General features: G+C 63.9%; 219 protein-coding genes, 3 tRNA genes, 1 other RNA gene, 1 pseudogene and 1 riboswitch (1 of these 225 cut by a window edge). Of the genes and pseudogenes, 98 read left to right on the top strand and 126 right to left on the bottom strand.

The features are described 5' to 3' along the window. Positions 1–590 precede the first annotated feature (590 nt). From OSH12_RS18240 to OSH12_RS18210, 7 genes are all read left to right on the top strand, one after another. Positions 591–1,106, top strand: coding sequence for a YciE/YciF ferroxidase family protein (locus OSH12_RS18240; RefSeq protein WP_380223037.1), 516 nt, complete (start codon positions 591–593; stop codon positions 1,104–1,106). A gap of 85 nt (positions 1,107–1,191) precedes the next feature. Beyond that, positions 1,192–1,485: a PepSY domain-containing protein gene (locus OSH12_RS18235; protein WP_266345015.1), complete on the top strand. Its 294-nt coding sequence runs from the start codon at positions 1,192–1,194 to the stop codon at positions 1,483–1,485. 23 nt (positions 1,486–1,508) lie between these two features. Then, positions 1,509–2,096, top strand: a complete 588-nt coding sequence (locus OSH12_RS18230; RefSeq protein ID WP_266345014.1) for a general stress protein — start codon at positions 1,509–1,511, stop codon at positions 2,094–2,096. A gap of 48 nt (positions 2,097–2,144) precedes the next feature. Next, positions 2,145–2,348, top strand: coding sequence for a hypothetical protein (locus OSH12_RS18225; RefSeq protein ID WP_266345013.1), 204 nt, complete (start codon positions 2,145–2,147; stop codon positions 2,346–2,348). A 181-nt stretch (positions 2,349–2,529) separates the two neighbouring features. Then, entirely contained in the window at positions 2,530–4,638 is a 2,109-nt protein-coding gene (gene katE, locus OSH12_RS18220) for a catalase (RefSeq protein ID WP_380222998.1), read from the top strand. 187 nt (positions 4,639–4,825) lie between these two features. Then, positions 4,826–5,017, top strand: coding sequence for a hypothetical protein (locus tag OSH12_RS18215; protein ID WP_266345012.1), 192 nt, complete (start codon positions 4,826–4,828; stop codon positions 5,015–5,017). A gap of 169 nt (positions 5,018–5,186) precedes the next feature. Then, positions 5,187–5,387 (top strand): hypothetical protein, encoded by a 201-nt coding sequence (locus OSH12_RS18210; protein ID WP_266345011.1) that lies wholly within the window; start codon positions 5,187–5,189, stop codon positions 5,385–5,387. An 80-nt stretch (positions 5,388–5,467) separates the two neighbouring features. On the opposite strand, the pseudogene OSH12_RS18205 reads toward OSH12_RS18210, so the two are convergent. The 10 genes and pseudogenes from OSH12_RS18205 to mnmA form a co-directional block, all read right to left on the bottom strand. Next, positions 5,468–5,674: pseudogene (locus OSH12_RS18205) on the bottom strand (lysozyme); the annotation flags it as partial. Positions 5,675–5,844: 170 nt separating this feature from the next. Continuing rightward, a complete protein-coding gene (locus tag OSH12_RS18200; protein WP_266345010.1) occupies positions 5,845–6,939 on the bottom strand; it encodes a tyrosine-type recombinase/integrase in 1,095 nt (364 codons plus the stop codon). Then, a complete protein-coding gene (locus OSH12_RS18195) occupies positions 6,923–7,576 on the bottom strand; it encodes a helix-turn-helix domain-containing protein (protein WP_266345009.1) in 654 nt (217 codons plus the stop codon). The genes OSH12_RS18200 and OSH12_RS18195 overlap by 17 nt, the downstream gene beginning before the upstream one ends. Continuing rightward, entirely contained in the window at positions 7,573–8,172 is a 600-nt protein-coding gene (locus tag OSH12_RS18190; RefSeq protein WP_266345008.1) for a DUF1376 domain-containing protein, read from the bottom strand. The genes OSH12_RS18195 and OSH12_RS18190 overlap by 4 nt, the downstream gene beginning before the upstream one ends. Positions 8,173–8,304: 132 nt before the next feature. Next, positions 8,305–8,508, bottom strand: a complete 204-nt coding sequence (locus OSH12_RS18185; protein ID WP_266345007.1) for a helix-turn-helix transcriptional regulator — start codon at positions 8,506–8,508, stop codon at positions 8,305–8,307. 103 nt (positions 8,509–8,611) lie between these two features. Beyond that, positions 8,612–9,628 carry a hypothetical protein gene (locus tag OSH12_RS18180; RefSeq protein ID WP_266345006.1) on the bottom strand — a complete coding sequence of 339 codons (1,017 nt, stop codon included), beginning with the start codon at positions 9,626–9,628 and terminating at the stop codon, positions 8,612–8,614. A gap of 152 nt (positions 9,629–9,780) precedes the next feature. Beyond that, positions 9,781–10,956 (bottom strand): tyrosine-type recombinase/integrase, encoded by a 1,176-nt coding sequence (locus tag OSH12_RS18175; RefSeq protein WP_266345005.1) that lies wholly within the window; start codon positions 10,954–10,956, stop codon positions 9,781–9,783. 174 nt (positions 10,957–11,130) lie between these two features. After that, positions 11,131–11,207: transfer RNA gene (locus tag OSH12_RS18170), tRNA-Met, on the bottom strand. 79 nt (positions 11,208–11,286) lie between these two features. Beyond that, a complete protein-coding gene (locus OSH12_RS18165) occupies positions 11,287–11,976 on the bottom strand; it encodes a class I SAM-dependent methyltransferase (RefSeq protein ID WP_266345004.1) in 690 nt (229 codons plus the stop codon). A gap of 9 nt (positions 11,977–11,985) precedes the next feature. Further along, positions 11,986–13,179: a tRNA 2-thiouridine(34) synthase MnmA gene (mnmA, locus tag OSH12_RS18160; RefSeq protein ID WP_266345003.1), complete on the bottom strand. Its 1,194-nt coding sequence runs from the start codon at positions 13,177–13,179 to the stop codon at positions 11,986–11,988. Between the two features lie 327 nt (positions 13,180–13,506). Here mnmA and sciP point away from each other — a divergent pair, with 327 nt between their 5' ends. Next, positions 13,507–13,782 carry a CtrA inhibitor SciP gene (sciP, locus tag OSH12_RS18155; RefSeq protein WP_026303994.1) on the top strand — a complete coding sequence of 92 codons (276 nt, stop codon included), beginning with the start codon at positions 13,507–13,509 and terminating at the stop codon, positions 13,780–13,782. Between the two features lie 277 nt (positions 13,783–14,059). Here sciP and OSH12_RS18150 read toward each other — a convergent pair whose 3' ends face one another. Next, positions 14,060–14,761: a metal-dependent hydrolase gene (locus tag OSH12_RS18150; RefSeq protein WP_266345002.1), complete on the bottom strand. Its 702-nt coding sequence runs from the start codon at positions 14,759–14,761 to the stop codon at positions 14,060–14,062. A gap of 170 nt (positions 14,762–14,931) precedes the next feature. Between OSH12_RS18150 and OSH12_RS18145 the strand changes: the two genes are divergently transcribed. Next, a complete protein-coding gene (locus OSH12_RS18145; RefSeq protein ID WP_266345000.1) occupies positions 14,932–15,546 on the top strand; it encodes a YqaA family protein in 615 nt (204 codons plus the stop codon). A 10-nt stretch (positions 15,547–15,556) separates the two neighbouring features. Continuing rightward, a complete protein-coding gene (gene ruvX / locus OSH12_RS18140; protein WP_266344999.1) occupies positions 15,557–16,078 on the top strand; it encodes a Holliday junction resolvase RuvX in 522 nt (173 codons plus the stop codon). Here the strand turns inward: ruvX and OSH12_RS18135 are convergent. From OSH12_RS18135 to topA, 3 genes are all read right to left on the bottom strand, one after another. Then, positions 16,057–17,700 (bottom strand): acyl-CoA dehydrogenase family protein, encoded by a 1,644-nt coding sequence (locus tag OSH12_RS18135; RefSeq protein ID WP_266344998.1) that lies wholly within the window; start codon positions 17,698–17,700, stop codon positions 16,057–16,059. The genes ruvX and OSH12_RS18135 overlap by 22 nt on opposite strands. A 155-nt stretch (positions 17,701–17,855) precedes the next feature. Continuing rightward, positions 17,856–20,258, bottom strand: a complete 2,403-nt coding sequence (gene rnr, locus OSH12_RS18130) for a ribonuclease R (RefSeq protein WP_266344997.1) — start codon at positions 20,256–20,258, stop codon at positions 17,856–17,858. Positions 20,259–20,393: 135 nt separating this feature from the next. Continuing rightward, entirely contained in the window at positions 20,394–23,183 is a 2,790-nt protein-coding gene (topA, locus tag OSH12_RS18125) for a type I DNA topoisomerase (RefSeq protein WP_266345056.1), read from the bottom strand. 242 nt (positions 23,184–23,425) lie between these two features. Here topA and OSH12_RS18120 point away from each other — a divergent pair, with 242 nt between their 5' ends. Beyond that, positions 23,426–23,638 (top strand): hypothetical protein, encoded by a 213-nt coding sequence (locus tag OSH12_RS18120; RefSeq protein WP_266344996.1) that lies wholly within the window; start codon positions 23,426–23,428, stop codon positions 23,636–23,638. 62 nt (positions 23,639–23,700) lie between these two features. Here OSH12_RS18120 and dprA read toward each other — a convergent pair whose 3' ends face one another. From dprA to OSH12_RS18100, 4 genes are all read right to left on the bottom strand, one after another. Next, positions 23,701–24,984 carry a DNA-processing protein DprA gene (dprA, locus tag OSH12_RS18115; RefSeq protein WP_266344995.1) on the bottom strand — a complete coding sequence of 428 codons (1,284 nt, stop codon included), beginning with the start codon at positions 24,982–24,984 and terminating at the stop codon, positions 23,701–23,703. A 1-nt stretch (position 24,985) separates the two neighbouring features. Continuing rightward, positions 24,986–25,603, bottom strand: coding sequence for a glycerol-3-phosphate 1-O-acyltransferase PlsY (gene plsY, locus OSH12_RS18110; RefSeq protein WP_266344994.1), 618 nt, complete (start codon positions 25,601–25,603; stop codon positions 24,986–24,988). Positions 25,604–25,669: 66 nt separating this feature from the next. Continuing rightward, positions 25,670–26,992 carry a dihydroorotase gene (locus OSH12_RS18105; protein WP_266344993.1) on the bottom strand — a complete coding sequence of 441 codons (1,323 nt, stop codon included), beginning with the start codon at positions 26,990–26,992 and terminating at the stop codon, positions 25,670–25,672. Between the two features lie 7 nt (positions 26,993–26,999). Beyond that, positions 27,000–27,956 carry an aspartate carbamoyltransferase catalytic subunit gene (locus OSH12_RS18100; RefSeq protein WP_266344992.1) on the bottom strand — a complete coding sequence of 319 codons (957 nt, stop codon included), beginning with the start codon at positions 27,954–27,956 and terminating at the stop codon, positions 27,000–27,002. Between the two features lie 228 nt (positions 27,957–28,184). Between OSH12_RS18100 and OSH12_RS18095 the strand changes: the two genes are divergently transcribed. The 3 genes from OSH12_RS18095 (at position 28,185) to rpmG (ending at position 30,529) form a co-directional block, all read left to right on the top strand. Further along, positions 28,185–28,634 carry a DUF983 domain-containing protein gene (locus OSH12_RS18095; protein ID WP_266344991.1) on the top strand — a complete coding sequence of 150 codons (450 nt, stop codon included), beginning with the start codon at positions 28,185–28,187 and terminating at the stop codon, positions 28,632–28,634. 437 nt (positions 28,635–29,071) lie between these two features. Further along, positions 29,072–30,274 carry an MFS transporter gene (locus OSH12_RS18090; RefSeq protein ID WP_266344990.1) on the top strand — a complete coding sequence of 401 codons (1,203 nt, stop codon included), beginning with the start codon at positions 29,072–29,074 and terminating at the stop codon, positions 30,272–30,274. An 87-nt stretch (positions 30,275–30,361) separates the two neighbouring features. After that, positions 30,362–30,529 carry a 50S ribosomal protein L33 gene (gene rpmG, locus OSH12_RS18085; RefSeq protein ID WP_266344989.1) on the top strand — a complete coding sequence of 56 codons (168 nt, stop codon included), beginning with the start codon at positions 30,362–30,364 and terminating at the stop codon, positions 30,527–30,529. A gap of 320 nt (positions 30,530–30,849) precedes the next feature. On the opposite strand, the gene OSH12_RS18080 is transcribed toward rpmG, so the two are convergent. Beyond that, positions 30,850–31,221, bottom strand: coding sequence for a response regulator (locus OSH12_RS18080; protein WP_266344988.1), 372 nt, complete (start codon positions 31,219–31,221; stop codon positions 30,850–30,852). 94 nt (positions 31,222–31,315) lie between these two features. On the opposite strand from OSH12_RS18080, the gene OSH12_RS18075 reads away from it, so the two are divergent. Together OSH12_RS18075 and OSH12_RS18070 are read left to right on the top strand one after the other, a co-directional pair. Then, entirely contained in the window at positions 31,316–31,609 is a 294-nt protein-coding gene (locus OSH12_RS18075; protein WP_266345055.1) for a DUF3572 domain-containing protein, read from the top strand. Next, positions 31,606–32,235, top strand: coding sequence for a GNAT family N-acetyltransferase (locus OSH12_RS18070; RefSeq protein ID WP_266344987.1), 630 nt, complete (start codon positions 31,606–31,608; stop codon positions 32,233–32,235). Before OSH12_RS18075 ends, OSH12_RS18070 begins: the two co-directional genes overlap by 4 nt. A gap of 57 nt (positions 32,236–32,292) precedes the next feature. Here OSH12_RS18070 and OSH12_RS18065 read toward each other — a convergent pair whose 3' ends face one another. Further along, positions 32,293–32,703, bottom strand: coding sequence for a flagellar export protein FliJ (locus tag OSH12_RS18065; protein WP_266344986.1), 411 nt, complete (start codon positions 32,701–32,703; stop codon positions 32,293–32,295). Positions 32,704–33,164: 461 nt separating this feature from the next. Here OSH12_RS18065 and ctrA point away from each other — a divergent pair, with 461 nt between their 5' ends. After that, positions 33,165–33,866, top strand: coding sequence for a response regulator transcription factor CtrA (gene ctrA, locus OSH12_RS18060; RefSeq protein ID WP_266344985.1), 702 nt, complete (start codon positions 33,165–33,167; stop codon positions 33,864–33,866). A 186-nt stretch (positions 33,867–34,052) separates the two neighbouring features. Here the strand turns inward: ctrA and chpT are convergent, their stop codons facing one another. After that, the gene (chpT, locus tag OSH12_RS18055) at positions 34,053–34,838 is read right to left on the bottom strand and encodes a histidine phosphotransferase ChpT (protein ID WP_266344984.1); all 786 of its coding nucleotides are present in this window, start codon (positions 34,836–34,838) and stop codon (positions 34,053–34,055) included. A 261-nt stretch (positions 34,839–35,099) separates the two neighbouring features. Here chpT and OSH12_RS18050 point away from each other — a divergent pair, with 261 nt between their 5' ends. After that, positions 35,100–35,675, top strand: a complete 576-nt coding sequence (locus OSH12_RS18050) for a DUF1134 domain-containing protein (RefSeq protein WP_266344982.1) — start codon at positions 35,100–35,102, stop codon at positions 35,673–35,675. A 187-nt stretch (positions 35,676–35,862) separates the two neighbouring features. After that, on the top strand, positions 35,863–36,981 hold the full coding sequence (locus tag OSH12_RS18045; RefSeq protein ID WP_266344981.1) for a coiled-coil domain-containing protein: 1,119 nt from the start codon (positions 35,863–35,865) through the stop codon (positions 36,979–36,981). 6 nt (positions 36,982–36,987) lie between these two features. On the opposite strand, the gene OSH12_RS18040 is transcribed toward OSH12_RS18045, so the two are convergent. Further along, positions 36,988–37,959: an NAD-dependent epimerase/dehydratase family protein gene (locus tag OSH12_RS18040; RefSeq protein WP_266344980.1), complete on the bottom strand. Its 972-nt coding sequence runs from the start codon at positions 37,957–37,959 to the stop codon at positions 36,988–36,990. A 94-nt stretch (positions 37,960–38,053) separates the two neighbouring features. On the opposite strand from OSH12_RS18040, the gene OSH12_RS18035 reads away from it, so the two are divergent. Further along, positions 38,054–38,956 (top strand): LysR family transcriptional regulator, encoded by a 903-nt coding sequence (locus OSH12_RS18035; RefSeq protein WP_266344979.1) that lies wholly within the window; start codon positions 38,054–38,056, stop codon positions 38,954–38,956. 82 nt (positions 38,957–39,038) lie between these two features. Here OSH12_RS18035 and OSH12_RS18030 read toward each other — a convergent pair. Further along, positions 39,039–39,113 (bottom strand) — tRNA-Glu (locus OSH12_RS18030). A gap of 135 nt (positions 39,114–39,248) precedes the next feature. Further along, positions 39,249–39,524 (bottom strand): hypothetical protein, encoded by a 276-nt coding sequence (locus OSH12_RS18025; RefSeq protein WP_266344978.1) that lies wholly within the window; start codon positions 39,522–39,524, stop codon positions 39,249–39,251. A gap of 112 nt (positions 39,525–39,636) precedes the next feature. Between OSH12_RS18025 and OSH12_RS18020 the strand changes: the two genes are divergently transcribed. The 3 genes from OSH12_RS18020 to OSH12_RS18010 all read left to right on the top strand — a co-directional run bounded on the left by OSH12_RS18020 (position 39,637) and on the right by OSH12_RS18010 (position 43,686). After that, positions 39,637–40,650: an RluA family pseudouridine synthase gene (locus OSH12_RS18020; RefSeq protein WP_380223035.1), complete on the top strand. Its 1,014-nt coding sequence runs from the start codon at positions 39,637–39,639 to the stop codon at positions 40,648–40,650. Positions 40,651–40,773: 123 nt separating this feature from the next. After that, entirely contained in the window at positions 40,774–41,691 is a 918-nt protein-coding gene (gene rpoH, locus OSH12_RS18015) for an RNA polymerase sigma factor RpoH (RefSeq protein ID WP_266344976.1), read from the top strand. Between the two features lie 183 nt (positions 41,692–41,874). Then, entirely contained in the window at positions 41,875–43,686 is a 1,812-nt protein-coding gene (locus OSH12_RS18010) for an adenylate/guanylate cyclase domain-containing protein (protein ID WP_266344975.1), read from the top strand. A 125-nt stretch (positions 43,687–43,811) separates the two neighbouring features. Here OSH12_RS18010 and OSH12_RS18005 read toward each other — a convergent pair whose 3' ends face one another. Next, positions 43,812–44,756 (bottom strand): ABC transporter substrate-binding protein, encoded by a 945-nt coding sequence (locus tag OSH12_RS18005; RefSeq protein WP_266344974.1) that lies wholly within the window; start codon positions 44,754–44,756, stop codon positions 43,812–43,814. 26 nt (positions 44,757–44,782) lie between these two features. After that, positions 44,783–45,580 carry an ABC transporter permease gene (locus tag OSH12_RS18000; RefSeq protein WP_266344973.1) on the bottom strand — a complete coding sequence of 266 codons (798 nt, stop codon included), beginning with the start codon at positions 45,578–45,580 and terminating at the stop codon, positions 44,783–44,785. A 65-nt stretch (positions 45,581–45,645) separates the two neighbouring features. Next, positions 45,646–45,751, bottom strand: a riboswitch (TPP riboswitch). Positions 45,752–45,889: 138 nt separating this feature from the next. On the opposite strand from OSH12_RS18000, the gene OSH12_RS17995 reads away from it, so the two are divergent. Beyond that, on the top strand, positions 45,890–46,606 hold the full coding sequence (locus OSH12_RS17995) for a class I SAM-dependent methyltransferase (protein ID WP_266344972.1): 717 nt from the start codon (positions 45,890–45,892) through the stop codon (positions 46,604–46,606). 50 nt (positions 46,607–46,656) lie between these two features. Here OSH12_RS17995 and OSH12_RS17990 read toward each other — a convergent pair whose 3' ends face one another. From OSH12_RS17990 to OSH12_RS17975, 4 genes are all read right to left on the bottom strand, one after another. Beyond that, on the bottom strand, positions 46,657–48,459 hold the full coding sequence (locus OSH12_RS17990; protein WP_266344971.1) for a hypothetical protein: 1,803 nt from the start codon (positions 48,457–48,459) through the stop codon (positions 46,657–46,659). Between the two features lie 52 nt (positions 48,460–48,511). After that, positions 48,512–49,804, bottom strand: a complete 1,293-nt coding sequence (locus OSH12_RS17985; RefSeq protein WP_266344970.1) for an adenylosuccinate synthase — start codon at positions 49,802–49,804, stop codon at positions 48,512–48,514. A gap of 151 nt (positions 49,805–49,955) precedes the next feature. Beyond that, positions 49,956–51,611, bottom strand: coding sequence for a mucoidy inhibitor MuiA family protein (locus tag OSH12_RS17980; RefSeq protein ID WP_266344968.1), 1,656 nt, complete (start codon positions 51,609–51,611; stop codon positions 49,956–49,958). A 136-nt stretch (positions 51,612–51,747) separates the two neighbouring features. Next, complete coding sequence (locus OSH12_RS17975; RefSeq protein ID WP_266344967.1) at positions 51,748–52,260, bottom strand: ClbS/DfsB family four-helix bundle protein; 513 nt, start codon at positions 52,258–52,260, stop codon at positions 51,748–51,750. Between the two features lie 163 nt (positions 52,261–52,423). On the opposite strand from OSH12_RS17975, the gene OSH12_RS17970 reads away from it, so the two are divergent. Next, positions 52,424–53,353 (top strand): DMT family transporter, encoded by a 930-nt coding sequence (locus OSH12_RS17970; RefSeq protein ID WP_266344966.1) that lies wholly within the window; start codon positions 52,424–52,426, stop codon positions 53,351–53,353. A 294-nt stretch (positions 53,354–53,647) separates the two neighbouring features. On the opposite strand, the gene serA is transcribed toward OSH12_RS17970, so the two are convergent. From serA to glmM, 5 genes are all read right to left on the bottom strand, one after another. Then, positions 53,648–55,234: a phosphoglycerate dehydrogenase gene (gene serA / locus OSH12_RS17965; RefSeq protein ID WP_266344965.1), complete on the bottom strand. Its 1,587-nt coding sequence runs from the start codon at positions 55,232–55,234 to the stop codon at positions 53,648–53,650. 209 nt (positions 55,235–55,443) lie between these two features. Continuing rightward, complete coding sequence (locus OSH12_RS17960; RefSeq protein WP_266344964.1) at positions 55,444–56,616, bottom strand: phosphoserine transaminase; 1,173 nt, start codon at positions 56,614–56,616, stop codon at positions 55,444–55,446. Positions 56,617–56,812: 196 nt separating this feature from the next. Further along, positions 56,813–57,283 carry a YybH family protein gene (locus tag OSH12_RS17955; protein ID WP_266344963.1) on the bottom strand — a complete coding sequence of 157 codons (471 nt, stop codon included), beginning with the start codon at positions 57,281–57,283 and terminating at the stop codon, positions 56,813–56,815. Between the two features lie 120 nt (positions 57,284–57,403). Continuing rightward, complete coding sequence (locus tag OSH12_RS17950; RefSeq protein WP_266344962.1) at positions 57,404–58,192, bottom strand: outer membrane protein; 789 nt, start codon at positions 58,190–58,192, stop codon at positions 57,404–57,406. Positions 58,193–58,494: 302 nt separating this feature from the next. Beyond that, the gene (gene glmM, locus OSH12_RS17945; protein WP_266344961.1) at positions 58,495–59,838 is read right to left on the bottom strand and encodes a phosphoglucosamine mutase; all 1,344 of its coding nucleotides are present in this window, start codon (positions 59,836–59,838) and stop codon (positions 58,495–58,497) included. Positions 59,839–60,206: 368 nt separating this feature from the next. On the opposite strand from glmM, the gene OSH12_RS17940 reads away from it, so the two are divergent. Further along, a complete protein-coding gene (locus OSH12_RS17940; protein ID WP_323180686.1) occupies positions 60,207–60,689 on the top strand; it encodes a cysteine hydrolase family protein in 483 nt (160 codons plus the stop codon). Between the two features lie 71 nt (positions 60,690–60,760). Here the strand turns inward: OSH12_RS17940 and ftsH are convergent, their stop codons facing one another. The 23 genes from ftsH to OSH12_RS17825 form a co-directional block, all read right to left on the bottom strand. Beyond that, positions 60,761–62,677: an ATP-dependent zinc metalloprotease FtsH gene (ftsH, locus tag OSH12_RS17935; RefSeq protein ID WP_266344959.1), complete on the bottom strand. Its 1,917-nt coding sequence runs from the start codon at positions 62,675–62,677 to the stop codon at positions 60,761–60,763. A 138-nt stretch (positions 62,678–62,815) separates the two neighbouring features. Further along, complete coding sequence (tilS, locus tag OSH12_RS17930; RefSeq protein WP_266344957.1) at positions 62,816–64,159, bottom strand: tRNA lysidine(34) synthetase TilS; 1,344 nt, start codon at positions 64,157–64,159, stop codon at positions 62,816–62,818. Then, positions 64,146–65,099, bottom strand: a complete 954-nt coding sequence (gene ybgF / locus OSH12_RS17925; protein ID WP_266344956.1) for a tol-pal system protein YbgF — start codon at positions 65,097–65,099, stop codon at positions 64,146–64,148. The genes tilS and ybgF overlap by 14 nt, the downstream gene beginning before the upstream one ends. Positions 65,100–65,253: 154 nt before the next feature. Continuing rightward, positions 65,254–65,769, bottom strand: a complete 516-nt coding sequence (gene pal / locus OSH12_RS17920) for a peptidoglycan-associated lipoprotein Pal (RefSeq protein ID WP_266344955.1) — start codon at positions 65,767–65,769, stop codon at positions 65,254–65,256. A gap of 276 nt (positions 65,770–66,045) precedes the next feature. Continuing rightward, the gene (gene tolB / locus OSH12_RS17915; protein WP_266344954.1) at positions 66,046–67,425 is read right to left on the bottom strand and encodes a Tol-Pal system beta propeller repeat protein TolB; all 1,380 of its coding nucleotides are present in this window, start codon (positions 67,423–67,425) and stop codon (positions 66,046–66,048) included. Between the two features lie 82 nt (positions 67,426–67,507). Then, positions 67,508–68,494, bottom strand: coding sequence for a cell envelope biogenesis protein TolA (locus tag OSH12_RS17910; RefSeq protein ID WP_266344953.1), 987 nt, complete (start codon positions 68,492–68,494; stop codon positions 67,508–67,510). 3 nt (positions 68,495–68,497) lie between these two features. Next, positions 68,498–68,950 (bottom strand): protein TolR, encoded by a 453-nt coding sequence (gene tolR, locus OSH12_RS17905; RefSeq protein WP_266344952.1) that lies wholly within the window; start codon positions 68,948–68,950, stop codon positions 68,498–68,500. Positions 68,951–68,953: 3 nt separating this feature from the next. Next, positions 68,954–69,649: a protein TolQ gene (gene tolQ, locus OSH12_RS17900; RefSeq protein ID WP_266345053.1), complete on the bottom strand. Its 696-nt coding sequence runs from the start codon at positions 69,647–69,649 to the stop codon at positions 68,954–68,956. A 245-nt stretch (positions 69,650–69,894) separates the two neighbouring features. Further along, positions 69,895–70,362, bottom strand: a complete 468-nt coding sequence (gene ybgC, locus OSH12_RS17895; protein WP_266344951.1) for a tol-pal system-associated acyl-CoA thioesterase — start codon at positions 70,360–70,362, stop codon at positions 69,895–69,897. Positions 70,363–70,425: 63 nt separating this feature from the next. Next, positions 70,426–71,460 (bottom strand): Holliday junction branch migration DNA helicase RuvB, encoded by a 1,035-nt coding sequence (gene ruvB, locus OSH12_RS17890; RefSeq protein WP_266344950.1) that lies wholly within the window; start codon positions 71,458–71,460, stop codon positions 70,426–70,428. Then, positions 71,457–71,927: a hypothetical protein gene (locus OSH12_RS17885; RefSeq protein WP_266344949.1), complete on the bottom strand. Its 471-nt coding sequence runs from the start codon at positions 71,925–71,927 to the stop codon at positions 71,457–71,459. The genes ruvB and OSH12_RS17885 overlap by 4 nt, the downstream gene beginning before the upstream one ends. A gap of 43 nt (positions 71,928–71,970) precedes the next feature. Then, entirely contained in the window at positions 71,971–72,588 is a 618-nt protein-coding gene (gene ruvA, locus OSH12_RS17880; protein ID WP_266344948.1) for a Holliday junction branch migration protein RuvA, read from the bottom strand. Between the two features lie 72 nt (positions 72,589–72,660). Continuing rightward, the gene (gene ruvC / locus OSH12_RS17875) at positions 72,661–73,170 is read right to left on the bottom strand and encodes a crossover junction endodeoxyribonuclease RuvC (RefSeq protein WP_266344947.1); all 510 of its coding nucleotides are present in this window, start codon (positions 73,168–73,170) and stop codon (positions 72,661–72,663) included. 92 nt (positions 73,171–73,262) lie between these two features. Next, entirely contained in the window at positions 73,263–73,865 is a 603-nt protein-coding gene (locus OSH12_RS17870) for a hypothetical protein (protein WP_266344946.1), read from the bottom strand. A gap of 124 nt (positions 73,866–73,989) precedes the next feature. Beyond that, positions 73,990–74,739, bottom strand: a complete 750-nt coding sequence (locus OSH12_RS17865) for a YebC/PmpR family DNA-binding transcriptional regulator (protein ID WP_266344945.1) — start codon at positions 74,737–74,739, stop codon at positions 73,990–73,992. 86 nt (positions 74,740–74,825) lie between these two features. Beyond that, a complete protein-coding gene (locus OSH12_RS17860; RefSeq protein WP_266344944.1) occupies positions 74,826–75,911 on the bottom strand; it encodes a tetratricopeptide repeat protein in 1,086 nt (361 codons plus the stop codon). Between the two features lie 26 nt (positions 75,912–75,937). Then, positions 75,938–76,606, bottom strand: a complete 669-nt coding sequence (locus tag OSH12_RS17855) for a thiamine phosphate synthase (protein WP_266344943.1) — start codon at positions 76,604–76,606, stop codon at positions 75,938–75,940. Positions 76,607–76,696: 90 nt separating this feature from the next. Then, positions 76,697–77,491, bottom strand: a complete 795-nt coding sequence (locus OSH12_RS17850) for an inositol monophosphatase family protein (protein WP_266344942.1) — start codon at positions 77,489–77,491, stop codon at positions 76,697–76,699. 113 nt (positions 77,492–77,604) lie between these two features. Beyond that, complete coding sequence (locus OSH12_RS17845) at positions 77,605–78,426, bottom strand: TIGR00282 family metallophosphoesterase (protein ID WP_266344941.1); 822 nt, start codon at positions 78,424–78,426, stop codon at positions 77,605–77,607. A gap of 19 nt (positions 78,427–78,445) precedes the next feature. Next, entirely contained in the window at positions 78,446–79,018 is a 573-nt protein-coding gene (locus tag OSH12_RS17840) for a 5-formyltetrahydrofolate cyclo-ligase (RefSeq protein ID WP_266344940.1), read from the bottom strand. Positions 79,019–79,049: 31 nt separating this feature from the next. Beyond that, a non-coding RNA gene (gene ssrS, locus OSH12_RS17835) (6S RNA) lies at positions 79,050–79,209 on the bottom strand. Between the two features lie 139 nt (positions 79,210–79,348). Next, positions 79,349–79,720: a cell division protein ZapA gene (locus OSH12_RS17830; protein ID WP_266344939.1), complete on the bottom strand. Its 372-nt coding sequence runs from the start codon at positions 79,718–79,720 to the stop codon at positions 79,349–79,351. Between the two features lie 11 nt (positions 79,721–79,731). Next, positions 79,732–80,013, bottom strand: a complete 282-nt coding sequence (locus OSH12_RS17825; protein ID WP_266344938.1) for a DUF4164 domain-containing protein — start codon at positions 80,011–80,013, stop codon at positions 79,732–79,734. Positions 80,014–80,302: 289 nt separating this feature from the next. Between OSH12_RS17825 and tkt the strand changes: the two genes are divergently transcribed. From tkt to OSH12_RS17795, 6 genes are all read left to right on the top strand, one after another. After that, positions 80,303–82,285, top strand: a complete 1,983-nt coding sequence (gene tkt, locus OSH12_RS17820) for a transketolase (RefSeq protein ID WP_266344937.1) — start codon at positions 80,303–80,305, stop codon at positions 82,283–82,285. 91 nt (positions 82,286–82,376) lie between these two features. Then, complete coding sequence (gap, locus tag OSH12_RS17815; protein ID WP_266344936.1) at positions 82,377–83,384, top strand: type I glyceraldehyde-3-phosphate dehydrogenase; 1,008 nt, start codon at positions 82,377–82,379, stop codon at positions 83,382–83,384. A gap of 128 nt (positions 83,385–83,512) precedes the next feature. Then, positions 83,513–84,712: a phosphoglycerate kinase gene (locus tag OSH12_RS17810; RefSeq protein WP_266344935.1), complete on the top strand. Its 1,200-nt coding sequence runs from the start codon at positions 83,513–83,515 to the stop codon at positions 84,710–84,712. A gap of 188 nt (positions 84,713–84,900) precedes the next feature. Then, entirely contained in the window at positions 84,901–85,932 is a 1,032-nt protein-coding gene (locus OSH12_RS17805; protein ID WP_266344934.1) for a class I fructose-bisphosphate aldolase, read from the top strand. Positions 85,933–86,160: 228 nt separating this feature from the next. Further along, complete coding sequence (locus tag OSH12_RS17800; RefSeq protein WP_266345052.1) at positions 86,161–87,210, top strand: flagellar motor protein MotA; 1,050 nt, start codon at positions 86,161–86,163, stop codon at positions 87,208–87,210. Positions 87,211–87,212: 2 nt separating this feature from the next. Then, entirely contained in the window at positions 87,213–88,241 is a 1,029-nt protein-coding gene (locus OSH12_RS17795; protein WP_266344933.1) for a peptidoglycan -binding protein, read from the top strand. A gap of 479 nt (positions 88,242–88,720) precedes the next feature. Here the strand turns inward: OSH12_RS17795 and OSH12_RS17790 are convergent, their stop codons facing one another. Next, the gene (locus OSH12_RS17790; protein ID WP_266344932.1) at positions 88,721–90,523 is read right to left on the bottom strand and encodes an ABC transporter transmembrane domain-containing protein; all 1,803 of its coding nucleotides are present in this window, start codon (positions 90,521–90,523) and stop codon (positions 88,721–88,723) included. 235 nt (positions 90,524–90,758) lie between these two features. Here OSH12_RS17790 and rpmE point away from each other — a divergent pair, with 235 nt between their 5' ends. After that, positions 90,759–90,986, top strand: coding sequence for a 50S ribosomal protein L31 (gene rpmE / locus OSH12_RS17785; RefSeq protein WP_266344931.1), 228 nt, complete (start codon positions 90,759–90,761; stop codon positions 90,984–90,986). 161 nt (positions 90,987–91,147) lie between these two features. Here rpmE and rcdA read toward each other — a convergent pair whose 3' ends face one another. Together rcdA and OSH12_RS17775 are read right to left on the bottom strand one after the other, a co-directional pair. Next, entirely contained in the window at positions 91,148–91,675 is a 528-nt protein-coding gene (gene rcdA, locus OSH12_RS17780; RefSeq protein WP_266344930.1) for a protease adaptor protein RcdA, read from the bottom strand. 241 nt (positions 91,676–91,916) lie between these two features. After that, positions 91,917–92,108 carry a DUF1192 domain-containing protein gene (locus OSH12_RS17775; RefSeq protein ID WP_266344929.1) on the bottom strand — a complete coding sequence of 64 codons (192 nt, stop codon included), beginning with the start codon at positions 92,106–92,108 and terminating at the stop codon, positions 91,917–91,919. A 96-nt stretch (positions 92,109–92,204) separates the two neighbouring features. On the opposite strand from OSH12_RS17775, the gene OSH12_RS17770 reads away from it, so the two are divergent. Next, complete coding sequence (locus OSH12_RS17770; RefSeq protein WP_266344928.1) at positions 92,205–93,203, top strand: NAD(P)H-quinone oxidoreductase; 999 nt, start codon at positions 92,205–92,207, stop codon at positions 93,201–93,203. Between the two features lie 16 nt (positions 93,204–93,219). Here OSH12_RS17770 and OSH12_RS17765 read toward each other — a convergent pair whose 3' ends face one another. Further along, positions 93,220–93,414 carry a hypothetical protein gene (locus OSH12_RS17765; RefSeq protein ID WP_266344927.1) on the bottom strand — a complete coding sequence of 65 codons (195 nt, stop codon included), beginning with the start codon at positions 93,412–93,414 and terminating at the stop codon, positions 93,220–93,222. A 76-nt stretch (positions 93,415–93,490) separates the two neighbouring features. Here OSH12_RS17765 and OSH12_RS17760 point away from each other — a divergent pair, with 76 nt between their 5' ends. From OSH12_RS17760 to OSH12_RS17745, 4 genes are all read left to right on the top strand, one after another. Then, positions 93,491–93,775, top strand: coding sequence for a hypothetical protein (locus OSH12_RS17760; RefSeq protein WP_266344926.1), 285 nt, complete (start codon positions 93,491–93,493; stop codon positions 93,773–93,775). A 261-nt stretch (positions 93,776–94,036) separates the two neighbouring features. Beyond that, the gene (locus tag OSH12_RS17755; protein ID WP_266344925.1) at positions 94,037–94,759 is read left to right on the top strand and encodes a DUF1013 domain-containing protein; all 723 of its coding nucleotides are present in this window, start codon (positions 94,037–94,039) and stop codon (positions 94,757–94,759) included. A gap of 558 nt (positions 94,760–95,317) precedes the next feature. Then, entirely contained in the window at positions 95,318–95,548 is a 231-nt protein-coding gene (rpsU, locus tag OSH12_RS17750; RefSeq protein WP_018181327.1) for a 30S ribosomal protein S21, read from the top strand. A 140-nt stretch (positions 95,549–95,688) separates the two neighbouring features. After that, positions 95,689–96,585, top strand: coding sequence for a tetratricopeptide repeat protein (locus OSH12_RS17745; RefSeq protein ID WP_266344924.1), 897 nt, complete (start codon positions 95,689–95,691; stop codon positions 96,583–96,585). A 13-nt stretch (positions 96,586–96,598) separates the two neighbouring features. On the opposite strand, the gene OSH12_RS17740 is transcribed toward OSH12_RS17745, so the two are convergent. The 8 genes from OSH12_RS17740 to OSH12_RS17705 all read right to left on the bottom strand — a co-directional run bounded on the left by OSH12_RS17740 (position 96,599) and on the right by OSH12_RS17705 (position 102,817). After that, the gene (locus OSH12_RS17740; protein ID WP_266344923.1) at positions 96,599–97,132 is read right to left on the bottom strand and encodes a GNAT family N-acetyltransferase; all 534 of its coding nucleotides are present in this window, start codon (positions 97,130–97,132) and stop codon (positions 96,599–96,601) included. Positions 97,133–97,237: 105 nt separating this feature from the next. Next, positions 97,238–98,644, bottom strand: a complete 1,407-nt coding sequence (locus OSH12_RS17735) for an NAD(P)(+) transhydrogenase (Re/Si-specific) subunit beta (protein ID WP_266344922.1) — start codon at positions 98,642–98,644, stop codon at positions 97,238–97,240. A gap of 10 nt (positions 98,645–98,654) precedes the next feature. Then, positions 98,655–99,146: a proton-translocating transhydrogenase family protein gene (locus OSH12_RS17730; protein ID WP_266344921.1), complete on the bottom strand. Its 492-nt coding sequence runs from the start codon at positions 99,144–99,146 to the stop codon at positions 98,655–98,657. A gap of 2 nt (positions 99,147–99,148) precedes the next feature. Continuing rightward, positions 99,149–100,336 carry a Re/Si-specific NAD(P)(+) transhydrogenase subunit alpha gene (locus tag OSH12_RS17725; protein WP_266344920.1) on the bottom strand — a complete coding sequence of 396 codons (1,188 nt, stop codon included), beginning with the start codon at positions 100,334–100,336 and terminating at the stop codon, positions 99,149–99,151. A 102-nt stretch (positions 100,337–100,438) separates the two neighbouring features. Next, entirely contained in the window at positions 100,439–100,564 is a 126-nt protein-coding gene (locus tag OSH12_RS17720; protein ID WP_266344919.1) for an aa3-type cytochrome c oxidase subunit IV, read from the bottom strand. Positions 100,565–100,746: 182 nt separating this feature from the next. After that, a complete protein-coding gene (locus OSH12_RS17715) occupies positions 100,747–102,102 on the bottom strand; it encodes an ABC1 kinase family protein (RefSeq protein WP_266344917.1) in 1,356 nt (451 codons plus the stop codon). A 101-nt stretch (positions 102,103–102,203) separates the two neighbouring features. Beyond that, a complete protein-coding gene (locus tag OSH12_RS17710) occupies positions 102,204–102,596 on the bottom strand; it encodes a type II toxin-antitoxin system death-on-curing family toxin (RefSeq protein ID WP_266344916.1) in 393 nt (130 codons plus the stop codon). Next, positions 102,593–102,817, bottom strand: coding sequence for an AbrB/MazE/SpoVT family DNA-binding domain-containing protein (locus OSH12_RS17705; protein WP_266344915.1), 225 nt, complete (start codon positions 102,815–102,817; stop codon positions 102,593–102,595). The genes OSH12_RS17710 and OSH12_RS17705 overlap by 4 nt, the downstream gene beginning before the upstream one ends. A gap of 345 nt (positions 102,818–103,162) precedes the next feature. On the opposite strand from OSH12_RS17705, the gene OSH12_RS17700 reads away from it, so the two are divergent. Continuing rightward, complete coding sequence (locus tag OSH12_RS17700) at positions 103,163–104,941, top strand: ABC transporter ATP-binding protein (protein WP_380223031.1); 1,779 nt, start codon at positions 103,163–103,165, stop codon at positions 104,939–104,941. Positions 104,942–105,224: 283 nt separating this feature from the next. On the opposite strand, the gene OSH12_RS17695 is transcribed toward OSH12_RS17700, so the two are convergent. Next, positions 105,225–107,057 carry a M3 family oligoendopeptidase gene (locus OSH12_RS17695; protein ID WP_266344913.1) on the bottom strand — a complete coding sequence of 611 codons (1,833 nt, stop codon included), beginning with the start codon at positions 107,055–107,057 and terminating at the stop codon, positions 105,225–105,227. 213 nt (positions 107,058–107,270) lie between these two features. Between OSH12_RS17695 and OSH12_RS17690 the strand changes: the two genes are divergently transcribed. From OSH12_RS17690 to OSH12_RS17675, 4 genes are all read left to right on the top strand, one after another. After that, positions 107,271–108,770 (top strand): sigma-54-dependent transcriptional regulator, encoded by a 1,500-nt coding sequence (locus OSH12_RS17690; protein ID WP_266345051.1) that lies wholly within the window; start codon positions 107,271–107,273, stop codon positions 108,768–108,770. A gap of 97 nt (positions 108,771–108,867) precedes the next feature. After that, complete coding sequence (locus tag OSH12_RS17685; RefSeq protein WP_266344912.1) at positions 108,868–110,547, top strand: L,D-transpeptidase family protein; 1,680 nt, start codon at positions 108,868–108,870, stop codon at positions 110,545–110,547. 294 nt (positions 110,548–110,841) lie between these two features. Then, entirely contained in the window at positions 110,842–112,593 is a 1,752-nt protein-coding gene (locus OSH12_RS17680; protein ID WP_380222943.1) for a DUF882 domain-containing protein, read from the top strand. 301 nt (positions 112,594–112,894) lie between these two features. Beyond that, complete coding sequence (locus OSH12_RS17675; RefSeq protein ID WP_266344911.1) at positions 112,895–113,068, top strand: hypothetical protein; 174 nt, start codon at positions 112,895–112,897, stop codon at positions 113,066–113,068. Between the two features lie 166 nt (positions 113,069–113,234). Here OSH12_RS17675 and OSH12_RS17670 read toward each other — a convergent pair whose 3' ends face one another. The 3 genes from OSH12_RS17670 to OSH12_RS17660 all read right to left on the bottom strand — a co-directional run bounded on the left by OSH12_RS17670 (position 113,235) and on the right by OSH12_RS17660 (position 114,741). Then, complete coding sequence (locus OSH12_RS17670) at positions 113,235–113,486, bottom strand: DUF2312 domain-containing protein (RefSeq protein WP_266330224.1); 252 nt, start codon at positions 113,484–113,486, stop codon at positions 113,235–113,237. 89 nt (positions 113,487–113,575) lie between these two features. Next, positions 113,576–113,884 carry a DUF1244 domain-containing protein gene (locus OSH12_RS17665; protein ID WP_266344910.1) on the bottom strand — a complete coding sequence of 103 codons (309 nt, stop codon included), beginning with the start codon at positions 113,882–113,884 and terminating at the stop codon, positions 113,576–113,578. Between the two features lie 95 nt (positions 113,885–113,979). After that, entirely contained in the window at positions 113,980–114,741 is a 762-nt protein-coding gene (locus OSH12_RS17660) for an N-formylglutamate amidohydrolase (RefSeq protein WP_266344909.1), read from the bottom strand. Between the two features lie 146 nt (positions 114,742–114,887). Between OSH12_RS17660 and OSH12_RS17655 the strand changes: the two genes are divergently transcribed. From OSH12_RS17655 to pyk, 3 genes are read left to right on the top strand one after another with little or no spacing between them, the layout of a single operon-like run. Next, on the top strand, positions 114,888–115,796 hold the full coding sequence (locus OSH12_RS17655; RefSeq protein ID WP_266344908.1) for a DMT family transporter: 909 nt from the start codon (positions 114,888–114,890) through the stop codon (positions 115,794–115,796). A gap of 51 nt (positions 115,797–115,847) precedes the next feature. Next, on the top strand, positions 115,848–116,456 hold the full coding sequence (locus tag OSH12_RS17650) for a DUF1036 domain-containing protein (protein WP_323180684.1): 609 nt from the start codon (positions 115,848–115,850) through the stop codon (positions 116,454–116,456). Then, entirely contained in the window at positions 116,453–117,892 is a 1,440-nt protein-coding gene (gene pyk / locus OSH12_RS17645) for a pyruvate kinase (RefSeq protein ID WP_266344907.1), read from the top strand. The genes OSH12_RS17650 and pyk overlap by 4 nt, the downstream gene beginning before the upstream one ends. Positions 117,893–118,066: 174 nt before the next feature. Here the strand turns inward: pyk and OSH12_RS17640 are convergent, their stop codons facing one another. Together OSH12_RS17640 and ykgO are read right to left on the bottom strand one after the other, a co-directional pair. Then, positions 118,067–118,540 (bottom strand): tetratricopeptide repeat protein, encoded by a 474-nt coding sequence (locus OSH12_RS17640; protein ID WP_266344906.1) that lies wholly within the window; start codon positions 118,538–118,540, stop codon positions 118,067–118,069. Between the two features lie 190 nt (positions 118,541–118,730). Then, the gene (ykgO, locus tag OSH12_RS17635) at positions 118,731–118,856 is read right to left on the bottom strand and encodes a type B 50S ribosomal protein L36 (RefSeq protein ID WP_266344905.1); all 126 of its coding nucleotides are present in this window, start codon (positions 118,854–118,856) and stop codon (positions 118,731–118,733) included. 220 nt (positions 118,857–119,076) lie between these two features. On the opposite strand from ykgO, the gene OSH12_RS17630 reads away from it, so the two are divergent. Continuing rightward, positions 119,077–119,268 carry a KGG domain-containing protein gene (locus OSH12_RS17630; protein WP_266344904.1) on the top strand — a complete coding sequence of 64 codons (192 nt, stop codon included), beginning with the start codon at positions 119,077–119,079 and terminating at the stop codon, positions 119,266–119,268. Positions 119,269–119,408: 140 nt separating this feature from the next. On the opposite strand, the gene OSH12_RS17625 is transcribed toward OSH12_RS17630, so the two are convergent. Continuing rightward, positions 119,409–119,867, bottom strand: a complete 459-nt coding sequence (locus OSH12_RS17625; RefSeq protein WP_266344903.1) for an Lrp/AsnC family transcriptional regulator — start codon at positions 119,865–119,867, stop codon at positions 119,409–119,411. 132 nt (positions 119,868–119,999) lie between these two features. Here OSH12_RS17625 and alr point away from each other — a divergent pair, with 132 nt between their 5' ends. Together alr and OSH12_RS17615 are read left to right on the top strand one after the other, a co-directional pair. Beyond that, complete coding sequence (alr, locus tag OSH12_RS17620) at positions 120,000–121,166, top strand: alanine racemase (RefSeq protein WP_266344902.1); 1,167 nt, start codon at positions 120,000–120,002, stop codon at positions 121,164–121,166. Continuing rightward, positions 121,163–122,431: a D-amino acid dehydrogenase gene (locus tag OSH12_RS17615; protein WP_266344901.1), complete on the top strand. Its 1,269-nt coding sequence runs from the start codon at positions 121,163–121,165 to the stop codon at positions 122,429–122,431. Before alr ends, OSH12_RS17615 begins: the two co-directional genes overlap by 4 nt. A 743-nt stretch (positions 122,432–123,174) precedes the next feature. Here OSH12_RS17615 and OSH12_RS17610 read toward each other — a convergent pair. Genes OSH12_RS17610 through OSH12_RS17595 form a run of 4 tightly spaced genes read right to left on the bottom strand, consistent with a single transcriptional unit; the run spans position 123,175 to position 127,686 of the window. Further along, positions 123,175–124,149, bottom strand: coding sequence for an ABC transporter permease (locus OSH12_RS17610; RefSeq protein ID WP_266344900.1), 975 nt, complete (start codon positions 124,147–124,149; stop codon positions 123,175–123,177). Then, positions 124,146–125,117, bottom strand: coding sequence for an ABC transporter permease (locus OSH12_RS17605; protein WP_266344899.1), 972 nt, complete (start codon positions 125,115–125,117; stop codon positions 124,146–124,148). The genes OSH12_RS17610 and OSH12_RS17605 overlap by 4 nt, the downstream gene beginning before the upstream one ends. Continuing rightward, positions 125,114–126,622: a sugar ABC transporter ATP-binding protein gene (locus OSH12_RS17600; protein ID WP_266344898.1), complete on the bottom strand. Its 1,509-nt coding sequence runs from the start codon at positions 126,620–126,622 to the stop codon at positions 125,114–125,116. The genes OSH12_RS17605 and OSH12_RS17600 overlap by 4 nt, the downstream gene beginning before the upstream one ends. 11 nt (positions 126,623–126,633) lie before the next feature. Continuing rightward, a complete protein-coding gene (locus OSH12_RS17595) occupies positions 126,634–127,686 on the bottom strand; it encodes a substrate-binding domain-containing protein (RefSeq protein ID WP_266344896.1) in 1,053 nt (350 codons plus the stop codon). Positions 127,687–127,924: 238 nt separating this feature from the next. On the opposite strand from OSH12_RS17595, the gene OSH12_RS17590 reads away from it, so the two are divergent. The 5 genes from OSH12_RS17590 to OSH12_RS17570 all read left to right on the top strand — a co-directional run bounded on the left by OSH12_RS17590 (position 127,925) and on the right by OSH12_RS17570 (position 133,200). Further along, positions 127,925–128,725, top strand: a complete 801-nt coding sequence (locus OSH12_RS17590) for an IclR family transcriptional regulator (RefSeq protein WP_266344895.1) — start codon at positions 127,925–127,927, stop codon at positions 128,723–128,725. Positions 128,726–128,903: 178 nt separating this feature from the next. Beyond that, positions 128,904–129,938, top strand: a complete 1,035-nt coding sequence (locus OSH12_RS17585; RefSeq protein ID WP_266344894.1) for a LacI family DNA-binding transcriptional regulator — start codon at positions 128,904–128,906, stop codon at positions 129,936–129,938. A 28-nt stretch (positions 129,939–129,966) separates the two neighbouring features. Next, the gene (locus OSH12_RS17580; RefSeq protein WP_266344893.1) at positions 129,967–130,860 is read left to right on the top strand and encodes a sugar phosphate isomerase/epimerase family protein; all 894 of its coding nucleotides are present in this window, start codon (positions 129,967–129,969) and stop codon (positions 130,858–130,860) included. Positions 130,861–131,401: 541 nt separating this feature from the next. Next, a complete protein-coding gene (galE, locus tag OSH12_RS17575; protein ID WP_266344892.1) occupies positions 131,402–132,484 on the top strand; it encodes a UDP-glucose 4-epimerase GalE in 1,083 nt (360 codons plus the stop codon). Continuing rightward, entirely contained in the window at positions 132,484–133,200 is a 717-nt protein-coding gene (locus OSH12_RS17570; RefSeq protein WP_266344891.1) for a sugar transferase, read from the top strand. The genes galE (OSH12_RS17575) and OSH12_RS17570 overlap by 1 nt, the downstream gene beginning before the upstream one ends. 49 nt (positions 133,201–133,249) lie before the next feature. On the opposite strand, the gene sugE is transcribed toward OSH12_RS17570, so the two are convergent. Both sugE and OSH12_RS17560 read right to left on the bottom strand, forming a co-directional pair. Beyond that, on the bottom strand, positions 133,250–133,567 hold the full coding sequence (sugE, locus tag OSH12_RS17565) for a quaternary ammonium compound efflux SMR transporter SugE (RefSeq protein WP_266344890.1): 318 nt from the start codon (positions 133,565–133,567) through the stop codon (positions 133,250–133,252). Positions 133,568–133,776: 209 nt separating this feature from the next. Beyond that, positions 133,777–134,118: a YciI family protein gene (locus OSH12_RS17560; protein ID WP_266344889.1), complete on the bottom strand. Its 342-nt coding sequence runs from the start codon at positions 134,116–134,118 to the stop codon at positions 133,777–133,779. 892 nt (positions 134,119–135,010) lie between these two features. Between OSH12_RS17560 and OSH12_RS17555 the strand changes: the two genes are divergently transcribed. From OSH12_RS17555 to OSH12_RS17535, 5 genes are all read left to right on the top strand, one after another. Beyond that, on the top strand, positions 135,011–136,027 hold the full coding sequence (locus tag OSH12_RS17555) for an alpha/beta hydrolase (protein ID WP_266345048.1): 1,017 nt from the start codon (positions 135,011–135,013) through the stop codon (positions 136,025–136,027). Between the two features lie 110 nt (positions 136,028–136,137). Continuing rightward, positions 136,138–136,500: a carboxymuconolactone decarboxylase family protein gene (locus OSH12_RS17550; protein ID WP_380222925.1), complete on the top strand. Its 363-nt coding sequence runs from the start codon at positions 136,138–136,140 to the stop codon at positions 136,498–136,500. A 58-nt stretch (positions 136,501–136,558) separates the two neighbouring features. Beyond that, positions 136,559–137,020 (top strand): (R)-mandelonitrile lyase, encoded by a 462-nt coding sequence (locus tag OSH12_RS17545; protein WP_266344887.1) that lies wholly within the window; start codon positions 136,559–136,561, stop codon positions 137,018–137,020. A 115-nt stretch (positions 137,021–137,135) separates the two neighbouring features. Then, positions 137,136–137,585, top strand: coding sequence for a cytochrome P460 family protein (locus tag OSH12_RS17540; RefSeq protein ID WP_266345047.1), 450 nt, complete (start codon positions 137,136–137,138; stop codon positions 137,583–137,585). A 16-nt stretch (positions 137,586–137,601) separates the two neighbouring features. Beyond that, the gene (locus tag OSH12_RS17535) at positions 137,602–138,303 is read left to right on the top strand and encodes a DUF4405 domain-containing protein (RefSeq protein ID WP_266344886.1); all 702 of its coding nucleotides are present in this window, start codon (positions 137,602–137,604) and stop codon (positions 138,301–138,303) included. Here OSH12_RS17535 and OSH12_RS17530 read toward each other — a convergent pair. After that, positions 138,268–139,158, bottom strand: coding sequence for a LysR family transcriptional regulator (locus OSH12_RS17530; RefSeq protein ID WP_266344885.1), 891 nt, complete (start codon positions 139,156–139,158; stop codon positions 138,268–138,270). The two genes, OSH12_RS17535 and OSH12_RS17530, sit on opposite strands and share 36 nt — an antisense overlap. 164 nt (positions 139,159–139,322) lie before the next feature. Here OSH12_RS17530 and OSH12_RS17525 point away from each other — a divergent pair, with 164 nt between their 5' ends. From OSH12_RS17525 to OSH12_RS17515, 3 genes are read left to right on the top strand one after another with little or no spacing between them, the layout of a single operon-like run. Then, entirely contained in the window at positions 139,323–140,480 is a 1,158-nt protein-coding gene (locus tag OSH12_RS17525; RefSeq protein WP_266344884.1) for an aldo/keto reductase, read from the top strand. A 13-nt stretch (positions 140,481–140,493) separates the two neighbouring features. Then, complete coding sequence (locus tag OSH12_RS17520; protein WP_266344883.1) at positions 140,494–141,483, top strand: aldo/keto reductase; 990 nt, start codon at positions 140,494–140,496, stop codon at positions 141,481–141,483. A gap of 20 nt (positions 141,484–141,503) precedes the next feature. Beyond that, positions 141,504–142,085, top strand: a complete 582-nt coding sequence (locus tag OSH12_RS17515) for a flavodoxin (RefSeq protein ID WP_266344882.1) — start codon at positions 141,504–141,506, stop codon at positions 142,083–142,085. A 72-nt stretch (positions 142,086–142,157) separates the two neighbouring features. Here the strand turns inward: OSH12_RS17515 and OSH12_RS17510 are convergent, their stop codons facing one another. Further along, on the bottom strand, positions 142,158–142,859 hold the full coding sequence (locus tag OSH12_RS17510; protein ID WP_266344881.1) for a GntR family transcriptional regulator: 702 nt from the start codon (positions 142,857–142,859) through the stop codon (positions 142,158–142,160). A gap of 305 nt (positions 142,860–143,164) precedes the next feature. Between OSH12_RS17510 and OSH12_RS17505 the strand changes: the two genes are divergently transcribed. From OSH12_RS17505 to OSH12_RS17470, 8 genes are all read left to right on the top strand, one after another. After that, positions 143,165–144,301 carry an extracellular solute-binding protein gene (locus OSH12_RS17505; RefSeq protein WP_266344880.1) on the top strand — a complete coding sequence of 379 codons (1,137 nt, stop codon included), beginning with the start codon at positions 143,165–143,167 and terminating at the stop codon, positions 144,299–144,301. Then, positions 144,288–145,163, top strand: coding sequence for an ABC transporter permease (locus OSH12_RS17500; RefSeq protein ID WP_266344879.1), 876 nt, complete (start codon positions 144,288–144,290; stop codon positions 145,161–145,163). Before OSH12_RS17505 ends, OSH12_RS17500 begins: the two co-directional genes overlap by 14 nt. Then, positions 145,160–146,014: an ABC transporter permease gene (locus tag OSH12_RS17495; protein ID WP_266344878.1), complete on the top strand. Its 855-nt coding sequence runs from the start codon at positions 145,160–145,162 to the stop codon at positions 146,012–146,014. The genes OSH12_RS17500 and OSH12_RS17495 overlap by 4 nt, the downstream gene beginning before the upstream one ends. An 18-nt stretch (positions 146,015–146,032) precedes the next feature. Further along, positions 146,033–147,100 carry an ABC transporter ATP-binding protein gene (locus OSH12_RS17490; protein ID WP_266344877.1) on the top strand — a complete coding sequence of 356 codons (1,068 nt, stop codon included), beginning with the start codon at positions 146,033–146,035 and terminating at the stop codon, positions 147,098–147,100. Positions 147,101–147,175: 75 nt separating this feature from the next. Next, the gene (locus OSH12_RS17485) at positions 147,176–148,066 is read left to right on the top strand and encodes a CehA/McbA family metallohydrolase (RefSeq protein ID WP_266344876.1); all 891 of its coding nucleotides are present in this window, start codon (positions 147,176–147,178) and stop codon (positions 148,064–148,066) included. Between the two features lie 45 nt (positions 148,067–148,111). Beyond that, positions 148,112–148,750: an LbetaH domain-containing protein gene (locus OSH12_RS17480; protein ID WP_266344875.1), complete on the top strand. Its 639-nt coding sequence runs from the start codon at positions 148,112–148,114 to the stop codon at positions 148,748–148,750. 295 nt (positions 148,751–149,045) lie between these two features. After that, positions 149,046–149,789 (top strand): SDR family NAD(P)-dependent oxidoreductase, encoded by a 744-nt coding sequence (locus OSH12_RS17475; RefSeq protein ID WP_266344874.1) that lies wholly within the window; start codon positions 149,046–149,048, stop codon positions 149,787–149,789. Positions 149,790–149,803: 14 nt separating this feature from the next. Then, positions 149,804–150,199, top strand: coding sequence for a VOC family protein (locus OSH12_RS17470; protein ID WP_266344873.1), 396 nt, complete (start codon positions 149,804–149,806; stop codon positions 150,197–150,199). An 87-nt stretch (positions 150,200–150,286) separates the two neighbouring features. Here OSH12_RS17470 and OSH12_RS17465 read toward each other — a convergent pair whose 3' ends face one another. Beyond that, positions 150,287–151,276 (bottom strand): saccharopine dehydrogenase family protein, encoded by a 990-nt coding sequence (locus OSH12_RS17465; protein WP_266344872.1) that lies wholly within the window; start codon positions 151,274–151,276, stop codon positions 150,287–150,289. A 178-nt stretch (positions 151,277–151,454) separates the two neighbouring features. Between OSH12_RS17465 and OSH12_RS17460 the strand changes: the two genes are divergently transcribed. After that, positions 151,455–152,348 carry an AraC family transcriptional regulator gene (locus OSH12_RS17460; RefSeq protein ID WP_266344871.1) on the top strand — a complete coding sequence of 298 codons (894 nt, stop codon included), beginning with the start codon at positions 151,455–151,457 and terminating at the stop codon, positions 152,346–152,348. Positions 152,349–152,592: 244 nt separating this feature from the next. On the opposite strand, the gene OSH12_RS17455 is transcribed toward OSH12_RS17460, so the two are convergent. From OSH12_RS17455 to OSH12_RS17420, 8 genes are all read right to left on the bottom strand, one after another. Further along, complete coding sequence (locus tag OSH12_RS17455) at positions 152,593–153,084, bottom strand: nuclear transport factor 2 family protein (RefSeq protein WP_266344870.1); 492 nt, start codon at positions 153,082–153,084, stop codon at positions 152,593–152,595. Between the two features lie 105 nt (positions 153,085–153,189). Further along, on the bottom strand, positions 153,190–154,095 hold the full coding sequence (locus tag OSH12_RS17450; RefSeq protein WP_266344869.1) for a LysR family transcriptional regulator: 906 nt from the start codon (positions 154,093–154,095) through the stop codon (positions 153,190–153,192). A gap of 293 nt (positions 154,096–154,388) precedes the next feature. Beyond that, the gene (locus OSH12_RS17445; protein ID WP_266344868.1) at positions 154,389–155,315 is read right to left on the bottom strand and encodes a sugar-binding transcriptional regulator; all 927 of its coding nucleotides are present in this window, start codon (positions 155,313–155,315) and stop codon (positions 154,389–154,391) included. A gap of 89 nt (positions 155,316–155,404) precedes the next feature. Next, positions 155,405–156,124 (bottom strand): amidohydrolase family protein, encoded by a 720-nt coding sequence (locus OSH12_RS17440; protein ID WP_266344867.1) that lies wholly within the window; start codon positions 156,122–156,124, stop codon positions 155,405–155,407. A 12-nt stretch (positions 156,125–156,136) separates the two neighbouring features. Beyond that, positions 156,137–157,123 (bottom strand): ABC transporter permease, encoded by a 987-nt coding sequence (locus tag OSH12_RS17435; RefSeq protein WP_266344866.1) that lies wholly within the window; start codon positions 157,121–157,123, stop codon positions 156,137–156,139. Positions 157,124–157,133: 10 nt separating this feature from the next. Next, a complete protein-coding gene (locus OSH12_RS17430) occupies positions 157,134–159,680 on the bottom strand; it encodes an ATP-binding cassette domain-containing protein (protein ID WP_266344865.1) in 2,547 nt (848 codons plus the stop codon). Between the two features lie 59 nt (positions 159,681–159,739). Beyond that, positions 159,740–160,783 (bottom strand): sugar ABC transporter substrate-binding protein, encoded by a 1,044-nt coding sequence (locus tag OSH12_RS17425; RefSeq protein ID WP_266344864.1) that lies wholly within the window; start codon positions 160,781–160,783, stop codon positions 159,740–159,742. A gap of 261 nt (positions 160,784–161,044) precedes the next feature. Further along, a complete protein-coding gene (locus OSH12_RS17420; RefSeq protein ID WP_266344863.1) occupies positions 161,045–162,280 on the bottom strand; it encodes a metal-dependent hydrolase family protein in 1,236 nt (411 codons plus the stop codon). A 200-nt stretch (positions 162,281–162,480) separates the two neighbouring features. On the opposite strand from OSH12_RS17420, the gene OSH12_RS17415 reads away from it, so the two are divergent. Genes OSH12_RS17415 through OSH12_RS17400 form a run of 4 tightly spaced genes read left to right on the top strand, consistent with a single transcriptional unit; the run spans position 162,481 to position 167,091 of the window. After that, positions 162,481–163,596 (top strand): ROK family protein, encoded by a 1,116-nt coding sequence (locus OSH12_RS17415; protein ID WP_323180681.1) that lies wholly within the window; start codon positions 162,481–162,483, stop codon positions 163,594–163,596. Next, positions 163,596–164,576 (top strand): ABC transporter permease, encoded by a 981-nt coding sequence (locus OSH12_RS17410; RefSeq protein ID WP_266344861.1) that lies wholly within the window; start codon positions 163,596–163,598, stop codon positions 164,574–164,576. Before OSH12_RS17415 ends, OSH12_RS17410 begins: the two co-directional genes overlap by 1 nt. Positions 164,577–164,602: 26 nt before the next feature. After that, complete coding sequence (locus OSH12_RS17405) at positions 164,603–165,565, top strand: sugar ABC transporter substrate-binding protein (RefSeq protein WP_266344860.1); 963 nt, start codon at positions 164,603–164,605, stop codon at positions 165,563–165,565. 2 nt (positions 165,566–165,567) lie between these two features. Then, a complete protein-coding gene (locus tag OSH12_RS17400) occupies positions 165,568–167,091 on the top strand; it encodes a sugar ABC transporter ATP-binding protein (protein WP_266344859.1) in 1,524 nt (507 codons plus the stop codon). 83 nt (positions 167,092–167,174) lie between these two features. On the opposite strand, the gene OSH12_RS17395 is transcribed toward OSH12_RS17400, so the two are convergent. After that, positions 167,175–168,332, bottom strand: a complete 1,158-nt coding sequence (locus OSH12_RS17395; protein WP_266344858.1) for a hypothetical protein — start codon at positions 168,330–168,332, stop codon at positions 167,175–167,177. Positions 168,333–169,041: 709 nt separating this feature from the next. On the opposite strand from OSH12_RS17395, the gene OSH12_RS17390 reads away from it, so the two are divergent. Beyond that, positions 169,042–169,803 (top strand): cupin domain-containing protein, encoded by a 762-nt coding sequence (locus OSH12_RS17390; RefSeq protein WP_266344857.1) that lies wholly within the window; start codon positions 169,042–169,044, stop codon positions 169,801–169,803. Between the two features lie 322 nt (positions 169,804–170,125). On the opposite strand, the gene OSH12_RS17385 is transcribed toward OSH12_RS17390, so the two are convergent. Genes OSH12_RS17385 through OSH12_RS17360 form a run of 5 tightly spaced genes read right to left on the bottom strand, consistent with a single transcriptional unit; the run spans position 170,126 to position 174,129 of the window. Further along, entirely contained in the window at positions 170,126–171,217 is a 1,092-nt protein-coding gene (locus OSH12_RS17385) for a mandelate racemase/muconate lactonizing enzyme family protein (RefSeq protein ID WP_266344856.1), read from the bottom strand. 6 nt (positions 171,218–171,223) lie between these two features. After that, on the bottom strand, positions 171,224–172,060 hold the full coding sequence (locus OSH12_RS17380) for an ABC transporter permease (RefSeq protein ID WP_380223027.1): 837 nt from the start codon (positions 172,058–172,060) through the stop codon (positions 171,224–171,226). Positions 172,061–172,065: 5 nt separating this feature from the next. Beyond that, entirely contained in the window at positions 172,066–172,983 is a 918-nt protein-coding gene (locus tag OSH12_RS17375; protein WP_380222911.1) for an ABC transporter permease, read from the bottom strand. A gap of 2 nt (positions 172,984–172,985) precedes the next feature. Further along, entirely contained in the window at positions 172,986–173,447 is a 462-nt protein-coding gene (locus tag OSH12_RS17370) for a TOBE domain-containing protein (protein WP_323180680.1), read from the bottom strand. A gap of 10 nt (positions 173,448–173,457) precedes the next feature. Beyond that, positions 173,458–174,129, bottom strand: coding sequence for an extracellular solute-binding protein (locus OSH12_RS17360; RefSeq protein WP_323180679.1), 672 nt, complete (start codon positions 174,127–174,129; stop codon positions 173,458–173,460). Between the two features lie 302 nt (positions 174,130–174,431). Between OSH12_RS17360 and OSH12_RS17355 the strand changes: the two genes are divergently transcribed. Genes OSH12_RS17355 through OSH12_RS17335 form a run of 5 tightly spaced genes read left to right on the top strand, consistent with a single transcriptional unit; the run spans position 174,432 to position 178,619 of the window. Beyond that, complete coding sequence (locus tag OSH12_RS17355) at positions 174,432–175,223, top strand: RraA family protein (RefSeq protein WP_266344855.1); 792 nt, start codon at positions 174,432–174,434, stop codon at positions 175,221–175,223. After that, positions 175,196–175,693: a nuclear transport factor 2 family protein gene (locus OSH12_RS17350; RefSeq protein ID WP_266344854.1), complete on the top strand. Its 498-nt coding sequence runs from the start codon at positions 175,196–175,198 to the stop codon at positions 175,691–175,693. Before OSH12_RS17355 ends, OSH12_RS17350 begins: the two co-directional genes overlap by 28 nt. Positions 175,694–175,700: 7 nt before the next feature. Continuing rightward, the gene (locus tag OSH12_RS17345; RefSeq protein ID WP_266344853.1) at positions 175,701–175,997 is read left to right on the top strand and encodes a YciI family protein; all 297 of its coding nucleotides are present in this window, start codon (positions 175,701–175,703) and stop codon (positions 175,995–175,997) included. A 37-nt stretch (positions 175,998–176,034) separates the two neighbouring features. After that, positions 176,035–177,729 (top strand): IclR family transcriptional regulator domain-containing protein, encoded by a 1,695-nt coding sequence (locus OSH12_RS17340; protein ID WP_266344852.1) that lies wholly within the window; start codon positions 176,035–176,037, stop codon positions 177,727–177,729. Between the two features lie 38 nt (positions 177,730–177,767). Beyond that, positions 177,768–178,619 carry an NAD-dependent epimerase/dehydratase family protein gene (locus OSH12_RS17335; RefSeq protein WP_266344851.1) on the top strand — a complete coding sequence of 284 codons (852 nt, stop codon included), beginning with the start codon at positions 177,768–177,770 and terminating at the stop codon, positions 178,617–178,619. A gap of 306 nt (positions 178,620–178,925) precedes the next feature. On the opposite strand, the gene OSH12_RS17330 is transcribed toward OSH12_RS17335, so the two are convergent. Continuing rightward, a tRNA-Val gene (locus OSH12_RS17330) sits at positions 178,926–179,000 on the bottom strand. A gap of 103 nt (positions 179,001–179,103) precedes the next feature. Further along, positions 179,104–179,466: a cell cycle two-component system response regulator CpdR gene (gene cpdR / locus OSH12_RS17325; protein WP_244670002.1), complete on the bottom strand. Its 363-nt coding sequence runs from the start codon at positions 179,464–179,466 to the stop codon at positions 179,104–179,106. 224 nt (positions 179,467–179,690) lie between these two features. On the opposite strand from cpdR, the gene OSH12_RS17320 reads away from it, so the two are divergent. Both OSH12_RS17320 and hisN read left to right on the top strand, forming a co-directional pair. Then, on the top strand, positions 179,691–180,560 hold the full coding sequence (locus OSH12_RS17320; RefSeq protein WP_266345043.1) for an N-formylglutamate amidohydrolase: 870 nt from the start codon (positions 179,691–179,693) through the stop codon (positions 180,558–180,560). Between the two features lie 344 nt (positions 180,561–180,904). Next, positions 180,905–181,690 carry a histidinol-phosphatase gene (hisN, locus tag OSH12_RS17315; RefSeq protein ID WP_266344850.1) on the top strand — a complete coding sequence of 262 codons (786 nt, stop codon included), beginning with the start codon at positions 180,905–180,907 and terminating at the stop codon, positions 181,688–181,690. Positions 181,691–181,892: 202 nt separating this feature from the next. Here the strand turns inward: hisN and OSH12_RS17310 are convergent, their stop codons facing one another. The 3 genes from OSH12_RS17310 to OSH12_RS17300 all read right to left on the bottom strand — a co-directional run bounded on the left by OSH12_RS17310 (position 181,893) and on the right by OSH12_RS17300 (position 184,311). After that, positions 181,893–182,630: an SDR family oxidoreductase gene (locus tag OSH12_RS17310; RefSeq protein WP_266344849.1), complete on the bottom strand. Its 738-nt coding sequence runs from the start codon at positions 182,628–182,630 to the stop codon at positions 181,893–181,895. Between the two features lie 55 nt (positions 182,631–182,685). Continuing rightward, positions 182,686–183,831: an aminotransferase-like domain-containing protein gene (locus tag OSH12_RS17305; RefSeq protein WP_266344848.1), complete on the bottom strand. Its 1,146-nt coding sequence runs from the start codon at positions 183,829–183,831 to the stop codon at positions 182,686–182,688. 162 nt (positions 183,832–183,993) lie between these two features. Further along, the gene (locus OSH12_RS17300) at positions 183,994–184,311 is read right to left on the bottom strand and encodes a DUF1330 domain-containing protein (RefSeq protein WP_266344847.1); all 318 of its coding nucleotides are present in this window, start codon (positions 184,309–184,311) and stop codon (positions 183,994–183,996) included. Between the two features lie 128 nt (positions 184,312–184,439). Between OSH12_RS17300 and OSH12_RS17295 the strand changes: the two genes are divergently transcribed. Beyond that, positions 184,440–184,925: an Lrp/AsnC family transcriptional regulator gene (locus tag OSH12_RS17295; protein ID WP_266344846.1), complete on the top strand. Its 486-nt coding sequence runs from the start codon at positions 184,440–184,442 to the stop codon at positions 184,923–184,925. A 9-nt stretch (positions 184,926–184,934) separates the two neighbouring features. Here OSH12_RS17295 and OSH12_RS17290 read toward each other — a convergent pair whose 3' ends face one another. Both OSH12_RS17290 and OSH12_RS17285 read right to left on the bottom strand, forming a co-directional pair. Next, positions 184,935–185,879: an alpha/beta fold hydrolase gene (locus OSH12_RS17290; protein WP_266344845.1), complete on the bottom strand. Its 945-nt coding sequence runs from the start codon at positions 185,877–185,879 to the stop codon at positions 184,935–184,937. A 223-nt stretch (positions 185,880–186,102) separates the two neighbouring features. After that, entirely contained in the window at positions 186,103–186,507 is a 405-nt protein-coding gene (locus OSH12_RS17285) for a hypothetical protein (protein WP_266344844.1), read from the bottom strand. 266 nt (positions 186,508–186,773) lie between these two features. Between OSH12_RS17285 and OSH12_RS17280 the strand changes: the two genes are divergently transcribed. After that, positions 186,774–187,238, top strand: coding sequence for an Hsp20 family protein (locus OSH12_RS17280; protein WP_266344843.1), 465 nt, complete (start codon positions 186,774–186,776; stop codon positions 187,236–187,238). A gap of 68 nt (positions 187,239–187,306) precedes the next feature. Here OSH12_RS17280 and OSH12_RS17275 read toward each other — a convergent pair whose 3' ends face one another. Then, positions 187,307–188,368: a threonine aldolase family protein gene (locus tag OSH12_RS17275; RefSeq protein WP_266344842.1), complete on the bottom strand. Its 1,062-nt coding sequence runs from the start codon at positions 188,366–188,368 to the stop codon at positions 187,307–187,309. 604 nt (positions 188,369–188,972) lie between these two features. On the opposite strand from OSH12_RS17275, the gene gltB reads away from it, so the two are divergent. Both gltB and OSH12_RS17265 read left to right on the top strand, forming a co-directional pair. After that, the gene (gene gltB, locus OSH12_RS17270) at positions 188,973–193,706 is read left to right on the top strand and encodes a glutamate synthase large subunit (protein ID WP_266344841.1); all 4,734 of its coding nucleotides are present in this window, start codon (positions 188,973–188,975) and stop codon (positions 193,704–193,706) included. Positions 193,707–193,717: 11 nt separating this feature from the next. After that, complete coding sequence (locus OSH12_RS17265; protein WP_266344840.1) at positions 193,718–195,139, top strand: glutamate synthase subunit beta; 1,422 nt, start codon at positions 193,718–193,720, stop codon at positions 195,137–195,139. Positions 195,140–195,475: 336 nt separating this feature from the next. Here the strand turns inward: OSH12_RS17265 and OSH12_RS17260 are convergent, their stop codons facing one another. The 3 genes from OSH12_RS17260 to galE (OSH12_RS17250) all read right to left on the bottom strand — a co-directional run bounded on the left by OSH12_RS17260 (position 195,476) and on the right by galE (OSH12_RS17250) (position 199,163). Then, the gene (locus OSH12_RS17260) at positions 195,476–196,777 is read right to left on the bottom strand and encodes an SGNH/GDSL hydrolase family protein (protein ID WP_266344839.1); all 1,302 of its coding nucleotides are present in this window, start codon (positions 196,775–196,777) and stop codon (positions 195,476–195,478) included. Between the two features lie 56 nt (positions 196,778–196,833). Continuing rightward, on the bottom strand, positions 196,834–198,087 hold the full coding sequence (locus OSH12_RS17255) for a lytic murein transglycosylase (RefSeq protein WP_266344838.1): 1,254 nt from the start codon (positions 198,085–198,087) through the stop codon (positions 196,834–196,836). Positions 198,088–198,170: 83 nt separating this feature from the next. After that, positions 198,171–199,163, bottom strand: coding sequence for a UDP-glucose 4-epimerase GalE (gene galE / locus OSH12_RS17250; protein ID WP_266344837.1), 993 nt, complete (start codon positions 199,161–199,163; stop codon positions 198,171–198,173). 149 nt (positions 199,164–199,312) lie between these two features. On the opposite strand from galE (OSH12_RS17250), the gene galU reads away from it, so the two are divergent. Then, a complete protein-coding gene (gene galU, locus OSH12_RS17245) occupies positions 199,313–200,191 on the top strand; it encodes a UTP--glucose-1-phosphate uridylyltransferase GalU (protein ID WP_266344836.1) in 879 nt (292 codons plus the stop codon). A 65-nt stretch (positions 200,192–200,256) separates the two neighbouring features. On the opposite strand, the gene OSH12_RS17240 is transcribed toward galU, so the two are convergent. From OSH12_RS17240 to OSH12_RS17205, 8 genes are all read right to left on the bottom strand, one after another. After that, positions 200,257–200,871, bottom strand: a complete 615-nt coding sequence (locus OSH12_RS17240) for an ankyrin repeat domain-containing protein (protein WP_266344835.1) — start codon at positions 200,869–200,871, stop codon at positions 200,257–200,259. 231 nt (positions 200,872–201,102) lie between these two features. Further along, positions 201,103–201,690, bottom strand: a complete 588-nt coding sequence (locus tag OSH12_RS17235; protein WP_266344834.1) for an NAD(P)H-dependent oxidoreductase — start codon at positions 201,688–201,690, stop codon at positions 201,103–201,105. 5 nt (positions 201,691–201,695) lie between these two features. Beyond that, entirely contained in the window at positions 201,696–202,277 is a 582-nt protein-coding gene (locus OSH12_RS17230; RefSeq protein WP_266344833.1) for an NAD(P)H-dependent oxidoreductase, read from the bottom strand. A gap of 1 nt (position 202,278) precedes the next feature. After that, positions 202,279–203,694 carry an FAD-binding oxidoreductase gene (locus OSH12_RS17225; RefSeq protein ID WP_266344832.1) on the bottom strand — a complete coding sequence of 472 codons (1,416 nt, stop codon included), beginning with the start codon at positions 203,692–203,694 and terminating at the stop codon, positions 202,279–202,281. A gap of 2 nt (positions 203,695–203,696) precedes the next feature. Next, positions 203,697–205,010, bottom strand: coding sequence for a cytosine deaminase (locus OSH12_RS17220; RefSeq protein ID WP_266344831.1), 1,314 nt, complete (start codon positions 205,008–205,010; stop codon positions 203,697–203,699). Between the two features lies 1 nt (position 205,011). Beyond that, positions 205,012–205,803 (bottom strand): ABC transporter permease, encoded by a 792-nt coding sequence (locus OSH12_RS17215; RefSeq protein WP_266345042.1) that lies wholly within the window; start codon positions 205,801–205,803, stop codon positions 205,012–205,014. 80 nt (positions 205,804–205,883) lie between these two features. Then, on the bottom strand, positions 205,884–206,705 hold the full coding sequence (locus OSH12_RS17210) for an ABC transporter ATP-binding protein (RefSeq protein WP_266344830.1): 822 nt from the start codon (positions 206,703–206,705) through the stop codon (positions 205,884–205,886). A gap of 145 nt (positions 206,706–206,850) precedes the next feature. Next, on the bottom strand, positions 206,851–207,858 hold the full coding sequence (locus OSH12_RS17205) for an ABC transporter substrate-binding protein (protein WP_266344829.1): 1,008 nt from the start codon (positions 207,856–207,858) through the stop codon (positions 206,851–206,853). 492 nt (positions 207,859–208,350) lie between these two features. Between OSH12_RS17205 and OSH12_RS17200 the strand changes: the two genes are divergently transcribed. From OSH12_RS17200 to OSH12_RS17165, 8 genes are all read left to right on the top strand, one after another. Then, a complete protein-coding gene (locus OSH12_RS17200; protein WP_266344828.1) occupies positions 208,351–208,740 on the top strand; it encodes a RidA family protein in 390 nt (129 codons plus the stop codon). A gap of 105 nt (positions 208,741–208,845) precedes the next feature. After that, positions 208,846–209,652, top strand: a complete 807-nt coding sequence (locus OSH12_RS17195; RefSeq protein ID WP_266344827.1) for a creatininase family protein — start codon at positions 208,846–208,848, stop codon at positions 209,650–209,652. 104 nt (positions 209,653–209,756) lie between these two features. Continuing rightward, the gene (locus OSH12_RS17190; protein WP_266344826.1) at positions 209,757–210,683 is read left to right on the top strand and encodes an NAD(P)-dependent oxidoreductase; all 927 of its coding nucleotides are present in this window, start codon (positions 209,757–209,759) and stop codon (positions 210,681–210,683) included. A gap of 145 nt (positions 210,684–210,828) precedes the next feature. Beyond that, positions 210,829–212,418 (top strand): ABC transporter substrate-binding protein, encoded by a 1,590-nt coding sequence (locus OSH12_RS17185; RefSeq protein ID WP_266344825.1) that lies wholly within the window; start codon positions 210,829–210,831, stop codon positions 212,416–212,418. 191 nt (positions 212,419–212,609) lie between these two features. Then, a complete protein-coding gene (locus OSH12_RS17180; protein ID WP_266344824.1) occupies positions 212,610–213,620 on the top strand; it encodes an ABC transporter permease subunit in 1,011 nt (336 codons plus the stop codon). A 4-nt stretch (positions 213,621–213,624) separates the two neighbouring features. Continuing rightward, complete coding sequence (locus OSH12_RS17175; protein WP_266345041.1) at positions 213,625–214,533, top strand: ABC transporter permease subunit; 909 nt, start codon at positions 213,625–213,627, stop codon at positions 214,531–214,533. Positions 214,534–214,535: 2 nt separating this feature from the next. Then, positions 214,536–215,543, top strand: a complete 1,008-nt coding sequence (locus OSH12_RS17170; protein WP_266344823.1) for an ABC transporter ATP-binding protein — start codon at positions 214,536–214,538, stop codon at positions 215,541–215,543. Beyond that, positions 215,540–216,526, top strand: a complete 987-nt coding sequence (locus tag OSH12_RS17165; RefSeq protein WP_266344822.1) for a dipeptide ABC transporter ATP-binding protein — start codon at positions 215,540–215,542, stop codon at positions 216,524–216,526. Before OSH12_RS17170 ends, OSH12_RS17165 begins: the two co-directional genes overlap by 4 nt. Positions 216,527–216,585: 59 nt before the next feature. Here OSH12_RS17165 and OSH12_RS17160 read toward each other — a convergent pair whose 3' ends face one another. The 3 genes from OSH12_RS17160 to hemH all read right to left on the bottom strand — a co-directional run bounded on the left by OSH12_RS17160 (position 216,586) and on the right by hemH (position 219,151). Continuing rightward, positions 216,586–217,032, bottom strand: coding sequence for an NfeD family protein (locus tag OSH12_RS17160; RefSeq protein WP_266344821.1), 447 nt, complete (start codon positions 217,030–217,032; stop codon positions 216,586–216,588). After that, entirely contained in the window at positions 217,032–218,021 is a 990-nt protein-coding gene (locus OSH12_RS17155; RefSeq protein WP_266344819.1) for an SPFH domain-containing protein, read from the bottom strand. The genes OSH12_RS17160 and OSH12_RS17155 overlap by 1 nt, the downstream gene beginning before the upstream one ends. Before the next feature lie 77 nt (positions 218,022–218,098). Continuing rightward, positions 218,099–219,151: a ferrochelatase gene (hemH, locus tag OSH12_RS17150; protein ID WP_266344818.1), complete on the bottom strand. Its 1,053-nt coding sequence runs from the start codon at positions 219,149–219,151 to the stop codon at positions 218,099–218,101. Between the two features lie 217 nt (positions 219,152–219,368). Between hemH and OSH12_RS17145 the strand changes: the two genes are divergently transcribed. Beyond that, the gene (locus tag OSH12_RS17145; protein ID WP_266344817.1) at positions 219,369–220,871 is read left to right on the top strand and encodes a bifunctional metallophosphatase/5'-nucleotidase; all 1,503 of its coding nucleotides are present in this window, start codon (positions 219,369–219,371) and stop codon (positions 220,869–220,871) included. Positions 220,872–220,874: 3 nt separating this feature from the next. Here OSH12_RS17145 and OSH12_RS17140 read toward each other — a convergent pair whose 3' ends face one another. Next, positions 220,875–222,002: a TRAP transporter substrate-binding protein gene (locus tag OSH12_RS17140; RefSeq protein ID WP_266344816.1), complete on the bottom strand. Its 1,128-nt coding sequence runs from the start codon at positions 222,000–222,002 to the stop codon at positions 220,875–220,877. 215 nt (positions 222,003–222,217) lie between these two features. Between OSH12_RS17140 and OSH12_RS17135 the strand changes: the two genes are divergently transcribed. Continuing rightward, positions 222,218–223,000, top strand: coding sequence for a gamma-glutamyl-gamma-aminobutyrate hydrolase family protein (locus OSH12_RS17135; protein ID WP_266344815.1), 783 nt, complete (start codon positions 222,218–222,220; stop codon positions 222,998–223,000). A gap of 81 nt (positions 223,001–223,081) precedes the next feature. Here OSH12_RS17135 and OSH12_RS17130 read toward each other — a convergent pair whose 3' ends face one another. The 3 genes from OSH12_RS17130 to OSH12_RS17120 form a co-directional block, all read right to left on the bottom strand. Next, on the bottom strand, positions 223,082–224,164 hold the full coding sequence (locus tag OSH12_RS17130) for a nickel/cobalt transporter (RefSeq protein WP_266344814.1): 1,083 nt from the start codon (positions 224,162–224,164) through the stop codon (positions 223,082–223,084). A 92-nt stretch (positions 224,165–224,256) separates the two neighbouring features. Then, positions 224,257–224,901 carry a DUF1007 family protein gene (locus OSH12_RS17125; RefSeq protein ID WP_266344813.1) on the bottom strand — a complete coding sequence of 215 codons (645 nt, stop codon included), beginning with the start codon at positions 224,899–224,901 and terminating at the stop codon, positions 224,257–224,259. A 168-nt stretch (positions 224,902–225,069) separates the two neighbouring features. Further along, a protein-coding gene (locus tag OSH12_RS17120) for a LysR family transcriptional regulator (protein ID WP_266344812.1) crosses the window boundary here: on the bottom strand, positions 225,070–225,264 show its end. 714 nt of this gene lie beyond the right edge of the window; only the last 195 of its 909 coding nucleotides appear in the window; the start codon falls outside the window, past its right edge; it ends in the stop codon at positions 225,070–225,072.

Here is a 225,264-nt window from a genome sequence, read left to right as displayed (position 1 = left end):
CCGCCAGCTTCCCGCTGGCGAAGGCTTCAACAACGCTGACATGAACGTAGCTTTTCCGAACGACCGCGGGCGTATTGCCTAAATTGTCCGCCACAAGCCGCATGGCCGAGTTGAGTTGCCGACGCAGCGCACTCTCGCTCTAAGCAGGAGTCAGGCGTGGGAGATGCTCGGCAGCGAGCGCATTGGCGCCCAACATGCGTAAATCCTTCGCCGAAATTTCCGCCCCGGAAATCCTCCGCAGACAGTCTTTGATTTCCTGCGAATGGATGGGCCGGACCTGCCCGGCGGAATCGCGAAACTGGATCAATCGCGGATCGGCCAAAGAGTGAATGCGCCGCAGGGCTCGCACGAGCGGGGGATCGCGAAGTTCGCACTTTATGGTCGTGCCCCCTTTGCCCTTGACGCAGAGGAGCAAGCTCGATCGGGAAAGGTGCGTCTGGCGCTTCAGGGTCCTCAGTCTACGCATTAAGCCCGTGCAGAACGATTATCTTGGTCGTCTTGATTTTATGGAACGAACATCGGGCGAAGGGATTGATACCAGTAATCGAGAAATAACCACCAAGAAGAAGTCATTGTGCTGGAGGATAATCATGCCCACAGAAAAGAATCTCTCCGACGCTTTCTATGAAACGTTGAAGGATGTCTACTTTGCCGAGAAGCAATCTGTAAAGGCGTGCAAGAAGTCGGCGAAGGCTGCACAGTCTCCTGAGCTGAAGAAGGCCTTCACGGACCACGCCGAAGAAAGCGAGGGCCATGTCGAACGCCTGGTGCAGGTTTTCGAAATTCTCGGCAAGCCGGCACGCGGCAAGACCTGCGATGCCATGGTAGGTATCACGGCCGAGATGGAAGAAGATCTGGAGGATTTCGGCGGAACCGCCGCCGCTGACGCCGTCCTGATCGGCTGTGGCCAGGCCATCGAGCATTACGAGATTGCCCGCTACGGCATGCTCAAGACTTGGGCGACACAGCTTGGCATGAAGGACGCCGCCACGCTTCTCGATCAGACGCTCCAGGAGGAGCACAAGGCGGATGCGTTGCTCACGCAGATCGCCGAAGCTGGCGTCAATGCCGGCGCCGAGGAAGGCCGCACGGCCGCTCGCGCTTAACCGCCCCTCGCTCTTCCTTCTCCCGGCCCTTTGCAACACGGTTTGCCGTGGCCGGGAGAGCTTTGTCTAGATCTGGAGATCCAACATGAAGAACCTCGTATTCGCCGGCCTTCTGATCGCTGCCTCCGCCGCTCCCGCTTTTGCGGAGGAAGCAAAGACCCCGGCTGTTGCTGGTGAGCAGACGAACCCAGCCGCTCCGGTGGCCGGTGCGAACAGCTTCACCGAAGATCAGGCCCGCGCTCGCGTCACCGACGCCGGCTACACCGATGTTTCGGCGCTGGTCAAGGATGCTGAAGGCATCTGGCGCGGCAAGGCATCGAAGGGCGGAGCCATGATGGACGTCGCCGTCGACTTCCAGGGCAACGTCACCAGCAAGTAAGTTTCGAGTTGAAAGGACATCTCATGACTACGACCGTTTCCGGACTGTTTGACACGCACGCAGAGGCTACTGCCGCCGTCCGCGATCTTCAGGCTCTGGGCATTGCCCGCGATGATATCAGCGTGGTGGCTTCTAATGTCGACGGCGACGTCGATGCTTCGGATGTTGCCGTTGATGCCAGCGCCGGCGCAGGCATTGGCGCCGCCTTTGGCGGCTTGGGCGGCCTTCTGGCCGGTCTTGGCATCGTGGCCATTCCGGGCGTCGGCCCGGTCGTGGCGGCTGGCTGGCTGATCGCAACCGCAGCCGGCGCCGCCGCTGGCGCGGTCGTCGGTGGCGCAGCTGGCGGTATCGTCGGCGCCCTGACGGAATCCGGCGTGCCGGAGCGCGATGCGCATGTATATGCCGAGGGCGTTCGCCGCGGCGGCACGCTCGTGACCGCCCGCGTCGCTGACGAGAAGGCTGAACTCGCTCGCGGCGTGCTGCATGACGCACGCGCTGTCGACCTAGAACGCCGTCGTAGCGATTACGAGACGGCAGGGTGGACCAGGTTCGACCCGGATGCGCCGTTGCCGCAGCGGGATCGCGTCGGACTGAACAACGATCTGGTTTGAGCAGAGTGCGGGGCCCTTGGGCCCCGCCCCATTTTAGGGGATACGGGGATGCGCGAGCTGACCGATCAAGAGTGGCAAACGCTGACGGATATTGCCAACCCGCAGGAGTGTCTTCTGCGGGATGGGGAAACACTCAAGCAGCTGTTGGCGGACGGGCTCGTTCACATGATGGCAAATTGCTATCGACCGACGCCACTCGGCACTGAAGCCTTACAAAGGCGCGAAGCGGCCAGGGCCTCTTCTAAAGTCTAGCTGTTCTCTGCAGCCAACGCAGTTCACACGCCGGGCGCTGCAGCCCTTTTGTCCCAGACCGGTGTGCCACCAACCACGCTAGACGGGGGAACAGATCGTGGTGGGCCTCCGTTAGTATGTTGCCGTCGCCACACTGCTCGCACGGCGCATTCATCCAAGCACCACCACTCGGAGGAACGTCATGGACAAGAAGGGCCGTTCGAACTCGTCCGTCATGCTGGGCGAGCAAGCAGTCAATCGCGGCGCGGGCGGCGAGACACACCAGACAGCCGACGCGGGCTACGACACCCTGACCACCCAACAGGGCACTCCCGTCTCCGACGACCAGAATACGTTACGACAGGGCGCGCGCGGGCCCGCGCTGATGGAGGACGCCCATTTCCGTGAGAAAATATTCCACTTCGACCACGAGCGCATCCCCGAACGGGTCGTGCATGCGCGTGGCTATGGTGCTCACGGCTTCTTCGAGACCTACGAGCCGCTGACGGACCTAACCCGCGCCGACATCTTCCAGCGAGCCGGCGAGAAGACGCCGGTCTTCGTCCGCTTCTCCACAGTCGCCGGCAACAAGGGCTCCGCCGATCTGGCGCGCGACGTCCGTGGCTTTGCCGTCAAGTTCTATACCAAGGAGGGAAACTGGGATCTGGTCGGCAATAACATCCCCGTGTTCTTCATCCAGGACGCGATCAATTTTCCAGACCTCGTCCATTCCGTAAAGCAGGAGCCGGACCGCGATTTCCCGCAGGCGCAGAGTGCGCATGACAATTTCTGGGATTTCGTGTCGCTCATGCCGGAATCGATGCACATGATCATGTGGGTCATGTCCGATCGCGCCATTCCGCGCTCCTTCCGCTTCATGGAAGGCTTCGGTGTGCATACCTTCCGGCTGGTCAATGCCGAGGGACAATCCACCTTCGTCAAGTTTCACTGGAAGCCGAAGCTCGGCATGCAATCCGTGGTCTGGAACGAGGCGGTGAAGATCAACGGCGCCGATCCCGATTTCCATCGCCGCGATCTCTGGAACGCTATCCAGAGCGGCGATTATCCTGAATGGGAGCTGGGCCTTCAAACCTTTGACCAGGAATTCGCCGACAGCTTCGATTTCGACATTCTCGACGCGACAAAACTGATCCCGGAGGATGTACTGCCGGTGACGCCGGTCGGCCGCCTCGTCCTCGACCGCATGCCCGAAAACTTCTTCGCCGAGACCGAGCAGGTCGCTTTCATGACACAGAACGTTGTTCCCGGCATCGATTTCTCCAATGACCCTCTGCTGCAGGGCCGGAACTTCTCCTATCTGGACACCCAGATTAAGCGGCTTGGCGGGCCCAACTTCGCGCATCTGCCGATCAACGCGCCCAAGTGCCCGTTCCATCACTTCCAGCAAGACGGCCACATGGCCTTTACCAATCCCAAGGGACGAGCCAACTACGAGCCAAACTCTTGGGGAACGGAGATCGGCGGACCGCGCGAGGCGCCGATGCAGGGCTTCCAGACAATCGCCCAGGAAGCGGAAGGTCCCAAGGTCCGGCTGCGTGCGGAGAGCTTTGCCGATCACTACAGCCAAGCCCGACAATTTTACCGTAGCCAGACATCGGTCGAGCAGAAGCATATCGGTGCAGCATTGGTATTCGAACTGAGCAATTGCGAAACGCTGGCGATCCGGGAACGCGTCGTGTCGCACCTGCTCAATATCGATACGGATCTGGCGCAGACAGTGGCTACCGGCCTCGGCCTTGGCGCCCTGCCGAAAGCTGCGCCGCCGGCAGCCAAACCAAAGATGGATCTGAAGCCGTCCGACGCGTTGAGCATCCTCAAGAACGGTCCGAAGCAGTTCAAGGGCCGCAAGTTGGGCATCCTGATTACCGATGGCGTCGATACCGGCCTGCTGAAGGCGGTCGAGACTGCCGCCACGGAGGCTGGCGCCACCGTGGAACGCATTGCGCCAACAGTGGGTGGTGTCAAGGCGAGCGACGGCACGCACCTGCCTGCGCATCGCAAGATCGACGGCGGCCCATCGGTGCTGTTTGACGCGGTGGCGATCCTGGTCAGCGAGGCGGGCGTCGCGGCGTTGCTAAAACTTCCGCCGGCGCGCGACTTCGTCGCCGATGCCTATGCGCATTACAAGTTCTGTGGGTTCACGCAGACCGCGATGCCACTATTCGCCAAGGCAGGGTTGCCGAAGGAACTCGACAAGGGGTTCGTCAAGCTGGCTCAGCCCGCCGATGCGAAGGGCTTCGTTCAGGCATGCGCGGCACTGCGGTTCTGGGACCGCCCCGACGGCGCGTGAATACCGGTGCGGGCAGAGCCTATCTCTGCCCGTCCGCACAAATCGAGGAGGCTGATATCAGTGAGGTATCAATTCGCCGATCCTCGCTTACGCGGGAACAAATACACCTCCTCATCGTTGTGCGATCGAGATCCGGAACCTGGCAACCAGGCCGCCAATGCGCAACCCAAAATTGAAGTCGACCGAAATGTTGATGATGACCGAGCTATTGATTTCCGAAGTCATGACTGCGGTCGAGTTCCGTGAGCCTGTGGATGTCGGCGCGGCTGTGGATCGTTGCCGTAGCCGCCTACCGGATCACCCTGAATCCGACCAGCAGCTCAATGAAAAGCTTCAGTCCTTGGCACTCGAGTATGGCTCTGGCTTCGTGCTGCGATAGGTCGGCCAAGGCACCTGCCTGAACTAGGAGCAGAAGAGCCAAATTGGTACGATGCCTATAGGTTGCGATTTTCCCGCTCTTCCTCAAGCTTGCTCACCTTGGCGTGCACCTGCTCAACCGAAGCCTTGCACCGACGATGCAGGGCGGCGGTGGCAGGGGGCGGTAGGCGATGGGACCAGGGCCGTTCGCCGCGGCAATCACGGTGCCAGCCGCGCCCGCGATGGGCGTCAGGATCTCCGGCTTCGTCAAAACGCTCGGATTCGGCGGTTCGGCCGGGACCGACGCGCTCGAAACGAACGATCCCTTCACCCAGAGCCAGCCCTCGGCATTGCGGCGGTTCACCAGTCCGGTCATGCGCTTGCCGTTGTAATTGACCTATTTCAAAAGCTCGAACGGCACCGACGCGTAGTCGCCCTTGTTCAGCTTCTTGAGCAGGGTGAGGCGCTTGAATTACCCCTCCCCGACGTTGAAGACGGAGGAGACGAGCGCGGCGAACTGGTTATCGGTGAGAGGTACCTTCACCAAGCACGAGACGGCCGATTCCGCCTCGCGGAGATCCAGCTTCAGCAGCGCTTCGGCCTTGGCCTCGCTGATGACCGCTCCCGGCTGCACGACATAGTCGCCGTCCGAGCTGTGGCCGTAGCCAATGGTGAGAACCTTGCCGGTGTCGAGGTCCTGTAAGTGTCCCTACATGCGCTTTCGAAATCTCGGACGCGATGCAGACCTTCGTTTCGTTTCCGCTAAAAAACACCAACGCCCGCGAATGCGGGCGCTGGATCTACTTGGTCTCTTCGCCGCCCACGAAGTTGCGTGCGGCCGTCCAGTAGCTAACCGACTGTCAGGACATCCAGAAGCGAGGCCCGCTTTTTCGCCGGAAAGCGACGGTACAGCATGAGAAGTTCCTGCTCCTCGCGCACCGTCAGATCCGTTCGCACAAGGCCCTGCATCAGGGCGTTCTGACGGTTGGTATCTAGTTTGCCGTAGTGAACCAGCGACGTGTCCAGTTTCTCATGCCCTAGATTCTGGCTCCATGCCTTGAGCTCCTCCCAGGTGGCGCAGGCATCGAGGCCCAGCAGCATCAGCGTAGCGCGAACAGAGTGTGGATTGATGTAGTCAATGCCAGCGCTCCCGCAGGCTGATCGGAAGACCTCGCGCACCGGTTGCGAGGTTTTCCAGAACGCCTCCTTCTCCCGCGTAGCGTCCCCAGGGAGCCGGAAGCGAGGCCGGGCCGGGAACAGAGGAGAGTCAGGGTCAGTCCCGCCCTCGAGGCGCTCCTTGACCCAGGCGACCACGATTTGCTCGATATCCTCGCCAACCGGAAACCAGCTGGTGAGCATATTCTTGCCGAACTTCGTGTTCACCTCTCGTGCGTTCTGAAAAATTTGACGGTCCGCAAGCTTCACATGCTTGCAGCGCACCGAGATGACGGCGCCAACGCGCATGCCGGTCAGATAGATGAAAGCGATCAACGCCCGGTTGCGCCGCTGAAACACCGTCTGATCTGTCAGGACAGCGAGCATCTGGCGGATCTTATCTGCGGTGGGCGACGCCTTGTCCGGCTGCGTTTTGAGCCCCATCACGACGCGCCGAGAAGGCGTGAGCCGGGCAACCGCCTCCAGGTCGACCTTCCGATTCTTGATGGTGGTGAGCCAGTCAAAGAACACCTTCAGGTCGGACAACGTATGGACGATGGAAGAGTCCGAAAGCGTCTCGGCGCCAGCCTGGGAGGGGCGCTGGTGCAGATGGTCGGTGAATGCCTTGGCCTGCGACTTGGTGAGGCTCTCAAAGTTCTTGCCACCCATGAACTGTTCAAGCTCGGTCAGGTGACGCATGGCAGCATCGATGGTCTTTTCACCGTGCTTCTTGGCCTCGCTCAGGTGCGCGATATAGTCGTGCCGAAGCCGCTCATTCGACGGGTTCATGTATGACCTCTGAATTAGGGTGGATTTGCACAATCTCACCGGGATGGCGAGAAGGAGAGTAGTCGTCTTCGCTGGAGGTCAGGTTGACTCCCAGCTCTTCCAGAAGCTGGACCTGAGTGCGCGACTGATAAGTGCCGCTCGGCTTGCCGCAGGAGGGGGAAGGGCAGACCCAACGGAGCGTGCCGGCACAGTCGCTGCTCCAGCGCATTTCAGCTGCGTGCCCGATCAGCGAAGACACCTTCTTGCAGTGGAAGCAGAGGAATTCTCCGGGAGAGCAGTTCCACCGCGCCCCAGCACGCCGCGCCTGATGAAACGCGTTCAGATCCTCGCCGCGAAACAAGACCGGAGAGCCGGGTACCGTGATCAATCCCTCGTTGATCCAGTTGGTCACCGTGTTTCGGGTGATGCCATAGAGTTCCAGAACTTGGTTGCGGCTATAGTTGCGATGCTGCTTGGCCTTTTGCGGATGGAAGATTTTGAAGGGCTTCCGAGCTCGCTTCTCTGACTTTTCCGACGTGGGTGGAGCCGCGGGCGGAACCGCAGTGCCGCTCTCTTCCGGCGGCTTCGTGAGGACGGGCAGATCGAACAGATCCGGCATCGGCAAAGCATCTTCTCGCTTGCTGCGCTTATTCGTCATGGCGCGGAGCTCGCCAGGATCGCGGGCGTGAGCTTGCCTGCCACGAGAAGCCGCTGGAGTTCGTCCAGGTCGCCAGGAAAGACGCTACGTTCAAGTAGCCAAGCACGGGCTGCCTTGGGATCAGCAATGGCGGGAAAGGGAGGCTTGTCGCCCGCCTTCCCCACCAAGGAAGCCTCGCTGCTGGTGTGGCTCAGCTCAGGCCCAAGCCCGGCCGAAGCCGGGCTTGGGCCTTGGCTTGCAGCCTGGGCAGTAGCGGGGCTTGCGATGGGCTTTGCCGTTCCCTTCGAGCTTCCGCCCTTCTTGCCTGCATTCGACAGCCGCTCATGCGTGGCGGCGCTTTTCTGACGGGCCCGGTGGGTGTCCTCGTGACGCCAGTTCGGGCCAAACCGGGGCCGGATTACCGAGGCCACTTGAGGCCACTCGTCAGCCGCGACATGGGCAATCCGCGACAGCCGATCGTTATCCGTGGGGAGTAACCCATACTGCCACTGATGCATGCGGAGCAGCATGTAGGCGCCGTATTCTTCAGCGGTGAGGTCCGAAGCTACGGCCAACTCTTCGACAACCGAGATCGGCATGCGGGGCGAAGCGGTCACGAGATCGCTTCCTTCATGCCCATCACGTCATCGCACGGGATAAAGCGTTCCATCTCCGCCAGGGCGAGGATCAACTCTCCAGGCGACGGGCGGAGGGGATGGACGAGCGGGAGAGACCGTGAGCGCACGGCTTTACTCCGAGCGACCATCGTAGGAGGGCAGCGCGTCCAGATAGGCCCGGAGATCTGTCTCCAGGACCACGGTCTTGCTGCCGATCTTGCGGGCCTTCAGCCGGCCGGCGTTGATCTCTTGATAGAACTTCGTGCGGCTGATGCCGACCCGGCGGAGAACCTCCGCTACCGTGTTGGCCGCCGGCCGAGAAATGTTCGCGTTCATGGTCGTCCCATTCGTTGCGACACGTAAGAATGTGTCTGAACGACCGAGACATGAGCGACCGCGGTAGCTGGAAATAGCCGCGTCGATTAAAATTCTGCGTCGATTAAGTCTGCGCTGATTGCTTCTTGCGTCCGGGCGGGGCCAGAGGATCGAGGCCGGCCCCGTCCCGTGCCTTCTTCCAAATCACGTCGAACGGACGACTGCGCACTCCCCAACCAACGATGTTGGCCGCTTCCGCCTTCGCCAACTTGGGACGCTCGCGGAGTTCTTGAGTGAGGCGCTTTATGGCATTTTGAGATTTTAATTTTTCGTGGGCCACAGCGGGATTCAACACCGCGGGATAGTAGGTGTTCAGAAAGCGAAGGTAAGATGCCCGCTCGACGACCACATCGCGATAAGACACGTATCGGCCGCTCTCCGTGGAGCCATCGTAGTCCGGCTCTGGAGCGGCCTCGCCGATGGCATGGATGCAACTGTCCTCATCAAAGTTTCGATCCTCGACGAAGTAAGCGGTGGGAATTTCCTGTGGCATTTTGCTGAAGGTGCTCGGCTCCAGTATCCAGGCTTCGTCGACAGGCAATCCCATGAATCGCACGTCCCCGGCTCGAGCCGCGGCGTTCAGCTGGCTGAGAAACTTGGTCCTTCTGCGTCCGATCTCTGCTTGCCAAAACCCGTCGATGATAGCGACATCTAGTCGGCGGGGAGTTCGTGCAGCAAGCTCGCCCGCTTGGCGCCCCCCGGACGAAGTTGAAACGACTGCCTCGTTTTTCAGATAGATCTGGTAGCGCCTCGCCTGACACGCATCGTCGGCCGCGGCGAGTTGTACCGGGTCGGGGATGGAGTCGTCGTCAATGCCGAAAAGGATGGCCCCAGGATTGGCTATATCCACGTCCTTGGGTCCGAGAAGCTGTGCCCCATCCGTGATCAAGACCCACTCGCCTGCATTAGTGATTGCGTACTCCCGGTCGTTTTCAGGGGGTAGGCGAAATGGACCCTCATACCTGACAGAGGGAATGCCGCCGTAAAAGGCCAGATCCAATGCATCAGACAGCTTCACAAATTCGCCCGTAGGCAAGCTGCCCAAGTCGAATGTGAATCGATCCTCAGTTGCCTTCTGCATGTTAGCCTCCTCCAATGTCGACGAGCCTAGATCGCCGCGGTTCACTCGCTGACCTCCGGCTCATGCCTTGGGGGCATATGAAGAGGGTCGTCTCACAACTTAAGAGCGATCGTTGCCCTGAGTTCCATGCACAGTTACATCGGTCGCGGAGCTTATCGGCCTTGTTCCTGGGCTCGCTCCATCAGGAAGGCGCTATACCATTCCATCATTTCTGCGCGCTCCTTGAGATAGAGTGCAGCATTGTAAGCACTGCGGACCTCGTTCTTCGGAACATGAGCCAGTTGCCGCTCAATCGCATCTGGTCGCCACAGACCACTCTCGTTCAAGATGGTGCTAGCCGTGGATCTGAAGCCATGAATGGTCGCGCGCGAATGGTACCCCATACGATAGAGACCGAAGATCATCGTGTTTTCGGAGATCGGTTTACCGGGCTTTTCGCCAGGGAATACCCAGTCGCTCCCGTCCGATTGGTCTCGAAGCGCCGCAAACAGCGTCCGTACATGGGGAGTGAGCGGGACAATGTGCTCCTTGCCCATTTTCATTCGCTCCGCCGGGATGCGCCATAAATCCGGTTCCAATTCGCGCCATCGCGCAAACCGGATCTCCTTGGTGCGAACAAACGTATGAGCAACGAGTTCGATGGCGAGTGCTGTCTGCCGATTTCCATCATAAGACCCAAGCCGCTCAAAAAACTCAGCCAGGTCCCCCTCGCGCAGGGCCGCCATATGCTTCACTCGGGGCTTGGGACGCAGCGCATCCACTAAGGGGGCGGCAGGATCTAGTGTCGCCAGGCTCGATGCCACGGCATAGCGGAAGATAGAGCTGACAGTTTGACGAATCCGCTTTGCGACGTCCAAGGCGTCTCGGCTTTCGACGCTTCGAATGATGGCTAGCACCTCCCCTGGGTTTATTGCTGCAACATCCTTCGAGCCGATAGCGGGAAACACGTCTCGTTCAAGGCGCGACCAGACTCGACTGGCATGGGCGGGCACCCAATTGACCGACTTGCCATTGAACCACTCTGTCGCAACGGTTTTAAATTGCCGCGAGATTGAGAGCATCCCGTCGGGGAGATCCACTTGGCCGGGATCGTATCCCGCGGCGAGTTTGTCCTTAGACGCCTCACGCACGGCACGAGCCTGCGAAAGACTGACTTTCGGATAGGACCCGAGTGAAAGTGTTCGCTGGCGACCATTAAATCGGTAGTTCAGACGCCAAAGTTTTGAGCCATTCGGACGAACGAGCAGATAGAGCTGACCGGAATCGCTCAGTTTGAAGTCTCTCTCCGAAGCCTTCGCGTTTCGGCAAGCGGCATCCGTGAGCGCCATGCATCCCCCCACTATGGTATCACCAGCGCGGCGGACGGCCCGATACCATATCCCGTACCATGACTAACGGCGGGATGCGGGGGAACGCCCAGACACAAGCATGTACATAGAGCCAAGCCTTTTCAAGGCTTTCTATATAGAGCTGAACGCCGGCGAACGTGTGAGGAGGGATGTTGGTAGCGGAGGAGGGACTTGAACCCCCGACACGCGGATTATGATTCCGCTGCTCTAACCAGCTGAGCTACTCCGCCCCAGGACCGGCGCTTGCGCCGGCTGGAATGGCCCGCTTATAGGGAGCCGGGCCGAGGCCTGTCAAGCATCGACAGCACTTCAAACACGTTCAAACACAAGCAGTGTGAAAAACCCGATCGGACCGACCCGGCGACGGTCGATCAGGCGCAGGTCCGAACGGCCCAGAATGCGGCCGATGTCGAAATCCATGTGCCAGCCGAGCGACGCCGACAGCGGCGCCAGCTTCTCGCCCATCCAGCCGCGCCAGCCCTTCTGCTCGGGAAAATGGCTGACCAGCACGACAGCGCCGCCCGGACGCGTAACCCGGGCCAGCTCCGCCATCACGGCCTTGGGGTCGGGCACGACCGTCAGCACGAACATGGCGACCGACGTGTCAAAACTCTTGTCCGCCATCTGAAGATCGCCGGCGTCGGCGACTTCCAGCCCTTCGACATGGTCGAGCTTGCCGGAGATCACGCGCTCGCGCGCGATGTCGAGCATTTCGGGCGACAGGTCGATGCCGGTGATGCGGTGTTCGCGGCTATAGTGTGGGAGCGAGATGCCGGTGCCGACGCCACATTCGAGAATGCGGCCGGAGGGAAGCTCGTTGATGAAGCTGACGGCGGCGCGACGGCCGGAGTCGAAGACATAGCCGAACACCCGATCATAGATCGGCGCCCAGCGGGCATAGGTGTCGCGGACAGCGTTTTCATCGATGCGATGCGACGACCGACGCTTGCTCGCAAATGATTTCCACTTGCGCGCGACGTCTTCAAAGAATTCCGGCATGTTTCTCCCTCAAGCTGCTGCGACGGCTTCCGGCACGATCAAACGGCGGAGTGCCAGTTCCGCCTCGGCGTTGCGTTCGGCGCGGGCGATCCAGCCACCGCCGAGAACCCGCGCCCCCTCCCCTTCGCCCGCGTAGAACACGCAGGCCTGACCGGGGGCGACCCCGGTTTCTCCGTCGAGCAGCGAGATCAGCGTCTCGCCGTCCCTGTGGACGATCTCGGCCCGCTGCGGCGGACGCGTCGAGCGCACGCGGGCGTAGATTTCCATGCCCTCCGGCCCGATCGCTTCCAGCGGCGCGTCGCCCAGCCAGTTGACGTTGCGCAGCACCAGCCGGCGGGCGGCGAGCGCCTCGCGCGGGCCGACGATGACGCGACCGCGCGAGGCATCGAGATGGATGACATAGAGCGGATCGGCGGATGCGATGCCGAGGCCGCGCCGCTGGCCGACCGTGTAATGAATGATGCCTTCATGCCGGCCGAGCACATGGCCGTCGATATGCACGATATCGCCGCCTTCGGCCGCACCCGGCTTCAGACGCTCGATGACGTCGGAATATCTTCCGTTCGGCACGAAGCAGATGTCCTGGCTGTCATGCTTGTCGGCGATTTCCAGGCCGAGTTCGCGGGCGATTTCGCGCGTCTCCGGCTTGGTCAGATGGCCGAGCGGGAAGCGGATGAAATCGAGCTGCTCCGGCGTCGTCGCGAACAGGAAATAGCTCTGGTCGCGGTCGAGATCGGCCGGGCGGAACATGGCGCGATGGCCATTCGCCTGCAAACGGCTCCGGACATAATGGCCGGTGGCAAGCGCAGCAGCGCCCAGTTCGCGCGCCGTCGTCAAGAGGTCGGAGAACTTGACCGTCTGGTTGCACGAGACGCAGGGAATCGGTGTTTCGCCGGCGATGTAGCTTTCGGCAAAACGGTCGATCACCGACTTGCGAAAACGCTCTTCGTAATCGAGCACGTAATGCGGGATATCGAGCTTTTCCGCGACGCGGCGGGCGTCGTGAATATCCTGGCCAGCGCAACAGGCGCCCTTGCGGTGCGTCGCCTCGCCATGATCGTAGAGCTGCAGCGTCATGCCGACGACGTCATAGCCCTCGCGTTTCAGCAGTCCCGCCACAACCGAGGAATCGACCCCGCCGGACATCGCGACGACGATGCGCGTGTCTTCAGGGCGGCCGGGAAGTTCGAGACTGTTGAGCATGGTGGTAGGCCTTGCCGGAATGCCGCGCGATTTATTTCTGAAATGCGGCAGAAACGCATGAGGCGGCAGAGCCGCGTTAACGGCCGGACTATAGCGGCGATCGCGTCATCTTCAAGGCGCAAGCGCGCTCTCGCACCCCGCCAAGGCCACGGAAATGGCGGATATTCGCGACCGGCCCCATCCTGACGCAGGGTGCATCCCTGCCGATCACACGCTCCGCAGGCCCTTGCAAACCTTACCGAATTGTTGCCGAGGGCTTAGTCAATTTTTAAAGCCCACGTCGTATTCTCGCTTTCGACAAGGTCAGGTTGAGTGTGTGAGAGTAGAATGACCGATCAAATGCGTCCGCGCGTCAAATATGTCATCGGACCGGACGGTAGTCCGCTTACGATCGCAGATTTGCCGCCGCGGGACACGAAACGTTGGGTTATCCGCCGTAAGGCAGAAGTTGTCGCGGCGGTGCGGGGGGGCCTGCTCAGCCTTGAAGAGGCGTGTCAGCGTTATACGCTGACCGTCGAGGAGTTCATCTCCTGGCAGCAATCGATCGACCAGCACGGCCTTGCCGGGCTTCGGACGACGCGGATTCAACAGTATCGCCAGTAGATCCGGCGGCCGGCTCTCCGGTTGACCGTCAAACGATACAAAAGGCCGGCGTTTTCGCCGGCCTTTTCTTTTGTCTTCTTCTTCCCGCGGCTATGCCGAGGTGGCCTGGGCCAGTGCTTCTCACCTCTCCCTGAGGGAGAGGTCGGAGCGCAGCTCCGGGTGAGGGTTTAGGGAACCATCCGGTGAGGCCGTAAACCCTCACCCGCCGGCCTGCGGCCGTCGACCTCTCCCTCAGGGAGAGGTGAAGAAGGCTGGCTTTTCCAAACCGATCCCGTCTTCAGAGCGTCAGCGTCTCACCGATTCCGGCCACCAGAACCTGCGTCTCGGCGCCCTTCATGCCCTCGACAAATTTGTCCGCCGTTGAGTCGAGCAGGCCGAACGTGCCGTAGTGGCAGGGAATCACCGTGTCGAAATGGAAGAAGCGCCGAGCCGCCAGCGCCGCCACCTTGCCGCCCATGGTGAAGCGATCGCCGATCGGCAGGATTCCGATCTTCGGCTGGTAGATCTCGTCGATCAGCGCCATGTCGGAAAAAATGTCGGTATCGCCGGCGTGATAGAGCGTCTTCTCGCCCGGCGCGGCGATGACCAGGCCATGCGGATGGCCGAGCGAATGCGAGACGCCATTCTCGTCCAGCGTGGCGGAAGAATGGTGCGCCACCGTCATCGAGACACGGAACGCGCCCTGGTCGGTGGTCCCGCCCGAATTCATCGGGTCGACCTTGGCAACGCCCTTGTGGGCGAGATAATCGGCGAGATCGGCATCGGCCACCACTTTGGCGCCCGTCTCCTTCGCAATCGCGACCGTGTCGCCGAGGTGATCGCCATGGCCATGCGTCAGTAGGATGTGCGTGACGCCGCGTTTCCAGGCATCGGCATTGCCGGGAAAGCTGGGGTTCCCGGTGAAGAACGGGTCGATCAGGATGACGGCGCCATCGATCTCGACGCGAAAGGCGGAATGGCCGAGCCAGGTGAGCTTCATGTTTTGCGATCCATGCTTCTGTCGAATTTCAGACCCAATATGGCGGTCGGAGATGGATTAAACAGCCCCGACGCCGCGCAATCTTGCCGCGTCAGGAAGCACCTTGCTTGCCGCGCGCGGCGCGATCCCCGATAAGGGCGGGATAACCGACCAGAGGAATTTTGACGGACATGGAAGCAAGCGCGCCGACCAATGCCCGCCGTGGACTGATGAAGCGGCTCTTCGACAGGGTCATGGAACTGTCGGCCGGGCCGCATGCGCTCTGGCTGCTGGCGGCCGTGTCCTTCGCCGAGGCTTCGTTCTTCCCGATACCGCCCGATCCGATCCTGGCCGCCATCGTGCTGGCGCGGCGCGATCGCGCCTGGATCGCAGCCCTCGTCTGCACGGTCGCCTCGGTGCTTGGCGGTCTGGCCGGCTATGCCATCGGCGCCGGGCTTTATGAGGCGATCGGCCAGCCGGTCATCGCCTTCTACAAGCTGCAGGAAGCCTTCAACACCTTCCAGCTTCGCTTCGACGAATGGGGCGGCTGGATCATCGTCGCCAAGGGGCTGACGCCGATCCCGTTCAAGCTGGTGACGATCGCCTCGGGCGTCGCCCATCTGAACCTCTGGACCTTCATCATCGCCTGCATCATCACGCGGGGTCTGCGTTTCCTCCTGGTGGCCGGCCTGTTCTACGCCTTCGGCCCGCAGGCCCGCGCCATGATCGACCGGCATTTTTCCACCGTGATGATTGTCGGCACCCTCGTCGTCATCCTCGGCTTCGTCGCCGTCATCTACATCTGAAGGCGCGGATATGCCCGGCACCATCCTGGATCTGGCCGAACTGCAGCAGGCTCTCAAGCCGGCGGCGGCCGTGATCGGCCTCGATCTCGGCACCAAGACGATCGGGGTGGCGATTTCGGATCTCGGTCGGCGCATCGCCTCGCCGCTGGTGCTGATCAACCGGGTGAAATTCACCCAGGATGTCGAGGCGCTGATCAAGATCATCGGCCAGCGCGAAGTGGCGGGCATCGTCATCGGCCTGCCGCTCAACATGGATGGATCGGAAGGCCCGCGCGCCCAGGCGACGCGCGCCTTCGTGCGCAACCTGCTGCCGAAGATCGATATCTCGGTGTCGTTCTGGGATGAGCGGCTATCGACGGTCGCGGTGACGCGGACGCTGCTGGAGGCCGATACCAGCCGCAAGCGGCGCGGCGAGCTGGTCGACAAGATGGCGGCCGCCTTCATCCTGCAGGGCGCGCTCGACCGCATGCAGAAGATCACGCGCGACCTTGCAGACGCGCGTGATGAGGATCAGCCCTTCGGGCAGATGTAATCGACGAAGGCGCGCGCATCAAAGCGCGCGTCGAGCATGCCGTAGGTCGAGCGCCAGGGCTTGCCGAGACGCGATTCCAGGAACGCATCGGCGATCACAGCCGGGAAGTGGCGACGCATGGCAGCGGCGGCCACCGTCATCGCCAGCTGTTCGACCAGGATGCGCGCCGAACCCTCGTCGGCCAGCGACACCGCCGTCGCGGCGCGCAGCACGTTGAGCGTCGAGCGGGCGGACTGGCCCAGACCATCCTCGATCACCCGCAGCACCGCTTCGAGCGAATCGGATGAGCGGCGCAGGATGCGCAGCACGTCGAGGCAGAGCACGTTGCCGGAGCCATCTGCCAGCGCCGGCGCGAGCGAGTCGCGATACAGCCGCGCCAGGTGGCTTTCCTCGACATAGCCATTGCCGCCGACGCATTCGATCGCCTCGGCGACGACAGCCGGCGTCACCTTGGTGATCCAGTACTTGACCACCGGCGTCATCAGCCGGGCAAAGGCGGCCTCGAGCGGGTCGTCATGCGAGCGGTCGACCGCTTCGGCCAGCCGGAACGCGAGCGCCGCCGACGCCGTGACGTCGAGCGCCATGTCGGCCAGGACGCGGGTCATCAGCGGCTGGTCGATCAGCGGCGCGCCAAAGGCCTTGCGATGGCGGGCATTGTGCACGGCTTCCGAAAGCGCGGCGCGGGCAATGCCGGCAGACGTCAGCGCGCTGTCGACGCGGGTCAGCGTCACCGTTTCGTTGATGGTCGAAACGCCACGCCCGGCCTCGCCGACGAGGTACCCCGTCGTACCCGGGAAATCGATCTCGGCGACCGCGTTGGAGCGCGTGCCGAGCTTGTCCTTGAGGCGGGTCAGGCGGATCGGGTTGCGCTTGCCGTCCGGCAGGAAGCGCGGCACCAGGAAGAGCGAAAGCCCCTCCAGCGTCTGCGCCAGCACCAGCAACGCGTCGCTCATCGGCGACGAGACGAACCATTTGTGGCCGACAATGCGATAGCTGCCGTCACCCGACGCCTCCGCCCGTGTCGAGCTGGCGCGCAGGTCGGAACCGCCCTGCTTTTCGGTAGTGGCGAAGGCGAACAGCGCCCCGCCCTTCTGGGCGGCGGGAATGACGCGCGAATCGTAGCGGCGCGAGCGAATCATCGGCAGCCAGGTTTCGGCGAGCTTTGGCGCGTGGGCGAGAGCCGCCACGCTGGCGCTCGTCACCGACATGGCGCCGACATGGCCGGCCTCGACCTGCGCCGTCATGTAGATGCGGGCGGCACGGGCCACGGCGCGAACGCTGGCCTCGTCGCCGCTGGCATCCCAGATCGACGCCTGCAGGCCGGCGTCCACGCTGCGCCGCATGAGGGCGTGATAGGCGGGATGGAATTCGACCGTATCGGCGCGGCGCCCGGCCGCGTCATGGGTTTTCAGGACCGGCGGCACCGCGTTGGCGAGCCGGGCCAGATCGGCCATTTCGGTCGATCCCCACTGCGCGCCATGCGCCGCCAGGCCGTCTACGACCGGTCGGGGCAAGCCCTCGACAAGGGCCGCCAGCACCGGGTCGGACGCATATAGGTTCGCTCCAACGCGGTGCGCGACCTGGTTGATGACTTCGTGCGTCTCATAATCCGGCGAAACCATGCGTCTCCTGCCCCGTCCTTGGCCAGCGTCCCTTATGGCCCGCCAAGGTTAATAGGGACAAAAGGCGCCGGTGTCTTGCCTCTACGATAGGAGATTTCCCAAAGTCCTGTCGCCTTCATTCGCAGCGACAGGATCTCCGCTTTTCTCCTTGAGGCTTAGCGCCGCTTGGCACCCGGCCGGCCCTTGAACGGGCCGCCCGTCGGTCGACCGCCCATGGGACGCCCGCCATGCGGACGATAATCCCCGCCGGCAACCTTGCGCTCATGCTTGGGCAGCGTCTTGCCGTCCGACATAAGCTCGAAGCGCAGCGCACCGGCGACCGGCGCCACTTCGACAAGCTTGACGTCGACATTGTCGCCGAGGCGGAACATCTCGCCATCGCGCGAGCCGATGACGGCCTGACGCGCTTCGTCGAACTGGTAGTAGTCCGAGCCGATCGAGCCGATCGGCACGAAGCCATCGGCGCCCGTCTCGGCCAGCTTGACGAACAGTCCGGCGCGGGTGACGCCGGCGATCCGGCCCTGGAACTGCGCGCCGATGCGGTCCGCCAGCCAATGCGCGACGAGACGATCAATCGTCTCGCGCTCGGCAGCCATCGCTCGGCGTTCGGCCGTCGAGATCTCTTCGGCGATCGCGGCCAGATCCTTGTCCATGCCGTCCTGGAGACCGCCCTCGCCCATTTCGAGCGAGCGCACCAGGGCACGATGGACGATCAGATCGGCATAGCGGCGGATCGGCGAGGTGAAGTGGGCATAGCGGCGCAGATTGAGGCCGAAGTGGCCGATATTGTCCGGGCTGTAGATCGCCTGGCTCTGCGAGCGCAGCACCACCTCGTTGACGAGCGCGGCGTGCTCACCGTTCTTCACCCGATCGAGGATCGTGTTGAAGTTGCTTGGGCGCAGATTACCGCTCTTCGGCAGGTTCATCTCGATCGTGGCGAGGAACTCGCGCAGCGATTCGAGCTTGGCCAGCGAGGGCTGGTCATGCACGCGATAGACGAGCGGCGAACCCTTGCGCTCCAGCGTTTCCGCCGCGGCGACGTTCGCCTGGATCATGAACTCCTCGATCAGCTTGTGGGCGTCGAGGCGTTCGGGAATGATGATCTTGTCGATTCCGCCATCCGCGCCGACGACGACCTTGCGTTCCGGCAGGTCGAGATCGAGCGGCTCGCGGTTGTCGCGGCCGCGCTTCATGACGGCATAGGCCGCCCAGAGCGGCTTCAGGATCGGCTCCAGCAACGGGCCGGACTTGTCGTCGGGGCGACCGTCGATCGCCGCCTGCGCCTGCTGGTAGGAGAGCTTGGCCGCCGACCGCATCATGATGCGGTGGAACCAATGGAACTTCTTCTTGCCCTCGGCCGAGAACTGCATCTTCACGGCCAGGGCCGGACGATCCTCGCCCTCGCGCAGCGAGCAGAGATCGTTCGAGATGCGCTCCGGCAGCATCGGCACGACGCGGTCGGGGAAATAGACCGAATTGCCGCGCTTCAGCGCCTCGCGGTCGAGCGCCGAATTCGGCCGCACATACCAGGCGACGTCGGCGATGGCGACGGTGACGAGGAAGCCGCCGGGATTTTCCGGATCGGTATCCGGCTCGGCATAGACCGCATCGTCGTGATCCTTGGCATCGACCGGATCGATGGTGACGAGCGGAACCTGACGCCAATCCTCGCGGCCGCCGGAAAGCTTGGCGGGCTTGGCCTTCTCGGCGTCTTCCAGCACCTGCGGCGGGAAGATGTAGGGAATGTCATGCGCGTGAATGGCGATCATCGAGACCGCCTTCTCGCTCGACATGTCGCCGATGATCTCGACGACGCGAACGCGCGGCAGGCCGAAGCGCGACATCCGCTTGGCCTCGACCGAAACGAGATCGCCATTCTTGGCGCCGTTCAGGTCTTCGGCCTCGACTTCGGCTTCCTTCTGCTTGCGATCGACCGGCAGGACGCGCGCGCCGCCGGGCGTGATGCGGATGACGCCGAGAATAGACGCAGCCCGCTTTTCGAGCACCTTGATCAGGCGGCCGACATGGGCGAAGCCGGTCTCTTCGAGATCGGCGGCATCGACATGCGACAGCACGCGGTCGCCGATGCCGGGGGCCGGTACCAGCGGCTTGCCGCGGCTCAGCCGGATCAGGATGCGCGGCGCGGGGCCGTGATCGGTATCCCAGAGCGCCGGCTGGGCGACGAATTCGCCATGCTCGTCGCGCTCGGTGATCAGCAGAACGGTGACGGGCGGAATATCGCCCGGACGCGACAGCTTCTTGCGGTTCTTCTCGACGAGGCCATCCTCGCTCAATTCCTTGAGCGTGCGCTTCAGCGCGATGCGGGCGCCGCCGGAAATGCCGAAATGCTTCGAGATTTCGCGCTTGGTCGCCTTGCCGGGATGCTCGGCGATATAAGCGAGGATCGCCTCGCGCGACGGCATGCCGTTGGCGGGCGGGGCGACGGGGGCGACCGGCTTGCCGGAGGCCTTGGCGAAGGCCGCGGAACGCGTCGCGGATCTCGCGCCGGGCGTCCGTACCTTGGCGGCTTTGGGGGGAGTTTCTGGCTTCTTGGCCAAGTAAATAATGTCCAGTTTGGAAATGGGGGGCGGCCGGATTGGAGGCCCTACCTCACCCATGGGAAGAAATGAGAATGGCCGGCTGTGTCCATTCTGGCAACAGCCGGCCTCGATATCGCGGAACGGGGCGACAGCCTATTCGGCGTCGGCCTCGGTTTCGGCCTTCTTGGCAGCGGTCTTTTTGGCTGCCGGCTTTTTGACCGCCGTCGTTTTGGCAGCCGCCTTTTTCGCGGGCGCCTTTTTCACCGGCGCGTCTTCCGACACGTCGTCGCCATCAGCCGCCTTGGCGGCTGCCTTCTTGGCTGGCGCCTTTTTGGCCGCTGGCTTCTTTGCTGCGGCAGCCTTCGGCTTGGCCGCCGCGCGTGTCTTCTTGACCGGGGTCTTGCCCGCCTTTTCGGCGATCAGGGCGACGGCTTCGTCGAGCGAAACGGTTTCCGGCGGCAGCGCCTTCGGCAGCGTGGCGTTGACGGCACCATGCTTCACATAAGGACCATACTTGCCGGCGTGAACGGTGATCGGTCCCCCTAATGTCGGGTGATCACCCAGCGTCTTCAAGGGCTCGGCTCCGGCACGCGCCGGACGTCCGCCGCGCGCAGCCTTCTCGGCGATGACCGAGACGGCGCGATTGATGCCGACGACGAACACTTCGTCGACGCTGTCGAGATTGGCGTATTTGCCGTCATGCAGGATGAACGGCCCATAGCGGCCGATGCCCGCCTGGATCGGCTTGCCATCCTCGGGATGGATGCCGACTTCGCGCGGCAGCGACAACAGCGCCAACGCCTTTTCGAGATCGAGGCTCGCCGCCTCCCAGCCCTTCGGCAGGCTGGAGCGCTTCGGCTTCTCCTTGCCTTCCGGCTCGCCGAGCTGGACGTAGGGACCGAAACGGCCGGTGCGCAGAGTGACGTCGAGGCCGGAGACAGGGTCCTTGCCCAGCACCTTCGAACCATCCGCGCCAAGCGCCGAACCGTTCTCGCCATTTTCGCCCGGTGTCGCATCGTCGCCGGAAGCGACGAGCTGGCGGGTAAAGCGGCATTCGGGATAATTCGAGCAGCCGATAAAGGCGCCGAACTTGCCGAGCTTCAGCGAAAGCTTGCCGGCGCCGCAGGACGGGCAGGCACGCGGATCGCCGCCATCGGCGCGGGCCGGGAAGATGTGCGGCCCGAGCAGATCGTTCAGCGCATCCAGAACCTGGGTGACGCGCAGTTCCTTGGTCTCGCCGACATCGGCGGAGAAGCGCTGCCAGAATTCGCGCAGCACATCCTTCCAGGCGATTTCGCCGGCCGAGATCTGGTCGAGCTTCTCTTCCAGATCGGCGGTGAAATCATATTCGACGTAGCGGGCAAAGAAGCTCTGCAGGAACGCCGTGACCAGGCGGCCCTTGTCCTCGGGGACGAGGCGCTTCTTGTCGATCCGCACATATTCACGGTCGCGCAGCACGGTCAGCGTCGCGGCATAGGTCGAGGGACGGCCGATGCCGAGCTCTTCCATGCGCTTCACCAGCGTTGCTTCGCTATAGCGCGGCGGCGGCTCGGTGAAATGCTGGGTGGCGGCGATCGCCTTCTTGGTCAGGCTTTCGCCCTTTTCCATGCGCGGCAGGCGGCCTTCGTCCTCGTCGCCTTCTTCGTCCTTGCTCTCATTATAGAGAGCCAGGAAGCCGTCGAAGGTCATGACCTGACCCGAGGCGCGCAGATCGATCTTGCGACCGCCGGCATCGACGAGAATGTCGACGCTGGTGCGCTGCATCTCGGCCGATTCCATCTGGCTGGCGACGGTGCGCTTCCAGATCAGCTCATAGAGACGCGCCTGATCGGCATCGACATAACGCGCGACATCGCGCGGACGGCGCTGCGGGTCGGTCGGGCGGATCGCCTCGTGCGCTTCCTGGGCGTTCTTGACCTTGGTCTGATAGCGACGAGGCGCTGCCGGCAGGTGCTTGGCCGAGAAATCGGCGCCGATGACGTCGCGAACGGCAGCCACCGCCTCCGGCGCCATGTCGACGCCGTCGGTACGCATATAGGTAATGAGACCGACCGTCTCGCCGCCAAGCTCGACGCCCTCATAGAGGCGCTGCGCCAGCTGCATGGTGCGGTTCGGCGCGAAGCCGAGCTTGCGGCTCGCTTCCTGCTGCAGCGTCGAGGTGGTGAACGGTGCGAAGGGATGGCGCTTGGCCGGCTTCGATTCAATGTCGGCAATCGTGTAGCGGCCGGCATCGAGGGCAGCGCGGAAGGCCTCGGCCTCCTCGGCGGTGCCGACGTCGAGGCGGCTGATTTTCTTGCCGTCAGCGCCGACCAGGCGCGCTTCGAACTCGTCGCCACGCGGCGTCGCGAGCGTGGCCAGCAGCGACCAGTATTCGCGGGGGCGGAAGATCTCGATCTCGTTTTCGCGGTCGCAGACGAGACGCAGCGCCACCGACTGGACGCGGCCTGCCGAGCGGGCGCCCGGCAGCTTGCGCCACAGAACCGGCGACAGCGTGAAGCCGACCAGATAATCGAGCGCCCGGCGCGCCAGATAGGCGTCGACCAGGGCCACGTCGATCGGGCGCGGGTTTTTCATCGCCTCGAGGACGGCCTGCTTGGTGATCGCGTTGAACACCACGCGCTCGACCGGCTTGTCCTTGATCGCCCGCTTCTGCTTCAGGACCTCAAGGACGTGCCAGGAAATGGCCTCGCCTTCGCGATCCGGATCGGTTGCGAGAATGATGCGGTCGGCGGCCTTGGCGGCGGCGGCCATGTCGACCAGGCGCTTGGCGGACTTCGGGTCCGCCTCCCAGCTCATGGCGAAGTCCTCGTCCGGCAGCACCGAGCCGTCCTTCGACGGCAGGTCGCGGACATGGCCGTAGGACGCCACGACGTGATAGTCGGAGCCTAGGTATTTGTTGATCGTTTTCGCCTTTGCGGGCGATTCCACGATGACGAGATTCATCAATGCCATTTACGAAAAGGCCGGACGAGCCACGAAAACCCGCGCCGACGAAAATTGGAACAAGGCGGAATACCCGCCGGCCCACGGAAGCAGGCGCATTCGGGCTGGACAATCCCGGAAAGCACCCTGCCTGTCAATGAAGGGGGCCACACCAAACACGCCCGCACCACTGGGTTGTATAAAGTTGCATTTGCAATTAAAAGAGGATCATGGTTCGACTCGTGTCAACCGGGGGTACGGATATGGGACGGCATCTGGACGATTCCAACAATGGCGGGACCGAAAGCCACGCCGAAGCCATTCGGCGGCACGAGCAAGCCGTCTACATCGCCGACATGGTGAAGGAGCTGCGCGGCCTGTCCGCCGGCGTGGGGCTGGAGTTCCTGTCCTATCTGCTCGCCATCGCCGAGGAGGAAGCCCGCAAGGAAAGCCAGCGCCTGCGCCAATTCGGCTGAGCGCGGATTGCCAGGATCGTCTCCGCCGCCCATTCGCCGCGGTAGCCCGACGCTGAGAATGCCTATTCGACCAGCGAAACGCGCTGGCCGGCGTGCCGTTCGATCCGGCCGGCGAGATCGAGCTCCAGCAGCAGCACATGCACCAGCGCCGCCGGCAGCCTGGTAAAGCGAATCAGGGTGTCGATTTCCGTCGGCGCCGGTCCGAGCGCCTCGATCAAGAGCTGACGATCGTCGGGAGACGGCTCCAGATCCGGGTTGCGATGCTCGCCATCCCCAGCAACTAACGCGTGTCCCCATTTCTCCGCCGGCGTCGAGGCGGGGTCGCCCGGCAGGCCGTCTTCCGCTCCATCCTTTCCATCCGTGCCGTCGAGAAACGCCGGCCCGTCGAAACCATGCTCCGCCATGCCGCCCTCCACACCGCTATCGAGCCAGTCGGACTGCGGCGCGAAGGCGCGGCCGATCATCGGCGCCACGATCTCGACGACGTCAGCAGCCTCGGTGACGAGATGCGCGCCCTGCTTGATCAGCGCATTCGCGCCAGCGGCGCGCGGATCGAGCGGCGATCCCGGCACGGCGAACACCGCCCTGCCCTGTTCGCCCGCGAGCCTGGCCGTGATCAGCGAGCCGGATCGCTGCGCCGCCTCGACGATGACCGTGCCGGACGCCATTCCGGACACCAGCCGGTTGCGGCGGGGAAAATCGCGCGCTCGCGGCTCCCAGCCCAGCGGCATTTCGGAGACATGCGCGCCACCGGCGTCGAGGATGCGATCCGCGAGCGCGGCATTTTCGGGCGGATACAGCCGGTCGAGCCCTCCGGCAAACACGGCAACCGTACCGCCATCGAGCGCCGCGTCATGCGCCGCCGCATCTATGCCGCGCGCCAGGCCGGAGACAATGACAAAGCCGGAATCGCCGAGATCGCGGGCCAGCTTCTGCGCCATCCGGCACCCGACCACCGAAGCGTTGCGCGCGCCGACAATGGCGATCATCGGCCGGGCCAGCACGTCGACGCTGCCCCGTATCGAAATCAGAGGCGGCGCGGCGTCGATCGCCCGGAGCCAGGCGGGGTAGTCGGGTTCGCCAATCGCCAGGAAGCGTCCGCCGAGCTTTGCCAGCTGCGCCAACTCGCGTTCGGCATCGGCCCGACTGGCGACGGAGACGCGCCGGCCGCTACGGGCGGCGAGTTCAGGCAAGCCTTGGATGGCGGCGGTGGCCGAGCCAAAATGGCGGATCAGTTCGCGAAACGTGACGGGGCCGACATTCTCGCTGCGGATCAGCCGGAGCCAGGCGATACGCTCGTCGTCATTCAGTAAGTCGCGGGGAGAACTGCTTTCCCCGCGTGCCATATCAGCTCTTCTGGCCGATGCGGCTTTCGGTGCCGCCGAGCAGGCGTCCGATATTCGCGCGGTGCTTGATGAAGAGAATCAACGCCAGCAGCGCGAACAGCAGTCCCTTCTGGATATCTCCCATCGCCAGCAGAACCACCGGCACGATGAGACTGGCGACCAGCGCTGCCAATGAGGAATAGCGGGTGAGATAGGCAATCGCGATCCAGACGGCGGCGAACAGCAGCGCGATCGGCCAGGCAAGGCCGATCAGCACACCGAGATAGGTCGCGACGCCCTTGCCGCCCTTGAAGCCGAGCCAGATGGAAAAGATGTGGCCGATAAACGCGCCGAAGCCGGCAAGGATAGCCGCTTCCGGCCCCCAGAAATGGCCGGCGATGAGCACGGCGACAGTGCCCTTCAGCGCGTCGCCGATCAGGGTTGCCGCAGCTAGCTTCTTGTTGCCGGTGCGCAGAACGTTGGTCGCGCCGATATTGCCGGAGCCGATCGAGCGGATGTCGCCGAGGCCGGCGAAGCGGGTCAGGATCAGCCCGAACGGGATCGAGCCGAGAAGATAGCCAAGCACCAGCGCCGCCACGACGAGCGACGCGGTAAGGTCCCAGCCGACGGGCTGTGGCATGGCAGTTCCCCCGAACTCACGAAATGACGCGGCGCCTGGGAAATCCCGGCACCGCGAAAAGAAAGACTAGTCGCTAGCGTAGGCGTAGACGGTCCGGCCTGCAACGACTGTCCGAAGCACGCGGCCCTCGAAGCGCGCGCCTTCAAACGGCGTGTTCTTGGAACGCGAGCGCAGCCTCTCGCCGTCGCAGATCCAGGGCATCGCCGGATCGACCAGGATGATGTCGGCAGGCGCTCCCGCCGTCAGTTTTCCACCCGGCAGGCCGAGCAGTTCGGCAGGCCGCGTCGACAAGGCGCGCGCCACCGTCAGCAGGTCGACATCGCCATTGTTGACGAGGCGAAGCGAGGCTGCGAGCAGCGTTTCCAGACCGACCGCGCCGTCCGCCGCTTCGGCGAAGGGATGGCGCTTGGTGTCGACGTCCTGCGGATCGTGGCTGGAAACGATGACGTCGATCGAGCCATCGGCAATGCCTTCGATCATCGCCTGACGGTCGTCTTCGGAACGAAGCGGCGGCGACAGGCGGAAGAAGGTGCGATACGGCCCGATATCGAGCTCGTTCAGCGCCAGATGTGTGGCCGAGACGCCGCAGGAGACAGCAAGGCCCGCCTTCTTGGCGCGGCGGATGATGTCGAGCGATTCCGCGCAGGAGATCTGCGCCGCGTGATAGCGGCCGCGCGTCAGCGCCGCGAGGCGGATATCGCGCTCCAGCATGATGATCTCGGCTTCCTTCGGGATGCCGGAAAGGCCAAGCCGGGTCGCCGTCTCGCCTTCGTTCATCACGCCCGAGCCGGTCAGATCCGGATCGGCCGGGTGGTGCATGATCAGCGCGCCGAAATCGCGCGCATAGGTCAGCGCCCGGCGCAGCACGAGCGCATTGGTGATCGAATGGCGGCCATCGGTAAAGCCGACCGCGCCGGCCTCCCGCAGCAGGCCGAATTCCGTCATCTCGCGGCCCTTGAGGCCCTTGGTGATGGCAGCCATCGGCATGACGTTGACCAGCGCCGTATCGCGCGTGCGGCGGGCGATGAAATCAACCAGCGCCACATCGTCGATCACCGGGTCGGTGTCGGGCATCATGATGACGGTGGTAACGCCGCCAGCGGCCGCCGACTGGCCGGCCGAAGCAAAGGTCTCGCGATGCTCGCCGCCGGGTTCGCCGATGAAGACGCGCATGTCGATCAGGCCGGGCATGACCGCCGCGCCACGGCAATCGACGATCTCGGCGCCTTCGGGGAATGCAGCCGAGTCGGCTTCGGGACCGGCCGCGACGATCACGCCATCGGCGATGATCACCGTGCCGCGTGCATCAAGCTTGCGCGATGGGTCGATGACGCGCGCATTGGTCAGGACCAGCGGGCGTTCATTATTCTTGAGGCGATCCGGGTTCATCTCGCCCTCATCCGTTCGGAAGGTTCTGGGCGAGTGCTTCGAGCACCGCCATGCGGACCGCGACGCCCATCTCGACCTGTTCGCGGATCAGGCTTTGCGGCCCGTCGGCGATGGCCGAGTCGATCTCGACGCCCCGGTTCATCGGACCCGGGTGCATGACGAGCGCGCCGGGCTTGGCAAAGGAGAGCTTCTCGGCATCGAGGCCAAAGAAGTGGAAATACTCGCGCACCGACGGCACGAAAGAGCCATCCATCCGCTCGCGCTGCAAACGCAGCATCATGACGATGTCGGCGTCCGTCAGACCGGCGCGCATGTCGGTAAAGATCTCGACGCCGAGACGGTCGAGGCCCTTGGGCAGCAGCGTCGAAGGCCCGATGCAGCGCACCCGCGCGCCGAGCGCGTTCAGGAGCATGATGTTGGAGCGGGCGACGCGCGAATGCAGGATGTCGCCGCAGATCGCCACGGTCAGGTCGTGGATCGGCCCCTTGTGACGGCGGATCGTCAGCGCATCGAGCAGCGCCTGGGTCGGGTGCTCATGCGCGCCGTCGCCGGCATTGATGACGGAACAGCCGACCTTCTGCGCCAGAAGGTGCACCGCGCCGGCGGCGTGATGGCGCACGACCAGAATGTCGGGGTTCATCGCGTTCAGCGTGATCGCGGTGTCGATCAGCGTCTCGCCCTTCTTCACCGAAGAGGACGCGACCGACATGTTCATGACATCGGCGCCGAGGCGTTTTCCCGCGAGTTCGAACGAGGATTGCGTCCGCGTCGAGGATTCGAAGAACAGGTTGATCTGGGTGCGGCCGCGCAGGACGGCCTTCTTTTTTTCAACCTGTCGGCTGACTTCGACAGCCTCTTCGGCGAGATCGAGAAGGGCTGTGATCTCCTCGGCCTGGAGACCTTCAATGCCTAGCAGGTGGCGATGCGCGAACACTGCGGCGGGACTGGCTTTGAGCTCATTCATTGAAGCGACCCCTATATTGAATTCAGCCCCGGGCGACAAGACGGACAGGCCGGTTCGTCGCGTCTTTTACACGTCCCCCGACCCGATGCCACCTGGAGAACACGGCAACCCCACGAGATCCCCTCTGACTCCGCATCGATGCGGTGGCGTTCTCGGACGCGGTTGATTGCCGCGTCGGCTTGTATCACGGCCCGCAGGCGCGATATTAGCCGCGTCGAGGAGAACGCGATGAACGAGTGGATCAGCAGTTCGGAAGCGACCATGCGTCCGAAACGTTCGTTGTGGCAGGCGATGTCGCGCGGTTTCCTGTGCCGCTGCCCGGCCTGTGGCAAGGGCCGGATGTTCAACGGCTATCTGGCGGTGGCCGATGCCTGCGATTCCTGCGGCGAAGACCTGTCGCACCAGCGCGCCGATGACGCCCCGCCCTATTTCACCATCACCATCGTCGCCCACATCGTCGTGCCGCTGATGCTGATCGTCGAAATGAGCTGGCATCTCTCCAATACGACGCATCTGGCGATGTGGCTGCCGCTGACGGCAGTCCTGACGCTCGGCCTGCTACGTCCGATCAAGGGCGCCATCGTCGGCCTGCAATGGGCGCTCTACATGCACGGCTTCGATCCCGAGGGCGACGCCGACGACCAGGCGCCGCAAGCCTGGCGACCCGAATCCGGCTAGACCCGGTTTCGGACAAACTCTGGCCGCATCCTGATCCGATCCACACCATAGAACGGGCCTCGAAGCAGCCCTTCGGGCCTCCTCAGCATGTTGAGGATGATGTCGTCCCAACCTTTCCGGCGCGGAGAGGCTTGCACAACCTCGAAGCGGGCAAGGCAGGCTGGGGGCAGCTTTTTCTCCGCAATCCGGGTGTCTGGATCCCGGCCTCCGCTGGGATGACGCCTGAGTGAACCAAGGCCTCGCGTTTCAAGGATGTTGCGCGAAGATCTCCCTCGGGGAGAGGTGAAGAGTGAGACCCACGCAGATGATCGCTGCCCGATGACCAATCCGACCCGGCCCCAACCGGCCTGCCCCTCTCGACCCCGGCGGGCGCAGCGTCTAGAACGGCGCCGTCCTTTCATGACACAGCGCTGCATTTCAGTACCCGAGGCGAATACATGATGATGGCAACCGAGCGACGGACCGACGGCGGCGGCACGATAGGCCTCGTCGCGGCGATCGGATCGGTGGCGGCGGTTGGCCTCGGCTTCTCCATCACGCTGCCATTGCTGGCGCTGACGCTGGAAGATCGTGGCATCTCGTCGACCTGGATCGGCATCAACACCGCCACCTGGGGCCTGGCCGCGATCGCCGTCACCCCGTTTGTCTCGAAGCTGGCGGCGCGAACCGGCACCGCCCAGTTGCTGGCGCTGGCGATTCTCGTGCTCGCCGCCACGCTGCCGCTCTTCTATCTCTCGCCGTTCTGGGTCTGGTTCCTGCTACGACTCGTCGCCGGCGCCGCCGTCACCACAACCTTCGTGCTGTCGGAATTCTGGATCAGTTCGGCCGCGCCCCCGGCGCGACGCGGCATCATCATGGGCATCTATGCCTCGGTGCTTTCCGGCGGCTTCGCGCTCGGGCCGGTGATTCTGTCGATAACCGGAACACAGGGCCTGTTCCCCTTCGTTCTCGGCTCGTGCGTGCTGGCGCTCGGCATCATCCCGGTACTCTGCGGCCTCAAGGTCGCGCCAAAGCTCGATCGCCGCGAAAAGCACTCCTTCAGCCGCTTCCTGTTCCTGGCGCCGGCCGCGACCGGCGCCGCCCTGCTCTTCGGCACGATCGAGACCGGCGCCTTCTCGCTGCTGCCGATCTATGGCCAGCGAGTCGGCCATACGCGCGATCTCGTCATCCTGCTCGGCATCGGCGTCACCGTCGGCAACATCCTGCTGCAGATGCCGATGGGCATGCTGTCGGACCGCATGGACCGGCGGAAACTGTTGATGATCATCGCCGCCTTCGGCCTGCTTGGCGCGGCGATCCTGCCGCTGGTGGCGGCCTCGTTCTGGCCGCTGATGATCGCGCTGGCGATCTGGGGCGGCGTCATCGGCTCGCTCTACACGGTGGGCCTCGCCCATCTCGGCTCGCGCTTCACCGGCTCGGACCTTGCCGCCGCCAATGGCGCCTTCGTTTTCTGCTACTCGCTGGGCGGGCTTCTCGGCCCGGCCACGCTCGGCATCGCGATGGATGTGTGGAATCCGCATGGCTTCGCCATCGGCATCGGCCTGTTCTTCGCCGCCTATCTTGCCATGCTCGTCATTCGCATGGGGCTGGCGCGACTTCCCAAGGGAGTTTCCAAGGGAGTCTCCAAGAAGGTTTCTTGACTTTCATTCCTGAATCCGTAGGGTGCGCGCACAAAGGCGCCGGGCCATTTCTTGCTACGCTGCGCGCAACAATTTTGAGGTTTGACCATGGCTAAGGCCACCACGATCAAGATCAAGCTCGTGAGCTCTGCTGACACCGGCTTCTTCTACGTCACGAAGAAGAACTCGCGCACGATGACCGAGAAGTACTCGGCCAAGAAGTACGACCCGGTCGTTCGCAAGCACGTCGAGTTCCGCGAAGCCAAGATCAAGTAAGATCGGTTTCGGAAGTTTCGAAAAAGGCGCCGTTTCGGCGCCTTTTTTGTTGTCTGGATGCCTGTGAGCCAGAGATAACCCGGCCGGAACAGCGCCCGGAGGGCTCCACGCACTCCTCCGACCGGGCAGCCCCGCGAGACCCGGATGATGCGGCAAACCGAGCGCTCCGCAGGGCTTTTTGCGTGGGGTCGGTACGCATGACGGGTCGTCGGAAACCAGGACCTCACTCCCTCCGCAATATATGGAGCGCGACGGCGCGCACGGCTATGGCCGCGGAAATCCAGCGGCTGCGCTTGTCGGAAAATAGGGCGAAGAACGCCTCAGGCGTCGCCGAGATACGTTTTGACCGTCTCGATGAACTTGCCGATCGAGATCGGCTTCGAGAGATAGGCCTCGCAGCCGCCCTGGCGGATGCGTTCCTCGTCGCCCTTCATGGCGAAGGCGGTGACGGCGATGATCGGGATGGCGCGCAACTCGTCATCCTCCTTGATCCATTTCGTCACTTCCAGGCCCGAAACCTCGGGTAGCTGGATGTCCATCAGGATCAGGTCGGGACGGTGGGTGCGGGCGAGATCCAGCGCTTCCAGACCGTTGCGGGTCTGGATAATATTGTAGCCATGCGCTTCGAGAAGGTCGTGAAAGAGCTTCATGTTGAGCTCATTATCTTCCACGACGAGAACGGTCTTTGCCATTCGGCCCTTCTTGCAGCCCTCGATCCCGTCGACGGCGTCCACTAGATGGTATCGATCTGTAATTTAGCGAAGATTCGTTTCGGAAAGGCAAATGATGGTCCGGCAAAAAGAACCGCAGCTCGATATCGAGGGCGCGGAAAGGCTGGCGATCGAGGGACTGGCCTTCCTGGCTTCCGAGCCGGAAGAGCTGGGCCGCTTCCTGGCGCTGGTCGGACTCGGTCCCGAAACGTTGCGCGACGCGGCCAACGATCCGGGGTTCCTGACCGCGGTGCTCGAATATTTCCTCGAGAACGAAGCCCTGCTGCTGGTTTTTGCCGCGCGGGCAAATATTCGGCCGACTCTGATCGCGGCCGCCCGCTATCTGCTCGACCGGGATTTTCACGAATGAGCGAAACGATCGCGCTCGACCTCGACGGCTACACCGACCTGCCGCCCGGCCGGATCGCCAATGTCGTCACCTATCTGGAAATGAACGCTCGCCCTGCCCCGGCGCCCGACTCGGACAGCGGCCGCACGGTGCGCCATGTCGAAAAGCCGGACCTCGACGCCTATCGCGATCTCTACCGGCGCATCGGCACCGACTGGCTTTGGTTTTCGCGGGCGGTGATGTCGGACGACGAGCTGCGCGCCCTCCTGGCGAAGCCGACGACCGAGATTCATTTCCTCGAACAGGACGGCGTGCCGATCGGCCTGGCCGAGCTGCATCGCGGCGAAGGCGGACCGGCCAATGTCGAGATTGCGATGTTCGGCGTGGTGCCGGAGGCGACCGGCACGGGGGCAGCGCGCGAATTGATGAACGCGGCGCTTGCCGTCGCCTGGGACGGCGATACGGAGCGCGTCTGGCTCCATACCTGCTCGTTCGACCATCCGGCCGCCCTGCGCTTCTACAGGCGATCCGGCTTCACCCCGTTCAAGTTCGCCATCGAGGTGTCGACCGATCCGCGCCTCGACGGCCACCTGCCCCGAACGGCAGGCCCGCATGTCGCGTTGATCGAATCGAAAACCACCGCCTGAGCCAAACCGGCAGCGGAAGGGTTACAGAAGGTTAACGACGGGGATCGCCGTTAACCCCTACCAGGAACGACGCTCGGCACCCGTGGCCGTGCGAGCCGGACGACGGGTCACGGCAAGGTCGACAGCGGCGCTGCGCTCCTGATCGCGGGCCGCCATCTGCTCGGCCTTGTTGAGATCGCTGAGCGCCAGGTCGAGATCGGCCTGCGCCGCCGCGAGCTGTGCCTCCAGTTCCTGTGCCGAAGCGCGAAGATTGTCGCGCCGCGCCATCGCCGCCTTGGCAAAGGTCGGATAGGCGAAATGCGACGTATCGCGAATGCCGGCGCGATCCTGCTCGACATTGATCTGGTCTTCGAGATCCCGCGCCATCCGCTCGAATTCGGCGACCATGGTCTGGATCTGGTTGACCTGGCGCCGCTTTTCTTCGGCCTGGAACCGCTTTAGCCGAATGATTCCATCACGCGACTTCATACTCATTACTCCCTGAACCCTGAGACGTAGACGCGCTGCGATGCCGACGGCCTCGGGACGTTTTCCGTCGCCGCTGTGGTTAACGGCCATCAAACTTGTCAAAACCTTAAGCCGACGACCTCGCGCTAACCTTTCGTTTACGTCTCGCGTTAATCATGGCGCATGAGGGCTTAAGGGTGGGTAAACCCATCTGCGGTGCCTTCATCCTAATTCCGTGAGTCCGACCAATTGGTTACCGGATCTGGTGCATTCGAACGTTTGGGTACAATCCACACCCAATTCGTTCGGAATCTCAAAGAGCTTGGGCGATTTCCGAATAATTCGCCTGAACCCCTTGTGAGCACGAATCAGAATTTGTTAACCATTAAGTGTTAGCCTTCGAATCGGGGTGAGCCGTTTTCCAAGCACCGGTTTTCGAGGCCGGAGCGCCAAGCCCAGGATAGGCAATTGAGGGGATTGGTATGCGAGTTCTGCTGATCGAGGACGACAGCGCCACGGCGCAGAGCATCGAGTTGATGCTCAAGTCCGAGAATTTTAACGTCTACACGACGGATCTCGGCGAAGAGGGTGTCGATCTCGGCAAGCTCTACGATTACGACATCATTCTGCTCGACCTGAACCTGCCCGACATGTCGGGATACGAGGTTCTGCGGTCGCTGCGCGTCGCCAAGGTGAAGACGCCGATCCTGATCCTCTCCGGTCTTGCCGGAATCGAGGACAAGGTGCGCGGCCTCGGCTTCGGCGCCGATGACTACATGACCAAGCCCTTCCACAAGGACGAGCTCGTTGCGCGCATCCATGCGATCGTGCGCCGCTCGAAGGGCCACGCCCAGTCGGTCATCATCACCGGCGAGTTGACGGTCAATCTCGACACCAAGACGGTCGAGGTTCATGGCAGCCGCGTGCATCTGACGGGCAAGGAATACCAGATGCTGGAGCTGCTTTCGCTCCGCAAGGGCACGACCCTGACCAAGGAGATGTTCCTGAACCATCTCTATGGCGGCATGGACGAGCCCGAACTGAAGATCATCGACGTCTTCATCTGCAAGCTGCGCAAGAAGCTGGCGACGGCGACCCAGGGCCTCAACTACATCGAGACCGTCTGGGGCCGCGGCTACGTGCTGCGCGAGCCCGATGAAGCCCAGATGCGCGCAAGCGCATAAGCCGGCCCTCCCCCGGCTGAAACTTGAAAAGCCCCGCCTCGGCGGGGCTTTTTTCTTGCGCGAATTTCCAGGCCGAACTTCGCTGTGGCCGGCAAAATCCGGACAACAAAAAACCGCGCCGATCAGCCGATCCGCGCGGTTTTCTTATGGTTCGACAGGGACGCGACGAGCGCGTCCGGAAGGCGATCAGGCCTGGCTTGTGGTCTCGTCCGCCACGGCGGCGACTGCGACCGGCTCAGCGGCGTCGACAACCGTATCCGGTGCGTCGGCGAGCATCGTCTCAGGCGCCGATGCTTCGACCGGAGTCTCTTCCACGACGGGCGCCGGCTCGGCGTAGCGCGCCGTGATGATGACGTCCGCGCCCTCGAGCACGGCTGCGACCTTCATGCCGCAGCTGCGCGCCAGCAGGCCGGCGTAATAGGGCTGCACGGCGTGGGCATCGATGTTGACGTCGACGATGGTGCCGGGGATCAGCGTCGCGAAGGCGGCCGGGATACGAGCGCTGGGGCCGGTGCAATGGAACGTGACGTCGGGCTTCGTCGGTTCGCCCTCGATGGTCACCTTGATCGAACCGCCGCGCGGTACGGCAGCCGTCGCCATCAGCACCAGGTTGAGGATCAGCTTGACCTGGTTCTTCGGCATCAGCACGCGCGGCGCTGTCCACGAAAACTCGGCCTTCTCGCCATCCATGTAGCCACGCGCCACCTTCTCCGCGTCGCCGATGTCGATCTCGGCGCCGGCGGAACCCGCCGCGCCAAAAGCGAGGCGGGCGAACTGCAGCTTGGCGGACGCCTGGCGGGCGCTCTTGCGGATCAGGTCGAAGGCAAAGGCCTTCATCTCTTCGCTGGTCTCTTCGTCGAGAACTTCGAGGCCATTGTTGATGGCGCCGACCGGCGAAATGATGTCGTGGCACACGCGGCTGCAGAGGAGCGCCGCGAGATCGAGGGCTTCGAGTTCGATCTCATTGGTCATGACGCATCATCCCCTTGATTTGCACGAATCAACGCATGGAAAAGGAGCGTTGGGGATACACCGGCCCAGCGATGCTGCCAACCGCCAGCCCAACCACCAGCCATTGCTGGGACAGCAACCCGTTGCGGCGTTGCATGCCAAGATGCCGCCCTTTTTTGAATTACACTCATATGGAGTGATTCGCGCGCCTAACGCCGGTTTCCGCCCATCGGGATCGGTTCCGTGCCATGACAGAAGCCGCGCCAAGGAGAGCCGACCGACATGACCCGCAGCCTGCGCCTTTCCTTCCTTCTCGCGCTGATCGCGCTGGCCGCGCCCCTCTTCGCCCTTCAGCCCGCTTTCGCGCAGAGCCCGCAGCAATATTCCTCGGACGAGCTCGTCAATACCGGCCACAAGTTCTTCGGCGAGGTTTCCGGCGGCTTGGCCTCCGTCGTCGAGCACGCTGTATCGAAATACGGCCAGCCGAATGGCTATGTCCTCGGCGAGCAGGGTTCGGGCGCGCTGTTCGCCGGCCTGCGCTATGGCAATGGCACGCTCTACACCAAGAATGCCGGCCAGCATCAGGTCTTCTTCCAGGGCCCGTCGCTGGGATGGGACATTGGCGGCGAAGGCTCGCGCGTCATGATGCTGGTCTACAATCTGCCCTCCATCAACGCGATCTATTCGCGCTTTGGCGGCGTCAACGGCTCGGCATTCCTGGTCGGCGGCATCGGCATGACGGTGCTTTCACGCGATGACGTCTTCATCGTCCCGATCGTCTCCGGCCTCGGCGCGCGTCTCGGTCTCAATGTCGGCTACCTGAAGTTCACCGACCGCCAGACCTGGAACCCCTTCTGATCTATAGGCGGGAGCCGCAAGGCAGCGGTGCAACACGGTCGCAGGAACCGATAGTGGTCACCCTTCGACACACGCTTGTGGCTGGACTCTCGGCTTCGGACGATGTCATTAGGAAGCATGCGCGCGGGCGGGCGCTGGCAAGCTGGCCGGATGTCCCCAGGCGCAGCCGACATCCGGAGACGGTCCGTTGATTGCAGCTCTGATGTATTTCGCACTCGGCTTTTTGTCGGCGGGAATCTTTGCTCTGGTTGTGGGTCCCCCGATCTGGCGCCGGGCGCTCCGCCTTACCCGTCGCCATATCGAGCAGACCCTGCCGATGACGCGGGCCGAGATCCAGGCGGAAAAGGACCAGATCCGCGCCAGCTTTGCGCTCTCCACGCGTAGCCACGACCAGACGATCGAGCGCCTCAAGGCGCAGGTGACCGAGCAGTGGATCGACATCAACCGCAAGCGCGAAGTCATCACCCATCTGACCGCGCAGGGAACGCTTTCCGCCGATGATATCGTCGCGCTGGAAACCCGTCGCGTCGAGTTGGAAGCGCGGGTAGCCGCGGCCGAACTGGCCTCCGCCACCGCCGCGACCGACCGCGCCACCAACGAAAAGCGCCTCGACAAGATCCGTCAGAAGCTGGCCGTTGCCGAAGAGACGCTGCGCGATCTGACGGCCGAGCGCGAGACACAGCGGCTGGAGATCATCGCCCGCGACACCGAGCTCGACAATCTGCGCGACGCCCTGGCTGCCGTGAAGATGACGACGACCGTGGATGAGGTCGCGAGCGCCGGCTTCGAGAGCGAGATGTCGACGCTCAAGGCCAATCTGGCGATCGAGCGGCGCCGCATCGAGGAACAGAGCGAGCGCGAGACGGAGAGCGGGGCGACCATGCGCGCCGCGATCGCCGAACTGAAGCTTCGCGAGGCCGACCTCTCGGAGGCCCATGCCAAGATTCAGGATCTATCCCTCCGCCTCGTCGACGCCGAAGCGGCCGTGATGGGTGGGCTGGCGCTGCGCGACGAAAAAAGCGACCTGGAACAGCGGATTACCGTGCTGGAAGGCGTGAACCACACCCTCGAGACCAAGATCGACACCCTCAAGCAGCACGCGGGAACGGCAAGCGCCGAAGAAACGGCATTGCTGCGCGGCAAGCTGATCGAATTTGGCGCCGCCGTGGCGCGCATGGCGCAGGAACGGCACGAGGGGCCGAGCCTTGTCACCCTGTTGCCCCCACCTCCGCCGGAAGAAGAAGACGCGGCGCCGACGGGTCTGGCCGACCGTATCCGCGCCCTTCAGCACGCCGGCAGCCTCTGAAACGCCTCAGGCCCGCTGCATCGCCCCCATGCCGATGAGAGTCGTCCGCAGGGCTTCGGACAAGGGCGTGTGCGGTTCCTTGCCCAGGAACGACACCAGCTTGCGATTGTCGAGTTCGAGCCGCTCCATCCAGAGATAGCGCATCTCGATCAGTTCCTTGAACATCTCGACGAACGGCGAGCCGAGATAGACGGCGAACCACGGGAAAGCGCGGATCTTCATTTCCGGCCGGCCGATCGCCGCCGCGACGCCCCTCGAGATATCGACGCCGCGCTCGAAATAGTGGCCGCGGAAATGGAACACCTCGAACGGCGCCAATTCGTCAGCGCGCTCGATCAGTTGCACCATCGTTTCGGCCAGGTCCGGCAGATAGGCCCAATCATGGCCGATATCGCGCTTGCCGGGGTAGCGGATGACCTTCACCGGCGCACCGGCTGCGGCGATGCCGGAGGCAAACCAGTTGTTGCCGGCATGCGGTCCGAAGAAGTCGCCGGCGCGAACGATCAGCACCGGCGTGCCGGCTGCCGCCGTCTCGCGCAGCCGATCCTCCATGGCGACCCGGATTTTTCCTTTGCGGGTGGTTGGCTTCTGCGGCGAACCTTCATCGATCAAAGGAAGCACGTCGGGCCCGAAATTATAGACAGTGCCGGGGAACACGATACGCGCGCCAACCGCCTTCGCCGCAGCAATCGTGCTCTCCAGCATCGGTAGCGCAAGCCCTTTCCAGTTGCGATAGCCGGGCGGGTTGGCACCATGGAAGATGATCGAGGCGCCCTGCGCCGCCGCAACGACGTCGCCTGCGTTCATGGCGTCGCCCTTGACCCATTCGATGCCCTCCCCGCCGGCCTTCGTCGCTGCGACGGCCGGATCGCGGTTCAATCCACGCACGGTCCAGCCGCGCCCGACCAGCACGCGCGCCACCGCACCGCCGACACCGCCCGTAGCCCCAACCACCAATGCGATCTTTTCCTGCGTCATGATCCGGCTCCTTGCCATGCTGATGACGGAAAGATCGTCCAATCTTGGTTCGCTTTAAATTGTTGAACTTCGAATGGTCGTCATGCATTTTTGTATGATGACGCCATCCTGGGATCATTTTCGCTCCTTCCTCGCCGTACTTGGCGACGGCAGCCTGTCGGGCGCGACGCGCAGCCTGCGCCTGACCCAGCCCACGATCGGTCGCCACATAGACGAACTGGAGCAATCGCTCGGCGTGGTGCTGTTCACCCGCTCCCGCGCCGGGCTGACGCCAACCGAGGCAGCCCTGGAGCTTCGACCGCATGCGGCAACCATGGCTGCGGCGGCCGAAGCGCTGGTGCGCGCGGCCTCCGGCGAGGCCGAGGAGGATCGAGGTACGGTCCGACTGACCGCCAGCGAGATCGTCGGCGTCGAAATCCTGCCGCCGCTACTGGCCGGCTTCCAGGAGAAGCATCCCCGCATCGCGATCGAACTGGTCGTTTCAAACCGCAACGAAGACCTGCTGGGGCGGGAAGCGGATATCGCGGTCCGGATGATCCGCCCGACGCAGACGGCCCTGCTGGCGCGTCGCATCGGCGCAGTCGAACTGGGGCTGCACGCGCACCGGCGCTATCTCGAAAGGCGAGGCACGCCGGAAACCTTGGCCGAGATGGCAGGCCACGCACTGATCGGCTTCGACCGGGAAACGGCCGCCGTCCGCGCGATGCAGAAACTCGGGCTGCCGCTGACGCGCGAGATGTTTTCGATCCGCACCGACAGCGACACGGCGCAACTGGCCGCCATCCGCGCCGGGCTTGGCGTCGGTGTCTGTCAAAGTCCGCTGGCCGCGCTGAATCCGGATCTGGTCCGGCTGGTGCCGCGCGATTTCGCCTATCCCCTCGATTGCTGGGTGGCGATGCACGAGGATTTGCGCACGGTGCGGCGGATGCGGCTCGCCTTCGACCATCTCGTGGCCGGGCTCGGTGCCTATGTCGCCGGAAAGGCGATCGCTCGCTGACAAAGCGAAAAAACGAGACGCACATCGCGATCAGCGATCGGTCAGGGACAAAAATTCAGTTTCGGAGGGGGTTGCAAATTTTTGGTGCGCCCTAGGGGAATCGAACCCCTGCTTTCGCCGTGAGAGGGCGACGTCCTGACCGCTAGACGAAGGGCGCATATCCGTTTGCTGCGGATGACGGCGATATACCGGCTGATCGGAACCTTGGCAAGTCATCTTGCCAAGGTTCTTTGAAACTCCCTGTGCAGAACTTTGTCACACGAAGGAAAAGCGCGGAAAACGGTCGATCCGACTAAGGCGTCGTGCCGAGCGTGATAGTGCGCAGCAGCTTACCGGAATTGATGTTGAGGATTATCACGCGTGTGACACCGCCAACGTCAAGCGTCAGGGCCAGCTGATCGCCGTTCAGCGACGAGGAAACGACGCGACCGCCGGCCGGAATTGCCTGCTCGATTCGGGTCTCGGCCGAGGATGCGACAAGACCGGACTTGCTTCCGCCCGGCCCGATCCGATAGATGACGGCAAAGAGCACGGCGACGAAGCCAAGAAGCACCGTCAAGCTCGACACAACAATCAGCCGTTTCAGCTTTTGCCGGACGCGTTCGACCGCAGGATCGAGTGGTGTCTCCTGTCCGTGGGGCGGGACAGGCGGGTTTGAAACCGGAGAGGAAGTAGGGCTTATCATGGATCAGTTTCCGGATGACGGCGAGGAAATCGTCGACCTCGTGGTCGAACCGGACGTGGCAGGCCGTCGCCTCGATGCCTATCTGGCTGCCACGATCGCCGAACTTTCCCGCAGCCGCCTCAAGGCCTTGATCGAGGCCGGCCACGTTTCTATCGGCGGCGTGACCATAGTCGAGGCCAAAAAGTCGGTCAACGCGGGCGACGTCATCCGCGTCGCCGTGCCGCCGGCCATCGCGCCGGAGCCCGAAGGCGAGCCGATCCCGCTCAACGTCGTCTATGAGGACAGCGACCTGCTCGTCATCGACAAGCAGGCCGGTCTCGTCGTGCATCCGGCCGCCGGCAACTGGTCGGGCACGCTGGTCAACGCGTTGATCGCCCATTGCGGCGACAGCCTTTCCGGCATTGGCGGCGTCCGCCGGCCGGGCATCGTGCACCGGCTCGACAAGGACACGACCGGCCTGATGGTGGTCGCCAAGAACGACCGCGCCCACAAGCGCCTCGCCAACCAGTTCGCCGACCATGGCCGCACCGGCCCGCTCGAGCGCGGCTATCGCGCCATCGTCTGGGGCGTACCGTCGCTACCCTACGGGCTCGTCGACGCGCCGATCGGCCGGTCGCCGACCAGCCGGTTGAAGATGGCCATCCTGAAGACGGGCGGCAAGGAAGCGATCACGCACTACACCGTGCAGGAACGTTTCGGCGACAAGACGAACCCGATCGCCAGCCTGATCGATCTCCGTCTGGAGACCGGCCGCACGCACCAGATCCGCGTGCATATGGCGGCGCTGTCGCATCCGCTGATCGGCGACCAGGAATATGGCAAGGGCTTCCTCACCAAGCTGAGCCTGATCCCAGAACCGGCGCGCTCGGCGATCGCCGCCTTCCAGCGCCAGGCGCTGCATGCATGGCTGCTCGGCTTCGAACATCCGACCACGGGCGAAACGATGCATTTCGAGAGCGAACCGCCGCAGGATCTGGCCAATCTGATCGAGTCTTTCACCGGACTGTGATCGGGCAGGACCGATCGGTCCTGTTAAACTTGTCTTTCGTGCCTATATATCCCCATGCGGGCCAACATGGCCGCGACCGGCATTGGCCTTCGGGCAATGCCGGCAAGAATGGAGGGGGCACATATGGCTGCCAGAGCAAGTCTTCCTGTCATCGCGTCCGGCGAGGCTGGACTTTCACGCTATCTCGACGACATCCGCCGCTTTCCCATGCTCGCGCCGGATGAAGAATATATGCTGGCCAAGGCATACAAGGAGCATGACGACCGCAGCGCGGCTCACCGCCTTGTGACGAGCCATTTGCGTCTCGTCGCCAAGATCGCCATGGGCTATCGCGGCTACGGCCTGCCGATCGGCGAAGTGATTTCCGAAGGCAATGTCGGGCTGATGCAGGCCGTGAAGCGGTTCGAGCCCGAAAAGGGCTTCCGCCTCGCGACCTATGCGATGTGGTGGATCAAGGCCTCGATCCAGGAGTACATCCTGCGGTCGTGGAGCCTGGTCAAGATGGGCACGACCGCCAACCAGAAGCGCCTGTTCTTCAATCTGCGCAAGATGAAGAGCCAGATCCAGGCGCTGGAGGAAGGCGATCTCAAGCCGCACCAGGTCGAGCAGATCGCGACCAAGCTGGGCGTGACCACCGAGGACGTCATCTCGATGAACCGTCGCCTCGGCGGCGATGCATCGCTGAACGCACCGCTTCGCGCCGATGTCGAAGGCGGCGAATGGCAGGACTGGCTGGTCGACGACAGCGACAACCAGGAAACCATCCTCGCCAATCAGGAAGAGGCCGACAATCGTCGCCAGCTCCTGCGCGATGCGATGAGCGTCCTGAACGAACGCGAACGCCGCATCTTCGAGGCACGCCGCCTTGCGGAAGACCCGATGACGCTCGAGGAGCTCTCCGGCGAGTTCGGCGTCAGCCGCGAACGTGTCCGCCAGATCGAGGTGCGCGCTTTCGAAAAGGTACAAAAGGCCGTCAAGCGCGGCGCTCGGGACCTCGAGCGCAATCATGGCGACGACGAACTCGAAGCGACAGACGCCTGAGTCCAGCGGGCGCCTGTCGACTCACGCCACTTTTTCACCTCCACGCGATGAACGTTCGTCTTGGCGACAAAACGAAACCGTTGCGAAAATCCCGGCGATGCTGTATGCGGCTTGGATGACCTCCCCTAGCGTAAGCTATGGGTTGGGATTTCATGGCTCGTAAACAAAGGTCGAGGTGTCGCCATGGCGCGCCCGCGTCGTCGTTTGACCGTCATTGCTGCGCTGGATGTGGTTGGCTATTCCGAGCTGATCCAGCGGGACGAGCTTGGCGCGATCCGCGACGTACGCGCCATCTATCGCAATCTGGTGCGTCCGACGATCTCGCGTTTTGGCGCGCACATCATCAAGACGATGGGCGATGGCGGTCTGATCGAGTTTGCCAGCGTGCTTGACGCCGTCGAATGGACGATGGCGTTCCAGAACGGCATGGCCGCCCGCAACGCCTCGCGGGATAAACCGCCGATCGAAGTCCGCGCGGCAATCGTCCTGGCCGATATCATCCTCACCGACGATGATCGATTTGGCGCGGCGATCGGCTTTGCCATGCGGCTACAGACGGCAGCGCCGCCCGGTGGCATCGCCATCACCCATTCCGTGCGCTGGCAGCTGCTCGGCGAACCGGCGGCCGCCTTCAAGCCGGCGGGATTTCTCACCTTGCGCAGTGTCCCCTACCCCGTCGATGCGTGGTTCTGGATGCCGGAGGGCCGATCCCTGCCGCCGCGCGTGCCGACGCCGAGCCAGATGCTGACGCCGGGATCGTTGGCGGTGCCGGACCTGCCGCGCGCGGAGCTGCCGGAACTGCGCCCCCTCACGGTCGTCCTGCCCTTTGACGACATGTCGCCGCGCCGCGACCATGAAGCCTTTGCGGATGGCGTCGTCGAGGAGATGACGGCGACCCTGTCGCGCATCCGCGATATCCGCGTCATCGCCCGCAACTCCGCCTTCACCTACAAGGGCAAGCCGACCGACGTGCGATCGCTCGGGCGCGATCTCGGCGTGCGCTATGTGATCGAGGGCAGCGTTCGGCAGGCTGGCGACGTGCTGCGCGTCACCGCCCAGCTGGTCGATGCCGACACGGGTGCCCATCTCTGGTCAGGTCGCAAGGACGGCACAGTGCACGACACGCTGACGCTGCAGGACGATGTGGCGACCTTGGTCGCCGGGGCACTCCGGCCTGCCATCCGCACCGCGGAAATCGAGCGCGCCCGCCGCAAGGCGGCCGAGACGCTGAAGACGCACGACCTGGTCCTGCGCGCCATGCCGCACTTCTGGGCCCATCGGCGCGAGGACAATGCGCTTGCGCTGGGGCTTTTGGAGAAAGCGCTCGCCTCCGACCCGCGCTCCGGCGCCGCGCTCAGCCTGAAAGCGTGGTGCCTGAGCCAGCAGATCAGCTATCTCTGGTCAGAGGATCCGGTACGTGACCGGGCCGATGCCCTGGCCCTCGCCGAACTAGCGGCCGAGCAGGCGGAGCCCGACCCGCTCGTCTTCACGGCGATCGGCGCGACATACTCGATCCTGCATGCCGACCAGTCGCGCGCTCTGCTCTTCATCGAGCGGGCGATCGCGCTCGACACCACCTTTGCCTGGGCCTGGACCCGGCTTGGTTATGCACAGGCCTATTCGGGCAGCCCCGAACTGGGGATGGAGAGCTTTGAAAAGGCGATCGCGCTGAGTCCGGAAGATCCGATCCATTTCAACGCGTTCGCGGGCCTCGCCACCTGTCACTTCCTGCTTGGCCACTATGCCGAGGCGGCGCATTGGGCCGCCCAAGCCCTGCACGGACGCCCGGGCATGGTCTGGGCTTATCGCCTGCTGGCAACCTCGGCCGCCCTTTCAGGGCAGACGTCACTGGCCCGCAGCGCCGTGCGCCGGCTTCTGGCGGAGACGCCAGGGCTGACGGTCGCCAGCCTTGGCGCCGCCATCCAGAACCTGACGGGCGCGCCGCTAGAGCGATACATGGAAGGCCTGCGATTGGCCGGCTTGCCGGAGGAATAGAGGCTGGAAAGCCCCTCACCCCAGCCCTCTCCCGTGAACGGGAGAGGGAGCCCCCCGAGCGCCGCCGCCCAAAAGCCCTCGCCCGTTGGCGGGAGAGGGTTGGGTGAGGGCCTCACTTTCCTGACTTAGCGCGGCGCGATGGCGTAGCTGTCGATTGGCGGGATTGTCTCGAGCAAACCCTTGGTCTTCATGAATTCCCCGAACCGCTCATAGCGGCCGATATCGAGAGCGGCCGGACGCTTGGCAAAACGCGGCAGCGTCGCGAAGAACGACTCCCGGTTCAGCTTGTCGTCGAGATCCTTGTGCGACTTCAGGAACATCGCCAGCGCTTCGTCCGGATGGTTGGTCAGAAAGATCGTCGCCTCCTCGACGGCGGCAAGGAAGCGAACCATGCGCGGATCCTCGCGCAGTTCGTTGCGCGTCACATAGATCAGTTCGTCATAGGCCGGCACCCCGTGTTCCTCCAGGAAGAAGGCGATGCCCGGCTTGCCCTCGATGCCGAGCTGGATCAGCTCGACATTGCGATAGCCATCTATGACGGCATCGACCTGCCCTGACATCAGCGAGGTCGACAGGTTGAAATTGACGTTGACCATTTCAACGTCCTTTTCGGTGAGGCCGACCGATTGCAGGATGGTGCCGATATAGGCGTTCTGCAGGCTTGCGACCGAATAGCCGATCTTCTTGCCCTTCAGATCCGCGAGCGTCTTGATCGGCCCGTCCTTCAGCGCGATCAGCGCGTTGAGCGGTGTCTCGATCAGCGTGCCGATGCGGGTGAGCGGCAACCCCTCCTTCACCTGCAGCATGAGATCCGGCTGGTAGGTGACGGCGATGTCGGCCTGGCCGGCTGCGACCAGGCGCGGCGGCGCACTGGCATCGGCCGGCGCGATCATCTCGACATCGAGGCCATGCTTCTCGAAGAAACCGCCCTCCTTGGCGATCACCAGCGGCGCATGGTCGGGATTGTAGAACCAGTCGAGCAGCACCGTCAGCTTGTCCGCAGCCTGGACCGGGCCGATCGCCAGGGACATCGCAAGACCGAGCGCCGCGAGCCGGATGAAGGGTTTCATGCATATTTCCTTTGCAGTGTCGTGAGTTAGCGGAGTGTTTCGGGCGCCCAGGGAGCGATGCGGCGCGTAAGAATCTCGACGGCGGCGCGCACCAGCACGGCCATGGCGGCGAGGATCGCGAGCGCGGCGAAAACGACGTCGGTCTGTGCCCGGCCGTTCGCCATCAGCATGGCGTAGCCAAGCCCGGACGACGCGCCGACCCACTCGCCGATCAGCGCGCCAACCGGCGCGTAGACGGCCGCCACGCGCAGACCGGACGCCAGTGCCGGCAGCGCATCCGGAACGCGAAAATAGAGAATTTCCTGCCAGCGCTTCGCCCGGTAGAGGCGGCTCAGGTCGATCAGCCCTGCCTCGGTGCGGGTCAGCCCGTCATGGAAGGCGGAGGCGACGGGGAAGAAGATGGCGATGGTCGCCATCACGATCTTCGAGCCGATGCCGAAGCCGAACCAGAGCACCAACAGCGGCGCAATGGCGAAGACCGGAAAGGCCTGGGTCACGATCAGCAGCGGCATCAGGATGCGGCGGATCGCCGGCACGAAGGTCATGATCAACGCCAGGAGAATGCCGGCCAGCGAGCCCGTGATCAGGCCGGAGATCGTCTCGATCAGCGTGGTGACGGCGTCGCGGCGCCAGAGATCCGGCCGCTCGACGAGGGCGCGCCAAACGCGGGCCGGCGGCGGCAGCATGAAGGGTGGCGGCGCGAAGACGAGGATGACAGCCTGCCAGATCGCCACGAGTGCCACGGCGACGACGACGCCGCGCAAGACGCCGCCCATCCAGCCGCGCTGCTCGCCCTCTGTCTCAAACTCAGCCCTTGCCACCATGGCGAAGCCGCTCCTCCGGAATACGGACGAGGCCATGCGCTATAGCAATGGGAACGAGCAAACGTCGTGAACCAGCTTCCCGTCCCTTCGCCGGCATGACCCGGATCAGGTTCGAAGGGTTCGGCCCTAGGCCATCTCAGCTCGCGTCCGCGAACACCCCTCGGAATGAAAGGAACATGACCGAGGACGGCTGAGGACGCAAGAGGAGCGACAAGCCGGCTCAGGCGGCAACGTGAACGCCGGAGCCAAATCTGCTAGGATAAGGCGACAGTCGGTCTCAGAAGTGTCTTCTCGAAATGGGGAAAGGCCATGCATGAAACTGACATGAATGCCGCCTCCTCCACGCAGGCGCTCTTCCAGGACCAATGGAAGATCTACCGCAAGATGGTCGACAACAACTTCCTCTTCCATCGTGAGGCCTATGCGCGCCTGCACGAGATCCTCTTGAGCGACGTCGCACGCCCATTCGATTTCCTGGATATCGCCTGCGGCGATGCGAGCGCGAGTGCCAGCGCCTTGGTCGGGACGCAGGTCGCGCACTATCACGGCCTCGATTTCTCGGCAGCCGCTCTGGCGCTTGCGCGGGATGCGTGCGGGCGTCTCGCCTGTCCGGCATCGTTCGAGGAAGGCGATTTCGTATCTTCGATCTCAGCCCGATCGGCGCCTGTCGATATCGTATGGATCGGACTTTCCCTGCATCACCTGCGCACGGCGGAAAAGGGCGCGTTCATGGGCACGATCCGTCGACTTCTGGCGCCGGGCGGACGGCTCCTGATCTACGAAAACACGATGCCGGATGGAGAAGATCGCGACGGCTGGCTGAAACGCTGGGACCGCCAGCGATCGACGTGGTCAGCCTACGACGATCTGGAGTGGAACACGATGCGGGACCATGTTCACGCGGCGGACTTCCCCGAGACGGACGCCAGTTGGCGCGCTCTCGGGGATAGCAGCGGCTATGGTAGCGTATTGGAAGTCTACGCCGCGCCGTCGGACCTCTTCCGCATGTATTCGTTCAAGGCCTGACGGCGTCGAAGACGCCGGCAGCGTTCGGCGCTTCCATGAAACGATGATTGCTACTGGCTACCCCAGGCAGTCATGGCCTTGTCGAAGACGCGCTGACCCGGCGTCCCCTTCTCGAAGGTCAGGATCGCACGCTGGTCATTGTTGTAGACCAGCGGCAGGTCGATCCAGTTGCGCTCGCGCATCAGCGCGACGTTCTGGGCCTGCGGGCCTGCATCGTTCGAGAACGCGATCCAGAAGAAGCCGTCGGCGACCTTGGCCGCGGCGCCATCGAGCGGCTGGCCGCGCGATTCTTCCGTCGGCTTCATCACCAGCGCCGGAACCGACTTGACGCCACCGCCTGCGAAGTTGGCAGGCGTGTCGACGACGATTTCGACGAGATGGCTCGCCGGCAGCGCCGAGTCGTTGTTCTTGCGGATGGTCAACGTCGCCTTCAGGCCCTTTTCCGGGGCCTCCAGATTGGCCTGGATTTCGGGGCCGTTCGGCGAGTTTGCGACGAACTTCCACGTCACGTTGGCATTGACCACCTTGACGTTCTGGCTGCCATCGGTCGGCTGTTCGTAGAGAATAGCCTTCTGGGCCACAAGCGATTCATCGGCGCTTCCGGCGGCCGCCGGAGCAGACGGCGACGCTGCGGGAGCCTCCGCATCGGTGGTGGGGGCCGGTTCAGGTGCGGCGGCAACCGAGCGCGTCCCTTCCGGCGCCATCACACCGGCAAGCGGATCGGCTTCTTCGCCATCGGCGGCAGGTTCGGCATCGACCGTGCGCACGGTCTTGGCCGCTTCTTCCGGCGCGCCGCCCAGGCGGTCGGCATTCTTGCTGGGAGCCTGCGCGGTCGGAATCGGATCCTCGCTCAACGTCGGCTTGGCGCCGCCGTCATTCGAGGAAATGATATCGCCGATCACGTCCTTGACGACGCTGCGCTGGGTCCAGGCCAACGCCGCGATGCCAGCCAGCATCAGACAGATCAGGGACAGAAGGATCAGGGTCGGCAGGCGAGACGGCTTGGCCCGCTCCACATACGCTGCTGCAGGCCGCTCTGCATCGCCATTACGCTCGCGGCGCGTCGGACGGCGTTCGCGCGGCTCGTCAAACACATCGCCGCTCATGGGCGTCGCGCGCAACGGCTCGGGCGCCCAATCGGCATCGGCGCCGAAGTGACGAACGTCATCGCTATCCGAATCCGCCTCGAAACGCGGTTCGTCTACCGGGGTCGCCGGCATCATCGGCGGCTCGCGACGGCCTTGCGGGGCGGCGCGATCATAAGCGGTCGGCTTGGTCGGCGATACCTGCGGCCACTGCGGCTGCACGGGCGGCGCCTGGCGCGGTTCCGGCTCGTGCCAATCAGGCTCTCGCCCGGGCTCGTCGTCTGCGTGGTCGTCGTAGCTGTCGAGGATATCGTCCACCGGCTCGGGTATCGGCGGAGGCGCGGGGATCGGCGCCGGCGGCGGCACCGGTGCTGCGGCGGCCGGACGCGGCCGGGCCGCGGCAACCGGCGGAGCCGGCGGCGGCGTGGGCACAGCCACTTCCTCTTCCAGATCGTCTTCCGGTTCGTCGACGTATTCCGGCTCGGCCGGTTCTTCCGGCACGGCGAGCGCCTCGGCGACGGCCGCCGCGGCGCTGACGCGCGCAGGGGCCGGACGCGCGGCGCTAGCCTCGCGTTCAACCTTGCGGATCGCCTCTTCCAATTCCAAGCGCTGGCGAGAAATCTCGGAGGTCGTCAGTGGTGGGTCGATGGATTTCAGCTGTCCGATCAGCGCCGTGCGCGCCTTGTCGTAAACTGAACGACGCGCATCTCCGGATTCGCTCTCGAACCCGGAAACCGCCTTTTTCAATACCGCGTAATAGTCGGTCATCGTCTCATTCTACTAACTGACACGTCCGAACCGGCGCCTGTGATCGACACCCTCAGTCCTGAAACGGATCCTGAACCAGAATTGTATCGTCACGTTCCGGGCTGGTCGACAGGAGCGCAACGGGCGCACCGATCAATTCCTCGACGTGGCGAACATACTTTACGGCCTGCGCCGGCAAATCGTTCCAGCTACGGGCACCGGCGGTCGTATCCTTCCAACCTTCCAGCGTCTCGTAGATCGGTTCGACCCGGGCCTGCGCGGCCTGGGAAGCCGGAAGATAGTCGATCTCACGACCATCCAGCTTATATCCAACGCAAATCTTGATTTCTTCAAGGCCGTCGAGAACATCAAGCTTCGTCAGCGCGATTCCGGTGATGCCGGAGGTGCGGATCGTCTGGCGAACCAGCACGGCGTCGAACCAGCCGCAACGACGCTTGCGCCCCGTTACCGTGCCAAATTCATGGCCGCGCGTGCCGAGGAAATCGCCGACTTCGCCGGTCTGCTCGGTCGGGAACGGACCTTCGCCGACGCGCGTCGTATAGGCCTTGGTGATGCCGAGTACATAGCCGACCGCGCCCGGGCCGACGCCTGAACCGGTCGAGGCCTGGCCGGCGACGGTGTTGGACGAGGTGACGAACGGATAGGTGCCGTGGTCGATGTCGAGCAAAGCGCCCTGGGCGCCTTCGAACAGGATGCGCTTGCCGGCGCGACGCTCGCGGTCGAGCAGCTGCCAGACCGAATCCATGAACGGCAGCACCTTGTCGGCGACCGATGCGAGCTCTTCGTAAAGCGTCTCGGCCAGGATTTCTTCCTGGCCGAGGCCACGGCGCAGCGCATTGTGGTGCGCCAGCAGCCGCTCGATCTTTTCACGCAGAGCCGGCAGGTCGGCAAGATCCATCACGCGGATGGCGCGACGACCAACCTTGTCTTCATAGGCAGGGCCGATACCACGCTTGGTGGTGCCGATGCGCGTGCCGGTATTGCTGTTCTCGCGGAAAGCGTCGAGGTCGCGGTGCAGCGACAGGATCAGCGCGGCGTTCTCGGCGATGCGGAGATTGTCGGGCGAGACCGCGACACCCTGCGCAGCAAGACGACCGATCTCGGCGATCAGCGCATGCGGATCGACAACCACGCCGTTGCCGATAACGCCCATCTTGCCCGGACGCACGACGCCGGACGGCAGCAGGCTGAGCTTGTAGGAGACGCCGTCGATGACGAGCGTATGGCCGGCATTATGTCCACCCTGGAAGCGCACGACGATGTCAGCGCGCTCCGAAAGCCAATCGACAATCTTGCCCTTGCCTTCGTCGCCCCATTGCGATCCGACGACGACTACATTCGCCATTGAGAACTTCCCTTTTCGACGTCCAGCCACAGCTTATGCCGCGATACGCGGCGAGCGATAGGCTTCGGCCCGGCGAACTGCCAGGACGAAGCGCGCGGACTATATAGACTCCATACCGCCGGCGCGACCCCCGGCAGAGCATGTCAGCCCCTCAATTCTCCCAGAATACGTCCTGATCGGCCGGCCAGCGGATTGCGAACGCATGAATGATCTCTTTTGTTTCGCCGGCGGCATAATCATAACGCCACGCGACCACGCCGCGCTTGCCGTCGACGGCGCTCTCGGTCGGCGGCGTCGCCTCTGCCAGAGACTGAACGGTGATGGTCTTCGCCTCGGGAACGGGCAACTGGTCAAGGACCACGATGGAGATCGGCCGCGCGTGCCGGTTCTCGACCTTGATCCTGTAGCGCAGTTCGTCGGTCTTCTCCGACGAGATCAGCCCGCGCTCGCCGGTCTTGCGGTCCAGCGTCGTGCGGGTGACGCCGACCTTGTCATCGATGCCGAAGCCAAGCGTCAGCTCGGCTTCCGGAGCGGTGAAGGCCAGCGGCACCGTTCCGGCAAAGGCGCCGTCGCGATAGAGCACCGCATTGCCGCCGACATAGGGCGCGCCGGACTTGTTCTTGAAGCGCGCGGTGAGGAAGGCCGAGTCGCTGACAGCCGGTACGGCCCGCACCTCGATAGCAGGCGCAACCGCCTCGCTCGCGATCCGTACCGAACGGCTGCCCTCGCCCGAAGCGACGGATACGGGCTCGGCAATGCGGTATTCGGCGCGAAAATCGCCAAAATCGGCGACTGCTTCGGACTGGACGACGGCATCCGCGCCGCCACCGACCTCCGCCTCCATCTTGTAGCGCGCGGTCGGAGCAGGCGCCGGTCGCGCCAGCTGCATCGATTCGCTCGCCTCGTCCTGGGCGAAGCGGGGCGCGAAACGAACCACGCTTTCAGAGAGATCGGGCGCCTGCGTGCCTTCGGCGGGCCGGGTGGTGGAGAGGGACAGCGCCACGCCCGCCCAGTCCTCGCCCGTCTCCTGGTGCAGCTCGGCCCGGCGGATAAGCTCCATCTTCGGCTCATCCGCCGCCTCGCCCAGCGCCAGCGAAATGTCATAGGCCGGGCTCCAACCGGCAGAATACGTACGGTAGCCGAGGCTCAGATTGCCGGTCGCCGCCTGATTGGCCATCAGTTCGATTCGCGCCATCAGCTTGGGCAGCACCGGCGGCAGCGCGTCCAACGCCCTTTGGCGCTCGTCGATCCGCTTCTCGACGCCGCGCCGCTCGATGCGGGTCGCGCTACGCTGCTGGTCGATCTTCTCGCGCTCGAGCCCGAGCCCTTCCGCGGTCTGGACCCAGTCGCCGATCGACTTGCCCTCGGCGATACCCTTCGCCAATCCCTGCGGCACGCTCTCCGCCAGCTGGTCGATGAACTTGACGCGGAGATCCAGCGCCGCCAACCGGTCGTCGAGGGAGCCGATCTTGTCGCGCAAAGTCTCGATCTCGGCGGCGATCGCCTGCCGGATCGGATCGGCCTCGGGATCGACCTTGCCCGGCCGCGTCTCGACCGAGCGAATCGTGACGCCGCCGACCGCGAGCCCATCGACGCGCAGGCTGTCGGCGACCATGTCGGCCGGCAAGTCATCCGCCACCAGGACGCTAACACCCGGCGGCACCGAGAACGCCGCCTCGCGCAGCACGGCGGCACCCTGCGGATGCACGGTGACGCTGGTGATGCGGCTGCTCAAGGGCAGGTCTGCGGCGAAGGCGTGGGCGCCGGAAGCGGCCAGGGCCGCGAGCGTGAGGGCGAGGATCTTCATGGCCGGATGGCTTCCCCTGCAGGATGATCTGCCGCCAGCCATGAATCAGCCGGCGCAGGTTCCTGCCGCATAACGCGAGATTGTGGTATCGCCGCGCCACAATTGCGTGGATTGCGTGAAAACAGCGGCCAAACGGTCAGGCGATGCCGTTTTCCTTCTTCCATTTGCGCAATCGGCCGCGCGCATTGGCATAGGGCGAGGATGTGTTGAACTGGATCATCCGGCCCATGGTGTAGCTCTCATACCAGGGCGCGCCATACAGGGCGGCATCGTCGTAGCGCTCGATCCGATCGACGAGACGATCCTTGGCCGCCGCGAAACGCTCCAGCAGCCGTGGAAACGGCACGTCCGCATAATCGTCATAGAATTTCTGCGCGAGTTGCCCGAGCTGATTCCATTTGTAGCCGGTCTCGGGAAAATCGACGGCAGCACCCGCCTCCCGCCCCGCGTGCCACTTCAGCACCAGCTCGTTCCATCCCGTCAGATAGGCGACGAGGTCATGCACGCTCATCTGCGTATCCCGCGCATGGCCTTCGAGCGTTTGTTCTCCGGTCCGATCTTCCGGCACGGTCGCGAGATCCTTCATCAGCTTCGCATAGCTGCTGTGGATCGCCTCCAGAAGCCCATCCTTGCTGGCCGGAACTGCCATCGAGCCGCCTCCTCCATCTTCGATTGCGAAAGGACATATCCACCAACCGCCCAGTTCGCAAACGCCGGATCGGGCGGATCTTCCCCTACACGGCCGGCAGATCCCGCTTGGCAGCGACGGCCCGACAGGGCTATCCAGACGTTCTGCTGACCGGGACCCATTCATGTCATTGCTATCGCGGGCCTTTGCCTGGCTGTTCAACCGGCCCTATCTCCTGCTCGCGCTGACCTTCCTGTTCTGGGCGATCAACATCGTGCTCGGCCGCTATGTCGCCGGGACGATCCCGCCGGTCGCCTTGGCGCAGGTGCGCTGGGCCGGCGCGTCGCTGATCATCCTGCCCTTCGCCTGGCCGCATCTGAGGCGCGACTGGCCGGCCATTCGCGGCAGCCTCGCCGTCATGCTGCTGCTGGCGGCATCCGGCATCGGCGCCTACAACACGCTCGCCTATTACGGACTGCAATATACCGAGGCGTTGAACGGCTTGCTGATGCAGTCGATCGCGCCGCTGGTAATCGGCATCTGGTCGTTGATTCTCTTCCGCGACCGCATGACGGCAGCCCAGATCACCGGTGTCTGCCTGTCGCTCTGCGGTGTCATCCTGATCATCTGCCGGGGCGATCCGGCCGTGCTGCTTCACATGACGCTGAACGTCGGCGACATCATCATGCTGGTGGCGATCAGCTGCTACGGCTTCTATTCGGCGCTCCTGAAGAAGGGGCCGCGCATCCACTACCTGTCGATGCTGGGCTTCACCATTCCGGCCGGCGCGGCGATGGTCCTGCCCTTCTGGGTCTGGGAAGCCGCCAGCGGCAAGGTCATGCACGCGACGCCGCTGACCTTCGCCGTGCTAGCCTATGTCGTCGTGATCCCGTCCGTCGTCGCCTACATGTTCTTCAACCGCGGCGTCGCGCTGATTGGCCCCAACCGCTCCGGCCCGTTCTTCCACCTGCTGCCGGTATTCGGCTCGATCATCGCCATCCTCTTTCTGGGCGAACAGCCACGCTGGTATCATGGCGCCGGCTACGCGCTGATCATTGGCGGCATCGCCCTGGCACAGCTGAGCCTGGCGAGAATTCGGTCGTTTGGACGGTAGGGTCGCCGGTCATTCCGCTCTCGTCGAGGGGCGGTCGACGGCGTTGCCTTGCTCCGTCCTCACCCCACCCTCGCCGTCATCCCGGGCGGAGACCCGGGATCCATGCAGCCGGGTTTTCGGCCGCGCGAAACGCCCGATGGTGCGGCTGTATGGATCCTCGCCTACGCGAGGATGACGGAGGTTGGGCCAAGCCGATCGCGCCCCCTGCACCGACGCCCCCCCCCCCGACCAAAACAAAAAAAGGGGGCGACGGTTGCCCGTCGCCCCTCTTCATTCCGATAAGAAAGCCGTGTCTCAGAACGACAGGCGCTTGGCCTGTACGACGCCTTCGAGCGCGCTGACGCGGTCGATGACGCTATCCGAGATCGCCTCGTCGACTTCGATGAGCGCAATCGCATCCTCGCCGGCGGCCTGGCGGCCGAGGTTGAAGGTGGCGATGTTGATGCCCTCGGCGCCGAGCAGGCTGGCAAAGCGGCCGATGAAGCCCGGCTTGTCCTTGTTGGTGACATAGAGCATGTGGGGGCCGAGCTCGGCCTCCATGTTGATGCCCTTGATCTGGATGATGCGCGGCTTGACGTCGCCGAACACCGTACCAGCCACCGAACGCTGCTGGCGCTCCGTCGTCACCGTCAGGCGGATGTAGTTTTCATAGGCGCCTTGCTGCTCGCGGCGGACTTCTTCAACCGCGATGCCGCGTTCCTTGGCGATTGCCGGGGCCGAGACCATGTTGATCGACTGCAGCTGCGGGCGCAGAACCGCCGCGAGCGCCGCTGCCGTCAGCGCGCGAACGTTCATGTTCGCGACATCGCCTTCATATTCGAACTTGATCGCCGTGATGCCCGTCTCGGTGAGCTGGCCGGCGAACGAGCCGAGCTGCTCCGCGAGCTTGATGAATGGCGTCAGGCGCGGCGCTTCCTCGGCCGTGATCGACGGCATGTTCAGCGCGTTGGAAACAGCACCCTTGACCAGATAGTCGGCCATCTGCTCGGCGACCTGCAGAGCGACGTTTTCCTGCGCTTCCGTGGTCGAAGCGCCGAGATGCGGCGTCGCGACGACGTTGGGCAGGCCGAACAGGACGTTCTCGGTCGCGGGCTCTTCCTCGAACACGTCGAAGCCGGCGCCGGCAACCTTGCCGGACTTCAGCGCCTCGGCCAGATCCTTTTCGACGACCAGACCACCGCGCGCGCAATTGATGATGCGGACGCCGTCCTTCATCGTCGCGATCGCCTTGGCATCAATGATGCCGCGCGTCTTGTCGATCAGCGGTGTGTGCAGGGTGATGAAGTCAGCGCGGCGGAACAGCTCTTCCAGCTCGACCTTCTCGACGCCAAGATCGATGGCGCGCTCCGGCGACAGGAAGGGATCGAAGGCGATGACGCGCATGCGCAAGCCGACGCCGCGCTCGGCGACGATCGAACCGATATTGCCGCAGCCGATGATGCCGAGCGTCTTGCCCGTCACTTCGACGCCCATGAAGCGGTTCTTCTCCCACTTACCGGCCTGGGTCGAGGCATTGGCTTCGGGGATCTGGCGGGCGGTGGCGAAGATCATCGCGATGGCGTGTTCAGCCGTGGTGATCGAATTGCCGAAGGGCGTGTTCATCACGATGATGCCCTTGGCGGTCGCGGCCGGGATGTCGACATTGTCGACGCCGATGCCGGCGCGGCCGATGACGCGAAGATTCTTCGCGGCAGCGATGACCTTTTCCGTCACCTTGGTATTCGAGCGGATGGCGAGACCATCATAATTGCCGATGATCTCGAGCAGCTTTTCCTTGTCCTTGCCGAGGTCCGGCAGGTAGTCGACCTCGACGCCACGATCCTTGAAGATCTGGACGGCGGTCTTGGAAAGCTTGTCGGAAATGAGAACGCGCGGTGCCATGCTGAATGGTTCCTTCGGGTTCGCCGCCGTCACCATCGGTCGTCATCCCGGACGAAGCGAAGCGTAGATCCGGGATCCATTCAGCCGAAGCCTGGGGCTGTATGGATCCCCGCCTTCGCGGGGATGACGCCAACGGGACAAGCTGGCGCATCAAACGGGGAATGGGAATGATGGCCGGGGTATTGCCCCGGCCAGAAAGCGCTGGAAAATCAGGCGGCCTGGAGGGCGGCCTTCTGCGATGCGAACGCCCAGTCGAGCCACTCGGTGAGAACCGCGAGATCGGATGCCTCGATCGTCGCGCCGGCCCAGATGCGAAGGCCGGCGGGCGCATCGCGGTAGGAACCGATGTCATAGGCGACGCCGGCCTTGTCGAGCGCGGTCGAAACGGCCTTGGCGAAAGCGGCCTGCGCCTTGTCGTCGAGCGCCTTGATCGCCGGATCGGTGATGATCAGGCAGACGGACGTGTTCGAACGGGTGTTCTCGACGACGGGCAGGAAGTCGATCCAGTCGGTCTTTTCGACCCAGTCGGCCAGCACCTTGAGGTTGGCGTCGGCACGGTCGGCGAGTGCCTTCCAGCCGCCCAGCGACTTCGCCCAGGTCAGCGCGTCGAGATAGTCCTCGACCGCCAGCATGGACGGCGTGTTGATCGTCTCGCCGATGAAGATGCCGTCGATCAGCTTGCCGCCCTTGGTCATGCGGAAGATCTTCGGAAGCGGCCATGCGGGCTTGTAGGTCTCGAGCCGCTCAACCGCACGGGGCGAGAGGATCAGCATGCCGTGGGCGCCCTCGCCGCCGAGAACCTTCTGCCAGGAGAAGGTCACGACATCGAGCTTGTCCCAGGCGAGATCCTGCGCGAAAGCGGCGGAGGTGGCGTCGCAGATGGTCAGACCGGCGCGGTCGGCGTCGATCCAGTCACCATTGGGAACGCGGACACCCGAGGTGGTGCCGTTCCAGGTGAAGACAACGTCGCGGTCGAAATCGACCTTGTTCAGGTCGGGAAGCTTGCCGTAATCGGCCGTGAAGGTGCGGACGTCTTCCAGCTTCAGCTGCTTGACGACATCGGTGACCCAGCCCTCGCCGAAGGATTCCCAGGCCAGCATGTCGACGCCACGGGCGCCGAGCATCGACCACAGCACCATCTCGACGGCGCCGGTATCGGAAGCCGGCACGATGCCGATGCGATAGTCGGCGGGAACGCCGAGCACGTCGCGGGTCAGGTCGATGGCATTTTGAAGCTTGGTCTTGCCGATTTTTGCCCGGTGGGATCGGCCGAGGGCCGCATCCTTGAGCGCATCAAGGGTCCAACCGGGACGCTTGGCGCAGGGGCCGGAAGAATAGTTCGGGTTCACCGGCCGGCGGGCGGGCGTAGCGAAGTCAGCCATAGTCTATCCTCACAGATAGTAAGCGCCTCGTTGGGGAGGCGTGTCCCGCCGACGCGTTTACGCCTCGGCCGGACGGAATGCAAGCGACCTTTCAAGCCGCCGGGCGTCGCCTTGGACGCCACCCCGGATTGGAGTTGCAGGGGCCGTGCAGGGCTGCCGCGCCGGACCGAGCGCGCTCAAACCGCGACAAATGGGCTCAATCGTCTTTCTCGGTCGCGAAGGCGATGAAGCGAAGGATGCGCCACGTGCCGCTTGCGTCTCGCTTGAAGAGGTCCATCCCCTTCTCCTGCGAGAACGCGACCTTGCCGCCCCGCACGACCTTCAGCGTCCAGGTCAATCGAACCACCGCGAGATCGCCTGAGACCAGCACCTCCGCTATGTCGGGTGTGTAGGACATGGTCTGGTCGGGCTTGGCCAGCGCGTGGCGCAGGCGACCGCATATCTCCGCCTTGCCGCTGTCGGGCGTTCCGCGAACGGTGGCGATCACGTCATCCGCAAACAGGTCGCAGGCAGCCTCGGCGTCGCGCGCGTTGAAGGCATCGGCCCAGCCTTGAAGCCGTGCCCGTATCAGCGCCTCGTCGGAGGTCGCATCCGCCGCCGTCACCCACGAAAGGCTGGCAGCGACCAGAAGCGCGACGACGAACGGAATGATCCAGGGCTGCCGCATTCACCGCTCCCCATGCCACCAACAAGGGCTCCGGGAGCCTAGCAGAAAGACAGCTGCCCTTCGAAACGCAAAAAGGCGCGCCGTGCTGCCACGGAGCGCCTTTTCAGGACGGCGAAGATATCAGTTGAACTGGTAGCGGATGCCGAAGTTCACGTCGTGCGAGGTGATGTTCTTGAACTTGAAGCCATCGTTCGCACGCGACCATTGCGGGTCGGAATTGTAGGCCGTGTCGGTCTTGGCATTGCCCAGATCAACGAAGCTGTAGCCGAGATCGAAGATCAGGTTTTCCGTCACCTGGAAGCCAAGGCCGGCATGCAGCGCCCAGGCGAAGTTCCACTGCGACTTGGAGTCTGCATAGCCGGATCCACCGAGTTCGGGATTCACGTCGCGAAAGCCCGAGATCGTGTTGCGCGACGTACCGATGCCGGCGCCGAGATAAGGGGTAATCCCGCGATAGGTGCCGAGATCGACATAGCCGTTGGCCAGGAACAGCCATTCCGACTTACGCGCGGTATAATCGTCCGTGTAGTAGACCGGAACAGAAGGATTGCGCAGGTCCACGACGCTTTGCGTCGCGTTGAAATTGGCCTTGGCGCGATACTGGCCGGTCAGGTCGGCGCGGAACCAGTCGTTGAACTTGTAGCCGGCGCCGAGGCTGAAGGTCGGGGCGGAAGAGAAGTCGCCCTCGTTGATCCAGGAGGTCGCATAACCGGGCGCCTCGAAATACTGATACTCGAGGTTGTCGAGGCGCTGGTTGCTCATGCCGATCGCGCCACGAAGATACCAGCCGCCTGTTGCCAGCGGGACAGGCTCCACATAGGGCAGGTCCGCCGCCACAGCCGCACCGGCCGAGATTCCGCAACCAAGGCCTGCGGCGATCGCCAGAGCCACTATCCGAGATTTGGTCATCCTATCCCCCATCGAAGGTCGGACCACGGCGCGCGCGATCCCGAAACTCTCATGGCGGGAATTTCAACCAGAACCCTTTAACATCGGATTAACTACAACTCTTAACCACAATCATTCCGTTGCAACGGAAGGTTAAGCATAATCGGCGGCATTCACCTGACCTTCCGCAAGGCAAGGAAAGACGCACCGCAACAGCCTCTCGCATCGATGAAGTACAGGCGAAAGGATTCCATCATCGAAGCCGAAAACGTGCGGCAGCCTTCTCCGCCGCCACGCGTCAAAAAAGTGCGACGGCCGGCCGCTCAGGCGACCTGCTTGAGCGCACCGATGATGTCGTCGACCACCGCCTCAACCAAAGCGTGATCGTCGCCTTCCGCCATGACCCGGATCAGCGGCTCGGTGCCGGAGGGACGAATCACCAGGCGGCCGGACTGGCCGAGGCGCGCCTCGCCATCGGCGATCGCCGCCTTGACGTTCACATTCTCCAGCGGCTTGCCGCCACCGAAGCGCAAATTCTTCAGGATCTGCGGCACAGGCTCGAAACGCCGGCACACTTCGCTGACCGGCTTGCCGGTCTTGCGCACGACAGCGAGAATTTGCAGCGCCGAGACGAGGCCGTCGCCGGTCGTCGAGAAATCGGACAGGACCAGATGGCCCGACTGTTCGCCACCGACATTGTAGCCATGCTGGCGCATGTGCTCGACGACGTAGCGATCACCCACCTTGGTACGGACGAGCGACAGGCCCAGCGAGCCCAGGAAGCGCTCCAGGCCGAGATTGGACATGACCGTGGCCACAATGCCCGGCTGCGACAGAAGCCCTTCCTCGGCCCATGACTGGGCGACGACGGCCATCAACTGGTCGCCGTCGACGACCTCGCCATTCTCGTCGACGATGATGACGCGGTCGGCGTCGCCATCAAGCGCGATGCCGATATCAGCGCGGACCTCCCGCACTTTCCGGCGCAAGGCATCCGGCGCCGTCGAGCCGACATCCAGGTTGATATTGTAGCCGTTCGGCTCGGCACCGATGGTGATCACCTCGGCGCCCAGCTCCCAGAGCACATTCGGCGCCACCTTGTAGGCGGCACCATTGGCGCAGTCGACCACGATCCGCAGCCCGGCTAGATCCAGTGTCTTCGGCAGCGTCCGCTTGGCGAACTCGACATAGCGCTCCTGCGCGCCGTCGATGCGCTTGGCGCGGCCAAGGTCCGGCGACGCGGCGAGGCGACCGGAAAGGTCTTCCTCCAGCATCGCCTCGATCTTGGCCTCCGTCTCATCGGAGAGCTTGTAGCCGTCGGGACCGAACAGCTTGATGCCGTTGTCCTCATAAGGGTTGTGCGACGCGGAGATCATGACGCCGAGATCGGCGCGCAGCGAACGCGTCAGCATGGCGACGGCCGGGGTCGGCATCGGGCCCAGCAGGAACACGTCCATGCCAGCCGCCGTGAAGCCCGCCGTCAGCGCCGGCTCGATCATGTAGCCGGATAGGCGCGTGTCCTTGCCGATCACCACCCGGTGGCGATGGCCGCCATTCCGGAACGCCAGCCCCGCAGCGATCCCGACCTGCAACGCGAGCTGCGGGGTGATCGGAAAGGCGTTGGCCTTGCCGCGAATGCCGTCCGTACCGAAAAATTTGCGTGCCATGCGTATTCGTCTCCTAATCGCCGGCAGTCATAAACCAGCATTGCGGCGAAACAGTTCAAAAATCATAAGCAGTTGTTACAAGCCCGCCCGCGACGACGCGATCGACGTCGGCAGCGACGGGGCCCATCCTAATTCATTGACCATAAGGTTCAGTTTTCATTGAGCAATTCGTAAAAACTGGATGCCAATTGGTTCGGCAGTCGAATATTTCAGCGGGATACGCAATGTGCTTTCCCTTGCGCCAGGCCGGATGGCAATGGGGGCTTCCTTTCCCGCATCAGGAGCAGGTTATGAAGGCCCTTATCATCGTCGACATGCTGAACGACTTCTACTCGGGCGTCCTACAGAATGAAATGCACGCATAGAAGATCGTCCCGGTCATCGCGAAGCTGATCGATCACGCGCGCAACAATCCGGAGTGGATGGTCGTCTATTCCAACGATGCGCATCGCGCCGACGACGCCGAGATCGCAGTCTGGGGGCCACATGCCATGGCGGGCACCCGGGGTGCCGACGTCATCGACGCGCTGACGCCGATCGGCGCGGCCCGCGAGATCGTGTCACCGAAGCGCTTCTATGGCGCCTTCGACGAAACCGGCCTGCATGAGATCCTGCAGGGCTATGGCGTCACCGACGTGGTGATCGTCGGCCAGCACACCCATTACTGCGTCCGCCATTCGAGCTATGGCGCCTTCATTCGCGGCCATGGCATCGAAGTTCCGACGGATGGCGTCTGCGTCTTCGACGGCGTCGATAACGCGGCGGCGATCGAATATTTGCGCACGATCTATGGCGCGACGATCACCGACTCCGAAACCCTGATCGGGGCGTCCATCAACAAGGCCGCCTGAGCCGCGCATCCGCGCAAAGAAAAAGGGCGGAACCGCGAGGTTCCGCCCTTTTTGTGTTCATGCGAGTTCGATCAGACCTGCGGCTGCGGCTCGAGACCGGTGCCCCCCTTCGGGCGACGGGTCGTCGGCACCACCGAGGGACGCGTCGGCGGGACATCGTCGCCGGTATCGCGCAGCGGCGGCTTGCCTTCGAGGAGGTTCTTGATCTCCTCGCCCGACAGCGTCTCGTATTCGAGCAGCGCTTCAGCGACGGCGACGAACTTGTCACGGTTCTCCGTGATCAGGCGCCGTGCCTCGCTCTCACCCTCTTCGATCAGCTTGCGCACTTCCTCGTCGATGATCTTGGCGGTCTCGTCGGAGATATTGGTCGACTGGGCGACCGAATGTCCGAGGAAGACCTCCTGCTCATTCGAGCGGTAGCGCACACGGCCGAGACGTTCCGACATGCCCCACTCCATCACCATGGAGCGCGCCAGGCTGGTCGCCATCTGGATGTCGCCCGAGGCACCGGTCGTGACCTTCTCCGGACCGAAGGTCAGGATTTCGGCCTCGCGACCGCCGAACAGCATGATCAGGCGCGACTTGGCCTTCTCATAGGTCCAGTTGTAGCGATCGGATTCGGGCAGCGTCATCACCATGCCGAGCGCACGTCCGCGCGGAATGATCGTGGCCTTGTGGATCGGGTCGATCGTACCGGCGAGAAGCAGCGCGATGATCGCGTGGCCGGCCTCGTGATAGGCGGTGTTGCGCTTCTCTTCGGCGGTCATCGCCATCGACTTGCGCTCGGCGCCCATCATCACCTTGTCCTTGGCGTCCTCGAACTCGGCCATGGTGACGATGCGCTTGTTGCGGCGGGCCGCCAGCAAGGCACCTTCATTGACCAGGTTCATCAGATCGGCGCCGGAGAAACCGGGCGTACCGCGTGCCAGCGTCTTCAGATCGACGTCGGGAGCCATCGGCACCTTGCGGGCGTGGACCTTCAGGATCTTCTCGCGGCCGATGACGTCCGGGTTCGGGATCATGACCTGGCGATCGAAACGGCCGGGACGCAGCAGCGCCGGATCCAGCACGTCGGGACGGTTGGTCGCCGCGATGATGATCACGCCTTCGTTCTGCTCGAAGCCATCCATCTCGACCAGCAACTGGTTGAGCGTCTGCTCGCGCTCGTCATTGCCGCCGCCGAGACCGGCGCCACGATGACGACCGACCGCGTCGATTTCGTCGATGAAGATGATGCAGGGCGAATTCTTCTTCGCCTGCTCGAACATGTCACGCACGCGGGACGCGCCGACACCGACGAACATTTCGACGAAGTCGGAACCCGAGATGGTGAAGAACGGCACATTGGCTTCGCCGGCAACGGCGCGAGCCGTCAGCGTCTTACCGGTGCCCGGAGGTCCGACCAGCAGCACGCCGCGCGGAATACGACCGCCGAGACGCTGGAACTTCTGCGGGTCGCGCAGGAACTCGACGATCTCCTGCAGATCTTCCTTGGCTTCATCGACACCGGCGACGTCGTCGAAGGTGACGCGGCCGTGGGCTTCCGTCAGCAGCTTGGCCTTGGACTTGCCGAAGCCCATCGCCTTGCCGCCGGCACCGCCCTGCATCTGGCGCATGAAGAAGATCCAGACCGCGAGGATCAGGAACATCGGGAACCACGAGATCAGCACGCCGACCAGCGAGGTGCCGCCTTCGGTCGGCGGCTTCGCCGTGATCGAGATGGACTTGTTCTCGAGGCGCTTCACGAGATCCGCGTCATTGGGCGCGAATGTCTGGAAGCTGCCATTATCCGTGTAGCTACCCGAGATCTGCTGTCCGGCGATGACGACGCTGCGGACGCGGCCGCTGTCGACGTCGCTCAGGAATTGCGAATAGGCAATATCCTGACCGGCGGCACGCGGACCCGGGTTCTGGAACAGGTTGAACAGGGCGATCAGCAGCAGGCCTATGATGACCCACACTGCGAAGTTGCGAAAATTCGCGTTCATCAGAATCCCTTCAAGGGCAGGATTGCGGCCGAGGTGCCGCTCATTTGAAAGCTAAGATAGGTGGCCCGACCGCTTAAGCCAATATGAGCTATGGCAATGAAAGCGCGGAAAATGCGGCAATGGTTTAGATCCGGCTCTTCAATCGGTCGATCGGGCCGGTTCCAGCATCCGCGCTGCAACCAGCGAGGATGCCTCGAAGCGGACGCCCGCCGCTGTTTCCGCAGCGACATCAAGGCCCGGAACCGCAAGGATTGCGCCATTTCTGCGTAGGGCGGGCAGCGCTTCGATGGCGCGCGGCATACCCTTCGGCACGCAGATGGCAAATTGTCGCCGTCCCTCCGGTCCAAGTGCGCCGATGGTAAACGAGCCGTCGCCCGCGAGCGTGGCGCGGACCGCAAAACGCCCGTCCCAAACGCCCGCAAAGCCCGATTGCATGGAAATTTCGGCCAATCCCGCCCGCCCCAGCTCGCGCTGGAAGCGGAAGCTGCCCTTCCGGAGATCGATCACCACACCGGCGAGGGTACGGACAAGCTTGTCCTCCCCCTGCCCCCCGCCAGGAGGTTGCGCGGCGCGGCGCATGGCCGCCTCCAGGGCTTCGAGGCTTTCCAGCCTCGGCACATAGGCGCCGCCACCAACGGCGCGCACGATCCGGGCAAGCGCCCGCAGGCGAACTTCCTCCGGCTCTCCACACAAGCCATCTGCCTTGAGGCGGACCGCGCCATAGGCGTCGACCTCCGCGGCTTCAGCAAACAATCGCCCGACATAGGTGTCGAGAGCCGCCGCAGCGCGGCCAAGGCGGCGCGCGGTAGCGGCGAGCGTCGCCGCGTCCAGCCCTTCGGCTGCCAGCACCGGCATCAACTGGCGAAAGCGAACGCGGTCAAAGCCGGGATCGGCATTGTGGGGATCTTCGACGGCGGTCAGGCCGGCGTCGCGGACAACCGCCACCAGCCGCTCATGCGGCACATCGAGCAGCGGACGAACCAGCCGGATGCCATCACGGTCGACATCGGAGCTCATCGCGGCGAGCCCGTAGACGCCGGACCCGCGCGCCAGCCGCATCAGGAATGTTTCAGCCTGATCGTCGCGATGATGGGCGGTCGCGAGGCGGGTGGCTCCCTCCATGCGCGCTGCATCCAGCAGGAGAGAATAGCGCGCGGCCCGGGCCGCCGCCTCGACACCGGCGGTCGGCGCGGGGCCTTCCCAGCGCAGTGACCGGAATGCGAGCCCGTAGCGGGCAGCGACCTCGCCAACGAAGCGCGCCTCGGCTGCCGATTCGGGACGAAGGCCGTGATCGACGGTCAGCACCAGCAGTTGCGGACCGGACGCACGGGCGGAGCGCCAGCGTTGGGCAAGGAGGAGTAGGGCAAGGGAATCGGCGCCGCCGGAGACGGCGAGTGCCAAATGGCCAACCTCGGCAAACGGCGCGAACCGCGCCTCGAGTGCCGTGTCAGAAATCCACGACGAGGTCTCAGCAGCTGGCACTGGCCTGTTCTTGCTTGATCCGCTGCATCAGCGAATTCGAGTTCTTCGGGTACTGCTTGAGGACTTCGGCATAGGTGGCGCAGGCGGCTTCGCGCTGATTCAGTCCGGCAAGCGACATGCCCAGCTTCAACAGCATGTCGGGCGCCTTGCCGCTCTTGGGGTACTGCTTGTAGCCGGCGAGGAACACATCGGCGGAACCGCGAAAATCCTGGCGGGCGAAAAGGCTCTCGCCGAGCCAATACTGCGCGTCGGCCGCCAGCGGATCGCGCGGATACTGCTGCAGAAACTGGCGGAGGGACGTCTCGGCGACGTCATAGTCGCCTTTGAGCACGAGCCCATAGGCAGCGTCATAGTCGCCGCGCGCGCTGCCGGTGGGCGGGGGAACGTCGCCGGCTGGCGCGCCGCCGCCCTGCGAAAGATCGATCGGCGCGTTCGGGTCGATCGACAGCTGGCCAAGCGCGCGGGGCGGAGCCCCCTGCCCGACTGGCACGCTGCCTTCCATCTCGCCATCGGTCGAACCGATCGCCTCGCTGATCGGATCGCCACCAGCGGCGGCTGGCGGCGGAGCCTCCGCGGCGCGAGAGGGAACGCGCGCCCGAAGCGGCGGCGCCTCGGAACGCTTGCCGGCATCGCCCGCGCCGCCCTGGGCACGCTGGAGCTGCTCCTGCAACTGGCGCACCTGGAAGGTCAGCTGTTCGATCTGGCCGGTCATGTCGCGCATCTGCTGCTCGATCCGGTCCATGCGCATGCCTGCCTGCCCCTCGTTCTGGGACGCCTGCGCCGAAGAAACCCCGCCATCGCCGACGCCGCCGGGCGGGACCTGCTCTTCGGGGCCGCGCTTCAGCCGATCGAACAAGCCGGCATCGGCCGGGCCCGTCGTGGCGAAGGTCAGTCCAGCTGCGAACAGCACCGCGGTCAGGATTGGAATTCTGTGTTTCATCAGCCCATCCGTTGGAGGATCGTCGCGGGTCGGACCCGCCGCATCGCGTCTCACTCTATCTGGGCGGGTCGAGTTCGGCCAAATTGCGGCGTCGCACAAACAGAAACGGCGGCCAGAGGCCGCCGTTTCCGTCAAACCGTATGGTGGACCGAGATCACGAGCCGGCGTTGTTCAGCACGGTGACGGCGCGACGGTTCTGCGACCAGCAGGAAATGTCATTGCAAACGGCGACAGGCCGTTCCTTGCCGTAGGAGATCGTGCGGATACGAGCGGGGTTGATGCCACGCGAAGCGAGATAATTCTTGGTGTTGGTGGCGCGACGTGCGCCCAGCGCGATGTTGTATTCACGCGTGCCGCGCTCGTCGGCATGGCCTTCGATCGTGACCTGGTAGCGCGGATACTGCTGCAGCCACTGAGCCTGCTTGTCGAGGGTCGCGCGGTTGGCGTTCGAAATTTCGGTCTGGTCGGTCGTGAAGAAGATGCGGTCGCCGACATTGACGACGAAATCCTGGGCGCTGCCCGGGCTCGCCGAACCAACGCCAGAACCGAATCCGCCAGCACCACCAGCACCGCCGGCACCGGGCTTATTGGCGCAGGCTGCCAACGCGAGCGCTGCACCGAGGAACACGACGAACTTGGCGCCGCGCAGAATGGGGTGAGTATTCGTCATGAAGATAACTCCTTGTCCACCATACTCGGACATGAGGCGGTCTTAGCAGCCCGTTGGTTAAGTGCGGGTTGAAAAACGTGGTTGAGAGGAGGTTAACGTCTCTGCCGTTTGAGCGAAGCGGTACCGGAAAAACCAAGGGCCGGCCTTGATTCCCACATGCCTAACGAGGGGCGGGAACATCGTTACCGAAATACGCACGGCGATGAAAAAAGCCGCCGGCGCGAGGCGCCAGCGGCTGGAAACTACCCACTCAGGGGCCGATGATCAAGCGCAGACTCAGTTGATCAGAGGCGACCAGGCCGGATCCGAACCGAAGGCCGGCGTCGGCACCTTGAACTCGTTGTAGCCGGTCAGGTCGACCGACCAGAGCTGCGGTCCGCCATTGGCGCCGGGCGTGTCGCGGAAGAACATCAGCACGCGACCGTTTGGCGACCAGGTCGGGCCTTCATTGTGGAAGCCCTCGGTCAGGATGCGCTCCCCCGAACCGTCCGGCTTCATCACGCCGATGGCGAATCCGCCGGACGACTGACGCGTGAAGGCGATCAGGTCGCCGCGCGGCGACCATACGGGGGTCGAATAGGAGCCCTGGCCGAAGGAGATACGCTGCGGGTTGGCGCCGTCCGCGCCCATCACGTAGAGCTGCTGGCTGCCGCCGCGATCCGAGGTGAAGACGATCCGCGAGCCATCCGGCGCATAGGACGGGCTGGTGTCGATCGAGGCGGAGTTGGTCAACCGCGTCGTCCGGCGCGAACGCAGGTCCATCGCATAGATGTTGGCGTTGCCCTGATCCTCGAAGCTCATGACGATGCGCTGGCCATCCGGCGAAAAGCGCGGGGCGAAGGTCATGCCGGGGAAATTGCCGACCAGTTCGCGCTGTCCGGTTTCGATGTTGAGCAGGTAGACCCTCGGCTGATCCGAGCCGTAGGACATGTAGACGACTTCCTGCGCGGCGGGGCTGAAGCGGGGCGTCAGCACGAGATCATTGCCACGGGTCAGATAGCGCGAGTTGAAGCCGTCCTGGTCCATGATGGCCAGGCGCTTGACGCGCTTGTCCTTCGGGCCGCTCTCGTCGACGTACACGACGCGGCTGTCGAAATAACCCTGCTCGCCGGTCAGCCGCTCATAGATCGCGTCGGCGATGATATGGGCGACGCGGCGCCAGTTTTCCGGCGTCGTGTAGAATTGCTGGCCCGCCATCTGCTGGCCGGCATAGATGTCCCAGAGGCGGAACTCGGCCCGAAGACGGCCGTCCGACTGGCGGGTGACGCCGCCGGTGACGAGCGCCTGCGCCTTGATCACCGTCCAGCTCTGGAAGTTCGGCGTCTGGTTGGCGTTGGTGATCTTCTCGATGAATGAAGCCTGGTCGAGCGGCAGGAACAGGCCCGAACGCTTCAGATCGGCTGCGATCACGCCGGAGACGTCCGCCGCCAGCTGCGCATCCGCCGGCGTGCCGCCGATGAAGGTGGGAATGGCGATCGGCAGCGGCTGGACATTGCCCTGCGTCACATCGAGCTCAATCAGAGCTTCGGCGCGCTGGGTGAACGGGACGGTCGCCACGACGAAGGCAGCGGCGAAAAGCAGGGCCGCTCCGAAGGACATTCGGGTGAAGCGACGCGGACCGGCCGCGGCGCCATTATCGAGGGCGTGAACCGTCATGGTGCTGTTCCTGTAATCCAAATCTTTTGTGCTGGTTCGGTTGTGACCGAAGATAACGGCAGAGCGGTGACGACGGCGATTATCATCCCTGCGGAGAGAATCGCATCTGGACCTCGCTCCAGAGTTCATACTTCTCGACCGGCAGCTGATAGGGGCCGCACTGGAGCACGGCGCCGACCGCGCGGTCGGCTGCGACCGTGCCGTACTGGCTGGCGGGATATTGCTGGATCGAAGGCACGCCGTTCACCGAACCGTCCTGGTTCAGCTTGAAGCGAATCGTCACCGTGACGTCCTTCGGGTCGGTCCAGCCGACGGGAATGTTCCAGCAGCGCTGGATCTGCGAGCGCAGCGCATCGATCTCGCTCTGCGTCATCACCGCGCTTGGATTGCGCTCTTCCTCCGCGCCGAAGGATTCCGGCTCCTGGCTCCGCGTCTCGCCGCCCGTCGGCTTGGTCTTGTCCAGCAACGCGGCGATCTTGTCCGGATCGAAATCGGACGGCGTCGTGCTCTGCGATGGCTGCGTAGCTGGCTTCTCGGGCTTCTTCGGTGCTTCGGCTGTTTCTACAGGCTTCGGCGGCTGCGGCTTTACACGCGGCTTGGGAGCGGGCTGGGGCGGTGTCGCCTCGGCTTCGGTGGGAACAGGCGCGGGCTCGGGAGTAGGCTCAGGCTTCACTTCGGCCGGTTCGGGCGTCGCGGGCTCCGGCGGCGTCGGCTCGGGCTTGGCAGGCGTCGGCTCAGGCGGCGTCGGCGCGGGAGGCGTCGGTTCCGATTTCGGCTGCGGGGGTGGTGGTGGCGGAGGCGGCGGCGTCGAGGGCTGTGCCGGCTTGGGCGGCGCAGGCGACGGCTTCGGCGTCTCCTTCTCCGAAGGCTTGTTCGGAGATGGCTTGTTCTTGACCTCGGCGGTCTTCTTGCCCTTCTGCAGGCTCGTCAGCTCGGAAATCGGCACGAGGTCGACAGGCATCGATTCGACCGAAGTGGTGTCGAACGGCTTGCTGTCAGGCAGCCCGAAAAGACCCCAGGCCAAAACCGAGAGGTGGGCAGCGACGGAAAAGGCGAGCCCGGCGCGCATGGATCAGCCGTCCGTCGCCTCAGTGACGAGCCCGATATTGCGATAGCCGGCACTGGAAATCGCGCCCATGACCTTCATGATCGCGCCGTAATTGCTGGTCTTGTCACCGCGCACGAAGATGCGCTCCTCATAGCCGTTGGCGGCGATCGCCTTCAGCTTGGGGACCATCTCGTCGAGGGTAATCTCGGTCTCCTGCAGGAAGATCTTGCCCGATGCGTCGACGCTGACGGAGATCGGATCCTTGTCGGCGGTCAGCGCCTTGGCCTGGCTCTGTGGCAGGTCGAGCGGCACGCCAGCGGTCAGCAGCGGCGCCGAGACCATGAAGATGATCAGCAGCACCAGGATGACGTCCACGAAGGGCGTGACGTTGATTTCGCTCATGACACCGGTCGAGCGCCGACGCCGGCGTCCGCCGCGTCCACCGCCTCCCGACCGTCCGCCGACCGACATGCCCATGGTTCAAGCCCTCTCGTCGATCTGGCGCGACAGGATGGCGGAGAATTCGTCAGCGAAGCCTTCGAGGCGCGACGAGATCTTGCCGGCCGAGCTTGCGAGCTTGTTGTAGGCGATAACGGCAGGAATGGCGGCGAACAGGCCGATCGCGGTCGCCATCAGGGCCTCGGCGATACCGGGCGCCACGACAGCAAGCGAGGTGTTCTTGGAGGCAGCAATAGCCTGGAACGACGACATGATGCCCCAGACCGTGCCGAACAGGCCGATGAACGGGCCGGCGGCGCCGACGGTCGCCAGGAACAGCAGGCGGCTTTCAAGCCGCTCGGCCTCGCGCGACAGCGTCACGTCGAGCACCTTGTCGATGCGCATCTGCAAGCCGATCGGCGAACGGGCGCCCGATTCGAACGAGCGCTTCCACTCGCGCATGGCCGCGATGAACAGAGCAGCCATCGACGTGGCCGGGCGGTTGGAGATCGAGCGATAGAGTTCTTCGAGCGACTGGCCGGACCAGAACACCTTCTCGAAGCGATCCATCTGGCGACGGACGCGGCCGAACAGCAGCGCCTTGTCGATGATGATCGCCCAGCTCCAGATCGAGGACACAATCAGTCCGAGCATCACCAGCTTGACGACGATATGCGCCTGCCAGAATAGGGACATAAGCGACAAACTTGCCGGCGCGTCGAGCGCTACCTGGCCCACGTCGACCGGATTCATTCGCTTTACAACCTCTCGGAGTTGATCTCTCGCATCTCGCAGCTAGCGAGGTCAGGACGCGCACCTGGCGCCGATCCCCGCCTTGGAACATGTCCTTGCAAGCATCAGGCCGAGTACAACAATCCGACTGGGTGTCTCGCCCTCAAATTTGTTCATTTGAGGGCGTTTCCGCCAGTTTGCCCATGCTGCCACGACGCTCTCTCTATAGCGTCGGTATGGTTAAGCAATGGTTATTTCGGTGCTGTAGCAAAGCGTTTGGCCAGGCTGTCGGGAATTCGCTGCGCCCTGCCGGCGGCGTTGACCAGCACGACGGTGACAACCGCCTCGATCAGCACTTCCGAGCCGCGGCGGATCGTCTGCGACAGCAAAATTCGCGCGCCACGGACCTCCTTCGGACGCGTCAGCACCTCGACGATGTCGTCGATTCGCGCCGGCCGCTTGAAGTCGATTTCCATGCGATGCACGGCAAAGGCGATCGACTCGCCGGTCTCGCCGGCGTGCAGTTCGCTATGATGCACGCCGAGCAGGCGGACATAGTCGCTCCGCCCCCTTTCAAGGAAGCGGACATAGGAGCCGTGGTAGACGACGCCGGAAAAGTCCGTGTCCTCGAAATAGATCCGCACCGGCAAGACGTGCCCATCCGGCGTATGCCGGCCGGCAAGGTCGGGATAGGTTTCGGGAACGTCGTTCGGACTCATTCGATGCTGTCTCCTGCCAACGCCGGCTCACGCACCGACGCGGGTCGATTTCCCGCGAACGGGCTAGTTGTCTAGGTCGAACAGTGGTTGCTCGACGATGGCGCTGTTCGGCACGGAAAGGCCGAGATGGCGGAACGCATGCGGCGTCAGCATGCGGCCGCGCGGCGTGCGCTGCACGAAGCCCTGCTGGATCAGATAGGGCTCGACGATTTCCTCGATCGCATCGCGCGGCTCCGACAGCGCGGCGGCGATCGTCTCGATACCGACAGGCCCTCCCCCGAACGAGACCGCAATCGTCGACATGTAGCGCCGGTCGAGCGAATCAAATCCCATGCTGTCGACTTCCAGCCGCAGCAGCGCGCCATCCGCAACCTCGCGGTTGATCGTGCCCGGTCCTTCGACAAGCGCAAAGTCGCGCACGCGGCGCAGCAGGCGGCCGGCGACGCGCGGCGTGCCGCGCGAGCGGCGGGCGATCTCGGTCGCGCCATCCGGCGTCATGCCGATGCCCATCATCTTCGCGCCGCGCGAAACGATGTGTTCCAGCTCCGGCACCGTATAAAACTGCAGCCGAACGGGAATGCCGAAGCGGTCGCGCAGCGGCGTCGTCAGCAAGCCGAGACGGGTGGTCGCAGCGACCAGCGTGAACTTCGCCAGATCAATCTTGACCGAACGCGCCGCCGGCCCCTCGCCGATGATCAGATCCAGTTGAAAGTCCTCCATCGCCGGATAGAGAATTTCCTCGACCGCCGGGCTCAGGCGGTGGATTTCGTCGATGAACAGGACGTCACGGTCTTCCAGATTGGTCAGAAGCGCGGCGAGATCGCCGGCCTTGGCGATGACCGGGCCGGAGGTCGCGCGGAAATTGACGCCGAGCTCGCGAGAAACAATCTGCGCTAGCGTCGTCTTGCCGAGACCGGGAGGGCCGACGAACAGGACGTGGTCGAGCGCTTCCTTGCGCGAACGCGCCGCCTCGATGAAGACCGAGAGATTGGCGCGGGCCTGCTGCTGGCCGACGAAATCAGCGAGCACCTGCGGCCGCAGCGTACGGTCGAAGTCTTCGCTCTGCGGTTCCGGTGCAATCAGACGGCTGTCGCTCATGGTTTCTCCTGCGACAACACGGGCCGCGCGAATGGTCGGCTCAGTCCGTAGCAGACGACGCCCGCGAGGACCACGCTGACAAACGCCCTGCCCCCGATCCCCAGTTGAGCGCCGAAAGGCGGCGGCGTGAAGACGAACAGGTTGCGGGCAAAAAAGATCGCCGTCGCCAGCCCCATCCCACCCAGCAAGATCAGCGTCAGTTGGGCGGACTCGAGACCACGCGAATCGCGCCAGGCGACCAGCGCGCCGAGCAGGCCGGCCGGCAGCGCGCAGACGATGAAGACGAGGCGTGGCACGAAGAAAATGTCCTCGACGATCCAGCTCCGCAGACGGGCGAATGTCAGCCCGTCATACTGACTGATCTGCTCAAGGGTCATGTCGAAAAACATGAAGAGGAGCGGGCCGAGCAGCATGAAGATCACGATGGTTGGCCAGCGCCGGAACAGCGCCGCGCGAATCCCCATCACGGCGAAACGACTTTCATCCAGGCAATCCGCGCGACGGCGTCGCTCATCGTGCCAGTTCCTTCAGTCCGAGCCGGATCAGCGTTTCGGTCGTCGCATCCTCGCCGGCCGTCCGCGCGGCGGCAGCCACCGCGGCGCTCGCCTGCAATTGCGCATAGCCGAGATTGGTCAGCGCCGAGACAGCGTCGGCGACCGGCTGCGGCGCGCGCTTGTCATGCAGTTCGTTCTGCAGGGCGATATAGGTGGGATCGGCTGTCGAGAAGGCCGGCGCCTTGTCGCGAAGTTCGGCGACGATACGGGCCGCGACCTTTGGACCAACGCCCGGAGCGCGCGAAACCTGCGCCTTGTCCTGCAAGGCGATGGCGTTGGCGAGATCAGCGGGCTTCAGGATACCGAGGATCGCCAGCGCCACCTTCGAGCCGACGCCCTGCACGGTCATCAGCAGGCGGAACCACTCCCGCTCGACATCCGCGCCGAAGCCGAACAGCTTGATCATGTCCTCGCGGACATAGGTCTCGATGGCGAGCTGCGCCGCTTCGCCGGGGGCCGGAAGCGCCTGCAGCGTCCGGCTGGAGCAATGCACCTGATAGCCAACCCCGCCGACGTCCAGGATCACCCAGTCGTCGCCGAAGGAGTCGACGATACCCTTGAGCTTGCCGATCATGCTTTCCCCAGCCTCCGAAAACGACCAACCGGAAAGGGACGGGCTTCCCGGGTCATGCGTCGAGACGAAATGTCAGCCCACCGCCCGCATGATACGGGCAAGCGAGACGCGGTGATGAACGTGACAGATGGCGATGCCGAGCGCATCGGCGGCGTCGTCGGTGTCGAACTCGGCCTTGGGCAACAGCACCTTCACCATCATGCGGATCTGGTCCTTGCCGGCATGGCCGGCGCCAACGATCGTCTTCTTGACCGAGTTGGGCGAATATTCCGCGACGGAGAGCCCCGCGAGCGCTGGCACCAGCAGCGCGATGCCGCGCGCGTGACCAAGCTTCAGCGTCGCGCCGGCGTCCTTGTTGACGAAGGTCTGCTCGACCGCCGCCTCATCGGGCACGTATTGGCGCACGACTTCCGTCAGGCCCCGGTGCAGCGTGACGAGCCGATGCGCCAGTTCGCCATCGAGCTGCGCCTTCACCGTTCCCGACGCCACGAAGGAAAGCGCATTGCCCCGGCTTTCGACAATGCCCCAGCCGGTACGTCGGAGTCCGGGATCGATGCCGATGATGCGAATCGTATGTGTCATGCCGAATCCGTAGCCGACACGCGCCCGATTGGGAAGAACATTCGGGGAACATCGAGCGGAAAGCCAGCCTCTCGCGCAGGTCTCCCGTCGCGTCAAAGCGGCTTCACGCCGTCCTTTTCAGCCTGCACGCCGCGGGCTGTCAGGCTGCCGTCCGCCCCCTTGATCACGAGGACGGAGACCGCCGCGCCCGGCTTCAGCAACGAACGATCGCCGGGGACGATGGCGACGATGCGCACGTCCGGACCGACTTCGATATCCTGCTCGCCGCCCTTGTAGGTAAGGCGCAGCGTCTGGCCCTTCGGATCGGCGATCACGGTGGTGACGGTTGCGTTGGTCATCGAGCGGCTGGCGCCGGACATCGGCCGATGGCCCTCGCCCGCGCCGCGCATGGCTTCGGCGAAGATGTGCACTTCCTGCGCATGCAGCTTGCCATCGGGGCCCTGCACGGCGGCGGAGCCGACATAATCGCCGGCCTTGATGTCGCTCAGCTTGCGGTTTTGCAGCGCCGTGACGCGGATCTCGGCCGGCACAATAATAGCCCGGGTCTGACCGCCACTGGTCTTCAGGGTCAGCACGTCGCCCACGAAGCTCTCGACCGTGCCGCCGACACGATCGGGCATGGCGTCCTGCTGGGCAAATGCGGTGCCGGAGGCGAAGACGAGGAAGAAAGCGGAAGCCAGAACTACCAGTCGCATGATGCACTCCAGGGCCGGACGCGGTTATCGCGGAACAGCAACTAGAGCGGGCGGCACGAGAGTCGAGCCGGCTTGCGACGAATGAGGCCGGCCCGGGCGTCCCGGGCCGGCGAAGGAAGCAAGCTCAGGCGGCGGTCAGCTTCTGCATGACTTCGTCGGAGACTTCGAAGTTCGTATAGACGTTCTGGACGTCGTCATCGTCGTCGAGCGCGTCGATCAGCTTCATGACGCCGACCGCCTTCTCCTCGTCGACCGGGATCAGGTTCTGCGGCTTCCAGATCGCCTTGACGGATTCAGGCTCGCCCAGCGTCTCCTCGAGCGCCTTGGCGACATCGCCGAGGGTCTCGAACGAGGTGAGGATCTCGTGGCCTTCTTCGCTGCTCTGCACGTCGTCGGCGCCGGCTTCGATCGCAGCGTCGAGCACCTTGTCGGCCGAGCCGACCTCGGCCTTGTAGAGGATCTGGCCGACGTGATCGAACATGAACGACACGGCGCCGGTTTCACCCAGCGCGCCGCCGGAGCGGGTGAAATAGGAGCGCACCGCGCTCGCCGTGCGGTTCTTGTTGTCGGTCAGCGCCTCGACGACGACGGCGATGCCGCCGGGACCGTAGCCCTCGTAGCGGATCTCGTCATAGTTCTCGCCGTCGGCGCCGGCCGCCTTCTTGATGGCGCGGTCGACAACGTCCTTGGGCATGTTTTCCGCGCGGGCGTTCTGGATGGCCAGGCGCAGGCGCGAATTCATCTTCGGGTCCGGCAGGCCGAGCTTGGCCGCAACGGTGATTTCACGCGCCAGCTTGGCGAAGGCCTTCGAGCGCTTGGCGTCGGCGGCACCCTTGCGGTGCATGATGTTCTTGAATTGGGAATGTCCGGCCATCTGGGGCGTCCTATTGAAGCAAATGGCGGCGCGGGCCGCGCGATCGCCACGCTTATAGGGGCAAGAAGGCTCGAAATAAAGTCGGCTCAGTGGCCGGCAGGCCAGCGTTCCGCTGCGATCTCGGCGGCCTTGCGCTCGTTTTCGGGCAACTTCTCGACGAATTCGTCGAGCCATTCGTCCTTGGCGCCGCGCTTCTCGGCGATCAGATGCCACTTGGCGGCAGCGACTGGATCGGGGTCCGCTCCCATGCCGCTGGCAAGAATCCGGGCATAACGATTTTGCCCGACCGCATTGCCGGCTTCTGCCGCGCGTTGAAACCAGCCGGCCGCCGCGATGATGTCTTTCTTGGTGCCGATGCCGTTGAACAGGCGGATGCCGTATTCGACTGCCGCGTCGGCATGGCCGGACTTGGCCGCCTTCGCCATCCACATGGTCGAGATACCGTCATCAAGCAGCACGCCCTCGCCTTCGGCATAGAGCTGCGCCAGCGCGAACTGCGCGTCGATATTGCCCTGACCGGCGGATTTGCTGAACAGCGAGGCCGCCTTCTCCGCGTCGCGTGGCCGCGCCGTGCCGTCGAGATAGAGCAAACCGAGATTGTAGAGCGCCTGGGGCTCGTTCCACTCGGCCGCCTGCTCGAACGCGTCGGCCGCCTTGGCGCGATCCTTCTTCAGTCCGCGTCCATCGAGATAGAGAAGACCCAGCGCCAGCTGCGCATTGGGATCGCCGCCAAGCGCGCCCTGCTGGTACCAGGCGGCAGCCGCCTTGTCGCTCTGCTTGACGCCGAGGCCTTCGGCATAGAGCCGGCCAACCAATGTTGCCGAAACGCCGTCGCCACGCTGGGCGCGGCTCATCGCGATCTGGAAGGCGGTGAGATACAGGCCACGCTGGAAGGCGCCGAAGGCAAGGTCGCCTTCGCCTTCGTCCGTGAGTGCGCGGCCCGATTTAAGCAGTTCATCGGCGCTCGGCAGCAATCCGGCGGCAGGCGGCGGAACGCCCAGCGTGCCGGACGAGCCAAGGACAGGCGCGACGCCGATCGATTTGTCGGCGCCTGCCTTGTCGGTAGACCCCGTCGTGGCAGGAGCGGGCTTCGCGGCGGGAGGCTTGGCCTGCTGCGCCTGCGCCGGCAGCGCGACGGCAACAAGAAGAGCCGCGAGAATCGCAGACTTCATTGTCGATATCGCTCTCTGCCCGGTCATCAGTCGACTTCAGCCTGGCGTGCGGCGATCAACTGGGTCGCCTCGGTGATTGCGGCAACGGGGCCTGCCGGATGGTCCCAGATCGCCGAGCGCAGCGCGACGAACTCGACGCGGGCATCGACGGCCGCTTCGACCGAGGCAATCGCCCGTCCGCCCATGACGACAGCCGGGATCTCGAACACCGCCGACCACCAGGAAGCCAGGTCGAACGCCTTGTCGAAGATTTCGTCGGTGGTGTCGCCGTCGAAACGGCCGAAGAAGATGTAGTCGCAGTCCGCCTCGGCCGCGAGCATCGCGTCGTGCCGTGTCGTGACGCCGCCTGCGCCGACGATATGGTCCGGCTTCAGCGTCTCCATGGCATCCTTGAGATCGGCAAGGCCGGTATCGACATGCAGGCCATCGGCGCCGGAGCGGCCGAACAGGCGCGTATCGTTCGGCACGATCACCGCGACGCCATTCGCCTGCGCCACCGGCACCAACGCTTCGGCGATGCGCTGCAATTCGGCGGCGCTCGACGTTTCCGACGCAACGAACAGCGTCGCGACGTCGCCGGCCTTCAGCACCTCGTCGAGAACCGGCGCAAAGGTCTCGGGATCGAGGCCGGCCGGCGTGACGAGGCAGAGGCGCGCGAACGGCTCTGGCGGAGGGGCTTTTTTCTTCTTGGCCATGATCGCTTTCAACAACGCTTAAGAAAACGCCACAGCCTTATGGCGAAAGCACGACGGCATTCAAGCCGTCGCGCGCGGCGGTAGGCGGGGTCAGCCGCGAGCGGTCGTCAGCGCCGTCAGCAGACGGCCCTGGATCTTCTCGTTACCGGCGCAGATGGTCTTGGTATCGATCATGTTCTCGCCGCCCCAGAGATCGGAGCTCTTGCCGCCCGCTTCACGGACGAACAGCGCACCGGCTGCGATGTCCCAGGGCTGCAGGCCTTCCTGCCAATAGGCGTCGATACGGCCGGCGGCGACCGAGGCGAGCTCGAACACGGGCGAACCGCTGGAGCGCAGGCCGGCCACTTCGATCATCACAGCCTGGAGCTTGCGGACGGCGCCCGGATGATCCGGGGTGCCGAGATGCGGCAGACCGGTCGCAACCACGCAATCGGCAAGCGCCGTGCGGCCGGCGACACGAAGGCGGCGGTCATTCATGAACACGCCGCCGCCACGCTCGGAGACGTAGAGGTCGTTGGTCACCGGATTGAACACGACAGCCGCGACGATCTGCCCTTCACGTTCCAGCGCCAGCGAAACGCCGAAAACCGGAATGCCGTGCAGGAAGTTGGTCGAGCCGGCGAGCGGGTCGACGATCCAGCGATGGCTTTCATCGCTGCCGGGAAGCAGGCCGCGATCCTTGGTCAGGAAGCTATAGCCGGGGCGCACCTTGGTGAGTTCGGCGATCAGCGCCTGGCCAGCCTTGCGGTCGGCGGCGACAACGAAATCGGCCGGGCCCTTCATGGAAACCTGCAGGTTCTCGATCTCGCCGAAGTCGCGCGCGAGCGGACGGCCTGCCTTGGTGACGGCGCTGACCATGACATTGAGAAGGGCCGAGCGGGCCATGGCGGAAACTCCTGCAGCATCGTCCGGCGGTGTCGAGGCGAACCGCACCCGGACGGAGCAAATCTGAATTGGGGGAAGCGTTTGCCTCTCCCATCACGGAATGACGACCGGCGTCAACCCCAGAAGGTCGGCAACCGCTCTTCAAGGACCCCGCCGATGGCAAGCGGCGAGACGAAGCGAGCCAGGCCCGTGGCGTCATCGACATCGACGGCGAGGCCGCACAGAGTCGCCGGGCCATGGGACGGCTGGAACCGCCCGGACGGAATCTTGGTCAGGAAACGGCGGACCGGTTCCTCCTTGTCCATCCCGAGCACGGAATCATAATCGCCGCACATGCCGGCATCCGACTGATAGGCGGTTCCGCCCGACAAAATCCGGCAATCCGAGGTCGGCACATGGGTGTGCGTGCCGACGACAAGCGTGACGCGGCCGTCGAGATGATGGCCGATGGCCTGCTTCTCGCTGGTCGCCTCGGCGTGGAAATCGATGACGATCGCATCGGCCTGCTCGCCGAGCGGACAGGCGGCAAGCTCGCGGTCGATGGCGGCGAAGGGATCGTCGAGCGCGTCCATGTAGATCCGGCCCATCGCATTGACGACGAGCACACGCGCGCCGTTGCGGGCGATGAACAGGTTCGCGCCGCGTCCGGGCGTGCCGAGCGGATAATTGACGGGACGGAGGAATTGCGGCTGGCGTTCGGCGAAGACGAGCGCCTCGCGCTGGTCGAAGGCGTGGTTGCCGGTTGTGATGACATCGGCGCCGGCATCGAGCACATCGCGCACGATCTCCTCGGTGATGCCGAAGCCTCCGGCCGCGTTCTCGCCATTGATGACGACGAAATCGAGCTTGTAGCGGTCGATCAGGCCCGGCAGCCGTTCGATAACGGCGTTACGGCCGGATCGGCCCACGATGTCGCCCAAAAACAGAAGTCGCACGCAAATTCCCTTCGATCGGTCAGCCAAGCTTTGGCGCAGCGATCAGTTCGTCCTCGGTCAGGATGTAATCGAGGGGGATGTCGTGCGGCTCAAAGGGAACTTTGTCGACCTCCTGCACCGCGAAGGCAAGCCCAACCAGCAAAGGTTGTGCGCCGGATGCGAACAGCTGCGCCACCGCGCGGTCGTAGTGACCCTTGCCATAGCCGATGCGGTGCCCTCGCCGATCAAAGGCGCTGAGCGGCAAAATCACGATGTCCGGCACGATGAAAGGCGCATGGGCGGCGGGCCCGAGCGTACCGAAGCCGGCTGGCTCCAGAACCGAATCGGGTTCCCAGCGGCGGAAGCGCAGGGTCTCGGCATCGAGCAGGACGGGAAGTGCGATCGAAGCGCCGGCAAGACGTGCCTGTTCCAGCAGCGGCCTCGGATCGGCCTCGCTGCGGATCGGCCAATAGCCGGAAACGATCCGGCCGGGCTGATCGAACAGGCCGCCCGCATTGCGAAGGCTGCCAGTCGTGAACGCTGCGCGTGCCAACGGCCCGACGGCGTCGCGTCGGACAAGGGCGGCTGCGCGAAGCTGGTTCTTGTTCGTCACGGCAACGGAAAGCTGGAAGGAAGGATAAGGTGGCGAGCCACGATGGGCCGATGGAGTGATCGATCCCAGGGAACCTACAGTGTAGGTGGGAGCCATATGTCCGGAACCACGGCTCCAGTCAGGGACAGCCCCCGTTTGGATCGATAAGGCCCCGGGGAATTGTGAGCTCCTGTCGCACCGCGCAGTCTCGCCGAGATCAAATATAGGGAACCGCGGGCCGCATAGCCAGAGATCTCGACGCAATGTGCGCAGGAAGATTTTTTTGACCGGGCTCGCTACGTATCCAGGAGCGACAGCGGCGGATCGGTTCCGTCCGACCGACGGGCGGGACTAGTCGCGTTTGACGCCGGCCACGAGCTTTTCGGCCAGGCTTTCCAGCCGACCGGCCGCTTGTTCAATGGCGCGGGCAACCCCGGCTTCCGATTCCTCATAGCGCGAGATGACAGCGGCCTTGGTATCGTTGATGGCGGCGAGTTCCGCCTCCAGCAGCCCGATGCGCCGACGCGACTCGGCCAGGTCGTCACCCATGGTGATGGCGGCCATCACGGTCAGCCGCTGGTCGCCGATCTCGCCAAAGCTCTGGCGCAACTGGCCGATGATTTCATTGAGACGGTCGGCCAGCCCCTCGAGATGAGCCTCCTGACCGTCATCGCAGGCCATGCGGTAGGTCTTGCCGTTAATCGTGACGTTGACTTGCGGCATGGTCTCTCCCGTCAGCCGTCGCGCCGTTCGAGCACGGAGCGAATCGTTTCCATGGCGGCGACGAGGCGACGGGAAACTTCCTTGTTGGCTTCTTCCAGGCGCTCCGAACGGGCTTCCGCCGCGTCGACGGATTGCGCCAGTCGCGACCGGTCGAGGCCGATGCGCTGCATTTCCGATTCGATCTCGCCGAGACGCGCACCGGCATTCAGCCGGCGATCGACCGCGCCTTCCAACCCGTCCAGCGCCGTGCTCAAGCGCCGCAACGCACCGTCAATGGGCGACGCCCCTCGCATTGTGGCGGAATCTCCCTCATGCAGCCGGTCAGAAATCGTTCCGGACATTAGGCAGGCCCGAAACAGGGCGTCAATGGCCTATCCGGCGACGCACATTTTCGGTGATTTCCGGGGGCGCGCGTAAGTTGCGACGCGCGGTCACGAGATTGACTCACAAAGGGGGTCTGTTATTTGTCGCAGCGCCTTTCCGCGACGGTCCGGCGGCCGGGTATAGACCCCCACAAAACAACGAGGCCGCTCGCTGCTTGACCCGTGAGCAGCGGCCTGGCCCACAAGCGTGGAAGCAAAGATGACAGCTCCTGACACCCACAAGCGCATGGCGAACGCCATCCGTGCGCTCGCGATGGACTCGGTCGAGAAGGCCAAGTCCGGCCATCCCGGCATGCCGATGGGCATGGCCGATGTTGCCACGGTGCTGTTTACGCGCTTCCTGAAATTCGACGTCAGCCAGCCGCATTGGCCCGACCGGGATCGTTTCATCCTGTCGGCCGGCCATGGCTCGATGCTGCTCTATTCCGTGCTGCACCTGCTCGGCTCCAAGGAACTGCCGATCAGCGAGCTGCAGAATTTCCGCCAGCTTCACTCGAAGACGCCGGGCCATCCCGAGAACTTCGTGACGCCGGGCGTCGAGACGACGACCGGCCCGCTCGGCCAGGGCCTCGCCATGTCCGTCGGCTCCGCGCTCGCCGAGCGCATGCTGAACGCCGAATATGGCGACGACCTCGTCGATCACTACACCTATGTGATCGCCGGCGACGGCTGCCTGATGGAAGGCGTCAGCCATGAGGCGATCGACCTCGCCGGCCATCTGAAGCTGAACAAGCTGATCGTGCTGTTCGACGACAACGGCATCACCATCGACGGCCACACCGACCTCTCCACCTCGGTCGACCAGGTTGCGCGCTTCAAGGCGAGCGGCTGGAACGCCGAGCGCGTCGACGGCCTCGATCCGGAAGAAGTCGCAGCCGCCATTGAGCGCGCCCGCAATTCCGACCGTCCGACCATGATCGCCTGCAAGACGATCATCGGTTACGGCGCACCGACCAAGGCCGACAGCCATGCCTCGCATGGCTCGGCGCTTGGCGACAAGGAAATCGCCGGCGCCCGCGAGGCGCTCGGCTGGCCCTACGCGCCCTTCGAGATCCCGGAAGACGTCTATGCCGATTGGCATGCCGCGGCTGCGAAGCTGTCCGGCGCGCGCGCCGGCTGGGAAGCGCGCCTGGCTGCCGTCGACGCCTCCGTTCGTTCGGAATTCGAGCGTCGCATGAAGGGCGAACTGCCGGCTGGCCTCGACGCCGCCGTCAACGCCTACAAGCAGACCCTGTCCGAGACCAAGCCGAAGGTCGCGACCCGCAAGTCGTCCGAAATGGCGCTGGACATGCTGGCGACCGTCGTGCCGGAACTGGCCGGCGGTTCGGCCGACCTGACCGGCTCCAACCTGACCCGGGCAAAGATCCAGATCCCGCTGACGCCGGATGATTATTCGGGCCGGTACATCCATTACGGCATCCGCGAATTCGGCATGTCGGCGGCGATGAACGGCATCGCGCTGCATGGCGGCTTCATCCCCTATGGCGGCACATTCCTGGTCTTCACCGACTACGCCCGTCCGGCCATCCGCCTTTCGGCGCTGATGGGCGAGCGCGTGATCTATGTCATGACGCATGACTCGATCGGCCTTGGCGAAGACGGCCCGACCCACCAGCCGGTCGAGCATGTCGCGGCGCTGCGGGCGATCCCGCACCTGCGCGTCTTCCGTCCGGCCGACGCCGTCGAGACGGCGGAAGTCTGGCAGATCGCCATCGAGAGCCCGCACAACCCATCGGTCCTGGCGTTGTCGCGCCAGAACCTGCCGACGCTGCGCACCGAGCATGTCTCGGAAAACAAGTCGGCCAAGGGCGCCTACCTGATCGCCGGCCCCGAGACCGCGGACGTGACGCTGTTCGCGACCGGTTCCGAGGTCGAGATCGCCGTGAACGCCAAGGCCCTGATCGAGGCAGCCGGCCGTACGGCCCGCGTCGTATCTGTCCCGAGCTTCGAGCTGTTCGAAGAGCAGGGTGACGCCTACAAGGCGGCGACCATCGGCAATTCGAAGGTTCGCGTCGGCATCGAGGCGGCCATCCGTCTCGGCTGGGACCGTTTCATCGGTACCGACGGCATCTTCATCGGCATGAACGGCTTCGGCGCCAGCGCCCCGGCTGATCAGCTCTATGAGTATTTCGGTATCACCGCGAAGCACGCCGCCGAGGCGGCGCTGGCGCGGCTGAAGTAAGCCGAGCCTGAACTTTTGAACTGAACCACGGCCGGGCACGCGCCCGGCCGAAACGGACGAAGGCGCGTCGCGCGCCTCAAGGAGATCGAATATGGCGGTGCGGGTTGCTATTAACGGCTTCGGCCGAATTGGCCGGAACATCCTTCGTGCGATCATCGAGTCGGGCCGGACCGATATCGAAGTCGTCACGGTCAACGATCTGGGTCCGGTCGAGACCAACGCCCACCTGCTCCGCTTCGATTCGGTCCATGGCCGTTTCCCGCATGAAGTGATCGTCGACGGCGACACGCTGGTGATCGGCAAGAGCCGGATCAAGGTCACCGCGATCAAGAACCCGGCCGAGCTGCCGCACAAGGAGCTCGACATCGACATCGCGCTCGAGTGCACCGGCATCTTCACGACCCGCGAAAAGGCCGCCGCCCATCTGACGGCCGGCGCCAAGCGCGTCATCGTCTCGGCTCCCTGCGACGGCGCCGACTACACCGCCGTGTTCGGCGTCAACCACGAGGGCCTTTCCAAGGACCACCTGGTGATCTCGAACGGTTCCTGCACCACCAACTGCCTGGCGCCGGTTGCCAAGGTCCTGCAGGAGACGGTCGGCATCGAGCACGGCTTCATGACGACGGTGCATTCCTACACCGGCGACCAGCCGACGCTCGACACCATGCACAAGGACCTCTACCGCGGCCGCGCGGCGGCTTTGTCCGCCATCCCGACCTCGACGGGCGCCGCCAAGGCGATCGGCCTTGTGATTCCGGAACTGAAGGGCAAGCTCGACGGTTCCTCGATCCGCATCCCGACGCCGAACGTCTCGCTGATCGACCTGAAGTTCGTCGCCAAGCGCGCAACGACCATCGACGAGATCAACGCGGCGATGAAGACGGCAGCCGCCGGCCCGCTCAAGGGCGTGCTCGCGATCACCGACCAGCCGAACGTGTCGCATGACTTCAACCACGACCCGAATTCGGCGACGTTCCACCTCGACCAGACCAAGGTCATCGACGGTACGTTCGTCCGCGTGCTGGCCTGGTACGACAATGAGTGGGGCTTCTCGAACCGCATGGCCGATATGACGGCCTATTTCGCGAAGACCATCTGATCCCGACGGGATCGCCGGAAAGACGATTTGATCCGGCGAAAGCAGATCACTAGAACAGAATGGCCCGGACGCACTCCGGGCCATTTTCACATCTGAGGGCATTCCATGCCCACAAGGAGAGAGCGCGCATGTCGACCTTCCGGACCCTCGATAACGCCGACATCAAAGGCAAGCGCGTCCTGATCCGTGTCGATCTCAACGTGCCGATGAAGGATGGCATCGTCAGCGACGACACCCGCATCCGCGCCATCCTGCCGACCGTCCGCGACGTGTCGAAGCGTGGCGGCAAGGCGATCCTGCTGGCGCATTTCGGCCGCCCCAAGGGCGAGCGCGTCGCCGACATGTCGCTCGCGCCCGTCGTGCCGGCGCTGGAGACGCTGCTCGGCCGCCCGGTCGCCTTCGCCAATGACTGCATCGGCAACGACGCCGCATCGGCCATCGCCAAGATGTCCGATGGCGACGTGCTGCTGCTGGAAAACACGCGCTTCCACAAGGGCGAAGAAAAGAACGATCCCATCTTCACCTCGGCGCTCGCCGAGCTTGGCGATCTCTATGTGAACGACGCGTTCTCGGCCGCCCACCGCGCCCACTCCTCGACCGAAGGCATCGCCCACCAGCTGCCGGCCTATGCAGGCCGCGCCATGCAGGCCGAGCTGGAAGCGCTGGAGAAGGCGCTGACCAGCCCGCAGCGTCCGGTGATCGCCCTGGTCGGCGGCGCCAAGGTCTCCTCCAAGATCGACCTGCTCGAAAACCTCGTCACCAAGGTCGACGCGCTGGTGATCGGCGGCGGCATGGCCAACACCTTCCTGCACGCCCAGGGCCTGTCCGTCGGCAAGTCGCTCTGCGAGAAGGACCTGGCTGACACCGCGCGCCGCATCATGGCCAAGGCCCAGGAATCCAACTGCGCCATCATCCTGCCGGTCGATGCGACGGTCGCCTATCACTTCCAGGCGCATACGCCGACACAGACCTATGGCGTCGACGCCATTCCCGAAGACGGCATGATCCTCGATGTCGGCGGCCTGTCGATCGAGCGCATCAACTCTGCCATCGACGATGCGGCGACGCTGGTCTGGAACGGTCCGCTCGGCGCTTTCGAGATGGAGCCGTTCGATCGCGGCACGGTTGAGGCGGCCCGTCATGCGGCCAAGCGCACCAAGGCCGGCAAGCTGCTTTCGGTCGCCGGCGGCGGCGATACCGTTGCAGCCCTGAACCATGCCGGTGTTGCCGAAGATTTCACCTACGTCTCGGCAGCGGGCGGCGCCTTCCTGGAGTGGCTGGAGGGCAAGCCCCTCCCCGGCGTCGAAGTTCTGCGCCGGAACGCCTGAGTATCCCGCGCCGCACGATAGCAACGCTACGTTGTTGTCGATATTTTGCGCTGTAAAATTAAACAACTCCCGAGTTCTATAAGTTCGGGGACGTTTAATTTTGCAGTGCAAAACCTAACCCAACGCGCTATGCAGCCTGCGGGCGGCCTGGACAGTCCGGGTCCGCGTTCAGGAAGAGATCGTTCTGCATGACCGAAAGCCTTCAGGATATTGCCCGTCGTCTCGTCGCTCCCGGAAAGGGCATCCTCGCGGCTGACGAAAGCTCGAGCACGATCAAGAAGCGTTTCGACGGGATCGCTCTCGAATCCACGGCGGATAACCGCCGTGATTATCGCGAGATGCTGTTCTCCGCTGAAACCGCGATGCGCGAGCACATCGCGGGCGTCATCCTGTTCGACGAGACGATCCGCCAGTCGGCCCGCGACGGCCGGACGCTGGTCCAGTTGATTCAGGCAAACGACTCGATCCCCGGCATCAAGGTCGACATGGGCGCCAAGCCCCTCGCCTTCTATCCCGGCGAAACCGTCACCGAAGGCCTCGACGGCCTGCGCGAGCGGCTGATCGAATATCACAAGCTCGGCGCTCGCTTCGCCAAGTGGCGCGCCGTGATCACCATCGGCGAGAACCTGCCGACCCCGGGCGCGCTTTCGGCCAATGCCCATGCGCTGGCCCGCTATGCGGCGCTTTGCCAGGAAAACGGCATCGTCCCGATCGTCGAGCCGGAGGTCCTGATGGACAATCCGAACGCGACCCACACCATCGAGACCTGCCAGAAGGTGACCGAGGCCACCCTCCACGCCGTGTTCGAGGAACTGGAAAAGGCCCGCGTCGACCTGACCGGCATGATCCTGAAGCCGAACATGGTCGTTCCCGGACGGGACAGCGGCCAGCACGCCACCTCGGAGGAAGTCGCCGAGCGCACCGTGGCCGTGTTCCACGCCACCGTGCCGACCAGCGTTCCCGGCATCGCCTTCCTCTCCGGCGGCCAAGCAGACGTGCTGGCGACCGAGAACCTGTCACTGATCAACCAGGTTCCGAACCGCCCCTGGGCCATCACCTTCTCCTATGGCCGCGCGCTGCAGGCAGCTGCCCTCAAGGCATGGGGCGGCAAGGCGGAAAACGTCGTCGCCGGCCAGAACGCCTTCCTCCACCGCTGCCAGATGAACGGCCTGGCCTCGCTCGGTCAGTGGACGACGGAGAGAGAACGCGAGCTCGCCTGACACCGCTGTGCGAACGACAGAGGGGAAATCGCCCTATGGTTGCGACGCGATGCGTTAGGGCCTTTCTATCCTCTGTCAAATCACGTTAAACCTTGATCGACAGGATGCGGCGCGGCACGGTTGCGCCGCATTCTGGAACAAGACTGGCTCTCGCAAACGAGACCAGCTTCTTGAGCAGGATTTCGGCACGGCTATCGGCCAGCACTGATTTCTTCTGGCCAAGGCGTGCTGACCAAAACGAGACGCAGCGTGATCCGGCGGAGAACGATGGCAAGAGACTTCGATCCTTACAAGCTTGCCAGCCCACAGGTCTATCTGTGGCGTATGACCATATTCCTGGTCATTGCCGCCTTCGTGGCGCTCATCCTCTACCGCCAGGTCTATTCGTCCTTCCTTGCCAACCCGGCCCTGAACGGCGTCATCATCGGCGTCCTGTTCATCGGTATCCTGCTGGCCTTCCGGCAGGTGATCCGCATCTTCCCGGAAATTCGCTGGGTCAACGGCTTCCGCAACGCCGACCGCTCGATCGAGATGGACCGCGCCCCGGTCCTGCTGGCGCCGATGGCCGCCATTCTCGGCGATCGCATCGGCCGCATGTCGATCTCGACGCAGACGATGCGATCCGTGCTCGATTCGATCCTGATGCGCCTGGACGAAGACCGCGACACCTCGCGCTACCTGACCGGCCTCCTGATCTTCCTCGGCCTGCTCGGCACCTTCTGGGGCCTGCTGGAGACGGTCGGCGCCGTCGCCGACGCCATCCGCAGCCTCAACGTCGGCACCGGTGACAGCTCCGTGATCTTCGAGGACCTGAAGTCCGGCCTCGAAGCGCCGCTGAAGGGCATGGGCACGGCGTTCTCGTCCTCGCTGTTCGGTCTCGCCGGCTCCTTGATCCTCGGCTTCCTCGATCTTCAGGCGGGCCAGGCGCAGAACAAGTTCTACACCGAGCTGGAAGACTGGCTCTCCACCGTCACCGATCTCGATCCGAGCATGCTGGACGTGCGCGAAGGCGCGTCGTCGGGCGAAGACCTGCGTGTCGCCATCGAGCGGCTCACGGCAGCGGTGCACGAGGGTGGTGGCGGCGCCGGCGGATCGACTCAGCGCTCCACCGCCGCCATGGCCAATCTGGCCGAGGGCATTCAGGGGCTGGTCCAGCATATGCGCAGCGAGCAGCAGGTCGTGCGCGGTTGGGTCGAGCAGCAGGCCGACCAGCAGCGCGACATGCAGCAGCTGCTTGAAGTGATCGCCAAGGCCCTCAAGCAGCCGGCCGGAGAATAGGCGTGGCCGTACGCGGGCGCCGTCGCGAGGCCAGGAGCGATGTCTGGCCGGCCTTTGTCGACGTTTTGTCGAATCTCCTGCTCGTCTTCATCTTCCTGCTGTCCATCTTCGCGCTGCTGCAATTCCTGCAGACCCGCGAGATCACCGGCAAGGACACGGTGCTCAACCGCCTGAACAGCCAGATCGCGGAGCTGACCGAGCTGCTCGCCATGGAGCGTGCCGGCAAGCAGGACAGCGCCGACCAGCTCGCCAATCTGCAGGCTAGCCTGCAGACGGCAATGGCCGAACGCGACCGGCTGAAGGGCGCCGCCGACACCCAGACTGCCGCAGCCGGCTCGGCCGAGGGCCAGATCGCCATCATCACCAAGGCGCTCGAGAACGAGAAGGTCGTCAACCAGAAGTCGCTCTCGCAGATCGAGATCCTGAACCAGCAGATCGCCGCCCTTCGCCGCCAGATCGGCGCGCTGGAAGATGCGCTCGGCGCCTCGGAAAAGCGTGACACCGAAAGCCAGACCAAGATCGCCGATCTCGGCCGCCGCCTGAATGTGGCGCTGGCCCAGCGCGTGCAGGAACTGTCGCGCTATCGCTCCGACTTCTTCGGCCGCCTGCGCGAGATTCTTGGCAACCGGCCGGACATCACCATCGTCGGCGACCGCTTCGTGTTCCAGTCGGAAGTGCTGTTCCCATCCGGCTCGGACGAGATCAACGACGAGGGCCGGGTCGAGATGGCCAAGCTGGCCGAAGCGCTGAAAGTGCTGGAAGGCGAGATCCCGCCGGAGATCGCGTGGGTGCTGCGCGTCGACGGGCACACCGACGCTCGACCGCTCTCCGGCTCCGGCCGCTTCCGCAACAACTGGGAACTGTCGGCGGCGCGCGCCATCGCCGTCGTGCGCTTCCTGGTCGAGCAAGGCGTCCAGCCGATCCATCTGGTCGCCGCCGGGTTTGGCGAATTCCAGCCACTAGAGGCGGGCTCGACCGACGCCGCCTACTCGCGCAACCGCCGCATCGAGCTGAAGCTCACGGAGCGGTAAACCAGCCGACCGGACGTTGTCCCTCAACGCTCCATTCTGCATGGCGACTTCGTACGCCGCGTCGAGCGCCGAGGTCGCCTCCCACGCCGCCGTTATCCTCGCGGAGGCGAGGACCCATGCAGCCTGAGGCTTAGGGAGCGAACCTCCCGATCGCGCGGCTGAATGGGTCCCGGGCCAAGCCCGGGATGACGCCGAGTCTGGGCGATCTGCCGAATCCGGGACGGCTAGCAGTCGACAGGTGCGCCAAGTTCGGTCGCCGGGTATCCTCCCAGGCCGCACTCCCAAAACCTCGACCATCATCCTGAGGTGCCCGGCGAAGCCGGGCCTCGAAGGAGGCTCCAGGGAACGCCTTGATCTGGATTCCGCCGAACTTTGCCTTCAAACTGGAATGCTAGACTGGATCCTCCTTCGAGGCTTCGCTTACGCGAAGCTCCTCAGGATGATGGCAGAGCCAAGTCAGCAGGCTTCAGGACTGAAGATCAGGCGGCATCCTCGCGGAACTGCAGCCGGGCGAGCCGGGCATAGAGGCCGCCCAGGCGCACAAGCGCTTCATGAGTGCCCTCTTCGACGATCTCGCCGCCATCCATCACCAGGATGCGATCGGCCTTGAGGATCGTCGCCAGCCGATGTGCGATGACGATCGTCGTGCGACCGACCATCAGTTCGTCCAGCGCCGACTGCACGGCGACTTCACTTTCGGCGTCGAGCGCCGAGGTCGCCTCGTCGAGCAGCAGGATCGGTGCGTCTTTCAGGATGGCGCGGGCAATCGCGATGCGCTGGCGCTGGCCGCCCGAAAGCGTTACGCCGCGTTCGCCAAGCTCCGTCTCGTAGCCATCGGGCAGATTGCTGAGGAAGCTGTCCGCATGGGCGGACACGGCCGCCTGCTCGATCTCGGCGCGGTCGGCGCCCGGACGACCGATGGCGATGTTTTCGGCAGCACTGGCGGCGAACACAACCGTATCCTGCGGCACGATGGCGATATGGCTGCGCAGCGCCACCGGATCGAGATCGCGGATATCGACGCCGTCCAACGTAACGCGACCCCGCTGCGGATCGTAGAAGCGCAGGATCAGGTTGAAGAGCGTGCTCTTGCCGGCGCCGGACGGGCCGACAATGGCGATGCGCTCGCCCGGCTGGACGCGGAAGGCGATCTTTTCGAGTGTCGCACCGCGGCCGCCCTCGGGATAGTGGAAGCCGACCTGCTCGAACGCTAGCGCACCCCGCACGGGCTCAGCCAGCCGCGCCGGATTCACCGGCGCCGCGATCGACGGCTGCTCCGCCAGGATTTCAGCCAATCGCTCGGCAGCACCCGAAGCATTGGAGATGTCGCCCCAGACCTGTGAAAGCTCGCCCAGAGCACCGGCGCCGATCACGGCATAGATGAGAAACTGGCCGAGCGTGCCGGGCGTCATATTGCCGGCGAGCACGTCCTGCGCGCCCCACCATAGAACCGCGACCATGCTGGCGAAGACCATGAAGATGCCGAAGCCGGTCAGCACCGCGCGCGCCACCGTCGAATTGCGGGCCGCGACAAAGGCGCCCTCGACGCTGTCGGCAAAACGCCGCGCCACCGTCGCCTCGGCCGTGAACGCCTGCACGATGCGGATCGCGCCGATCGCTTCCGAGGCATAGGCGGAGGCATCGGCCAGCATGTCCTGCGCCTTGCGCGAGCGCAGCCGCACCCGGCGGCCAAAACCCACCAGCGGCAGCACGACGATCGGCAGAGCGATCAGCACCAGGCCGGAAAGTTTGGGGCTGGTGACGATCATCATCGCCACGCCGCCGAAGAACATCACCAGATTGCGCAAGGCGATCGAGATGTTGGCGCCGGCGACTGCCTTGATCTGCGTCGTGTCGGCCGTCAGCCGGGAGGCGATCTCGCCAGAGCGGTTCCGATCGAAGAAGTCGATGCCAAGCGCCGCGAGATGGCGGAAAACATCGGCGCGCAGGTCGGCGACCACACGCTCACCAAGCCAGGTCACGAAATAGAATCGCAGGCTGGATGCGGTCGCCAGGACGGCGACGACGCCGATCAGCGCCATGAAATAGACGTTGATGGTTCCAGCGCTGTCGGCGGTAAAGCCGTGGTCGATCATGCGACGGACAGCGAGCGGCACGGTCAATGTCGCAAGCGCGGCCATTACTAGAGCCAGGATGGCCCCGAACAGCTGCGGCTTGCGGCGCAGTACATAAGGAAGCAGCATGGCCAGCGGCCGCAAGGAGCGGCGCCCGGCTTTTTGAGCGCCTGTGGCGTCGCTCGTTGTCGCGTCTCGGTCCGCCATCGGCACCCGTCTCGGTCATTCGTGGAGGCGATCGCCTCGATGGCGCCTAGATGCACTGAGCGCGGCAGTGTTTCAAGACAAGCCGCCTCTTGTGCCGGTCAGAACGCTAGGCTATATCGTCGCCCCACAGGACGGCAGTCCATAAGCAGCCGTTTTCCCCATTGAACAGGACGGCGCTTCCGCTTCGGCAGCGACGACCATGCGGTCCAACGGACCGAGCCGCGAGGACCAGACGATGAAGAATGGCATTCATCCCGACTACCACACGATCAAGGTCGTGATGACGAACGGGACCGAATATGTAACCAAGTCGACCTATGGCGAAGAAGGTTCGGTCATGAACCTCGACATCGACCCGTCGACGCATCCGGCCTGGACCGGCGGCAACCAGACGCTGCTCGACCGCGCCGGCCGCGTGTCGCGCTTCAACAACAAGTTCAAGGGCTTCATGGGCAACAGCTAAGCCCGTTCGAAGTACTGGAATGAAAAAACCCCGGTCTTTGGCCGGGGTTTTTGTTTGTCTGGGGCGTTTTCGAGCGACGGCGGCACGGTTCGCATAAAGCACTCGCCGACAAGCAAGGCTCTGGATGCAGGATCGGCAGGACAGCGAAGGCGCAGGGCGCCCTATTCGCTGCCGGAGCCGAAGGCGCGCGCCAACTGGCCAAGCTGCAGGCTGACCGGGTTCTCGGCCGGCTGTTCGGCATTGGCGGCGTTGTACATGGCGTCGTCGAGCCGGATGACGCGCTCCTGCAGGCGCACGGAATGCTCGATCAGTTCGCGCAGCCGTATCGGCAGATCTTCCCAGTTCGGCCCTTCGGTCATGGTGCCGAACCCGCGCAGACGCACCTTGGCCTTTTCCGCCCCCGCCTGCTCGAACGTCATCTCGCCTTCGTTGACGGCGCGCTGCAGCAACAGCCATGACGCGATCTGCATCAGTCGCGTGGTCAGGCGCATCGATTCGGTGGCGTAGGTGAGCGAGGCGGCGCGTTCCAGGTCGCGCGACTCGTCACGACCATCGCCGTCGAGATAAGCGGCGGTCTCTTCGACAAGCTGCATCCCCTCCCGGAAGAGTCCCCGGAAAGTGTCGGAAAATGCAAACCGCCTGCCGAAAACGACCGGCGGCTCGATTGGCCTGGGGCTATCGTCTGTCATGAAAGCGATTCCGCTGCGCAGCCGCGCTTGCCCATCAGGGTGCCAACGGGGCGCAATTTTTCCGGATTTTGCCCGCTGCGGAGACGGAAGTCAAAAAAAGAGCCGTGAAGAACGGCTCTTGGAGGCGATAGAGGGAGGAGACCAACAGAGGAGTATCACTCACATCCAGATCGCTGGATCTCCTGATTAACGCGCTCGAAAGCTTAATGGATGGTTAACACCAACCCCAGCGCGTCTGCGCTCACGGCTTGAAGAACGACGAGGCGGCGGCGCGCGAGGCCGTCTTGGCAGCGATCGCCTCGCGCAATCGCCCGATTTCACCCTCGAGCAAATCAATCCGGTCGGTCAGTTCGTCGATCGAAAGACGCGAAAGATCCTCGCCGATACGGTGTGGCACCGGCTTTTCCGCCGGTACGTCGTCGAAAAGGGCCATGCTGCGCTCCATCTCGTGTTTGAGACCCGCCTGATACAAAGATAGCAAAATTGAATCGGCCTTTGCCAGCCAGGGCCGAACCGCAAGGAGACGTCGATGACTTCGATTCCCCAGTCCATGACGGCCATGGCCATTTCCGAGCCCGGCGGGCCGGACGTTCTCCAGGCGACCCAACGTCCCGTACCGCACCCGTTCGAGCATGAAATCCTGATCCGGGTCGCAGCGGCCGGCGTCAATCGGCCCGACGTCGCGCAGCGCCAGGGCCACTATCCGCCGCCCAAGGGTGCATCCGACCTGCCCGGCCTGGAAGTCGCCGGCCATGTCGCGGCTCTCGGCCGCAATTGCACGCGCTTCGCGGTCGGCGATGCGGTAACGGCGCTGGTCGCCGGCGGCGGCTACGCCGAATATGTCACCGTCAACGAGACCAACGCCCTGCCCGTGCCGCAGGGGTTTTCGATGATCGAGGCCGCCGCCCTGCCCGAGACCTTCTTTACGGTCTGGCACAATGTCTTCGAGCGCTGCGGATTGAAGTCCGGCGACGTTTTCCTCGTGCATGGCGGAACATCCGGCATCGGCACGACGGCGATCCAGTTGGCGAAGGCTTTTGGCGCCACCGTCCTGGCAACCGCCGGCTCGCCTGAAAAATGCGCCGCCTGCGTCGACCTCGGCGCCACGCGCGCGATCAACTATCACCTGGAGGATTTCGTCGACGTCGTGAAGGAAGCCACCGACGGCCACGGCGCCGACGTCATCCTCGACATGGTGGGCGGCGATTATATCGAACGCAATTTCTCGGCCGCCGCGTTTGACGGCCATATCGCCCAGATCGCGTTCCTCAACGGACCGATCGCCGATGTCAATTTCACCCGGCTGCTGGTCAAGCGCCTGACCCTGACCGGCTCGACGCTGCGTCCCCGCTCCGTCGCCTTCAAGGCCGGCATCGCCGCTGCCTTGCGCGAAAAAGTCTGGCCGCTGCTGGAAAAGCGCCAGATCCTGCCCCGCATCGACGCGACCTACCCGCTGGCACAGGCAGCGGAAGCGCATCGACGCATGGAAGCATCAAGCCATATCGGCAAGATCGTGCTCACGCTTTGACACGAGCGGGTTCGTTTCAATGACGAAGTTGTGAAACCAGAACGGCCGAACGCCGTTGCACTACAGGGGTCGGCGGCGACGAGGCACACAGCATCGTAAATTTCGCCTGCCCCTTGTCGAGATCGGCTGAACGGTGGCTGATCTTCGCCACGATGGCGACGGCCCTAGCCTCAATGCAGTAGATTTCATGAGCCAACGAAACGTAACCCATCGTTTCCTCTTCGTAAATCGGGTCGATTCGATGTAAGATTGCGTTCGTTGGTGCAACACGCACCCCGGAGGGTAACATGCAACGCCAAAATACTTGGGTTTGGGTCGTCGTCGCCATCATCGTGCTGGTGATCGCTTATTTCTGGTGGAAGTCGCGCGCACATGTGGCGCCGCCGACGCCGGCCGCTGTCGAGCAGTCCACGCCCGCCCCCGCCCCGGCGACCCCGGCTCCCGCGCCTGCTCCGGCAACGCCTGCCCCCGAGCCCGCGCCGGCAACGCCCGCCCCGGCAACACCGGCCCCCGAGCCTGCTCCGGCAACCCCGGCTCCGGAGACCCCGGCTCCCGCTACCCCCGCCCCGTAAGGGCTGGCAGCACAAATACAAGATTGCCGGATGCGACCTTTGTCGCATCCGGCTTTTGTCCTTCACTCAGTGATCCGCCCAATGCGCGCCGCGGGGCTGGCTGGAAGGAAGGCCGAACGGCCGGATGCCGACGCCGGACGTCGTGAACAAGCATTGTTTGCGTCGCCGGAGGCACCGGTCTATATATCGGCCCATTCCCGTCATTCAGACGATTGCTTTGCTCCTCCGGCCGACCACCGGGAGAGCGACCAGGAGAGAATTATGTCGACTATCCCGCTGATGCCAAAGGCAACCGCCGTATGGCTCGTCGAGAATACCTCTCTCGGCTTCGATCAGATCGCCGATTTCTGCAAGCTCCACCCGCTTGAGGTGAAGGCAATCGCCGACGGAGAGGCCGCCCAGACGATCAAGGGCCTCGATCCTGTGACGACCGGCCAGCTGACGCGCGAGGAAATCGAGCGCGCGCAGAAGGATTCGAAGTATCGCCTGAAGATGGCCGAGACGCGGGTCCGCGTTCCCGTCCAGAAGCGCAAGGGCCCGCGCTACACGCCGGTCTCGCGTCGTCAGGATCGCCCCAACGCCATTCTCTGGCTGCTGCGCAATCATCCCGAGCTCAAGGATGCGGCGATCATGCGCCTGGTCGGCACGACCAAGCCGACGATCGATTCGATCCGTGGCCGCAGCCACTGGAATTCCACCAACCTGACGCCGTCCGACCCGGTCATGCTCGGCCTGTGCTCGCAGATCGATCTCGATTTCGAAGTCGAGAAGGCCGCCAAGAACGCGCCGCCGCGTGAAATCGGCGCCGAGGGCGAGGTTCTGCTGCCGACGGAAGAGACGACGGCCGCCGATGCCCTCGCTTCGGCCGCGATGCGCTCGTATCGCCATGAAGAGCCCAAGGACGAAGAGTTGGACGCCGACGCGGTGTTTGCCAAGCTCAAGTCGCTCAAGGGCCCCGTCGACGAGGACGAAGACGAAGGCTGAAGCCCGGGCAGCGCCGGGAGGCTCCTGCCGCCCAGCCCGCCCGCAGGCGCTTTTTGGCGCCAGAGGATCCAAGGCCTCGCCCCACCGGGCGGGGCCTTTTTTTTGCATTGGCCCGCTCGCCGGAGAGGGTGTGGCGAGGCCCCGTCTTGCCGAGGGAACGCTTCCACACAGCGCCGCCCAGGCGCTTCCGACGCGCCAAACGTAGCGGCCCGACGAGACCTCATCGCCGCCATCCGCTCCGCATGTCGTGATCCCGTGCCGCGACTCGGTCGCATAGAGTTGCGTGGGCGGGCCGATTCTGTTCAGATTCTCGATGACGTCGCATTCAGCGCCTCGTGATTCCGGCCTTGTGACCGCGAAGGACGGGCCGAAAAGCCACGCTGGTCCGGCGAAAACGAGAATTTACCTTGTTTTGGCGGCTGTCCTCTTTGACATCGGCGCTCCGCTTCTGCTATGAGAGCGACCACAATTGGGACGGTGTTGATAAGCGGCTTCTGTCGCCCTGCCTCGTCTCCCCCGAGATTTCATCCGGACCGGATCAAGATAGGACGCTCCCGCGTGCAGGTACTCGTTCGCGACAATAACGTCGATCAGGCGCTTAAGGCTCTCAAGAAGAAGATGCAGCGTGAAGGCATCTTCCGTGAGATGAAGCTTCGCAACTTCTATGAGAAGCCTTCCGAGAAGAAGGCACGCGAGAAGGCGGAAGCCGTTCGTCGTGCCCGCAAGCTGGCGCGCAAGCGCGCTCAGCGCGAAGGCGGCATCGTTGCGGCTCCCAAGCCGAAGCGCTGATAAGCAAGGGCATCTCGCCCTGCTTTCGCCTGCTTTCTAGCTTTGAAGTTCAAGGTGACGAGCCCGTTGTTTCGGGCTCGTTTCCTTTTGTGGTTTTGCGCCCGCTTCATCGTCATGGGCGCTTATTCTGGAGCAACGCCATGATGGCGCTTGGCAGCCTTTCGCTCGCGGACACGACCTCGAACGCGACCAGCGTCGCGACTAGGCTGTTGTCGCGGGGACGCTCGCCGCTCTGGGCCGCAATGCTCGGCACCCTGGCCCTTGCCGGCTGCCAGACCGCTTCCAACACCCATGATTTCGACAATGTCGACCGCGCCATGGGCTCCGAGGCGAACATCTCGTCGCTCAGCTCGGTCGTGAACCAGAATCCGAGCGATGCGTCGGGCTACAATGTCCGCGGCACGGCGCTGGGCCGCGCCGGGCGCTACGATCAGGCGCTGGCCGATTTCAACCGCGCGATCGAGATCAATCCCGGCTTCTACCAAGCCTATTCGAACCGCGCGCTGGTGCAGCGCAAGCTGAACCAGAACGGCCAGGCGCTCGCCGACTACAATCGCTCGATCGAGCTCAATCCGAGCTACAACGAAGCCTATGTCGGGCGCGGCAACCTGTATCGCTCGCAGGGCCAGATCGACCTGGCGCTCGCCGATTTCTCCAGGGGCATCGAGCTCGAGCCGACGGACCCCAAGGCCTATAACAACCGCGCCCTGATCTACCAGGGCCAGGGCCGCCACGACGACGCCATCGCCGACTTCACCGCGTCGATGACCTACGCGCCGAATGCCCCCGCCCCGCATCTGGGCCGTGGCCTGTCCTATCTCGCCACCGCCGACTACAAGGCAGCGCTCGACGATTTCAACATCGTCGTCCGTCGCGACAAGGACAATTACCAGGGCTGGACCAACCAGGGCTTGGCGCTCGAGAAGCTGGGCGAACGCGACGCGGCACACAACGCCTTCGCCCGCGCCCAGACGCTCAATCCGAGCTACGCGCCTGCCCGCGACGGCATGCGTCGCACCGCCAAGGCCGCCGCCTGATCGCTCTCGGGGCCTAGCCCCGGGACGGGCTAGCCCGCTCTTCCAGATCCAGCGCCAGCAGGATCTCGTCATGGAAGGCGCCGTCGATTCGGAGCGCCTTCTGGATCAAGCCGGAGATCCGGAAGCCAAGGCTCTCATAGAGCGCGGCGGCGTTACGATTGCCCGCCGTCACGCCGGCTTCCAGCACCACCACATGCTCGCCCGCATGAAGGATGACGCGCTCGACCAGTCTTCGCGCGCATCCCCTGCCCCGATACGCTTCCTCGACGAATACGCCCCAGAGCAGGCCGCGATGACGTCGCTTTGCGCCCAGCTGGGCGTGGAAGCCCGCCATGCCGATCAGGCTATCGCCGGCGAACGCGCCAAAGACGGCGCTGGGCGCGCGCTCCAGCCGCTCGCGTAGCGCTTCCGGCGACAGGGCCGCGTCTTCCTCCTGGCTGGCGCCGAACGCCGTTGGTACGGTCTCCAGCGCCTTCAGGCGCAACGCCCGGAAGGCGACCCAATCCTCAGCGCGAAGCTGGCGAATGCTGAATGCGGTCTCTGACACGGCTCACTCCCTCGACAGGAGAACCATCCTTCGACCAGGGACTCCCGTCAAAGAAAAAGGCCGCCCGGAGGCGGCCTTTTCGATTTCTTGCGTAGCCGCTGAAGATCAGCCCAGCGACTTGACGATGTTCTCGACCATCTTCTTCGCGTCGGCGAAGAGCATCATCGTGTTGTCGCGGAAGAACAGCTCGTTCTCGACGCCGGCATAGCCCGAGCCCATGCCGCGCTTGATGAACAGCACCGTACCGGCCTTCTCGACATCGAGAATCGGCATGCCGTAGATCGGCGAGGTCGGATCCGTCTTCGCGGCCGGGTTGGTCACGTCGTTGGCGCCGATGACGAAGGCGACGTCGGCCTGGGCGAATTCCGAATTGATGTCCTCGAGCTCGAAGACCTCGTCATACGGCACATTCGCTTCCGCCAGCAGCACGTTCATGTGGCCCGGCATACGACCGGCGACGGGATGGATGGCGTACTTGACCTCGACGCCCTCCGCCTTGAGCCGATCGGCCATTTCGCGCAGCGCGTGCTGGGCCTGGGCGACCGCCATGCCGTAGCCCGGCACGATGATGACCTTCGACGCGTTCTTCATGATGAAGGCGGCATCTTCGGCCGAGCCCTGCTTGACCGGACGCTGCTCGACTGCACCGCCCGTTGCCGGACCGGCCGTCTCGCCACCAAAACCGCCGAGAATGACGGAGATGAACGAGCGGTTCATGCCCTTGCACATGATGTAGGAAAGGATCGCACCCGACGAACCGACCAGCGCGCCGGTGATGATCAGCGCCGTATTGCCCAGCGTGAAGCCGATGCCGGCCGCCGCCCAACCCGAATAGGAGTTGAGCATCGACACGACGACGGGCATGTCGGCGCCGCCGATCGGAATGATGATCAGGCCGCCGAGAACGAGGCTGACGATGACGATCAGCCAGAAGACCAGATGGCTTTCCGTGAACACCAGCACGACGACCAGCGCCACCAGCAGGATGAACAGGCCGGCATTGGTGAAATGCCGTCCCGGCAGCAGGATCGGCCGGCCCGACATGTTGCCGTTCAGCTTGGCGAAGGCGATGACCGAACCGGTGAAGGTGATCGCGCCGATGGCGACGCCAAGCGACATCTCGATCAGCGCCTGGCCATGGATGTGGCCGATGTCGCCGATACCGAAGGCAGCCGGAGCGTAGAGCGCCGCTGCCGCCACCATGACGGCCGCGAGGCCGACGAGCGAGTGGAAGGCGGCGACCAGCTGCGGCATCTGCGTCATGGCGATGCGACGGGCGATGATCGCGCCGGCGCCACCGCCAATAGCAAGGCCGAGCACGATCAGGCCCCAGGCGCCTGCGCTTTTCGGCGCTGCGAGGACGAGCGTGGTGAGGATCGCGATCCCCATGCCGGCCATGCCGTACAAATTGCCCTGGCGCGAGGTGGCGGGGCTGGAAAGGCCCCGGAGCGCCATGATGAACAGCACACCGGAAACGAGGTAGAGCAGCGCCGTGATATTTGCGGTTGTCATCGGCGCGACCTCACTTCGTCTTTTTCTTGTACATGGCGAGCATGCGACTGGTGACGAGGAAGCCACCGAAGATGTTGACGCTGGCGAGCACAAGGGCGACGAAGCCGAAGCCCTGCGCCCAGGCGTGGCCGGAGGCAGCGGCCGCATCGACCGCCGCATCGACACCGACCGCGAGCAGCGCGCCGACGACGATGACCGAGGAGATCGCGTTGGTGACGGACATCAGAGGCGTATGCAGCGCCGGCGTCACCTGCCAGACGACGTAATAGCCAACGAAGATCGCCAGCACGAAGACGGAGAGGCGGAAGACGAAGGGGTCGATCGCGCCGCCGGAAACGGCATGCGCGACAGCGCCGGCGACATCGCCGAGGCCGCCTGCGGCCTGTTCGGCATAGATCTGGGCGGCGGCGGCCGCTTCCTGCGCAGCACTTGCCGCGGAGGTCGCTGCGTCAGCGGCAGACTTGGCGGCGCTGGCCGCCTGCTCGGGCGTAAGACTTGCCATGATCAGCTGGCCCCCTGCTCAGCAACGAGAATCGGCTTCGGCTCTTCCTGGATCTCTTCTTTCGGCTTGAACGCCGGGTGCACGATGGCACCGTCGCGCGTCAGCACCGTCGCCTTGACCAGCTCATCGTCCCAATTGACGGCGACGGTCTTCGCGGCCTTGTCGATCAACGTCTCGACGAAGGAGAACAGGTTCTTGGCGTAGAGCTGCGAGGCAGTCGCGGCGATGCGGCCGGCGACATTCAGATGCCCGACGATCTTCTTGCCATCGACGACAGCGACTTCGCCGGGCTTGGCGCCCTCGACATTGCCGCCGCGCTCGACCGCGAGATCGACCAGAACCGAACCGGGCTTCATCGAGGCGACCATGGCGGCCGAAACGAGACGCGGTGCGGCGCGGCCGGGGATCAGGGCCGTCGTGATGACGATGTCCTGCTTCTTGATGTGCTCGGAAACGAGGGCTGCCTGCTTGGCCTGGTATTCGGCCGACATCGGCTTGGCGTAACCAGCGGCGGTTTCGGCCTGCTTGAACTCGTCATCCTCGACGGCGACGAATTTGGCGCCGAGCGATTCGACCTGTTCCTTGGCGGCGGGACGCACGTCGGTCGCCGTCACCACGGCGCCGAGACGGCGTGCGGTGGCGATGGCCTGAAGCCCGGCAACGCCGGCGCCCATGACGAAGACGCGGGCGGCCGGCACGGTGCCGGCAGCGGTCATCATCATCGGAAGCGCGCGGTCATATTCGGCAGCCGCGTCGATCACGGCCTGATAGCCGGCGAGGTTCGCCTGGCTCGACAGGATGTCCATGACCTGGGCGCGGGTGATGCGCGGCATGAACTCCATCGCGATGGCAGTGACGCCGGCGCCGGCCATGGCGGCGACGTCCGGCTCATGGCCATAGGGATCCATCGTCGCGACGATGAGAGCGCCGCGCTTGTAGAGCGGCAGTTCATCGGCGAGCGGCCGGCGTACCTTGAGCACGATATCCGCATCGCGAACGGCGTCTGCGGCGGAAGCCGCGATCGACGCGCCGGCGGCGGCGTATTCGGCATCCGGAACGCGCGAGGCAACACCGGCACCGGATTGCACCGACACCTCGGCGCCGAGCGCGATGAATTTCTTTACCGTCTCAGGCGTCGCGGCGACGCGGCTTTCCAGCCCGTCCACCTCCGCCGGCACACCAATCTTCATGGCGTTTCCCTATGGAGTGGCGGGCCTCGCAATGCGCCCGCACAGTCAAGTAGTCGGGTATCGCGACATCCGGCAGTCGCGCTACCGGATCAATTCTGATTTTCAGACGAGGAAGATCGCCATCAGCACCAGGATCACCACGCAGGCGATCGTGCCGTATTTCGTCAGGCCGGTGAAGAACGCATAGGTTCTCTCGTGCTCAGCGTAGTCCATCGGGCTTTCGGCCATGGTGTATCCATCCTTCAGCGCAAACCAAACGTGATCGGCGTTTACAACACTTGGGCAAGGCGGGCAATCCGCCTTCGGCAGGGCAAACCAACCAACGCAGCGCTGGCGTCCAACTGCCGCGAAAAACGGTTATGGACGCAATGTCGCAGGCGGCCCTGCCCTGCCCTGAAGCCCCGAAAACCTCACGCCAGGCCAACCCCGCCGAGCGCCGCCTTCTGACGATAGCCGAGCATGTCGCGATCGAACCCCTCGATGGTTTCGGCGAACAGCTGGTGAAAGTTCATCTCGGCCTTCAGATGCAGAAACACCGAGCCAAGGCCGATGGCGGCGCGGTCCATGAAGACAAACTCGCGCGGTACGGTAACCGGCCCTTTTTCGCGAAGTACCTGATGCACCTGGAAGGCTTCGCGCCGACCATATTCCGAAGGCGCGACGCCATCGGCGATGGTGCGGACGCGGTCGTCGATCAGCGGGCCGTAGATGAAACGCGCCCAGATATTCAGTGCCTCGATCAACTCGTTCGACAAGCCGGCAAAGCCCCAGATCTCATAGGCGGAGACGATCCGGTCGCGGTCATTCTCGCGCAGGCCATGGAACAGATCGACGACGCCGGCGACGAATTTTGGCGGGAAGATGCGGACACAGCCATAGTCGAGCAGGTTGATCCCGGCCGCCTCACCGGCCTCGTTTTCAAACACGGTGTAGTTGCCGAGATGCGGGTCGCCATGGATGACGCCATAGCGGGCGAACGGCGCCCACCAGGCATTGAACATCGCCTTGGCGATGCGGTTGCGCTCTTCCAGCGAACGGTCGCGATAGTCGAGCAGCCGGTTGCCATCGAGCCATTGCATGGCGAGCAGCCGGTTGGTCGACAGCGCCGGCTCGACTTCCGGCACGCGCACCAGCGGCTCGCCGTCGAGCATGATCTTGTAGAGCAGCGTGTGGCGCGCCTCGCGGCCATAATCGAGCTCTTCGCGGATGCGATTGCCGATTTCCTCGAAGATCTCGCTGGTGTCGATCGCCTTGTCGATGCGGCGATAGATCGAGAGCAGCACCTTCAACTGCACAAGATCGGCTTCGACGGCCGACTGCATGTCGGGATATTGCAGCTTCACCGCCAGCGCCTTGCCGTCACGCGCGATGGCGCGATGCACTTGGCCGAGCGAGGCGGCGGCGGCGGGTGCGTGTTCGAAAAGCTGAAACCGCTTTTCCCAGCTTGGGCCGAGTTCCGCCTGCATGCGCCGCTTGACGAAGGGCCAGCCCATCGGCGGCGCGTTCGACTGCAACTGCGACAGTTCCTCGGCATATTCCGGCGGCACGAGGTCCGGCACGGTCGAGAGGATCTGGCCGACCTTCATCAATGGCCCCTTGAGGCCGCCGAGCGCTGTCGCCAGCTCGGACGCGTTCTTGCCCTTGTCGAGGGAACTGCCGAACAGCCGAGCGCTCGCCACCTTGGCCGCGACCCCGCCGACATTCATGCCGACGCGGGCATAGCGCGACAGGCGGCCGGAAAGACGGTTGCGTTCAGAATCGGACATTTGGCGAGCTCTCTGGGGGAGGACAGGCGCATTCGGAAGCGTGCCCCTAAGATGCGGTGCCTGCCGCCATGCGCAAGCCATTACCCAAAGATCACCCCGCGCTACTCCGTCGCTGGCGGAAGATTGGCGCGGATCCAGCGGGTGAGGCCTTCCTCCAAAATTTCACCGGCGGCGAGCCCGAGAATGGCACTCGTGGCCTCCGCTGGAGATGGCGCGAACCGAACGCCATTGAGGCGAAGAAACACCATCATCGCGATAAAGGCGGCACGCTTGTTGCCATCGACGAACGGATGATTGCGCGCAATCCCATACGCGTAGGCGGCCGCGAGACTGGCCAACTCCGTCTCGCCATAGACAAGCTTGTTACGTGGACGGTCGAGCGCAGATTCCAGCGCGCCAAGATCGCGAAGCCCGGCCGGACCGCCAAATCGGGCAAGCTGCCGCTCATGCGCGACAAGGATTTCTTCCAGAGTGAGCCAACGCGGCTCCGTCACTTGGCCAGTTCTTTCAGCGTATCGCGATACTCGACCATGATCTCGTCGACGACGCTCATGGCCTCGGCGAAGTCCGGATCGAAGGGCGAAAGGCGGATCGAGCCGTCCGCGTTCTCCGTGACATGCAGCCACTCACCCTGTTTCAGCGCAAGTCTGGCGAGCAATTCCTTCGGCAGGATCAGACCCATCGAATTACCGATCTTCTTGATCTCAAGCTTCATGGCGCGCACTCCGTTGTACAAAATGTATAACATCGCTAGCCCGAAAGCCATCGCCAGTGCCGAAAAGCAACGGCCGGCCGGTTTCCGCTGGCACGACATTGTCCAGCACGGCGCACGGGACCATAGTGCCGGCTCCTCGAAACGAGAGCCTTGGGAGCATCCGATGAGAACCCTCATGTCCAACCAGAAGGAAGCCTTTGAAAGCCACCAGGACATGAAACTCTATGCTTATACGTTCCCCGGAACTTCAAGCGCGAGACGACGCCTCTAGCGAAAGCGAACTCTCCCCCCCTCCCAACTCCATCTACCGCGGAAGCCGAACGCACGATTCCGCTCGTCGGCGCCCTGTCGGAAGACCCGACCGAGTCCGCCACACCACGGCTGACGCGCGCACGCCTCGTCAAGTTGCTTAGCTATTACCGGCCTTATCTGCCGCTATTGCTGCTTGATCTCGCTTGCGCCGTTCTGGTCTCGGTGACGGCGCTGCTCTTGCCGCTCTGCGCCAATTATGTGACGCGCCTGCTCGTCGCGACCGACGATCCGTCGGCGACGCTTCCCGCCATCTATGCTGTGGGCGGACTGATGCTGGCCCTGCTCGTGATGCAGGCACTGGCGACGCTTTTCGTCGACTATCAGGGTCACATGATGGGGGCGAAGATGGAAGCAGCGCTACGCCGAGAGCTGTTCGCTCACTGTCAGAAGCTCTCTTTCGGCTTCTACGACCGCCAGCGCGTCGGCCAGCTGATGAGCCGCATCACCCACGATCTGTTCGAAGTGGGCGAACTCTATCATCACGGACCGGAGGATCTCGCCATCGCGATCCTCAAATTTGCCGGTGTGACGGCGATTCTGTTCGTCCTCGACGTTCCGCTGGCGCTGATGATCCTCGCCATCATCCCGCCAGCGTCCTTCTTCGCGCTCCATTTCAACAACCGCGTCAATGTGGCGATGCTTCAGGTCAAGGAGCGGGTCGCCGGTGTCAGCGAACGCGTCGAGGATTCGCTCGCCGGTATTCGCGTGGTGCAATCCTTCGCCAACGAGGCGCTAGAGAACCAGCGTTTCGATATGGCCAATCGGCGCTTTCTCGAAGGGCGGCGGATCGGCTATCGCAGCGAGGCCTATCTCTGGGCGGGCACCACAGTTCTCCCCCAGTTGGTCACGGTCCTGGTGATCGTCGCCGGCGCGGTCCGGGTCGCGCAAGGGGCGCTCGGCATCGCCGAGCTGATGACCTTCCTGCTCTGCGTGGCCGTGCTGGTCGATCCGGTCAACCGCCTCGCCAATCTCGCCCGCCTCTGGCAGAGCGGCTTCACCGGCTTCGTGCGCGTCATGGAGATTTTCGAAACGCAGCCCGAGATCGAAGACCGCCCCGGCGCCCTTTCCATCGGCCAGGCGCGCGGCGCGCTCACGTTTGAGAACGTCGGCTTTCGCTACGAGGAGGAAGGCCCGCATGTGCTCAGGAACCTGTCGCTTGCAATCCGACCGGGCGAGTTCGTGGCGCTCGTCGGCGCCTCGGGCGCCGGCAAGAGCTCGCTCTGTTCGCTGATCCCGCGCTTCTATGAAGTGACGGAGGGATGCATCCGGCTCGACGGAAGCGACATTCGTGACATCCGGCTCGACTCACTCCGGCGCAACATCGGCATCGTCCAGCAGGACGTGTACCTGTTCGCCGGCACGGTGATGGAGAACCTGCGCTATGGCCGGCCCAATGCCACCGACGCCGAGGTCGAGGCAGCAGCCCGGGCGGCAAACGCGCATGATTTCATCGTGGCGCTGCCAGCCGGCTATGCGAGCGACATCGGCCAGCGCGGGGTCAAGCTTTCAGGCGGCCAGAAGCAGCGCCTGACCATCGCCCGCGCCATTCTGAAGGATGCGCCGGTGCTGATCTTCGACGAGGCGACCAGCGCCCTCGACAATGAAAGCGAACGCGCCGTGCAACAGGCGCTGATGGCATTGGCGCGAACCCGCACGACACTGGTGATCGCCCACCGCCTGTCGACGGTGCGGCGCGCCGACCGCATCCTTGTGCTGACCGAGGCCGGTATCGTCGAGGAAGGCAGCCATGACGAGCTGATCGCGGCCGACGGCACCTATGCGAGGCTCTACCGGGCACAGGCGAGCCTGTAGGAGGCCCTTACTGGCTCCACCATCATCCTGAGGTGCTTCGCGTGAGCGAAGCCTCGAAGGAGGCTCCAGCGGAGCTCGACTTGCAGGCGAAGCCGCCTGATCCGCCGGTGTTCCCTGGAACCTCCTTCGAGGCCCGGCTTTGCCGGGCACCTCAGGATGAGGGCGGTGTCCGGGAATGCTGCGACAGTTCGAATCGAGACCTTAAGCAAACGAAGCGCCATGAAACAAAACATGCCGCGCTGGTGGGCGCGGCATGTTCGAGAAACGCGAATGGCGCGGAGACCTACGCCTCCATCGCCTCAAGCTCACTGATGAAGCCTTCCAGCACCGAAAGACCCTTCTGCCAGAAGGACGGGTCGGTGGCGTCGAGGCCGAAGGGTGCCAGCAGCTCCGAGTGGTGCTTGGTGCCGCCCGCCTTCAGCAAGTCAAAATACTTCTCCTGGAAGCCGCTCTCCGACTGCCGGTAGACGGCATAGAGCGAGTTCACCAGGCAGTCGCCGAAGGCATAGGCGTAGACGTAGAACGGCGAATGGATGAAGTGCGGGATGTAGGTCCAGAACGTCTCGTAGCCGGTGCCGAGGCGGATCGCCGGGCCGAGGCTTTCGACCTGGACGTCCATCCAGATCGCGTTGAGCTGATCGGAGGTCAGTTCGCCCTCGCGCCGGGCGATATGGACCTTGCGCTCGAACGAATAGAAGGCGATCTGGCGCACGACCGTGTTGATCATGTCCTCGACCTTGGAGGCGAGCATCGCCTTGCGCTGGATCGGATCCGTCTGGCCGTCGAGCAGCGCGCGGAAGGTCAGCATCTCGCCAAACACGCTGGCGGTTTCAGCCAGTGTCAGCGGCGTCGGCGCCATCAGCGCGCCCTGCGGGGCGGCCAGAACCTGGTGCACGCCATGGCCGAGCTCATGCGCCAGCGTCATCACGTCCCGCGTCTTGCCCTGATAATTGAGCAGAACATAAGGATGTGCCGACGGCACGGTCGGATGGGCGAAGGCGCCCGGCGACTTGCCGGGGCGCACCGGCGCATCGATCCAGCTCTTGTCGAAGAAGTCCTTGGCGATCGACGCCATCTCCGGCGAGAAGCGGCCATAGGCGGAGAGCACGGTGTCGCGCGCCTCGGTCCAGGGGATCGTGCGACCCGGCACTTTTGGCAGCGGCGCGTTGCGGTCCCAATGGTCGAGCGCATCCTTGCCGAACCATTTTGCCTTCAGCTTGTAATAGCGGTGCGACAGGCGGGGATAGGCTTCGATCACGGCGGCGACCAGCGCATCGACCACTTCCGGCTCAACCCGGTTTGCGAGGTGGCGGGAAGCCGCCACGTCCTCAAAGCCGCGCCAGCGGTCGGCGATTTCCTTGTCCTTGGCCAGCGTGTTGGTGACCAGGGTGAAGAGACGGATGTTGTCCTTGAAGGTCGCCGCCAGCGCTTCCGACGCGGCCTTGCGCTTGGCCTCGTCCGGGTCCTGCATCAGGTTCAGCGTCGGCTCGAGCGTCAGCTCCTCGCCGTTCACGTCGAAGCGAAGCGAGGCCATCGTCTCGTCGAACAGCCGGTTCCAGGCGCCGCGGCCGGTCACCGACTTCTCGTGGAAGAGCTGCTCGACGCGATCTTCGAGCTGGTAGGGCTTCTCCTTGCGGACGTCCTCGATCCACGGCCGGTAATGCGCGAGCTTCGCATCGGCCTGCATCGCGGCTTCCAGGATCGCATCCTCGACCCGGTTCAGCTCCAGCGTGAAGAACAGCAGATGCGTCGAGGCATCGGTGATCTTCTGCTGCACGTCGCCATAGAACTTGGCGCCGACCGGATCGGTGGTGTCGCCGGAATAGACGAGGCCGGCATAGGAGATGATGCGGCCGAGCAATTCGTCGAGCGCCTCATAAGCGAGGATCGCCTCGACCAGACCGCCGTCGCGGGCAAGCCGCTCGAGCTTGCCTTTGTAGGCAGCGTCGAAAGCGACCGAATCGGTCAGCGCGCGGGCGAGGTCGGCGACAAGAGCCGGCGAATCCATCGCGGGATAGAGGTCGGCAAGGTTCCACTCCGGCAGCGCGCCAAGCGCCGCGTCGGCGGGCTGGGTGGCGAGAGCAGAGCTCTTCGGGATCGCATTGATGAGGGGCATGGATGATCCGATAGCGCGAGAAAGGTGGTCCATACTTAGGGGGCGACCCCCATGGGGATCAACCCGCGACATCACCGCGAGCTGGAACGGTGGGCAGAAGGCGATCATCGACCGCACGGGTAACAGGGCGTTAACGCGGTAACCCGATCATGCCCGCACAGGCCGAGCCCGCAACGCGCGGGCACCGCCCCCGCCGGAACCGCAACTGCCGTGATGCCCGCCCAGATCCTCATCGTCGACGACGATCCCGCCCAGAGGCGGCTTCTGGCCGATGCGGCAGGCCGACTCGGCCACGATGTAGTCGCGCTGGCGGATGGTCGCGCCGCGCTCGATCGGCTGGCCGCGCCCGATGGCGGACGTTTCGACCTGATGATCCTCGATCTCGTCATGCCGGAACTGGACGGCATGGGCGTTCTGGAAAACCTGAAGCGAACCGGCCGTCGATTGCCCACGATCGTCCAGGCGGCGCAAGGCGGCGTCGATCAGGCATCGAGCGCCATTCGCGCAGGGGCCACGGATTTTCTGGTCAAACCCGCATCCCCCGAACGGATCGAAGTCTCGATCCAGAACGCTTTGCGTCTCGGCGCCTTGGAAAAAGAACTGGTCCGGACACGACGTTTTGCGGCCGACGCTCTGACATTGGACGACCTGATCGCCGCGAGTCCGGCGATGGCGAGAGTGGTCCAGCTTGGCCAGCGCGCCGCGGTTTCGCCAATGCCGATCCTGCTTGAGGGGGAAAGCGGCGTCGGCAAGACGCAGATCGCCCGTGCGATCCATGGCTCCAGCGACCGTAGATCGAAGCCGTTTGTCCATGTTTTCTGCGGATCTTCACCCCAGCCTCCCGCCGGCCCGACTCAGCTCAGGGCTGACGCGAGCCCCCTCGCTTTGTATCTCGGCCGGATGCAACAGGCCCAGGGAGGCACGCTGTATCTCGACGAGATCGGCGATTTGTCGCCGGACGTTCAGGCGTTGTTGCTGCGCGCCCTGCAGGAGGGCGAGTTCGAGCCAGTGGGCGCCCGCCGCCCGGTGCGAGTCGATTTTCGGCTGATCGCGGCGACCGACCGCGACCTGATTGCCCTCGTCAAGGAAGGGCGCTTTCGCGAGGATCTCTTTTACCGGATCAACATTTTTCCAATCCGCGTGCCGCCGCTGCGAGATCGCAGCGAGGACATTCCCGAACTGCTCCAAAAATTCGCCGCCCGTTTCGTCGCCGAAGAAGGCAAGCGCGACCTGCGCGCCATTGCGCCGGAGGCGTTGCGCCTGCTGATGGCACATGCCTGGCCCGGCAATGTCCGCCAGCTCGAGAATGTCATTTTCCGCGCCGTGGCCCTTGCCGATGGGCCGATGCTCACTCCGGGCGAGTTTCCGCAGATTGCGGCACAGGGCGGGGGCACTCCCAAATCTCCGGCCGGTATTGCAACGTCGACGGCGCTCCATTTCGCCAAGCCGGTCGCGGCGACGCCTGCTCCGGCTCTGGAGACCCCACAACACCCCGGCAACCTCCGCGCCCTCGATGCCGGCGGCGACGTGCGGCCGCTGGCCGAGATCGAGGCGGAGCTCATCCAACTGGCGCTCGATCGCTACCGTGGCCGCATGGCAACGGTAGCGCGGAAACTCGGAATCGGACGCTCGACTCTCTATCGCAAACTCAAAGAACTCGGCATTGCCGAGATGGGCGAGAAAACGGTTGCCGGAAAAATTGCTGCTGAGTGACGTGGATCGCAGCGCTATCGGCTGAATTGATGTCTATGGGTGCCAAGGCGCCAACCGTGACGGATCGCTCCGGTACGGCTCGAAAGGTTCGGAAGTCATGAAGGGTTCGAGCGAGATGATGGTGAAGGCGACGAAGGCCCTCCTGGCTGGCGTGGCACTGATCGGGCTCACGGTCGGCTCGGCCCATGCGTATCTGCCGGAAGGCAAGACGTTCCGCGAGCGCGCCGGCAGTGCCGCCAGCCTCGCCATGGCCGATGTCGCCAGCGATCCGGCGGCCCGCGCCCTGAAAGCGCTGCTTGCAACCCCGATTGCCAAGGCCTCGTTCAACGACAAGCGCGACCACGCCGCGATGGTCGAATTCTATGCCGAGCGCGATTATCAGCCGGTCTGGATGGTCGATGGCGTCTACACGGTCCAGGCCCGCAAAGTCATGGATCGGATCGCGGCCGCCGCCGAGGATGGGCTCGATCCCGCCGCCTACAAGCTGCCGCCCGCAGCGCTCGGCTCCCGCACGCCGGCAGGCCCCGACATTGCCGCCTCCGTCGATGCCCTGCTCAGCAAGGCCGTGCTGACCTATGCGCGACAGGCCTATGCCGGTCGCCTCGACCCATCGTCGATCAGCAAGCTGATCACCATGAAGCCGCTCCTGCCCGATCCGATCGAGGTTCTCACCACCGTCTCTACCGCGCCAGACGGCGCCCAGGCGCTCGCCGGCTACGACCCGCAGCATGAGGGCTATCTTCGCCTCAAGCAGGCCCTGGCCAAGGCGCGCGCCAGCGAGGCCCCCGCGGTTCACGCGTCGGTGCCCGAGGGCAAGTCGATCAAGCTCGGCTTCACGGACGCCCGCGTGCCGCTTCTGAGGGCGCGTTTCGAACTGCCGGCGCCGAGCGAAGCGCCTGAAGTCTACGACGAAACGCTGGCCCAGGCCGTGAAAAGCTTCCAGGCCGACAAGGGCCTGAAGGCGGACGGCATCGTCGGCAGTGCGACGGTCGCCTTCATCAATGGCACGGGCAAGTCGAACACCGCCGAGATCCTCGCCAATATGGAGCGCTGGCGCTGGATGCCGCGCGATCTCGGCAGCTTTCATGTCATCGCCAATGTGCCGGAATTCATGGTTCGGGTCGTCGACAACGGCAAGGTCGTCCACTCGACGCGTTCCGTCGTCGGCAAGATCACGAACCAGACCCCAATTTTCTCCGATGCGATGGAATCGATCGTCGTTAATCCGAGCTGGAACGTTCCTGCCTCGATCACGATGAAGGAAATGCTGCCGGCCGTTCGCCGCGACCCGAACTACATGACCCGCAAGGGCTATCAGGTGCTCGCCAATGTCGGTGGCAAGTTCCGTCCCGTGGATCCCCAGATGGTCGACTGGAGCACTGTGAACCCGCGCCAGATCATGATCCGCCAGCCGCCGGGCGACGATAATGCGCTTGGCAGCGTCAAGTTCCTGTTCCCGAACGAGCACGCCGTCTATCTGCACGACACCCCATCCAAGAGCTTCTTCAAGCGGGACCTTCGCGCCCTCAGCCATGGCTGCGTCCGCGTCCAGGACCCACTGGAATTTGCCGATGTGCTGCTGTCGCATCAGGGCGGCTGGTCGTCGCAGCGGCTGCGGAAAATGATCGGCGGCAAGGAAAAATGGATCAATTTGCCGAATCGGATCCCGATCCACCTGACTTATTTCACTGCCTTCGTCGACGATGACGGTGTGGTTCAGACCCGCCCCGATGTCTACGGCTACAACGCTCGCGTGGAGAAGGCGCTCGGCCTTTAGCCGCGGAAATCCGCCATTTCTTCAGCGTCACCGCTCGGCCTGCCTGGTGAGGCAGGGTCGACAGAACCGTCGGTACATGCCAAACCGCGCTGGACGATTTCCGGCGCGGTTTCCTTTTTGCCCTTCTATTGCCACGATCTCCGTCGTAATTTTGCGGAATGACATTGCCGTGATCGGCAAGTGATGCCCCTCGGTGAGGTGCAAAAAAGGTCGATTACGGTAAATGCTCATTAACACTCATGAAGCATTCTGCCCTTTACGGGGGCCCATTTCGGGCAGGGACGCAGAAGCACATTGATTAAGCACATCGATCAGTATCAGCGAGACCAGGGCCTGCTGCGTCGTTGTGGCATTGCTCTCCGCACGCTCCTCGCCACCGCCGTTGTTTCCGGCTCGATGGTCGTGACGGCGCCCGTGAACAAGGCTGATGCCGCAGCGGGTGACCGCGCGCTGACGCTTTACAACATGCATACCAAGGAAAGCGCGACGATCGTCTTCAAGCGCGGCAACCGCTTTGATGCGGGCGGCGTCAAGAAGCTCAACAATTTCCTGCGCGACTGGCGCCGGAACGAGCCGACGAAGATGGATCCGCAGCTTTTCGACCTGATCTGGAGCGTTTACCAGCAGAGCGGCTCGCGGCAACCGATCCATGTTGTCAGCGGCTATCGTTCGCCCGCCACCAACGGCGCACTCCGGTCCCGTTCGCGCGGCGTCGCCAAGAAGAGCCAGCATATGCTCGGCAAGGCGATGGATTTCTATCTGCCGGACGTGCAACTCGCCAAGCTCCGGGCCATTGGCCTGAAGATGCAGGTAGGTGGCGTCGGCTTCTATCCGACCTCCGGTTCGCCCTTCGTCCATATGGATACGGGCAGCGTTCGCCACTGGCCGAAGATGACGCGCGACCAGCTCGTCCGCATCTTCCCGGACGGCAAGACGCTGCATGTGCCTTCTGACGGCCGGCCACTGCCCGGCTATGAGCAGGCCCTCGCCGCCTACAAGTCCCGCAAGGCTGGCGGCGCCGTCATGATGGCCAGCGCTTCGCCCGCCAAGGGCAAGTCCTGGTTCAGCCGCCTGACCGGCAATGATTCCGTCGACGAGGACGATATCCCGGCGCCCGCCGCACCGGCTGCGAAGCCGAGCCAGGCCCCGGCGGTCGAAGCCGAAGTCGATGCCGTTCAGGTCGCCGCTGTCGCAGAGACGACGGCTCCCGAGGCTGAGGCCGTTCCGTTCGCTACGGCGTCCGCTCCGCTGCCGCGCCCTGCCCCGAACCGCGAACCGGAAGCCGTCGTTGTGGCCGCTGCCGAGATCGACACCGCTTTCCCGCCGGCCCCGCGCCGCTCGCCGGTCGTCCGACCGGTCATGGCGCTAGCCAGCGTCGCACCGATCCCGCAGGCATCGCCGATCCAGGCGGCTCCGGCCTATGGCGAAGGCATCACCGACACGTTGGCAGCGCTTGATGCCACCGCGTCGGCCAAGGCCAACGCTCAGGTGGCGAGCCTGCGCAAGACCGGCACGGCCGCAGACGCCATCGCCGAAGCTTTGGGCAAGGACACGTCCTCCAGCGACGCGATGATGGCCTATGCCGCACCGCTGACTTTCGACGAAGCCACCGCGCCGCAGATTGATGCAGCCTCGGGCGCCCTTGTCGCCGGTCATTCCGCAAAGCCGGTCGCCAAGGCTTCGAACGGCAGCACGAAGCTCGCTTCGCTGGGGACCACCCCAGGGCTGCAAGCCGCGGTGCCGGTGGTATCGAACGACCCGCTGGCCCGGTTGACGCCGGTTGCCTATGAAGCGGCGACAATCGAACTCGTCACCCGCAGCGGCTCGACGCGTCAGAAGACCTACGCCAACCTGCAGATGCCGCAGCCCTTCTCGATGCCGGAACTGTTCACGGCGCCGGAACGCTCCATCCGCCTCGGTTTCGGCCGCATCGCGTATGAGGGTCTGCGCACCGACCGCTTCGCCGGCCCGCTGGTTCACCAGCTTGGCACGGCAGAGTTTGCACCGGTTCAGACAATCGGACGGACAGCCTTCCTGAAGCGCTGACCTATCCAGTTTCAAGCATTCAAAAGCGCCGTGGCGACCTGCCACGGCGCTTTTTTGTTGCGCGGTTGCCGGCGAAGAACACCGGCCTTCTCGCTTCCTGTTTCAACTTGCGCGAAAGCAAGGAACGCGCAACGGCATGACAAGCGACAGCGGCTCGATTCAGGGCAGGGAAAGGAAGCGGAAAGCGCTGGCGGGAGATTGCCGAGCGACCGGCCACCGGACGCAAAACTGCGCTGGGCGCTGTCGGCGCGGGCCTTAGGCTGTTATAGCTTGCAGTATCAGCCGAGAGGATGCATGCGCCATGACCGAAACGAACGACCGCTTCAAGAAAGCCCCGCGCAAGCAGGCGTCGCCGGGAAAACGGGTGTCGCTGTCGGCGGAAGCCCGTCAGGCTTATGAGGATCTGGTGCGGACGCGGGACGAACGCGACCGCACTTACGGCCAGCATCTTCCGGCCGAGAACAAGGGCAAGTAGCCCGTCCGCAGCGTTTTTGAGCGAAGTGGATACCGGTTCGCGTGAAGATAACGCCGTTCAGAGTTTCCCTGAAACGATGAACGACTCTGGTCGGCCGTCGGCCAGCCAGTCTGCGGCGTGCGATCGGAGCAGCGCTCCGATCGACCCCGTCAGAAAGACAGTCTGATCAGACCATCCCGAGCGCGTTCTTGTAGAGTTCGAGGATAGCCTCTTGCTCTTCGCGCTCGTTGGCGTCCTGCTTGCGCAGCGCCACGATCTTGCGGAGAGCCTTGGTGTCATAGCCATTGGCTTTCGCTTCGCCGTAGACATCCTTGATGTCGTCCGCGATGGCCTTCTTCTCTTCTTCGAGTCGCTCGATCCGCTCGACAATGGACCTGAGCTGGGCGGCGGCGACACCCTGGACTTCATCTTCAGCCATGTTGGGGAACCTCAAAAGATTGGCGACAGGCGAGCGTGAGTGCCCGACTTAGGCGAAGGGGTCAAGTCCACAAAGGATGTGTCGGTGCGTCAATGGCCGGGTTGGCGGGTTGAGAAGGCCACCTTTTGTTCCTCCGTCGCCTCGCGTTGGTTGAGCTGCTGCCACTCTGCGTAGGGCATGCCGTAAACGATCTCTCGCGAAGCCTCCTTGGAGAGCTCTATTCCCTTTGCCTCGGCAGCCTCGCGATACCAGTTCGACAGGCAGTTGCGGCAGAAGCCGGCAAGGTTCATCAAATCGATGTTCTGCACGTCGCTGCGCGCGCGCAGATGCTCGACCAGGCTGCGAAACGCCGCCGCCTCAAGCTCGATCGTCGTCTGTGGGTCCAGTTCGGTGGTCATGACAGCCTGCCTTCGAAGATGGAGGATCGACCCGAAGGTCCGTTTCAGCGCCTCTGCGGCCGGCGCCGCTACCGTGAGCCGCTACTCGGCAACCGCTATCTGGAATCAGCGAGCGAGCCAAAGAATTCAACCTTGTGCGGCGCTTCGCCGACCTTGAGATCGACAAGAACCTTGCCGAGGCGATCCGCCCATTCGGCGACGCCCGCCGGATCGGCGACCAGATCCTGGCGGATCTCGACCAGAGCATGGGCGAGGCCGCGCTTCGTCGCATGGCGGTAGAGCGTGTCGCCCTTGAGCGCGCCGTGATAGGGCTCGTTGTCGCCCACGACGATGGCCGGATCGAGCGCCAGCCCATCGATCAGCGGCAAGGCAAGCCGCGGATCGGCATCCCAGAGAATACCCGCGTGCCAGGGCCGCGGCGTACCCTTCCAGAGCGGCGTGAAGCTATGGATCGACAGGATCATCGGGATCCGGCCGCTCGCCATGCCGGCCTCGATGGTCCGGTTCACCGCATCGTCATAGGGCTGGTAGAAGCGGGCAATCCGGTTTTCGCGCTCGTCCCTGTCGATTTTCGCGTTGCGCGGGATCACCGCCCCGTCCGAGAGCCGCATGATCAGCGTGGGATCGTCGAGACCACGGTTGGGATCGATCAGCAGCCGTGAAAAATGCGACAGCACCGCCGGAACGCCAAAGCGATCGGCCAGCGCGCGCGTCAAAACCTCTGCGCCGATGTCATAGGCGATGTGGCGCTCGAACTCGGATGGCGGCAGGCCAAGCGATCCGTATTCCTCCGGCACGTGGCTGGAAGCATGATCGCAGAGCAGGATCAGCCCGGCGCGATCGTCGCCTGGAATCATTTCGAAGACGGCCTCGGCCCCGTTGTCGCGTGCGGGACCCGGATTTAGTGCCAAGCTTGGATTTGGAGCGTCATGCATGGCTAAATGATAGTGACCCGGCCGAACGGCTGCCATAGGAATGTGCTTCCTCTTCCGTAGAGATTGCCTTGCCGCCCGCATCGCCCGCCCCATCGCCACCCTCATCCGTCGCCGCCTTCGCCATTCCGGCCCTTATCCTGGGCGCGATGGCGATGGGCATATCGCCGATCTTTGTGCGATGGACGGATGTCGGCCCGTTCGCCAGCGCATTCTGGCGCGTCGGCGGCGCGCTGCCGCTACTGTTCGCCTGGGCGCTGGTCGAGGCGCGCCGGTCGGGAGCCTCGGCCGCCTCCATCTGGAAAATCGATGGCGCCATACTGGCGGCCGGCGCCCTGTTCTCTGCCGACCTGCTCTTCTGGCACCTGGCGATCCTGAAGACGAGCGTCGCCAACGCTACGTTCCTCGCCACCATGGCGCCGGTATGGGTGGTGCTAGGCTCCGGTCTCCTGATCGGCGAGAAAGTCGGGCGCGGCGTTCTGGCGGGCCTTGGGCTTTGCCTGCTGGGGGCTGCCTTCCTGGTCGGCATGAGCTGGCGCGTGCGACCGGACCATCTCGACGGCGACCTCTACGGCATCGCGACCTCCTTCTTCTTCGGAGGCTATTTCCTCGCCGTGCGCGTGGCACGCCGCCGCTCCTCGGCCGGAAAAATCACTTTCCTGTCAACGGTGATCACCGCTGGAGTGCTTCTCGCCGTCGCGCTTGCGACGGAGCCGCGCATTCTGCCCGACACGATCGAGAGTGCCGCTTCGCTGGCCGGACTCGCTTTCATCAGCCATGCCGGTGGGCAAGGTATGCTTGCCTTCGCGCTCGGCCATCTGCCTGCCGCTTTCTCAGCGTTGGTGATCTTCCTGGAAGCGGTCGCGGCGGGTTTAGCCGGCTGGCTGTTTCTCGGCGAGGCCGTGTCGCTGCCGCAGGCCATCGGCGGCGCGCTCATTCTTGCCGGTATCTTCATCGCCCGCCCCCAACGGGGCGGCTGACGAAAGGGTTTCAGCCATCATGCCGCCGCGTTTATTTTGAACATCACAATAATGCAATCCAACGGACTGACATTGGCGGCCAACCCGCACCGAAAGCGGGCATTTTCCTCGCCCGCTCCCCTCACGCCAAGGTTGACAGCTGGAAAGCCGCAGCGTCATAAAGCTGCCTCCTGCCTCAACCGGTTCGCGACCTCATCGATGCGATCATATGAGCTTCGACATTGGCCGCGTTCGGCCCTACTGCTTTGCGTTGTCGCGCTGGCGGCGTTCTTCCTGCAGTCTGCGCCGGCATCCGCCGATCTGCGCCTCTGCAACAAGACGCCCAGTCGCGTCGGCGTCGCCATTGGCTACAAGGACAAGAAAGTCTGGACGACCGAAGGCTGGTGGAACGTCCCGGTCAATAGCTGCGAGACGCTCGTCAGCGGCACCCTCGTGTCACGATACTATTACGTCTATGCGGTCGACTACGACCACGGTGGCGAGTGGAGTGGCAAATACGTGATGTGCACGAAAGACAAAATGTTTACCATTGAAGGCACCGAAGATTGCGTGCCGCGTGGATTTAATCGTTCCGGCTTCTTCGAAGTCGATACCGGCGAACAAACCAGCTGGACCATCCAGCTCAACGAACCTGCACAGCAAGGAGCGCAACGCAAATGAGACGGTCGCGTAAGGTCAAGATTCTCGCGACCCTGGGTCCGGCGTCTTCCGACAAGAAGATGATCGAGGCCCTGTTCCGGGCCGGCGCCGATGTGTTCCGCATCAACATGAGCCACACGACGCACGAGAAGCTGAACGAACTCGTGGGCATCATCCGCAACGTGGAAGCCGATGTCGGCCGTCCCATCGGAATTCTTGCCGACCTCCAGGGTCCGAAGCTGCGCCTGGGCGCTTTTGCCAACAAGTCCGTCGATATCATCGTCGGCCAGAATTTCACGCTCGACAGCGACCCGACGCCCGGCACCGAGGGCCGCGTCTTCCTGCCGCATCCCGAAATCCTCGAAGTTCTCGAGCCCGGTCATCGCCTGCTGATCGACGACGGCAAGGTCCGCCTGCGCGTCATCTCGACGGATGGCAAGAGCGCGCTGACCACGGTTGAAGTCGGCCTCAAGCTTTCGGATCGCAAGGGCGTCAGCGTTCCGGATTCGACGATCAAGACCGGCGCGCTGACCGACAAGGACCGCGCCGATCTCACGGCTGCCCTTCAGGCCAATGTCGACTGGATCGCCCTCTCCTTCGTCCAGCGCCCCGAAGACGTCGCCGAGGTTCGCGACATCGTCGCCGGCCGCGCCGGCATCATGTCGAAGATCGAGAAGCCGCAGGCAGTCCAGCGCCTGGCCGAGATCATCGAGATCTCCGACGCGCTGATGGTGGCGCGCGGCGATCTAGGCGTCGAGATGCCGCTGGAGCAGGTTCCGGGCATCCAGAAGCAGATCACCCGCGCCTGCCGTCGTGCCGGCAAGCCGGTCGTCGTCGCGACGCAGATGCTGGAGTCGATGATTACAGCGCCGGTTCCCACCCGCGCCGAAGTCTCCGACGTCGCCACCGCAGTTTACGAAGGCGCCGACGCCATCATGCTTTCGGCCGAGTCGGCCGCGGGTGCATTCCCGATCGACGCCGTCGAGACGATGGACCGGATCGCCACCCAGGTGGAACTCGATTCGAACCACAAGAACATCATGCACGCCCAGCGCACCGAGCCGGAGGCGACCGGCGCCGACGCGATCTCGGCCGCCGCCCGCCAGATTGCCGAGACGCTGAACCTCGCCGCCATCTGCTGCTACACCGCCTCGGGTTCGACCGGCCTTCGCGCCGCCCGCGAACGCCCGCAGACGCCGATCATCGCCTTGTCGCCGATCGTCTCGACGGCACGTCGCCTTTCGGTCGTATGGGGTCTGCACTGCGTCGTCAGCGACGACGCCTACAACCTCGACGACATGGTGAACCGCGCCTGCTTCATCGCCAATCGCGAAGGTTTCGCGAAGCCCGGCGACCGGATCATCATCACGGCCGGCGTTCCGCTGCGCACGCCGGGCGCGACCAACATGCTGCGCATTGCCTATGTCGGCACCGGCGCTGAAGAGGGGCGCCGCTAGGCGGCTCCCCGGTCCTTCCAGGGCCATCCGAGACCGCCCTTTCCCCTGGAGGGTGGCGCGCCTCGCCAATGACAAATGACAACACCGGCCTCCTCGCGGAGAGCCGGTGTTTTTTTTGCGCTTCTGTCAGGGAGCGGCTGCCCGAGGGGTTTCGAGTGACGTGGGTAGCGACAGCTAGATCTCGCGGCCGTCGAGTTCCGGCTCGAGCGTCTTGATGGCATCGCGAACCTGATCGTCGAGATAAGGATCGATGGCGATTGCCTTCTTCAGCGCCAGAAGGGCTTCCTTCTTGCGGTCGATCTCGTTCAGAATCATGCCGAGCCCGGCCAAGGCGCCATAGTGGCGCGGCTCCAGCGCCAGCACCTTCTCCAGGTCGGAAAGCGCCTTGCCATATTCGTCCTGCAGGAAGAACAGCGTCGCGCGCCGATTCCAGCCCTCGACATAATCGGGCTTCATCGTGGTAACGGCGTCGAGATAATCCAAGGCGCGGGGAAAATTCTTGGTGGCGATCGCTTCGGTCGCCCACTGCATCAGCAGTTCGATCGTATCGCTGCCCGAGTCGCGCCAGCGTCGCTCCAGCTCCGACTCGACGGCCTTGCCTGTCGCGTCGTCGCCTGGTTTGGCGAGAGTCGAGAACAATTGGTCCATGCTCTGGCTCGTCAACCCGCCGTCCTTCCCGGAGGAATCGGCAGAATCAGGGGTCGCTGCGAGCGACACCGACGAGAGAGCGGCCAACGCAAAGAGAGAAATGACAAATGCCCGCATGATGGCAGTTTAAGCCGTCATGCGGGCATCGTCAAAATCATATCCGGACGGCGCGCCGAAGCGCGCCCGCCAATTAGCCCTGACGGGCCTTGTAGCGCGGATTCACCTTATTGATGATGAATACACGGCCCTTCCGGCGCACGAGCCGGTTGGCGCGGTGACGCCCGAGAAGGGACCTGAGCGAATTCTTGATCTTCATGGCGGCAACGCTCGTGAAAGGGTTCTGGGAACGACACGAGCGCCAAGGCACCCGCTCGAAATTTCGGCCGGACCATAGTCAGCGGTGACCTGCCTTGTCAACACGAAGCGGCCAGAATCCGGTGATTGCGCCCTGCGACGTAACGTTATGCGGCAAAGTTCGGAACGATTGCCGGGCTGAGAGGTTTCTTACCCGGACGGGGTTCAGCGGAGTGAGTGAAATGCCCAACAAAGACCAACGCGGCGGATCCGGCAATTTTGCAAACGATCCGAAACGAGCTTCCGAAATGGGCAAGAAGGGCGGCGAACAGGCCAAGCAGCAGAGCCAGGCGTCCGACAGGACGACACAGCAAGGTTCGCACGGATCCCAGAACAAGGATCGTGACCCCTCGCACAAGGGCGGCCAGCGCTAGCCCATCGCATGAATGAACCGATGGACCCGCCCAGCAAAGGGCGGGTCCTTTTTTGTCCGCAAGACGGAAGCCAGGAGGGTCACGGCGGCGTTGGTGCGATGGCAGCGAGGTCGCCGATTCGGGCTCGAAAGCCACCGAGATCAGCCCGGCCGGCGAGACGACAGCACGTTGCGGATCGCAAAACTCGAATGGATGCGCGCGACGCCCGGCAACGCCGACAATATCTCCTTATGCACGCGCTCGAAATTGGCCGCGCCATCCACTTCGACCCGGAGAAAATAGTCCGAGCCGCCGGTCATCAGAAAACACTCGCGGATTTCGGGATATTTCCGCACCGCCGCCTCGAAGCGGTTGAGGTACTCCTCGGTCTGCCGATCGAGCGTGATCTGCACGATCACCGCGATCCCCTCCTCCGCCGCCCCGGTGCTGACCAGCGCCGTGTAACCCCGGATCACCCCGGTCTGCTCCAATATATTGACGCGCCGCAAACAGGCCGATGCGGACAATCCAACCGCCTCGGCCAGCTTGGCGTTGCTGGTGCGCGCATTCAGGCGGAGCAGGCGGATGATGTTGCGGTCGATGGCGTCCAGACCCGACATGCATTTTCTTTCAATTTTTCGCAGGAACGACCAATCCAGAAAAGTCTATTGCACGATCCCGCACTCTTCGCTCGAAAGTTCGCACGATGACGCAATAGACTCAATCGATCGGAACAGCGGGCGAGCGGGCGGATGAACCAGGCGTTGGCACTGCGTTTCGGGATTGAAGCGGACGAGGCGGCCGCTGGCGGCATGCTGACCATCGATCTCGCCGCTCTGGCTGGGAACTATCGGCATCTCTGCCGGATGGCGGCTCCGGAACGCGTCGCCGCCGTGGTCAAGGCCGACGCCTATGGTCTGGGCGCGGCCAAGGTCGCTCGCGTCCTGCATGCAGAGGGTTGCCGGGACTTTTTCGTGGCCAATTTGATCGAGGCGGTCCGGTTGCGGCCGCTTCTGGCTCCCGGGGCCCGGCTGTTCGTCCTGAACGGATTGCTGCCCGGCGGTGAAGCCGCCTGCGCCGCGCTCGGCGTTATTCCCGTCCTGAACTCGCTGGAGCAGGTGCGCGCCTGGTCGGCGCTCGCCGTCTCGCGGAGCGTCACCCTGGAGGCCGCGCTGCAGGTCGACACCGGCATGTCACGGCTGGGCCTCTCGGCTTCCGAACTGGAGACGCTGGCCTCCGACCTATCCGGCCTCGCCGGTATCCAACTCGTCTTGATTATGAGCCACCTCGCCTGCGCCGACGAACCGGACAACGCTGCGAGCCCCCGCCAGTTGGCCGCCATGCGCGGGGCGTGCGAGCGTTTCCCCGGTGTGCCGATCTCCCTCGCCAATTCCGGCGGTGTCTTTCTCGGGCCGGACTTTCGTGGCGATCTCGCACGTCCCGGCGTGGCGCTCTATGGCGCGGCGCCGTCCTCCGGCGCGGCCAATCCGATGCAGCCGGTCGTCCGACTCGACATCCGCGTCATCCAGACCCGAACGGTGCCGGCCGGTACGGCGGTCGGCTATGGCGGCGCGCATGTGACGACGCGCGAGACACGGATCGCCACGCTCGCCGCCGGCTATGCCGACGGCCTGCCACGCTCTCTCAGCAATTCGGGCGCCGCCTGGTTCGACGGCAAACGGCTGCCAATCCTCGGCCGCGTATCGATGGACAGCCTGATGGTGGACATCACGGCGCTCCCCGACGGCGCGCTTCCGCCCGGCGCGCTGGTCGAGCTGATCGGCCCGCACCAGACGCTGGAGGCGATCGCTGCCGACGCGGGGACCATTTCCTACGAGATCCTGACCCGTCTGGGTCAGCGCTACCATCGGCATTACGCATATCCGGCAAGCCGCGCGAGCGGACAGGGGCAGTCATGAAGATCACCATTCTCGGCGCCGGCGTCATCGGCGTGACGTCCGCCTATTATCTCGCCAAGGCGGGGCATGAGGTGACGGTCATCGACCGCCAGCCCGGCCCGGCGCTGGAAACCAGCTTCGCCAATGCCGGCGAAATCTCGCCCGGCTATTCCTCGCCCTGGGCCGCCCCCGGCATCCCGCAAAAGGCGATGAAGTGGGTGTTCATGAAATACGCCCCCTTGATCATCCAGCCGATGCTCGACGCCGATACATGGCGCTGGGTAATTGCCATGCTCGGCAATTGCACCTCCGCCCGCTACGCCATCAACAAGAGCCGAATGGTGCGGGTGGCCGAATACTCGCGCGAGTGCCTGATCGCGCTGCGCGAGGAAACCGGCATCGAATATGACGGCCGCGCCCGTGGGACGCTGCAACTCTTCCGCACGCAAAAGCAGCTCGACGGCATCGGCAAGGACATCGCCGTGTTGAAGAGCGATGGCGTGCCGTTCTCGGTGCTCGACGCGGCAGGCTGCATCGCGGCGGAGCCGGGTCTCGCGCATGTGCGGGAGAAGATCATCGGCGGGCTGCAATTGCCGCATGACGAGACGGGCGACTGCTTCAAGTTCACCAACGAACTGGCCAAGCGAGCCGAAGCGCTCGGCGTCGTCTTCCGCTATGGCGTCGATATCCTCGACGTCCGCACCGAGGGCAAGCGCATAGTCGCCGTCAGGACGAGTGCGGGCGAAATCTCTTCGGATGCGTTTGTCGCGGCGATGGGCAGTTATACGCCGAAACTGGTGAAGCCGCTCGGGCTGCGCGTGCCAGTCTATCCGGTCAAGGGTTACTCGATCACGGTGCCGATCGTCGACGAGAGCCGCGCCCCCGTCTCGACCGTCATGGACGAGACGTACAAGATCGCGATCACCCGCCTCGGCGACAGGATCCGTGTCGGTGGCATGGCAGAGATCGCCGGCTTCAATCGCGACCTGCCGCCGTCCCGCAAGGCGACACTGGTTTACTCTGTGGAGGATCTGTTCGGCGGCGCCGGCGACCAGTCGCAGGCGAGCTACTGGACCGGCCTGCGCCCGATGACGCCGGACGGCACGCCGGTGATCGGCCGGACCGAGTTCAGCAATCTCTACCTCAACACCGGCCACGGCACGCTAGGCTGGACCATGGCCTGCGGATCGGGACAGTTACTGGCCGATCTGATCGACGGCAAGAAGCCGGATATCCAGTCGAACGATCTCGGCCTTGCGAGATATGAAGGCCGCCGGGCCGCTTGAAGCGCGCATCGTGCGGCATCAAGAGATGGGACGGCGGGGCATCCCGCGCCGTCCCGAAAGCCTGTTGGCCGAGCCCGAAGCGTCGAATGCGACAGCGCTCCGACGCCAGAGGCCGCTAGTAGCTGGTCCCACCGGTCGCGCCGGAGCCCTGCGGTGTCATCGCGCCACCTTGCGGCGTCATAGCTCCATGAGACTTCATCGAGGTGTGATGACCCATCGGTTCGCACCGCCACACATGCCTCCCCTTCTCCATGACCCGCATCGGCTCCGAGCCGGACTTGCAGCTCAGGCCGTGGCCCGAAGCGGCCGATGCCATAGGAGCGGCAGCGGTGAGAGCGAAGAGAGCCATCGCCGAGGCGGCCGCGAGAGCAAATTTCCGGTTCATGATCTTCCTCCAATTCTGCCGGACCCGCGCCGCACGCTTCAGGCGTGAAGCGTCGCCGGCCTGGTGGAGGAACTGGCGCACAGTCACGGGAAGGCAACTTCCGCTCGCCGGACGGAGGCGCATGGGCCGACCGGGATTGGCGAAGCTCGATCTCCCCGGTAACCGAGCCAGTCTGGCGCAGTTCGGGAAAAGTCAGGCGTTTCAGAGCGTTACCAGGCACTGGACCGCCCATCGCCGCGGCGCAATTACTGCCAGAAGCCTCGGATGTCCGAAGGGTTAAATTTCGGACATCTTCATCAGCGACCACTTTTATGCGCTTAAGGGAGACGCGTTGCCCCAGACGGGCCGCTCAGCCAAATTACCGGCGCGCCGCCTCGCGGCCCGAGAGCAGCAGCAGGGCCAGGATCAGCGTGCCGAACAGGATGCTGCGCCAGCCGGGCGAGGCGTTGACCACCGTGATCAGCGCCGTGATCGTCACCAGCAGGATCGCGCCGGGGATCGAGCCGGCATAGGTGCCGAGCCCGCCGAGGATCGAGGTTCCGCCCAACACGACGGCGGCGATCGAGGCGAGCAGGTAGGGATCGCCGATGCCGACATAGCCCTGCCCGTTCATGCCGAGCACGATGATACCGGCGAGCCCCGACATGAAGCCGCTGATGCCGTAGACGGCCATGGTGGTGCTGGCGATCGGCACGCCGGAGAGCTTGGCCGCCAGCGGCCCGGCGCCCATGGCGAACAATCGCGCGCCGAACGGCGTCGCATGCATGACGACCAGCACCACGATCGAAACGACTACCCAGACGAGGATGCCGGCCGGAATTCCGAACGGCCGCGCATTGCCGACCCAGCTGACCAGCGGGTTGGCGGCGGTAACGGCGCTGCCGCCGGCGATGATGATCAGCAGCCCCTGCAGGAAAGTCGCCATCGCCAGCGTCATAATCATCGGATGCACGCGCAGCAGCGCCACGCCAAGGCCGTTGACGAGGCCGATCGCCGTCGTCATGGCGAGCACGGCGAGGATCGGCGTCAGGCCGGTCGGGTCGGCGTCGATCGCGAACAATGGCAGGCCCACGGCGGCCACCGTGACGATCGCCGCGACGGAGAGATCGATACCTCCGGCGATGACCACAAAAGTCTGCCCGGCCGCGACGATGCCGATGACGGCGGCAAGCTCGACCAGATAGCGCAGGTGCCCGTAGGCTCCGAAGCCGCGCGTGACAAAACTGGCGACGATCCAGACCAGAGCGACGATGGCAAAGGTCAGGAACGGCCGGCTGGTGACAATGGCCAGGAGGCGGGATCGGGACAGGAAAGCGGCGTCGCGAATGCTCATCGGGCCCTCATGCGGAATTGGGGAATCGCGACCGCGCCGATGATGATCAGGCCCTGCGCCACATATTGCGCGACCGGCGTGAAGCCGAGGAAGAACATCACCGAGATCATCAGGCTGAGCAGCAGGCTGCCGGCGAGCGCGCCGCGCATGGTGCCCTGGCCGCCGAGGAAACCGATGCCGCCGAGAACTGCCGCGGCGATCGAGTTCAGCGTGAACGAATTGCCGATGATCGGATCGCCCGAGCCGGTCTGCGCCGCCACGAACAGGCCTGCGCCGGTGCAGAGCAGGCCGCTGATCGCGTAGGCTGCGATCCGCGCGGCATCGACCGGCACGCCGGAGCGATAGGCGCCGACCGGGTTCTCACCGGCCGCGTAGAGGCTGAGGCCGAGCGGCGTTGCCAGATAGAGTTTCCAGAGCAGCACGACGACGACCAGCACGCCAAAGGCGGCGGGCGTGTTGCCCGCGAGCAGGTCCGAAAGCCAGGGCGGGATCGCACCGCCCGGTCGCGGCAGAACCAGCAGCGCCGCGCCAGCGATGATGAACGAGCCGGCCAGCGTCACGACGATCGCCGGCAGGCGCAGTTTTACGACGATGACGCCCGTCACCGCGCCGATACCGAGCCCGACGAGCGAGACCAGCGCCGCGCCGCCGGCAACGCCGAGCGGCCCGGTCATGGTGGTGGCGGCCAGCACCGCGCCGAGGCTGACTAGCGCGCCGATGGCGAGGCTGATGCCGCCCGTCAGCATCAAGATCGCCTGCGCCATGGCAACCAGCGCGAGCGGGAACCAGCTCTGGGTGAACTTGGCGAAGCCGGAACCGGTGAACAGGCCATGGAACAGGAAGCCATAGGCGACCATGAAGGCCAGCACGACGACGAACAGACCGCGCACGCCGATATTGCGCTTGGCCTGGATCGCCCAATAGAGCGAGCCGAACCTGGCCGTGGAGGAAACCGATGCGTGGCTCATGCCGCCTGCCTCTCGCGTTCGGCGCCCATCGCGGCGGCGACGATCGCCTCCTCGCTCAGATCACCGCGCTCCAGCAGGCTGACGATCCGCCCGTCGCGCACGACGGCGACGCGGTCGCAGAGATGGACGAGCTCCGGCGTATCGGAGCTCAAAAGCACGACCGCCTTGCCGGAAGCCGCGAAGGCGCGAAGCATCGCGTAGATCTCCCGCTTAGTCTCGACATCGACGCCGCGCGTCGGATCGTTCAAAAGCAGCACGGAAGGGTCGAGCGGCATCCATTTCGCCAAGGCGACCTTCTGCTGGTTGCCACCGGACAGCGCCTGGGCAGCACGACCGAGATCGCCCTTGATGGCGAATTGCAGCGCCAGCCCCATCGCCGTCTCGCGCTCCTTCGCGCGGCTGCGCAATTTCAGCGCGGGCATGCGGGCAAAGGAGGGCAGCATCAGGTTGGTGACGATCGGATGGATCAGGTGCAGCCCCTCGCGCTTGCGGTCGGCCGGCACATAGGCGAGCCCGCGCGAATTGGCCTGGGGTACATTGGAGGGAAGCCCCGACGCATCGTTGATCACCGCCGACGCGGCCCTTGCGGGGATCGCGCCATAGAGGCCAAGCAGCAGGTCTTCCTGTCCCTGCCCGACCAGGCCGCCAATGCCGACCACCTCGCCGGCGCGGACCTCGAGATCGACATCCTGCATGAGCCCGGCTGAGAATTTTCCCACCGATACCGCAATGCGCTCGGTCCGGGTGCTGTCCCAGCGCGGAAACAGGTCGCCGGGATCGCGTCCGACCATCAGCCGCACAAGCCCGGCCGCGGTGACGCCTTCGAGCGGGCGATCGGCGGTACAGGTGCCGTCCTTCAGCACCGTGACGTGCTGGCAAAGCTGCATCACCTCGTCGAGGCGGTGCGAAATATAGAGAATGGCGATGCCCTCGCCGCGCAGCTTTTCCAGCAATGCGGTCAGGATACGCGTCTCGGTGGCCGAGAGCGACGAGGTCGGCTCGTCGAGGATCAGCACGCGCGGCTTGCGATAGAGCGCCTTGGCGATCTCGACCATCTGGCGGCGGCCAAGCGACAGTTCGCCGACCGGCGTCGCGAGCGGCTCATGCAGGCCGACGAGGTCGCAGGCCGCCTTCGCCCGGGCCGCCAGCGCCGCATAGTCGACCAGCCCGAAGCGGCGTGGATAGGCGCCGAGGCCGATATTCTCCGCGATCGACAGCGAGTTGGTCAGGCTCAGTTCCTGCTGCACGACGGCGATACCGGCGCGGCGTGCTTCCGGCGGGCTGTGGCGGCTGACCGCCCTGCCGTCGATCTCGATGGTTCCGCTGTCCGGACGCAGGGCGCCGGACAGCAGATTGATCAGCGTGGACTTGCCCGCGCCATTCTCGCCGAGCAACGCATGGATGCGGCCCGGCTCGAGAGAGATCGACACCGAGCGCAGGACGGGATTGCCGAAGAAGGCCTTCGACACCCCGCGCGCGGCGAGGATGGGCGCGGACGACACCACGACGACTAGCCTTACTTCTGGGCCAGGAGCTTGGCGAAGAGATCGCGGTCATACGGCGAGAAGATGTAGCCGTCGGCCGGGAAATCCTTGGCGCGGGCCAGGTACTCGTCGATGTTGGAATTGTCGATGACCGGCAGCGGGATCTTGACGAACGCCGGAACATCCTTGCCTTCCAGCGCCTGCACGGCGGTGTAGGCGGCAAACGCACCCAGCCAGTTCGGCTGCATCGTCGCCCAGCTCTTCAGGCCCTTCTCCTTCCAGAGTTCCAGGAACTGGCGGGCGTTCTCGCCGGTAATCGGAACCTGCTCGCGGCCCTGCTTGTCGAGCGCCAGCACCGCGCCGGCCGAAAGCGCACCGCCGAAGGAAAGGATGCCGTCGATCTCGGGATTGGCGAACAGCAGGCTGGTGACGGCCTCCTGCGCCGGCGCGACATTATAGGCGGTGTTGGTCTCGGCCAGGATCTGGATGTCCGGATTGGCCTTGAGCAGGTCGTTGCCGCCGGCGCGACGATCGTCGCTGACGGAGACGCCGGCCGGGCCGTTCAGGATCAGGATCTTGCCCTTGCCGCCGAGCGCGTCGATCATGAACTTGGTCGCCTGCTCGCCCCATTGGTGCGAGTCGGTATTGACCTTGGCGGTCACGTCATTGGTGTCGACCAGGCTGTCGAAATTGATGATGGCGATGCCCTTGGCGCAGGCGTCGGCCAGGACGCGGGCCGGAGCCGTCGAGGAACCAGCAATCAGGATGATGCCGTCGACATCGGCGTCGATCATCGACTGGATCTGCTGGATCTGGACGTTGGCGTCGCCCTGCGCGTCGGTGACGACGAGCTTGTCGACCAGACCTTCCTTCTTCAGCTGCTCGACCTCGGCTTCGATCGTGCCCTGGGTCTGCTTCATCCAGGTCGGCACCGAGTAGATGTTGGCCCAGCCCAGCGTATAGGGCGCCTTGCGGTCACCCTTGATGCAGTTGGCGGCGGCGTCTGCTTGCGAGGCACCAAGAACGTTCACAAGGATACCGAGGCCGAGGACGCTTGCGGATGCAAAAAGCGAAGACTTCTTCATGTTGTTCCCCTGGAAGGTTTTGCCTCGACGCGCAGGGAAACGACAAGGCAGTACACCGCCGTCGCCAGGACGCGGCCTTTCTGCCAATCGCCGTGAACGCTCCGCCCGGGCTCCCATTATTTGTCCGATATACTAGACACGTCGCCTGTATATCGGACAAGATGAAGGCTAGTCTGAGCCACGAAATCTTGCAAGGGTCTTGCGAGGGGCCGATCCAATCCGAACAATCGGGCATCTCATGACGGAATCTGCGACTCTGGAAAGAATTCTGCCGGGGACAGCTACGGCAGCCGTCCGCGAACGAAAGCGCGGCATCGATCGTGTCATCATTCTTCTGGAGGCGTTGTTCCGGCAGCGCGCGCCGATGCGCGTCGGCGACATCGCCCGGCTGATCGGCGCGCCGCGCTCGACCACCTACGAGATCGTCAATCGCCTGCTCGAAGCGGACATGCTGGAGACCGTCGGCACCGACGGCCACGTCTATTTCGGCCGCGCCATGCACCTGTTCGGCTGGGCCTACAGCCACCACAACGCGCATTATCCGCGCATCATCGAGACGCTCGATCGCCTCGCCGCCGAATCCGGAGAAACCGTCCAGCTCTGCAGCCTGCGCGGCAACAAATATGTCGTGCTCGATTGCCGCGATTCCGCCGGCCCATTCCGCATATCCAGCCAGGTCGGCGTCGAAGTGCCGATCCCGTGGACCGCATCGGGAAGGCTGCTGCTAAGCCATATGGACGATGACGCCGTTCGCGCCTTTATCCCGCCGGAGGATTACCGGCTGCCGGACGGCCGGATGCTCCCGCAGGACGAATTCCTTGCCGCCATCGCACTCGCGCGCCAGCAGGGCTACAGCGAAAGCGCGGCGCTGGCCGACCGCTTCACCTGGTGCCTGGCGGCGCCGATCCTAGACGGGCGCGGAGCGATGACGCTGACGCTCTGCTTCGTGCTGCCGGTCGATACGCCGGAAGCTCGTCGCATCGAGTTGCTGGCGCTCTTGCGCGAGCGCGCCGCCAGCCTCGATCTCGTCGGCAACTAGCCGTCTCACGGCGGTTCCCTTCCTGCCGCCTACTCTCCAGGCCAGCGCTTCACTCTGGACGCCGGGCACGTATTCGGAGAGAGCTCGCTGGCACCCGTTGCTCTCTCGCGGCCACCGCTGTAAAACGATTTTCCGTAAATCGTTTTTTTGGTCGTAACGAGCGAACCGGAGCCGCCGCGTGACAACCAAGCCAGCCTCCATTCGAGACGTGGCCGAGCGTGCAGGCGTTTCTCCCGCCACTGTCTCCAACGTCCTTGGCGGGCGCAAGCCGGTTAACGCGGCGCTTGCCGAGCGGGTTCGCGAGGCGGCGCGCTCGCTCGGCTACGAGGCCGACCGGGCCGCGTCGCTTCTGCGCACGGGCAAGGCGCGCATCATCGCCGTGCTCGTCCCCGACCTCGACAATCCCTTCTTCACCTCGGTCGTCTCCGCCATCGAAACGAGCCTGCGCGACCAGGGCTACGAAATCATCGTCGCCAGCTCGAACGGCAGCGAGGCAACCGAGCTATCCCGCCTTTCGGCCATGCTCGCCTGGCGCCCGGCCGGCTTTGTCGTCCTCCCCTGCTCCGACGACTTTCCGGCTCGATCACGGATCGAGCAGGCGAAAATTCCCTATGTCATCGCCGACCGCATCACCCGCGCCCCGACGGCCGACACGGTATCCGTCGACAATGAGGACGCCGGCGCGATCGGCGCGCGCCACCTGATCGAGAACGGCCACCGCAACATCCTCGTCGCCGCCTCGGTGCTCGATCTCGGCAATATTCGCGAGCGCTGTGAAGGGGTCGCCGCCGTCCTGGCGCAACAGGGGCTCGCCGCCAGCCGCATCGAGACAGGCGGCGATTTCGAGACGGCATCCGCCCGGCTTTCGCGCTGGCTCGACGACAACACGCCGCCGACCGCCATCCTCGCCCTGACCAATTTCACCACGCTGGGCGTGCTCGCGGCGCTGGCCGAACGACAGATCGCCATTCCGCAATCGATCTCGCTGATCGGCTTCGACGATTATGCCTGGATGCGGGCGCGCGCCACGCCGCTGACCGCGATCAGCCAGCCCGTGCAGGAAATCGGCGAGGCGATCTGGGCGAGGCTGAAGGCGCGGATCGAGGGCGATACGTCCCCGCCCGCGCATATCCAGCTCAAATGCACGCTGAAGGTCCGCGCCTCGACGGCCAGCCTTTCACCAACGGACTCGTTTTCAACCGGGGCCGTTTGAGCCCCATCCATACGAGGGAGGAAGAACCATGAAGAACAAGCTCGGCGTTCACGCGCAGGTCTGGGTCGGCGGCTGGAGCCATGAGGAAGCGGCGCGCGCGATCGCCAGCACGGCCGCGATCGGCTACGACTACATTGAAGCGCCCGCGCTCGATCCGTCGCTGATCGACATCGACTTCACCCGCAGGGAACTGGAGAAGAGCGGGCTCGGCATCACGACCTCGCTTGGCCTCGACGACAGCTGCGATATCTCGTCGGGCGACGCCGGCAAGAAAGCCCGCGGCGAGGCGCATCTGATGCAGGTGGTGAAGACCACGCGCGATCTCGGCGGCACGCATATCACCGGCATTCTCTATTCCGGCTTCCAGAAATATTTCACCGCCGCCACACCGGAAGGCGTCGCCGGCGCTGTCGAAGTGCTTCAGCGCGTCGCGGAAGAAGCCGCCAAGAGCAACATCACCCTCGGCCTCGAAGTGGTAAACCGCTACGAAACCAACGTCATCAACACCGCCGCGCAGGGCGTCGAGCTCTGCAAGCGCGTCGGCATGGCTAACGTCAAGGTTCACCTCGACTGCTACCACATGAACATCGAGGAAGCCGACGCCGAGCGAGCGATCATCGATACCGGCGATTATCTCGGTTATTTCCACACCGGCGAGTCGCATCGCGGCTATCTCGGCACCGGCTCGATCGACTTCACCAAGATTTTTCGCGGTCTGGTGAAGGCGAACTATCAGGGTCCGATCTGCTTCGAATCCTTCTCCTCGGCCGTCGCCGGCGAGCCGCTGACCGGCATCCTCGGCATCTGGCGCAACCTCTGGACGGATTCGACCGATCTTTGTCGCCACGCGATGGAGTTCACGCAGGCGCAGATGCACGCCGCGCAGCAGGCCCAGGCCATCAACACCCGCGTCGACTGGTAGCTGGCAAAGTCATCAACGAACCGGCTCGGCGCGCCCGCGCGCCGGGCCTTGCCGGCAAACGAGATGGACAGCGAGCCCCAAAATCGCTGCTTTGCCGGACTCCGCGTCGGGATCGGCACATTCGATTTCGACCAGACCTGTCCCCGAAACCATGACGGAAAGGCAGATTTCCATGCCGTCGACGAGTGACATTCCTCAACGGCATCATGGCAAAATATACAGCATTTCAAATAGAAATTCCTAAATCGTATGTCTATCCATTTGATACGGCGTCATCGCCTAGCTAACACAACTACGGCAGACTTAGAGAGAGAATCGAGATGGCCTTGACTCTCCACCTCGAAAGATTAGCTTGAAATTGTCCTGAATTTTAAACGACCAATTGGCGCTACGCCATTTGCATAGGGACTGACAACCAAAAGGACGAACCGACCAGAACGCATGTACCGGATCCAGTGAGAACGCCTCGGGGGGCTCCATTGCAGATCTTCAGACAATCCGTTCGCGCGGCAGAAGCACGCCCTGAACCCGGCGTCGTGGCATGACGACGCCGCAGCCAATCCTGGTGACGGGCGGCGCCGGCTTCATCGGCAGCCACACCTGCAAGCAACTGGCAGCCCACGGCCACCTCCCCATAGTCTTCGACAATCTCTCGCGCGGCCACGGTCGAGCCGTTCGCTGGGGACCGCTGGTCGTGGGCGACATTCGCGATTCCGCAGCGCTCGATAGCGCAATCCTCAACCATCGCCCCCGCGCAATCATCCACTTCGCCGCCCTCGCCTATGTCGGCGAGTCGGTAACGGACCCTGCGGCGTATTATTCGAACAATGTCGCCGGAACGCTCGCGGTGCTGGACGCCGCCCGAAGGGCCGGCATTGACCAGCTCGTCTTCTCCAGCAGCTGCGCCACCTATGGCGTGCCAGACACTTTGCCGGTCACGGAAACCGCGCCCCAGATTCCCGTCAGCCCCTATGGCCGCACCAAGCTGATCTGCGAGCAGATCATCCGGGACTATTCCCGCGCCTACGGCGTTCGCTATGGGATCCTTCGCTATTTCAACGCCTGCGGGGCCGACCCCGATGGCGAGCTCGGCGAGTGGCACGCACCGGAAACCCATCTCGTTCCGCGCATCCTGATGGCGGCCAACAGCGTCCTGCCCTGTGTCGAAATCTTCGGCAACGACTATGCGACGCCGGATGGAACCTGCGTCCGGGATTATGTCCATGTCACCGACCTGGCACAGGCTCACCTTCTGGCCGTCGACCATCTTGGACGCGGCGGCGAAAGCTTTGCCGTGAACATTGGTTCGGGCCAGGGGATCTCGGTCCTGGCGCTTGTGAATGCCGTCTCGCGCAGAACCGGCAGATTGGTTCCGATCGTGGCGCGACCGCGGCGCGAGGGCGACCCACCGATCCTCTATGCCGATCCCACGCTGGCGCGACGCACCCTCGGCTTCTCGGCCAGGTTTTCAGACATCGACACCATTCTCGCAACGGCTGCGGCGACGCTCGCCTCGCCTGGTCGGCCAGCCGGCCGAAGGGAACACCCGACGACAAGGCATTTCATTCCACCCCGAAAATCCCGGGATAGGGCCGTCTTTGAACACAACGTTGCAGGTGAGTGATGGATCGGAACCTGAATGGGACGGCGCGCCAACAGAGCCTCGAAAACGGCTTTGCTTCACCTGCCCGCGAAGGACGTCGCGCCCGGCAAGCCACCCGCGACTACCGGGCCAAGCGCGGCTTCGATCTGGTCGCCGCGACGCTGTTCTTCCTTCTGCTCTTGCCGGTTGGAATCGTCGTTGCCGGATTGATCGGGATGAGCGGCGGCCCCATTTTCTTTCGCTCGCCACGCATGGGGATGAGCCGTCGCCCGTTCCAGATGTACAAGTTTTGCACAATGGTGCCCGACGCCGATCGCCGGCTGGAAGCTCATTTGGCGGCCGATCCCCAAGCCAGACTCGACTACGCCAAGCGATACAAGCTCAAGGTGGACCCGCGTGTCACGCGCCTCGGCGGCCTGCTGCGCAAGTTCAATCTTGATGAACTGCCCCAGTTGATCAACGTTTTCAGGGGCGACATGAGCCTGATCGGGCCGCGGCCGCGCCTGCTCCGCGAGATCGAAGAGGCCGGCAGATACAATACGCGCCGCTTCGAGGCGTATTATCTCTGCCGCCCCGGCATGACCGGCCTGTGGCAGGTCTCCGGACGCTCCGAGACGGACTATCATGCTCGAGGCCGCCTCGACGCGCTTTATGTGAGGCAGATGAGCCCCATGCAGGATCTGTCGATTCTCGCGAAGACGATTCCCGTCGTTTGCCTGGGCCGGGGCGAGTACTGAACCTCGCTGGATGGAACCCGAGGCCGGGCCGCACCTCCCCTTCGACAGCCTAAGGCGTCGACACCTTGAGGCCGACGAGCCCGAGGATGATCAGGGCGACACTGGCGATGCGAAACAGCGTCGCGGCTTCACCGAGGATGAAAATGCCGACGCAGAAAGCCCCGACAGCGCCGATGCCGGTCCAGATCGCATAGGCGGTCCCGAGCGGCAGCGATTTCATCGCCACGGAAAGCAGGCCGAAGCTGATGATCATAGTGATGATCGTGATGATCGTCGGTGTGAGCTTGGTGAAGCCGTCCGAGTGCTTCATCGTCGAAGCCCAGATGACTTCGAACACACCCGCGAGGAGAAGATAAACCCAGGCCATCAGGCCCTCCATAAAAGGGCCGGGCCGTCCCGGACATTGTTCCCGATAGGGGGAGGTCGTTCCTCGAGATCCAGATATACGCATCCCCGGGCCTTACGACAAGGACATCGGCATTCCTGACCGCAGCCAAAGTGAGGTCGGCCTTCGCGGACGTATTCGGCTTGGCCAACAAGCGCAGCGGAATGGGCGACTCCCCGGCATCGGTTCTGTCAGTGAAACTGGCGCACCTCGACCGGCGCGCGACAGGCGATGGCTGCCTTGCGCCCCCACGCCAGCGCTTCGTCCAGGCTCGCGACTTCCAAAACCCACAAGCCGCCTATGTGCTCCTTCGCCTCCAGATACGGCCCGTCCGTGATGTGCACATGACCATCGGGCTTCACCCGAAGCGACTTCGCGCGGCCCGCCGGTTGCAAGCCGCCAACGAAAACCCTGACACCGGCAGCCATCATCTCTTCATTGAGGGCATCGATATCGCTGGCCATAGCCTCGTCCTCGGCCACAAACGGATCGTAATCGTCAGGGTGGTGGATCGCGACCAGATACTGCGCCATGGGTTCCTCCTGTGACGGTTTCCGGACGGGCTTGTGCCCGCCTTCGCCATATTGACGGAGAGACGAACTGGAATTCGACAAATCGTCCGGAGTTTTTTTTCAAATCGCTCGGGGAGACCGGCGCAAGGAGGTCGGGCGCTTCGGCTGCGACTTCCGCACCGTTGGTGTCAGCGATGCGCCGCATGTCGGTCGTTGGATGTGGTTGGCTCACTCCCAAAAGCTGACACCATTGGTATTCGCCGGGCCGGCAGTGTGCCGGAAACAGACTATGTGACCGATCCCAGAAATGGATCACATTCAATCCTGCGTCCCTGGCTGAACACAGCTATGGCCGGGAATTGTGAAGCCAGGCTTCAAGACCCATGCCGGCATTTACATCTAATCACCGGATACCCTCTCAACTATCTTCCTCGGTAAGCCAAGAGACTGAGAAGGATAGGTAATTTGCACTTTCGGCGACGGCCCACTGCTGCCTTTTTCCCATCGGTGATCAAGTTCGCCTCAACCGAAGTGATGGTCGAGCCATGGGGGGAACCCAGGCTTCTGACAGTCCACGAGCGGAGCAGTCTCGCCGCCGGCGGCACCTATCCGCTCAACGCCGCTCCTCATGGGAACGATGCGGCGACGCCAAGCTAGTGCTCCGAACGACGATCGGCTGCCGGGCAACACCTACTTCCTGAACCGTCTCGAGACCGCATGAGGTCTCCCGATCCATGCCGAGATGAAGCTGAATCGGCCGCCAGCGCGGATGGCCAATGCCGCGCACCTCTCGCTTCCTCCGAACAAAGACTGGATTTCAACAATGCACGACGAAGTCATCAATACGAAAAGGCGGGAATTCCTTGGCGCCTCCGCGCTGATTATCTCCGGTGCAGCCTTGGGAATTACGTCCATGACCCATGCAGTCGCGGCCGACTACAAGCAGAATCCGTTTACGCTGGTCTATGAAGGCGCCATCACCAAGAACGAGCCGGGCAAGGTCAATATTCATCCGGTCAACTACAAGCTGAATGACCTGCCTATCGTTGCCAATGTCTACACGCCAGCAAACTACGATCCGAGCCAGAAATATCCGGCGATCGTCGTGGCGCACCCCAATGGTGGCGTGAAAGAACAGGTCGCCGGCCTGTATGCTCAGCATCTCGCCCAACAGGGCTACATCGCCATCGCTGCGGATGCCGCCTACCAGGGTGGCAGCGGCGGCCAGCCGCGCCAAATGGACAAGCCCGCCTATCGCATCGAGGACATCCACGGCATGGCGGATTTCATCACCCGCTATCCGGGTGCGGATGCCGATCGCCTTGGCTTGTTGGGCATCTGCGGTGGCGGTGGCTATTCGTTGGCTGCCGGAAAGACCGACAAGCGCTTCAAGTCCATTGCGACCCTGAGCATGTTCAACTCCGGCCGGGTCCGTCGCAACGGCTATATGGATTCGCAGTTGGCGACGATCCAAGACCGCCTGCTGCAGGCATCGCACGCCCGCGCCCAGGAGGCGGCTGGCGGTGCGGTTACCTATGTCGGCGACGTACAGCTGACCGACGAGCAGATCGCTGCCTTGCCGTTCGAACTCTATCGCCAGGGGCTCGTCTACTACGGCAGAACCCACGTCCATCCCAACTCGAATGGTCGATACACCACGAGCAGCTTGCTGGATTTGATGCGCTGGGATGCCACCGATCAGATCGAGCTGATCGACAAGCCGCTGCTGATGATCGCCGGAAGCAAGGCCGACAGCCTGTACATGAGCGAGGCTGCCTTCGCCAAGTCCACCGGCACGACGGACAAGGAACTCTTCAAGATCGACGGCGCTACCCACATCGAAACCTACTGGGTTCCCGAATATGTCGACGCCGCGATGGGCAGGCTGACGCCGTTCTTCGCCCGCACCCTTGTGTCTGGCCGCTCATAGCCAGTGCCCGAACCTCGTCCGGTTCGCCAATACCCAGGAGCTAAACATTGAAGACATCAACCCGAATTCTGTTCGTCACAGCGAGCCTGCTTCTCTGCGGAGGTACCACCATGGCTATGGCACAAGGCCAAACTCCGGCCGCGTCCGACGCGGCTCCTGCCGCGCAACCGTCGCGCGCGCAGCAATTGATGGGCGCCACCGCCCCGAAGCTCGCCGAACTGACGGATGACGTTCTCTATGCCGACATCTGGGAGCGCACAGACCTGTCGAAACGAGACCGCAGCCTGGTGACCGTCACCGCGTTGATCGCCCTCAATCGCCCTGACCAGCTTCGCTCCCATCTCAAGCTCGCGCGCCAGAACGGCGTCACCAAGGAAGAGCTGGTGGAGACGATCACCCACATGGCGTTCTACTCCGGCTGGCCGAGCGCCGTGTCGGCTGTCGCGATCGCCAAGGAAGTCTTCGAGGACTGATGCGACGCAAACCCGGCTCGCACAGCCAATCCCCGTACGGACAGACGCAGAGGCGATCATGAAGAAAATTCTATTGGCTGCCGCCCTTCTCGGCGGTGCGGCCCCCGCGCTTGCCAGCGGCGAGGTCGTCGTTACCAGCGCCGGCTCACAACCTTCGAGCGCCGGGGCGCCTGAAAACTTCACCGGCGCGGTACGCGTGGATGACAGGTTCCGGGGGACCGAGCCGTCACGCATCGGCGGCGCAACCGTGACCTTCACGCCCGGCGCCCGCACCACCTGGCATACGCACCCGCTCGGACAAACGTTGATCGTGACGGCCGGCGTCGGTCTGGTCCAGCATTGGGGTGGTCCGGCGCAGCAGATCCGGCCCGGCGACGCCGTCTGGATTCCGCCCGGCGTCAAGCACTGGCACGGCGCGACACCGACCAACGGCATGAGCCATATCGCGTTCTCCGAAGCGCTGGATGGCAAAACCGTCGACTGGATGGAGCACGTCTCCGACGAACAATATTCGAACTGAGCACCGACCCTATCCAGGCATGGGCTCGCGACAGTCCAGCGACGCCCATGCCAATCCATTCCACTATCCCGCGGGGCCATACGTGAAACGAATTGCCTATACATTCTGCCTGGCCATGCTGAGCGGAGCGGCGGTCCTTGCCGTTGGATGGCAGGTGCATGCCGAGCCCAATCGGGTTCAGTTTCCGAACCTCGACGAACTCGTCCACTACACCACCGTCCGGCGCGGTAACGTGACAGAGCACATCATGACGACGCCCGCCGCGATCGAGGCGGTGAAGCAAGGCAATCCCATCCCGCCGGGCACGCATTTCGTGCTCGTCGACCACCGGGATGGCGAGCTCTATCGGTACTTCGTCATGGAGCGGGGCGCGGGCTGGGGCGACGACTACGAGGAAGGCCGCCGTACGGGCGACTGGCAGTTCCAATGGTTCTGGCCCGATCGATCGATCAGTGTCGATGAGAATACCGCCCGGTGCCAGTCCTGTCACAGCAGCCAGGCGAGCAGCGACTATCTCTTCACCGGCTATCGCATCCCCCGCTTCGACGGCACCCCGGTCGAATGATGCGGAAAGCGGATCGTTGAAAAAGGCATTCATCCTGCGGCTGGTGCTGGATCTGTTTGCGGCCGGGCTGCTTCTGTTCGGGCTATCCTATTGGTGGCTCGGCAACACGGCACACGAACTGGCAGGAACGCTTCTGTTCCTGCTGGTCATCGTGCACAATTTCTGCAACCGCCGTTGGTATGGCGCGGTTGCCAACACCCCAAAACACGCGCGCGGCCTTTTCAACGTTGCGATCACCGCTGCCTTGTTGCTCGCCATGCTGGCGCTGCTCGGAACCAGCGTGCTGATCTCTCATGCGCTGTCCGGCCTTCTCTCGGCCTATGGCGGCTTCACCGTGCGCCAGATCCATACGCTGGCCGCCTATTGGGTTCTCGTCATCGTATCGATTCATCTTGGCCTGCGCTGGCCGATGATCATGGGCGTGGCGCGCAAGCTTGGCGGGATCACCAAGCCGAATTTTGGGCGGACGCTGATGCTGCGGGCCATCGCGATCGGCATGGCGATCCATGGCGTCTGGAGCTCGTTCGAGCTGGGGATCGGAACGAAGCTTTCGATGCGGATGACGCTCGACTGGTGGAATTTCGAGGAATCGGTAGCCGGCTTTTTCGTTCACTGCGTGGCGATTGCGAGCCTCTATATCTGTGCCACCTACTACGCCATGGGCTGGTCGCGAAGGGCGAGGTCAGGCACCGCGATAGCGGAGAACGTCCACCAGTAGGGCCATGGCCGGCGAGGGATGACGCCGGCTCGGATAATAAAGCTGGTAGCCGGGAAAGGAGGGACACCAGTCCTCCAGCACCCGCACCAGGCTCCCCTCGGCAATGTGCGAAAGCACCTGGTCTTCGGGGATGTAGGCCACGCCCAGCCCGTCCAGGGCGGATTGCAGGCGCATGCGCAGGCTGTTGAAGACGAGCTGACCTTCGCCCCGCACCTTGACCTCTCGACCGTCCTTTTCCAGGCCCCAGGCGAACAGGCCACCAAGCGTCGGAAAACGCGTGTTGATGATCCTGTGGTCCATCAGATCCTGCGGCGTCTTCGGTAGCGGGCGCTGCTCGAAATAGGCAGGCGATGCGACGATGGCCATCCGCATCTGCGGGCCGATCCGGACCGCGACCATGTCCTTCGCCACCTGCTCGCCCATCCGCACGCCGGCGTCGTAGCCGCCCGAAACGATATCGGTCAGGCCGGAATCGATGATGATCTCGACCTGAATATCCGGATGGTCCGGGAGAAAGCGCTTGAGCGCCGGTTGCAAGATGGAAATCGCCGGGTGTTCGCCCGCCGTGATCCGGACGGTGCCGGCCGGCTTCTCCCGCAATTCGCTCAAGGCCGCGAGCTCGGCTTCGATCTCCTCCAGGCGCGGCGCGAGGGTGCGAAGCAGCCGTTCACCGGCCTCCGTCGAGGCGACGCTGCGCGTCGTCCGGGTCAGAAGCCGGATCCCCAACCGCTCCTCGAGATTGCGGATCGTCTGGCTCAGCGCCGATGGCGATACGCCGAGCTTGGCCGCGGCGCGGGTGAAGCTGCGCTCGCGGGCCACGGCGGCGAAAACCGCGAGATCGTTGAAGTTCTCCATCGGGATTGATTAGCGCTCCTTAATGCCTCGTCCAAATTATAGCCGCTAATCGCAGACTTCCACAGGCCCTATGTTGGGGTTCATGGCGCCAGGCTCGACTTCCTGACAACCGGCGGGAAGTCGAAGGCTGGGCAAATCAGATTGATCTGGAAGGAACGGCACAGATGAGCAAAGACGGAATTTCGGCCATGGGTCGCCGCGGCTTCCTTGGGGCCGCCGCGACGCTGGCAGCCGCGCCCATCCTCGCCGGTGCCACTTCGCAAGCCCTGGCGCAGACGAACGGTGCGGATAGCCCCAACGCTCCCTCGTCCAGTGAACGCCGCAAGCTCGGAACGCTTGAAGTCTCCAGCATCGGCCTCGGCGTCCAGAACATGGCGCGGACCTACCAGACGACGGTCCCCTCCCGGCCGGAGATGATCCATCTCATCCGCGCCGCGCATGATCACGGTGTCACCTTCTTCGACACAGCCGAGGCCTATGGCCCGCATGAATGCGAGCGCATCCTGGGTGAGGCCATCGTGCCGTTCCGGGACAAGGTGGTGATCACCTCGAAGTTCGGCTGGAATATTGACCTGGAGACGGGCGAACGGCGCCCCGGGCTCAACAGCCGCCCGGAGCGCATCATGCTGGCCGTCGACGGTATGCTCAAGCGGCTGCGTACCGACCGCATCGACCTCCTGTACCAGCACCGCGTCGACCCGGAAGTTCCGATCGAGGACGTCGCGGGAGCCATTAAGGACTTGATGGATCAGGGCAAGGTCCTGCATTGGGGCCTGTCCGAGATGGGGCTCGACACATTGCGCCGCGCCCACAAGGCGCTGCCGGTGACGGCGGTCCAGAGCGAGTACTCGATGCTCTGGCGGGGACCGGAAGACAATGTGCTTGCCACCTGCGAGGAGCTCGGTATCGGCTTCGTGCCCTGGAGTCCGCTCGGGGTCGGCTTCCTGACGGGGGCGATCGATGCGCGGACGCGTTTTGCCGAGGGAGACATTCGCGGAATCGAGTCGCGCTTCTCGCCGGAGAATTTGCCGGCGAACCTCGCTCTCGTGAAACTGCTGGGCGATTGGGGCGACCGAAAACAGATGATGCGAGGGCAGATCGCACTCGCATGGCTGCTGGCCCAAAAGCCATGGATCGTACCCATCCCCGGCACGACGCAGATGGCGCATCTGCTCGACAACATCGGCGCGGCCTCGATCCGCTTCACGCCCGCCGAGATCGGCGAACTCAATGCGGCCGTGGCGGCGATCGAGATACGCGGCCAGCGCCTGCCGGACAGCGTCCTGGCGTTCTCGAACGTCGAAGCGCCCCCAAGGAATTGAAGGAGATATGGCGATGAAGCACAGAACCCTCGGAAATCTTGAGGTCTCGTCCCTCGGCCTCGGCTGCATGGGCATGACCGGCGTCTACGGCTCGGCCGTCGAGAAGACGCAGATGATCAAGCTCATCCACGATGCGCATGATCGCGGCGTCACTTTTTTCGATACGGCCGAGGCCTATGGCCCCTTCGCCAATGAGGAACTGGTCGGCGAAACGCTGCAGCCGATCCGCGACAAGGTCGTCATCGCGACCAAGTTCGGCTTCGACATCGATCTGGTGACCGGCGCGCGAAGCGGCGGCACCAACAGCCGTCCCGAGCATATCCGGGGGGTTGCGGAGGCAGCGCTGAAGCGCCTCAGGACGGACCGCATCGATCTCTTCTATCAGCACCGCGTCGACCCGGCCGTCCCGATCGAGGACGTCGCCGGCGCCGTGAAGGAGTTGATTGCCGAAGGCAAGGTCAAGCATTTCGGCCTGTCGGAAGCCGGGGTCCAGACCATTCGCCGGGCGCATGCCATCCAGCCGGTGACGGCGGTGCAGAGCGAATATTCCCTGTTCTGGCGCGGACCGGAAGCCGAGCTTCTGCCCGTACTGGAAGAACTCGGCATCGGCTTCGTGCCGTTCAGCCCACTCGGCGCCGGATTCCTGACCGGCAAGATCGATGAGACGACGACCTTCGAGAAGGGCGATTTCCGCAACATGGTGCCGCGCTTCTCGCCGGAGGCGCGCAGGGCCAACATGGCCTTGGTCGAGGTGATCCAGGGCGTCGCGGATCGCAAGCGCGCAACGCCGGCCCAGGTCGCGCTGGCATGGCTACTGGCGCAAAAGCCCTGGATCGTGCCGATTCCCGGCACGACCAAGCTGCATCGGCTGGAAGAGAACCTTGCCGCCGTCGACCTGCTGCTTTCGTCGGAAGATCTGGCCGAGATCGCCGACGCGCTGTCGACGATCGCCGTGCAGGGCGAGCGTCTGCCCGAGGCAGTGCTCAAGATGACCGGCCTCTGAGCGAACCCTGGTGGCAAGCGATGACCCCTGAGAATTTGACGAGACGGAAGATCCTCCTGTCGTCGCTGCTCCTGTCGCTTGCGGCGGGGGGAGCGACGACCGTCTCTGCGGCAGCGAAGCTCGCGGAGGGCAGGATGCTGGTGGCGTATTTTTCTCGCAGCGGGAATACGCGGGTTGTTGCCGGCAGGGTCAGCCTCGCCCTCGGCGCCGACCTGTTCGAGATCGAGCCGCAATATCCCTATCCGGTCGATTATTTCGAGACGGTGCAGCAAGCCAAAAGCGAAACGGAGCGGGGCTTTGAACCGCCCCTCAAGGCGATGGTGCCCGACTTCGCGCAGCACACGACGGTGTTCCTCGGTTTCCCGATCTGGGGAATGACCGCTCCGCCGGTGATCCGCTCCTTCCTCGCCAGGCATGACCTGGCGGGGAAGACGATCGTTCCGCTGGTCACGCATGGCGGATTCGGGCTCGGCGACAGTCTGGAAGTCGTTTCCCGGCATGCGCCGAATGCGAGCCGCGTGGACGGCTTTTCCATGCAGGCGCCCCAAGAACGCCAGACGATTGAAAAGGTCACGAAATGGCTTGATGTCCTGGAGCGCTAGTGACGTCGTCAACAGGGGACTCAATCGAGTCTCGCAAGATTTCCCGGTCTTCGGCCAACCTGGCCAACTTCATCATGCCGAGAACGACAGCCGGATCAGCTGGCTGTTCATCACGGCCTGCTGCCATTCAACAGCTCTGCCGTCGGATAGACGACCCAGCGCGGAAACGTCGAGCAGCGGCGCATTGTGAGGGCACGCAAGTAGTGCAGCCTCGTCATCCCGTGGCATGCGCGCGCCGACCGTAGTCGAGACGCGGTGGAGATCCCCCAACCCTTCTTCGCGCAGCAGCGGTGTAAACGCCCCCATGCGCGCAAGACGGTTTTCGAAGTCGGGAATGAGGTCGAACGGAAAATAGCGCGTGGTGAGGATGAACGGCACGTCGCCGCCGAGGATCACTGTCGTGTGGCGAAGCACGAGATTGCCTTCCACCAGTTCCAGCCTTTCCGCAACCTCTCCAACGGCGGCCTCGACGGCGCTCTGGATCACCCGAGAGGTGCTGTCCACGCCGAGACGGTCGAGCACGTCGCGGAACCGCGACACGGCATCGATCTCGTAGACGATGCCGTTCTCCATGACATAGCTGCCGCGTCCGTTGACGATGCGGATAAGGCCGTCCTGCGACAGGGCAAGATACGCTCGCCGCACCGTGTTGCGGCTGACGCCATGACTGGCCGAAAGCTCATGTTCTGTCGGCAGGCGTTGTCCCGGCGCATATTTGCGGTTGCGAATGCCGTCTCTCAGCTCGACGTAGAGCGCCTCCCACTGCGACTTCATGCGTTTCCCTGCCAGTTGCCGACCGGCTCGAAGCAATAGATCCGTCGATCAAATATGTCGATAGCTGTACCTACAGCTGTCATGCGTATTTCACAATCAGCCCCTATTCAGAACGGGCAACGGCCGAAGCGGATCGCGCTCCGCACGGTATCGACAACAACGGCATCCGAATGACGATTCTGTAGCAATCACGCATTCGCCGGGCGAACCGCTCCGCGAACCCGCATCACAAATTCAGGCAATGGATCGCAACCGGCCTTTCGCGGCCGGTGAGCGACGGCTGCCGCCCCGAACCGGAGATGACCATGAATCGCAGAAATCTTTTCCGCTCCACCATCGCCGCAGCGGCGCTGCTGGCCATGCCGGCCGCCGCCATGGCGGACACCAAACGGATCGACGTCTACATCACCGGCGATTCCAACATCATCAATTTCTGGAACAACATCATCAAGCCGGCCTACGAGAAGGCCAATCCGCAATACACGCTCAACGTGGTCAGCGCGCGCAACAACATAGCGCCGATCGTCGATCGTGCCCTTGCCGCGCTCGGCAGCAATGTCGACCCCCAGGTCGACCTCTTCGACGAGAATGATCCGAACTTGCCGAAGGGCGCTATCGAGAAGGGCCTCTGGGTCGATTTTACCAAGGCCGGCATCGCCAACTACGACAAGCTCAACCCGGTCACGATCGAGACCAAATACGGCCTGCCCTATCGCGGCACGCAGGTCGTGCTCGCCTACGACACCACCAAGCTGAAGCCGGAAGACGCGCCGAAGACCTGGGCCGAACTGGTCGCATGGATGAAGGCAAATCCGGGCCAATTCACCCACAACCGTCCCGACACGGGCGGTTCGGGCGGCAATTTCGTCCGCCGCGCGATCCACGAGGCCAACGGCCGCGACCCGTCGCTCTTCCGGATCGACAACTACGTCGCCGGCGACAGCGACAAGCTGCTTGCCAAGGGCTTTGAGCTCCTGAAGGAGATCGCGCCCTACACCTACGGACCCGGCTCCTACACTGGCGACAACATGCAGTCGATCCAGCTGCTCGCGCAGGGCGTGGTCACCATGGTGCCGGTCTGGTCCGACATGGCGCTGGACGCCGTCAACAAGGGCGTCCTGCCCGAGACCACCGGCTTCACGCAGCTGACCGACCTCGCCCTGGCCGGCGGCTTCGCCGACATGACCGTCCCGACCAATGCGGGCGACCTCGAAGCGACGATGAAGCTCGCCGACATCGTGCTGTCGCCTGAAATCCAGACCAAGGTCGTCACCGAGATCGGCGCGTTCCCGGCGATTTCGTGGGAATATCTCCCGCAAGACCTGGCCGCGAAATACGCTGCGATGCAGCCTGCCTCGATCCCGACCTTCCCCGGCGGTCCGTGGGTTTCGGCGATCAGCGACGGCTGGTTCCGCACCGTAGCGCCCCATGTCACGCGCTGAAGCCACAAGACAGGACGCGAAGGGGGGGAGGCTATTCGGCCTCCTCCTCATCGCCGCGCCCGTATCTCTGGTATTGTTGCTGATCATCTGGCCCGTAGCGCTGTCGGTCTTCGATACGCTCACCGTCGAAACGCCTTCGGGCGTCGCGCTGAGCCTCGACGCGTATCGCTTTTTCTTTTCCGATGGCTTCAGCCTGCGCAACCTGTGGATGACCATCCAGGTGGCCGCGATCTGCACCGTGCTGCTGCTCATCATCAGCCTCACCATCGCCCTCTACCTGCGCTTTTCCACGTCCCGGCTCACCGGATACATTCAGGCGCTGGCGCTGTTTCCGCTGTTCGTTCCTTCGATCCTGCTCGCCTACGCGCTGATCCGCACGCTCGGCCCGAACGGAACCGTGGACATCCTGCTCAACGCCGTCGGCCTGCCGAAGCTGGCATCTCCCTATCTGACGATCTGGGGGCCGATCATCGGACTGGTATGGGACAATCTTCCCCTGACGCTTCTGATCGTGCTTGCCGGCCTCGGCAACGTATCGAGCGCCTCGATCGACGCCGCTCGTGACGTCGGCGCCAACAGGGCGCAGGTGCTCCGCTACATCATCCTGCCGCGCATCCGCAGCACGCTGCTGGTCGCCGCGTCCTTCGTCGTTCTTGGCCTCTTTTCCGCGTTCACGCTGCCCTACCTGCTGGGTCCGGCGGTTCCGGAGATGATGGGACCGTTCATGCGCCGCACGATCATCGATGTCGACGACCCGTTGCAGGCGCGCACGCAGGCCGTCGTCAGCTTCATGATCTGCGCAGCCTTCGCCTACTTTTATGTGCGCTCGATTGCACGAACCCGCCGGGAGCAATCGTCATGAGCGTTCGCGAACTCCGCCAAGCGGGTCTGGCCGGCATTGGCTCTTCCCGCATCCGCGCCAACTGGGCCGGGATCGCCATTGCCGCCCTGCTCTCGCTCTTCATCCTGACGCCGCTCGTCAACGTCGCGATCTGGGCCTTCACCGAAGTATGGCGCTACCCGGCGGTGATCCCGCAGAAGTTCGGCTTCCGCTTCTGGGCCGATGTCCTGTCGCGCGGTGATGTGCACCTGGCGATGACGACGTCGCTGTCCCTGGCCGCGATCGTGACGGCATTGTCGGCTCTGATCTGCCTGCCCGCGTCCTACGCTTTCGCGCGCCTGAACTTTCCCGGTCGCAACCTGTTCTTCATGTCGTTCCTGACCGTCTACGCCTTTCCGAAGTTCGGCCTCTACATCACCATCGCGACGATCTTCCTGGGTCTCGGCCTCATCGGCAATTTCTGGGGCGTGGTGCTCATCCAGCTCGTCTCGACACTGATGTTCATGGTGTGGATACCTGTTTCCGCGTTCCAGAACGTTGACCGGCGGCAGGAAGAGGCCGCGCGCGATGTCGGGGCATCGCAACTGCGCGTGTTCTGGTCGATCACCCTGCCCCAGGTCCTTCCCGCCATCTCCGCGGCCGTGCTGCTCACCTTCGTCAACACCTTTTACGAGACCGAGGTCGCCTGGCTGATCGGCGCGCCCGAAGTGCGCACCGTGCCGCTGCTGATGGTCCGCTTCATCAACTCCGAACTGGTGGTTCAGTACGGCGCGGTGTTGTCGCTGCTGCTGTGGGTCCCGTCCTTCATCCTGCTCATGCTGGTCCGCCGCTTTCTGGGAGCGCAGGCGCTCGGCCGCGCGCTCGGAGCCTAAGATACGAGGAGCCTGCAAATGGCGACACTGGAAATCAAGAAGCTAAGCCGGCTATTCGGCGACACCCGCGCGGTGGACGACCTGTCCCTGACGATCGGCGATGGCGAACTCGTCTGCCTGCTGGGACCGTCGGGATCCGGCAAATCGACGGTGCTGCGCATGATCGGCGGCTTCGAGGAGCCGACTGCCGGGTCGATCCTGATCGACGGGCAGGACGTGACGCGCGTGCCGCCCGAGCGGCGGCCGACAGGCATGGTGTTTCAGAGCCATGCGCTGTGGGCGCATATGGACGTCTTCGCCAACGTCGCCTTCGGGCTGAAGCTGCGCCGCCTTCCGAAGGACGAAATCCACCAGCGCGTGAACGCGTCTCTCGCGACGGTCGGCCTGGAAGGGTTCGGCGCAAGGAAGACGACCCAGCTTTCGGGCGGGCAGCAGCAACGCGTGGCGCTGGCGCGCTCACTGGTTCTCGAACCGAAAATCCTGCTGCTGGACGAGCCGTTTGCGAGCCTCGACCAGCATCTGCGCGAACGACTGCGCGAGGAAGTACGCGAAATCCAGCGTCGGGTCGGGATCACCATGGTCTTCGTCACGCATGGGCAGGACGAGGCGCTCGCCATCGCCGACCGGATCGCCGTGATGCGCGACGGCAGACTGGAGCAATTGAGCCGGCCGGACAGACTCTACCGGCAGCCGCAGACCGAATTCGTCGCCGGTTTCGTCGGCCAGATGAACCTGTTGCGCGGCGCGGTCCGCTCGAACGTGATGACCGCCGCCGGGATCGACCTTCCGGTCACGCTCGCAGACGGCCTGGCAACGCTGGCGCTCCGCCCGGAGGACATCGCCCTCGAAAGACGTAGCGGTGACCGTGGCGCGGAGGTGACGCGCGTCACCGATTTCGGCACGCATCTTTCGATCGAAGTCAAAACCCGATGCGAACACAGGCTCAAGATCATGGCGCAACCCGGCACAGGCTGGTCCACCGGCATGCGCGCCGAGCTCAGTGCGCACAATTTTGCGATCTACCGCGACGGCAAGCTCTGCTTCATGCCGCAGCCTGGCAGCGCGCAGTCTTCCGTCGCTGCCTGATCCCAAGACACCGGCGCCCACCGGCAGCGTTCACCGGCGATCCGCCCCATCATCTCAGCCAAGAAGGCATTGCCCATGCTCACCGCGTTCACCGCGCCAGGCCGCTTTTATCGCGGCAACCTCCACTGCCATTCCTCGCGTTCGGACGGCGATCCGACGCCCGCGCGGGTCTGCGCCTTCTATCGCGAGGCCGGCTACGACTTCGTCAGCCTGACGGACCATTTCATGGAGCGCTTCGGCTTTCCCGTCGTCGACACGACCCCGTTCCGCACGGACGATTTCACGACTCTGATCGGCGCCGAACTGCACGCCGATGGCCTGGAGAATGGCGAGATCTGGCACATGGTCGCCAACGGCCTGCCGCTCGACTTCGCCCCGCTCGCGCCGGGTGAAACTGCCGCACAGCTTGCGCAGCGCGCGCTCGACGCGGGCGCCTTCGTCTCGATCGCGCATCCGGGCTGGTACGGTCTGACGCTGAACGATGCGCTGGCGATGCCCACCGTTCACGCCGTCGAGGCGTTCAACTCCATCTGCGACTGGGAGACGGGTCGTGGCGACGGCAACTATCTGATCGACCAGATGCTCGATCGCGGTCACCACACCGGCGTCATCGCCACCGACGATGCCCATCGCTACCGCGATGAGGTCTGCCGGGGCTGGGTGATGGTCAAGGCGACGGAAAACACGCCGGAGGCCATCCTCGCGGCGCTCAAGTCCGGCGCCTACTACGCCAGCCAGGGCCCGTCCATTCATCACATGGAGATCGACGCCGGCCACCTCAACATCGAAACCAGCGCGATCCACCGTGCCTGGCTGGTGGGCCATGCTGCACGCTCCACCGCCGTGATGAGCGAAAACTTTACGCGCGCCCGGCTGCCACTCGAAAAATTCGCCGGCCGATGGGCACGCCTCATCATACAGGACCACGCTGGGCGCCGTGCCTGGAGCAACCCGCTGTATCTCTGACCGCAGCACTCTTCTCTCGCGCCCCTCCAGACCGGACCTTCCGCAATGCCTCTTCTTTCCGCCACCGAGCCGACGCTCCATCCCGGCGCGACCTCGCACAACTCGACCTTTGGCGCCTATTGCGAGATCGGACAGGGCTCGCGCATCCTCAACTCGGAGTTCGGCGACTACGCCTATTGCGACCAGTACGCCGACATCGCCAATACCACCGTCGGGAAATTCGCCAACATCGCCGCGATGACGCGGATCGGCCCGACGGACCATCCGTTCACGCATGCAGCCCAGCATCATTTCCTCTACCGCTCCGCCAGCTATTGGGAGGACGTTGAGAACGATGCCGATTTCTTTGCCGCCCGCGCCGCCCGCCGGACCGTGCTTGGGCCGGACTGCTGGATCGGGCACGGAGCAATCATCAAGCCGGACGTGACCATCGGTGCGGGGGCTATCGTCGCGGCGGGTGCGGTCGTGACCAAGGACGTTGCCCCATTCGCCGTAGTGGGCGGCGTCAGCGCATCCTTGATCCGATATCGTTTCGCACCCGATGTGATCGATCGATTGCTGGCGCTTTGCTGGTGGGACTGGAGCCACAACAAGTTGCGTGAGGTGCTGCCGGATTTCCGCGCCATGCCAGTCGAGGCTTTTCTGGAAAAATACCGTTCCGCAAGCGAGACGCTGACATCGTAGCCGGGACCTGTGCCTGACCGATTGTATGAGCCCGACGTCAAATAGCCGGGGACGCTGGGCATCACTGCGATGACCTCGATCTATGCTTTTGCCGCCGTCCCCGGCCGGTTCTGGCCTACCCGCCGCATTCGTGGGCGGAGCAGCGCCCCCATCATAACAGGACCTCCCCTTTCGACACATCGACAGGCGCCGACAAGCAGGAAGCAGAAACAGGCAAGTTTGGAGGAGGATCGGGTGAGTGGGCAGTAATCGAGGGGAATAGGTTCGTCTCACACCAAACACGAAGGAGTGAGACATGAAGATCGTCATCGTGACCGGCGGCAGCCGTGGCCTTGGAGCCAGCACCGCCATCCATTGTGCCGAGCGCGGCATGGGCGTCATCGTCACCTATAACAGCAATCCGCAATCGGCCGATGCTGTCGTCAGCGCGATCACCGCCAAGGGCGGCAAGGCCGTGGCGCTGAAGCTCGACGTCGGCAACAGCCGCTCGTTTCCCGAATTTCGCGAGGCTGTCAGCGCGCAACTGCGGTCGATCTGGGGTCGCCAGACCTTCGATTTCCTCGTCAACAACGCCGGCTACGGTCTCTATAATCCGATTGAGACTGTGACAGAGGAGCAGTTTGACGGATTGTTCAATGTCCATTTGAAGGGGCCGTTTTTCCTGACCCAGACCTTGCTTCCGCTCATGGAACACGGCGGCCACATCATCAACATGACGAGCGCCACCAGCCGTGTGGCGACAGCCGGCGTCGCACCCTACGCCTCGTTCAAAGGCGGCCTGGAGGTTCTCACCCGCTACATGGCCAAGGAATTCGGCGAACGCGGGATCCGGGCAAACTCCATCGCGCCGGGTGCTATCCGCACCGATCTCGGCGGCGGACTGACCGACGAGTTCGAAGCCATTCTGGCAGGGCAGACGGCGCTGGGTCGCGTCGGCGAGCCGGAAGAAATCGGCGGCGTCATCGCCAGCCTGCTTTCGGAAGAGAGCCGCTGGATCAACGCCCAGAATATTGAAGTCACAGGCGGCTACGTCATCTGACGAAGGATTTTGTCATGCTGGATCACGTCTTCATTTCGGTAAGGGATATCGCCCGCTCGATCGCCTTCTACGAGAAGGCGCTGGCGCCGCTCGGCATCGTTCACGCGGTCGATTATGACGGCAAGGATGGCCCTCCCGGCCATCCTGACCTCAAGGGCTTTGGGGCGAACGGCCGGGTGTTCTTCTGGCTTCGCGAAGGCGTCGTCGAGGGCCGCGCCGCCCATGTCGGGTTCGTCGCGAAGAGCCAGCAAGAGGTCGAAGCGGCCTACGTCGCCGCCATGGCGGCCGGGGCGACGGAAATCCACCCGCCCGGGCCGCAGCATCATTACGACCCCCGCTACTACGCGGCTCAGGTCAGGGATCCCGACGGCTACAGCTTGGAATTCACCTACAAGCCCTGGCAGCACTGACATGAGGTAGCTCAGGAGCAACGCCGAGGCCGCAGCGCCGGGCCCAAAGCAATGCTTCAGGGCCCGACGCCGAACGATCCCGATCGGCTAGTGATCGACGATGGTGGTGTCGGCGATCGTCTCGGCGAAGCCGGCACCGAAAAGGCCTGTCGGAGTCTGGAAGCCCGGACGAACCTCCCCGTTCAGAACACGTCGCGCCGCTTCCGCAGCCGCGATCGTCGTGAACGTATAGCCATTGACCGTCTCGAGAACCGAACGGACGACGGTGCCGTCTTCGCCCGTCACCTCAACGGCCGCATGATAGCGGTTGGCTTCGCGCTGATCAGGCGTCGGGCCATCGGGCATGGCGGCGAGATCGCCTTCCGGAAAGGCGCCGTCCGTCAGATAGACGTAGGTCTCGATATTCGGGATATCCGTCGTCCGCCAGATGGTGATGAGGTCAGGCAACGTCACGGGGAACGAGGTGGCAGGCCCGTTCCCAAAATCGAAATCCCGAACGCCGTTGGGACCACGGACGACAAGTTCGCCATCGACACGGTGCAGAAGCTGGGTGTTGAGATTCTCGCTGGCCGAGACCGCCGAGCCGCGCGAAAATCCACCGGCTACATGCATCGCAATGCTGATGCTGCGCGGGTTCGTCACGCGCTTTGCGGCATGCGCTGCAAGAGAACCCAGCATGGCAACGCTGCCGCCGCTTCCCGGCAAGAGCATCACGCCCGCCACAGTCGCGGCTTGGTCCAGTTTCTCGGCAAGCTGGTAGCTGTCCAGCTCCGCTGCGATGTCGAGATAATGGACGCCGGCGGCGATACACGCCCGCATCAAAGGCTCGGCCGTGCGCATGTACGGCCCGGCGCAGTTCAGCAGAACGCCAATGTCGCTTAAGGCAGCTTGGGCAGCTACGAGATCGTCGACGGCGAACAGGCGGTATTCCACGCCGAGTTCCGAGGCCAGAGCGATGAACTTCGCCTCATCTTGCACCCGACCTGCAAGCACCAACTCCACGCCGGCATTCCGGGCGTTGGTTGCCGCCATCCGGCCTGTATATCCGGCAGCGCCGTAGACCATCAATTTTGTCACGTCAGCAACTCCAATTTCCGCAAAGGGAACCCGCCGCCACATCCGATATTGTCGGTCGCCACGGCCTGCATTGCAGATAGGCGGGCGCCCGATCGCGCACCCACCCGATCCTCTTCAAAACCTGCCTGATCCTGCTTTCCGGTTGGTCCCTGCGCGCCAGTGGGATAAGCAAGGGTTCATGAACACCAGCCTCGACGAGTTGCGGCGGCTTGCCGCCCGCGCCCAGAACCGAGCCACGCCGACCGGCATCCCTCGCGTCGCCATGGTCCAGGGCGAGATTCCGCAACACAAGCTCGCCGCCATCTACAGTCCAATGATCAACCTCATTCTGACCGGGTCGAAGACCATGACGGTCGGCGACCGCACCTTTCGGTACGATCCGGCGACCTACTTCGTGATGTCCGTGGATCTTCCGGCGGTGGGATCCGTGCATCCATCGGAAGCCGGCGAGCCATACCTCGCGGTCAGCCTGACGCTTGAGCCGTCGATCGTCGCAAATCTGCTTGCCGACCTGCCCAAACCTGCCGGCGGCGAGTTATACAGTTCCGGTTTCTCCGTCGCTCCCGTTACGGATGAGCTGCTGGATGCATGGGTCCGCATGCTTCGCCTGATGGACCGTCCTGACGACATCCCCGCGCTGGCGCCGGCCTATGAGCGCGAGTTGCTTTACCGCGTCCTGCAGGGACCGCATGGCTGGATGCTGCGCGATATAGCGGCTCCCGGCACGGCGCTGTCGCGCATCGGCGTGACGATCCGCTGGATCCGGGAAAACTTCACCACCCCGCTCAAGGTCGAGGCGCTGGCATCGATGGCGGCGCTGAGCATTTCCGCCTTCCATCGCCACTTCAAGGCAGTGACCGCGCTCAGTCCGTTGCAGTATCAGAAGCGGATAAGGTTGCTGCATGCTCGGTCGATGCTGATCGCGGGGGAAGGCAACACGACCTCGGTCGCGTTCGGCGTGGGTTACGAAAGCCCGACCCAGTTCAGCCGCGAGTATTCCCGCTTCTTCGGCCTTCCTCCCTCGAAGGACACACGCGAGATTGTGCGGGCCATCCAGCCAGCTTTGACCTAGGCCGCAGAGCGCGCAGGATGAGTATCCGCTTTGGGGGACCTGCCGTAACCATCACAACGACCAACATGGGGCGCAATGCCGTCAGGCAAAATTTGCGTTATAAAGGGTCGGAACCGGACAGGACGATTCCGACGCCAAGAGCACAAAGCCAAACATTCAAGTGGTCGCCCGCTGTGTTCCGCAACAATGGGTCAGAGGGACGACCAAGCACCTATGGTTTGGCTCCTCTCTATTCGGCATGGTCCTAGACGCCCGCGAGGACGGCTGGATCGCCCGAGCGCCAGACGTTGTCGACGGTGTTGCGTGCAATGAGCCAGACATCTCCCTCCCGCACCAGTTCGACGTTGTAGCGGTTCTTCATGAGGTAATGGCGCGCGGGGTCGTTTCGCGGGACATGCTGCGCCTCGACCAGCGCCTCCAGATGCGCCTTGTCGCCATCGATGGTGACGCGCGGATTGCTTACGGAATGGGTCGTGTCGAACGGGCTCAGCGACTTCGAGAGGGCCTCGACAATCGACTGCCGACCTTCCACGACCGGATAGTCGAACCCGGCCTTTGCCGCTGCCGGCCTGAAATCGGATACCGCATCATCGGCAAGGGCGGACGCAAGAAGGTCCTTGTCCCGCAGGTCTATCCCGGCAGCAAACCGATAAAGGGCTTCAACGACGGCGAGCTGGTCCGCATCGTCTGCAAAACGCACATTGCCCTGATTATTCAACATGATCGCTCCAATCACCTTACAGATCGCCTTTCGAGAGGCGGTCTGTATCTGGGCAGCGTTGCCGGGGAGATGTAGGCGATTGCCAGGACTAGCTGTCATTCCATCGGGGAATGGGCTTCGTCAGTTACTCCGCAGGCCGGGCTCGGCGCTGAACGTGGCTGCGAGAAAATCAACGAAGACGCGGACGCGGTGCACCATCTTGCGACCGCTTGCGCTGACCGCCTGGATGGGAACTGCATCGGGAGCGAAAGTCCCGAGGATCTGGACGAGGGTGCCAGCCTGAATATCGGCGTGAAACAAGGCGCTCGGGCCGTGCAGGATGCCGAGCCCGGCCAGAACCGCCGCGCGCAGGTCCTCGCCGTCATTCGATCGGATCGTTCCCGAGGGAACAATCGTGGCCGGCCCATCTTCGCTCTTGAACTGCCACGCCAGGGCCGCGCCGTCTGTCTGGCCGGTGATCAGATTGTGACGAACGAGCTCGCCAGGGGTCGTCGGCGTGCCGTGCGCGGCGAGATAGGCGGGCGTCGCCACGGTGATCATCTGCATGCTGCCAATGCGACGCGCCGTCAGGCTCGAAGCGCTGAGAGCCCCGACACGCAAGGCAACGTCCACGCCATCCTGGATGAGGTCGACACGCCGCTGCGAGACCGAAAACTCGACCGTGACCTCGGGAAATTGCGCAAAGAAGGAGGGGAGCCGGGGGATGATATACAGGCGGCCGAGGGCCGGTGGCATTGCCACGCGGACCAGCCCTGCCGGGCCGCGGCTCGCGCCCCGGACACGGCTCTCCGTTTCCTGCACGTCGCCGAGCAGACGCACGGCGGAATTATAGAGGTCGAGCCCGGCTGCCGTCGGATGAAATCCGCGCGAGGTTCGGCTGAGCAACTGCGTTCCCAGGTCCGCCTCCAACGCGGCAATCTGCTTGCTGACCGCGGGCTGACCGAGCCCAAGCTCCTTGGCCGCGCGCGTGAAGCTGCCCAGTTCGACAACCCGCACAAACATCTGCCATGTCGAAAAGCGATCCATCCCAGTATTCCCTCAAGGAATGGAACCTTAGCTATGCGGTGCAGGCGACGCAATTGATCACCTTGACTGGTTTACGGCGCGAGGAGGCTGTCAAACTTCAGTGGTCCGAAATCGACTTCGCGGGCTTTTGGCTGCAACTCGGCGACAGCAAGACTGGGAGGTCAACGTGCCCGTTGCGACAGCCGGCGCAGCTATTGCTTTTTAGACTGCAAGCGGCCAACTGGAGCCCTGTTTCCTCGTTTCCCTAGTGGTCGCAGCGATGGCTCAGCTGATCTAGAAAAGGGAACTTAACCTCAGCCAGAAGATAGGATAAGTCTTGCAGTATTCTCGTCCGTGATCAGAGAATTTGCTAGCTTTCCCTTGAGGGCGGCGCGTATTGCCGGCGCGCGAAAAACGCCGGAAGCGACGATCGTCGTGGGTCGATCGGCGGGCTGCGTCCGGATGAAGGAGGTCAGCCGGTCGTGGTAATCCGCATCGACGATTTTACCTTCCGCCGAGATGGCGCAGCCGAGCAATTCTCCGACGCCACCTGCTTCCATCGCCTGAGCCGTCTCGGCTGCTGTGATGAAGCCGTCGCGATACAAAGTAGCGTCCGCTCCCCAATAGCCTATCCCCATGATCAACAACGTCGCCTCCTCCACGAGAGAACGCAAAACGCCATAGCCAGACTGCGCCTTCAGCACAGCCCGCTCTTCAATCGTATTGGTAACGACAGGCATGGGGAGCGGATAGCACTGAGCGTTGAGCCGCTCGGCCAATCGCGTAACGACATCATAGTGGGTTGCTCGTCCATCCCGTGTCAGGTTGCCCATCAGTGAAACGCAGCGATGCTGCGGACGATCCATGGGCGGTAGCCGGCGGGCGAGTTCGCGCATCGCCCCGCCGCTACCGATGCCAATGGTCAGCGGAGCCTTTTGCTGGATAATGTTCTCCAGGTAGAAGGTGGCCTGGGAAGCAACAGAGGGGATGTCCTCGGTGCTGCCGCCTTCGTTCAGGCACACGTCGCAATAGACCAGCTCAAATCGATCCCGCAGACGTTCGGCCAGTTCGATTGTCTCCGCCAGCGGGTGCACGAGTTGAAAACGGATCAATCGCTCGGAGTTCGCCAGCGCGATCAGGCGCTGGACGATTTGGCGAGAAACATTGAGCTCGGTTGCGATCTGTTCCTGCGTCCGGCTCTTGAAATAGTAGAGCCAGGCCGCGCGTGCGGCGAGGTCCAACCTTCGCTCTCCAGCCGGATCCGGCCGTTCCATCGACGTCGTCACGAGAAACCCTTCAGCTTGTGCGGATGCCGGATCGATGTCTGGCGTCAGAGTTTCAAAAGACGAGCTATATTGCCACCGACGATCGAGCCATAGCCACCGAGATCCGGTGTAGACCGCTCCATCTTCTGGAATTCGAACTCATAGTCCACGAACGGCGAGTCGGTGCCCCATATGACTTTCTCGGGGCCTAGTCGCTTCACCGCCGTCTGGATCTCGAAGATCGGAGCTCGCGACGTCTCCAGATACAGATTCTCGAACTGGCTGGCAAAATCGATGGCCTGCTCCACGGCCCAGAAGAAGCCCATATGGGCCATCAGGAGCGGCACGCGCGGAAAGCGGGCGGCCATCAGGGCGAATTCGGGCGGGCTGTTGAAAAGATCGCTCGCGCCGTGAACGATGATCGGAAAGCCCAGTTCGTCAGCGACTTTGAAGAGCGGATCGACCAGATCCGGATCGGCGAGGTGATAGCCGTTGATGGTCGGATGAAGCTTCAGTCCCTTGAAGCCCCAATCGCTGATGCAGTGTCTGACGATGTCGGCGGCGTTGGTTTCCCAAGGGTTGACCGCGCAGAACGGGATGAGCCGTTCCGGGAACTCATCAAAGGCGTTCTTGACGAAATCATTGGTGAAATTGCCTTCGACAAACGGGAAAACGACGGCTTTGTCGACACCGGCGGCATCAAGTTTCGCGACGAGTTCCGCGCCAGTCTGTCGAGCTCCGGGGCGATCGCCGAGATGGTTGTGGGCGTCAATGATGAGGCTCATTTGTGTCTCCTCCTAGTGGTTTCGTTTCAGGGCGCCGATGGCCATGGCGAGCAGGATGAACCCGCCGTTGAGGGCAAAACGGTAGGGAGCGCCAAGCCCCAGCAGCGTCAGTCCGTTGCTGAGGAAGGTGATGAACAGGCCGCCGAGCAGCGTACCCCAGATCGTGATGTCGCCTCGCCTGGACAGCAGCGTGCCGAGATAGACGGCGGCAAAGGCATCGAGCAGATAGGGCTCGGCCCCGCGCGGCACCGCGATGCTGGTGCGCGAGACCAGCGCCACGCCCGCGATGCTCGCGAGCAGGCCTGCCAGTACGAATCCGCCGGCGAATACCGCTCGGATGTTGATGCCCGCGAGATAGGCGGCACGCGCATTGCCGCCAACCGCCCGGGCGCGGCGGGCGAATGTCGTGAGGCGGGTGACCACCATCATGGCGATAAACACCACCACGCCGAGCAGGACGAGCGCGGAGAAGGGGCCGATCGACCCCTGCCCGACAAAGAAGAAGTTGCGCGTCAATCCACGAGGCAGCGTGAACAGGATCTGCGGCTCGGCGCCGTTGGTCATCAACAACTCGCCGGAGCGGATGACGAACATCATTCCCAGCGTTCCGATGATCGCGGGAACGCCTGCATAGGCAACCAGCAGGCCATTTACCAAGCCGGCGAACAGCCCGAAGGCGATCGGCAGGGTAAAGACAATCCAGAGCGGCTGACCATGCAGAAGAAGAACCGCGGCAAGAAGCCCGGCGGCGTCGGCGATCTGGGCAATGGACAGATCGACGCCGCGCATCGCCATGACGACGGCGAGCCCGAACGACATGATGATCAGAATGGAACTCTGGTGCAGGACGTTGCCGATATTGGCAACGGACAAGAATGCCGGCTTCAGGATTGCGAAGACGACCAGGATCAGGATCATGCCGAGGATCGGCCCGTAGGCCCGGAGCTGATCGAGCAGGAACGGTTCGCTGGCGCGTCTCACCGTGGTTGCGGATTGCATGGGCGTCCCCTCAGAAAATCAGGACCTGCCCGATGCCGCGCTTGCGCGACAGACCGAGCAGAATCGACAACACGAGCACGATGCCCTGTATTCCGGGCAGCGCCTGATTGGAGACGCCCATCAGGATCAGGCCGTTGGAAAGCGATGCCAGGAAGATCGCCGCGATGACCGTGCCGATGACGTCGAGTTCGCCGGCGCGGGAAATGGTGCTACCGAGGAAGGTCGCCGCCAGCGCGCTGATCAGAAAATCGATGCCTGTCGCCATCGCCGAGGCACCGTAGCTGTAGGCAGCCAGAACGACACCGGCCAGTCCCAGAACGAGCCCGCCGAGCGCGAAAGAGGCAAAGGCATAGCGGCTCTGGCCGACACCGCGCAGCGCCGCTGCCGCCGCATTCTGCCCAACGGCGTACATGCGAAGTCCGAGCCGGGTTTTCTTGAGCACCACATGCAGCCCAAGGGTGAACGCGACGAGAAGGATGAACACGAACGGCACGGGCCCGACATAGCCTTGGCCCAGGAAGAAGAAGCCCGGCATGTTGCTGAGCGTCAGCGCCTGGCCACCGTTGAACAGCAAGGTCGCGCCCATGATGACGAACATCATGCCCAGCGTCGCCACGAAGGCCGGGATGCGCAGGACCAGCACCAGGCCGGCATTGATGGCGCCGATGACGAACCCGAACGCACCGCCCAGGGCAATCGCCGCGACGGATCCAAATCCGCTGAGCAAAGTGCCGGCGGCGATGTTGGCGGCGAACTGGCTCGCCGCGCCCGCCGACATGTCGAAGCCGCCGGCGATCAACACCACCGTCAAACCAAGCGCGATGAACGCCAGGACACTTCCCTGCTTCAAAACGTCGAAGATATTTCCAGGCGCGACAAACTGCGGCGCCAACGCGGCAATCGCGCCGACCACCAGCAGCATTCCGATAACGGTTCCCCAGCGGGACAGGGCCCGTTTGGCGACGGATCGGCTCGACGCCTTTTCAGTGTTTGCGTCCTCTGCCTCGGCTCTTTCTGCCTTTTCCGATTCCGCGCTGCCTGAAGCCCAGAACAGCAGGGCCTCCGGCGTCGCCTCCCGCTGATCTTCGATGACCTTGCTGATGCGGCCCTTCTGCATCACCATGGTTCGATCGCACATGGCCGAGATTTCCTCGAAGTCCGAGGAGATGAAGATCACGGCGGCGCCGGATCGCGCCAGTTCCACCATCTGCCGGTAGATCTCGATCTTCGAGCCGACATCGACACCCGTTGTCGGTTCATCGAAAAGGAAAACCCGCGATTCACCGGTCAGCCATCGGCCAACGACGACCTTCTGCTGATTTCCGCCGGAGAGATTTCGGATCTGGGGCTTTATCGAAGGCGGCTGGATATCGAGACGGGTGACCAATTCCCGGGCGGCGGCAGCCTCTGCCCGCCAGTTGAGCAGGCCAAACCTGGCCCAGCGTGAAATATTGGGAAGGGTAAGGTTCTCGCGCACCGCCAGGTCGGCGATCAGGCCTTCGTGGCGTCGGTCTTCCGGTATCAGCGCAAAGCCGTGTTCCTTGGCGATCCGTGGATCCGCCGGGTTGGACGGCTTGCCGTCGATCGTGACCGTCCCGCTATCGCGGGTCAGCGCGCCCACGAGAGTCAGCGCCAGTTCGGAGCGCCCCGCGCCGACAAGGCCTGCAATACCCAGGATTTCGCCGCGCCGAACGGTAAGATCGATGCCGTGCAGCGTCGAGCCGAGTGTCAGGCCGCGCACCTCGAGCAAGGGCGCGCCGATGGCGACCTTCTCTTTCGGATAGAGCTGCGAGACGTCGCGTCCGACGATCATTCGGACAAGGTCGCTGCGGGCGACCTCGCTGACGGAGACCGTCGCCACCAGCTTGCCATCCCGAAGAACCGAAATCCGGTCGACGAGATTCAGCACCTCATCGAGATAGTGGGAGATGTAGATGATCGTGACGCCCTGCGACCGCAGGGCTCGGATGATGCCGAACAGACGCTCCGCTTCCTTGTCGCTCAGCGAGGCGGTCGGCTCGTCCAGGATGAGAGCGGTCGGATTGCGCAAAAGCGCCGCCGCGATCGAAACCTGCGCACGCTGCGCGACGGAAAGGTCGCGGACGAGCGTGTCCGGCGAGAAATCGGCCTGGACGCGATCGAGCGCCTCCTGGACGCGCGATCGCATGGCTTTGCGATCCAGCAGGCCACCTATGCGAACGAGTTCGTTGCCAAGCAACGCGTTGCTCGTCACATCGAACTGAGCGATGAGCGGCTGATCCTGATGGACGATGGCGATGCCGTTGGCCTCGGCCTCGCGTACGTCGCGAAGGCGGACCTCCTTGCCGTCGATAAAGATCCGTCCTTCTTCCGGCTGGTAAACGCCCGTCAGGACCTTCACCAGCGTCGACTTGCCCGCGCCGTTCTGCCCAAGCAAGGCATGGATTTCGCCCTGCCGGATCGACAGGGAGACGTCGTCCAGCGCCAGAACGCCCGGAAACGCCTTGCGGATGGAGCGGCATTCGACAGCCATGCGAATGGGCGCGGCGGAAGCCGCTGCGGAACTTGCAATCGACATGAAGTCACCTCAGGCCAGGGAGGGGCCGGAGCAGCGTACGCCGCTCCAGCCGGGTGTCGTCAGGGGAGTACCGGCCGTACGACGATGAGCTCGCCATCCTGCGGCCAGCGGCCTTCCACATCGGCCCGAGCGATCCCGTTTTCCCAGAAGGAGGGTCCCCAGCGCTTCTCCGCCGCGGCAACGCCATTGGCGTGGGTGGCCACGTAGACTTCCGTGAAGATCGCGCTCGGGAAGTCCTTCTTGCCGCCGACAGCGGCAACGAGGGATTCCGCGGCGAGACGTCCGATCGCCGGCACGTCCTGAACGACGGTCGCCACGAACGGGCTCCCCTCGTCGAGCAGCATCTGGAAGCCGACCTTGTCGCCGTCGATGGAGGCAATCTTGATCTCGTCGCGGCCGGAGCGACGAACGGCTTCGACGGCGCCCGATACCAGGAGATCGTAGGCGCCCCAGACACCGGCAATGCTTCCGGCCTCGGGATTTGCCGTCAGCAGGTCTTCCATCTGCGTCTGGACCTTGGCGGCGCTGTGTTCTGTCGGAACCCACTGCACCTTTACATTCGGGTAATCCGCGACGACGGCGTCGAACACGCGCTTGCGCGTTTCGAGCAGTGGCGCGCCTGGCACCCAGAAGCCAATGATATTGCCTCGATAGTCGATGCTGGACAGAAGCGTCCGCGCCAGCATGGCAGCCATCAGGCTTTCGTCACCGCCAACGTCGGCGATGGCGCCTTCTGTCTTCGAGCCGATCGACGTCGTGATCACCGGAATGCCGGCGGCGGTCGCCTTGGCCACCACGGGCGCAAGCTGCTGCGGATCGCCGAGCTGGACGATGATTCCGGCAACTCCCGAGTTGATCAGGCTTTCGATATTCTCATTGTGCTTGCGGGGATCGGTTCCGCCATCCGTAACGACAACTTCCGCGCCGGCCGCCTGCAGCACCGCGGTAGCGCCTGCGTTGATGTCGCGATTGTAGTCGTTGGTAATTTCACGAGCCGCCAGACCGATTTTCTTGCCGGCAAGCGCCTGGGCGTGAGCCGATCCGGTTGCAAGCGTCATCGACGCCAGCAGCGTTGCCGCCGCCAACCCTCTGAAAAGTTTCATGGGATTCCTCCGTTTGGTCGTTTCCGCCGGCGCTTTGCGCTCTTCTTATTCATACGAGCATTTGCTCGATATAAAAATAATTGCGCGGATCATATGCGGAGTCAACGGGAGAATAAGCGACCAATTTCACTCTTTTGATCGACATCCAATCAATTGTTCAAATCGCACTCCGCAAGACCAACAAGGCGAGCGTCCACAGTGCCTGCAATCTCCAGCAGCCTCAGGCGCTAGCGCGGCAGAGAGCTTGATGGCTGATGAGGGTCACGCCCCCTTGACCAACTGGCCTTGCTTCATCACCAGTATGGGGTCATTCAGGCCAATGACGCCTTCGTGTGCATTCGCAACCGCGATCAGGTCGGCGGATTTGCCGGCAACGAGGCTGCCCGTATCCGCCGCAATGCCCAGCGCCTCCGCGGCGCAAAACGTGCCGGCCCGAAGCGCCGCGTCCGGCGACATGCCCCATTCGACAGCAAGCTCGAACTCCTTCGCCGCTCTTGCCAGCGGATGGGTGGGTTTTCCGATCAGGTCCGTGCCGAGAGCAAAGCGGATGCCGGCCTTGAGCCCCTGCTCGAAATCGCGCTGCATCGCCACCCAGTGGCGCTCATAGACGTCACGCTCCCAGGCCGGATAGTGGAATTCGTCGTAGGCGGCGCGGTGGAAAAAGAGCTGCGAAATCGTCGTGACCACGATCTTGCGCTCCGCGACCAACCGGCTCCGCGTTGCCTCGTCAATGGCATAGCCGTGCTCGATGATATCGACGCCGCCATCGAGCGCGAGATTGACCGCCGCCGTGCCGATCGCATGCGCGCTCACCATCATGCCGTTGCGATGCGCCTCGTCGACAGCGGCGCGCACTTCCATGACGCTGTAGGTCGTGACCTGGGCATGCGGATCGTCGCCCCAGGCGTGATAGCGGTCCTGCGTCCCGCCCTTCGAGAGACCGAGCTTGATGAAATCGGCGCCAGCGCGCGCCCGCTCGCGCACCGCCTGGACAATCTGATCAACACCGTCTGCCACTGCCGTCTGGGCCCGCCCCCAGGAGGACGGCAGCGGCGGCGCGTCCCAGGTGCCCCCGGTCGACGAGATGAACTGCCCGGCGACGACGAGCCGGGGTCCCTCGACATGCCCCTCGTCGATCGCCCGGCGCAGGTCGGGACCGATCGACGATCCGAGGCAACGGGCTGAGGTGAACCCGGCATGGAGTAATTCCCGCAGTTCGCCCGCCGCCCGAAGCGCCCGATAGGGCTCCCGTTCGGTATTGAGCGCGCCAAGCCCGTTGCTCGGCATGCCGAAGGTGTGCATGTGCGCGTCGATCAAGCCGGGCAGAAGGGTCGCGGCGCCGAGATCGATCGCAATGGCTTCCGGAGGCCTGGCGACGGAAGCGTCGGGGCCGGCGGCCATGATACGCCCTGCCTCGATCAGAACAGCGCCGTTGCGGCATGGCGTCAGATCATCGCCGAGCAGGACCAGGTCTGCGGTAATCCGGGTCAGGGTCATGGGAATCCCATTTGTTCGATTTCGGATTAAATGGTAACGTTATTTAGCCAATATTGACAAAACTATTCAGACTATGCCACTGCCATTTTCAGGGAGGACTAATGATCAAGGCTCGTTCACAACATCGGCTTCGCGCGCCGATTCTGGCTGCGCTTGAAGATGCGCCGAGATCGCGTGCCGAGATTGCGCGCCTTTTGTCCGTGGCCCGCTCCACAGCCTCCAGCGCCATCTCCGAATTGATCGACGAAGGCATCATCGAGACTGTCGACGAGCATGTCCCCACGGCGCGCAAATCGGCTGGCCGGCCGGGCGAGCTGGTGGCGCTCAAGGCTCGTCATTCCTTCCTCGTCGGCATCGATTTCGGGCGGCTCAGCCTCAAGGTCGCGATCTCCGATCTGAACTATCGCCTGATCGACGAGATCGACTGCGCCTTCGATAGCGACACGGCGGCCGAAGCAGCGCTCTCGCTCGCCGCCCAGCATGTCGAAACGCTGATCGCCCGCAACGGCATCGACCGGCGACTGATCGAAGCCGTTGGCATCGGTGTCCCTGGCCCGGTAGAGGCTGCCACCGGCATGCTGCATCCGGGCTCGATCCTCGCGAGCTGGGTCGGCGCCGATGTACCTGCAAGGCTGTCGGAGCGCCTTGGCCTGCCCGTCTACATGGACAATGACGCCAATCTCGGCGCGCTGGCCGAAAGCCGGCTGGGTGGCGGGGTTGGCTCCAGTGTCATGCTGTACGTCCTGCTTTCGGTCGGCGTCGGCCTCGGTATCGTGATCGAGGGCCAGATTTTTCGCGGTGCCTACGGCATGGCTGGCCAGTTGGCGCATGTCGTGACCGACGAAAATGGGCCGCTTTGTCATTGCGGCAGCCGCGGCTGCCTGGAAGCGCAGATTTCGGTCAACGCTCTCAATCGCTCGCTGGAGCCGACCCATCGCGACATCGCACCGATCGAGATGCTGCGCCTGGCCGCCGAGGGAAGCCCCGGCCCCGCCCGAGTCGTCGCCGATGCCGGCGCGATGGCCGGCCGCGCGCTCGGCGCACTCTGCAACTATTTCAATCCGGACCTGATCCTGGTTGGCGGCGAACTGACGCGCGCCGGTCCCGTCCTTCTCAACGCCGTGAAGGATGCCATGCGCCGAACGGCGATCGCTCGCGCCCTGGAACATGTCGATATTCGCCCCGGCGCGCTCGGGGATCGGGCGGAGCTGTTCGGCACCCTCCTGTTTGCCCACGAACGGGCGCGTCGCGCGCTTCATGCCCGCAACGCCACCGAGATGCCCGCCGACGCCGACCCGATTGAAGGAGCTTCCTGATGTCCCTATCCCAAGCCAAGGCGGACCGGAGGCGCTTCGCTCTCCCGGCCGGCGTATCCTGGTCGAACTATGCCCTGGTCGGCATCTTCGTCGCGCTGGTCGTCATTTTCTGCCTGACGGTGCCGCACTTCGCTACCTGGGCGAATTTCGCCAACGTGCTGCAGCGCAATTCGATCATCGGCATCGTCGCCTGCGGCATGCTGCTCATGATCATCCTCGGCGGCTTCGACCTTTCCGTCGGCGCGGTCGGCGCCGCCTCATCGGTCGTCGCGGCGGCGCTGATCGTGCATGTCTCGATGCCCTTCGGCATCGTGGCGGCGCTGGCGCTCGGCATGGGGGTCGGCGTCATCAACGGCTTCTTCATCGCGAAGATTGGCATCAATCCGTTCGTGACCACGCTGGCGACGCAGGTGTTAGTCACCGGCATCATGTTTGTCGGCACCGCCGCGCAGCCGGTCTATGGCGTGCCGGAATCCTTTACGTGGCTGGGTCTCGGCCGCATCGGCCCCATACCGGTGCCGACCATCATCTTCGCAGCGGTCGCCATCCTGACCTGGGCGATCCTCAAGTTCACGACCTTCGGCCACCACATCTACATTGTCGGCGGCAACAAGCTGGCGGCGCGCCTGGCCGGCATCAATGTCGACCGCGTCACCATCCTGACCTACGGCCTTGGCGGCCTTTTCGCCGGCATTGCAGGCGTCGTGCTGCTTGGCCAAACCAATATCGGCCAGCCGGCCAGCGCGGCGGATTGGCCCTTGACCGCGATTGCAGCCGTTGTCGTTGGTGGCGTGCCGCTCAGCGGCGGCGTCGGCAAGGTCGGCGGCGCCGTGCTCGGCACCCTTTTGCTTGGCGTCATCGCCAATGCCCTCAATCTGCTCGGTGTCTCACCCTTCTGGCAGCCCGCCGTCACCGGCGCGGTCATTCTCGTCGCCGTGGGCATCGACAGCTATCAGCGCCGCCGTCTCGAGCGGCGCTGACTATCCACCAAGAGGAGGAGAATGACATGACGACTTCCATCACCCGACGCCTCATGCTCGGCCTGGCTGGTGCGACCCTGGTCGCCCTTAGCAGCACGACCGCTCAGGCCGCCGACGCGCCCCGGATCGGCTTCATGATCTGGAACACGTCGGTTCCGTTCTATTCGAACCTGATCAAGACCGCAGAGCAGACCGCCAAGGATCTCGGCGTCGAACTCAACATCCAGAGCGGCAATGGCGATCTCGCGACCCAGATCTCGGTCGTCCAGCAGTTCATCGCCCAGGACGTCGACATGATCCTGATCGCCCCGAGCGATCCCAAGGGCATCGTGCCGGTCATCCGCCAGGCGACCGCCGCCAATATTCCCGTCATGGCGGTCAACACCACGGCCGACACCAGCACCGGCGCCAAGCTGGTCACCTATGTCGGCGTCGACGACTTCGTCTTCGGACAGCGGCAGGGCGAGTTGCTGGCTCAGGCCGTCGGCGACAACGCCAAGGTCGGCTACATCCTCGGCAAGCTCGGCACTTCGGCCCAACTCGCCCGCGAAGCTGGCCTGATGGACACCCTCAAGAAGCATCCCGGCATCCAGATCATCGAGAAGCAGGCCGCTGACTGGGATAACTCCAAGGCCCTCGCCATCACCCAGGATTTCCTGAGCAAGTATCCCAAGGGCGAGATCGACGCGATCGTCGACCAGGGTCCGGAAGGCGTCAACGGCGCCCAGTTCGCGACCGAGAGCGGCCGCACCGACGTCAAGTTCATCCTCGGCGATTATCCCGCTGACGTTCGTAACGCGATCATCAAGGGCACCGTCCTCGGCACCGTGAACCAGGATCCGGCACCGCAGGGCAAGTTCGCGATCGAAGACGCCGTCAAGTTCCTTGCCGGCAAGGTCTCGGAAGTCCCCTCGCCGAACCACTATCTCGACCTGCCCATCATCACGAAGGACAATGTCGAGCAGCATCCGGCTGCCTGGGGCGGCTGATCATGACTGAAAGGACCCCGATCATGCTGCTGGACATGCAGGAAATCCGGAAGAGCTTCAGTGCCGGACCCGTCCTGCACGGCGTCAACTTCCAGCTTGAACGGGGTCAGATCCATGCTCTTGTCGGCCACAACGGGGCCGGCAAGAGTACCCTGATGAAGACGCTGGGCGGCAATTTCGCCGACTATGAAGGTCGCATCCGGATCGACAACGAAGAAGTTTCGCTGCACACCCCGAAGCAGGCGCTCGAGAAGGGCGTCGCCATGATCTACCAGGACTTTTCGCTGATCCCGGAGCTTTCGGTTGCCGACAATATCGGCCTCGGACGCGATCCGCGCGGCGCGTTGCCCGGCCTGATCTCGCATTCGACACTTCGCAAGCGCTCCGCCGCGGAAGCGGAAGCACTCGGCATTCGACTGCCGATGGACACGCCTGTGCGCCAGCTCGGCGTCGCCGAGCAGCAGCTGACCGAGATTGTCCGCGCCTGCTCGCAAAACGCCCGTATCCTTGTCATGGACGAGCCGACGGCGCGCTTGGCGCCGGCCGAGCGCGAGCATCTCTTCGACGTCATGCGGCAGATGGCGCGGAGCCGCGGCGTCGGCATCGTCTATATCAGCCATTTCCTCGAAGAAATCCGCCAGGTCTGCGATGTCGTGACCATCCTGCGCGACGGCCGGATCGTCGGGACAGGGGCCGCGAACGCCTATTCGGTACCGCAACTGGCACGGCTGCTCGTCGGCCATGACGAGGTCGCCTCGGCGTCCGCCAATGCGACGCCGCGCAAGATGGTCGACAAGCCGCTTCTCGAAATCGAAGGCCTCTCGGTCGCGGGGCGCCCGCCGGTCAACTTGACCATTGGCGCCGGCGAGATCGTCGGCATCGCCGGCCTGATCGGCGCGGGTCGGACACGACTGGCAAGAGCCATCATCGGAGACGTCGCTTCCGAGGGTCGCGTGCGCGTCGCCGGGCAGGATCTCCCGCGCCGCACGCCGCAGCGCTCGGCCGACGCCGGTCTCGTCATGGTCCCGGAAGATCGCAAGATCAGCGGGCTGGCGCTCGCTTCCAGCATCGAGGAGAACATGGCGGCGACGGCGCTTTCGCCGCGCCTGTCCCGCTTCGGCATCATCCGCGCCCGTGAAAAGCGTGCGCTGGTCGAGAGCTTGATTTCTAAATTCGGCATCCGCCCGCCCGACCGCAAGCGCACGGTTGGCACGCTGAGCGGCGGCAACGCCCAGAAAGTACTGGTCGCCCGCGCCGTCGCGGCCCGCCCGAAGGCGATGATCCTCGACCAGCCGACCGCCGGCGTCGATATCGGCGCCAAGGGGGAGCTGCACAAGCTGGTGGAACTGAGCGCTGCCGAAGGCGCGGCGATCCTGCTGATTTCCGACGATCTCGACGAAATCCTCGCCCTCAGCCACCGCGTCGCCATCATGGTCGGCGGGCGCGTCAAGGAAGTGTTACCGCGCGAAGGCCTCGACCGAGCGGATCTGCTCGCCGCGATCAGCCAGGACGCGCCAGCGGCTTGAATTCTGCATCGCGCCGATATTCGGCGCCACGATCCGAATGCCAAAAAAGGGCCCCAAAAGTGAAAACTTTCGGGGCCCTTTGTTCAGCGCCGGAAGCGCGACAGGCGATCGAGGATCGCGGAGCCGTCCGACGTCCCGCGCATCTCGATCAGATCGTTCAGCGTGAAGACGCAGAGGCCTTCGACTGGGCTCTTCTCGACCGCGTCAAGCATGCGCGTAAATTCCTGCCCATCGATCACCGGATTGCGACCACGGCCGGCATGCATGCCCTCAAGATAGAGTGCCCGCGCCTGCACGGTGCAGATCGCCTTCGCGCCGCTGCGCGCCCGGATGTCGGTCGCGACATTCGCCGGCCATTCCGGCTCGCGACCCATGATCTGGTGGTAGGCCATGACCTCGAAGATATCGACGACCTCGGCGAGAGCGCGCACGTCCTGGCCGAAAACCTCGGTGACGCAATGGTCGAAATCATCGGCGAAGAATGGCAGCGTATTGATCGATATCTCGACGTCGCCCTTCACGGCCGTGACCGCCTGGCGGATCTGCCGGATCGCGCCGACCGTCGTCGCGCATTTATGCGCCGTCCATTCGTCGCGATAACTGCGCGCGATCGTCGCTGCCGCCGCGACCGGATCGGACGCATCCAGCGTCAGCCCGTACGCTTTGGCGAAGCGATCAAGCGTCTGCGGCGCATAGCAATATTCCGGCTTGTCCGCGCGCCGATCGCCCGGCAGCCACGCCTCCCAGAGGCCCGGCCAGCGAATGAAGCCAAGATGCACGACATCCGGCGTCAGCGCGGCGACGCCCTTTTCCAGCAGATCGATCTTGTGGGCAAGGTTCGCCTCGCGGTCCGGCGGCACGCCGATATACCAGTCCTGCTTCTCCTCGATTTTACCGAACTGGTCGATCGGCAGTTGCTCGGGATGGGCGGCGATATAATCCGGGTCGAAACAGATATTGAGGCAGGAGAAATAGCCGATGCCGCGTTCGGCCAGCGCCTTGCGGACGGCGACGTCGTCGAGCGTCGCATAGCGCGCCAGGTCGGCCCGCGTCACTCGGCTCGGCACTGCCGAATCCTGCATCGGCAAGTATCGGCTCTGGGCGATGACATAACTGACGTTCCAGCTGGCGAGCATATCGGCCAGTTGATCCGGCTCCATCCCATGCCGGATATACCAATCATTGTCGTAAACCTTTACGCCGCTGCGTAGGTTTACGCTTCTCGGAGTCGTGCGTTCCATGCGTATCTCTCAAGCGAAGAGGAATAGTCTTGTTTCGCATAGGAGACGACAAGGTTCAATCTTTGCTTGAATGAAATTCGATTGTCCCTCGGAATGCTTCAAAGTGCTCGGACGCGACTGTCGGTACAACTGTGAAAGCAAAGCCGGCCTTTGATCCGTTGAATTTACGGGTATTGCCTGGACGCGATGCGTACGTGCAAAAATGGTTCACCAGACCCCGTACGTTATGGAATAGGATTTCAATCGGCAAGGCCTCAGCCCTCATCAACAACGCGAAATGATCAAACGACAGACCATCCAACATCGGCGCTTACAGAACCACAAGATCGCCGCAGGACATCAGCCCCAAAGACGAGGCTGACTCTCCACGAATAGTCGACCCAAGCTGTGCCAAGTGATCTGTCCACTGATACTCCAAAGTGAGTCCAGAACGAGGCCTACCGCCAAGGCCTCTACACGGCAGAAGCTCCGGCCGAACACCAATTCACGAGGACAATTGTTGATTACGTTGCCGCCCTGCTAGCTCAGCTCAACAGCCTATTGGGAAAAGGCGGGTCGTGAAAATATGGCAGCAGCCAGCGCGCCATAAGGTCTCCAGGCCGCTATTCCCACCATGTGGATCAGCTTAGGAGTCCCCTGGCAGGCGTCGTTCTGCCTGCGGCGTAAAGTGCTAGAAAGGCAGGGTTCTGATTGCTGGAGAGATCACGCCATGCCGAGTGTTATGCCCGACGCCCCTGCCTCGGAATCGGTTGCCGATAGTATGACGACGGGCTCACGCCTGCTGCTGCCGGGCGAGATCCCGGGGGTGCAGGTCAAGCTCCATCGGGTCGGGAAGGATGAGCTGACGGTGCGCGGCGACCGGTTGCAGCTGGTCGTACTGTTTCTGATCTCCGGCACGGCGACGATCCGGTCGGGCAGCGCATCGGCGCAGTTCGCCGACAAGACCTGTTACGTGGCCCGCCCCGGCGAGGATATCGTCATCAGGGCGACCGGAAGCACCGAAGTACTCGAGGTGGACTGGGCGCTGACCGAACAGGATTATGCGCGGGTCGATCTGGCCGGCGGGCAATTTCCGATGGTGCAGCCCTATGCGGATAGCCCGCAATACCGCGACTACTTCAAGAGCGAGAAAACCATCAGCCGCACTCTGGTCGGCCCGCACGTGCTGCCGCGGTTCTGCATGGGCTCGGTTGAATCGATTGGGCCGGACCGTATCGAACCGCACGCGCATCCGATGCTGGATCAACTGTTCTTCAGCTTTGCGGAAAACGACATCGTGCTGCTGATCGACGGGCAACGGCATGCCCTTGGCGGCAGCACGCTGCTCCACATCCCACTCGGCTCCGATCACGGCGTCGAAGTGCCGCCGGGCCAGCGCATGCACTATCTTTGGCTGGATTTCTTCCAGCGCCACGAGGACATGGATTACATTGCCGAGGTCCACAAGGACGTGCCGTTGCACACGCTGTGAGTGCGCCTAGCGGACCGCAATATGGAGAGTGCGGGTCCTCGTCTCGCCGGGCACCAGTACGCGCGTCCCGGTATCAGCTCAGCCGCGTGCGGCGAGGTTGAAGTCATTTGGCCCATGAGTGGCGGCTGTCGCGACAGACATGCTGGCCGGCGCCATGCACCACGAGACGAACAATAGCGCGTCGCTTCGGTTTGCGGCCCCGCCCCCACCAAGCGTTGGCCGGCCGGCTGACGCAGCATTGCAGCCATCCGCCAAGGACTGGCGCGAGCTCAGCCTCAAACCCGGAGGCGACGAGCTGCGCCGATAGGGTTCACCGGGGCATCTACGATCGGTCTCGATATTTTTCCACCACCGCCAGGTCAGGCGCAAAGCCAAGCCCCGAACCGGACGGCAGCGCGATGCGGCCTTCCTGCGGCTGCGGGGTATCGAGCCCGATAAATGCCTCGGGCGTGACATAGAGATACTCGAACAGCGCATTCGGCGGCAGCGCGGCGAAAAGATTGAGCGTGGCGAAATAGCCGGGTCCGAAGTAGGGCGAATGCGCCATCAGCACGCGACCGGCAGCGCGGGCGCGCTCGGCGATCTCAAGGAACACCGAAATGCCACCCACCTTGGTAACGCTGGGCTGCGGGAAAGTGATGCCCCCGATCAAGGCGTCAAAGGCAAAGGCCGTGCAGGCATTCTCGCCGGCGCCGACCGGGATGCCGTGCGCCTCGATGGCGGTGAGCGTCGCGACATCCTCGGGCGGAAAGATCGGCTCCTCCAGCCACATCACATCGGCGTCGCGCAGCACCGGCACCATGGCGATCGCCTGATCATGGCTCCAGTTGCAATTGACGTCGACAGCCAGGCCGGGCCCCGCTCCCATCGCGGCACGAGCCGCAACGATCGGCTCGGCGGCAATCTCGTGCAACTTCACATGCGCATAACCCTCGGCCACGGCGCGGCCGGCATAATGCGCCACCAGCGATGGATCACGATAGGCGACGAGGCTCGCATAGGCGGTCACACTTTCAGGCGGAGTCGCTGAAATCAGCTCGGCAAGGCGCTTGCCGGCCCGCTTGGCCTCGAGGTCCCAGAGCGCGATATCGACGCCCGAGAGGGCGAAGATGGTGATGCCGTAGCGCCCAAACAAATGCAGTGCCTGCTGGGTGGCCCGGTTCCACGCCGCAATGTCATCGATCTCGCGACCGATCACCTGCGGGGCGATCATGTCTTCGACGGCAGCGGCAACGGCGCGGGCACAGAAATAGCCAAACGCCTCACCCCAGCCGACGCTGCCATCCTCGTCCTCGATGCGGACGAGGACATTGTCCAGCATGTGCCAGCGCGTCGGCGTGATACCCTCCCCGCGTCCGCCATCCTCGAACGGGATGCGGACGATCTGGGTGGAGATGCTCTTGATGCGAGTCATGGACGCTCAGACCTTCTGGCTCTTAACACGCCCTACGAGCTGGGACGGATCGACAAAACGGAAGGCGATCAGCAGGCCGGTCATCGTTGTCAGCATGTACATCACTGCCATGGCGTCGACCGATTGTTGCGCACGAACGCCTGATGCAAACATTGAGTAGTACAGCGCGACGATCAGGGTCTGGCTGTCCGGACCGGCGGTCAGGAAGGTCAACTCGAACATCGAGACGGTTCGGATCAGCACCAGTATGCCCGCCGCGAGGATTCCCGGCATCAGCAGCGGCACCAGGATGCGCCAGAACGTCATCAGGGGCGAGGCACCGAACACGCGTGCCGCCGATTCCAGCCGTGGATCAATCTGCTCGATGAACGGCGTCATCACCAGCACCGCGAACGGCACGCTGGGCACCAGATTGGCGAGAATGACGCCCCACATCGTGCCACCGACGCCGACCTGATAGAGCACCGTCGCCAACGGAATGCCGTAAGTGATCGGCGGCACCAGCAGCGGCACCAGGAACATCAGCATGACCAGGCTCTTGCCACGGAACTGCAGGCGCGCCAGGGCATAGGCCGCCGGGACGCCGACGATGAGCGAGATGGCCACGACCGCGAGCGTGATCTGCACCGTCACCAGCAGCACGTATTGTAGCTGGAATTCCTTCCAAGCCGCGCCGTACCATTTGGGTGTGAACTGCTCGGGCAGCCAGCCGGTGAACCAGCCGGTGCCGAACGAACTGACCAGCACCGAGAGGATGATCAGCAGCACGTTGACGACGAAGAAGATCATGCAGGCAATGACGAACCAGCGCCATGCGAGGGGCAGTAGTGAATCGCGGATCAGGGCAATCATCCCTTCCCTCCAACAACGGGGCCACGGTAGGAAAGCTGGCGGAGGACGAGGACAAAGCCGACGATGATCAGTTGGGTCGCACCCATCACCATCGCCACGGTCGAGGCCATCGACCAGTTGTACTCTTCGTAGGCCATCTCATAGGCGGCAATGGAAATGACACGCGTCGCCCCAGCCGGAGCACCCAGCAGCACGGCCGATGGGAACACCGCAAATGCCTGCACGAAGGTCAGGCAGAAGGTGATGGTGAGCCCAGGAACCAGCAGTGGCAGATAGATACGCCGGAACTGCGCCAGCGGAGTTGCGCCAAGGGTCGCGGCGGCGCGCGCCAGGGTCGGATCGATGCCGGTGGTGTAGGACAGCATCATCATGAAGGCGAAGGGGAAGCCGGTAATCAGCAGGGACAGCGCCACGCCCCAGTAGTTATTAAGCAGCCGCAGCGGCGAACCCAAGATTCCAAACTCGAGCAAGGTGCGGTTCAGCCAGCCATTGGGGGCCAGATAAAGCATCAGCCCCTCAGCGACCAGAACCGTGCCAAGCGTCATCGGAATGACCAGCAGGGTCGACAGTAGCCGCTGGCCGCGCGAGGGAGTGCGCAGCATGAAGGCAAACGGCACAGCCAGCCCGACATTCAACAGCGTAACCGGCATCGCCAGCCACAGCGTCTTGCGGACGGTATCGTAGAGGCGCGGCTCGCTAAAGAAGCGCTGGTAATTGGCGAGCCAGCCGGCGTTCTCGCCCTGCGGATTGAACGAAGAAATGAAGCCATAGATGAATGGGTAGATAAACAGCCCGGCGATCACCACCACGCCAGGCACCACCATCAGCAGGCGCAGATCGCGCCCGGCAACGGCCGAAGACTCGGCTTTGGCGGCGCGCGATGCTGTGGAGGTGGAAGAGACCACGCTGGTCATGGTCACAGCCCCGCGATCGGATGGGCAGGCCGGGGATAGACCAGCAGATGGTCGGCCGGCACCGCAACGTGCACACGGTCACCAGCACGAACCTTGTCGGCCACGCGGGCATGGATATGGCCGCCGCTTGCGAGGGTGAGCTTCACCATGCTCTCGCGGCCGCCATAGATGACGCTGTCGACCGTCGCGGGCAATCCCTGATCGGCGAAGGTCACATCATCGGGCTTGAACGCCGCAATCAAAGGCCCATCGGCGATATCCACCAAAGCGGTGGCAGCGAGATCGACGCCATTGTGACAGACCGAGACCTGGCCAGCGCGTGGGGCGACGGCGCTCACATCAAGTAGGTTTCGATAGCCCATGAAGACCGCGACATCGAGATTGATCGGACGGTTATAAAGATCTTCCGGTGCGCCCTGCTGCTGCATCACGCCTTCCTTCATCACCACGATACGATCGGACATGGCCAAAGCCTCATCCTGGTCGTGAGTGACATAGATTGTGGTCAGACCTATTGAGTTCCTTGAGATACGCCCAGGTCTTGTCCCATCCGTTGATCGGGTCCTTGGGATCGCTGTCGCCGAGGATGAAGGGCAGCCCCATCAAGAACGCGCGGCCGGCGCCGGAGTTGGCGGGACGCGCATAGATCAGCTTGTTGGGATTGGCCTTGCACCAGGCGAGCAGCTCCGCGGCAGTCTTGGGGACATCGGCAACCCGGTCGGGCATGTATTCGATGAACGGGCCCTGCTGCGAATAGGCGATGACGACGCCCTGCATGTCGGCAAGAGACTGAAGGGTCACAGCGCCTGGATTGAGGATTTCGTTGGGGTCGCCGAACACGTCGGTATAGGGAGCGAGATCCTCCCACAGACCGAGCTGCATGCCAGCAGCCAGTCCATCGGCACCGGTCAGGACGATATCAATGTCCATGCGGTTGGCGTTCTGCATCGCCTGGATCTTGCCAGCGAGTTCAGGGGCTGGCGCCTTGGTGAAGGTGAAGCGCGATACCTTGTCGGGATTTGCGGCAAGGTAGTTGTCGAACACCGGCTGCGTGAGCGCCAGATTCCCCGAGATGTCGATGACGTTGATCTGCACGCCGTCCGCCATGACGACCGACGGCACCGCGACAGCTGTAGAAATTGCCACTCCCACCATCAGCATACGGATTGTATAAGCCCGCGTTTTTTGACTGCGCGAGGTAGTTTCGCGTGACTGCTTGGCCATTCCACCCTCCCTAGTATTCAGTGCGGCGAAATCTATGTGCAAAATCCGGCAGCGGCCATAGGACGTCGCGAAAGCTCCCCTTTGCATTCTTACAATGTGAGAAAGTCACTTGCCGGGCCATGGCGGGAGGGCTGTCGCACCACCAACCGGAGTGTATTGTTGATGGGCACTCGAGGATGACAGATGCTGTTGCAGCAGAAGGCAGCCTCAACAGGTGAGAATTGGTGAACTGCGCGCATCGGGGCAGCAGACGCCGAGTTATCGGAGGTTTAGAGGTGACAAAGGTGGATCAGCCCGTGGCGACGAGTGTGCTCGACAGGCTGAAGGCTTGCAGCACGGCAACGCTCACGACGCAGTTGTTCAAGCGCAATTTTCGCCAGCAGTTCCTGGTCGGCCTCACGCCGCTCAATCCGGATGCAGCATCATTTGCCGGCGAGGCATTCACGCTGCGGTTCATTCCCTCGCGCGAAGATCGCGACTGGGACCTAGGCGACCTGCACAAGCGTGGTGAGGACAATGTGCAATGGGAAGCGGTCGAGGCGATCGGAGCCGGCCAGGTGCTGGTCATTGATAGCCGCAATGACGTGCGCGCCGCCTCTGCGGGGAACATGCTGATGACGCGGATGCTGCGCAAGGGCGTAGCCGGCGCCGTCACCGATGGCGCCTTTCGCGATGGCACCGAAATTTCCCAGATGGCGTTTCCGGCGTTCTGCGCCGGACGGACCGCCTCCACCCGCCCCGCATTTCATCGCGCGGCCGACATGCAATTACCGATCGGCTGCGCCGGTGTGGCGGTCTATCCGGGCGATATCGTCGTCGGCGACCCCGATGGGGTTGTGGTAGTTCCACGGCAAATCGCCGAAGAAGTCGCCCACGATAGTTATGAGCAAGAACTGCGCGAAAGATACTTGTTCACAAAGATCGACGCCGGCGCGCCCTTATGGGGCACCTATCCGCCGAACGAGGAAACACTGCGCGAATATGCCGAATGGCGCGCACGTCCGGTGACGACATGAGCGCAGGCGCAACTACGCCGGCGGCTCGGGCCGAGGCCCTGATTCGGCGTTATTTCGAGGCCTGTAACGCTGCTGACCGGGCGGGGTTGATCGATTGCTTCACCCCTGACGCGGTGCACTATTTCCCGCCAGGCCTGCCCAGTGCGCCCTGGCGCAGCGCCGAAGCCATCGCCGATGGCTGGGTGTGGTGCGTCAAGACACTCGGCTCACGCTGGACCATCGAGAAGGTGCTGGCCGGGGCCGATGGCCATGAGGCGGTGATCGAGTGGACGCACTGGAAGACCAGCGTCAATGAAGTGCTGCGCGGCGATGAATGGTACATCTTCAACGACGACATCACGCGCATTATCGAGATACGGGCCTATTACGCGTCCCCGGTCAACAAGGCCGACCGCGTCAACAGCCTTCACGGTTTCGACTATGCGGGGCGCGGCTATCACCTCGACCCGCCCACCCCCGATCTCGATTGAGGCCGCAATGCAGTTCACCATCATAGCACGCGACGATACCGCCGAAGGTACGCTGGAGCGGCGCCAGGCCAACCGCAACCTGCACCTCGAACGCATTCACGCGCTGAAAGCCGAGGGGGTGATTATTGATGGCGGGGCCATGCTTGATGAGAGCGGCAAGATGATCGGCTCCATCGTGCTCTGCGATGTGCCGGATCGCGCCGCGCTCGACGCGCTGATCGCCAGCGAGATTTACTACCAGCAGGGCGTATGGAAGGATCTCGACATCCTTCCCTTCCGGCGCGTGGCGTGGCGCTCCGCCTGAGCCGCGCCCACAGCGTCGCGTAGCGTGAGGTAGTAGCATGGTGGCAATTCCCCCGCCGGGGTCGTCCGGAGTCCCTGACGACAATTGGAGCCCCGATCCCCAGGGAAAGCCAGCGCTTGCTGGCACGGCGGTGCTGCAGAAGGCGTTTGACCTGCTCGATCATATCGGAGAAGCGCCGGGCCAGCTCGATTCGGCTGACCTGGCGTATCGCACCGGCATGCCCCGGGCCACGCTCTACCGGATCCTTGCGGCGCTGCAGGCGCGCGGCCTCGTGCGCACCGACCCGGGCCGGCAGACCTACTCCCCCGGTTTTCACCTGATTGAACTGGCGCAGAACGTCTGGTCGTCCAGTGACCTCGTATCGGTCGCCGCCAGCGAATTACGCCGGCTGCGCGATATGACTGGGGAAACGTCCTATCTGGCGGTGATGCACGAGGGCACGATGCGGTCGCTAGGGCGGTTCGACGGCGCCCATTCACGCCGCTCGGCGGCGGCGCTTGGCGTGACCAAGCCGGTGCATTGTACCTCGCAGGGCAAGGCGATGCTGTCCCATCTCAGCCTCGCCCAGGTCACCGCCCTGCTCACCCCGCCGCTGCAGCGCTTCACCGACAAGACCATCACCGACGTCCCCCAATTGCTGGCGCAACTCGATATTGCCCGGGCGCGAGGCTTCGCCATCGATGACGAGGAAATCCTTGAGGGCACGCGCTGTGCCGGCGCGGCAATCCTGAATGCCATGGGCCAGCCGATCGGGGCGATCAGCGTCGCCGGACCAACGTTCCGCGTCACCCAGCGCCGCGCCGAACAACTGGGGCACGAACTGGCGGCGGCCACGCAGCGCATCTCCCAGGAGTTGAACCGTACTGGCGCGGTGACGACCAGTGTCATTTCGTCTGCGACGACCATTTCGACGGCGCAAGCGTTCCTCGGCGCCTCGGCGTTGTGGCACGCGCGAACTGCGGCGATGGTCTGGATCGACCAGCTTGGGCCGGCCGTGCACTGGCATGACGCCACCCCGACGTCGATCACGCTGGACACACTCGACCGTCGCATCGACGGCGCCTTCCTTACCGCCGACGGGGTCGTGCTGCTGACCCGAGGCGTAGCGATACTGGTCAATCGCGATGGCACCCAGCGGCGACTGCATCTTGGCGCAGAATTCCAGGCCAGTGCCGTGCGAACAGACCCGCGGGGGCGCGTCTGGGTGGCCGAATTCAATACCGAGCGCAACGTCTCGGTCATCGGGCTGTTGACGCCGACCGGCCCGTCGGAGCCGCTTTGGGAGCTCAGCGGCGAAGTCACCAGCCTTGCGATCAGCAGCGACGGCGCGGCGTTTTATGCCGCGGTGCCGGGCCGCAACACCATCTATGTGATGAACGAAGCCGATGGGCGCAAACGCGTGTTCAGTCGCCTGCCGGAGGCCACGGGCGCGCCGATGGGGCTGGCGCTTGATGCCGAAGACCGCCTTTGGGTCGGCGCCTATGAAGGCTGGAGCGTGGTGCGGCTTGATGCCGACGGCGAATTCGAACGGGTGGTGCCACTGCCGGTGCCGACACCGACGAGCCTGGCATTTGGAGGACCCGACCTTTCCACGCTCTACATCACCAGCGCGCGATCGGGCCTCTCCACCGAGACGCTGCACAACGCCCCGCAATCGGGCCGTTTGCTGGCGCTGCAGTCATCGGTGGCAGGCGTCGCCGAACCGATGGCCGCATTCCGCTTCCCCGCCTGAGGCAGCCCAGCGGATTTTCAGTAACGGATCATCAGACCATGACCACACAGCATGAGAGAATTCTCGTCACAGGCGCTGGCGGCCTTGTCGGCAGCGGCATCCGGCCCTACCTCGCCGAGCAGTTCGCCGAAGTCGTGCTGCTCGACCGCACGGCGCCCACGGCGGTTGCACGCAATGAGCGAATTGTGGTTGGCGAATTGAGCGACCGCGCTTTGTTGGCCGAAGCAATGGTTGGCGTTACCGGGGTGGTCCACCTCGCCTGCGTTCACGGCTTCACCATCAACTTCGAGGACACGATCGACAGCAATTATCGCGGCCTCGTGCGATTGCTGGAGGCGTTCGTCGCCGCAGGCGGCAGCCACTTCGTCTATGCAAGCAGCCATCACGGCTGGGGCTATTATCCCCGGGACGAGCTGGTGCGGGAGAGCGACCCGCCCCGCCCCGACAGCTGGTATGCTGTCAGCAAGATTTTTGGCGAGGCGGCTGTGGCGCATCTCGCGGATGCCAATGGCTTCAGCGCTCTATCGCTGCGCATCGGCAATTGCAGCCCGGCCGTGACGGATGAGCGCTGCACGCATATGTGGACCAGTTTTCGCGATGTCGCCGACCTCGCAGCACGGGGGCTGCAGCGGCCCGCGCTCGGCCATCGCGCGGTGTTTGCGACAGCGGATTGCACCGATCCGTTTTTTGACAACAGCGGCCTCGCCGATCTCGGCTTTGCCACACAGGATCGTCCGGAAGACAATCTGGCCCTGCCGTCGATCGCGACCGAGCCGAAGGCAGATGGCCTCTTTGGCCTCTCGGTTGGAGGCAACTATGCCACTTCCAACCTCAAAACCGACATCGCGACATGGCAGCGCATCAATCAAACCGCCAGGGGGGGGCCTTAGGCGCCGAACTAGCCAAGCGCCGCGAGGACAGGCCCGACGTGCGTATCGTGTCTACAACCATGCCTTTTCGGGGAAACCGCGCTTGGTATCGTTTCACGACGAATTGGAGAGATTCAACGAGCGGCGAGGCTCGTGCTAGTCCAGGCCTGCAATCTTACCGTACCGCAGACGGCAAACTTGCCGAGACTTGGATCGTATTCCAGCCAATGAGGTTGGCCTGCGTCGGTTCCTTCCGGCAACCGATGTCGGCGTCAGACTTACGTCCAACGCCAAGGCTATTATTTCAATGATTTCAAGGAAGAAGGATGGTGGGCGTGACAGGGATTGAACCTGTGACCCCTACGATGTCAACGTAGTGCTCTCCCGCTGAGCTACACGCCCATCCTTTTCAACGCGACCGGCGGGACCGGCGGCGTGAGCGAGGGTATACAGGGTGATTTCCGAAGCTTCAAGCCTCGCTTTTTCAACCCTGTTGAAAACTCCCTCAGGCAGCCAGCAAGCGCTCCACCTCGTTGACGAGATCGCGCAGGTGGAAGGGCTTGGAAAGCACCTTCGCATCCTTGGGCGCGTTCGAATCCGGATTGAGGGCGACGGCCGCGAAGCCGGTGATGAACATCACCTTCAAATCCGGGTCGAGTTCGGTGGCCCGGCGCGCCAGCTCGATGCCATCCATCTCCGGCATGACGATATCCGTCAGCAGCAGCGTGAAAGGCTCTTCGCGGATGCGTTCATAAGCGCTGCGGCCATTGTCGAAGGAAACGACATCATAGCCGGCATTCTGCAGCGCCTTGGCCAGAAAGCGGCGCATGTCATTATCGTCTTCGGCAAGCAGGATGCGGTTCATCAGGGAATCCATGGCTGGACGGTCGATTTCGTTCGCAGAGCGCTGACAATGCGCACTCTGGGCGATTTGGTTATCGAATTACGGCTGAACGAAGTAAAGATCGGGTGAATGGAGCGAAAGTTCCCTGCCCGAACCGCGCCGGACGACGTAACATGGCCCTCTTGGAAGAACCCGAGCCAGCGGCCGAAACTGCAAGGAGAGCGATCATCGACGCCGCGCCGGACTTCATGAATGCGCTCCCCTTCGAGGTGATGGCCCCGGCCGAGCAGCGCATTCCCTTCGTGTTCAATTCGCCCCATAGCGGTCGCGTCTATCCGACCGCCTTTCTGGAAGCCTCGAAGCTCGACGAGAAGACGATCCGCCGCTCGGAGGACACCTTCGTCGATTCGCTGTTCGCCTGTGTGGTGCCGCTCGGCGCACCCTTGATGCGGGCGCATTTCCCCCGCGCCTGGCTGGATGTGAATCGCGAGCCCTATGAACTGGACCCGCGCATGTTCGACGGCGATTTGCCGTCCTATGCCAATGTGCGTTCGCTGCGCGTCGCCGGCGGGCTCGGCACGATTGCGCGCGTCGTTTCGGAAAATGTCGAGATCTATGCCGAGCCGATCCCGGTCGCGCTGGCGCTCCACCGGATCGAGACGATCTACAAGCCCTATCACGAGTTGCTGCGCCAGACTTTGGCGACGACCCATGAGCGATTCGGCTATTGCGTGCTGATCGACTGCCACTCAATGCCGTCGTCGGTGCGCACCCTGCCCGGCCGGGCGCGGGCCGATATCGTATTGGGCGACCGCTACGGCACCAGTTGCGCGCCGGCGATCTCTGAAGCGGCCTATGCGATCCTCAGCGATGCCGGATACGCCGTCTCCCGCAACAAGCCCTATGCCGGCGGCTTCATCACCGAGCATTACGGCAGGCCCGGTCGCGGGCTGCACGCGCTGCAGATCGAGATCAATCGCGGGCTCTACATGAACGAACGGACGCTACAGCCCAATGCCGGCTATGACCGGCTCGCCGCCGATCTCGCCCGCTTCGCGGCGGCGCTGTCGAGCCTGCCGGACGCCACACTCTATCCGCTGGCCGAGGCGGCGGAATAGCGCAGCGTCGGAGCGAAACCACAGGCAAAAAAAAGGCCGCTCGCGAACGAGACGGCCTAAGTCTAGGGAGGAAACGCCCAAGAAGGGCAGCGGTAGGTCGACGCCAATCGAGCTACCGCATTGCAATAAACTGCGCTTGCACTGCAAAAAGATCAAGAGCTTTGGAGTGGCGGCCGGCCTCAACCACCCTCCTCCTACGCAACGCCCCGCGCAGGCGACAAAGAATGGCCGAGACCTGAAGAAATAGACATTTAAAATCAGCGTGTTAGATATCCGCCCTCGACCACGAAGCTGCTATGCAAAACGCGCACGGCACGCATGCAAAAGCCTTTGGAGCCCTTAGGATGACCGATCCAGCCCTGATTGCCTTCCTCGATCGGCTCGCCGATTCTGCCGGAAAAGCGATCATGCCGCATTTTCGAGCACTCGATTCCGTCGAGAATAAAGCGGCTACCGGCTTCGATCCCGTCACCGTCGCCGACCGCGCTTCGGAGCAGGCGCTGCGCGCGCTGATCAACGAGCACTATCCCGCGCATGGCATCATGGGCGAGGAGTTCGGCGACGAAAATCTCGACGCCGACAATGTCTGGGTGCTCGATCCGATCGACGGCACGCGCGCCTTCATCTCCGGCCTGCCTGTCTGGGGCACGCTGATCGGCCTGACCACGGGCGGCAAGCCGTCGCTCGGCATGATGGCGCAACCCTTTACCCGCGAGCGCTTTGCCGGCGACGGCAAGACGGCCTGGTACAAGGGCCCTGAGGGCGAGCGCGCGCTGAAGACGCGTGGCTGCGAAAAGCTTTCGGACGCCGTGATGTTCACGACGACGCCGGCCCTGTTCAAGGGATCCGACCGCGAGGCCTATGACCGCGTCGAGAGCCAGGTTCGCCTCGTCCGCTATGGCTGCGATTGCTATGCCTATTGCATGGTGGCGGCGGGCTTCGTCGATGCCGTCGTCGAGGTCGGCCTGCACCCCTATGACATCGTGGCGCTGATCCCGGTCATCGAGGGCGCCGGCGGCCGCGTCACCAGCTGGGACGGCGGCTCGGCCGCGTCCGGCGGTCGGGTAGTCGCAAGCGGCGACGCCCGCCTGCATGACCAGATCCTGGAGACGCTCAACCGCGGCGGCTGACGCGGAAGATCCTTTCACCTCTCCCTTCACGGGAGAGGTCGACGGCCGCAGGCCGACGGGTGAGGGTTTACAGCCTCACCCGGATAGTTCCCTGAACCCTCACCCGTCGCTTTGCTCCGACCTCTCCCTTAGGGAGAGGTGAAGAAAGCGAACGGCAGGCGTGAGCCGTTCGCTCCCGTCCTAGAAGAGCTCTTGCCTGCCGTCAGATCGACTGCAGCAGGCCGCCATCGACGGCGATGGCCTGGCCGGTGATGTAGCTGGCGCGCTCGGACGCAAGGAAGGCTGCGAGCGCGGCGAATTCATGCGGCTCGCCGATTCGTCCTGCCGGGATCTTGGAGCCCATGGACTCGCTGGTGACGCCCACTTCCTTCATCCGGTCGGTGTTGGTGTAGCCCGGCAGCAGCGCGTTGACGGTGACGCCTGAAGCAGCGACGTCGCGGCTGATCGCGTTGACCAGGCCCAGCAGGCCGGCGCGCAGACCATTCGAGACGACGAGACCCGGCTGCGGTTCGCGGGCGGCGACCGACGTGACCGCGAGAATGCGGCCAAAGCCCTTTTCCTTCATCGCCGGCAGCGCTGCGCCAACGCTCTCGACAAAGCTCATCCAGAGATTGTCGAAACCGGTCCGCCAGGCATCATCGCTGATCGCCTCGAAATTGCCCGGAGCCGGGCCGCCGGTATTGGTGACGAGGATGTCGGGGCCGCGCCCAAGCAGTTCCGCCGCCTGAAGCACCAGCGCGCGGCTGGCACCGGGCTTTGAGACGTCGCCGGCCAGTCCCAACACGCCAAGCTCGGCCGCCACGCGCTCGACGCGAGCGCCGTCGCGGGCGACGATGACGACCTTGGCTCCTTCCGCCGCCAGCTCGGCCGCGATGGCTCGGCCGAGGCCGCGCGAGCCGCCGAAGATGAGGGCGGTCTTGTCGCTAAGTTTCAGATCCATGTCTGTACGTCCTGACGTTCGAAGAACTCTGGAAGCTGGCGCGTCTGCGCTTCAGCTAGAGGGAACGGGCCCTGTCGTGCTGGCGACGCGCCGACAGATAGTGCTCGATAGCGCGGGCGAGCCGGCGTACGCCTTCGGCGATCACCTCGGGCGAGCTGCGGGTAAAATTGACCCGCATGGCGAAACGGTCCTCGCCGGTAAAATCGAAGACGCTGCTCGGCACATAGGCGACCTTCTCCTCGACGGCGAATTTGTAGAGCGCGTCCGTATCGATCGCGCGCCCTTTCGAACGCATCCAGACGAACATGCCGCCGACAGGCACGTCCCACTCGAACCATTCGGACAGAAGCAGATTGGCTTCCCGCAACAGCGCGTCGCGGCGCTCGCGATAGACCGGGACGGTGACGTTCGTGTGCTGATGGTCGAAATCGCGCTCCATCAGCTCGAGCGCAATCGCCTGCGTCAGCAGGCTCCCGCTCAAATCGCTCGCCATCTTCGTGCGCGCAAGGTTCTGGATCATCCCGGCTTCGGCGATCACCCAGCCGACCCGCAGGCCCGGAACCAGGCTTTTCGAGACGGTGCCGAGATAGAGGACGGGGCCGTCATACGGACCCTTGCCGGTCGAGCGAGCGACAGCATGGCTCAAAATGCTGGGGCCGGGCGAACCGTCGAGTTGCATGGACAGATAGGGATCGTCCTCGACCAGCCAGGTGCCGGCCTCGACCACCTTGTCGAGCAAGGCGATCCGCCGTGCCTGCGAAACCAGCACACCGGTCGGATTGGAATAATTCGGCACCGAATAGACGAATTTCGCCCGCGCCAACGCGGCGTCGAAATCGGGGTCCGTCAAATCCCAATCGAGCGGCAGATAGCTTGGTGAACGTGGGCGCCAGGCGTCGAGGGCGCCCAGATAGGTCGGCGATTGCGCCACGATCAGTTCGCCCGGATCGATCAGCACTTTGCCGATCAGATCCAGCGCCTGCATCGAGCCGGTGGTCAGAAGCACGTTCGCCGCCATGAAGACGCCGCCCGTCTCGGCCGAGGTGCGCGCCGCGATCAGCTGCCGCAAGGCCAGCAGGCCCTCGACCGGGCCATATTCCATGATCGCCGGGCCGTGCCGGGCAATCGCCGCGTGCGCTGCCTCCTGCACGTCGGTCACCGGATAGAGCTCGGTCGCCGGCAACCCGCCAGCCAGGCTCACGACATCCGCTCGTCCGCCAAAGGCCAGGAATTGCTGCGTGATGTCGTTGCTCGACCTGAGCCATGCGGCCGGTTCAGGTCGGGACTTCCTAGCCTTGGCGCTCGCCATCATAGGGTCCTCGAAGGAGCGAAAAATCGGCGGGCGGAGCGGCGGAGAATTCCCTCACAGCCTCGGGTCGGGATCTTCCGTATTGCCGCTGCTTTCCTGCACGATCATCCGCGCGGTCGAGGAAGCATAGCGGAACTGGCAGGCCTCGACATAATCGGGATCGTTGCGCCAGGCATCGACATGCGCCTTGCTCGGAAATTCGAGGATCACCATGCGGTCGGTGAAGGGCGCGCCTTCGGCGGTAAACACTTCGTCGCCACGCGTCAGAAACCGGCCGCCATGCCGCTTGACGATCGGCGGCGTGCGGTCGGTGTATTTCTTGTAGGTCGCGGGATCGTGGATCGCCATCGTCACAATCACATAGGCCGGCATTGTCGTCTCCCTTGTTTTCTAGACAATAGCGCTCGAATGGCGAGCGAATCCGTGCAATTTTTCGGCATGGCGATCATAATTGCGCGATAGTTCGCTACCGATAATCGCTCTTTGAGTGAAAAACGCCAATGATTGAACTCGACCCGATAGACCGCAAGATCCTGGCCGCGTTGCAGGCCGACGGCCGCATGTCGAACCTCGAAGTCGCCGAACTGGTTGGCCTGTCGCCAACGCCCTGCAGCCGGCGGATCAAGCGGCTGGAGGAGAGCGGCGTCATCCAGGGCTATGCGGCGCGGATCAATCCGCTGGCGCTCGGCCTTTCGATCTGCGTCGTCGTCAGCGTTCGCCTCGCCAAGCAGACCCCGGACGCCGCCAGCCAATTCCTAAGCGCGATCGAGGACCGTCCGGAGATCACCGAATGCCTGCTCGTCACCGGCAGCGTCGACTATCTGCTCCGGGTCTGGGTCAAGGATATCGAGGCGCTCCGGCAGTTCATCTCGGAAGCCTTGCAGGCCATTCCCTGCGTTGCCGAAACCTCGACCATGGTCATTCTCGACACGACGAAGTCGAACGGCCTGTCAACTGTCGACACGGCCCGCACGGGACCGCGCTAGGCGTCGACGCTATTCGGCGCTGCCGGGAATGAACGCGTCGAAAGCTGCCCAGAACAGGCCGCGCATCGGGTCACGCTCCATAAGGATCTCGTGGCGGGCGCCGGGAATGACGATCTGCGATCCAATCCGCATCTCGCGGGTGAACCGCTCGATGGCAAGCGGCGACACCACCTTGTCCTCGCCCGCCGCGATCATCAGCGTCGGGATGCGGATGCTGGCGGCGAAGGCGGGATTGGACGCCTCGTTCATCGCGCGACAGGCGGCATGCAGCCAGGAAATGGTCGGCGGCCCGATGGTCAGATCCGGCCGCGCTTTCGAGACGGCCACGCTGCGCTCAAAACGGCGGAGATCGCTGGTCAGGGGATTGCCCTTGAAGCCGCGCTCCTCGACCTGCGCAATCCGCGAGCCAGGCGGAAACGCATCGCCGAGGCCGAGCAGCGAAAACGCGCCGGCGGTAAAATTGATCACGCCGCGCGACGGCGCGAAGCCGCCGAAATCGAGCAGCGGCGACACCAGCACCATGCGGGAAAAGGTCTGGCGCGAGCGACGGGCGACGCGCAGGCAGACCAGCCCGCCGGTCGAGTGCGCAAGCGCGAAAAAGGGCGGCGGGCAATCGGGCAGCGCCACCTGCTGCATGAAGGCTTCAAGATCGCGCTCGAATTCGGAAAAGTCGTCGACATGACCCTTGCGGGGATTGTCGAGGCGACGGTCGGAGCCGCCCTGCCCGCGCCAGTCGAAGCTTGCAACCGCGAAGCCGCGCCCGAGCAGTTCGCCGATGACCTCGTAGTATTTCTCGATCGATTCGGCGCGGCCATGGATGACGCAGACTGTCCCCTTGCGTGGCCCGGCTGGCCGCCAGACGGCCGCGCGCAGCTTCACCCCGTCGGCGGTCGTGACGGTCTGCTCGACGGCGCCCTCGGGGACGGGGTTGTCAGGAAAGGATTGAAAGCTCATCCGCTGCGTCGTTCCGCTCTGAAGCGCCTGGCCCGATTGGAGCCCTCATGCGTCTTAGCCGAGCCGTTCCCGACCGACAAGCAAGGCGCGGAATCACGCGGCTCTCCGGAAACAAAAAACCGGCGACATCCGAAGATGTCGCCGGCTGACGGGCCGACCTCGCGCGGGGGGCGGATCGAGATCGACCGACTACTGAGTAGCGGGGACTGCTTGGAAAGCGGGGTTACCAGCGACGCCAGTCATTGCCCCAGCCGCCATGCCAGCCGCGATCGCCACGCCAATCATTCTCGACCACGCGGCGACGCAGGATCTCGCCGGACCAGGAATCGACCACAAGGATCACGTCCCGGCCGCGCGGACCGATGGCGCGGACGATATAGGCGTCACCGCGACGGTTGATGATGTCGACGCGGGAGTAACCCTGGCGGCCGAGCACCCGGTAAATCTGACGGGGACCGAGTTCGCGGCGCGGCGGGGGACGACGGTCATAGTTGCGATCATCCCGATAGCCGCGATCGTCATTGTAGCCACCGCGACCGCCTTCGAAGCGATAGTCCTGAGCCTGCGCCGCAAGCGGCAGGATCAGCGCGCCAATCAAGGCGGAGGTGGCGAGAATGCCCTTGATCATGATGTCTCTCCTGCGGATGGCCGGACGATCGTTTTCATCGCCGGCATTGATGGTGAAGCTATCCGCGGCCGCCTGAACACCATCCGAATTGGTCGTTCATATGGCGTTCAGCCAGGCGGGGACCATCCCCTTGAACCCGGCCGAAGATGTCCCCACATCCCCGTTGCGGATGCCGAAATCGGGTCCGCGCCTGAGACATGCGGCCCCGGCCATGAATGGCGGAGCCGGCGTGAACTTCGAACCCGTCGCTCCAAGGAGGACACCCTATGCGTAGTTTTGATCTGAGCCCGCTCTATCGTTCCACCGTCGGCTTTGACCGGCTTTTCTCCCTTCTCGACCAGGCCTCCGGCGTCGAAGCCGGCGTGCCGGGATACCCGCCCTACAATATCGAACGCACCGGTGAGAACGACTACCGCATCACCATGGCGGTAGCCGGATTCAGCGACAGCGAACTGTCGATCGAGTCGCGTGAAAACACGCTGACCGTGAAGGGCGAGAAGAAGACCGAGGAAGGCCGGGACGCAGAAGTCCTGTATCGCGGCATCGCCGCCCGCTCGTTCGAGCGTCGCTTCCAGCTTGCCGACCACGTGGAAGTGAAGGGCGCCAGCCTCGAAAACGGCCTCCTGCATGTCGATCTCGTCCGCGAGATCCCCGAGGCGATGAAGCCGCGCACGATCGCGATCGCCAGCGGCAAGAACGCCAGCCAGCAGATCGAGGCCAAGGCAGCCTGAAAAGGCCACCACCAAGCCTGAATCGATTCGTCGATACCGGCGTCCCACGCAAGTGGGGCGCCTATTTTTTAGGCTCTGTTTGCCGAAACTATTTGCACAAACTGGTCCACATCGCTGGCCTGGGTGCGGAAACTGGTGACCAGCCGCACAAGAATGGAGCCCTTGTCCAAAGGTGCGGCAATCAGTCCACCCGACGGCCATTCATAATAGGCGGCTCCCGCCTCCCTCAGCGCCACATCTGCCGCTTTTGAGATCACCGCGAACACTTCATTGCCAGCCGGCGCAAAGGCGACAGATGCGCCCGACACCGCCTCGATGCCGACCGCCAGCCGCCGCGCCATGCCGTTGGCGTGGGCCGCCAGTTCCAGCCAATGATCATTCGCCAGATACGCCTCGAACTGGGCCGAGACGAAGCGGCTCTTCGAGAACAGGTGCCCTGCCCGCTTGCGGTGGAACTCGAAGCCGCGGCTCTTTTCGGGATCGAAGAACAGCACGGCTTCGGCCGCGAAACAGCCATTCTTCGAGCCACCGAAGGAGAGCACGTCGACACCGGCGCGCCAGCTGGTCTCGGCCGGAGAAACGCCGAGCCCGGCCACGGCATTGCCGAATCGCGCGCCGTCCATATGCAGCGGCAGGCCGGCGCCATGGGCGATTTCAGCAAGCGCGGCGATTTCCGCCGGCGTGTAGGCAGTGCCCACTTCCGTCAGCTGGCTGATCGAAACCGCCGCCGGCTGGCCGTGATGAATGGCGGATGCGGGATAAAGCGCGATCGCGGCGGCAAGATCGGCGGGCCGCAGCTTGCCCTCGGCACCTTCAATACGGTGCAGGCGTGCGCCGCCACTGAAGAATTCCGGTGCCCCGCCCTCGTCGACGGCGATATGCGCGTCGTGATGACAGAAGACGACGCCGCCGGGTTTTCCGAATTGCGCCAGGGCCAGCGCGTTCGCCGCCGTTCCGGTCGCCACGAAGAACGCGGCCACCTCGTGCTCGAAAACCCGGGCGAAATCGGCCTCGACCGACGCCGTCAACGGATCGTTTCCATAAGCCGGGGCATGGCCGCCGGCGGCTTCGACGAGCGCGGCCGCCACCCGGTCGGACGCCCCCATCCAGTTATCGCTTGCAAAGATCATGGCGCCATATCGCGGTGGCGGGGCGCCGGGCGCAAGCCCCTACGCGATCCGCGATGACGATCCCCCGCAATCAGAATATTTTTCGAATCTGCCGCCAGGAAGCCCCGTCGCGCGGATCTCGCCGGAAAAGAAGCAAACCGCCGTGTGGCGCGGCCGCCCGCCTGACGCAGCGCTCCGGATCGATTTCGTAATTTTCTTGCGCCGAAACGGCGGTTTCGTAACCGAAAGTTTGTTGGCCACGCTAGTTTCGAAACAAACATAATGCGTGATCACAGGAGTGCTTGCCGAATTAGAAGAGTTCTGCCATTTTGGCGATCGTAATTAGGACAGTCTTGCTGTCCCATTTTGACGGCAACGAAACGGCGCTTTTGCGAATTGCAAAAGTGGACAAGCAAGTTCGGAATGATCCTTGCTTGCGATAGGATGCAGTCATGCGGGCTGGGGTCTTGTGCCTGAGGGCGCAGGGCGGCGGTTTGGACGCGATGCGTCTTACAGTGAATACGGCGATGCGCCGGTTGGTCATCCAGACGTTCGAAAGAACGGACGGGAGAGCGGCCGGTTTCAACGTCGAATGATGAACCATAGAGGATGAGAGGGCACTCAGATGCCGAAGGTCTTAAGCGAAGCGGAAATGCAGATGGCAGCAGCGGCGACGGCCCGCGCCGCCAAACGCACCGCCGCACGCCACGAGGCCGGCGGCACAGGCGTCCAGGGTTTCGCCACTGAGGGTCTCTACAACCCGCGCAATGAGCACGATGCCTGCGGCGTCGGCTTCATCGCCAACCTGAAGAACGAGAAGTCGCACCGCATCGTCCAGAGCGGCCTGCAGATCGTTCGTAACCTCGAGCATCGCGGAGCGGTTGGCGCCGATCCGCTGATGGGCGACGGCGCGGGCATGCTCGTGCAGATCCCGCATCGCTTCTTCTCCGAAGAGGCGACGCGGCTCGGCTTCGCGCTGAGCGAGCCCGGCACCTATGCCGTCGGCTTCCTCTTCCTGCCGCAGGACGCGGAAGTCCGCGCCGGCATGGAGAAGATCGTCGAGGAAGTCGTCGCGTCCGAAGGCCAGGTCCTGCTCGGCTGGCGCGACGTGCCGGTCGACAATTCCTCCCTGTCCAAGGCGCCCGAGATCGCGGCGACCGAGCCAAGCCATCGCCAGGTCTTCATCGGCCGCGGCAAGGACCTCGAGAGCGTCGACGCCTTCGAGCGGCGGCTGTTCATCATCCGCAAGGTGATCTCCAACCGCATCTATGCGGCCTATTCCGGCCTGAACAACGACTTCTATGTCGTGTCGCTGTCGGCGCGGACCATCGTCTACAAGGGCATGTTCCTGGCGGAGCAGCTCGGCGCATATTATTGCGACTTCCACGACGAGCGTTTCGAGAGCGCGATCGCGCTCGTGCATCAGCGCTTCTCGACCAACACCTTCCCGTCCTGGCGCCTGGCGCATCCCTACCGCATGGTCGCGCATAACGGCGAGATCAACACGGTGCGCGGCAACGTCAACTGGATGGCGGCGCGGCAGGCCTCGGTCGATTCGGAGCTCTACGGCAACGACATCTCGAAGCTGTGGCCGATCTCCTATGAGGGGCAGTCGGACACCGCCTGCTTCGACAACGCGCTCGAATTCCTGGTCCAGGGCGGCTACTCGCTGCCCCACGCAGCCATGATGCTGATCCCCGAAGCCTGGGCGGGCAACCCGCTCATGGACGAGCAGCGGCGCGCTTTCTACGAATATCATGCTGCCCTGATGGAGCCGTGGGATGGCCCGGCCGCCGTTGCCTTCACCGATGGCGTGCGCATCGGCGCCACCCTCGACCGTAACGGCCTGCGCCCGGCGCGCTACCTCGTGACCGAGGATGGCGACGTGCTGCTCTCGTCCGAGTCCGGCGTTCTGCCGATCCCGGAAGAGAAGATCATCACCAAGTGGCGGCTTCAGCCCGGCCGCATGCTGCTGATCGACCTTGAGCAGGGCCGCATCGTCTCCGACGAGGAGATCAAGACCGAACTCGCGACCAAGCTCCCCTACCAGGAGTGGCTGGCGCGCACCCAGATCGTGCTGGAAGACCTGCCGCCGGTGCCGCCGCGCGCGCCGCGCACCGACGTGACGCTGCTCGATCGCCAGCAGGCCTTTGGCTACACGAACGAAGACCTGAAGCTGCTGATGGCGCCGATGGCCACGACCGGCCAGGAAGCTGTCGGCTCGATGGGCACGGATACGCCGATCTCGGTGCTCTCCAACAAGTCGAAGCTGCTCTACACCTACTTCAAGCAGAACTTCGCCCAGGTGACGAACCCGCCGATCGATCCGATCCGCGAAGAGCTCGTCATGAGCCTCGTCTCGTTCATCGGACCGCGGCCGAACCTGTTCGACCTGCAGGGCGCCGGCCGCCGCAAGCGGCTGGAAGTCCGGCAGCCGATCCTGGAGAACCCGGATCTCGAGAAGATCCGCGCCATCGGCGAACTGGACGACAACCCGTTCCAGTCGAAGACGCTCGACGTCACCTATGCGATCGCACAGGGCGCCGAAGGCATGGCCGACGCGCTGGAGCGGCTCTGCGAGCGCGCCGAGGCGGCGGTGCATGGCGGTTACAACATCATCATCCTGTCGGACCGCATGGTCGGACCGGACCGGATCCCGATCCCGGCGCTGCTGGCCACGGCCGGCGTGCACCATCATCTGATCCGCAAGGGTCTGCGCACCTCGGTCGGTCTCGTCATCGAGACGGGCGAAGCGCGTGAAGTGCATCATTTCTGCGTGCTGGCCGGCTTCGGCGCCGAGGCGATCAACCCCTATCTCGCCTTCGAGACGCTGACCGACATGAAGAAGGACTTCCCCGAGGAGGTCGACGACGAAGAGATCGTGCATCGCTACGTCAAGTCGATCGACAAGGGCATCCTGAAGGTCATGTCCAAGATGGGCATCTCGACCTACCAGTCCTATTGCGGCGCGCAGATCTTCGATGCGATCGGCCTCGCTTCGGAATTCGTCGACCGCTACTTCTTCGGCACCGCCACGACCATCGAGGGCGTCGGCCTGAAGGAAATCGCGGAAGAGACCGTGCGCCGTCACGCTGCCGCCTTCGGCGATGGCGCGGTTCTGCGCAACACGCTCGATATCGGCGGCGAGTACAACTACCGCATCCGCGGCGAGAAGCATGCCTGGACGCCCGACTCGGTGGCGAACCTGCAGCATGCCGTCCGCGTCGGCTCGTGGGATCGCTACGAAGACTACGCCAAGGCGATGAACGAGCAGGCGAAGACGCTTCTGACGCTCCGCGGCCTGTTCGAGATCAAGATGGCGGAAGACGTCGGCGCATCGCCGGTGCCGCTCGACGAGGTCGAGCCGGCAGCCGACATCGTCAAGCGCTTCGCCACCGGCGCCATGTCGTTCGGCTCGATCTCGCGTGAGGCGCACACGACGCTCGCCATCGCCATGAACCGGATCGGCGGCAAGTCGAACACAGGCGAAGGCGGCGAGGAAGCCGAGCGCTTCGTGCCCATGGCCAATGGCGACTCGATGCGGTCGTCGATCAAGCAGATCGCCTCGGGACGCTTCGGCGTGACGACGGAATATCTCGTCAACTCCGACGTGATGCAGATCAAGGTCGCGCAGGGCGCCAAGCCCGGCGAAGGCGGTCAGTTGCCCGGCCACAAGGTCGACGCGACCATCGCCAAGGTCCGGCATTCGACGCCGGGCGTCGGCCTGATCTCGCCGCCGCCGCACCATGACATCTATTCGATCGAGGATCTGGCCCAGCTGATCTTCGATCTGAAGAACGTCAACCCGACGGCGGACGTGTCGGTCAAGCTCGTCTCGGAAGTCGGTGTCGGCACGGTCGCCGCCGGCGTTGCCAAGGCGCGCGCCGATCACATCACCATCTCCGGCTTCGAAGGCGGCACCGGCGCTTCGCCGTTGACCTCGCTCAAGCATGCCGGCAGCCCGTGGGAAATCGGCCTGGCCGAGACCCAGCAGACGCTGGTCCTGAACGGCCTGCGCTCGCGCATCGCCCTGCAGGTCGATGGCGGCTTCCGCACCGGTCGCGACGTCATCATCGGCGCGCTGCTCGGCGCGGACGAGTTCGCCTTCTCGACGGCGCCGCTGATCGCCGCCGGCTGCATCATGATGCGCAAGTGCCATCTGAACACCTGCCCGGTTGGCGTCGCCACCCAGGACCCTGTTCTGCGCAAGCGCTTCAAGGGCACGCCGGAAGACGTCATCAACTTCTTCTTCTTCGTCGCCGAGGAAGTGCGCCAGTTGATGGCCGCGATGGGCGTTCGCCACCTCGAACAGCTGATCGGCCAGTCCGATCGTCTCGACAAGGTCGCCGCGGTCAACCATTGGAAGGCAGAAGGTCTCGACTTCACCAAGCTGTTCCACAAGGTCGAAGCCGGCCCGGAAGAGATCCGTCACACCCAGCGCCAGCATCACCCGATCGAGCACATTCTTGACCGCAAGCTGATCGCCGAAGCGCAGGCAGCGCTCACGACCGGCACGCCGGTCAAGATCGAGGCCGCGATCCGCAACACCGACCGTTCGGCCGGCGCCATGCTCTCGGGCGAAGTCGCCAAGCGCTACGGCAATGACGGACTGCCGGACGACACCATCGCGATCACGCTGCGCGGCACGGCCGGGCAGAGCTTCGCCGCTTTCCTGGCACGCGGTGTCTCGATCGACCTGATCGGCGAAGGCAACGACTATGTCGGCAAGGGTCTTTCCGGCGGACGCATCGTCGTGCGCCCGGCCGAAACCAGCCGCATCGTGCCGGAAGAGTCGATCATCGTCGGCAACACCGTTCTCTACGGTGCGACCGAGGGCGAGGCCTATTTCCGCGGCGTCGCCGGCGAGCGCTTCTCCGTCCGTAACTCGGGCGCGATCGCCGTCGTCGAAGGCTGTGGCGATCATGGCTGCGAATACATGACCGGCGGCATCGTCGTCGTCATCGGCCAGACCGGGCGCAACTTCGCGGCCGGCATGTCCGGCGGCATCGCCTATGTACTCGACGAAGACGAAACCTTCGCCCAGCGCTGCAACCTGTCGATGGTCGAGATCCAGCCTGTCCAGGAAGAGGACGACCTGCTTGAAAAGCTGCACCACCATGGCGGCGACATCGAGCACAAGGGCCGGATCGACATCACGTCGAACATGAATCGCTTCGATGACGAGCGCCTGCACCGGCTGATCTCGCAGCATCTCCATTATACCGGCTCGGCCCGGGCCAAGGAGATCCTGGAGAACTGGGAAAGCTATCGTCCAAAATTCCGCAAGGTCATGCCGGTCGAGTACCGTCGCGCACTGATCGAGATGGAACGCGCACGCTACGGCGTGGCGGCCGAGTAAGGGGAACAGAGATGGGTAAGGTAACGGGCTTCCTCGAAATCGACCGCCAGGACCAGAAGTATCAGCCGGCTGCGGACCGCATCCGGCACTTCCGGGAATTCACCCTGCCGCTGAACGACCAGGACGTCGTTCGGCAGGCGGCGCGCTGCATGGATTGCGGCGTTCCCTTCTGCCATGGCGACACCGGCTGTCCGGTTCACAACCAGATCCCGGACTGGAACGACCTCGTCTATTCGAACGATTGGCAGGAAGCCTCGCGCAACCTGCACTCGACCAACAACTTCCCGGAGTTCACCGGCCGCGTCTGCCCCGCCCCTTGCGAGGAAGCCTGCACGCTGAACCTCGAGAACGCGCCGGTCGCGATCAAGTCGGTCGAGCAGTCGATCGCCGACAAGGCGTGGGACCAGGGCTGGATCAAGCCGGAAATCCCGACGGTCAAGACCGGCCGCAAGATCGCCGTCGTCGGCTCCGGCCCCGCCGGCATGGCGGCTGCCCAGCAGCTCGCCCGCGCCGGCCATGACGTGCATGTCTACGAGCGCGAAGCGAAGGCCGGCGGCCTGCTGCGCTATGGCATCCCGGACTTCAAGATGGAGAAGCACTTCATCGATCGGCGCGTCGCGCAGATCGAGGCCGAAGGCGCGACGTTCCACTACGGCATGAATATCGGCGTCAACAAGCCGATGGCCGAACTGGTCGCCGACCATGACGCCGTCCTGCTGACGGGCGGCTCCGAAGCACCGCGCGATCCAAAACTGCCGGGAGCGGAACTGGAGGGCGTGCACTACGCCATGCCGTTCCTCGTCCAGCAGAACCGTCGCGTCGGCCGCGAGGAGATCCATGACGAGCCGATCATCGCTACCGGCAAGCGCGTCGTCGTCATCGGCGGCGGCGATACGGCGTCCGACTGCGTCGGCACCTCGTTCCGCCAGGGCGCGCTGAACGTCACCCAGCTCGACATCCGCCCGATGCCGCCGGTTCGCGAAGACAAGCTGACGGTCTGGCCCTATTGGCCGACCAAGTTCCGCACCTCGTCCTCGCAGGCCGAAGGCGCCGAGCGCGAGTTCGCCTGCGCGACGCTCGGCGTTGTCGGCAAGAACGGCAAGGTCACGGGCGTCCAGTGCGCCCGCGTCGATGAAAAGCGCCGGCCGATCGAAGGCACGGAATTCATCATCCGCGCCGATCTCGTCTTCATGGCGATCGGCTTTGCCCATCCGGTATTCGAGGGCATGCTGAGCGAACTTGGCGCCGACCTCGACAAGCGCGGCAATCTTTCCGCCGATACGAAGAGCTACCGGACCTCGGTCGACAAGGTGTTCGCCGCCGGCGACATGCGTCGCGGCCAGTCACTGGTCGTCTGGGCGATCCGGGAAGGCCGTCAGGCCGCCCATTCGATCGACAAGCACCTGATGGGCTCGACCGACCTCGCCTGGTAAGGCCGGATCGCACTCATATCAGCACTTGAAAAGGCCCCTCTCGCGCGCGGTGGGGGCCTTTTTTTGTGCTGAGGTGGCGACCTTCGCAAAGCGCGACCGGCAGCTAAGGGGATTCCACGCGACGCGTGGATGCCAACGGATCAGCTCCCTCGACCATCATCCTGAGGCGCCCGGCAAAGCCGGGCCTCGAAGGAGGGTCCAGATGTCGCCGGACATCCGGAGTGCGTCCGCATACTGGAGCATCCCGCTGGAGCCTCCTTCGAGGCTTCGCTGGCGCGAAGCACCTCAGGATGATGGCGGAGCAGGTCGAACTACCTGGAGGCCCTGAGGGCTCCCCTACTCCACGGTGCCAGCGCGGCTCGGCATGGCGGCGGTGGGCGCCGGCAGGATGACGATGCCGTCGACAATGCTGTGCGAATTGTCGGCGCTGTCGTCCTCGTCACGCGGCGGCTTCCAGGCGAAGTCATCGACCCGGCCGGGCTGTGCCGCCGGGGCTTGGCCCTTGACCGTCAGCTTGTACTGGGTGCTGTCGGCCGCCGGGGCCGGACCGGCCGTGCCGGCGGCGCCTGCGAGCTTGGCGTCGGCCGCACCCGGCTCGACATCGGTCAGCGACAGCACCGGGCCAACCTGGCGCTCCTTGCCGTCCGGCCCGATTTCCATGGTCGCGTTCGGATTGGTCGGCGCCAGCGAACTCATCGGCAAGCCCATTCCGCTATCCTGGCGGATGTCGCGCTCGACGAAGAAGGCGAGCTTGCGCTTGCCGGCGCGGGAGAAGTTGATTCCGTCATTCATGCGCAAGGTCCGCGTCTGGCCCTCGACATCGGGACCGCGCGAGATGAACTTGCCGTTCTCGTCGGCGAAGCCATCCCACACATCGATGAAATGAGCCCCGACCGCCTCCGCACGCTGCTTGAACAGCGTGTTCAACTGCGCCATGTCGACCGACGCATCCGACGAGCGCAGCGGCGGCGCGCCAACCCAGTACACCGGCTTGCCATAGGTCCGCAGGGCGAGCAGGAAGCGCTCGACACGCTGCTGATAAGCCTTCTTCCATTCGTCCGAACCGGGCTCGAAACGGCCGTCCGGCGTCTTGATCTGCTGGCGGTCATTCGCGCCGATCAGCACCACGATCATGTCGGGCTTCTCGGCCTCGAGCACCTCGGAGATCTTGGCGGACCAGTTGAAATAGTCGTCGCGCACAAAGCCGGAGGATCCGTCGGCGCGATCGATGACGGTGAGGCGCGGCTCCTCGGCAAAGGCTTGGTCGAGGCCCCAGGCAAGGCCGGCGGCGACAAAATCGCCAACCACCAGCACCTTGCGGGCGTCAGGATTCTTCGGCTGGATGGCGAGCGTCGGATAGATTGGCTCGCTCGGCGTAGCCGGGCGCTTCTTGCGCACTGCCGGCGCCTGGCCGTCGGTTTGCTGCTGCCGTCGCGCCGAGGGCGGACGCTGCCGACCGACGTCGCGCGGCGGCAGGCGCATGTCTTCCGGTGGTGGCCGCTCGATGCCGAACAGGCGATCGAGGAAGCCGCCCGGCCCCCCGCTGCGGAATTGCGCAGCCGCCGGTTCCACCGCGCCGACAAGCGCGACGGAAACCAGGAAGACAGCGACGCATGCACGAAAGAAGCGAACCAACATGACCCTACCTGGCGGGAAGCCTGCGAGCCCAGCAGGCTTCCCTTGAGGAAAGCACCTTACCTGCCGGACCGCAGTCGCTGCAACAGTCCCGTCGAGACATAGCCGTCCGGGACCTGGCCCTGCGAGACCTGGAAGTCGCGAACCGCCTGGCGGGTGCCGGCGCCGATCTTGCCGTCGACGGCGCCGGAATAGAAGCCGCGCCGTCCGAGAAGCGTCTGCACCTCGGCCCGCTCATCCGCCCCCAGCGGCCGTACGTCGCGCGGCCAATCCGAGACGAACGCCTTGCCGCCGCGCAGCCGGTCCGACAGATGGCCGACGGCGAGCGCATAGGCATTGGCGTTGTTGTAGCGCTTGATGACCTTGAAGTTGGGCAGAAGCAGGAAGGCCGGGCCGTCCGCGCCAGCCGGCGCGTAGAGCGTCGCCTTGTCGTTGGAGGCCGGGAACGCCCGGTTGGCGACGCGGTGGACGCCGAGCTTGCGCCACTGATCGAGCGTCAGCGCCTTGCCGGAATCGGCGTGACGCCAGTCGAACCGGTTCGGCACCTGCACCTCGTAGCCCCAGGTCTGGCCATGGCGCCAGCCCATCTTGGCGAGGTAGTTGGCCGTCGAGGCGAGCGCATCGACTTCCGATGTCCAGACGTTGCGCTTGCCGTCGCCATCAAAATCGACGGCATAGGCCTGGTAGGTGGTCGGGATGAACTGGGTGTGGCCCATGGCGCCGGCCCAGGAGCCGACCATGTGGCGCGCATCGACATCGCCACGCTCGATGATCTTCAGCGCCGCGATCAGCTGCTGGCGACCGTATTTCGCCCGCGAGCCGCCCTGATAGGCAAGCGTCGCCAGCGAGCGGATGGTGTTCTTGACGATCTTCGGATTGCTCAGGACCTGGCCGTAGGACGATTCCATGCCCCAGATCGCCACGACGACGCTGCGGTCGACGCCAAACGCACGCTCGATCTGCTCAAGCTGCCGGCCATACTGGCGCAACGCCTCGCTACCGTTTTCCAGCCGCTTTTCCGAAATGGCGCCGTCGAGATATTCCCACAGCGGCTTGACGAATTCGGCCTGATTTTTCGCCTTCGCAAGCACGTCGGGATCGGGGGTGAAATTGCCGAGCGCGCTGTTGTAGACGCTGCGCGAGATACCGGCCTTCTGAGCGGTGGGCCAGAAGCTCGCCACCCAACGCGCGCCTGCCGCATCCGCCATGGCGGGCAACAATCCTGCCAGCAGTAACAGGATCAGCAGCGCTGCGCGGGTTCCGGCAGCCGCGAAGGGCCGTACGACGGAAACGGGCGGGCTCAAGAATACCATCTCTCGGAAGTCTCCTCAGTTCTCAAAATGCCATCCGGACCACCGTCCGGCTCGTCCCGGCAGCGATGCCGGATTGCCAAGCCTCAGTCGCGCTGATTGCGTCGACCGAGCGCCTCTTCCCAGGCCAGCGCCGTCGCGACGCTGAAATCGAGATCGTCATGCTCCGGCTTCCACCCCAGCGTGGTGCGCGCACGTGTCGAATTTGCGACCACGGCGGGAACATCGCCGGGACGGCGCTCCCGCTCGATCACCCGAAACTCGCGGCCGGAGACGCGACGCACCGATTCCAGCACCTCGCGCACCGAATAGCCGTGGCCATAACCGCAATTGGCGACCAGGCTGTCGCCGCCGGCGCGCAGATAGGCGAGCGCGTCGGCGTGGGCGTTGGCCAGGTCCGAAACATGGATGTAATCGCGTACGCAGGTGCCGTCCGGCGTGTCGTAGTCGGTGCCGAAGAGCTCGATCTCGTCGCGCTTGCCGAGCGCGGTTTCGCTGGCGACCTTGATCAGATGCGTCGCGCCCTTGGTCGACTGGCCGGTACGGCCGCGCGGATCTGCGCCGGCGACATTGAAATAGCGCAGCGCGACATAGCGGAAGTCATGCGCGCGCGCCGCGTCCTCGAGCATCATTTCGGTCATCAGCTTCGAGCGGCCATAGGGCGACTGCGGCACGGTCGCAGCACTCTCCAGCACCGGCTCGGTTCCCGTGTCGCCATAGACGGCGGCAGTTGAGGAAAAGATGAAGTGGCGCACGCCGGCGCGAATCACCGCCGCCATCAGGGCGCGGGATTTGACGGTGTTGTTGAGATAGTAGCCGAGCGGATCGGAAACGGATTCCGGCACCACGATCGATCCGGCGAAATGGATGACGGCGTCGATGGCATGCTCGGCCACCAGTCGCTCGACCAGCGCCTCGTCGGCAATGTCGCCCTCGACGAAGATGGCTTCGGGTGCGACGGCCCACTGGAAGCCGGTGGACAGGCGATCGAGAACAACCACTGCCTCACCACCGTCAACAAGACGCCACACCATATGGCTACCGATATAGCCCGCACCACCCGTCACCAAGACAGCCACTTCGAAACTCCAAGCAGATTCGTAATGTTAATGAACTATGAATAGGTGAACGAAGTCTTGATGACATTGAAATATTCACCTTTTTCATTAGCGTTCCTGTTAGGATTCTGACGATATGCTGTCCCTATCGATGCATCTGTGAGGCGTCCATGAACCCGAAGATTCGCAAGGCCGTATTTCCCGTCGCCGGTCTTGGCACCCGCTTTCTCCCCGCCACCAAAGCCATGCCGAAGGAAATGCTGACGGTCGTCGATCGTCCGCTGATCCAGTATGCCGTCGATGAGGCGCGCGAAGCCGGCATCGAGCATCTGATTTTCGTCACCGGCCGCAACAAGGCCGTCATCGAGGATCACTTCGACGTCCAGTACGAGCTCGAGGCCACGCTTTCGGGCCGCGGCAAGCAGGAGGCGCTCGATCTCCTGACCAAGGACCTGCCGAAGCCGGGTTCGACCAGCTTTACCCGCCAGCAGGTTCCGCTTGGCCTCGGCCACGCCGTCTGGTGCGCGCGCGAGATGATCGGCAACGAGCCGTTCGCCGTGCTGCTGCCGGACATGCTGATGAAGGGCCAGCCGGGCTGCCTGAAGCAGATGGTCAAGGTCTATGAGGAATGGGGCGGCAACGTCCTCGCCGTCGAGGAATGCGACCCGTCGCAGACCCACCAGTACGGCATCGTCGGCATCGGCGCCGAAGTCGGTGGCCCTGCCTTCCGCATCAATGCGATGGTCGAGAAGCCGAAGCCGGAAGTCGCGCCGTCCAACCTCTACATCAACGGCCGCTACATCCTGCAGCCGCAGATCTTCGACCTGCTCTCGAAGCAGGAGAAGGGCGCCGGCAACGAGATCCAGCTGACCGACGCCATGCTGCGCCTGATGGACCGCCAGTACATCTATGGCTGTCGTTTCGACGGCGAGACGTATGATTGCGGCAACAAGGTCGGCTTCCTCGCCGCCAACGTCGCCTTCGCGCTCGACCGCCCCGATATCGCGGACGAGTTCCGCCCGGAGCTGGAAAAGCTGCTGGCACGCTGAGACAAATGACGAAAGGGCGAGGCGGCCACGCCGCTTCGCCCTTTTTTTGTGCCAGCCGCCAGCTGCTACTCCCGGCCGCCGGCCTTGGTCAGAAGCTCGACCATCGGCTGAAAGCCGCGCTGCCTGGCATGCCGGAGCGGCGTGACGCCTTCGCGGTCCGGCAGAGATGGATCCGCCCCCGCGTCGAGCAGGATCCCGACGATCGCGACGTGGCGCTCGCCGCCGTCGCCAAGCAGAACCGCCTCCAGAAGCGCGGTCCATCCCAGATTGTTGACGTGATCGACCGCCACGCCGGCGTCGATCAAGGTGCGCACGGTATCGACATGCCCGCGCTCGGCCGCCGGGATCAGCGCCGTACCGCCATAGCGGTTGGTGCTCTTCAAATCCGCCCCATGCGTCAGCGTCAGCTTCAGGATCTCCAGATGACCGCGCGCCCCTGCGTAGAGATATGGGCTGTCTTGGATGCGGTCTTTCGCGTTGACGTCGGCGCCGGCCAAGATCAGTTGCCGGGCGATGCCGGCTCGGTTTTCATGGGTGGCGGCGAGAAGCGCCGTTTCACCGTCTGCGTTGCGACCATCGATCGCCACGCCCTCGGCGATCAGCTTCGCAACCGTGGCCTCGTCATTCTGCTCGACGGCGGCGAAGAGAGGTGCGGACGGGGTTTGCGCGGATGCTGTCATGAGGCCAAACGCCATAAAAAGGGTTGCAGCGACGGCGACCGAGCCTTTGGCTGTCGATCGCCTGAAAAATCCGGAAACGGAACGGAACAGCATCGTGGGAAGCACCTCGCGATGACAAAAAACGAGGCCGGCGCAACGCCGGCCGCTGACAGCTTGCACCGTTCGGCAGCCGGAAAGAAGGCGGGCATCGATCCAGCGGAGACACGTCGGCTCGATCGAGGCACAACAGACCTAAAGCTTGCCGATCTTGCGGCTGACTTTTTGCAGATAGCGCGCCCGGCTCTCGGGCGTCGAACTATCCATCTTGTAATGCGCCGTATAGCTGGTCCGGCACAGCGGATGGCAAAGCGTGCGGATGCCGCGCAGTAGAATGCGTCGGCCCGGCTCGCCGACGAATTTCGACAGCATCCAGCTTGCGCCGCAGGTCGTCACGACCGAGAGCTTGCGGATGTTGGTCATGCCCGGTCGCGGACCATGCGTCGCGGTCGGCATCACGAAGGTGACATGCGGCACCCAAACCCGCTCCAGCCAGCCCTTCAGCATGGCCGGCGGGCCATACCACCAGGTCGGATAGACGAAGACGAGGATCTCGCACCATTTGATCAGGGCGAGATGGTCGGCGACCGGCAGTTCGTTGACGCCCGGGTCGTTGTAGACGCGCCGCTCATCGGCCCGCATCACCGGATCAAAGCCGGAGGCATAGAGGTCGAGCAGCTTGACCTCATGACCCGAACGACGAAGCGCCTCGACCGTGATATCACGAAGGGCGGCGCCAAAACTTTCCGGGACGGGATGGGCAAAAACGACAAGCGCGCGCATGGCTTCTAAAAACGTTCCATCTGTTTCGATACGCGTGTCAGAAACGCCGAACGCGTCGCTTCCGTCGAGCGGTTCATGTCGTAATGGGCCAGGTAGGGCACCGAGGCGAGCGGCCGGATCTGGGCGCGCAGGACGCGCTTGACGCTTCGCCGCGGCGGATCGCCGACGACGAGCGCCTTCCAACGCGCGCCGCCATACGTCGCGACGGCGGCGATCTTGCGGATGTGCCGGAGATTGTTGACGGCCTTGCCATCTTCCATCCGGAACGACACGCCGGGCAGGAACACCCGGTCGAAGAAGCCCTTCAGGATCGCCGGAAAGCCGAAATTCCAGACCGGATAGACGAGGATGATCGCCTCCGCCCGCATGACGCGCTCGACATAGCTGTCCACGTTGCGCCTGTTGGCCGCGAGGTCGTGGTAATCGACCCGTTCCTGTCGCGACAGAACCGGATCGAACCCTTCCGCATAGAGGTCGCAATCATCGACCTGGTGCCCCGCCCGCCCCAAAGCCGCCACGACGGCGCCGTGCAGCGCCGCCTGGAAGCTCGTTTCGACGGGATGCGCGTAGAGCACCAGAACGCGCATGTCAGCTCGCTTGCTGCAGACCCGGGAACAGGAAGGTCTTGGTCGACTCGAAGTCGAAATCCGGATCTTCCCAGGCGATCATCTTGCCGGGATTGAGCAGGCCCTTCGGATCGGCCTCGCGCTTGAAGGCAAGCTGGGCAAGGTCGGTCTGCTTCATGCCGCCCTCTTCCAGCGTGTAGCGGTGCGGATTGAAGATCGGGCAGCCATGCTCTTCGTGGATGCGGATGATCTCTTCCAGCCGCGCCTCGGTGGTGTAGCGCACCATCGGCAGGCCCATCGGCGTGATCTTGCCGTCGAAGCGGACGAATTCCAGATGGCCGGGAACCTCATCGCCGAGAAGCTTGGTCAGCGTCTCGATCTTCTCGAGATGATGCGGCGGCGGATACATCGACTGCAGATAGGTGATCGACGGATCGACGCGGATGGCGCGCAGCGTCGTATGGTTCCAGCCGAGCTCATAGGCCGGCGGCAGGCCCTTCAGGTCCTCGGCCGTATCGGAGCGGAAGACGATCTCTCCCTTGGTGCGCGAGGTGAAGGCGACGAAGGCGTCGACCGCATGCGAGGCGAGCGAGATGATCGCCAGCGACTGGCCCGGCTTCAGGAATTTCTGATGGCGCAGGAAGTAGTCGTAGGGGATCGGCGCCGCGACGGTGGCGAGTTCCTTCAGCAGCAGGCCATCGGCATTGCCGAGGCTGTCGGCATAGCGCACCGCGTCCATGTAATCGTCGAAAGCGACCAGCACGTCGACCCAGTCATAGGCGGTGGTCAGCGGCATCTCGACTTCGGTGATGATGCCGTTGGTGCCATAGGCGTGCATCACCTTGTGCAGTTCCCAGCCGGTCAGCTCCAGCACGCGCGGCTCGGCTTCCATGGTGACGACGCGCAGGCGCAGCACGTTGCCGAGGTCGCGAAGTCCGCCCCAGCGGATCGAACCGACACCGCCGGAACCGCCGGCAATGAAGCCGGCGATGGTCGCCGTCTTGGCGGTCGAGGGATGGATGCGCAATTCCTGGCCGGAATGGGCGCGCGTCTCGACATCGAGCTGGGCGACGACGACGCCGGGCTCGGCGATGACGCGGCCGGGATAGATCGCCTTGACCTTGTTCATCTCGGCCAGGTTCAGGATCAGCCCGCCGGAAAGCGGCATGGCCTGGCCGTAATTGCCGGTGCCGGTGCCGCGCGGCGTGACGGGAACGTCATGCTTGTAGGCGGCCTTGAGGATGCGGATCACCTCCGCCTCGTCCTTCGGCGTCACGACCAGATCGGCCGTGACGTGGTCAAGCTGCGCCTTCAGGACGGGCGAGTACCAGAAGAAATCACGGCTCTTCTGCTTCACCAGCGCGGGATTTTCCTCGATGGCGATGCCGTCAAGTTCGGCCTTCAGCGCTTCGAGGTCGTTGCGGAATTGTTGAGCCATGATCAATGTCCAAACAGGGAATCGAGTTCGCGATAATCGGGCAAAGTCCGGTCGATCACTTTGCCATAGCGCAAAACGGTGCGATCGGATTGCGGCCGCGAGAGGAATTCAGACCACGTCCTGCCGCGGAACAGCACCAGATCGGCCGGGTCGCCGACGCGGATGCGGCCGACGTCGGGGCGGCGAAGGATGGCGGCGGGATTGGTCGTCACGACGCGAGCGGCGCCATCGAGCGGATGGTCGAGATGGAGGATCCGAACCGCCTCGCGAAACACCTCGACGGCGTCGAGATCGCCATAGGCATAGAACGGGTCGCGCGTGTTATCGGAGGCGACCGCCGTGCGGATGCCGCGCTCTTCCATCTCGGTCAGAAGCGTGACGCCGCGCCAACGCGGCGTGCGGTCAGGGTGGCGGTCCTGCAGATAGAGATTGCACATCGGCAGCGAGACGACGGCCAGGCCTGCCTCGGCGACAAGATCCATCGTCCGGTCCGCCTCGCCCTCGTCCTGGCAGGCGAGCGAGCAGCAATGGCCGACCGTGACCTGCCCCTCATAGGACGTGCGGATCGCGGCTTCGGCAATCGCCGCCAGCGAGCGGGCGTTCGGGTCGGCGGTTTCATCGACATGCAGATCGATGTCGAAGCCGTTTTCCGACGCCATGGCGAAGAGATGGTCGAGCGCCGTCTCAAGCCCCGGGATCATGTAGGTGAAGCCACCGAGCACGCCGCCATATTGAGCGACCGTTTCGGTAAGGCGATGGCGCACTGTCTCGTCGAGATAGAGTTCGATCGGCGACAGAGCCACACCCTGCAGATCGACGCGGCCCGCCCAGGCGTCGCGCGCCTCGGCAAAGGCCGGCCAGGAAGCGGGGAACTGCGGCGGCACGCAATCGATATGCGTGCGGATCAGCTTCGTGCCGTGCGCATAGGCGCTGCGGAGCGAAAACTCCATCCGCGCCCGCACATCAGCCGTCGTCCAGTTGGCGTTGCGATCTGCGTCGACGGCGGCCAGCGCGTCGGCAAAACTGCCGGTCGGGTTTTCGGCGCGCGCCCAGATGTGGCCCTTGTCGAGATGCGTGTGCATATCGACGAAGCAGGGCCAGACCTGGCCCTCGTCGAGATCGAAGACGGGCAGGTCGGAAACGCTGCCGGCCGGCCGCAGCGCCTCGATCTTGCCGTCCGCCACGACGATGTCGGCAACCATCAGCCCTTCGCCGACATCGATGCCCTCGAAACCGTCGACGGTGACGGAGGGCAACGTCGCATTGGCGAGCACGTAGCGGTCCGTATCCGGGACAGCCGCGAAACCGTTCGTCATCTCAATTCTCCCGCCGGATGGCGCTCTCATGCCAACGGCGCAGAGCCAGATGCGAGATCAGGCTGGTGACGCCATAGATCACGACGCCGGTGCCGCACAGCAGGATCAGGGCGGCGAACAGGCGAGGAATGTTGAGACGGTACTGCGATTCCAGCAGGCGGAAGGCAAGACCGGAGCCGGCACCGGCAGAGCCTGCCGCGAACTCGGCCACGACGGCCGCGATCAGCGCGAGACCACCGGCGATCCGCAGCCCCGCCAGGAAATAGGGCAGAGCGGCCGGCAGCTTCAGGTGGATCATCGTCTGCCAGCGGCTGGCGCCATACAGCTCGAACAGGTTGAGCAGGTTGTGGTCCGTGCTCTTCAGGCCCTGCGTCGTGTTGGACAGCACCGGGAAGAAGGCGACAATCCAGGCACAGATCAGCAGCGCCGACTGGGTCGACGGCGCATAAATGAGAATGAGCGGCGCAATGGCGATGACGGGCGTCACCTGCAGGATCACCATATAGGGCGACAGCGCCAGTTCGATCCATTTCGACGAGGTGAGCAGGATCGCCAGCGCGACACCGCCGACCAGCGCGATACCGAGCGCGGCGAACGTGATCTTCAGCGTCACCAGCAGCGCCATGCCGAGGATCGGCCAGTCCTTGATCAGCGACTGAACCACGAGCTCCGGGCTCGGAAGGATGTATTTCGGGATGTTGTAGGCGGCGACATACCAGGCCCAGAGCCCGATCAGCGCGCCCAGCATGACGAGCGGAATGAGGACGCGCAGCACGCGCTCGCTGACCGGCATGCCCTGCGCGGGAGCGATCGGAGTATCTACGTGCGCAGCGTCCTGCGCGGAGGCCGTCGCAGGGCCTTGATCGATGCTGGTCATAGGTGGTCGGCCGTTCCGATGGCGGAAAGAAGGGATTCCGAAGTCCGGCGGCAATATTCGCCGTAAGCCTGCGAGGTGCGGAAGCCGATGCCGCGCGGATGCGGCGCATCGACTTCGATCTCGTCGATGACGCGGCCCGGACGGGCGGCCATGACGACGATGCGACTCGACAGGTAGACGGATTCGAAAACCGAATGGGTGACGAAGACGATGGTCCAGCCGAACTGTTCCCACAGACGCAGCAGGTCGTCATTGAGCTTCTGGCGGGTGATCTCGTCCAGCGCAGCGAAGGGCTCGTCCATCAGCAGGATGCGCGGGCGGGTGACCAGCGCGCGGGCGATCGAGACGCGCATCTTCATGCCGCCGGAAAGTTCGCGCGGATAGGAATCGACGAACTTGTCGAGCCCGACCATCTCCAGCGCTTCCATCACGCGCGGCCGGGCGGCTTCCTTGGAAATGCCCTTCAGGCGCAGCGGCAGCCAGACATTCTTGAAAACGGTAGCCCAGGGCATCAGCGTCGGTTCCTGGAACACGAAACCGATCTCGCCCTCGCTCTTGTCGTTCGCGGATTTGTCGGCCGGATCCGGCCAGATGATCTTGCCGGAGGACGGTTCACCCAACCCCGCCAGCATCCGGAGCGCCGTCGACTTGCCGCAACCCGAAGGGCCGAGCAGGCTGATGAACTCACCGGTACCGATCGTCAGCGACATGTCCTTCAGCGCGATGGTGCCATTCGAAAAGGTCTTGGAGACATGATCGAGGCGCACGATGGGCCGTCCGGTCGCTGCGGATGGCGGGCTGCTGGTTGCGAGAGACAAGAAATCCGTTTCCTCAACTGCGGGGCGGAACGCGCCACCGTTCAACAACGGCATTGCCGGGACGAGCCCGGCAATGCCTGGAGCCCAAGGGCTCCGTATTTTCGGCCTGGAGCCGAAACGCTCCGTATTCTATCGGTCCGAAGACCTACTTCTTGAGGTCCATTCCGACCTTCTTGCAGACGAACTGCGTCGTATAGAACTTCGACAGGTCGAGGTCAGCCTTGATCACGCCGGCCTTGACCATCTTTTCCTGGAAGTCCTTGACCCGCGCATCGGTCATGCAGCCGATGCCCTTTTCCAGCGTGTCGCCGGAATCGACCAGGCCATATTCCTTCATCGTGGCGATCGAATAGGCGATCTGCTCATCCGTGATTTCCGGATTCTCTTTCTTGATCAGATCGTTGGCAGCCTTGTTGTCGCCGTAGAGATAATTGTTCCAGCCGATGATCGAGGCATCGACGAAGCGCTGCGTGATGTCGGGGTTGGCGGCGACGAATTCCTGCGTGCCTTCGATCAGCGTGCCATAGGTGCTGAAGCCTTCATCGGCGAGCAGGAACAGCTTCGGCTTGAAATCGGCCTGCTTGGCAATCTCGAAGGGCTCGGAGGTGATGTAACCCTGCTGGGCCGACTTCGGATCGGCCAGGAACGGCGCCGGATTGAAGGTGTAGGGCTTGAACTGTTCGTCGCGGAAGCCCGGGAAGGCCGACTTCATCCACTGGAAGTAGGAGGCATAGCCGTCCTTCGACAGCAGCAGCGTGTCGAGCTTGGCCAGGTCGGCGAACGTGTCGACATCGGGATGGGCGATGATGACCTGGGGATCCTTCTGGAAGATCGCAGCGACCTCGACCAGCGGGATTTCCTCGGCGGCGGCCGAGAAGGTCTCGACCATGTTGCCGGCCATGTTGAAGGTGGTCTTGCCGGCCAGCATCAGCTGGCGGTTGGCCGCCTGCGGTCCGCCCTGCACGATCGTGACCTTGAGGCCATGCTTCTCATAGGTGCCGTCGACGACAGCCTGGTAGAAACCGCCATGCTCGGCCTGGGCGAGCCAATTGGTGCCGAAACTGATTTCGTCGAGCGCGAAGGCCTGGCCGGAAAACGCCAATGCCGCTGCGCCGGCCGTCAAACCAATAAACTTCGTCCTGATGGATGTCATAAGCACTCCGCCTTCCCCTTGTCGCGACAGCCCCAGCGGTCGCAGATCTTGTTTTCCCGAACCTGTATGTCGGTCCGTGGCCTTCCTGGCCGAAATCGCGCTTCCCAGTCGCAAGACGCATGCCACGCAGGCGCCTCGTGGCGCTTGCGCGCCTACCCTGGCATGCCTGCCCGATCTCGGACGGTGCTGGCATATTAGGCGACGAGCCCTGCCCAAGATAGCGGCAGACGCCAGGAAATTGAGCGCCTCCCGCGAAACCAAACGACGCACTCTGACGAGAGATATGGCAGGGAACGCGCATGGCTCGTTTCCGATCGGACAAGGTTCGGCGGAACGGATCCGCCCTTGCCTACGGAGCCGTCACACCCCTACCCTTGCCCACAGAACCACGGCTCGTGCCCGCTCGTGGACACTTGCCTGCCGAAGAACTCTCGCCTGCTGTCTTGCCTGCTCATGGACCTGCCCCCGCAAGTCGAACCGGAGTACCCGATCGTGAACCGCCCGCTGATCCCCCAGGACATCCGTCCGCCCTTCGGCCGCTACAGCCACGGCGTCGAGGCGCCGGCCGGCAGCCGGTTCCTCTTCACCTCCGGCCAGCTCGGCATTTCCAGCGACGACAGCGTCCCCGACAGCATCGAGGAGCAGGCCGAAATCTGCTTCGAGAACATCCGCTCGATCCTGGCTGCCGGCGGCATGGAGCTTTCCGACATCGTCCGCCTCAACGCCTTCGTCACCAAGCGCGAAGACATGCGTCGCTACATGAACGTGCGCGACCGTTTTGTCACCGATCCCCTTCCCGCCTCGACGCTCTACATCGTGACCGGCTTCACCCGGCCGGAATTTTTGGTCGAGATCGAGGCTGTTGCCGCCAAGGTGGATTGACGCTTAACCGGACGAACGCGAAACCCGGATCAACACCCCACCCGGTCGCCCCTCCCCGCAAGGCAGAGGGCGCCGACAGCGAACCATCTGAAAGAACGAGACGACATGACCCTTCCCCGCCCCTATTGGCACGAGATGCAGGCCCCGGCTTTCCAGGGCGGCGAAAAGGATTGGATCGCGATCCTGCCTGTCTGCGCCATCGAGCAGCACGGCCCGCATCTGCCTGTTTTCACCGATGCCTGCATCGGCGAAGGCATGATGAAGCGCGTCGTCGAGCTGCTGCCCGAAGGCCTGCCGGCGACCTTCCTGCCGGTGCAATCGATCGGCAAGTCGAACGAGCACATCTCCTCGCCCGGCACGCTTACCTTCTCATGGGAAACCCTGATCAGGATGTGGCTGGAGATCGGCGACAGCATCGCGCGCGCCGGCGTCCGCAAGCTGGTCCTGGTCACCTCGCATGGCGGCAATGTGCCGGCTTGCGAGATCATCGCCCGCGAATTGCGCATCAAGCACGAGATGCTGGTCGTCAACACCGGCTGGACCGCCGTCGGCGAGCCGGAGGGCATGGTGCCGGAAGAGGAATATCTCTACGGCATCCATGGCGGCGACGTCGAAACCTCGATCATGCTGCATTTCCGGCCGGATCTGGTCGACATGTCCAAATCGGAGGATTTCCGCTCGTCTCAGCTCGACCTGCTGAAGGAATTCAAGCGGCTGCGTTTCCATGGCGCGCCGGCCCGCGCCGCCTGGAAGGCGCAGGACCTGAACCCGAAGGGCGCCGTCGGCAACGCCTCGCGCGCCACCGCCGAACGCGGCCGCCAGATGGTCGACTACCAGGCGAAGGCCTTTGTCGAGCTGCTGGAGGAAATGGCCCGTTTCGACCTCGGCCGTCTCTGGAAGGCTCCTGCCTGATTTAACGAAAATCGACTGAAAACGCTTGGGCATGCTGGCCGACTGTTGCTAGCATGCCCCGGCATCGCGACAGCATCTGCCTGAGCGTATGTCCGGGGGCGGGCGTGGTCGACATTGTCATTTCCGAGTTCATGCACAAGAACGCGGTTGCGGATCTTTCCCGCGACTTCGAGGTTCAGTACGAGCCGACGCTGGGTAGCGATCTGCCCAGCCTGTCGCGCGCGGTGCGGCGCGCCAAGGCGCTGATCGTCCGCGACCGGACGGTGGTCGACATTCCGCTGATCGCCCATGCGCTGGATTTGCGTGTCATCGGCCAGGTCGGCGCCGTTTCCGACAATATCGACATGCTGGGCTGCGAGGCGCGCGGCGTTTCGATCGTGCGAGCGCCGGACATGATGGCCGACGCGGTCGGCGAGTATGTCATCGCCAGCGCCATGATGCTGACGCGCGGCGCCTATTTTGCCACCCGCGACGTGATGCAGGGAAAATGGCCGCGCGGCCATCTCGTCGGCCGCGAGATCGGTGGCCGCACCCTTGGGCTGGTCGGGCTGGATTTCGGCGCCCGCGCCGCCGCCGTTCGCGCCCAGGCGCTCGGCATGCGCGTCACCGGCTGGGATCCGTTCCTGAAGCCGACCCACCCGGTCTGGAACGATGTAGAGCGTGTCGAATTCGACGCGCTGCTCTCCGGTTCCGACGTTGTGAGCGTGCATCTTCCGGCGCGCCCGGAACTGCTCGGTCGGCTTGGCACGGTAGCGCTGGCGAAGCTGAAGCCGGCGGCTGTCCTCATTTCCGTGGGCGGCGGCGGCGTGGTCGACGCGGCCACGGTCGCCAACATGCTTTCGACCGGCCGCCTGCGCGGTGCGGCTTTCGACGGCTTCGAGACCGAGCCGCTGAACAGCGAGGCCGGCTGGATCTACGCGGCGGTCCCCAATCTGATCCTGACACCGCGCATTGCTGATCTGACGCTGGAATCCCACCTGCGTTCCTCGGCGGCGATCGTTGTCAAGGTTCGCGGCGCGCTCAATCCTTGATCAACCGGCAAAAAAATCCCTCTTGCAATCGGACCGCGCCTCGGCTCGACTGCGGCTTTCCCGTCAACGAGGTTCCGGCAAGGAATCCGTATGCTGCGGCGGGCCTAAAAGCGCTTTGAATAGCGCGTGCCAGGGGAGTTCAGGAATGAAGACTTTTGCCCGCCTTTTGGCGGCGACCATGCTGGTCACCGGTCTTGCATCAGCTGCCGGGGCGAAGACGCTCGTCTATTGCTCGGAAGGCAGTCCCGAGAATTTCAATCCGCAGATCAACACCACCGGCACGTCGTTCGACGCGGCCCGTCCGGTGTTCAACCAGCTCGTCGAGTTCGAGCCCGGCACGACCAAGATCCGCCCAGCACTGGCCGAGAGCTGGGTTGTGTCGCCCGACGGTCTCGAGGTGACGTTCAACCTGCGCAAGGGCGTGAAATTCCACTCGTCGAAGACGTTCAAGCCGACGCGCGATTTCAACGCCGACGACGTGCTGTTCTCGTTCAACCGGATGTGGAAGGAAGACAATCCCTACCACAAGGTCTCCGGCGGCGCGTATGACTACTTCAACGACATGGAGATGCCGACGCTGCTGAAGTCGATCGACAAGATCGACGACCACACCGTCAAGTTCACGCTGACCAAGCCGAACGCACCCTTCCTCGCCAATCTCGGCATGGATTTCGCCACCATCTTCTCGGCCGAATATGCCGATGTGATGCTGAAGGCAGGCAAGCCCGAGACCATCGACCAGCAGCCGATCGGCACCGGGCCGTTCACTTTCGTCGCCTACCAGAAGGACGCCGTGATCCGCTTCAAGGCGTTCCCGGATTTCTGGGGCCCGAAGGCCAAGATCGACGACCTCGTCTACGCCATCACCAAGGATCCGACGGCGCGTTGGGCCAAGCTGCAGAAGAATGAATGCCAGGTGATGATCGGCCCGAACCCGGCCGATCTCCCCGCCATGGGCAAGGATGAGAACGTCAATCTGCTGTCGCAGCCGGGCCTCAACATCGCCTATCTGTCGTTCAACGTGACGAAGCCGCCCTTCGACAAGAAGGAAGTGCGTCAGGCGCTGACGATGGCGATCGACCAGGCGACGATCATCAAGGACGTCTATGGCGGCGCCGGCCAGGCGGCCAAGAACTTCATTCCGCCGACGATCTGGGGCTACAACGACGCCATCGAGCCGTACAAGTATGACCCGGCCAAGGCCAAGGAAATGCTGAAGGCCGCCGGCGTCGCCGAAGGCTTCGAGAGCGACCTGTGGTGGATGCCGGTAACGCGCCCCTACAATCCCAATGCCAAGCGCATCGCCGAACTGATGCAGGCGGATTTCGAGAAGGTCGGCATCAAGACCCATCTCGTCTCCTATGAGTGGGGCGAATACCGCAAGCGGCTGCAGGCGGGCGAGCACCAGATGGGCCAGCTCGGCTGGAGCGGCGACAACGGCGATCCGGACAACTTCTTCTTCCTGCTCGGCTGCGAAGGCGCCCGTCCAGGCGGCCAGAACCTGTCCAAGTGGTGCAACAAGGACTTCGAGGCGCTGTTCCAGAAGGCCAAGTCGACCTTCGACGTTGCCGAGCGCACCAAGCTCTACGAGCAGATGCAGGTGATCGCGCATGAAGAAGCGCCGGTCTTCAATATGGCGCATTCGATCGTCTACGAGCCGATCCGCAAGAATGTGACGAACTACAAGGTCAGCCCGCTCGGCCGGCGCGAATTCGCGGAAGTCGGCCTCGACTAGTAGTTGCGACAAGGACGGAGGCGCACCACTCCTCCGTCGTTCCGGGACAACGCACTCCGGGGATTGGCACAAGCGGCCGATCCCCGGATGACCTGGAATTCACCCGGCCCGACAGGGGCGGATGGATCCTCGCCTTGGCGGGGATGACGGCCGCGATGATGCCTCCCGCCTTGCCTTCAGGCGGTAACACCATGTTCAGTTTCATCATCCGGCGCGTATTACTGGTCATCCCGACCTTTCTCGCCATCGCCTTCCTGACCTTCGTCGCGATCCGCCTCGTACCCGGCGATCCGGTCGAGGCCCGAACCGGCGAGCGCGGCATTTCTCCCGAACGGCTGGCCCATTTCCGCCACGAGCTGGGTCTCGACCAGCCGGTTTGGAAGCAGTTCCTCGACTATCTCTGGCAAATCGCGCATGGCGATTTCGGCACGTCGATCTCGACCCAGACGCCAATCCTGACCGAATTCACGACACTGTTCCCGGCGACGCTGGAACTCGCCATCTGCGCCATGCTGTTCGCGACGATCCTCGGCATTCCGGCCGGCGTGATCGCGGCGACCCGGCGCGGCACCTACATTGATTACACGCTGATGGGTGCTGCCCTGACCGGCTTCTCGATGCCGATCTTCTGGTGGGGCCTGCTGCTGATCCTGTTCTTCTCGGTCGATCTCGGCTGGACCCCCGTCTCGGGCCGCATCGACCTGCTGTATTATTTCGAGCCCGTCACCGGCTTCATGCTGATCGACAGCTGGCTCTCCAGCGAGGAAGGCGCCTTCGCCTCGGCGGTGTCGCACCTGATCCTGCCGACCATCGTGCTCGGCACCATCCCGCTCGCCACCATCGCCCGCATGACCCGTTCCGCCATGCTGGAGATCCTCGGCGAAGATTACGTCCGCACGGCGCGTGCCAAGGGGCTCTCGCCGTTCCGCGTCGTCGGCATCCATGCGCTGCGCAACGCGCTGATTCCCGTCGTCACCGTGATCGGCCTGCAGGTCGGCGCGCTGATGGCCGGCGCGGTTCTGACCGAATACATCTTCTCCTGGCCGGGCATCGGGTCGTGGCTGATCGAGTCGATCCAGCGCCGCGACTATCCGGTCCTGCAGGGCGGCATCCTGCTGGTCTCCGGCATCGTCATCGTCATCAACATTCTCGTCGATCTGCTCTACGGCGTGCTCAACCCGAGGATTCGTCATGCCCGTTGACAGGATGCCCGCGGAGAGAACCGCCGCCGCCATCGTCGAGCCGAAAGCGCCGCCTGGCCCCTTCGCCTCCTTCTTCCGCGATTTCTCCGAGAACCGCGCAGCGCTTGTCGGGCTGATCCTTCTCGGCCTGCTCACCTTCGTGGCGATCTTCGCCAATTTCATCGCCCCCTATTCGCCGATCGAACAGTTCCGCGAATTCACCCGCATTCCACCCGCCTGGGTCGAGGGCGGAAACCGCGCCTTCCTGCTCGGCACGGACGAGATCGGCCGCGACATGCTCTCGCGCCTGATTTTCGGCGCACGGCTGTCGCTGTTCATCGGCCTTTCCGTAGTGGTTGCCTCGATGGCCGTCGGTATCGTGCTTGGCCTCGTCGCGGCCTTCGCGCCGGGCTGGCCCTCGATCGTCATCATGCGGGCGATGGACGTCATCCTGTCGGTGCCGAGCCTGCTGCTCGCCATCGTCATCGTCGCCATCATCGGGCCGAGCCTGACCAACACGATCGTCGCGATCACGGTGGTCTATCTGCCCTATTACGTCCGCCTCGTGCGCGCCTCGGCGATGCAGGAGAAGACGCGCGACTATGTGACGGCGGCCCGCGTCGGCGGCGCCGGCACGCTGCGCATCATGTTCAAGACCGTGCTGCCCAATTGCATGGCGCCGATCATCGTCCAGGCGGCGCTGACCATCTCCAACGCCATCCTCGAAGCGGCGGCGCTCGGCTTCCTCGGACTGGGCGCGCAACCGCCCTCGCCCGAATGGGGCGCCATGCTCGCCTCGGCGCGCGAATTCCTGCAATCCGCGCCCTGGATCGTCACCTCGCCGGGTGTCGCCATCCTGATCACGGTGCTTTCGATCAACCTTGTCGGCGACGGGCTGCGCGATGCGCTCGACCCGAAGATGCGGAGGAGCTGACCATGCCGCTTCTCGAAATCAATGACCTCACCGTCGACTTCAAGACCAGCGGCGGCCAGTTCCGCGCCGTTGACGGCGTTTCGCTCACCGTCGACCGCGGCGAGATTCTGGCTGTTGTCGGCGAGTCGGGCTCCGGCAAATCCGTCGCCATGCTGGCCGTCATGGGCCTCCTGCCCTGGACCGCCACCGTCTCGGCCAAGACGCTGGCCTTCGACGGTCGCGATCTGCTGACGCTGACGCCGCGCGAGCGGCGCAAGCTCGTCGGCAAGGACATGGCGATGATCTTCCAGGAGCCGATGTCGAGCCTCAATCCGTGCTTCACGGTCGGCTACCAGATCGGAGAGAGCCTGAAGGTGCATCTCGGCCTGTCGAAGAGCGAGCGCCGCAAGCGGTCGATCGAGCTGCTCGAGGCGGTCGGCATTCCCGATCCCGAACGCCGGCTTTCGGCCTTCCCGCACCAGCTTTCCGGCGGCATGAGCCAGCGCGTGATGATCGCCATCGCCCTCGCCTGCCGGCCGAAGCTGATCATCGCCGACGAGCCGACGACCGCGCTCGACGTCACCATCCAGGCGCAGATCCTCGAACTGCTCGTCTCGTTGCAACGCGAGACCGGGACCGGCCTGGTGCTGATCACGCATGACATGGGCGTTGTCGCGGAGACTGCCGAGCGGGTCTCTGTCCATTATGCCGGGCAGAAGATCGAGGAGCAGCCGGTAGCCCCGCTCTTCGCCGATCCGCACCACCCCTATACGGCGGCGCTGCTGGCAGCCCTGCCCGAACGGGCGACGGGCAAGCATCTGCCGTCGATCCCCGGCGTCGTGCCGGGCCAGTTCGACCGGCCTCCGGCCTGCTTGTTCGAGCCGCGCTGCCGCTTCGCCACCGACCGCTGCCGGACCAAGGTGCCGCCGCGCCAGGGCGCCATCGCCGGTTTCGCCCTTTGTCATTATCCGCTGACGCATGGGCGGCCGATCGGCCATCCCCATCCCGAAGGCAGGGAGGTCGCGGCATGAACGCGCCCGTCGTCCTCGAAGCCACCAAGCTGGCGCGCTTCTATTCCGTCAGCCGCGGCGCCTTCAAGCCCACCGCCACGATCCGGGCGCTGGCCGAAGCAAGCTTCACCCTGCGTGCCGGCAAGACGCTGGCCGTGGTTGGTGAATCCGGCTGCGGCAAGTCCACGCTGGCTCGCCTCGTCACCATGATCGAGGAGCCGACCGCCGGCGAATTGATGATCGGCAAGACGGATATCGTCACGGCCGACAAGTCGGCGTTGCAGAAGCTGCGCTCGGAAGTGCAGATCGTCTTCCAGAACCCCTATGGCTCGCTCAATCCGCGGCAGAGGATCCTGGACGCGCTGGCCGAGCCGCTGGTGATCAACCGCAAGGACATGAACGCCGCCCAGCGCAAGGCGGCGGTGCTCGACATGCTGAAGCGGGTTGGGCTTCGGCCCGAACACGCCAACCGCTATCCGCACATGTTTTCCGGCGGCCAGCGCCAACGCATCGCGATTGCCCGCGCCCTGATGCTGCGGCCAAAAATCCTCGTGCTGGACGAGCCGGTTTCGGCGCTCGACGTCTCGGTGCAGGCGCAGGTGTTGAACCTGCTGGTCGAGTTGCAGGACAGCCTCGACCTGTCCTATCTGTTCATCAGCCACGGCCTCGCCGTCGTGCGCCACATGGCCGATGAGATTTTGGTCATGTATCTCGGCCGCGTGGTCGAACGCGCCCCGCGTGAAAAGCTGTTCGAGCGGCCGATGCATCCCTATACGCAGGCGCTGCTTTCGGCGACGCCGATGGCCGATCGCGATCGGCAGCGCGAGCGGATCCGGCTGAAGGGCGAATTGCCGTCGCCGTTCAACCCGCCCAAGGGATGCGCCTTCCATCCGCGCTGCCCGCTTGCCTTCGACAAATGCCGTGTCGACCTGCCGGTCCTGACACGGCACGGCGAGACGGAAGTCGCCTGCTGGGCCGTCGAGCGGGATGACCGGGTTTCTTAGCTCTTTCCAGTAGCAAGCCCATCCCCCTCTCCCGCTGACGCCAGCGGGGGAAGGGAAACTTACTCGAGTACGACCTTCAGCACGGCGCCGTCGAAGCCGGTGACGCGGACGCGGGTGCCGGCCGGCAGGTCGGGGCCGGTGACGCTCCAGGTCGTGTCGTCGATACGTATGCGGCCGTGGCCGTTCTGGATCGCCTCAGCCAGCGGGTAGACGCTGCCGACGAACCGCGCCGCGCGCTGGTTCAGATGCGGTTGGTCGCCAGGCCGCCGCTCGCGCGAATAGAAGCGCCTTCCGAGGATGACCAGCACCAGCGCCAGCGCGACGAACAGGATCGCCTGCGCCTGCCAGCCCAAACTCACGATCATCGCCAGCGTGCCAACGAGCAGCGCGGCGATGCCGAACCACAGGAAGAAGGCGCCCGGCGCCAGCACCTCGACGCCAAGCAGCAGCAGACCGAGGATCCACCAGCTCCAGGGCCCGAGCTGCCGGACCGCCTCGACGATCATCAGAACGATCCTTCGCCGGAGCGCGGCACGCTGGTGGTCGGGCGGCGGCGCTGGGCCGGTTCCGGGTCATTGCCGCCGAAGGCGCTGCGGGCCAGTTCGGCGATGCCGCCGATCGAGCCGATCAGCGCCGTCGCCTCGACGGGCAGCATCAACACCTTCTGGTTCGGCGCCGAGGCGAGCTTTTCCAGCGCCTTGGTGTAGCCCTGGGCGACGAAATAGTTGATCGCCTGCACGTCGCCGGCGGCGATCGCCTTGCTGACCAGTTCGGTCGCCTTGGCCTCGGCTTCCGCCAACCGCTCGCGCGCCTCGGCGTCGCGATAGGCGGCTTCGCGCCGGCCCTCCGCCTGCAGAATCTGCGCCTGCTTCTCGCCCTCGGCCTTCAGGATCGCCGACTGGCGCGAGCCTTCCGCCTCGAGGATCTGGGCGCGCTTCTCGCGCTCCGCCTTCATCTGACGGCCCATCGAATCGACGAGATCGGCCGGCGGCACGATGTCCTTGATCTCGATGCGGGTGATCTTGATGCCCCAGGACGCGGCGGCGGAATCGACGACGCGCAGCAGCCGGTCGTTGATCTCGTCGCGATGCGACAACAGCTCGTCGAGATCCATCGAACCCATGACGGTACGGATGTTGGTCATGGTGAGGTTCAGCAGTGCGTTCTTGAGGCCGTTTACCTCATAGGCGGCGCGGGCCGCGTCCAGCACCTGGTAGAAGGCGACGCCATCGACCGAGACCGTGGCGTTGTCCTTGGTGATGATTTCCTGCGTCGGGACGTCGAGCACCTGCTCCATCATGTTCATCTTCGCGCCGATGCGGTCGATGAAGGGAACGATCAGGTTGAGGCCGGGCGACAGGGTGCGGGTATAGCGGCTGAAGCGTTCGACCGTGTAGCTATGCCCTTGCGGCACGGTCTTGATTCCGGCGATCAGCACCAGAATGACGAGAACGACGATCACCAGAACCGTGATGTCGAAGCCGAAAAATCCCATCGTCATTCTCCCCTGTCGCAATCCATTATGTCAGGGGAGGTGTAGGGACTTCGTTCGGCTCACGCAATTGGCTGAGATCACACCCAGCCGAGCAGTTCGCGGCGAACCAGGTGCTCCAGCAACGCCATGCCTTCCGGGCTGTCGTTGAGGCAGGGAAGCGCCGCAAAATGCTCGCCGCCATTGTGGCGGAAGATCTCGGCGTTCTCGCCGGCGATTTCCTCCAGCGTCTCGACGCAATCGGCGGCGAAGCCCGGCGTCACCACGGCGATGCGCTTGACGCCCGCTTTGGCCAGCGCCTCGACGGTCTTGTCCGTGTAGGGCTGCAACCACTCCGCCTTGCCGAAGCGCGACTGGAAGGTGGCGCGCAGCTTTTCCATCGGCCAGCCGAGTTGTTCGCGCAGCAGGCGGGCCGTTTTCACGCAATGGCAGTGATAGGGGTCGCCGAGTTCGAGATTGCGCTTCGGCAGGCCATGGAACGAGGCCAGCACGATCTCCGGCTCAAAATCGAGCGCCGCGATCGAGCGTTCGACCGAGGTGGCGAGTGCTGCGATATAGACCGGGTCGTCATGATAGGCCGGCAGGGTGCGCACGGCGGGTTGCCAGCGCATGGTGCGCAGCTTGTCGAAGGCCTTGTCGTTGACCGTCGCGGTCGTCGTCGCCGAATATTGCGGATAGAGCGGCGCGATCAGGATCCTGTCGCAGCCGGCCCGCTTCAGGCCGTCGATCTTCTCGGCAATCGTCGGCGTGCCATAGCGCATCGCCCATTCGACGACGATCCTGGGGTTGCCGGAGAGCGCGGTCGAGAGCTTGTCTGACTGCGCGCGCGTGATCGTGCGGAGCGGCGATTCATTGCGCTCCTTGTTCCAGATCGATTCGTAGTTCTTGCCGGATTTTTGCGGTCGCGTCGTCAGGATGACGCCGTTGAGCAGCGGCCACCAGATCAGCTTCGGCACTTCGATGACGCGCGGATCGGACAGGAATTCCTTCAGATAACGCCGCATCGACCAATAGTCGGTCGCATCGGGGGTTCCGAGATTGACGAGGAGCACGCCAACCCGGCCGATCGAAATCGACGGGTGGTCGGCGGGCTGGGTCGCGGGGACGGCGATATCGGCGGTTTGGCTGGTCATTGTGGCCGGAACTTAGCCGTCCTGCGCGCCGACGCGAAGGGGCCGGGTGCATTTTCGTCCGTTGCGCGTTGTCGCATGGGCGGGAAAGGCGCTTTCGCGTTGCTGCCGTTTCGTCCCTTGCTAATGACGACCTTGCCGGTTCCCGCTATGCCATTGCAACAATAGGCTGGCATTCTGGTACCCATTGCCTTCGCCTCATTCGCATCGGAGATCCCCCATGTTCGGACGCCAGCGCAGTCTTCGGATCGGCCTTGTTGCCTTCGCGGCCCTCGTTGCGGGTCCGGCATTCGCCGCGCCGGTGACGATCACCTTCGTGCAGACCAACGACATCGACCGGATGGAGGAGCTGGACGGACGAGGCGGTTTCGCCAAGCTCGCGGCCGTGGTCGAGGCCGAGCGCGCCAAGGGGCCGACCCTGTTCGTCCATTCCGGCGACACCATCTCGCCGTCGCTGCTCTCCGGCATCGACAAGGGCGTCCACATCATCGACATCCTCAACCAGATGAAGGTCGATGTGATGACTCCCGGCAATCACGAGTTCGATTTCGGCCCGGACGTTTTTCACGCGCGGATTGGCGAGGCGACCTTCCCGGTCGTGACCTCCAACATCCGCGAGAAGGACGGCAGCCAGCCGAAAAACACGGTCGACGAGAAGATCGTCGAGATCGAGGGCCTCAAGATCGGCTTCTACGGCCTGACCACGGAAGACACGCCGGTGGTCGCGACGGCGGGCGATACGGTCTTCCAATCCTCGATCGAGACGGGCAAGGCCAAGGGCAAGTCGTTGCGCGACGCCGGCGCCGATTTCGTCGTTGCCGTCGTCCACACGCCGCTTTCCATCGACATGGCGCTGGTGCGCAACCGCGCTGCCGATCTGGTGCTCTCCGGCCATGACGAACACCTGCTCGCCTTCTTCGACGGCAAGACGGCGCTGACGGAATCCGGCGCGCAGGCCGAAGATATCGTCGTAACGCGGGTGACGATCGACAAGACCGAGAAGGACGGCAAGACCAGCGTCGCCTGGCAGCCGCATTTCGAGATCATCGACAGCGCCACCGTGACGGCGGATCCGAAGATCGCGGCCGTCGTGAAATCCTACCAGGACAAGCTCGATGCCGAACTGAAGGTCGAGATCGGCACGACCGAGACGCTGCTCGACAGCCGCCGCGCCACGGTGCGCGGCGAGGAGGCGGCGATCGGCAATCTGATCGCCGACGCCATGCGCGCTTCCGTCGGTTCGGAGATCGCGCTGGTCAATGGCGGCAGCATCCGCGGCGACCGCGAATATCCGGCCGGGTCCAAACTGACGCGCGCCGACATGTTCAGCGAGATGCCGTTCGGCAACAAGACGGTGAAGCTCGCCGTCACCGGCAAGGTGCTGCAGGCAGCGCTCGAAACCGGCTTCAGCCTGACCGAAGCGGCGGCCGGCCGCTTCCCGCAGGTTTCCGGCCTCGTCGTCGAGGTCGATCTGAAGCAATTGCCGGGAATGCGGGTGAGGAGCGTCACGGTGAACGGTGCGCCCCTCGACCCCGAACGCAAATATACCCTCGCCACCAACGACTATATGGCGGCCGGCGGCGACGGCTATGTCGTCTTGAAGGACGCGGCGCGGCTGGTCAGCGCCGTCGACGCGAAGCTGATCGCCAGCGACGTCATCGACATGGTCACCGCGCAGAAGACGATCGCGCCGAAGCCCGAGGGCAGGATCATCTTCCGCTAGGGCCTAGAGCCCCTTGGCCTGCTGGGCGAAGCCGAAGCTGTCGAACGCATATTCGGCGACCCGGAACGACTGATAGATCTGGTCGCGAAAGGCCTTCCACGGGCCGTAGATCGTCTTGAAATGGGGATGGCTGGCTGCGAGCTCGTCATACAGCTCGAACGACGCCTTGTAGGCGGCCTGCATCAGATCGGTGGGAAATGGGCGGAGTTGAACGCCCTTGTCGAGCAGGCTGCGGATGGCCTGGTTGTTGCGCACGTCATAGCGGGCAAGCATCGTCTGCGAACTCTGCGCGGCGCTTGCCTTCAGGGCCAGCTTGAAGCTCTCCGGCAGGGCTTCGAAAGCGGTCTTGTTGACGAGCAGATGGATCGCCGGGCCGCCATCCCACCAGCCAGGATAATAGTAATAGGGCGCGACCCGATAGAAGCCGAGCTTCTCGTCCTCGGACGGACCGCCCCATTCGGCCGCGTCGATCGTGCCGCGTTCGAGGGCGGCATAGGTTGTCTCGATCCGCATTGCCTGCGTCTGGACGCCCAGCCTTTCCAGCACGGTGCCGCCGAGGCCGGCAATCCGCATCTTCAGCCCGGCGATCTCCGGCAGGCTGCGGATCTCCTTGCGGAACCAGCCGCCCATCTGGACGCCGGTGTTTCCCGCCACGAACGAGACCATGTCGTAATGGTCATAGAAGCTGTCGAGCAGGTGCTGGCCACCGCCCTCGCCGATCCAGGCGTTCTGCATGCGCGCGTTCAGGCCGAAGGGCATGGAGCTGCCGAAAGCGAAGGCCGGATCCCGGTCGATGTAATAATAGGAGCAGGTTTGCTGCGCCTGGAGCTTTCCCGCCTGCACGGCGTCGAACGTCTCCTCCGCCGGCACGAAATCGCCCGGCTCGCCGATTTCGATCTGGAAACGTCCCCCGGTCAGCACGCCGACGGTGCGGACGATTGCCTCGGTGCCGCCCCGGATGGTGTCGATCTGCGCGGGGAAGCTCGATTGCAGCCGCCAGTGCACCTCGGGAGGGGTGGTGACTACCGCCGGCGCCGCCAGCGCGCTCCCGGCGCCGCTCGTCGCGGCGATACCGGGACCGATCGTTGCCGCTTTGAGGATCGTGCGTCTGTCCAGGTATTTCACACCCATGACAAGCTCCTGGTTTTCGGGCGGCGCTGTCAGGTGCCGACATCAGCGTTTCGGGCGGGCGGGGCAAGCCGGGGCTGCCGGCACCCGCCGCGATGCCTATATGGAGAAAGGTCTCCCGAGCCTTTGATCTAGGGACCAGAATTGGCGAAAAGACGGCTTTTTGCCACGGTCCGGTGTAAAAGAGGGGCCATGCTTCACAGCAAACGATCTGGATCATGACGGATTTGAAGAATTTTACGCCCCTCGTCGCCGTGACGGCCGATGTCCGCGAGTTCGGCGGCTATCAGTGGCACGCCGCTCCCGAGTCCTATGTGAAGGCGGTGGTGGACGGGGCCGGCGGCATTCCGCTCATCGTGCCGTCGCTGGGCGCCGCGATCGATATCGACGCGCTGCTCGAACGGGTCGATGGCGTGCTGGTCACCGGCAGCCGTTCGAATGTCCACCCCACGCTCTATGGCGAAACGCCGGACCCGCGCACGGAACCCTATGACCCGGCGCGCGACGCGACCAGCCTGCCGCTGATCCGGGCGGCGATCGCCAAGGGCGTGCCGCTGCTCGCCATCTGTCGCGGCCAGCAGGAACTCAACGTCGCGCTGGGCGGGACGCTGATCTCCGAAGTGCAGGACCTGCCGGGACGCCATGACCACCGTTCGCCGGTGTCCGACGTGGCGGACGAACGCTTCGCCATCCGTCATCCGGTCGAGATCGTGCCGGGCGGCTGCTTCGCCCGCATCGTCGAGCGCGACACGATCGAGGTGAATTCGCTGCACAGGCAGGCGATCGGTCAATTGGCCGAGGGGCTGGTCGTCGAGGCAGTCGCGGCCGATGGCACGATCGAGGCGGTCAGCGTCCGCGATGCACCGGGCTTCGCCGTCGGCGTGCAATGGCATCCGGAATATTGGGTGACGACGGACGCGCCGTCCGGCCGCCTGTTCCACGCATTCGGCGAGGCCATGCGGGCGCGTGCCGCGTCGCGGAATTTGCTCGCGGCCGAATAGGGACTTCTAGCAAGACCCTCACCCAACCCTCTCCCGCAAGCGGGAGAGGGTTGGGTGAGGGTCTTTCAAGCCGACGCCGGCCTAGATCGCTGCCAGCGCGCCGCCCAGCATCAGCAGACCGAAGACCAGAATGCCGCTCGCGGCGACAATCTGCAGGCCGTTGACCACGCGAAGCTGGGTCCGGGTCTCGCCGCCGGAAAAGCGCAGCGCGATATCCTTGGCCTTCACCGCCAGCGTTGCCAGCGCCGAGACGGTGATCCCCGTCCCCAGCGCCATCATCAGCACCGAGAGAATGCCGGCCCAGTAGAGCTTTTGCGATATGGCGAACACCAGCACGATGATGGCGCCGGAGCACGGACGCACGCCGACGGCCAGGATCGCGGTCCAGGCTCGCCCAACCGTCAGCGGGCGGTCGAGTTGAGCCGGATCGGGCGCATGCGAATGACCGCAGGTATCACAGCTCATCGCCATGGATGGGGCGGCCGTGTTGAGCCCCAACGCGGAACTTCGACCGAGCCTGTGCTGCGGGTGATTGCAGGTGGCGGGATCGTGCCCGGCGAAGCCCTGAATGGCCTGAACGGACGCGGCAGGATTGCCTGACTGGGCTTCAAGGGCGCCGCGTGACGAGAATCGCATCCAGAGCAGCCAGACGCCGCACAGCGTGATCAGCGCGTAGCTGGCAATTTCCAGCGCGTCGGTGGCCCGCGTCATCGTCATCGCGGTAACGTTCAGGATGAGCGTGCCGACCGAGACGACGAGGATCGCCGTCAGTGCCTGCACGAGGGCGGAGGCAAAGGAAATGACGATGCCGCGCTTCAGCCGGTCGCCGGTGGCGAGCAGATAGGAAGCGATCACCGCCTTGCCATGGCCGGGGCCGACGGCGTGGAAGACGCCATAGGCGAAGGAGAGCGAGATCAGCAACGCCGCCGCATGACCGCTATGCGAAAGGTTGGCGAGCGCGTCGGTCAGGTCGCGATAGAAGATCGACTGCTGCCGCGCGATCCACTGGAAGAAGGGGGCAAGCGGCCCTGCCCAACCGACGACGCCGCCGCCATCGGGCGTCGCGATGCCAAACGGGCTCGGTGCGGCGAGGGCAAGCGTCGGTGTCAGCCCGGCGACGCCAGCGCCGATCCAGCGGCAGACACGGCTGGAGCCTTTCACCATGTCTCCGAAATGGCGCAAGGCTCTAACCCCGTGCCTGGTCGCGTTTTCTTCACGCGAACCGGTGTCCACTTCGCTCGAAAACGCTTCTGAATTCATGAACAGGCGATCGTGATCTGGGCCGCGAGGCTCGAAGCCGCGTCGGCGAGCTCGTCGGGCAGGTCGCGCTGGTCGGCGGGAATCGCGGCGAGCTGCGCCATGATCTTGTCGTCGAGTTCATGCGGCGGCGCGTAATGCGCCTTGCAGTTGGCCGGCGCGCCGTTGAGCGTGATGGCGTGGTGCTTCACGAAGTTGAAGGCGACGAAATATTCCGGGTCGAACACTTCCAGAACAGTGTTGGCGCCAACGGCAGTCGGCGTCCGCAGGGGCAGCGTGTAGAAAAGCGTCAGGCGGCTGTCGTGGAAATCGAGCCAGTATTCCGAAGGCGCCTCGACCGGCGCACGTTGGCCGTTGACCTTCAGCCTGGTGAAATAGTGAAAGTCCTTCAGCGAATCGACGTTGACCTTGGCGAGCGGCTGCAGTTCGTCGTCCGACAGTTTGCCGTCGCCATTGGCGTCGAGGCCCTGGATAGCAAAGGCGGTAAAGGCCTGGTCGAACTGCCAGATATGGCGGATCGCCGAGATCTTGCCGTCCGCGTTGAAGACGAGCTCTTCCTTCGCATCGACGAAGACATGCGGATGCGCCTGGGCTGCGGTCGCGAAGAGCGCGGCAAAGGCGAAGGCGATCAGGGATCGAAGCATGAGCAATGGGTCTCTGCGGAGGGCGAGCGGTGGGAAAGGGGCCAGACAAGTACGGCCAGATCGTGTCGACGGGAAAGGCGGATCCGTTTCGGCAACGGTCCGCCCATCACAGTTTCTTGAGGCCGGCCGTGGCCGGACGCACGGCGTTTCGCGCGTGGCGGCATGCCCCTAGCAGTTGTTGCCGTTGGGGCCGTTCTTGTCGAACCACGTCACCAGGAAATCGATGAAGCTGCGCACCTTGCCGGAAAGATGGCGCCGATGCGGATAGACGGCGTGAACGGCGGCGCTGGCCGGTTCATAGGGTTCGAGCACGACGATCAGTCGGCCCGCCTCGATATCGTCCTTCACCACCAGATAGGGCAC

The sequence above is a fragment of the Kaistia terrae genome (assembly GCF_026344005.1).
Taxonomy (GTDB): domain Bacteria; phylum Pseudomonadota; class Alphaproteobacteria; order Rhizobiales; family Kaistiaceae; genus Kaistia; species Kaistia terrae.
Note: the sequence above shows the minus strand (reverse complement) of the source record. Positions and strands in the feature narration are given on the sequence as shown.

Excerpts from the sequence above, each read along its gene's own strand:
- OSH12_RS18240 (WP_380223037.1), top strand. The coding sequence starts at position 591 with ATGCCCACAGAAAAGAATCTCTCCGACGCTTTCTATGAAACGTTGAAG.
- OSH12_RS18235 (WP_266345015.1), top strand. The coding sequence starts at position 1,192 with ATGAAGAACCTCGTATTCGCCGGCCTTCTGATCGCTGCCTCCGCCGCT.
- OSH12_RS18230 (WP_266345014.1), top strand. The coding sequence starts at position 1,509 with ATGACTACGACCGTTTCCGGACTGTTTGACACGCACGCAGAGGCTACT.
- OSH12_RS18225 (WP_266345013.1), top strand. The coding sequence starts at position 2,145 with ATGCGCGAGCTGACCGATCAAGAGTGGCAAACGCTGACGGATATTGCC.
- katE (WP_380222998.1), top strand. The coding sequence starts at position 2,530 with ATGGACAAGAAGGGCCGTTCGAACTCGTCCGTCATGCTGGGCGAGCAA.
- OSH12_RS18215 (WP_266345012.1), top strand. The coding sequence starts at position 4,826 with ATGTTGATGATGACCGAGCTATTGATTTCCGAAGTCATGACTGCGGTC.
- OSH12_RS18210 (WP_266345011.1), top strand. The coding sequence starts at position 5,187 with ATGGGACCAGGGCCGTTCGCCGCGGCAATCACGGTGCCAGCCGCGCCC.
- OSH12_RS18200 (WP_266345010.1), bottom strand. The coding sequence starts at position 6,939 with ATGAACCCGTCGAATGAGCGGCTTCGGCACGACTATATCGCGCACCTG.
- OSH12_RS18195 (WP_266345009.1), bottom strand. The coding sequence starts at position 7,576 with ATGACGAATAAGCGCAGCAAGCGAGAAGATGCTTTGCCGATGCCGGAT.
- OSH12_RS18185 (WP_266345007.1), bottom strand. The coding sequence starts at position 8,508 with ATGAACGCGAACATTTCTCGGCCGGCGGCCAACACGGTAGCGGAGGTT.
- OSH12_RS18180 (WP_266345006.1), bottom strand. The coding sequence starts at position 9,628 with ATGCAGAAGGCAACTGAGGATCGATTCACATTCGACTTGGGCAGCTTG.
- OSH12_RS18175 (WP_266345005.1), bottom strand. The coding sequence starts at position 10,956 with ATGGCGCTCACGGATGCCGCTTGCCGAAACGCGAAGGCTTCGGAGAGA.
- OSH12_RS18165 (WP_266345004.1), bottom strand. The coding sequence starts at position 11,976 with ATGCCGGAATTCTTTGAAGACGTCGCGCGCAAGTGGAAATCATTTGCG.
- mnmA (WP_266345003.1), bottom strand. The coding sequence starts at position 13,179 with ATGCTCAACAGTCTCGAACTTCCCGGCCGCCCTGAAGACACGCGCATC.
- sciP (WP_026303994.1), top strand. The coding sequence starts at position 13,507 with ATGACCGATCAAATGCGTCCGCGCGTCAAATATGTCATCGGACCGGAC.
- OSH12_RS18150 (WP_266345002.1), bottom strand. The coding sequence starts at position 14,761 with ATGAAGCTCACCTGGCTCGGCCATTCCGCCTTTCGCGTCGAGATCGAT.
- OSH12_RS18145 (WP_266345000.1), top strand. The coding sequence starts at position 14,932 with ATGGAAGCAAGCGCGCCGACCAATGCCCGCCGTGGACTGATGAAGCGG.
- ruvX (WP_266344999.1), top strand. The coding sequence starts at position 15,557 with ATGCCCGGCACCATCCTGGATCTGGCCGAACTGCAGCAGGCTCTCAAG.
- OSH12_RS18135 (WP_266344998.1), bottom strand. The coding sequence starts at position 17,700 with ATGGTTTCGCCGGATTATGAGACGCACGAAGTCATCAACCAGGTCGCG.
- topA (WP_266345056.1), bottom strand. The coding sequence starts at position 23,183 with ATGAATCTCGTCATCGTGGAATCGCCCGCAAAGGCGAAAACGATCAAC.
- OSH12_RS18120 (WP_266344996.1), top strand. The coding sequence starts at position 23,426 with ATGGGACGGCATCTGGACGATTCCAACAATGGCGGGACCGAAAGCCAC.
- dprA (WP_266344995.1), bottom strand. The coding sequence starts at position 24,984 with ATGGCACGCGGGGAAAGCAGTTCTCCCCGCGACTTACTGAATGACGAC.
- plsY (WP_266344994.1), bottom strand. The coding sequence starts at position 25,603 with ATGCCACAGCCCGTCGGCTGGGACCTTACCGCGTCGCTCGTCGTGGCG.
- OSH12_RS18105 (WP_266344993.1), bottom strand. The coding sequence starts at position 26,992 with ATGAACCCGGATCGCCTCAAGAATAATGAACGCCCGCTGGTCCTGACC.
- OSH12_RS18100 (WP_266344992.1), bottom strand. The coding sequence starts at position 27,956 with ATGAATGAGCTCAAAGCCAGTCCCGCCGCAGTGTTCGCGCATCGCCAC.
- OSH12_RS18095 (WP_266344991.1), top strand. The coding sequence starts at position 28,185 with ATGAACGAGTGGATCAGCAGTTCGGAAGCGACCATGCGTCCGAAACGT.
- OSH12_RS18090 (WP_266344990.1), top strand. The coding sequence starts at position 29,072 with ATGATGATGGCAACCGAGCGACGGACCGACGGCGGCGGCACGATAGGC.
- rpmG (WP_266344989.1), top strand. The coding sequence starts at position 30,362 with ATGGCTAAGGCCACCACGATCAAGATCAAGCTCGTGAGCTCTGCTGAC.
- OSH12_RS18080 (WP_266344988.1), bottom strand. The coding sequence starts at position 31,221 with ATGGCAAAGACCGTTCTCGTCGTGGAAGATAATGAGCTCAACATGAAG.
- OSH12_RS18075 (WP_266345055.1), top strand. The coding sequence starts at position 31,316 with ATGGTCCGGCAAAAAGAACCGCAGCTCGATATCGAGGGCGCGGAAAGG.
- OSH12_RS18070 (WP_266344987.1), top strand. The coding sequence starts at position 31,606 with ATGAGCGAAACGATCGCGCTCGACCTCGACGGCTACACCGACCTGCCG.
- OSH12_RS18065 (WP_266344986.1), bottom strand. The coding sequence starts at position 32,703 with ATGAAGTCGCGTGATGGAATCATTCGGCTAAAGCGGTTCCAGGCCGAA.
- ctrA (WP_266344985.1), top strand. The coding sequence starts at position 33,165 with ATGCGAGTTCTGCTGATCGAGGACGACAGCGCCACGGCGCAGAGCATC.
- chpT (WP_266344984.1), bottom strand. The coding sequence starts at position 34,838 with ATGACCAATGAGATCGAACTCGAAGCCCTCGATCTCGCGGCGCTCCTC.
- OSH12_RS18050 (WP_266344982.1), top strand. The coding sequence starts at position 35,100 with ATGACCCGCAGCCTGCGCCTTTCCTTCCTTCTCGCGCTGATCGCGCTG.
- OSH12_RS18040 (WP_266344980.1), bottom strand. The coding sequence starts at position 37,959 with ATGACGCAGGAAAAGATCGCATTGGTGGTTGGGGCTACGGGCGGTGTC.
- OSH12_RS18035 (WP_266344979.1), top strand. The coding sequence starts at position 38,054 with ATGATGACGCCATCCTGGGATCATTTTCGCTCCTTCCTCGCCGTACTT.
- rpoH (WP_266344976.1), top strand. The coding sequence starts at position 40,774 with ATGGCTGCCAGAGCAAGTCTTCCTGTCATCGCGTCCGGCGAGGCTGGA.
- OSH12_RS18010 (WP_266344975.1), top strand. The coding sequence starts at position 41,875 with ATGGCGCGCCCGCGTCGTCGTTTGACCGTCATTGCTGCGCTGGATGTG.
- OSH12_RS18005 (WP_266344974.1), bottom strand. The coding sequence starts at position 44,756 with ATGAAACCCTTCATCCGGCTCGCGGCGCTCGGTCTTGCGATGTCCCTG.
- OSH12_RS18000 (WP_266344973.1), bottom strand. The coding sequence starts at position 45,580 with ATGGTGGCAAGGGCTGAGTTTGAGACAGAGGGCGAGCAGCGCGGCTGG.
- OSH12_RS17995 (WP_266344972.1), top strand. The coding sequence starts at position 45,890 with ATGCATGAAACTGACATGAATGCCGCCTCCTCCACGCAGGCGCTCTTC.
- OSH12_RS17990 (WP_266344971.1), bottom strand. The coding sequence starts at position 48,459 with ATGACCGACTATTACGCGGTATTGAAAAAGGCGGTTTCCGGGTTCGAG.
- OSH12_RS17985 (WP_266344970.1), bottom strand. The coding sequence starts at position 49,804 with ATGGCGAATGTAGTCGTCGTCGGATCGCAATGGGGCGACGAAGGCAAG.
- OSH12_RS17980 (WP_266344968.1), bottom strand. The coding sequence starts at position 51,611 with ATGAAGATCCTCGCCCTCACGCTCGCGGCCCTGGCCGCTTCCGGCGCC.
- OSH12_RS17975 (WP_266344967.1), bottom strand. The coding sequence starts at position 52,260 with ATGGCAGTTCCGGCCAGCAAGGATGGGCTTCTGGAGGCGATCCACAGC.
- OSH12_RS17970 (WP_266344966.1), top strand. The coding sequence starts at position 52,424 with ATGTCATTGCTATCGCGGGCCTTTGCCTGGCTGTTCAACCGGCCCTAT.
- serA (WP_266344965.1), bottom strand. The coding sequence starts at position 55,234 with ATGGCACCGCGCGTTCTCATTTCCGACAAGCTTTCCAAGACCGCCGTC.
- OSH12_RS17960 (WP_266344964.1), bottom strand. The coding sequence starts at position 56,616 with ATGGCTGACTTCGCTACGCCCGCCCGCCGGCCGGTGAACCCGAACTAT.
- OSH12_RS17955 (WP_266344963.1), bottom strand. The coding sequence starts at position 57,283 with ATGCGGCAGCCCTGGATCATTCCGTTCGTCGTCGCGCTTCTGGTCGCT.
- OSH12_RS17950 (WP_266344962.1), bottom strand. The coding sequence starts at position 58,192 with ATGACCAAATCTCGGATAGTGGCTCTGGCGATCGCCGCAGGCCTTGGT.
- glmM (WP_266344961.1), bottom strand. The coding sequence starts at position 59,838 with ATGGCACGCAAATTTTTCGGTACGGACGGCATTCGCGGCAAGGCCAAC.
- ftsH (WP_266344959.1), bottom strand. The coding sequence starts at position 62,677 with ATGAACGCGAATTTTCGCAACTTCGCAGTGTGGGTCATCATAGGCCTG.
- ybgF (WP_266344956.1), bottom strand. The coding sequence starts at position 65,099 with ATGAAACACAGAATTCCAATCCTGACCGCGGTGCTGTTCGCAGCTGGA.
- pal (WP_266344955.1), bottom strand. The coding sequence starts at position 65,769 with ATGACGAATACTCACCCCATTCTGCGCGGCGCCAAGTTCGTCGTGTTC.
- tolB (WP_266344954.1), bottom strand. The coding sequence starts at position 67,425 with ATGACGGTTCACGCCCTCGATAATGGCGCCGCGGCCGGTCCGCGTCGC.
- OSH12_RS17910 (WP_266344953.1), bottom strand. The coding sequence starts at position 68,494 with ATGCGCGCCGGGCTCGCCTTTTCCGTCGCTGCCCACCTCTCGGTTTTG.
- tolR (WP_266344952.1), bottom strand. The coding sequence starts at position 68,950 with ATGGGCATGTCGGTCGGCGGACGGTCGGGAGGCGGTGGACGCGGCGGA.
- ybgC (WP_266344951.1), bottom strand. The coding sequence starts at position 70,362 with ATGAGTCCGAACGACGTTCCCGAAACCTATCCCGACCTTGCCGGCCGG.
- ruvB (WP_266344950.1), bottom strand. The coding sequence starts at position 71,460 with ATGAGCGACAGCCGTCTGATTGCACCGGAACCGCAGAGCGAAGACTTC.
- ruvA (WP_266344948.1), bottom strand. The coding sequence starts at position 72,588 with ATGATCGGCAAGCTCAAGGGTATCGTCGACTCCTTCGGCGACGACTGG.
- ruvC (WP_266344947.1), bottom strand. The coding sequence starts at position 73,170 with ATGACACATACGATTCGCATCATCGGCATCGATCCCGGACTCCGACGT.
- OSH12_RS17870 (WP_266344946.1), bottom strand. The coding sequence starts at position 73,865 with ATGCGACTGGTAGTTCTGGCTTCCGCTTTCTTCCTCGTCTTCGCCTCC.
- OSH12_RS17865 (WP_266344945.1), bottom strand. The coding sequence starts at position 74,739 with ATGGCCGGACATTCCCAATTCAAGAACATCATGCACCGCAAGGGTGCC.
- OSH12_RS17860 (WP_266344944.1), bottom strand. The coding sequence starts at position 75,911 with ATGAAGTCTGCGATTCTCGCGGCTCTTCTTGTTGCCGTCGCGCTGCCG.
- OSH12_RS17855 (WP_266344943.1), bottom strand. The coding sequence starts at position 76,606 with ATGGCCAAGAAGAAAAAAGCCCCTCCGCCAGAGCCGTTCGCGCGCCTC.
- OSH12_RS17850 (WP_266344942.1), bottom strand. The coding sequence starts at position 77,491 with ATGGCCCGCTCGGCCCTTCTCAATGTCATGGTCAGCGCCGTCACCAAG.
- OSH12_RS17830 (WP_266344939.1), bottom strand. The coding sequence starts at position 79,720 with ATGCCGCAAGTCAACGTCACGATTAACGGCAAGACCTACCGCATGGCC.
- OSH12_RS17825 (WP_266344938.1), bottom strand. The coding sequence starts at position 80,013 with ATGCGAGGGGCGTCGCCCATTGACGGTGCGTTGCGGCGCTTGAGCACG.
- tkt (WP_266344937.1), top strand. The coding sequence starts at position 80,303 with ATGACAGCTCCTGACACCCACAAGCGCATGGCGAACGCCATCCGTGCG.
- gap (WP_266344936.1), top strand. The coding sequence starts at position 82,377 with ATGGCGGTGCGGGTTGCTATTAACGGCTTCGGCCGAATTGGCCGGAAC.
- OSH12_RS17810 (WP_266344935.1), top strand. The coding sequence starts at position 83,513 with ATGTCGACCTTCCGGACCCTCGATAACGCCGACATCAAAGGCAAGCGC.
- OSH12_RS17805 (WP_266344934.1), top strand. The coding sequence starts at position 84,901 with ATGACCGAAAGCCTTCAGGATATTGCCCGTCGTCTCGTCGCTCCCGGA.
- OSH12_RS17790 (WP_266344932.1), bottom strand. The coding sequence starts at position 90,523 with ATGGCGGACCGAGACGCGACAACGAGCGACGCCACAGGCGCTCAAAAA.
- rpmE (WP_266344931.1), top strand. The coding sequence starts at position 90,759 with ATGAAGAATGGCATTCATCCCGACTACCACACGATCAAGGTCGTGATG.
- rcdA (WP_266344930.1), bottom strand. The coding sequence starts at position 91,675 with ATGACAGACGATAGCCCCAGGCCAATCGAGCCGCCGGTCGTTTTCGGC.
- OSH12_RS17775 (WP_266344929.1), bottom strand. The coding sequence starts at position 92,108 with ATGGCCCTTTTCGACGACGTACCGGCGGAAAAGCCGGTGCCACACCGT.
- OSH12_RS17770 (WP_266344928.1), top strand. The coding sequence starts at position 92,205 with ATGACTTCGATTCCCCAGTCCATGACGGCCATGGCCATTTCCGAGCCC.
- OSH12_RS17765 (WP_266344927.1), bottom strand. The coding sequence starts at position 93,414 with ATGGGTTACGTTTCGTTGGCTCATGAAATCTACTGCATTGAGGCTAGG.
- OSH12_RS17760 (WP_266344926.1), top strand. The coding sequence starts at position 93,491 with ATGCAACGCCAAAATACTTGGGTTTGGGTCGTCGTCGCCATCATCGTG.
- OSH12_RS17755 (WP_266344925.1), top strand. The coding sequence starts at position 94,037 with ATGTCGACTATCCCGCTGATGCCAAAGGCAACCGCCGTATGGCTCGTC.
- OSH12_RS17745 (WP_266344924.1), top strand. The coding sequence starts at position 95,689 with ATGATGGCGCTTGGCAGCCTTTCGCTCGCGGACACGACCTCGAACGCG.
- OSH12_RS17735 (WP_266344922.1), bottom strand. The coding sequence starts at position 98,644 with ATGACAACCGCAAATATCACGGCGCTGCTCTACCTCGTTTCCGGTGTG.
- OSH12_RS17730 (WP_266344921.1), bottom strand. The coding sequence starts at position 99,146 with ATGGCAAGTCTTACGCCCGAGCAGGCGGCCAGCGCCGCCAAGTCTGCC.
- OSH12_RS17725 (WP_266344920.1), bottom strand. The coding sequence starts at position 100,336 with ATGAAGATTGGTGTGCCGGCGGAGGTGGACGGGCTGGAAAGCCGCGTC.
- OSH12_RS17720 (WP_266344919.1), bottom strand. The coding sequence starts at position 100,564 with ATGGCCGAAAGCCCGATGGACTACGCTGAGCACGAGAGAACCTATGCG.
- OSH12_RS17715 (WP_266344917.1), bottom strand. The coding sequence starts at position 102,102 with ATGTCCGATTCTGAACGCAACCGTCTTTCCGGCCGCCTGTCGCGCTAT.
- OSH12_RS17705 (WP_266344915.1), bottom strand. The coding sequence starts at position 102,817 with ATGAAGCTTGAGATCAAGAAGATCGGTAATTCGATGGGTCTGATCCTG.
- OSH12_RS17695 (WP_266344913.1), bottom strand. The coding sequence starts at position 107,057 with ATGCCCCTCATCAATGCGATCCCGAAGAGCTCTGCTCTCGCCACCCAG.
- OSH12_RS17690 (WP_266345051.1), top strand. The coding sequence starts at position 107,271 with ATGCCCGCCCAGATCCTCATCGTCGACGACGATCCCGCCCAGAGGCGG.
- OSH12_RS17685 (WP_266344912.1), top strand. The coding sequence starts at position 108,868 with ATGAAGGGTTCGAGCGAGATGATGGTGAAGGCGACGAAGGCCCTCCTG.
- OSH12_RS17675 (WP_266344911.1), top strand. The coding sequence starts at position 112,895 with ATGACCGAAACGAACGACCGCTTCAAGAAAGCCCCGCGCAAGCAGGCG.
- OSH12_RS17670 (WP_266330224.1), bottom strand. The coding sequence starts at position 113,486 with ATGGCTGAAGATGAAGTCCAGGGTGTCGCCGCCGCCCAGCTCAGGTCC.
- OSH12_RS17665 (WP_266344910.1), bottom strand. The coding sequence starts at position 113,884 with ATGACCACCGAACTGGACCCACAGACGACGATCGAGCTTGAGGCGGCG.
- OSH12_RS17660 (WP_266344909.1), bottom strand. The coding sequence starts at position 114,741 with ATGATTCCAGGCGACGATCGCGCCGGGCTGATCCTGCTCTGCGATCAT.
- OSH12_RS17650 (WP_323180684.1), top strand. The coding sequence starts at position 115,848 with ATGCAATCCAACGGACTGACATTGGCGGCCAACCCGCACCGAAAGCGG.
- pyk (WP_266344907.1), top strand. The coding sequence starts at position 116,453 with ATGAGACGGTCGCGTAAGGTCAAGATTCTCGCGACCCTGGGTCCGGCG.
- OSH12_RS17640 (WP_266344906.1), bottom strand. The coding sequence starts at position 118,540 with ATGGACCAATTGTTCTCGACTCTCGCCAAACCAGGCGACGACGCGACA.
- ykgO (WP_266344905.1), bottom strand. The coding sequence starts at position 118,856 with ATGAAGATCAAGAATTCGCTCAGGTCCCTTCTCGGGCGTCACCGCGCC.
- OSH12_RS17630 (WP_266344904.1), top strand. The coding sequence starts at position 119,077 with ATGCCCAACAAAGACCAACGCGGCGGATCCGGCAATTTTGCAAACGAT.
- OSH12_RS17625 (WP_266344903.1), bottom strand. The coding sequence starts at position 119,867 with ATGTCGGGTCTGGACGCCATCGACCGCAACATCATCCGCCTGCTCCGC.
- alr (WP_266344902.1), top strand. The coding sequence starts at position 120,000 with ATGAACCAGGCGTTGGCACTGCGTTTCGGGATTGAAGCGGACGAGGCG.
- OSH12_RS17615 (WP_266344901.1), top strand. The coding sequence starts at position 121,163 with ATGAAGATCACCATTCTCGGCGCCGGCGTCATCGGCGTGACGTCCGCC.
- OSH12_RS17610 (WP_266344900.1), bottom strand. The coding sequence starts at position 124,149 with ATGAGCATTCGCGACGCCGCTTTCCTGTCCCGATCCCGCCTCCTGGCC.
- OSH12_RS17605 (WP_266344899.1), bottom strand. The coding sequence starts at position 125,117 with ATGAGCCACGCATCGGTTTCCTCCACGGCCAGGTTCGGCTCGCTCTAT.
- OSH12_RS17595 (WP_266344896.1), bottom strand. The coding sequence starts at position 127,686 with ATGAAGAAGTCTTCGCTTTTTGCATCCGCAAGCGTCCTCGGCCTCGGT.
- OSH12_RS17590 (WP_266344895.1), top strand. The coding sequence starts at position 127,925 with ATGACGGAATCTGCGACTCTGGAAAGAATTCTGCCGGGGACAGCTACG.
- OSH12_RS17580 (WP_266344893.1), top strand. The coding sequence starts at position 129,967 with ATGAAGAACAAGCTCGGCGTTCACGCGCAGGTCTGGGTCGGCGGCTGG.
- galE (WP_266344892.1), top strand. The coding sequence starts at position 131,402 with ATGACGACGCCGCAGCCAATCCTGGTGACGGGCGGCGCCGGCTTCATC.
- OSH12_RS17570 (WP_266344891.1), top strand. The coding sequence starts at position 132,484 with ATGGATCGGAACCTGAATGGGACGGCGCGCCAACAGAGCCTCGAAAAC.
- sugE (WP_266344890.1), bottom strand. The coding sequence starts at position 133,567 with ATGGCCTGGGTTTATCTTCTCCTCGCGGGTGTGTTCGAAGTCATCTGG.
- OSH12_RS17560 (WP_266344889.1), bottom strand. The coding sequence starts at position 134,118 with ATGGCGCAGTATCTGGTCGCGATCCACCACCCTGACGATTACGATCCG.
- OSH12_RS17555 (WP_266345048.1), top strand. The coding sequence starts at position 135,011 with ATGACCCATGCAGTCGCGGCCGACTACAAGCAGAATCCGTTTACGCTG.
- OSH12_RS17550 (WP_380222925.1), top strand. The coding sequence starts at position 136,138 with ATGGCTATGGCACAAGGCCAAACTCCGGCCGCGTCCGACGCGGCTCCT.
- OSH12_RS17545 (WP_266344887.1), top strand. The coding sequence starts at position 136,559 with ATGAAGAAAATTCTATTGGCTGCCGCCCTTCTCGGCGGTGCGGCCCCC.
- OSH12_RS17540 (WP_266345047.1), top strand. The coding sequence starts at position 137,136 with ATGCTGAGCGGAGCGGCGGTCCTTGCCGTTGGATGGCAGGTGCATGCC.
- OSH12_RS17530 (WP_266344885.1), bottom strand. The coding sequence starts at position 139,158 with ATGGAGAACTTCAACGATCTCGCGGTTTTCGCCGCCGTGGCCCGCGAG.
- OSH12_RS17525 (WP_266344884.1), top strand. The coding sequence starts at position 139,323 with ATGAGCAAAGACGGAATTTCGGCCATGGGTCGCCGCGGCTTCCTTGGG.
- OSH12_RS17520 (WP_266344883.1), top strand. The coding sequence starts at position 140,494 with ATGAAGCACAGAACCCTCGGAAATCTTGAGGTCTCGTCCCTCGGCCTC.
- OSH12_RS17515 (WP_266344882.1), top strand. The coding sequence starts at position 141,504 with ATGACCCCTGAGAATTTGACGAGACGGAAGATCCTCCTGTCGTCGCTG.
- OSH12_RS17510 (WP_266344881.1), bottom strand. The coding sequence starts at position 142,859 with ATGAAGTCGCAGTGGGAGGCGCTCTACGTCGAGCTGAGAGACGGCATT.
- OSH12_RS17505 (WP_266344880.1), top strand. The coding sequence starts at position 143,165 with ATGAATCGCAGAAATCTTTTCCGCTCCACCATCGCCGCAGCGGCGCTG.
- OSH12_RS17500 (WP_266344879.1), top strand. The coding sequence starts at position 144,288 with ATGTCACGCGCTGAAGCCACAAGACAGGACGCGAAGGGGGGGAGGCTA.
- OSH12_RS17495 (WP_266344878.1), top strand. The coding sequence starts at position 145,160 with ATGAGCGTTCGCGAACTCCGCCAAGCGGGTCTGGCCGGCATTGGCTCT.
- OSH12_RS17490 (WP_266344877.1), top strand. The coding sequence starts at position 146,033 with ATGGCGACACTGGAAATCAAGAAGCTAAGCCGGCTATTCGGCGACACC.
- OSH12_RS17485 (WP_266344876.1), top strand. The coding sequence starts at position 147,176 with ATGCTCACCGCGTTCACCGCGCCAGGCCGCTTTTATCGCGGCAACCTC.
- OSH12_RS17480 (WP_266344875.1), top strand. The coding sequence starts at position 148,112 with ATGCCTCTTCTTTCCGCCACCGAGCCGACGCTCCATCCCGGCGCGACC.
- OSH12_RS17475 (WP_266344874.1), top strand. The coding sequence starts at position 149,046 with ATGAAGATCGTCATCGTGACCGGCGGCAGCCGTGGCCTTGGAGCCAGC.
- OSH12_RS17470 (WP_266344873.1), top strand. The coding sequence starts at position 149,804 with ATGCTGGATCACGTCTTCATTTCGGTAAGGGATATCGCCCGCTCGATC.
- OSH12_RS17460 (WP_266344871.1), top strand. The coding sequence starts at position 151,455 with ATGAACACCAGCCTCGACGAGTTGCGGCGGCTTGCCGCCCGCGCCCAG.
- OSH12_RS17450 (WP_266344869.1), bottom strand. The coding sequence starts at position 154,095 with ATGGATCGCTTTTCGACATGGCAGATGTTTGTGCGGGTTGTCGAACTG.
- OSH12_RS17440 (WP_266344867.1), bottom strand. The coding sequence starts at position 156,124 with ATGAGCCTCATCATTGACGCCCACAACCATCTCGGCGATCGCCCCGGA.
- OSH12_RS17435 (WP_266344866.1), bottom strand. The coding sequence starts at position 157,123 with ATGCAATCCGCAACCACGGTGAGACGCGCCAGCGAACCGTTCCTGCTC.
- OSH12_RS17430 (WP_266344865.1), bottom strand. The coding sequence starts at position 159,680 with ATGTCGATTGCAAGTTCCGCAGCGGCTTCCGCCGCGCCCATTCGCATG.
- OSH12_RS17425 (WP_266344864.1), bottom strand. The coding sequence starts at position 160,783 with ATGAAACTTTTCAGAGGGTTGGCGGCGGCAACGCTGCTGGCGTCGATG.
- OSH12_RS17420 (WP_266344863.1), bottom strand. The coding sequence starts at position 162,280 with ATGACCCTGACCCGGATTACCGCAGACCTGGTCCTGCTCGGCGATGAT.
- OSH12_RS17410 (WP_266344861.1), top strand. The coding sequence starts at position 163,596 with ATGTCCCTATCCCAAGCCAAGGCGGACCGGAGGCGCTTCGCTCTCCCG.
- OSH12_RS17405 (WP_266344860.1), top strand. The coding sequence starts at position 164,603 with ATGACGACTTCCATCACCCGACGCCTCATGCTCGGCCTGGCTGGTGCG.
- OSH12_RS17400 (WP_266344859.1), top strand. The coding sequence starts at position 165,568 with ATGACTGAAAGGACCCCGATCATGCTGCTGGACATGCAGGAAATCCGG.
- OSH12_RS17395 (WP_266344858.1), bottom strand. The coding sequence starts at position 168,332 with ATGGAACGCACGACTCCGAGAAGCGTAAACCTACGCAGCGGCGTAAAG.
- OSH12_RS17390 (WP_266344857.1), top strand. The coding sequence starts at position 169,042 with ATGCCGAGTGTTATGCCCGACGCCCCTGCCTCGGAATCGGTTGCCGAT.
- OSH12_RS17385 (WP_266344856.1), bottom strand. The coding sequence starts at position 171,217 with ATGACTCGCATCAAGAGCATCTCCACCCAGATCGTCCGCATCCCGTTC.
- OSH12_RS17375 (WP_380222911.1), bottom strand. The coding sequence starts at position 172,983 with ATGACCAGCGTGGTCTCTTCCACCTCCACAGCATCGCGCGCCGCCAAA.
- OSH12_RS17370 (WP_323180680.1), bottom strand. The coding sequence starts at position 173,447 with ATGTCCGATCGTATCGTGGTGATGAAGGAAGGCGTGATGCAGCAGCAG.
- OSH12_RS17350 (WP_266344854.1), top strand. The coding sequence starts at position 175,196 with ATGGCGCGCACGTCCGGTGACGACATGAGCGCAGGCGCAACTACGCCG.
- OSH12_RS17345 (WP_266344853.1), top strand. The coding sequence starts at position 175,701 with ATGCAGTTCACCATCATAGCACGCGACGATACCGCCGAAGGTACGCTG.
- OSH12_RS17340 (WP_266344852.1), top strand. The coding sequence starts at position 176,035 with ATGGTGGCAATTCCCCCGCCGGGGTCGTCCGGAGTCCCTGACGACAAT.
- OSH12_RS17335 (WP_266344851.1), top strand. The coding sequence starts at position 177,768 with ATGACCACACAGCATGAGAGAATTCTCGTCACAGGCGCTGGCGGCCTT.
- OSH12_RS17320 (WP_266345043.1), top strand. The coding sequence starts at position 179,691 with ATGAATGCGCTCCCCTTCGAGGTGATGGCCCCGGCCGAGCAGCGCATT.
- hisN (WP_266344850.1), top strand. The coding sequence starts at position 180,905 with ATGACCGATCCAGCCCTGATTGCCTTCCTCGATCGGCTCGCCGATTCT.
- OSH12_RS17310 (WP_266344849.1), bottom strand. The coding sequence starts at position 182,630 with ATGGATCTGAAACTTAGCGACAAGACCGCCCTCATCTTCGGCGGCTCG.
- OSH12_RS17300 (WP_266344847.1), bottom strand. The coding sequence starts at position 184,311 with ATGCCGGCCTATGTGATTGTGACGATGGCGATCCACGATCCCGCGACC.
- OSH12_RS17295 (WP_266344846.1), top strand. The coding sequence starts at position 184,440 with ATGATTGAACTCGACCCGATAGACCGCAAGATCCTGGCCGCGTTGCAG.
- OSH12_RS17290 (WP_266344845.1), bottom strand. The coding sequence starts at position 185,879 with ATGAGCTTTCAATCCTTTCCTGACAACCCCGTCCCCGAGGGCGCCGTC.
- OSH12_RS17285 (WP_266344844.1), bottom strand. The coding sequence starts at position 186,507 with ATGATCAAGGGCATTCTCGCCACCTCCGCCTTGATTGGCGCGCTGATC.
- OSH12_RS17280 (WP_266344843.1), top strand. The coding sequence starts at position 186,774 with ATGCGTAGTTTTGATCTGAGCCCGCTCTATCGTTCCACCGTCGGCTTT.
- OSH12_RS17275 (WP_266344842.1), bottom strand. The coding sequence starts at position 188,368 with ATGATCTTTGCAAGCGATAACTGGATGGGGGCGTCCGACCGGGTGGCG.
- gltB (WP_266344841.1), top strand. The coding sequence starts at position 188,973 with ATGCCGAAGGTCTTAAGCGAAGCGGAAATGCAGATGGCAGCAGCGGCG.
- OSH12_RS17265 (WP_266344840.1), top strand. The coding sequence starts at position 193,718 with ATGGGTAAGGTAACGGGCTTCCTCGAAATCGACCGCCAGGACCAGAAG.
- OSH12_RS17260 (WP_266344839.1), bottom strand. The coding sequence starts at position 196,777 with ATGTTGGTTCGCTTCTTTCGTGCATGCGTCGCTGTCTTCCTGGTTTCC.
- OSH12_RS17255 (WP_266344838.1), bottom strand. The coding sequence starts at position 198,087 with ATGGTATTCTTGAGCCCGCCCGTTTCCGTCGTACGGCCCTTCGCGGCT.
- galU (WP_266344836.1), top strand. The coding sequence starts at position 199,313 with ATGAACCCGAAGATTCGCAAGGCCGTATTTCCCGTCGCCGGTCTTGGC.
- OSH12_RS17240 (WP_266344835.1), bottom strand. The coding sequence starts at position 200,871 with ATGACAGCATCCGCGCAAACCCCGTCCGCACCTCTCTTCGCCGCCGTC.
- OSH12_RS17235 (WP_266344834.1), bottom strand. The coding sequence starts at position 201,690 with ATGCGCGCGCTTGTCGTTTTTGCCCATCCCGTCCCGGAAAGTTTTGGC.
- OSH12_RS17230 (WP_266344833.1), bottom strand. The coding sequence starts at position 202,277 with ATGCGCGTTCTGGTGCTCTACGCGCATCCCGTCGAAACGAGCTTCCAG.
- OSH12_RS17225 (WP_266344832.1), bottom strand. The coding sequence starts at position 203,694 with ATGGCTCAACAATTCCGCAACGACCTCGAAGCGCTGAAGGCCGAACTT.
- OSH12_RS17220 (WP_266344831.1), bottom strand. The coding sequence starts at position 205,010 with ATGACGAACGGTTTCGCGGCTGTCCCGGATACGGACCGCTACGTGCTC.
- OSH12_RS17215 (WP_266345042.1), bottom strand. The coding sequence starts at position 205,803 with ATGCCGGTCAGCGAGCGCGTGCTGCGCGTCCTCATTCCGCTCGTCATG.
- OSH12_RS17205 (WP_266344829.1), bottom strand. The coding sequence starts at position 207,858 with ATGACATCCATCAGGACGAAGTTTATTGGTTTGACGGCCGGCGCAGCG.
- OSH12_RS17195 (WP_266344827.1), top strand. The coding sequence starts at position 208,846 with ATGACCCTTCCCCGCCCCTATTGGCACGAGATGCAGGCCCCGGCTTTC.
- OSH12_RS17185 (WP_266344825.1), top strand. The coding sequence starts at position 210,829 with ATGAAGACTTTTGCCCGCCTTTTGGCGGCGACCATGCTGGTCACCGGT.
- OSH12_RS17180 (WP_266344824.1), top strand. The coding sequence starts at position 212,610 with ATGTTCAGTTTCATCATCCGGCGCGTATTACTGGTCATCCCGACCTTT.
- OSH12_RS17175 (WP_266345041.1), top strand. The coding sequence starts at position 213,625 with ATGCCCGCGGAGAGAACCGCCGCCGCCATCGTCGAGCCGAAAGCGCCG.
- OSH12_RS17170 (WP_266344823.1), top strand. The coding sequence starts at position 214,536 with ATGCCGCTTCTCGAAATCAATGACCTCACCGTCGACTTCAAGACCAGC.
- OSH12_RS17165 (WP_266344822.1), top strand. The coding sequence starts at position 215,540 with ATGAACGCGCCCGTCGTCCTCGAAGCCACCAAGCTGGCGCGCTTCTAT.
- OSH12_RS17160 (WP_266344821.1), bottom strand. The coding sequence starts at position 217,032 with ATGATCGTCGAGGCGGTCCGGCAGCTCGGGCCCTGGAGCTGGTGGATC.
- OSH12_RS17155 (WP_266344819.1), bottom strand. The coding sequence starts at position 218,021 with ATGGGATTTTTCGGCTTCGACATCACGGTTCTGGTGATCGTCGTTCTC.
- hemH (WP_266344818.1), bottom strand. The coding sequence starts at position 219,151 with ATGACCAGCCAAACCGCCGATATCGCCGTCCCCGCGACCCAGCCCGCC.
- OSH12_RS17145 (WP_266344817.1), top strand. The coding sequence starts at position 219,369 with ATGTTCGGACGCCAGCGCAGTCTTCGGATCGGCCTTGTTGCCTTCGCG.
- OSH12_RS17140 (WP_266344816.1), bottom strand. The coding sequence starts at position 222,002 with ATGGGTGTGAAATACCTGGACAGACGCACGATCCTCAAAGCGGCAACG.
- OSH12_RS17135 (WP_266344815.1), top strand. The coding sequence starts at position 222,218 with ATGACGGATTTGAAGAATTTTACGCCCCTCGTCGCCGTGACGGCCGAT.
- OSH12_RS17130 (WP_266344814.1), bottom strand. The coding sequence starts at position 224,164 with ATGGTGAAAGGCTCCAGCCGTGTCTGCCGCTGGATCGGCGCTGGCGTC.
- OSH12_RS17125 (WP_266344813.1), bottom strand. The coding sequence starts at position 224,901 with ATGCTTCGATCCCTGATCGCCTTCGCCTTTGCCGCGCTCTTCGCGACC.